We start from the raw sequence: 168,951 nt of genomic DNA, 5'->3' as shown, positions 1-168,951 counted from the left end.
GCCGCAAGAGGCTGAATGCGCAAACGTGCGACTTCAGCCATCCGAGCGCAGGCGCACCCGGGCGAAATTGCGCTTGCCGACGGCGATCACGCCCTCGAAACCCGGCGAAAACACCCGCGCCGCGTCCTCGAATACCTCGCCATCCACGCGCACCGCGCGCTCCTTGAGCTTGCGGTTGGCTTCGGAATTGCTGGGCATCAGGCCCGCGGCAACCAGCAATGCGGCGATGCGCAGACCCTCGGCCGGCACGCCGATTTCCTGCAACGGCAGGTTCGACACATCGCCTTCGCCGCGCACCGCCGCATGCCAGCCGGCGACCGCCTTTTCCGCCTCGGCATCGCCGTGAAAACGCGCGGCGAGCTCGCGCGCCAGGCGCAGCTTCACGTCGCGCGGATTCAGGCCGCCGCCTTCGATATCGCGCTCAAGCGCCTTGGCTTCGTCGACGCCGATCTCGAAGCTGAGCAGGTCGATCCACTTCCACATCAGCGCGTCGCCGATCTTCATCGTCTTGGTGACGATGTCGATCGCCGGCTCGTCGATGCCGATGTAGTTGTGCAGCGACTTGCTCATCTTGTTGACGCCGTCCAGGCCTTCCAGCAACGGCATGGTCAACACGATCTGCGCCGGCTGGCCGTGGTGTTCCTGCAGGCCGCGGCCCATCAGCAGGTTGAATTTCTGGTCGGTGCCGCCGAGTTCGACGTCCGCCTTCAACGCCACCGAATCGTAGCCCTGCACCAGCGGATACAGGAATTCGTGGATGGCGATGGATTGCTGCGCGGCGTAGCGCTTGGCGAAATCGTCGCGCTCCAGCATGCGCGCCACGGTGTGCTGCGCGGCCAGCTTGATCATGTCGGCGGCGGTCATCGCGCCGAACCACTCGCTGTTGAAGCGCACCTCGGTCTTGTCGCGGTCCAGCACCTTGAACACCTGGTCGGCGTAGGTCTTCGCGTTCGCCAGCACGTCCTCGCGGGTCAGCGGCTTGCGGGTGACGTTCTTGCCGGTGGGGTCGCCGATCATCCCGGTGAAGTCGCCGATCAGGAAAATCACCTGGTGGCCGAGGTCCTGGAACTGCCGCATCTTGTTGAGCAGCACGGTATGGCCGAGGTGCAGGTCGGGCGCGGTGGGGTCGAAGCCGGCCTTGATCCGCAGCGGGCGGCCCAGCTTGAGCCGCGCTTCCAGCTCCTCGCGCTTGAGGATTTCGTCGCTGCCGCGGGCGATCAGGTCGATGGCGTGTTGCAAATCGGTCACGTAAGTCTCGCTGGCGGCCGGACTGTGACCGCATTCGGTAAAGGATCGTTAAAGTAGCGTTAAATTGTGAAATCCAAAAACATTCGGCTATTCAATGAGTTGACGCATGTTTTTCGCATGATTATGGTACCGCCTTGACGCGTTCGTCACAGCGGGGAACAAGCACATGACGGATCCGACGGCCGGCCTTTCGACGGCAAGCGCCACCCATGATGCCGTGTTGCGCGAAAACCTCGAACGGGCCCAGGCCTCCGCCGCGCACGATGCGGCCGCTCCCCGTCTCTCGCAGGCATTCAATGGCCGCTGGACCCGCCGCCACTGGGCGCATGCAAGCCTGTTCGCGACCATGGGGGCGCTGCTCGCCGCGATCGTGCCCGGCTTCTCCACGGCCATGCACGTCGCGCCGAACACGCAACGCACCACGCTCTCGCTGGCGCTGCCGCAGCTGCGCCTGCACAAGGACAACGCCGACCGCTGGCAATCGGTGACGCTGAAGCCGGGGCAGACACTGAGCGGGGTGTTCGACGAACTCGGCATCCCGTACGACCAGCTCGCGACGGTGATGCAGCACCCGAAGATCAAGCCGGCGCTGCGCAAATTGCGTCCCGGCACCTCGCTGAGTTTCAACCTGCCCGCCGACGGCAGCGTGCGGGCGATGCGGATCGAGGCCGCACCCGGCATCGGCGACGAACCGGTGGAACTGGAGTTCGACGGCAATGCGCTGCGCGAGCGCGCGGTGCCGCAGGAAATCACCACCCGCACCGTGGTGCTGAGCGGCGAAGTCGGCAAGTCGCTGTTCGCCTCGGCGCGCGCGCTGGGCCTGGGCAGCTCGCAGCTGGACCAGCTGACCGACGAGATGTTCAAGTACGACATCGATTTCGATTCGGACCTGGACCCGAACGACCGTTTCAGCGTGGTGGTCGACCAGACCTGGAAGAACGGGCAGCTGGCCAGCACCGGGCCGGTGCTGGCGGCGACCTTCACCGTCGACGGCCAGCTCAAGAGCGCGTTCCGCTACCTGCGCAACGGCAAGCCGGAGTACTTCACCCCGGACGGCCGCTCGCTGAAGCGCCCCTTCATCCGCATGCCGATTCCCTATGCGCGGCTGACCTCCGGCTTCGGCGGGCGCCGGCACCCGGTCCTCGGCCGCTTCCGCATGCACCAGGGCGTGGACTACGCCGCCGGCACCGGCACCCCGATCCAGGCCGCCGGCGATGCCCGCGTCGAATTCGTCGGCCGCAAGGGCGGCTACGGCAACGCGGTGATCCTCAACCACGGCGGCGGGCGCACCACCCTGTACGGGCACATGTCGCGCTTCGCCGGGATCCGGATCGGCCAGCGCGTGGCGCAGGGCACGATCATCGGCTACGTGGGCGCCACCGGCCTCGCCACCGGTCCGCACCTGCACTACGAATTCCGCGTCAACGGCGTGCACATGAACCCGCTGAAGATGACCCTGCCGCCGCCGGAACCGCTGAACGGCGCGGCGCTGGTGGCGTTCAAGAACGAAACCCGGCGAGCGCTGGACAAGATCCGCGAGGTCGAGGACGTGGTGTTCCAGCTCGACGACGGTTCGCGCGTCGCCACCATCGACAACGCGGCGAAGAACGGGCCGAAGCGCAACAAGAAGGGCTGACCCGGCCTTGCGGCGCCGACCCGATGCGATACTGCATCGCATGTCGAACCCCGTTCCCGACCGGTATTTCCTCGGCCTGATTTCCGGCACCAGCGCCGACGGCATCGATGCCGCGCTGGTGCGCTTCGCCGGCGACGCGCCGCACGCGCGCCCCGCGCTGGCCTTCGGCCGCACCTATCCCTGGGATCCCGCGCTGCGCACGCGGCTGGTCGAGCTCGGCCAGCGCGCGGCGATGCTCACCCTCGACGAAGTCGGCGAACTCGACGTGCGCATCGGCCGCGCATTCGCCCAGGCCGCGCAGTCGGCGATCGAGGCAAGCGGGGTGGCATCCGGCGGCATCGAAGCGATCGGCTCGCACGGCCAGACCCTGCGCCATCGCGCGCACGGCGAGCTGCCCTTCACCCTGCAGCTCGGCGATCCCTCGACCATCGCCGAACGCTGCGGCGTGCGCGTGGTCGCCGATTTCCGCCGTCGCGATGTCGCCGCCGGCGGCCATGGCGCGCCATTGGTGCCGGCGTTCCATGCCGCGACCCTGCATTCGCCCGATGAAGACCGCGCAGTGCTGAACCTCGGCGGCATCGCCAATTTCACCCTGCTGCCCGCGAATGGCGCGGTGCGCGGGTTCGATACCGGTCCCGCCAACGGATTGATGGACGCGTGGTGCCTGCGCCATGCCGGCACGCCCTACGACGCGGGCGGGGCGTTCGCGGCGCAGGGGCGGGTCGACGATGCATTGCTGGTCCGCCTGATGGACGAGCCATGGTTCGCGCTGCCGCCCCCGAAATCCACCGGCCGCGACCAGTTCCACCTCGGCTGGGTGGAATCGAAACTGCGAGGCGACGAATCCCCCGCCGATGTGCAGGCCACCCTGCTGGCGCTGAGCGTGCGCACGATCGCCGATGCGTTGCGCGCGGCACAACCGCGGACGCAGCGGGTGATCGCCTGCGGAGGCGGCGTGCACAACGCGGTGCTGATGGCGGTCCTGGCGGATGCGCTGCCCGGCGTCGCCGTGGAATCCAGCGCCGCGCACGGGCTGGATCCGGATTTCGCCGAGGCGATGGCGTTCGCCTGGCTGGCGCGGGAAACGCTGGCGGGACGGCCCGGCAACCTGCCTGCGGTCACCGGCGCCGCCGGTCCGCGGGCGCTCGGCGCGGTCTATCCGGCCTGATCTCGCCGGCCTGATCTCGCCGGCCGGGTCAGCCGCGCGGCGGCAGCTTGCCGATCATGCCGAAGGCGGCATCCGGCACTTTCTGGATCTGGTCGATCGCTTCCTTCAACGCGACCTGCTCGCGGGTGTTGAGCAGGTGCTTGCGCACCCGGTCCTCGATGGCATCGACGCCGATCGAGAGGGCTTCGATCGCCACTTCATCGACGGTGAAGCCCTGAAGGTCGGCAAGGCGCCGCAGGCGTTCGTCGAGCTTGGGACGGATGTTGTGGATGGTGAGGTCGGTCATGACAGGGATTTCCTTGCTGCGCGGGGGAACGCAACGCCTATCTACCCCACACCGGCGCCGGCGGGCAAGTTCAGGGGCTGTCGACGAACACCCGCTCGCGCAATTTCGGCGTCAGGTAGACGAACAGCAGCGCCGCGGGGATCAGCGCGAGCACCGTGATCACGAAATACATGCCGTAGCCGGTTGCCGTCGCGATGCCGCCCGCGAAGAACCCCAGGATCTTGCCCGGCATGTTCACCAGCGAACTGAGCAGTGCGTACTGGGTGGCGGTGTGTTCGCGGTTCACCAATGCCGACAGGAACGCCACCGTCGGCGGGCCAAGCATGCCAAGCGTGAAGTTCTCGGCGGAAATCACCGCGGTCAGCACCAGCAGATCGCCCTTGTGCACCATCAGCAGCAGGTATAGCAAGTTGCAGCTGCCGCAGACCAGCATCATCAGCCCGAGCGACTTCCACGCACCCCAGCGCGAGACCAGCGCACCGCCGCAGAACACGCCGAGGATGCCCACCCACACGCCCCACAGCTTGGTGATGGAGCCGATCTCGGTCTTGCTGAACCCCTGGTCCAGGTAGAACGGGCTCATGATGCCGCCGATCGTGGCCTGTTCCGGCACCTTGAACAGCAGGATGTAGGCCAGGATGGTCAGCGCCAGCGGCACGCCGTAGCGACGGAAGAAATCCGCGAACGGATCGACCACCGCATGCGTCATCGCCTCGCCCCAGTTCGCCGGCAAAGCGCGGTGCACGGCGGGTTCGCGTGCCAGCAAGTTGGCGACAACCGGGATCAACATCGCCGCCGCCATCAATGCGTAGACCAGCGGCCAGGCGATGTGGTCGGCCATGATCGCGGCGAACGCGCCGGCCAGAATCAACCCGATCCGGTAGCCGAGCGAATAGGTCGCCACCAGCGCGCCCTGCGCGTCCACCGGCGCGATCTCGATGCGATAGGCATCCACCGCGATGTCCTGGGTGGCGCCGAAGAAGGCGACCGCCAGCGTCGCCGCGATGAAGGCCCCCAGCTGCGACGGCGTGATCAACGCCATCAGCAACAGGCTAGAGATCACGCCCAGCTGCGCGGCCAGCAACCAGCCCCGACGACGGCCCAGGCGGCGAAACCCCGGCAACTCCGAATGATCCAGCAACGGCGCCCACAGGAACTTGAGCGCATACAGCATGCCCGCGCTGGCGATCATGGTGATCTCCTTCAGCACGATGCCGTGGTCCTTCAGCCAGAACGCCAGCGTCCCGGCCACCAGCAGGAACGGCAGGCCCGAGGAGAAGCCGAAGAAGAACATCGTGCCGGCGGCGGGCTGGCCGAACGATCGCCAGGCGGAGGGCTTCGCGGGCTTGTCGTCACTCATTCGGCGTACTCCACGAGGCAGGGCGCATGGTCGGAGAATTTCGGCTCGGGGAAGATCGTCGCCTCGGCCACGCGCGCGGCGATGCCGGGCGTGGCGAACTGGTAGTCGATCCGCCAACCCACGTTGTTGGCGCGCGCGCCGCCGCGCTGCGACCACCACGAATACTCGACCGCGTCCGGCTTGGCGACGCGGAAGGCGTCGCGCCAGCCCGTTGCGGGCGCGGCCGTGAGGCCGTCGCCGCAGGCATCGGCGATCATCCCGTTCAGCCACGCGCGCTCGTGCGGCAGGCAGCCGGAATTCTTCTGGTTGCCGGTCCAGTTCCTGATGTCGTTGCGGGCGCGGACGATGTTCCAGTCGCCGCACAGGACGTACTCGCGGCCGCTGGCCAGCCAACCGTCGAGGATCGGCCTGAGCCAGGCCATCACCTCTTCCTTGAAGCCCTGGCGCAGTTCGCCGGAGCTGCCGGAGGGGATGTAGAAACTCACCACGCTGAGGTTGCCGAAGCGCGCCTCGATGTAGCGGCCTTCGTCGTCGAACGGCGCCCAGCCGAGCGCGGTGCGCACCTCGTCCGGCTCGCGCCGGCTGTAGATCGCCACGCCGCTGTAGCCCTTCTTGGTGCTGGCGTCCTTGAACCAGGCCTTGTAGCCGGGCGGGCGGAACACGGCATCGGACAACTGGTGTTCCTGCGCCTTGGTTTCCTGCAGGCACATCACGTCGATGTCCTGCGCGGCGAACCAGTCGAAGAAGCCCTTGCTGGCCGCCGAGCGCAGGCCATTGGCGTTGAAGCTGAGGATGCGCATGCGGAACCGGAATGCTGGCGATGGCGGAGCGTAGCCGATGCGCCGCTCCTCGCGACACTCCTTTCGCCGACGCCGCATGGGACAATCCCCGCATGAATGCGACCACCGACGACTACCGCACCCGTTTCCTGCAGCTGGCCCTGCGCGTCGAGGCGCTGCGCTTCGGCGAGTTCACCCTCAAGTCCGGCCGGCTCAGCCCGTATTTCTTCAACGCCGGCCGCTTCGATTCCGGCGCCGCGCTGGCAGGACTGGCGGCGTGCTACGTCGATGCGGTGGACGCCTCGGGGATCGAATTCGACCTGTTGTTCGGGCCGGCCTACAAGGGCATCCCGCTGGCCACCGCGCTGGCCTGCGAATACGCGCGCCGCGGCCGCGACCTGCCGCTGGCGTTCAACCGCAAGGAAGCCAAGGCGCACGGCGAGGGCGGCAGCCTGATCGGCGCGGCGCTGGCCGGCAAGCGCGTGCTCATCGTGGACGACGTGATCACCGCCGGCACCGCGATCCGCGAGGCGCTGGCGATCATCGCCGACGCCGGCGGCACGCCCGCCGGCATCGTCATCGCGCTCGACCGGCAGGAGCGCGTGCGCGAAGGCGCCGCGCAATCGGCCGCCCAGGCCGTGGCCGCCGAACAGGGCATCGCCGTGGTCGCGGTGGCCGGGCTGGACGACCTGCTTGCGTTCACCGGCGAAAGGGCGGAATTTGTCGGCCAACGCGATGCCCTGCTCGCCTACCGCGCGCGCTACGGCATCGCCTGAACGATGTCATCGACGCACCGTCATCGACTGCCACAGGGGGCTGTCATGCCGCACACCAATCGCATCCTGGTCGCCGCCATCGCCATCGGCATCGCCGCGCTCGCCGGCAGCGGCGGCTTGCGCGCGCAGGCCAAGGCCGGCGCCGAAAAGAAGATCTATTGCTGGAACGAGGGCGGCCGCAAGGTCTGCGGCGACGCCCTGCCCGCCGATGCCGCCAACAGCGCGCGCACCGAGATCAGCGCACGCAGCGGACTGCGCACCGGCCAGGTGTCGCGCGCCCTGACCGACGCGGAACGCAGCCAGGCGGCGCTGGCGCAGGAGCAGGCGCGGCTCGCCGCCGAGGCCGAAGCCATGCGGCAGCGTCGCGACCTGGCGATGGTCGAGTCCTACGGCACCGAGACCGACCTGCGCCGCGCCTACGGCGAACGCACCGAATTGCTGGACGAAACGCTAAAGGCCAGCACGCTGGGGGTGACCAACCTCCGCCTGAGCCTGCTCACCCTGCTGCGCCAGGCCAGCGACAAGGAACTGGCCGGCGAGATCGTGCCGCGGCCGCTGACCAACTCGATCCGCGACCAGCACGCCGAGTTGCTGCGCCAGCAGCAGATCCGCGCCTCGCAGCTGCTGGATCGCGCCGCGCTGGACGCGGAACTGCAGGATGCGCTTGCGCGCTATCGCGCGCTGAAGGCGCCGCCGGGCGCCGCCGCGCCCAACCCGGGCCCGGAAACCCCGCCAGCGCCGCCGGCGGGTTGAGCCGCCATCCCCGTCGCGGGATGACGGGACCGGTCAGAACGGCAGCGCCAGATCCGGCTGCACCGCCTGCAGCTGCGTGCGGAACGCCTGCTGGATGCGCACCATCGCCGCATTGGTATCGGCGTCGAAGCGCATCACCAGCACCGGCGTGGTATTCGATGCGCGCACCAGTCCCCAGCCGTCCGGCCAGTCCACGCGCAGGCCATCGATGGTCGACAGGCGCGCGCCCTCGAACGCGGCGGCGGCGCGGAAACGCTCGACGAACGCGTGCGGATCGTCGTCGGGCGCCGCGACCTTGATCTCCGGGGTCGACACGCCATCGGGCAAGGCGTCGAACACCGCGTCCGGCGCGTGCTCGGTGGTGTCGAGGATTTCCAGCAGGCGCGCGGCGGCGTAGATGCCGTCGTCGAAGCCGTACCAGCGTTCGGCGAAGAAGAAATGGCCGCTCATCTCGCCGGCCAGCTCGGCGCCGGTTTCGCGCATCTTGGCCTTGATCAGCGAATGCCCGGTCTTCCACATCAGCGGGCTGCCGCCATGCCGCAGGATCTGCGCCGGCAGGCGGCCGGTGCACTTCACGTCGTACACGATCACCGCGCCCGGGTTGCGTTCCAGCACGTCGGCGGCGAACAGCATCAGCAGGCGGTCCGGGAAGATGTTCTTGCCTTCGCGGGTGATCACGCCCAGGCGGTCGCCATCGCCGTCGAAGGCGATGCCGAGGTCGGCGTCGAGGCGCTTGACCATCTGCGCCAGCGCTTCCAGGTTGTGCGGATCGCTGGGGTCGGGATGGTGGTTGGGGAAGGTGCCGTCGATGTCGCAGAACAGCGGGGTGACGTCGGCGCCGACCGCCTCCAGCACGCGCGGGCCGATCACGCCGGCAACGCCATTGCCGGCATCCACCACCACCTTCAGGCGCTTGCCGATCTGGATGTCGCCGGCGATGCGCTCGACGTAGTCCTCGCCGATGTCGCGCTCGCTCAATCCGCCGAGCTGCTTGGCGGTGTGCAGGCGGTCCTCGGCGATCCGCGCATACAGGTCTGCGAGCGCGGGGCCGGCCAGGGTCTCGGCGCCGACCACGATCTTGAAGCCGTTGTAGTCCGGCGGGTTGTGGCTGCCGGTGATCGCCACGCAGCAACCGGTGCGCAGGTGGTAGCTGCCGAAGTAGACCACCGGCGTCGGCGCCATGCCGATGTCGATGACGTTGCGGCCGGCCTTGCGCAGGCCGGCGATCAGCCCGGCGGAGAGCTCCGGCCCGGACAGGCGGCCATCGCGGCCGATCACGATATCGTCCAGGCCCTTGCCTTCCATCAGCGAGCCGATGGCCTGGCCGATCAGTTCGGCCACCCCGGCGTCCAGGCTTTCGCCGACCACGCCGCGGATGTCGTAGGCGCGGAAAATGCCGCGGTCGATCGCCACCGGCGCGGGCGCGGCCTGGGTGTCGACCACCTCGCGCACCGCCACGTCCGCGATTTCCGCCGCGGGCGGGGTGATCTGCATCTGGCCCAGGGTCTCGCCCGCGTCTTCCACCGGCCCGGCGATTCCGAGCAAGCGCGGCCGCACCACGAACCAGAGGCCGCCGGCGCCGAGCAGGAGCAATGCCCCCAGCGCCAGCCCCGGCAACGCGGGCAGTCCGAGCGGGACCTCGACCGGATCGGGCAATGCGGCGGCGATGCGCAGGTCGCTGTCGGCGACCTTGGCGCCCAGCGCTTCGGCCGTGCCGGACAGGCTGGCATCGCCGCGTTCCTGCAGGCTGCCGGCACCTTGGCGCAGGGCGAGGTAGGCATCGCCCGGGATCGACACCGTGCCGATGTTGGCAAGCAAGCGCGTCGCCGACATTTCCACGTAGACGACCACCTGCCCTTGCTTGGCGGTCGTCGGCGCGGCCAGCGCCAGGCGTTGTTCGCCCTTGGCCTTGATCACCCGTGCCGCCGGCTTGCCGCCGGCCAGTGCCGCCTCGGCGACCGCGAGCGCGCCGAAACCGGCCGCCGGCAAGCCGCCGTACTGGGCCTGGAGATCGGCCGGCCACACTTCGCTGCGGCGCAGGTCGCCCCAGCCGGCGGCCACGGCACGCCCGGCGCCCGCCAGGTCGCCGGCCGCGAGCGCGGTGCGCACCGCCGGCGTCGCCAGCCGCGCCCCCATCCTGCGCTGTTCTTCCTTCAGCAGCCGGTTGATCGCGCTGGCGGCATCGTCGCGCGCGTGCTGCAACGCGACCAATTGCGAATCCTGGCGCATCCGCTGGATGCCGGCGTACAGCAGCCATCCGCCCAGCAACAGCAGCAGGATCGCCAATACCGGCAATGCCCGAAGCGAGTCCTCGCGGCTCAGTTTCAGCTTGCGCTTGTCGCCATCGCTCATCGTGTCGTCCCCTGTCAGCGCACGCCGGTGTGGCCGAAGCCGCCCGCACCGCGCGCGCTCTGGTCGAAAGTATCCACCACTTGCAGCGTGGCGCGCACGATCGGCAGCAACACCAGCTGGGCGATGCGGTCGCCGGGTTCGATGGTGTAGGCCGCGGCGCCGCGGTTCCAGGCGCTGATCATCAGCGGGCCCTGGTAGTCGGCGTCGATCAGGCCGGTGCCGTTGCCGAGCACGATGCCGTGTTTGTGGCCCAGGCCCGAACGCGGCAGGATCACCGCGCACAAGCCCGGATCGGCGATGTGGATCGACAGTCCCGACGGCACCAGCGCGGCATCGCCCGGCTGCAGGCTCAACGGCGCCTCAAGCGCGGCGCGCAGGTCCAGCCCGGCGCTGTGTTCGGTGGCGTAGGCCGGCAACTCCCATTGCGCGCCGAAGCGCGCATCCAGCACTTTCAACTGCAGGACGTGGTGCATCAGGCCATGCCCTCCGAGGCCAGGCGGCCCGCGACCAGGTCCAGCAAGGATGCCGCCAGTTCGGTCTTCGATGCCGGGCCCAGCGCGCGCTCGAAGCCGTCGTGGCCGAGCACCAGCAGGGCGTTGTCGTCGCTTTCGAAGCCGGTGGCGCCGACCCCGACCCGGTTCGCGCAGATCAGGTCGAGCCGCTTGCGTTCGAGTTTGCCGCGCGCGTAGGCCGCGACGTCGTTGGTTTCCGCGGCGAAGCCGACCACCAGGCCCGGCCGCTGCGCATGCACGGCGACCTCGGCGAGGATGTCGCGGGTCTTCACCAGCTCCAGCGACAGCGTGTCCTGCCCCGGGACCTTCTTCAGCTTGTTGCCTGCGAACGCGCGCGGGGTGAAGTCGGCCACCGCCGCAGCGCCGATGTAGGCATCGCAAGGGAGTTGCCCCATCACTGCATCGAACATCTGCGCGGCGCTGCGCACGTCGATGCGGCGCACGCCGGCAGGCGTCGGCAAATGCACCGGGCCGGCGACCAGGGCGACGTCCGCCCCGCGCGCGGCCGCCGCCGCGGCGATCGCGAAGCCCATCTTGCCGCTGCTGCGGTTGCCGAGGAAACGCACCGGGTCGATGTCCTCGTAGGTCGGGCCGGCGCTGACCAGCAGGCGCTTGCCGGCGAGCGGCGCGCTCATGCGCCGCCCCGCAGCGCGGCCACGATCTCGGCCGGTTCGGCCATCCGCCCCGGCCCGGATTCGCCTTCGGCCAATGGGCCGTCGTTCGGGCCGATCACCTGCACGCCGCGCGACTGCAGCGTAGTGATGTTGGCCTGCGTCGCCGCGTGCTTCCACATCACATGGTTCATCGCCGGGGCGATGGCGATGGGCGCTTCGGTCGCCAGGCACAACGTCGAGACCAGGTCGTCCGCGAAGCCGTGCGCGAGCTTGGCGATGGTGTTCGCCGTGGCCGGCGCGATCACTACCTGCTGCGCCCAGCGCGCCAGCTCCAGGTGGCCCATCGCCGCCTCGGCATGCTCGTCCCACAACGAGATCCGCACCGGCCGGTGCGACAAGGCCTGGAAGGTCTGCGCGCCGACGAAGCGCTGCGCGTTGCCGGTCATCGCCACCTGCACCTCGCAGCCGGCGTCGCGCAGGCGGCGCACCAGCTCGGCGCTCTTGTAGGCGGCGATGCCGCCGCACACGCAGAGCAGGACGCGGGTCGAATCCGGACGATGGATGGAAGCCTGCATGCGGCGGAGTTTCCTGACTCGCTCTGGCGGCCGTCAGCTTACCCGAAGGCACGCATTTGGCCGATGCCGGAGGTCACTGCGCGCAAGCATCCTGCAGGCATGCACATCCGCGACTGGCCCGAACAGGAACGTCCCCGCGAGAAGCTGCTGGCGCGCGGCGCCGGCAGCCTCTCCGACGCCGAACTGCTGGCGATCTTCCTCGGTTCCGGCACCGCCGGCCGCGACGCGGTGGCGACCGCACGCGACCTGTTGGCCGGGCACGGGCCGCTGCGCGCCCTGCTCGACCGCGATGCGAAGGCGATGACCAGGCTGAAGGGCATCGGCAACGCGCGCGCCTGCGCACTGGCCGCCGCGCTGGAACTCGGGCAACGCCACCTGGCCTCGCAACTGCAGCGCGGCGACGCGCTGGCCGATCCGGCCGCGGCCGGCCGCTACTTCGCCCAGCGCCTGCGCGGCCGGCCGCGCGAGGTGTTCGCCGCGCTGTACCTGGACGTGCGCCATCGCGCGCTCGGTTTCGAGGAATTGTTCCAGGGCAGCATCGACGGCGCCGAGGTGCACCCGCGGGTGCTGGTCGAACGCGCGCTGGCGCAGGGCGCCTCGGCGGTGATCGTCGGCCACAACCATCCCAGCGGCAATCCGGAACCCAGCACCGCCGACCGCGCGGTGACCGTGCGCCTGAAGCAGGCGCTGGCGCTGGTCGACGTGCGCCTGCTCGACCATTTCGTGATCGGCGACGGCGCGCCGGTGTCGATGGCAGCGCGCGGGCTGGTGTGAGGCCTGCTTCAGCAAGCCGGGAGGCCGCCTCGCGTACAATGCGCAACCGTTGAACCGCCTGCCCGATCCTTCGTGAAAACCCAGCTCCGCGCCCTGATCGAACAGGGCCTGACCGCCCTGCGTGCCGCCGGCACCCTGCCCGCCGACCTCCCCTCGCCCGAGTTCGTGATCGAGCGACCGAAGGAACGCGCGCACGGCGATTTCTCCACCAATGCGGCGATGCTGCTGGCCAAGGCGGCCAGGTCCAACCCGCGCGCGCTGGCGCAGCAGTTGCTGGACGCGCTGCCGGCCACGGATGCGGTCGCCAGGGTCGAGATCGCCGGCCCCGGCTTCATCAATTTCCACCTGGCCCCAGCCGCGTGGCAGCAGCAGGTGCGCGACATCCATGCCGCCGGCGCCGCGTTCGGCCGCAACGGCAATGGCGCCGGCAAGACCGTCGGCGTGGAATACGTCTCCGCGAACCCGACCGGCCCGTTGCATGTCGGCCATGGCCGCGCCGGGGTGATCGGCGACTGCATCGCCCGGGTCATGGCCGCCAACGGCTGGAACGTGAAGCGCGAGTTCTACTACAACGATGCCGGCGTGCAGATCGAGAACCTCGCGCGTTCGACGCAGGCGCGCGCGCAGGGCCTGAAGCCCGGCGACGACGCCTGGCCGGCCGACGCCTACAACGGCGACTACATCGGCGATGTCGCCGCCAGCTACCTGCGCGGCGACAGCATCGAAGTCGAAGGCCATGTGGTCACCGGCAAGGACGATGCCGGCGACCTCGACGCCATCCGCAAGTTCGCCGTCGCGTATTTGCGCCGCGAGCAGAACGCCGACCTCGCCGCGTTCGGGGTGTCGTTCGACCGCTATTTCCTCGAATCGTCGCTGTACGCCGACGGCAAGGTGGAAGAGACCGTGCGCGAGCTGGTGGCCCACGGCCACACCTACGAGGAAGGCGGCGCGCTGTGGCTGCGCACCACCGACTTCGGCGACGACAAGGACCGCGTGATGCGCAAGTCCGACGGCACGTACACCTACTTCGTGCCGGACGTCGCCTACCACCTGAGCAAATGGCAGCGCGGCTACCAGCGCGCGGTGACCGAGCTCGGCGCCGACCACCATGGCTCGCTGCAGCGGGTGAAGGCCGGCCTGCAGGCGCTGGATGCCGGCATTCCCGCCGGTTACCCGGATTACGTGCTGCACCAGATGGTCACGGTGATGCGCGGCGGCGAGGAAGTGAAACTGTCCAAGCGCGCCGGTTCCTACCTGACCCTGCGCGACCTGATCGAGGAAACCAGCGCCGACGCGGTGCGCTGGTTCCTGGTCGCGCGCAAGCCGGATTCGCAGCTCACTTTCGACATCGACCTGGCGCGTTCGCAATCAAACGACAACCCGGTCTACTACGTGCAATACGCGCATGCCCGCGTCTGCAGCCTGCTGCGCCAGGCCGGCGAAAAGGGTTACGCGCACGATGCAGCGAACGGCGATGTCTCGCTGCAGCTGCTGGATGACGCGCCGGCGCAGGAGCTGATGCGCGAGTTGTCGCGCTACGCCGAAGTCGTCGAAGCCGCAGGTACCACGCTGGAACCACACCTGGTCGCGCAATACCTGCGCGAACTGGCCAATGCCTTCCACGGCTGGTACCACGCCAGCCCGGTGCTGGTGGACGACGCCGGCCTGCGCGATGCACGCCTCGCCTTGGCGCTGGCCACGCGGCAGGTGCTGGCCAACGGACTGGATTTGCTGGGCGTCAGCGCCCCGGAGAAGATGTGATGGCGGCACGACGCGGCAAGACCCAGGCACGACGCAACGGTTCCAACGGCCTGCCCGGCTGGGCCTGGCTGGTGATCGGCATCCTCATCGCGCTGCTGGCGGTGCTCATCGCGCCGCGCTTCCTGAAGAGTGGCGATGGCGACGGCTTCCTGCGCATCGGCCCCAAGCCGAACCCGGATGCGCTGCCCGCGGCGGTCGACGAGAACGCCGACGCGATCGCGCCGGACGTCGCCACCAATGCGCCGGCCGACGCCGCCAAGCCGAAGGCCACCCAGTACGACTTCTACACCCTGCTGCCGGGCGAGGAAGTCGCGGTCAGCGATGCCGAACTGGCCGCCAGCGCGAAGGCCGAAGCCGATGCGCAGGCGCGTGCCGCGCAAGCGGCGAAGCCGTCGACCGGCACCGACGACGCGGCTGCATTGCCGAAGCCGATCATGGAAGCGCCAGTCGCCGACAACAGCACCACCGCCGCTACCAAGCCGGCCGAGACCGCAACCACGACGTCCGCGCCAGCCACCACGGTCGCGAACGACGCGCGCTACATCCTGCAGGCCGGCGCGTTCGGCGCCTCCGGCGACGCGGAAACGGTGAAGGCGAAAATCGCCATGCTGGGCTTGAACGCGCGCGTCGAATCGGCGCAGATCGGCGGCAAGACCGTATACCGCGTGCGCATGGGGCCGTACGGCAGCGCCAGCGAGCTGGCCGAGGCCAAGTCCAAGCTGGCCGGCGGCGGCCTGCCGGCGATGGCGGTCAAGACCAACTGAGCGCCCGTCGCGGCGCCTGAGATGGCAGCGCGGCATACTGGCTTCCTGCAGAGGAAACCGGCATGGCGATCGAAAGCGCACTGATCAAACCCGTCGTCGACGCGCTGATGGCCCTGCTCAGCCGCGGCGAGAAGGCCAACCTCAAGCGCAACGCCGAAGCCGCATTGCGCGAGGCCATCCGCGAACTGCTGCTGGCCAATCCCGACGAAAACAAGGCCGAAGCCCGCATCGCCATCGCCAAGGCCGCCGGCATCCTGTCCGAGGACGTGGTGCTGGCCGAAGACATGCTGGAGAAGCATCGCGCGACCAAGGCGAAGACCAGCGGCAAGGCCGCGACCGGACGCAAGCGCAAGCCGGCGGCAGCCAAGCCGGACGACAAGCCGGCCGTGAAGAAAGCGCCCGCCGCGCCGCGCAAGCCGGCGAAGAAGCCCTGAGCCAGCGCGCGACGCAGTGCCGCTTACAAAGTGCCGCTTACAATCGGCGGCATGACCAAGACCGCCCTCATCACCGGCGCCAGCTCCGGCTTCGGCCGCGCCGCCGCGAAAAAATTCATCGACGCCGGCTGGCAGGTGATCGCCACCGGCCGCCGCGCGGAGCGCCTGCAGGCCCTGCGCGACGCACTCGGCGATGCGCTGCATCCGGCCGTCTTCGACATCCGCGATGAAGCCGCGATGCGCGCCGCGCTGGATGCCTTGCCGGAACGCTTCCGCGGCATCGACCTGCTGGTCAACAACGCCGGCCTGGCGCAGGGGACGAAGCCCGCGCAGGACGCGCTGCTGTCTGACTGGAAGACCATGATCGACACCAACGTCACCGCGCTGGTGACGCTCACGCATGCCTTGCTGCCGACGTTGATCGAACGCAAGGGCGCGATCGTCAACGTCAGCTCCACCGCGGCCACCTATCCGTACGCCGGCGGCAATGCCTACGGCGGCAGCAAGGCCTTCGTCAGCCAGTTCTCGCTGGGCCTGCGCGCCGACCTGCACGGCACCGGCGTGCGCGTGACCGCGCTGGAACCGGGCATGGCCGAAACCGAATTCACCCTGGTGCGCACCCACGGCGACCAGGCCGCGTCCGACACGTTGTACAAGGGCGCCGAGCCGATGACCGCCGGCGACATCGCCGACACGATCTTCTGGATTGCCACCCTTCCGCCGCATCTCAACATCAACCGCCTCGAGATGATGCCGACCCGGCAATCGTTCGCCGGCTTCCAGGTGTACCGCGGCACATGAACGGCCTCGGCGCATGAACATCTTCGGCGCGTTGCTGGTGGCGGTGCTGATCGGCGCGATCCTGCCGCTGCAGGGCCTGGTCAACGCGCGGCTCGGCATGCATGTCGGCGGGCCGGTGGTCGCGGCCTTCGTCTCGTTCCTGGTCGGCACGCTGATGCTGGGCCTGTACCTGCTCGCCACCCGCACCCCGATCGCACTGCAGGGCAGCCTGAAATTGCCCGCATGGATCTGGGCCGGCGGCGTGTTCGGCGCGATCTACGTGGCCTGCTTCACCCTGCTGGTCCCGCGCATCGGCGCGGCCGGGATGATCTGCCTGGCGGTGCTCGGCCAGGTCACCGCCTCGCTGCTGCTCGACCAGTTCGGCGTGTTGCAGGCGCCCAAGCCGGTGGACTGGATGCGCCTGCTTGGCGCCCTGCTAGTCCTGGTCGGCGTGCTGCTAGTGGTGGCGCCGTGGCGCACGCCGGCGAAACCCGCCAGCGCTCACTCCAACGGTTCGTCGCTGAGGTAGGTGTAGGCGGTCAGGCCGCGTTCCAGCGCTTCGTTGAGGCGTTCGGCCTCGCCCTTGCCGAGGTCGGCGGCGCCGACCAGCGCCTTGTAGCGGCGGCGCAGGTCGTCGAGCTTGTAGCCCACGTAATCCAGCATCACGTCGGTGGTGTCGCCGCGGCGCTGCTGGGTGATCGCGTAGCCGTCGCCGTTGAGCTTCACCTCGATCGCGTCGGTGTCGCCGAACAGGTTGTGGATGTCGCCGAGGATCTCCTGGTAGGCGCCGACCAGGAAGAAGCCGAGCCGGTAACGCTCGCCCGGGCGCAGCTCGTGCAGCGGCAGCGAGCTGTCGAGGTCTTCGTTCTCGACGTAGGTGTCGATCTTGCCGTCGGAGTCGCAGGTCAGGTCGGCGATGATGCCGCGGCGGGTCGGCTGCTCGCCGAGGCGCTCGATCGGCACGATCGGGAACACCTGGTCGATCGCCCACACATCCGGCATCGACTCGAACACGCTGAAGTTGACGAAGTACTTGTCGACCAGGCGCTCGTTGAGTTCGTCGAGCAGGTCGCGGTGGCTCTTCTCGTCGTAGGTCAGGCGCGCCTTCACCGCGTGGGCGATGGCGTAGAACAGGTCGTCGATGCGCGCGCGCTGGGTGAGGTCGATCTGGCCGAGCGCGTACAGCGACAGGCCCTCGGCGTGGGCGGAGGCGGCCTCGTGGAAGACTTCCACCGCCGGGCGCTGGCCCATCTCGTCGTGCAGTTCGCGCAACTGCCGCACCGGATGCGATTCGTCCTCGTGCACGTCGGGCACGCGGCCTTCCGGTGCCTTCTCCACTTCCGACACGTTGGTGACCAGCACCGCATGGTGCGCGGTCATCGCGCGGCCGCATTCGGTGACGATGCGCGGCGGCGTCAGTTCCTCGCGCGCGCAGGCTTCCGCCAGCGGTTGCACGATGCTCGACGCGTAATGGTGGATGCCGTAGTTGACCGAGTTGTAACTGCGCGAACGCGTGCCTTCGTAATCGATGCCGAGGCCGCCGCCCACATCCACATGGGTGATCTTCGCGCCAAGCTTGCTGAGCTCGACGAAGTAGCGGGTGGCCTCGCGCATGCCGTTGGCAATGTCGCGCACATTGGAAATCTGGCTGCCCATGTGGAAATGCAGCAGTTGCAGGCAGTCGCCCATGCCGGCGTCGCGCAGGCGCTTCCACAGGTCCAGCAGCTGGCGCGGGTTGAGGCCGAACTTGGCCTTGTCGCCGCCGCTGTTCTGCCACTTGCCGGCGCCGAGGCTGGCCAGGCGCATGCGCACGCCCAGGCCCGGCTGCACGCCGAGGGCCTGCGCTTCCTCCAGCACCAGCTTCAGCTCGGAGGGCTTCTCGATCACGATGAAGGTCTGCAGGCCCAGCTTGCGGCCGATCAGCGCCAGGCGGATGTATTCGCGGTCCTTGTAGCCGTTGCAGACGATCAGGCCGCCGGGCCGGCTCAGCGCCAGCACCGCCATCAGCTCCGGCTTGCTGCCGGCTTCCAGGCCAAAGCCCTCGCCATGGTGCGATGCCAGGGTACCGGCCACGCCCTGGTGCTGGTTGACCTTGATCGGATAGACCGCGGTGTAGCCGCCCGGGTAGTCCCAGTCCTTCTGCGCCTGCGCGAACGCGGCCTGCAGCTTGCCCAGGCGGTCGCCCAACACGTCCGGGAAACGCACCAGCATCGGCAGCTTGGCGCCCTGCGCCATGGCCGTATCGACCACGTCCGGCAGCGCCACGGCGGGACCGGCGGCGCCCTTGGGACGCACCGCGATGCGTCCGCCGCCATCGACCTCGTAATAGCCTTCCGACCAGTGCGGGATCGAATAGGTCTTGCGGGCAAGATCGAGCGACCAATCGGACATCTGCGCGGCACCGGCGGAACCAGGGAGGACGCGCATTGTAGGGCTTGCGGCCGGCGGGGGCCGCAGGCGCTTCAGCCCGCGGTCACGGCGGTAACCCCCGCTCCGCTACAATCCGCGCCCCACCACGCTTGCACGGAACCGCCGCGATGACCGAGACCACCTGGTTGCACGAGAACTTCGACAAGGCCGGTTCGTCGATCGGCTTCCGCGTGACCCGCAAGCTGGACGAGGTGCAGTCGCCGTTCCAGCACATCGAGATCTACGAATCGACCGACTGGGGCAACGTCATGCTGATCGACGGCGCGATGATGCTGACCACCCGCGACAACTTCCTCTACCACGAGATGATGTCGCACCCGGCGCTGTTCACCCACGCCGACCCGAAGCGCGTGGTGATCATCGGCGGCGGCGACTGCGGCACCCTGCGCGAAGTGTTGCGCCACCCGGGCGTCGTGAAAGCCACCCAGTGCGACATCGACGAGCAGGTCACCCGCATGGCGGAGAAGTATTTCCCCGAACTGTGCGAATCCAACCACGACCCGCGCGCCGAGCTGCTGTTCGACGACGGCCTGGCCTACATGGCGAACTGCGAACCGGGCAGCGTGGACATCGTGATCGTCGATTCCACCGATCCTGTCGGCCCGGCCGAAGGCCTGTTCAACAAGGCGTTCTTCGCGGACTGCCACCGCGCGCTGAAGGACGACGGCATCCTGGTGCAGCAGAGCGAATCGCCGCTGGTGCTGCTGGACCTGATCAAGGAAATGCGCGCGGAGATGGGCAAGGCCGGCTTCGCCAGCTTCCAGACCCTGCCGTTCCCGCAGCCCTGCTACCCGACCGGCTGGTGGAGCTGCACGATGGCGAAGAAGGCCGCGAACGCCGATTTCGGCTTCCGCGAGGCCGATGTCCGCGGCAAGGGCTTCGCCACCGCCTACTACAGCGCCGACCTGCACAAGGGCGTGCAGGCGCTGCCGCCGTTCGTTGCGGCGGCGCTGGCGGGCTGAGAACGTTTCCTGCCGCGGGAACTGAGAAACCGCGCACGGCAGGCGTACTGTTGCGGGGATAGGGTGTCGGGTTGATCCGGCACCGGGACGGACGTGCGCACGCAACCGCATTCATCGAAGGCAAGCCTGTTGGCCATGCTGCTGGCATGGCCAGCGCTGGCCTGCGCCTTCGCGGCGCCGCATCCGGGCACGGATGAGCCGACCAGCACCCGCGCCGCCGCCTTCGACGCGACCTTGCGCAAGGTGACCGGCCCGGAATCGCTGGACAGCAGCAGCGACGCCTACGACGCCGACCTCGAACGCTTGCGCGCGCTGCTGCCTGCGGACGATCCGGCGCGCGACGTGCGCTTCCGCTCGGTCTACTGCGGCAGCAGCAAGTGGAAGGACATCGAACGCGGCCTGGAGTATTCGGACACGGCGTTGAAGCTGGCCCGCGACGCCCGCGACCCGGCGTCGGAGGCGCGGGCGATCCTCTGCCGCACCAACTACATCCAGCTGACCAGCGGCACCCAGCGCGGCCTGCCCGAAGTGGAGAAGGCGATCGCGTTGCTGCAGGAAGGACAGGAACCGCAGCTGCTCGCCGAAGCGCTGGAGATGCGCGGCGACCTGCTCTCGCTGCTGGGCGAACAGGCCAAGGCGATGCTGGATTTCCAGCGCGCGCGCGCCGCCTACCGGCAGGCCGGGATCGATCGCGAAGTCGAGCCGCTGATGCTGAGCATGGCGGTCGCCTACCGGCGCATGGGCGACAGCGAGCAGGCCGAGCGCCTGATCCGCGCCGCGTTGCAGCGCATGCAGGACAGGAACGACTGGGAAGGCGTGGCGACCTACCTGATCCAGCTGGGCTTCCTGCAGGGCGAATCCGGTTCGCAGGACAAGGCGTTCGCGACCTTCCGCGAAGCGGAGCGCGTGGCGCGCCAACATGGCGACGCCTACAACCGCAACGCCGCGATGCTCGGCCTTGCGGAGGCGCAGATCGCCCTGGGCGATCCGGACGGCGCGCTGGCGATGCTGGCGCAGGCGCGCGCGGGTTTCGCCGCCGACCGGGACACCTCGAACGACGACATGCTGCTGATGCTGACCGGCCAGGCGCTGGCACGGCAGGGGCAGCACACCGCGGCGATGGAGCGGTATCGGCAGGCGCTGCCGCTGATCGAGCGCAACGGCAACGACCGCTACCTGGCCATGCTCTACAAGGCGCAGGCCGCCAGCCAGGAAGCGCTCGGCTGGACCGCGAGCGCCTTGTCCGACTACAAGCGCTATGCCGACCTGCAACTGAAACTGCAAGGCAAGATGCGGCTGGAACAGGGCCGCATGCTCGAATACGAATACGAGATCCGCCGCCGCGATTTCGAGAACCGGCAACTGCGCGCGGAAGCGGACAGCAAGCAGCAGGAAGTCGCCACCCTCGAGGCGGTGCGGCGCTGGCAATCGCTCGCCATCGTCCTCGCGGCGCTGTTCGTCGCGCTGCTGTCCTCGCTGGCATGGCGGCAATGGCGCAAGTCGCGCCACCTGCGCGACCTGACCCTGCTCGACCCGCTCACCGGCATCGCCAACCGGCCCGGGATCGAACGCGAGGCCGCGCGCGCGCTCGACGCGTCCGCCCGCAACGGCACGCCGTTGTCGCTGTTGATGCTCGACCTCGACCACTTCAAGTCGATCAACGACCGCTATGGCCATGCCGCCGGCGACAAGGTGCTGCGCGCCACCGCCGCGGTCTGGCAGGCGCAACTGCGCGGACGCGACCCCCTGGGGCGGATCGGCGGCGAGGAATTCGTGGTGGTCTGCCCGGACACCACCCTCGAACAGGCGTTGCTGGTGGCGGGACGCCTGCGCGAGGCCGCGCACGGCCTGCGCTTCGACGACATCGACCCGACGCTCGCCGTCAGCGTCAGCATCGGCGCCGCGCAGGCGCGCAAGTCCGGCGACAGCTGCGACGCATTGATCGACCGCGCCGATGCCGCGCTGTATCGCGCCAAGCAGCAAGGGCGCGATCGGGTCGAGAGCTAGCCGGCCTAGAGCGCGTCGCCGTCCAGCTCGCCGGTGCGGATCCGCTCCACCCGCTCCAGATCCCAGACGAAGATCTTGCCGTCGCCGATCTTGCCGGTGCCCGCGGCCTTGATGATCGCCTCGCTGACCACGTCGACCTGGTCGTCGGTGACCGCCACTTCCAGCTTGATCTTGGGCAGGAAATCGACCACGTATTCGGCGCCGCGGTACAACTCGGTATGGCCCTTCTGGCGGCCGAAGCCCTTGACCTCGGTGGCGGTGATCCCGGCCACGCCGGCCTCGGCCAAGGCCTCGCGCACGTCGTCGAGCTTGAACGGCTTGATGATCGCCATGACCATTTTCATGGACGCAACTCCGGTTTCGATGGCGCGAGCATAGCCCGCCTCCATCGCCGGCGTGCATACTGCCCGCGCCGATGCGGGGTTTTCCCACCGCGCGGCGCCGCCTGCACCGACGGCGACCGCCCAGCGCGATGCGCATGCTGGCGTCGACCAAGCCCGCAGGAGCACGCCATGAGTCCACACGCCATGATCATCGACCTCGCCCAACTCGACGAACTCGCCCGCCGCCTCAGCGGCCTGGTACCGCCCGGCCTGCGCGGGCATCTCTCCGAGGAGACGCGCGAGGAACTGCAGCAGAACTTCAAGTCGGTGCTGCAGGCCGGCCTCGGCAAGCTCGACCTGGTGACCCGCGAGGAATTCGAGGTGCAGCGCGCGGTGCTGGCGCGCACCCGCGAGAAACTGGAAGCGCTGGAACGCGATGTCGCCGCGCTCGCCGGCGACGCGCCGGCCACGCCTGCCCGCGACACGCCGCAGCACTGACGGCCGCCGCCATGGGTCTTGCGATCGTGCACAGCCGTGCGCGGGTCGGCGTGCGCGCGCCCGACGTCCGCGTCGAAGTCCACCTGGCCGGCGGATTGCCGTCGATGAACATCGTCGGGCTCCCGGAAGCGGCGGTGCGCGAAGCCAAGGATCGCGTGCGCGCGGCGATCCAGTGCGCGCAATTCGAATTCCCGGCGCGGCGCATCACCGTGAACCTCGCGCCGGCCGATTTGCCGAAGGACGGCGGCCGTTACGACCTCGCCATCGCACTGGGCATCCTCGCCGCCAGCGGGCAGCTGTCGGCCGACGGGCTGGAAGCCTGGGAATTCCTCGGCGAGCTCGCGCTCACCGGCGAGATCCGCGCGGTGGACGGCGTGCTCGCTGCCGCGATCGCGGTGGGCCAGGCCGGGCGCAAGCTGCTGGTGGCGCCCGCCAACGGCCATGAGGCGGCGCTCGCTTGCAACGTGGAGGTGCGCACCGCGCGCACCCTGCTGGAAGTCTGCGCGGCGCTGGACGCACGCAAGGAACTGCCGCTCGCGCAGGCGCTGCCCTGCCATGAAACCCGGCAAGCGGACCTCGCCGACGTGCGCGGGCAGGTCCAGGCCCGGCGCGCACTGGAGATCGCGGCGGCCGGATCGCACCACCTGCTGTTCGCCGGCTCGCCCGGCAGCGGCAAGACCCTGCTGGCCTCGCGGCTGTGCGGGATCCTGCCGGAACCCTCGCAAGCCGAGGCACTGGAAGCGGCCAGCATCGCCTCCGCCAGCGGGCGCGGCCTGGATCTCGCGCACTGGCGGCAACGCCCGTTCCGCGCCCCGCACCACACCGCCAGCGCGGTCGCCCTGGTCGGCGGCGGCGCCGATCCGCGCCCCGGCGAGATCTCGCTGGCGCACCATGGCGTGCTGTTCCTCGACGAACTCCCGGAGTGGAGCCGGCATGCGCTGGAAGTGCTGCGCGAGCCGCTGGAGTCCGGCAGCGTGACCGTCTCGCGCGCGGCGCGGCAATGCGAATTCCCGGCGCGCTTCCAGTTGATCGCGGCGATGAATCCCTGCCCCTGCGGCTGGGCCGGCGATCCGTCCGGCCGCTGCCTGTGCAACGACGAGGCGATCCGCCGTTACCGCGCGCGCATCTCCGGACCGCTGCTGGAACGGATCGACCTGCACGTGGAAGTGCCGCGCCTCCCGGCGACGGCCTTGCGCCACGACGCCGCCCCGGGCGAATCCAGCGCGGTCGTGCGCGCACGCGTGCTGCGCGCACGCCGGTTGCAGGAGGCGCGCTGCGGCACCACCAACGCGCGCCTCGACCAGGCCCAGACCGATGCGCACTGCAGGCTGGCCGGACGCGACTTCGCCCTGCTGGAACGCGCCGTCGAGAGCCTGCAGCTGTCGGCGCGCTCGCTGCACCGCATCCTGCGGGTCGCGCGCACCATCGCCGACCTGGCCGGCTGCGAAAGCATCGAGACCCCGCACCTCACCGAGGCGATCGGCTATCGGCGGCTGGAGCGCGGGCGCGAACGTGCCGCCGCCTGATCGGGGATTGTCCGTCCTTCCGTGTTTCCCCGTTTTCCGGTCGAGGCGCCATGGAGAGACGCCATGGCGCTGCGCCGCACGCCCATCGCCGCTTCCATCGCCGCCTGCATGCATGCCGCCCCGCGACCGCGGCGCCGGCAACGCCACGGCGAACGCCCGAGCACCCGCAACGGCACCGGCCTGCATCGCCGACGTCGAACTCATTCCGTGCGATGCGCTGTTCCCGGATAAAAGCCACGGCTTTGCCGGCTCCAGCGTGGCGCGCCCGCGGGCGCAGACAGCGTGCCCGGGCTGGTCGAGGCGTTGAAGACGCACACGGCGGCGGTCAGGAACTGAGTCGACTGGCCTGGCCGCACGCTCAGTCGCGCGGCCAGACCAGTCGATTGGGATCGAATTCGGATTTCACCAACGTCGCCGCGCGCTGGCCGAAGCCGCAGACGGCCAACGGACTCTGCGTATATGGGGTCATGCCGAACGCGCGCTCGAGGTCGACCTCGTTGATCGCGCCGGTCACGAACGGCCCAAGCCCGGCCTGCGTCGCGCACAGCTGCAGCGTTTGCGAAAGGTGGCCGACGTCGAGCACGCAGACGCGGTAGGCCTTGGCATGGTTGCGGTACTTCCAGAAATTGCGATGGAAGCGCGGCGCCAGCACGCACAACACCGGCGCATCGGCGAAGAAGTCCTGCCCGGCTACGGCGATTCTGGCGAAGGCGCGCAGCTCCTCCTTGCGCCATGCGCGTGCAGGCGCGCCGTCCAGCGCGCGCGTACCGACATCGCCGGATTGCGGTGCCTCGATGCGTGGCGTCACCGGTTCCAGCGCATGTGTATCGATGCGGTAGCGGTACAGGCCTGGCGCGATGCCCTCCACCCGCTGCACGATCAGGTAGCAGTCGGTCGGGTGCAGCGAGCCGCCCGACGGGCTGGTGCGCTTGTACACGTCGAAGCCGGGCGCTGGGCGGCCGATGCCGCGCGCGCCGAACACGCGCGCCATCAGTTGCGAAAACGTCGCCAGCGGAACAACCGCATCGGTATCGAAGTTGCGGCAGGTCGCGCGGGTGTCGAGCAAGGCGTCGAACGCGTCGCGTTCGATGCGCGGCAAGCCGATCTCCGCATCGGGCTGCAGCGATGGGATCACATGCGGCGGCGGCGCGCCGTGATTGCGCAGCAATCCTTCGTTCGTATCCACGTCCTGTTCGGCCATGCCTTGCGGACCGTCGATGCCTTCCCAGCGCGCGGCCATGTGCGCCACGGCGGCCGGCGCATGCCAGCCGATCGCGCGGAAGCCCTCGTCGGCAGGCGCGTCGTCACCGGTCGGCTTCGCCAACAGCAATCCCGCTTCGAGCAATCCGTCCACCGCATCGGGCCCGATGCGCGCATCCAGCATGTCCCGCTCGACCCAATCCACCGGTCCTAGCGCGCCCAGCAGCGGCACGTGCTCGGCATCGACCTCCACTGCCATCGACAGGTACGGTGCGTGCGCGAACCACGCCAGCCGGCTGACGATGCCGGTTCCGCCCGCAAGCAGGTCATCGAACTGGAAGTTCGCTATCTCGCGTGGCTCCAGCCACACCACGGCGCAGCGCCTGATCAACATGTGTCGCACCACCGCAATGTCCCGATACGGTGGTATTGTCCGCGTTCCAATCAACAGGGGGAACACCATGGCACAGGATCAGGAAGCACCGGCTGGATTGCCGCCGCGTATCGCCAAGCTGCTGCTGGACAAGCTGGAAAGCGACGAGACTTTCCGCAGCCTGTTCGCGAAGGCGCCAGCGGATGCCTTGCGCCTGCTCGGCCATGCGGACGCCGCGCCCTGCGTCGCATTGAAGCCCGGCACCACGCTGGCTTCGCCGGCCCAGATCAAGGCGCAACGAAGCAAGATCGAAGCCTTGATGGTGGGGATCCAAGGCTACGACTGCGCACTGTCGGCGCAAGAAGGGTTCTAACCCCAAGCACAGGCATCACAGGCAAACGCCCCGGCAGCGCATCGCCGGGGCGTTCGTGTTTTGACGGCTCAGCCGCCGGTGCGCGCGCGGTTCCTGATGGCTTCGCCGGACACCGCGATGTTGAAGAAGCGCAGGACTTCCGCCGTCGTCGCCTCGACGAACACGCGGCCGCGATGGGTGGCCAGCCACTCGGCCTGCGCCTTGGCCGCGAGCTTGTCGCCGGAGGCTTGCGCAGCGCGCATCAGCGCCCAATGCACGGCCACCAGGGCGGTATCCCGCTTCGCCAGCGGCGACAGTCGGGCAATGGCGGCCTGCGGCTTGCCAGCGAGGCGCTCCTGCTCCGCCAGCACCACCTGCTGCAGTTGCCCGACCGTCGGGTAGTCGCGGACCACCGCGCTGTCCTGCGTGCGACGCAGGGCGGCGTCCACGCCAGCACGATCGTCGCGAGACCCCGCCAGCAGGCCGGCGTACAAGCGCAACTCGACCGCGACCGGCGGATAGATTGCCTCTGCTTCTGCGCCCTTCGCATCGAGCGCCGCAAGAAGGTCGCGCACTGCCGCCGACGCATCGCCCTCGCCTGACAGCACGGCCAAGCTCGCAATCGCGGCACGGGCACGCAACGATTCCAGTGCATCGCCGTCCGCATCCGCCTTCGACGCCCAAGCCTGTGCGGCCTTTGCGGCATCCGCCGGCTGGCCCCGGTCGAGCCAGGTGACGACCGCGGCCTCGCCCTTCCAACCATCGCGGCCGCTGGTGCTGGCCATGTACACCTTGTCCGCCTCGGCATGCTGGCCGCGCACATCGAAAGCACGCGCGTAGTACTCCGCATAGGCCGAGAGCCCAAGGTCCCTGGCCTTGCGGTACTCGATCAGCGCCGCATCGTATTTCTCCTGCGCAAGCAGGTAGGTGCCCACCGTGTCGTGGGAGAGGGCGACACGCTCGTATTGCGGCACCAGCGTGCGGCGCACCAATGCTTCCGCGGCACGGAAGTCATTCCGCTGGTGCCATGTGTTCGTCGCTAGCCGGCCGATGGTGCGGTAATCGTCGGGATACAGCGCTAGGTACTGGTCCGCCTTGCGGAAATACTGATCGGGCCCGTCGTGCTGCATCACCATCAATTCGATCCCGAGCTTCTCCTGCGGCGACAGCCGCTGCGGGATCGCGAGTGCCTTGCGCCACTCCTCGAGCGAGCGAGCCACTTCGCCATTTGAGGCGTAGAAACGCGCTATGTCCGCATGCGCCAGCGCGAACTGCGGATCCAGTTGCAGCGCACGGCGATAGAGGCCCAACGTCTGTTCGCGGTCGCCTGTGGTGCTGGCCATGTTGCGCGCCACCGCGAACGCCTTCAGCGCATCCAGGCTCGGCGTGGCCACGTTCGGCAGCGGCACCGAGGTCTTCTGCACGTTCTGCATCGCCTCGCCCAGCTTCTCGCGCAGCTGGTCGGTGACGTCGTCGATCGAGCCCAGCGCGGATTCGATGCCCTTGCCGTCCGCGGTCACCGCGTATACCGTGGTCTGGGTGCGCGGGTCGATGACTTCCGCGCTGACCCGCAGGCGGCCCCCTACTTCGGCCACGGTGGGCAGCAGCAACGCGCGCGCGCCATCGCGCAGGGCGATCTCCGAGCCCGCCGCACGGTCGACCTGCGCGTCGGCCTTCTTCTGCATGCGCTGCAGCGTCTCGCGCACCTTGAGGTCGCTGAGCACGTTGACGTAGCGCGACTGCTCCAGGCTGATCCGGAAGGCCTGCTCCAGCGAATCGTCCAGGCGCGGGTCGCCGGTGAGGTTGCGCAGGTCGCCGACCACCACCCAATCGCGCTCGGTGAAGGCGATCGCCGGTTGCGGCCGGGTCAGGAACCAGCCGCTGAGCGCAAGGCCGGCCAGCAGCAATGTCTCCGCCGCCAACGCCACCGGCCGCCGCCACAGCGGCAGGTCGCGCCAGGCCTTGGGCGTGTGCGAGGGCATGCGCAGCGGTGCCAGGCCCGGTTCGCCGACCTCGAAGATTTCCTGCGCTTCCGGCACGCCCTTGAAACGCCAGCGGCCGTAGCTTTTCCACACCAGCAACTCGCCGCGTTCGCCCAGTTCGCGGGCGGCGCGGTGCGCCAGCGGCTCGGCGGTGGCGGACAGCAGGATCTGCCCGGGCCGCGCCAGCGCCATCAGGCGGCCGGCCAATGGCTTGGCCAGGCCCTCCACTTCCAGCGACTTGGCGCCCAGGCGCACCGCATCGACGCTGTTCTCCCACACCAGCACTTCGCCCACGTGCAGGCCGGCGCGCGCCTGCAGGGTCTGCTTGTGCTCGCGTCCGAGGTCGCGCAGGCCGCGCACGTAGTCGAGGGCGAAGCCGAGGCCGTCGATCGGGCGCTCGAAGATCAGCAACAGGCCGTCGCTGCGGTCGATCAGGCGACCGCGCCAGCGTTGCTGCAGCTCCAGCACGATGCGGTCGTGGGCGCGGAACAGCGTCGCCGCCACGGTGTCGCCCAGGCGCTCGACCAGGGCGGTGGAGTCGACCAGGTCGGTGAGCAGCAGGGTGCGGACCTGCGGGATGTCGGTGATCGCGCTCATCGACCCGGGCTCAGTCCTGCCACTCCACGCGATCGCCGCCCAGCCGCTTGGCGCGGTACAGGGCGGTGTCCGCCTGGGTGTACCAGTGTTCCCAGTTCTGGCCCGGGCCCAGGCTGCATGCGCCCAGGCTGAGCGTGGTCATCTGCGGCGGGTTGCTGTGCATGCGCATCAGGGCGCGCGCGCTGGCCAGGATGTAATCGGCCATGCGTTCCAGGTCTTCGCGGCGATCGCCATGCACCAGCAGGCAGAATTCGTCGCCGCCGAGCCGGCAGGCGATGTCTTCCGGACCGGCGACGGCGCGCAGCAGGTTGGCCACGCTCTGCAGCACGCGATCCCCGGCCAGGTGGCCATGGGTGTCGTTGACGTGCTTGAAGCGGTCGCAGTCGATCAGGATCAGGCTCAGCCCGGCCAGCGTGCTGTTGCGGCGGCGCTGTTCGATGTGGGTGCCGAAGCCGCGGCGGTTGGCCAGGCCGGTGAGCTCGTCGGTGCGGGTCAGCGCCTCGGTCTGGTTGAGCCGGTGCGCGGTGGCGCGCAAGGTGTCCAGGGTGGACTGCAATTCCTGGTTGCGGCGGCGCAGGCGGGCGATCAGCGCCTGTTCGTTGAACACCACGCGCATGATCGCGCGACGCAGGAACTGGGTGAGCAGTTGCGGGTCGCGCGCAGCCAACGCATCGAATTCCACGCGGCCCAGTTCCAGCAACACGCCGGATTCGGCCACGGTGGCATCGGCGCTGCGGGCATGGTCGCCGATCAGCAGGCCGAGTTCGCCCAGGAATTCGCGCGCGGCAAGGCGCTTGCCGACCAGGTCGTCGCCGAAGTCGAGGTCGACCGCGCCGCTGGCGATCACGAACATCGCGGTGCCGAGGTCGCCGCGACGGAACAGGTACTGGCCGGCTTCGACCCGCCGGGTCCGCGCGACCTGCGCGAACAGCGCGTATTCGGCGTCGGTCAGGGCGGGCGAATGCGGATCGCCCGGATCGCGGGTGCCGGCGACGTCCTGTGCGATTGCGGCCACGCCCTCTCCCACCCCGCGCCCCCCGAGACGATTAGATCCGCAGGATAGCATCGGCTCCGATCCACGGAGGTCAACGCAGGCCGGCGCTGGAACCGGCCTGCGTCGGGTGTGAAAACCTTACGCTGCGGCGCGTTCGCCGTGGAACTGCTCTTCCTCGGTGGAACCCTTCAGCGCCACCGTCGAGCTCTGCCCGCCCTGGATGGTCTGGGTGATCGCATCGAAGTAGCCGGTGCCGACCTCGCGCTGGTGCTTGACCGCGGTGAAGCCGCGTTCGGCGGCGGCGAACTCCTTCTCCTGCAGCTCGACGAAGGCGCTCATCTGCCGGCGCGCATAGCCGTGGGCCAGGTCGAACATGCCGTAGTTCAGCGCATGGAAACCGGCCAGGGTGATGAACTGGAACTTGTAGCCGTAGCTGGCGATCTCCTTCTGGAACTTGGCGATGGTGGCGTCGTCCAGGTTCTTCTTCCAGTTGAAGCTCGGCGAGCAGTTGTAGGCCAGCAGCTTGCCCGGGAACTTGGCGTGGATCGCCTCGGCGAACTTGCGGGCGAACTCCAGGTCCGGCTTGCCGGTCTCGCACCACACCAGGTCGGCGTAGGGCGCATAGGCCAGGCCGCGGCTGATCGCCTGGTCCAGGCCGTTGCGGGTCTTGTAGAAGCCCTCGACGGTGCGCTCGCCGGTGGCGAACGGCCGGTCGTTGGCATCGACGTCGGAGGTCAGCAGGTCGGCGGCTTCGGCGTCGGTGCGGGCGACGATCAGCGTGGGCACGCCCATCACGTCGGCGGCCAGGCGCGCGGCGGTCAGCTTCTCGATCGCCTCGCGGGTGGGCACCAGCACCTTGCCGCCCATGTGGCCGCACTTCTTCACCGAGGCCAGCTGATCCTCGAAGTGCACGCCGGCGGCGCCGGCCTCGATCATCGCCTTCATCAGTTCATAGGCGTTGAGCACGCCGCCGAAACCGGCTTCGGCATCGGCCACGATCGGCTGCAGGAAATCGATGGTGTTCTCGTGCAGGTTGTGTTCGTTGCGCTCTGCTTGCTGCACCTGGTCGGCGCGCAGCAGGGTGTTGTTGATGCGCTTGACCACCTGCGGCACCGAGTTGGCCGGGTACAGCGACTGGTCGGGATACATCTCGCCGGCCAGGTTGGCGTCGGCGGCGACCTGCCAGCCGGACAGGTAGATGGCCTTCAGGCCGGCCTTGACCTGCTGCATGGCCTGGTTGCCGGTCATCGCGCCCAGCGCGTTGACGAACGGCTCGCTGTGCAGCGACTTCCACAGCTTCTCCGCGCCGAGGCGGGCGATGGAGTGCTCGATGTGCACGGTGCCGCGCAGGCGCACCACGTCTTCCGCGGAATACGGGCGGGTGATTCCGGCCCAACGCGGATTGTTGGCCCAGTCCAGCTTCAGTTGTTCGGCGCTCGGCAGGTGGTTCTTCATGGGGCTCTCTCGTGGGGTTGGCGGTGCGGTGGAAACGGGAAGCAATCGGCTCGATGCCGCGCTCAATCGATGCGTTCGTAGGCCGGCAGGGTGAGGAAATCGGCCAGCGTGTCGGCGTGGGTGAGGCGGTCGAGCATCCCGATCGCCTCGTTGATGCGGCTGGCGCCGGGCATGCGCAGGCGGTCGCTGAACTTGCTGGGCAGGCCGATCAGCGCGCGCTCCAGCAGGGCGTAATCGACCGGGGTGCCGTCATCGAGGTGCAGGGGTTCGCGGCCGTCGTCGGCGAAGTGCAGCCACTGCCACAGCTGGGTGCGGGCGATCTCGGCGGTGGCCGCGTCTTCCATCAGCCAGTGGATCGGCACGCAGCCGTTGCCGTCCAGCCAGGCCGCGAGGTAACGCACGCAGACCTCGACGTTGCCCTCGAAACCGGCGCGGGTGATGGTGCCCAGCGAAGGCTTGATCAGATCATTGCGCGACACGCTCACGTCTTCGCGCAGCACATGGCGCTGGTTGGCTTCCGGCATGTGCGCATCGAAGAGTTCGCGGGCCAGCGGGATCAGCGCCGGATGCGCGACCCAGGTGCCGTCGTGGCCGGCGGTGACTTCGCGCAGCTTGTCGGCGCGCACGCGGGCGAGCGCAGCCTCGTTGGCCTCGGCATCGCCCGAGATCGGGATCTGCGCGGCCATCCCGCCCATCGCATGCGCGCCGCGGCGGTGGCAGGTCTTGATCAGCAATTCCGAATAGGCCTTCAGGAACGGCTGGGTCATGCCGACCTGCGCGCGCTCCGGCAGCACGCGGTCGCGGTGGCGGCGGAAGGTCTTGATGTAGGAAAAGATGTAGTCCCAGCGCCCGCAGTTGAGGCCGACGATGCGCTCCTTCAGCGCGTGCAGGATCTCGTCCATCTCGAACGCGGCCGGCAGGGTCTCGATCAGCACGGTGGCCTTGAGCTGGCCCTGGGCCAGGCCCAGCTCGCGCTCGACCTGCGACAGCACCGCATCCCACAGCGCCGCCTCTTCCATCGCCTGCAGCTTGGGCAGGTAGAAGTACGGGCCGCGGTCCTTGGCCGCCAGCGCCTTGGCGTTGTGGAAACAGAACAGGCCGAGGTCGAACAGCGAGGCGGACATGCGCTCGCCATCGACCAGCACATGCTTCTCCTCCAGGTGCCAGCCGCGCGGGCGCACCAGCAGCACCGCCTGCTCGGCGTCCGGCTTCAGGGTGTAGTGCTTCGACCCGTCCGGCGCCATCCAGTCCAGCGTCCCGGCCACGGCCTTGCGCAGCGCGCGCTGGCCTTCCAGCAGGTTGGCCCAGGTCGGCGCGGTGCTGTCCTCGAAATCGGCCATGTAGCAGTTGGCGCCGGAGTTCAGCGCGTTGATCACCATCTTCGGGTCGACCGGGCCGGTGATCTCCACGCGGCGGTCCTGCAGGGCGGCCGGGATCGGCGCGACCCGCCAGTCGCCGTTGCGGATGGCGGCGGTGTCGGCGCGGAAGTCCGGCAGCGCGCCGGCATCGAACTGGGCCTGGCGGACTGCGCGGGCGGCCAGGCGGGCGCGACGCTCGCCCTCGAAGCGGCGGTGCAGGCCGGCCAGAAAGGCCAGCGCGGCCGGGGTCAGCAGCGATTCCTGCCCCGGCAGGACACGGGTGACCTCGATTCCGCCTTGCTCGCCCGGCTTCGGGCCCTCTTGCAGCACTGCCGACATCGCCAACTCCAGAACAACACCGTGGGGAAACGAACCATCCGCCAGCGTCTGGTATTTGACAAAGCAGTTTTATCAATGCGTATTATTTGATTACCAAATACTGTAATCGGATCAATGGCCGAAAGCGGTCCCAGCGCCCTGCGCTTCGCCTACAAGGGCTCGCGACTGAAGCCCCTACGGGCGTTTTGCCAGGTCGCACGACTGGGCTCCGTCTCGCGGGCGGCGGAAGCGCTGTACCTCAGCCAGCCGGCGGTGACCCTGCAGCTGCAGGCGCTGGAACGCGAACTGGGCGTGCGCCTGCTGGAACGCAGCGGTCGCCGCCTGACCCCCACCCGCGAAGGCGAGCTGCTGTACGAGATGGCGCGGCCGCTGGTGGAAGGCCTGGACGGACTGGCGGCCAGCTTCCGCGAGCAGGTGCGCGGGCTGGATGCGGGCGAACTGAACGTGGCGGCCGGCAGCTCGACCATCCTGTACCTGCTGCCCGGGATCGTGGATGCCTTCCGCCAGCGCCATGCCGACGTGCGCCTGAGCCTGCACAACGTGACCGGCGCCAGCGGCCTGGACCTGCTGCGCAACGATGCGGTCGACCTGGCGGTGGGCTCGATGCTGGATGTCCCGGCCGACCTCAGCTACGCGCCGGTCTACCGTTTCGAGCCGATGCTGATCATGCCGCCCGACCACCCGCTGGCGGACAAGCGCGAGCTCAAGCTGGAGGACCTGTCGCCGTACGGCCTGATCCTGCCGCCGAAGCGCCTGACCACCTACCGGCTGGTCGACCTGGTGTTCCAGCAGAACCGGGTGCCGTACACGGTGGCGCTGGAGGTCGGCGGCTGGGAAGTGATCAAGCAGTACGTGGCGATGGGCCTGGGGATCAGCATCGTCACCGCGATCTGCCTGACCGAGGCCGACCGCCAGCGGCTCGCCGCGCGCTCATTGGCGCGCTGGTTCCCATCGCGCAGCTACGGGATCGTGATGCGCAAGGGCAAGTTCCTGTCGGCGCAGGCACGCGCCTTCGTCGAGCTGATCAAGCCGGAAGTGCTGGCCGCGCGCGAGTACGACCAGAGCGGGCATTCCGAGCGCTGAAGAAAAAGGCGGGTCAGAAAAAGGCGGGTCAGAGTCGAGTTTCGTAAACGAAACTCGACTCTGACCCGCCTTTCCCGCCGAGTACGTGCTCAGTACGCCGGCAGCGGCAACGTATCGGTCTTGTAGATCGCCACGTGCGGCACGCCGTCGGCGCCGATCCAGCCGCGATACATGCCGCCGGTGTTGAACGGGAACGCGGCCACGCCCTGCGCATCCAGCGCGATCGCGCCGCCGTCGCCGCCGGCCTTGGGGATGTCGCGGTTGATCACGCCATCGGAGGCGCGGTCGATGCTCTGCCCGGCCAGACGTACCCGCGCGCAGATCTCGTGCGCGGCGGCATCGCGGATGTAGAACTCGCCCCAGCCGGTGCCGGACACCGCGCAACGCTGATCGGCCCAGGTGCCGGCGCCGATGATCGGCGAATCGCCGACGCGGCCGTAGCGCTTGTTGGTCATGCCGCCGGTGGAGGTGCCCGCGGCCAGGCGTCCCTGCGCATCCAGCGCCAACGCGCCGACGGTGCCGAAGTAGGCCTTGCCCGGCAGCACCAGCGGCGTGTTCGCTGCCTGCGCGTTCTTCTCTTCCGCCAGCGCCTTCTGCAACTGCCGCCAGCGCTTCTCGGTGCGGAAGTACGCGGGATCGACCAGCGCGATGCCCTGTTCTTTGGCGAACATCTCCGCGCCGTCGCCGACCATCATCACGTGCTTGGACTTGTCCATGATCGCCCGCGCCAGGGTGATCGGGTTCTTGACCCGATACAGGCCCGCCGCCGCGCCGGCCTTGCCGGTGGCGCCGTCCATGAGCGAGGTGTCGAGCTCGTTGCGGCCGTCGTGGGTGAACACCGCGCCACGGCCGGCGTTGAACTGCGGCGCGTCCTCCAGCACGGTGATCGTGGCTGCCACCGCATCCACCGACGAGCCGCCCGATTGCAGCTTCGCATGGCCGGCGCGCAAGGCGGCTTCCAGCGCAGCGCGCGCCGCGGCTTCCTCGTCCTTGCTCAAGTCGCCCGGCTCCACGCCGGCACCGCCATGGATCACCAGCAGTGGCGCGTCCAGCGCGGTCAGCACGCCATCGCGCACCGCATAGTGGCGCTGGAACACCGGCCGCTCGACGCGTCCATCCGGCAGATGCAGGACGGAATCCGGGCCGGCACCAACGGTGTCCACTCGGTCGAGTTGCATGGCCTCGTCTTCGACCTGCTTTGCGAAACCGCCGCGCACCACCGTCGCGCCCGCCATCGGCGAGGTCGCGTACACGCGCGCCGTGCCGTCGCCTTCCACCGCGACCGCGGCGTCTTCGTCGACGCCCAAACCGATCAGCGGCTTGCCCGCCATCGATTCGGCCTTGGCGACGAAGGCGATCAACCGGCCCAACCGGTTGCGCTCGCTGAAATGGGTATCGGTGACCACGCCCTTGAGCAGGGCGAGGTGCAGGAAATCGGTTTCGATGGTGTTCTCCGCGCCCAGCGGATCGGCCAGCGCGCGCGGGCTGATCTGGCTGCCGCCGTCCATCGCCCCGTACAGGTAGTCGCCGAGCATGGCCAGGCCGGCGCTGGTACCGCCGAGCGGCTTGCCGGCGCGCACGTGCGCGTCCAGCGCCGCGGCCACCGGCGTGCCGCGCCAGTAGCGCACGTAGCGCGACTGGTCGCCGCCGGCGATGAAGATGCCGTCGGCGCGCTTGAGCGCGGCCAGGACCTTCGGGTCGCTGGCGGCTTCGCGGTCGTTGAACACGAAGGTCTCGACCGACTGGATGCCGCCGACTTCGTTGAAGAACTCCTCGCCGATCTCGCCCGCCTGCGAGGCGCGCAGCACCACGATGTGGCCGTTGCCGGCCTTCTTCATGAACCAGCGCAGCGCATCGAAGTTGCGGTCGCCGCCGCCCATCAGCAGCAGGCCCGGCGCGGGCTTGCCCGGGGTCTTCGCCGCGGTGTCGCCCAGCAGGTAATGGCCGGTATCGGCCGCCATCGCAGCCGTGGATGCAATCCCCATCGCGGCCACCAGCAGCATCGACCAGTACGCGCGTCGCTTCATCGTCATCCTCGTTCGATCGGCCATCGGCATTCCACTCGATATGACGAATGGCGAAGGCATTTCCCCCGCCGGGTTGCCGGATCGCCTCCGCTTTCGGCTATCTTCGCCCGATGCATTCGCCGCTGGACAGGTGGTTCGCCGAGGAAATCCTCGTCCACGAGGAAGCCCTGCTGCGCTACCTGCTGCGCAGCTGGCCGCACCGCGAGGAAGCGCAGGACCTGCGCCAGGACATCTATGCGCGGGTCTACGAAGCCGCGGCGAAGGGATTCCCCGCGCAGCCGAAGGCGTTCCTGTTCGCCGCCGCGCGCAACCTGATGGCCGATCGCGCGCGCCGCGCACGGGTGGTCTCGATCGAGCCGATGGGTGATTTCGAGCCTTCGCACGTCTTGGTGGATGACGTGTCGCCGGAACGCTGGTGCGGCGGGCGGCAATTGCTGCACCGGCTGGCCGACGCCTTCGATGGCCTGCCGGATCGCTGCCGCGAGGCGGTATGGCTGCGCCGCGTCGAGGAACTGTCGCAAAAGGACGTGGCCATGCGCATGGGCATCAGCGAAAAAACCGTGGAAAAGCACCTCGCCAAGGGCATGCGCCTGCTCGCCGACCGCCTCTATGGCGGCGATGGCATGGCCCGCGATGCCCACTCCGTGCCCGCGAAAGACGACGATGAACGCCAGCACGCGGACTGAAATCGAGCACACCGCGGCCGACTGGCTGGCACGCCGCGACGGCAGCGCGTGGTCGCAGGCCGATCACGCCGCGCTCGCGGACTGGCTGGACGCGGACACCGCGCATCGCATCGCATTCCTGCGCCTGCAGGCGGCCTGGGACGAAAGCGGACGCTTGCAGGCCTTGGGCGCGGGCTGGAAACAGCCGGGGCCGCCGCCGCGCGGGCATTGGGCGCAACCCGCGCAAGCCCAGGGCGCCGCATCGATCGCGCTGGCACCGGACCTGCGCGACCTGAAGCTCGCACCGCGCCCCCCGGTGGGGCGTTCGCTGGCGGCGACCGCGTTCGCGGTGCTGTCGATCGCCGCCTGCGCCTTGTTCGCCGGCTGGGGCTGGCGCACCTATACCCATGTCGACACCGCCAGCTACCAGGCCGCGCTGGGCCAGGTGCAGGCCGCACCGCTGGCGGACGGCTCGCGCGCGGTGCTGTCCAGCGACAGCCGCATCGACGTGCAACTGTCGCGCCACCGGCGGCTGGTCGAACTGCGCCGCGGCGAGGCGATCTTCGAGGTGGCGAAGGACGCGACGCGTCCGTTCGTGGTCGACACCGGCAATCGCCAGGTGATCGCGGTCGGCACGCGTTTCTCGGTGCGCCGCGACGGCAACGACCTGCGCGTGGTGGTGACCGAAGGCACGGTGCGGCTGGAGACGACGCGCACCGGGCGAGGCCCGCAACCGATGGCGCTGCTGCCCGCCGGCAGCATCGCGCTGGCGCGCGGCGGCGACGTGCTGGTGCGCAGCCTGCCGATCGCCGATGCCGAGGGCATGCTGGATTGGCGCGACGGCACGCTGGCGTTCCGCGATACCACGCTGGCCGAGGCGGTGGTCGAGTTCAACCGCTTCAACGCGCGCAAGCTGGTGGTCGCCGACCCCGCGGCCGGCGCGCTGCGGGTCGGCGGCAGCTTCCGCTGGGACAATGCCGAGGGCTTCGCCCGCCTGCTCGAGCGCGGCTTCCCGCTGCGCGCCGAGTACGACGCCTCGCGCATCGTCCTGCATTCGCGGTAGGGCGTCCGCGGCAGCGGGGGATTTGCCGGGTTCGTTCGTCATGAAGCTGTAACGGCGCCGCATCGAGCGCCTTGGGGGAATTTGCATGAAGCCGTCCCGTCCGCTGCGCGTCCTGTTGCTGTCCCTGGCCTGTTCCGCCGCACTCGCCGCGCAGGCGCAGGGCGGCCGCGTCGACGTTCCCGCCGGCGACCTCGCCACCGCGCTGGAGACCTATGCCCGCCAGTCCGGCACCCAGCTGGTGTATCGCGCCGACCAGTTGAAGGGCGCGCGCAGCGCCGGCGTGCAGGGGCAGACCGCATCGCCGCAGGCGCTCGACGCGCTGCTCAAGGGCAGCGGTTTCCATGCGCAGCGGGACGACTCCGGCGCGGTGCTGGTGGTGCCGCAGGCGGCCCAGGCCCCGGCCAGGCCCGCGCCGGCCCGGCCGCGCGCCGCGCAGCAGTCCACGCCGCAGGCCGCGACCGACGCACCAATCACCGACATCGAAACCGTGCAGGTCACCGGCTCGCGCATCCCGCGCGCGCAGGTGGAAGGCCCGGCGCCGATCACCATCGTCACCGCCGAGAACATCAAGGCCGCCGGCCTCACCAGCGTGCCCGACGTGCTGAAGTCGCTCAGCCAGAACAACGGCTACACCTACGGCCAGCAGAACACCACCAACGCGCAGTCCACCCCGGGCGCGCAGGCGGTCGACCTGCGCGGCCTCGGGCCCAACCACACCCTGGTGCTGGTCAACGGCCGCCGCGTCGCCGACTTCCCGCTGCCGCTCAACAGCCGCAGCAACTTCACCGACATCGGCAACATCCCGCTGGGGATGATCGACCGCGTGGAAATCCTCACCGGCAGCGCCTCGGCGGTGTACGGATCGGACGCGATGGCCGGCGTGATCAACTTCATCCTGAAGAAATCCACGGACGGCATCACCATCGACTATCGCTACGGCGATACCGAGCGCGGCGGCGGCGCCTCCCACAACCTGAACCTGACCGGCGGCTTCGAACGCGGCGATTTCAGCGGCATCGTCGGCCTGGAGCTGATCGACAAGGATCCGCTGTGGGGCACCGACCGCGAGATCCAGGATTCGACCCTCGACGCACCCACCGCGCGCCGCCGGTTGCCGCGCATGATCGCGCAGAGCAACCGCACCGCGCCGACCGACGGCTGCGCGGCGATGGCCGGCCTCAACGAAGGCACCACGGTGCTGGCCACGGACACCCGCGGCCGCGCCTATTGCGGCAGCGACCGCGCGATCGCCTATCGCACCATCACCAACGGCCGCAAGGGCGCCACCGCCTACGGCTCGTTCGAGTTCCGCATCAACGACGACCTGTCGTGGTTCGCCGATACCCAGATCGGCCACCAGAAAGTGGAGCTGCTGACCGGCACCAACGGCAACATCCTGACCTCGAGCTGGGGCAACATCGCCAGCGACCACATGGGCTGGGCGTTCTACGACCCGAACTCGACCGACGTCGATGACAGCATCTTCTACAACGAGGGCATCGGCCGTTACGAACTGTGGCAGCGGCAGTTCACCCCGGAGGAAGTGGGCGGCCTGAAGAACCGCATGAACACCACCACCGAGAAGACCTTCGCGCTGACCACCGGCTTCAAGGGCGGCTTCGGCGAGGACTGGAACTGGGAAGCGGCCTACAACCATTCGCAGTACAAGGCCGAGGTGAAGATGCCGCGCATCCTGGCCGCGGCCGCCAACGCGTTCTTCCTCGGCCCGCGCCTGGGCTACGACGAGGACGGCTACGCGATCTACAACCCGAATTACGCGCGCCTGTTCACCCCGCTGACGCCCGAGCAGTTCGCGTCGATCTCGACGATGTCGGTCTGGCATCCCAAGGCCGAGAACGACAACCTCAGCTTCACCGCCGACACCACCTCGCTGTTCACCCTGCCGGCGGGCGATGTCGGCTTCGCCGGCGCGATCGAATACGGCCGGCAGTCCTACCGCATCAATCCCGATCCGCTGGCGCTGACCGACAGCGCCTACTTCGGCCCGCGCTACGGCGACGGCCGCGGCGACCGCGACCACTGGAGCGCGGCCGGCGAGTTGCGCATGCCGCTGCTGTCCAGCCTGCAGGCGAGCCTGGCCGGCCGTTACGACCGCTACAGCTACGGCAGCAGCAACCCGGGCAAGTTCACCTACAGCCTGGGCCTGGAATGGCGTCCGCTTGACACCCTGCTGGTGCGCAGCTCCTACGGCACCGGCTTCCGCGCGCCGGACATGCACTACCTGTTCGCCGGCACCGACTACTACCGCAAGATCTCCACCGACTACTACCAGTGCCGCACCGACCCCGACGCGGCGGGCTTCAGCGACGACGATTGCTACAACGACGGCACCTGGGACATCAACACCCGCGACGTCTACACCGGCAACATGGCGCTGGACGTGGAGACCAGCAAGTCGTTCACCGGCGGCTTCGTGTGGTCGCCCAGCGCGAACTTCGACCTGGCGGTGGACTACTACGCGATCGAGGTGAAGAACCAGGTGCAGGTGCTGGACCGCGAATGGATCCGCGCCACCGAAGCCGATTGCCGCCTGGGCGTGACCGACGACGGAAAAACGGTCGATGGCAATTCGCCCACGTGCGTCGAAATGAAGGCGCGGGTGATCCGCGATGCCGATGGCGACATCACCAGCGTGCTGTTCGGGCCGATGAACATCGCCAGCGAAAAGACCTCGGGCGTCGACGTCACCGCCAACTACCGCCTGCAAACCGCCGCCGCCGGCGATTTCCGCTTCAGCGGCAGCTACACCTGGGTGCGCAGGCACGACCGGCAACTGCGCCAGGGCGACCCGAGCGAAGACATGCTGGACGTCGGCTTCGCCGATGCCACCATCCCGCGCGTCAAGGGCAACCTGGGCGCGAGCTGGGAGAAGGAGGCATGGGCCGCCAGCCTGTTCGGCAACTACGTCGGCCGCGTGCCCAACTGGGCCAACGATGCGTGGACGCCGGCCAGCTGGCGCTTCAACGGCAGCGCGCGCTACGACATCAACGACCACTTCCGGGTGTCGCTGACCGTCAACAACCTGCTCGACAAGATGCCGCCGAAGGACGCGACCTGGGAAAGCTACCCGTACTACGACACCGCCTGGTTCGACAGCATGGGCCGCAGCTATTACGTGCAGCTCACCTACAAGTTCGGCGGCAAGCCGCTGTAAACGCAGCACCCCGCACACGGAAGCGCGAAGCCCCGGCATGCCGGGGCTTTTTCTTGCATCGCCGGACAGCGCCTGCCGCCGCTCGCCGGGTCAATCCTTCGGCTGGATCACGTCGTGGTTGCGGCCCTTGAACGGCTTGTACCAGCGCTGGATGCGGGCGATGTCGGCGTGCATGTCGTCGCTCAGCGCGAACGGCGGGCCGATCCCGATCACCTTGTTGGCGTAGTCGAAGTACGCCGGGATCACCGGCACCGCGGCATTGCGGGCGATGTGCCAGAAGCCCGGCTTCCAGCGTTCCACCCACTTGCGGGTGCCTTCCGGGGCGATCGCGTACCACATGCGGTCGGCGTCGCGGATCGCCTGCGCGGCCTGCCCGACCACGCCATGCGGCGCGCTGCGATCGACCGGGATCACCCCCTGCCAGCGCAGGATCCGGCCGAGCAACGGGATCCTGATCAACGCATCCTTGCCGAGGATCGACAACTTCACGCCCATGCCGAACTTGGCGCCGAAGCCGAGCAAGCCGTCCCAGTTCGACGAATGCGGCGCGGCGATGACGACCGCCTTGGGGATGTCCGGGAACGCGCCGACCATGCGCCAGCCGAACATGCGCAGGATCGAACGGCCCAGCCATTCGATGAAGCGGTTGCGCGGCATCCGCGGCGCGTTCGGCGGCAGCGCCAGCACCACGTCGTCGTGACCTGCGTCGTTCAATCCCAGCCCTTCCCCGAGCGCCCCTGCTTGATCGTCGCACGTCCGCGTTTCTCGCCCAAGCGGCGCTCCCTGGCCCCGCGCGAGGGCTTGGTGGCGATCCGCGGCTTCGGCGCATGCAGGCCGGTCTCGATGAAGTGCGCCAGCCGCTCGCGCGCGTCCTGGCGGTTGCGCTCCTGGGTGCGGAAGCGCTGCGCATTGAGCACCAGCACGCCATCGGCGGTCATGCGCCGGTCGCGCCTGGCCAGCAACCGCGCACGCACCGGCTCCGGCAGCGAGGGCGAGCCGGCCACGTCGAAGCGCAACTCGACCGCGGTGGCGACCTTGTTGACGTTCTGCCCGCCCGGCCCGGACGCGCGCACGAAGCGCTCGACCAGTTCGTCGTCGTCGATGGCGATGGTTCCGACCTGCAGCATGCGGCGATGTTACTTCGACTCGAACAGGGCCAGCGCCTTGGCGAACTCCGCATCCGGCGACGCCATGGCTTCGACCCGCTCGCCCGAATGCGGGTGCACGAACGCCAGCCGGCGCGCGTGCAGCAGCATGCGATGGATGCCGAGCATGCGGAAATTGCGGTTGTGGCGGCCGTCGCCATGGCTGCTGTCGCCGACCAGGTGATGGAAGCCGTGCTTGAGGTGGCGGCGGATCTGGCGGAACCGGCCGGTCAGCGGCGATGCGCGCAGCAGCGCATAGCGCGACGTCTCGAAACTGGACGACGGCAGCGGCAATTCGCAGGTGGCCAGCACTTCGAACGCGGTCTGCGCCGGCTTCTTCGCCGGCTTGCCGGGGCCGCCGTCGAGCGGATGGTCGACCAGGAACTCGCGCTCCGCCGGCCAGCCGCGACAGACCGCCCAATAGTCTTTCTCGACTTCGCGCGACATCAGCACCTTGCCCAGCGCGGACGCGGTCTCGCGGTCGAAGGCCAGCAGCAGGCAGCCGCTGGTGGCGCGATCGAGTCGATGCACGAGGAAGATCGGCTTGCCGAACTGCTCGCGCAGCCGGTCCGCGGCGAAATCGGTTTCGCCACGCGCCAGCGCGCTGTCGTGGACCATCAGGCCGGCGGGCTTGTCGACCACCGCAAGCGCGTCGTCGTGGTACAGCACCGGCAGGGATGACGAATCGGACATCGGCGGATCGGGGCGCTTCGCTAGAATTCGCGCCATTGTCCCGCACCGGAACGGAATCCATGAAACATCCGCGTTTGCACAGCCTCGCCCTCGCCTGCCTGCTCGCCCTGCCCGCCGCCGCCTTCGCCGACGGCGTCACGCCGCCCAAGGGCATCACAGCGGGTGCCTGCGTGGAAGGCATCTGCGAATACCGCCTGGGCAACGGCCTGCGCGTGCTGCTGTTCCCCGACGCCAGCAAGCCCACGGTCACCGTCAACCTGACCTACCTGGTCGGCTCGGTGCACGAGAACTACGGCGAGACCGGCATGGCCCACCTGCTGGAGCACCTGCTGTTCAAGGGCACGCCCACCCATACGGACATCCCCGGCGAACTGAAGAAGCGCGGCGTCGGCTTCAACGCCAGCACCTCGCTGGACCGCACCAACTACTTCAGCAGCTTCCCGGCCAACGATGCGACGCTGGACTACGTCCTCGGCCTGGAAGCCGACCGCATGCTGCGCTCGAACATCGCGAAGAAGGACCTGGACAGCGAGATGACCGTGGTCCGCAACGAGCTGGAGCGCAACGAGAACAACCCCGGCAGCGTGCTCGGCGAACGCCTGCGCTCCACCGCCTACCTCTGGCACAACTACGGCAACACCACCATCGGCGCGCGCAGCGACGTCGAGCACGTGCCGATCGAGCGCCTGCAGGCCTTCTACCAGACCTGGTACCAGCCGGACAATGCGGTGCTGATCCTCGCCGGACGCTTCGATCCGGCCAGGCTGCTGGCCGACATCGCCGCCAAGTTCGGCCCGTTGAAGAAGCCGGCGCGCGCATTGCCCGTCGCCTACACGGTGGAACCGGTGCAGGACGGCGAACGCGAGGTCAACGTGCGCCGCAGCGGCGACATCCGCATCACCAGCGTGGCCTGGCACATGCCCGCGGCCACCCATCCCGATACCCCGGCGCTGATGGTGCTGGGCAACATCCTCGGCCACGCGCCGGGCGGCCGCCTGCACAAGGCGCTGGTGGAATCCAGGCTGGCCGCGTTCGCCGGCGCGGGCGCGGGCGCCTCGCACGATCCCGGCACCTTCGGCGCGGTGGTCGCGGTGCCGAAGGACGGCGATGCCGCCAAGGCCGAAGCCGAACTGCTGGAACAGGTCGAGGATGTCGCCGCGCAACCCATCACCGCGCAGGAACTGGCCGATGCCGAGCAGCGCATCGGCAACGGCTACGAACTCGCCTTCAACGACGTCAACGCGGTCGGCATGGCCCTGTCCGAATACGTGGCCGCCGGCGACTGGCGCCTGTGGTTCGTGCTGCGCGACGCGATGGCCAAGGTCACGCTGGACGACGTCAACCGCGTGGCGAAGACCTACCTGATCCCCAGCAACCGCACGCTGGCGCGCTTCATCCCCACCGACAACGCGGTGCGCGCGACCATCGGCGATGCGCCATCGGTCGCATCGCTGGTCGATGGCTACACCGGCCGCGCCGCGGTGGAGGCCGGCGAAGCCTTCGTCGCCACTCCCGCGAACATCGCCGCGCGCACCCAGACCTACACCATCGGCGATTCGCTCACGGTCTCGCTGCTGCCGAAGAAGACCCGCGGCGGCACGGTGGTGGTGAACGCCGATTTCCGCTTCGCCGATGCCGACGCGCTGCGCCGCAACCCGTCGGCCGCCCCCGGTTTCGCCGGCACCATGCTCATGCGCGGCAGCAAGACCATGACCCGCGAGCAGATCGACAAACGCTTCGAAGCGCTCAAGACCGAGGCCAGCGTCAGCGGCGGCGGCCAGGGCGCCGGCATCGCCCTGCAGACCCGCCGTGGCGAACTGGCCGAGGCATTGACGCTGGCCGCCGACATCCTGCGCAACCCGGCGTTCCCGGACAGCGAGTTCGAGCAACTGCGCCTGCAGGCGATCACCGGCATGGAGGCGCAGCGCAAGGAACCCGGCGCGATCGCCGGCAACGCGATGGCCAAGGCCTTCGATCCGTGGCCGGCCGACCACCCGCTGCGCTACCGCACGCCCGACGAACAGCTGGCCGAGCTCAAGGCGCTCAAGCTCGACGAGCTGCGCGCCTGGCATCGCGCCGCCTACGGCACCAGCAACGGGCAGATCGCCATCGTCGGCGACTTCGATCCGGAGCAGGTCAAGCCGCTGCTGCAGAAGCTGTTCGCCGACTGGAAGCCGGGCGTCGCCTACGCACCGATCCACACGCAGTACAACGCGGTAGCCGCGCGCAAGGAACGCTTCGAGACCCCGGACAAGTCCAGCGCGGTGTTCATCGCCCGCCAGAACCTGCCGCTCAATGACGACGATGCCGATTACGCCGCGTTGCTGGTCGCCAACAACATCTTCGGCGGCAGCGGCCTGAAGTCGCGCCTGGGCGACCGCGTGCGGCAGAAGGACGGCCTGAGCTACGGCATCGGCAGCGGCATCAGCGCGGATTCCAGCCCGGATGGCAAGGACGATGCCGGCAGCTTCGGCATCCAGGCGATCGCCGCGCCGCAGAACGCGGCGAAGCTCGAGGCCGCGGTGCGCGAGGAACTGGCGCGCTTCGTCAAGGACGGCGTGACCGAAGCCGAGCTCAAGGATGCGGTCAGCGGCATGCTGACCCAGCGCGAGCAGTCGCGCGCCAGCGACGGTGCGGTGGCCGGCATGCTCAATTCCGACGCCTTCCTCGGCCGCCCGATGCTGCGTCGCGCCGAGTTCGACGCAAAGCTGAAGTCGCTGACCGTTGAACAGGTGAATGCCGCGATCCGCAAGTTCCTCAAGCCGGAGCAGCTGTCGGTGTTCGAGGCCGGCGACTTTGCCAATGCCGCGAAGACAGCGACGCCACCGCCGGCGAAGTAACCCCGGATCCGTCTGCTGCCATCAGGAAGCCCGGGAATTCCCGGGCTTCTTGCTGCTGCTCACATCGACGCGGTATCGATCACGAAGCGGTACTTCACGTCGCTCCTGAGCATGCGTTCGTAGGCGGTTTCGATCTCTTGCGCATCGATCATCTCGATGTCGGACACGATGCCGTGCTCGGCGCAGAAATCCAGCATCTCCTGGGTCTCGGCGATGCCGCCGATCAAGGAGCCCGCGATCGCCTTGCGGCCGAAGATCAGCCCCATCACGCTCGGGCTCGGGTGCGGCGATGCCGGCGCGCCGACCAGGCACAGGGTGCCGTCGCGCTTGAGCAACGCGGTGAACGCATCCAGCACGTGCGGCGCGGCCACCGTGTTGAGGATGAAGTCGAAGCTGCCGGCATGCGCCTGCATCTGCGCAGGATCCTTCGAGATCACCACCTCGTCGGCACCGAGCTTGTGCGCTTCGGCGCGCTTGGATTCGCTGGTGGTGAACGCCACCACGTGCGCACCCATCGCATGCGCGATCTTGATGCCCATGTGGCCCAGCCCGCCGATGCCGACGATGCCGACCTTCTTGCCCGGCCCGGCGTTCCAGTGCCGCAGCGGCGAATAGGTGGTGATGCCGGCGCACAGCAGCGGCGCGACCGCCGCCAGTTGTTCCTGCGGATGGCGGATGTGCAGGACGAAGTCCTGGTCGACCACGATCTGTTGCGAATAGCCGCCCAGCGTGTGCCCGGGCGCGTCCGCGGTCGGCCCGTTGTAGGTGCCGACGAAACCATTCGTGCAGTACTGCTCCAGGCCCTCGTCGCAGGACGCGCAGTGCTTGCAACTGCCGACCAGGCAGCCGACGCCGACGGTGTCGCCGACCTTGAAGCCGTGCACCTCGCCGCCGACCGCGCTCACGTGGCCGACGATCTCGTGGCCGGGCACGCAGGGGTACAGCGTGCCCGGCCATTCCGAGCGCACCGTGTGCAGGTCGGAATGGCAGATGCCGCAATAGGCGATGTCGATCTGCACGTCGCGCGGCCCGGGCGCGCGGCGCTCGATGTCGAGGGCGACGACGGGTTGGTCGGCGGCGTGCGCGCCGTAGGCCTTGGTGGTCATGGAGGATCCTCGCGAAGGGAGCCCGGAGGATACGCCTGCCCGCAGCGCGGCAGAACTCGCTAGCGCCGCGGCCACGCCGCCAGCAAGGCCCACAAGCCGCCGAGGCCGGCGATCCAGGTCGAGACCGGCAGTTGCAGCAATTTCGGCCCACCCGCATCCAGCGCATACATCAGCGCCGCCACGATCAGCAGGCCGGTGCCGAGGATCGCCGACACCGTGCGCCGCTGCAGCGCGTGCAGGGTCTGGTTCAACTCGCGGATGTCCTGCGAGCGCATGCGCAACTCGTGCTTGCCCTCGACCTGCTGCTGCAGCCAGGCATGCAGCAGGCGCGGCATTTCCGGCGCGCGCGTCACCATTTCCGGCAGCCGCTTGCGGAATTCGCCGGCCAGTCGTTGCGGGCTGTAGCGCTCGATGAGGATCGTTTCGAGGACGGGTTTCGCCACCGCCCAGATATCGATTTTCGGATCCAGCTGGCGGCCCACGCCCTCGATGTTGAGCAGGGTCTTCTGCAGCAGGATCAGCTGCGGTTGCAACGTGAGCTCGTAGCGCTGCGCGGTGCGGAACAGCTTGACCAGCACCTCGGCCAGCGAGATCTCGCTCAGCGGGCGGGTGAAGTACGGCTCGCAGACCGCGCGCGCCGCCGCTTCCAGTTCGTCGATGCGGATATGCGCCGGCATCCAGCCGGCCTGCACGTGCAGTTCGGCGATGCGACGGTAATCGCGGTTGAAGATCGCCATGAAATTCTCGGCGAGGTAGTACTGATCCTCGCTCGACAGCTGGCCCATGATCCCGAAATCCAGCGCGATGAAGCGCGGGTTTTCCTTGCGCGTGGCGTCCACCCAGATGTTGCCGGCGTGCGCATCGGCATGGAAGAAATTGTCGCGGAACACCTGCTGGTAGAACAGGCGCACGCCCTTGGCCGCCAGCCGCTTGCGGTCGATGCCGGCCTCGTCCAGCTTGGCGATGTCGTCGGACGGGATGCCGCGCACGCGCTCCAGCGTCATCGCGCGCTCGGCGGTGTGCGACCAGATCACTTCCGGCACGTACAGGTCCGGCGAATCGATCCAGTTGCGGCGCAGCAGCGAGGCGTTGCCGGCCTCGCGCTGCAGGTCGAGTTCGGCGGCCAGGGTGTTCTCGATCTCGGCCACGATCTCGCGCGGGCGGATCTTGTCGGCGCTGGGATGGGTGCGCTCGACGATGCCGGCCACGCTCTTCAGCAGGGCGATGTCGGCGGCGATCTGCTGGTCGATGCCGGGACGCAGCACCTTGACCACCACCTCGCGTCCGCCCGGCAAGGTGGCCGCATGCACCTGCGCGATCGAGGCCGAGGCCAGTGGCGTGGTGTCGAAGCTCTCGTAGGCGTCGCCCACGCTGCGGCCCAGCGCCTGCTCCACCAGCGCGCGCGCCTGTTCGCCGTCGAACGGCGCGACCCGATCCTGCAGGTGGGTCAGCTCTTCGGCGATGTCCGGCGGTACCAGGTCGCGGCGGGTGGAGAGGATCTGCCCGAACTTGACGAAGATCGGCCCGAGGTCCTGCAACGCCAAACGCAGGCGCGCGCCACGCGGCAGCGCCGCGATCTGCGCCGGTGCCTTCGGCACGAACGGGCGCATCAGCTTCAGCCAGCGCTCGGCCGGCGTGCCGTCGAGCAGGTCGTCGAGCCGATAGCGCAGCAGCACCCGGCCGATCCGCATCGCGCGCAAGGCGGACTTCATGCGGACGCTCCGCGCGCACGCTGCAGGCGCGCGATCTTCGCGGCGATGCGCTCGACGTCGTCGCGCAATGCGTCCACGTCGTCGTGGAAGGCATCGAGCTCGGCGCGCGGCACCACGTCGCGGCTTTCCTCGGTCACGTATTCGGCGGCGGTTTCGGCGAGGTTCCTGCCGGCGACCTGCGCCTGCTTCAACCCCGCGGCCAGCGCCTTGGCGATCTGCACGCCGGCGATGTCGCCGAACACGCGCACGAACGGCAGTTGCCAGTCGGGATCGAAATTCTTCGCCAATTGCTGCAGGCGGCGCGCGAGTTCGGCATCGCCTTCGATGCGCAGCTTGCCGATCGGCGGCGCGTCGTCGCGGCGGAACATCGGCAACTGCCCCAGCAATCCCATCAGCGTGCTGCGCACGCCGAGGTCGGGCTCGCGCTCGGCATCCAGCGGACCGACGCGCAGGGCATCGCCCTCGACGCGCACCTGCACGGCCAGCGGCGGCGAGGTGAGCGTGACCGCGACGCATTGGCCATCCAGCGCCTTCAATGCCGCGCGCGTTTCCTCGTCCAGCGCCAGCGCGCGGTTGAGCGCGATTTCCAGCGCCTTGCCGGCGGGTTGCTTCCAGTTGAAGGGCGCTTCGGTCATGCGGGCATTGTATGGGCTTCGTCTCGCGACAGTGATCGGGAGCGCCGTCTCGGTTGGCGGGCGTGCGCAGAGCGGGCCATGGATGGCCCGCGCCCGCGACTCAGTCGTGGATGACTGGATGGAGCGGCTGCGCATGCCCGCCAACCGAGACGGTGCGTCAGCGATGAAACGACGCCCGCAAGCGCTCCAACCCTTCCGCCATCGTCACCTTCGGCACGTACCCGAAATCGCGCGTGGCCGGCGCCATCGAATACCAATGGCTGGTGCTGAGCTGTTCGGCCAGGAAGCGCGTCATCGGCGGCTCGCCCTGCAGCGGCAGCACCGACCACAGGCCTTCGCACACCACGCCGACGGCGTAGGCCACGCGGAACGGCAGGTGCTTGTGCACTTCCGGGGCGCCCGCTGCGCGCAACAGGCCGTTGAGCACGTCGCGCATCGGCCACGGCTCGCCGTTGCTGATGAAGTAGGCCTTGCCCGCGCAGGCCGCGCCCGGGGCGAGATGATCGAAGGCATCGAAATGCGCCTGCGCGGCATTGTCGATGAAGGTGGTGTCGACCTTGTTGCCGCCGCTGCCGACGATGCGCAGGCGCCCGGCCTTCGCGCGTTCGACCAAACGCGGCAGGATTTGGTTGTCGCCCGGGCCCCAGATCAGGCGCGGGCGCAAGGCGACGGTCGCGAGGCTGGCATCGTTGGCCGCCAGCACCGCTTTCTCGGCGATGGCCTTGGTGGTCGCGTACGGTGCCTGGAAGTGTTCGCCGTAGGGCACGGTCTCGGCGGTGCCGCCTTCGACCGGATGGGTCGCGCGATGGGTGACGCTGGGCGTGGAGGTGTAGACCAGCCTGCCGATGCCGTGTGCGCGGCAGGCCTCCAGCACGTTCTGCGTGCCGACCACGTTGGCCTGGTGATAACTGTCGTAGCTGCCCCAGGCGCCGGCTTTCGCGGCGTTGTGGAACACCGCGTCGAAACCGCCCGCGAATGCCGCCATCACCGCGTCGCGGTCGGCAAGATCGCCCGCGATCTGCTTCACGCTGATGGCATCGAGCGCCGGGTAATGGCCGCGATTGAAACTGGCGACGTCATGCCCGCGCGCGACCAGCCCGCGGCACAAGGCCTGCCCGAGGAAACCGCCGCCGCCGGTCACCAGAATCTTCATGCGCTGTCCTCGAGGGCTTGGGTGGCCGCCCATGCCGCGAGCTTCTCGCGGCCGATCTTGGCGTTGTGGCGGATATCGACCGGAAATGGCTTCGGATAGTGCAGGAAGGCGTCGACCTTGGCGGTATGCACCAGGCCATCGGCCATGCGCCGCAATTCCCGCTGGATGCGCGGCCATTCCCGCCTGCCCGCACCGGGACGCAGTTCCACGCACAGCACCGGCCGCTGCGCGCCCTTCGGCCCAACCCCGACCAGCGCGCTGCGCGCCACGTCGGGATGGGCGTTGAACACCGGCTCGACCTGTTCCGTGCACAGCGTGGTGACGGCGTCGACCACCACCCGCTGCGACTTGCGCCCGCAGAACCACAACCGGCCCTCGCCATCGAACCAGCCGAGATCGCCCATGCGATGCACGATGCGGTCGCCTTCGCGGATCTTCGCCAGCCGCGTCTGCGCATCGCGGTTGAAGTAGGCATCGGTGGCGCTGGGCCCGGCCACCGTGATTTCCCCGACCACGCCATCGGGCACCAGGGTCGCCTGCCACCAATCGGCGATCGGCTCGTCGTCGATGGCGATGATGCGCACGTCGTTCGGCGGCACCGGCCGGCCGATGCAGGTGCCGCTGCCGCTTTCGGTGCGTTCGCGCAGGGTCAGCAGCTCGCGGCCTTCGATGACGGCGACCGGCAGGCATTCGGTGGCGCCGTAGGGCGTCCACAACTGCGCATCGGGCGGCAGCAGTTCGAGCATCTTCGACACGACTTCGGGCGGCACCGGCGCGCCGGCACTGGTCACCCGCTTCACCGTGGGCAGCGGTTCGCCATGTTCCGCGAGCACGCGCATCAATGCCGGCGAACCGAACAATTGGGTGATGCCGAAACGCTTGATCGCCGCATGCAGCTTGCGCGGATCCGCCTTGGCCGGTCGCGTGGGATCCATGTCCGGGATGATCGAGGTCAGGCCGAGTGCGGGATCGAACAGCGCGAACGGCGGGAAGGTCGGCAGGTCGATGCCGCCGGCCTCGATCCCGAACGCGTCGCCCAGCATCGCGATCTGCGCGATGAAATGCCGATGCCGGTACACCACGCCCTTCGGCACGCCGGTGCTGCCGCTGGTGAACAGCAATGCCGCAACATCGTCCGGTCGGGTGTCGGCCAGCTGCGGGCCGCCCGCTTCGAAAAGCGTGCCCGCGCCGTCGCGCTCGACATCGCCCAGCGTCGCGTCGGCCAGCCATGCACGCCTGCCGGTGGTGATGCGCACGCGCGCCGACTTCGCCCAACCCAGCAGCGCCTTCGCCAGCAGCGCCAACGGGATGCCGATGAACGCCTCCGGTTGCGCTTCGTCCAGGCATTGCTTCAGCGCGCGCCGGTCGATGCCGGGATCGACCAGCACCGGCACCGCGCCGGCCTTGAACAGGGCAAACATCAGCAGGAAAAACTCGGGCGTCGGCCGCACCATCACCACCGCGCGGGTGCCGCGGACGATGCCGCGCCTGGCCAGGCCGGCGGCGATGGCGTCGCTGCGCGCGTCCAGTTGCGCATACGTCAATTCGACCTCGTACGCGCCATTGCGGCCGGGGCAGCGCATCGCCACCTGGTCGGGACGCTCGCGGGCAAGACGGGGCAATGCGGCCGCGATGTTGCAGGGTTCGCTCATGCCGCCATTGTCGCCGACAATGCGCGCCATGCCCGTCGAACACCCCTGCCTCACCTGCGGCGCCTGCTGCGCCTTCTTCCGGGTCAGCTTCCACTGGTCGGAGGCCGACCCCGCACTGGGCGGCGTGGTGCCGTTCGAACTCACCGAACCGCTGCGCACCCACGAACGCGTCATGCGCGGCACCTCGCAGGCGCAGCCGCGCTGCATCGCGCTGGATGCGGACATCGGCCGTTACTCGCGCTGCACCATCCACGACCGGCGGCCATCGGTGTGCGCGCTGGTGCCGGCCTCGTGGGAATTCGGCGCCGCGAGCGCGCAATGCGACAAGGCGCGGATCGCGCACGGATTGCAGGCGCTGACGCCCGACGACTGGATCGGCGTGGACGAGGCCGAGAAGAACCCGCTGCCCGAGGCCTGAGGCCTCAGCCGAACTGCTGCCAGAGCTTCTCGAACTGCAGGCCGAACACCCGCACCAGGTTGGCGTCGTCGCTGACCACCAGGTTCTCGTCGTTGTCGCGGGTGGCGCTGCGGGTCCAGTTGAAGCTGCCGTTGGCCAGCACCCGGCCGTCGAACACGGCGAACTTGTGGTGCATGTGCGCCGGGCTGTCGTCCAGCCGCACCTCGATGCCATGCGTGCGCAGGCGTTCGATGTCGCTGCCGCTGTCGTACTGCTTGTCGTTGTCGCTGAGCACGCGCACCCGGATGCCGCGCGCGTGGCAGTCGAGGATGGCGTCGGTCAGGCGGTCGTCGGCGATGGTGAACACGCAGATGTCGAGCGTGCCGCGGCAGCCGCGCATCAGGTCGGACAGCCGGCGCAGGCAGGTGTCGCCGGGCGAGAAATAGGCGCTCGACACCACCGTCGCGGTCTCGTTCGCCACGTCCAGGGTCTTCACCACCTGCTCCAGCCAGCGCAGCGCGTCCAGGGTTTCGCCGGGCTTGGCCAGCATCGCCTCGCGGGCGATGTCGAAGGCGCGGTTGCGCAGGAAACGGATGCGCCCGGCATCGAGCTGCTGGCCGAGCTCGCGCAGCTGCTGTTTCTCGCCGGCGTCGAGCGCGAAGTCCAGCGCGGTCTCGCGCAAGCTGCGGTCGAGCGCGGCGAAATCCATCAAGCGCCCGCAGCCAGCGGATTCGCGTCGAGAAAGCGGCGGATCGCCGGCACCAGCACCTCGTGCTTGTCCTCCAGCACGTAATGGCCGGCATCGTCGAAGTCGCGCACGATCGCCCGCGGCAGCGCCTTGCGGAAGCCGTCGAGGAAGTGCACGTCGAACACGAAGTCGCGCAGGCCCCAGCCGATGAACACCGGCCGATCCGAATAGCCGGGCAGCGCGGCGGCGGCGGCCTGCACCAGCGGCCATGCGCGGTCGCCTGCATGCAACGGAATGTCCTGCATGAAGCGCTGCGTGCCGATCGCGTTGTCCCAGCCGTCGTACACGCCGGCGTAGGCCTCGCGCACCGGTTTCGACAGCGCACGCTCGGTGCCGAACCAGGCCGCGCCGCGTGCGAACAGGTTGAACCTGCGGATCAGCCAGCCGCCCAGGCGCGAATCGCGCCCCATCGCCAACCGTTTCGGGAAGCGCTTGGCCTGCGGCAGCGGGAAGCTGGCGGTATTGGTGATGACCAGTCGCTTGATCCGCGCCGGATCGCGCAGCGCCCAGCCGAAACCGATCATCCCGCCCCAGTCGTGGACCGCCAGCGTCACCGGGCCGTCGATGCCGAGGTGCTTGAGCAGGGCATCAACGTCGTCGATGCGCGACTGCAATGTGTAGTCGTAGCGCGGCTGCGCCGAAGCCGCGTCATCGGGACGATCCGACAGGCCCATGCCGACATGGTCCGGCACGATGCAGCGGTACTTGTCGCGCAAACCCGCGACCAGGTGCCGCCAGTAGAAGCTCCACGACGGATTGCCGTGCAGCATCACGATCACTTCGCCGTCGCGCGGGCCTTCGTCGAGGAAGGACATGGCGATGCCGGGACGCACGTCGAAGCGCTGCGGCTGGAACGGATAGTCGGGGAAATCGCGCATCGGATCCTGCAATGAAAAGGGCCGGCGAACCGGCCCCTGGAATCGAAACCGCGGCCTTACCAGACCACTTCGGCCATCGAGCAGTTCAGGCCCGAACCGATGCCGAGCAGGGCCACGCGGTCGCCCTTCTTCAGGCGGCCGAGTTCGCGCAGCTTGGACAGCACGATCGGCACGCTGGCCGGGCCGATGTTGCCGTGCTCGCCGAAGATGGTCATGACCTTCTTCGGGTCGATGCCGATCGCCTTGGTGAAGGCGGCGGTGTGCACCTTGCTGACCTGGTGGATCACGAACTGGTCCAGTTCGTCGGAGACCCAGCCCAGCGCCTGCTTGGCCGCGCCGAAGGTCTTCTGCGCCAGCTTGATGCCCTCGATCAGCAGCATGCGGGTATCGGTGACCATGCCGTCCAGGTTGCCGCGGCACAGCTTGTTCCACTCGGTCGCGGCGCGGGTCACCCCGCCCTTGTAGCGCGGCGCGCCCGGGGCCAGTTCGGCGCGGGCCAGCACCATCGCGGCGGCGCCCGAGCCCAGGGTCAGGGTGGCCAGCTCGTTGCGGAACTGCTCCTCGGTCGCGTCCTCGCGGCCCAGGCGTTCGAGGGTCTTCTCGTAGGCGAGGTTGGCGGTTTCGCCATCAACGATCAGCGCGTAGTCGATCTCGCCGCGCTCGATCATCCGGCTGGCGATGTCCATGCCGTTGATGAAGGCCAGGCAGGCATTGGCCACGTCGAAGTTCTGGCAGGTGTCCGGCAGGCCCAGGTTGCCGCTGACGATGGAGGCGGTGGACGGCTCCAGGTAGTCGCGGCTGACCGAGGTATTGACCAGCAGGCCGACCTTGTCCGGGTCGATGCCGGCATCGCCCAGCGCCTTCACGCCAGCAAGCGTGGCCACGTCCGAGGCCTGCACATTGTCTTCCCACAGGTAGCGCGCATGGATGCCGGCGATCTCGCCCAGCACGTCGGTCTTGATGCCGAGGCGGTCCATGGTCGGCTTCAGCCGCGCATTGATCTCTTCCGAGGACAGCCGGCGCGGCGCGTCGATATGGGCCAGGCCGGCGATGGCAACATGTTGGAACAGCATGGGCGAACACTCACGCAGGCGCGAGGCTCGCACCGGAACCGCGCAGGATAGCGGTTTTCATCCCAGTACGCTGGCGTATCGAGCAAACCGTGACCGGGGTCGAAGCCCGGTTCAGCCGGCGCAGCGCCACATCGCCCAGCGCTGCTCGCCGTCCCTGGGCGGGGTGATCGGGCTGATGCTGTCGGCGCCGACGCCGGGCGCCTCGTTGCGGGCCAGGGTCTCCAGTTCGTCGCGGACCTGCGATTCGCTGCGCTCGTAGGGCCCAAGCCGGTCCTTGACCGAGACCTCGACTTCGCCGCGCTTCTCGCAGCTCGGCGCGGCGGCCAGCACCTTCACCTCGGCCGCGCCGGGGGCCATGTGCACGAAGGTACAGCCCGAGGTCGCCAGCAGCGCGGCCAGCAGCAGGATCGAACGCATTCCGCTTCTCCAGAAAGCACGATGCCGGCAGTGTCGCCGGCATCGTGCGCTCATGGCTGAACGGTTCGCTTACTTCTTCGCCACCGGCTTGCCGTCGGCATCGACCACCTGCACCTCGCCCAGGTTCAGCGCGCGCACGCCGGCCTCGATCTTGGACAGGTCGCCGACGATCACCCAGGTCAGCGCATCCGGCTTGACGATGTCCTTCGCCGCGGCCTGCACGTCGGCATCGCGCTGCGCTTCCATGCGCTGCTTGAGGGTCGCCACGTAGTCGTCCGGGCGGCCGTACAGGGCGTTGTCGGCCAGCGCGCCGGCGACCGCACCGATGGTCTCGTAACCGCCGGGCAGGCTGCGCACGCTGCTGTCCTTGACCTTGGCGATCTCGGCCGCGGTCAGCGGACGCGACGAAATCACCTCGCGCGCTTCCTTCAGCAGCTCGGCGGCGGATTCGGCGGTCTTGTCGGTCTGCACCGGCGCGTACAGCATGTACGGACGCTGGCCCTTGGCATTGCTCATGAAGCTGTAGGAGCCGTAGGCCCAGTGCTTGTCCTCGCGCAGGTTCATGTTGAGGCGCGCGGAGAACAGGCCGCCGAACGCATCGTTCATGGTCTCGATGTTGAGGTTGTTCGGCGCGGTGGTCGACGGCGCCAGCAGGCCGGCCAGGATCAGCGACTGCTGCGCGCCGGGCTTGTCGATCAGGAACACGCGCGGCTTGGCCTGCGCGGCGACCTGCGGGATCGACTTCGCGCCCTTGCTCGCCGCGGGCGCCTGCCAATCGCCGAACACGACATCCAGCTGCCTGGTGATTTCCGGCAGGGTGGTATCGCCGGCGACGATGATCCGCACGTTGTCGGGACGCAGCCACGCCGACTGCCAGGCGCGCAGGTCGGCGGCGCCCAGCGCCTTGATCGAGGCCTCGTTGCCGGTGCCGGAGAACGGGATCGCGTACGGATGGCCGGCGCCGTAGACCAGCGGCGGCAGCACGCGCAGGGCCAGGCCGACCGGCTGAGTCTTCTCCTGGGCGATGCCGGCCAGCCATTGCGCGCGCTGGCGCTCGATGTCGGCATCGCGGAACGCCGGGTTGCGCACCACGTCGGCGAGCAGGGCCAGCGACGGCGCCATGTTGGCCTTGAGCAGGTTGGCGTTGGCGGTGCAGGCGTCCAGCCCGCAGCCGGTGGACAGGTTCAGGCCCAGGCGCTCGCGGGTCTGCGCGATCTGCACCGAGTCCAGCGTCGCGGTGCCTTCGTCCAGCATGCTGGCGGCGAAACTGGCGGTGCCGAGCTTGCCGGCGGCATCGCTGGCGTAGCCGGCATCGAACTGCAGGGCCACATTGACCACCGGCACGCTGTGGCGTTCGGCCAGCACCACTTCGATGCCGTTCTTCAGCTTGCCGCGCTGCACGGCCGGGAAGCTCAGGTCGGGGAAGCTGGAGACCTCCGGCACGCCCTTGCTGCGATCCACGGCGGAGGCGGTGGTGGTGAACTTGTCGGTCGGCGCGCCGGGGATGTCGGCCGGGCGCTTGCCTGCCGGCAGGCTGACGATCGGCGCGTCCTTCGGCTCGCCGGCGGCCGGCACCACGGTCAGGGTGAAGTCGCCCTTGCTCAGCCAGCGCTTCGCCGCGGCCTGCACGTCGGCGGCGGTGGCGGACTGGTACCAGTCGAAGTCGCGCTTCCAGCCATCCGCGCTGCCGAGGTAGATCAGCGATTCGGCCAAGCGGCTGGCCTTGCCGCCGACGCGCTCCAGGCTGCGCACGTTGGCCGCGTAGCTGGTCGCCTTGTAACGCGCCAGTTCTTCCTCGGTCGGGCCCGTGGCGATGAACTTCGCCAATTCCTCGTTGACCGCGGCCTCGACCTTGGCGGGATCGACGCCCTGCTTCACGTCGGCCTCCCAGTTGAAGCTGCTGACCAGCTCGAACGGCTGGACGGAGACGGACACGTTGTCGACCAGCTTGTCCTGGTAGACCAGGCGCTGGTACAGGCGGCTGCTCTTGCCGCCGCCGAGCACGTCGGAAGCAAGGTCGAGCAGGGCCAGGTCGCGATCGCCGCGGCCAGGGATGTTCCAGGTGCGGGTGATGCGTACCTGGGCCACGCGGTCCTCGATCTGCGCGCGGGTCGAGGCCTCGCGCGGCGCGGTCCACTTGGCCTGCTGCGGCACCGGTTTGCCGGCCGGGATGTCGCCGAAATACTTCGCCACCTTTTCCTTCGCGGTGGCGACGTCGATGTCGCCGGCCAGCACGATCACGGTATTGGCCGCGCCGTAGTAATCGCGGAACCAGCTCTTCACGTCCGCAAGCGACGCCGCGTTGAGGTCTTCCATCGAACCGATGGTGCTGTGGTGGTACGGGTGGTTGGCCGGCACCGTGCCCGCCAGCATGTAGTACTCGCTGCGGCCGTAGGGCTCGTTGTCGCCCTGGCGCTTCTCGTTCTGGACCACGCCGCGCTGCTCGTCCAGGGTCTTCTGGTCGATCGCGCCGAGCAGGTGGCCCATGCGGTCGGATTCCATCCACAGCGCCATGTCCAGCGCGGTGGTCGGCACGGTCTCGTAGTAGTTGGTGCGGTCGAACCAGGTGGTGCCGTTGATGTCGGAGACGCCGGCCTTCTCGAACGGGTCGAAGTACTCGCCCGGGTGGTTCTCCGAGCCGTTGAACATCAGGTGCTCGAACAGGTGGGCGAAGCCGGTCTTGCCCTTCGGCTCGTCCTTGCTGCCCACGTGGTACCAGACATGCACCGAGACCACCGGCGCCTTGCGGTCGGTGTGCACCACCACGCGCAGGCCGTTCGGCAGGGTGAACTGCTCGTAGGGGATGTCGATGGCGGCGGGCTGCGCGGCCTGCACCTGCGGCGCGTAGAGGGCGCCGGACAGCGCGGCGGCGAGGGCAAGGCTGAGGATGGCGGTCTTGGGCATGGCGTTCTCGGATGGGTTGCGATGGAAACGCGCAGCCCGCCGTGGCGGCGGGCTGCGCGGCTTGCTGGCGATTACTTCGCGGCGGGCACCGGCTTGCCGTCGGCGTCGAGGATGGTGACCTCGCCGAGGTTCAGCGCACGGATCGGCGCCTCGGTCTTCTTCAGGTCGCCGACCACGACCCAGGTGATGCCGTTCGGATCGAGGGTCTTCGCCGCGGCGTCGACCTGCGCCGGGGTGATCGCCTCGATCGCGGCCTTGCGCTGGAACACGTAGTCGTCCGGGCGGCCGTACAGCACGTTGCTGCCGATGGTGTTCATCACCGCGCCGGCGGTCTCGTACGCACCCGGCAGGCTCAGGGTCATGCCCTTCTGCTGGCGCGCCAGTTCCTCGGCCGTGGTGCCGCGCGCACCGCCGAAGAACTCGGCCATCTCGCGCTTGATCTCGGCCACCGATTCGGCGGTCTTGTCGATCTGCACCGGCGCCGAGGCACGCCACATGCGCTGGCCCACCGCGCCGCCGGCGCGGCTGCTGGCGCCGTACGACCAGTGCTTGTCCTCGCGCAGGTTCATGTTGAGGCGGGCGGTGAAATCGCCGCCGAACACCATGTTGGCCATGTCGAAGGCGATCGCGCCGGGGTCCTTGCTCGACGGCACCAGCTCGGCGGCGAAGATGTTGGCCTGCACCGCACCCGGCTGGTCGATCAGGAACACGCGCGGCTGCTTGACGTTGGCCACCGCCGGGATGGCCGGGGCGCCGCCGGCGCCATCGACCTTCCAGTCGCCGAAGTGCTTCTCCAGCACCGGCACGATTTCCTTCAGGGTGGTGTCGCCGACCACGATCACGGTCGCGCCCTTCGGCTGCATCATCCGCTGGTGGAAGGCGACCAGGTCGGCGCGGGTCAGCGCGGAAATCGCCGCCTCGGTGCCGGTGCCGCTGAGCGGGTTGCCGTACGGATGGCCGGCGCCGAACATCAGCGACGGCAGCACGCGCATGGCCGCGCCGCTGGGCTGCGCCTTCTCCTGCCTGATGCCGGCGATCCACTGGCCCTTCACGCGGTCGATCTCGGCTTGGTCGAAGCGCGGCTTGCGCAGCATGTCGGCCAGCAGCGCCACCGACGGCTCCAGGTTCTTCTTCAGCGCCGACAGGGTGGCGCCGTTGCTGTCCAGGCTGGCGCCGGCGCCGATCTGCGCGCCGAGCTCTTCCTTGCGCGAGGCGAAGCCGAGCGCGTCGAGGTCGCCCGCGCCTTCATCGAGCAGGCCGGCGGTGAAGTTGGCGATGCCGGGCTTGCCGGCCGGATCCGCCGAATAGCCGCCGGCGAACTGGTAGTCCATCTGCACCACCGGGATGTCGTGGCGCTCGGCCAGGATCACCGTGGTGCCGTTGGACAGGGTGGCGCGCTGCTGGGTGGGGAACTTCAGGTCGGGGAAGCTGGCCGGCATCGGCACGCCGGCCTTGCGGTCGACCGCGCTGGCCGTGGTCTTGTACTTCGCATCCGGCTTGGGCAGCGCGAACGGCGCCGGGGTGCCCGCCGGGTCTTCCGGCAGGTCCTTGCGCGCACCCGGCTTCACGGTGAACACATGGCTGGGCTTGTTCAACCACTTCGACGCCGCCGCGCGCACCTGCGCCGGGGTGGCGCTGGCGACCGCCTTCAGCGAATCGCGGAAGCAACCCGGGTTGTTCTCGTAGATCGCGCAGGAGGCCAGCACGTCGGCCTTGCCGCCGAAACCGCCAATGCGCTCGATGCCGCGGATGAAATTGGATTCGTAGCTGGTCTTGGCGCGCGCCAGCTCCTCGGCGGTCGGGCCTTCGGCGATCAGCTTGTTCAGCTCCTCGTCGATGATCGCCTCGACCCTGGCCGGGTCCACGCCCTGCTTGACCATCGCGGTGACGAAGAAGTTGCCGCCCAGCTGCGAGGCCCAGTTGCCGGTGCCGACGCTGTCGACCAGCTTGTCCTGGTGCACCAGGCGCTTGTCCAGGCGCGAGCTGGCGCTGCCGCCGAGCACGTCGGAGAACAGGTCGAGCATGTCGGTGTCGCGGCTGCCGACCTGCGGCACGTTCCACATGCGGCGCACCATCACCTGCGGGACCTTGTCCTCCAGCTCGGTGCGGCCGTTCGCCTTCAGCACCGCCACGTCGACCTTCGGCTGGGCCATGGTCGGGCTGGCCGGGATGTCGCCGAAGTACTTCGCCACCTTTTCCCTGGCGGTGGCGACGTCGATGTCGCCGGCCAGCACCAGCACCGCGTTGTTCGGGCCGTACCAGGTCTTGAACCAGGTCTTCACGTCCTCGAGCTTGGCCGCGTTGAGGTCGTTCAACGAACCGATCGTGGTGTGGTGGTAGGGATGGCCTTGCGGATACATGGTGTGCGAGATGATCTCGCGCAGCTGGCCGTAGGGCTGGTTCATGCCCTGGCGCTTCTCGTTCTGCACCACGCCGCGCTGCTCGTCCAGCGTGGCCTGGTCGATCGCGCCGAGCAGGTGGCCCATGCGGTCGGATTCCATCCACAGCGCGGTGTCGAGCGCGGTGGTCGGCACGTTCTCGAAGTAGTTGGTGCGGTCGGTGTTGGTGGTGCCGTTCTGGTCGGTGACGCCGACCGCCTTGAACGGGGTGAAGAACTCGCCCGGATAGTTCTCCGAACCGTTGAACATCAGGTGCTCGAACAGGTGGGCGAAGCCGCTGCGGCCGCTGGGCTCGTCCTTGCTGCCGACGTGGTACCAGAGGTTGACCGCGACGATCGGCGCCTTGCGGTCGGTGTGCACGATCACCCGCAGCCCGTTCGGCAGGACGAAGCTGTCGTAGGCGATGTCGACCGCAGGCGCGTTCGCCGCCTGCACGACGGGCGCATAGGCGCCGGCGGACAGCGCGGTGGCGAGGGCAAGGGCGAGCGCGGCGGGACGGAACACGGACATGCAGGACTCCAGCGGACGGCAAAGACTTCCGATGTTAGCCGTCCGTCGGGGCCGATACACTGTGCCGGAAGCCATCCGGGAGCCGGCAATGCCTCGTAACGTCTTGATTTCAGGCGCCAACCGCGGGATCGGCCTGGAATTCGTCCGCCAGTTGCTGGCCCGCGGCGAGCATGTGGTCGGCGCCTGCCGGCACCCGGGCAAGGCGACCTCGCTGAATGCGTTGGCCGGCGAATACCCGGGCCGCCTGCATGTGCTGCCGCTGGACGTGGCCGAGGCGAAATCGCGCGCCAGCCTGGTGCACGACCTGCCGCTGGTGCTGGGCGACGCGGGCCGCATCGACCTGCTGGTCAACAACGCCGGCGTGCTGCATTCCGGCGAGCGCTTCGGCCATGTCGAACAGGCGACCCTCGAGGACAGCCTGCGCACCAATGCGGTCGGCCCGTTCCTGCTGGCGCAGGCGCTGGCGCCGCTGCTGGCCGATGGCGGCCGCATCGCCAACATCAGCTCGCAACTGGGTTCGATCGGCAACACCGCCCGCTTCGGCACGCCCAGCTACGACATCAGCAAGGCCGCGCAGAACATGGCCAGCGTGTTGCTGGCGCGCGCGCTGGAGGAACGCGGCATCGTGGTGCTGGCCCTGCATCCGGGCTGGGTGCAGACCGAGATGGGCGGCGCGAACGCGCAGGTTGCCCCGGCCGATGCCGTCGCCGGCCTGCTGCGCGTGATCGACGCGGCCACGCCCGGACAGTCGGGCCGCTTCCTCGACTGGCGCGGCGAGTCGTTGCCGTGGTGAGCGCACGCTGATGTTCCACGTCATCCTGCACCGCCCCGAGATCCCGCCCAACACCGGCAACGTGATCCGCCTGTGCGCCAACACCGGCGCGCAACTCCACCTGGTGAAGCCGCTCGGCTTCGACCTCGACGACAAGCAGCTGCGCCGCGCCGGCCTCGACTACCACGAGTACGCGGCGATGCAGGTGCACGACGAGCTCGCTGCCGCGCTTGCCGCGATCGCCGCGGTCAATGGCTCATCGCCGCGCGTGTTCGCGTTGTCCACGCGCGGCACCACCCGCTTCGACCAGGTCGACTATCGCGCCGGCGACGCCTTCCTGTTCGGCAGCGAAACCGCCGGCCTGCCGCAGGATCTGCTGGATGCGATCCCGCAAGCGCAACGCCTGCGCCTGCCGATGCAGCCGAACAACCGCAGCCTCAACCTCTCCAATACCGTCGCCGTGATGGTGTTCGAGGCCTGGCGGCAACGGGGCTTCGCCGGCGGCGCCTGAGCGCGCCGGCGGGCTCAATGCGCCCGCGCCGCCGCGCGTTGCGGGAACAGCAGGATGCCGGCGGCGATGAACGCAAGCAGCGCCAACGATGCGCTGTAGCGGCTCAGTTCCAGCCCGCCCCTTGCCACCGGCTTGTCGAGGAAATCCCCGAGCACCGCACCCAGCGGGCGGGTGAGGATGAATGCCGCCCAGAACAACGGCGTGCGCGAGGTCTTCGTCCAGAAATACAGCGCCGCGACGACGGCCAGCAATCCGCCGAAGATCAGCATGCCGCCGGTATAGCCAAGCCCGGCGGTATCGGCCACCCAATCGCCCAGCGCGGTGCCCAGCGTCTGCGAACACATGATGGTCAGCCAGTAGAAGGCCTCGGATTTCGGATCGCCCACGCTGTCCACCGACACCGTGCCCAGCGTGCGATGCCACAGCCACAGCGAAGCCAGCACCATCGCCAGCAGCAGGCCGGAACCGCCGGTGTAGCCGATCCCGAGCGAGCGGGTGACGTAATCGGCCAGGGTGGTGCCGACCGTGGTGCTGGCGATGATCGCGAACCAGTACAGGAACGGGTGGAAGCGCTTCGCCCGGATCTGCGCCCACACGGCAAGGGCGAACACCACGGCGAAGATCGCCGTGCCGATCAGATAGCCCAGGCCGGTCGCGCCCGGCGTGGTTTCGCCCAGCCAGGACATGCTGACCGCGTCGCCACCGGTTTCGCCCAGGGTGGTCGCGGCGATCTTGGTGATCCAGAACAGCAAGGTGACCTGCGGCACCTTGCTTGCCCATTCGCGCCGGACTTCGCTCACTTGCCGGCAGCCTGCATCGGTACGGTCGTGCTGCGCGCGGCCGGAGGTTCCGGCAGTCGTTCCGGCATCCGCATCTTGCCGTTCGCGAATTCCTCCGCAGCGGTCTGGTAGTAGCTGATCGCCTGCAGGGTCAACGCAGGATCTTCCGGCAACGGCGGTTGTGGCTCATCCCAGCCGTAAGCCGGGCGCAATGTCTCCACCTCGCGATGCGGCGCCAGCTGCACCAGCTTCCCATTGCGCAGGTATCCAAGCAGCTGGTAGGTGCCGAGGAAGGCGCGCTCTTGGCCCGGCGCCTGCTGGAACACGTCCACGCCATAGAACTGGCTGTAGTAGTCCATGCCGAGCAGGCCGAGAATCGTCGGCGCGATGTCGATCTGGCTGGTCATCCGGTCATGCCGCCCCGCGGCCACTTGCCCGCCCGGCGCGTAGATCCACAGCGGGATGCGGTAGCGGAACGCCGGCAGCGAGGCGATCCCGCCGCTGGACGCGCAATGGTCGGCGGTGATCACGAACAGGGTGTCCTTGAACCACGCGTGCGTGCTGGCGCGGCGCAGGAAATCGCCGACCGCCCAGTCGGTGTACGCCACCGCGCTTTCGCGCTCGCCCTGCGGCCATGGCCCGCGGCCCGCCGGGAACGTGTAGGGGCGGTGGTTGGAGGTCGTCATCAGGTGGGCGAAGAACGGCTTGCCACGCGCGGCATCGGCGTCGAAGCGCTTCATCGCCATCGTGTACAGGTCTTCGTCGGCCACGCCCCAGATGTTGGCGTGGTGGATCTCCTTGTCCGGGATCTCGGTGCGGTCGTGCACCTCGTAGCCGTTGTGGCCGAAGAAATAGTTCATGTTGTCGAACGCGCCGTAGCCGCCGTACAGGAATTGCGCGTCGTAACCCTTGCCGCGGAACACCTCGCCGAGGGTGAACAGGCCTTCGTTGTGTTCGCGCTTGACGATGGATTCGCCCGGCGTGGGCGGCACCGACAGCGAGAGCGCCTCCAGCCCGCGCACGGTGCGCGTGCCGGTGGCCCACAGGTCGCCGAACACCAGGCTGTCCTTCGACAGCGCATCCAGGTTCGGCGTCAGCGAGGTTCCCTTGCGCCCGTAGGTGCCGGAATATTCGGCCGAGAGGCTCTCGATGCTGACCAGCACCACGTTGAGCCGCCGCTCCGGCGCCTGGTTGCGGATCCAGCGGGCGATGCCGGCGGGGCCGACGAATTGCGCATCCGGCGTGGCCACCTGCGCGCGCACCTGCGCCCAGGCTTCATCGGCGGGGATGGTGCGGTAGTAGCGCGGGTAGTCCAGCGAGGCGCTGCGATAGGCGGCGAAGAACTGGTAGATGCCGTTGCCGGCGAGTTCGTTGACGTAGGTGTTGCCGGTACGGTCCTTCATGTCGCCGGTGACCAGCCAGGTGCCGAGCACGCTCAACGCCAGCCATGCGGCCGCCACCAGCGAACGCGCGCCGAAGTGCGCGCTGTCGTTGCGCACCAGCCGCCAGCGGCGGGTGGCGACGAACAGGCCGGTGCCGACCAGCGCCAGCGCGCTCAGGATCCAGCCCACCGGATAGGACTCGCGGATGTTGCCGATCACCTCGGTGGTGTAGACCAGGTAATCGACCGCGATGAAGTTGAAGCGCGCCTGGAATTCCTCCCAGAACGTCCATTCCGAGACCGCGACGAACAGCATCACGAACAGCAGCAGCAGGCACAGCGCACCCACCAGGAAGCTGCCCCAGCGCCGCGCCAGCCAGCGCCGCGGCAACAGCCACAGCAGCAGCAGCAATGGCCAGGCGAAATAGACGAAGGTCAGCAGGTCGTAGCCCAGGCCCACGCCGAAGGCGTAGGCCCAATTGCCGAAGGTGGCCGGCACGCCGCCGCCGGTCGCCAGCAGCAGGGCGAGCCGGCTCAACGCGGAAACGGCGAGGAACACGATGCCGAGCCACAGCAGCGGTCGGAACCGCGAATACAGGGGATGGTGATCCAATGGAGCTCCCGCACGGCCTCTGCGCGCCGGCGCGGCGCCCGCGCACGGTGCGCGATCCGGCGTAAACGAAGCTCAACCATTTCTCAGCGGCCCGTTAACACCGGCGCCGCGCGACGTGGCAGGCTGCGCGCAGGAGGTGATCCCGATGCACGCACATGCCGCCAACACCGCAACCGGCCTGCGCGTGCTGGTGATCGAAGACCAGCACGACATCGCCGCCAACATCTGGGATTTCCTGGAACGCCGCGGCTACCTGGTCGACCATTGCGCGGACGGCGCCAGCGGGCTGGCGCGCGCGCTGCGCGACCCGTTCGACGCGATCGTGCTCGATCTCGGCCTGCCGCGGCTGGACGGGCTCGACCTGTGCCGCCGGCTGCGCGCCGCCGGACACGGCGTGCCGGTGCTGATGCTGACCGCGCGCGACACCCTCGACGACAAGCTGCGCGGCTATGCCGAGGGCGCGGACGACTACATGGTCAAGCCCTTCGCCATGCGCGAACTCGACGCGCGCCTGCGCGCGCTGACCCGCCATGCCGCGCCGCCGATGCAAGCCCTGGCGGTCGCCGGCCTGCATTACGACCCGCAGGCGATGCTCGCCAGCCGCGAGGGCCAGCGCATCCCGCTCACCCGCCTGCAAGGCGCCCTGCTCGCGGCGCTGCTGCGCAACCACCCGAACGTCAGCACCCACCAGTCGCTGCTGCGGGCCGGCTGGGGCAACGAGGGCGGCGACCTGCCCGCCCTGCAGACCCAGGTGTACGAACTGCGCGCGCTGGTCGACCGCCCGTTCGCGCACGCGATGATCCAGTCGGTGCGCGGGGTCGGCTACCGCCTGGTCGCGCCGCCGTGAGCGCGACGCCGCTGCCGCTGCGACGCCGCGTGGCGCTGGCCATGACCGTGCTGGGCTTCCTGCTCAGCGCCTTGTTCGCGCTGACCACCCTCGCCGTCACCGAGGACTACGAATACGTGCTGGCCAACGAAATCCTGCGCGGCCAGGCCGAGGACTACGGCCTGCGGCTGTCCACCGGCCTGCCCGCGCGATTGCCGAGGACGCATCGCCTCAGCGGCTACACGGGTGCGGATGTCCCTGCCCGCTACGCGCATTTCCCGCTGGGCGTGCACGAGGACGATTCCGACGACAGCGTGCACGTGGGCGTGTTCGACACCAGCGCGGGGCGGCTGTATTTCATGATCGACCTCAGCGACATCGAGGCGCTGGAACAGCACCTGGGCTGGGTTGCGGCCGCCACCGTGATCGCCGGCACCCTGCTGGCCGGCCTGCTCGCCTGGCTGTTCGCCGGCGCCGCGCTGAAACCGCTCGGCAGGCTGGCGCAGGCACTGGACGCGCTGCCGGTGCAGCCGCAGGCCACCGCCCTGCGCGCGCGCACCAGCGGCGACGAACTGGGCCGCCTGGCCGGCGCCATCGACGACTACCAGCGCCGGCTGGTCGAGGCGGATGCGCACGAACAGGCGTTCTTCGCCGACGCCAGCCACGAACTGCGCACGCCGATCGCGGTCGTGCAGGGCGCGACCGAAGTGATGCTCGACGATGTCGATGCCGGCACCGACCCGCGCCGCATCGAACGCCTGCAGCGGCTGGATCGCGGCGTGCGCGAGATGACCGACCTGGTCGAGATGCTGCTGGCGGTGGCGCGGCGGCGTTCGTTGCAGTACGAGCGGATCGACGCATCCGCCTTGCTGCACGAGGCGGTCGACGCGCTGCAGGCCGATCCAGCGCGAGCGGCGGGGATCGCCGCATCCGGCGCCTTGCGGATTCCCCGCCGCGAAGCCTTGCTGTTGCTGCGCCATGCGATCGGCAAGCTCGGCTGGCCGTCCTCGGGCCGGGCACTGTCGTTGCGGCTGGATGGCGACAGGCTGGAGATCGCGACCGATCCGGGCGACGGCGCCGCCGCACCCGCGCAACGCAGCGATGGCGGCGGCCTGGGCGCGCTTGCGCAACGGCTGACGGAGCGGCTCGGCTGGCGTTGCGAACAGGCGGCCGGACGCATCGTGTACGTGCTGCCGCCCGCGGCTGGGGACGGCGCGCGAACATCGGGATGAGGCCATGAGCGCCAGCGGATGGATGTTCTGGGCGGTGCTGTCGGCGGTGTTCGCGGCCCTGACCGCGGTGTTCGCCAAGCTCGGCGTGAGCGGCGTGGATTCCGACCTGGCCACCCTGATCCGCACCGCCATCGTCCTGTTGCTGCTGGCGCCGCTGGTCTGGGCCAGCGGCAAATGGAGCGACCCCTTCGCCCTGCCGCCACGCGTCCTGCTGTTCCTGGCCTTGTCCGCCGCCGCCACCGCGGCCTCGTGGCTCTGCTATTACCGCGCCCTGCAGGTCGGCGATACCGCGCAGGTGGCCGCCATCGACAAGGCCAGCGTGGTCCTGGTCGCGCTGTTCGCGCTGGCCTTCCTCGGCGAACGCCTGTCCTGGCTGTCGTGGCTGGGCGTGCTGCTGATCGGTGCCGGCGCGGTCGTGCTCTCGGTCGGTGCCTCGCGCGGACATTGAGCAGGGACGCCCGGCCGGCGGCCGGCCCCTGACCTGAATCTGCCCCGAATAGTTCCTGTACCGATCAGTTCTATATTCAGCCTGCGTTGTGACCGCCTCGACAGAATGCGCCCCACGCCATCCCCCATGGCGTGACCAATAACAACAACGAGGTTCCCCCATGAAGCGTTCCCTGATTGCCCTTGCCCTGGTCGCCGCCCTTCCGTTCGCCGCCTCCGCGCAGGACGCGGCCCGCCCGAATTACAACTTCGTGCAGGGCAGCTACGTCTCCACCAATACCGACGCCGGCAACGCCGACGGCTGGGGCCTGGGCGGCTCGGTCGCGGTGCACCCGAACGTGCACCTGTTCGCCGACTACTCCAACCAGAAGATCGACCACACCAGCGTCGATTTCGACCAGTGGCGCGCCGGCGTGGGCTACAACCGCGCGATCGGCGCCAGCACCGACTTCGTCGGCAACGTGGCCTACGAGAAGTTCGATGCCGGCGCCGGCATCAAGGTCGACGGCTATAGCGCCGAAGCCGGCGTGCGCAGCGTGCTCGCGCCGAAGTTCGAGGGCTACGCGATGCTCGGCTACGAGGACGGCGACAACTACGACGGCGACGTCTACGGCCGCCTTGGCGCGCAGGTGAAGTTCAACCAGAACTGGGGCATCGGCGCCGACGTCAAGGTCGCCAATGGCGGCGACACCCAGTGGACGGTCGGCCCGCGCATCACCTGGTAAGCGGCGCCCGTCCGAAGAAAGGGACGATGCCCGCCGCTCCCCTCGGCGGGCATCGCCGGTCGTCGCGGCCCTCCCCCTCCGCGATGTCCATGCAAGAACGCCCGGCACTGCCGGGCGTTTTTCTTTGCGTGGCTCAGGCGTCGATCGCGCCCGCGAACGCGGCCACGCGCTCCAGCACGGCGTCGGCCTGCTCGCGGTGCGGCACGTGGCCGCAACCGGGCAGGATCATCGCCTCGGCCGGGCCGCCGGCATGCGCGACGATCCGCTGCGGGAACGCCAGCGACCCGTATTCGTCGCGCTCGCCGTGGATCGCCAGCAGCGGGCAACCCACCCGCGCCAGCGCTGCGTCCAGGTTCCAATCGGCGAATGCGGGCGACAGCCAGACCCCGGTCCATGCCGCCAGCACCCAGCGCGCCTTGTCGCCGTGCACGCGTTCGAGCCGTTCGAAACGCAGCGGATCCGCGAACGCCGCTTGCGCCGCGCGTATGCCTTCCAGCGTGCGCGGCTCGACGAACGCCTGCGCGGATTCGCTGACCACGGCCAGGCAGTCGTCGCCCGCATCCGCGGCGATGCACAGCGCCATGCCGCCACCGACGCTGTGGCCGAACAGCAGGTGGCGTTCGATGCCGAGCGCGGCGCGCAACGCGGGGAAGTCGCGCCGCGCTTCCTCGTCGATGAATTCCGGACCGGGGATCGCGGCGCGCGGCGCGGACTTGCCGAAGCCGAGCCGGTCGTAGGCCAGCACCGGGCGTTGCAGGCGCTGCGCGAGCAAGCCGGGGAAATCGCGCCAGAGTTCGACGCAGCCCAGCGAGTCGTGCAGCAGGATCAACGGCGCCCGCGACCCGCCCGCGACCGGCATCCAGCGGCGGACGAAGACGTCGCCAGCGGGAATCGCGACGTGGCGGTCTTGGATGGCGACCCGCGGCGTCACCGCGCGTTCAATCGAACAGCGACTGCGGGTATTCCGCCTTCTGTTCGCGCGCCATCAGCCGCTTCAGGCCTTCGCCCGGGCTGATGTCGCCGTGCAGGACGTCGCGCACGTTGCCGGCGATGGGCAACTCGACGCCATGCGCATCGGCCTGGCGCATCACTTCGTCGGCGGTCTGGATCGATTCCACCACCTGGCCGATCTCGCGCACCGCATCCTCGATCGACTGGCCTCGGCCCAGCGCCAGGCCGAGGCGGCGGTTGCGCGAGAGGTCGCCGGTGCAGGTCAGCACCAGGTCGCCGAGGCCGGCCAGGCCCATCAGGGTTTCCGGGCGGCCGCCGATGGCCTTGTTGAGCCGCAGCATCTCGTTGAGGCCGCGGGTGATCAGGCCGGCGCGCGCGTTGAGCCCGAGGTTCATGCCGTCGGCGACGCCGGTGGCCACCGCCAGCACGTTCTTCATCGCGCCGCCGAGTTCGGCGCCGCGCATGTCGTCGCCGGTGTAGGCGCGGAACGCCGGGCCGTGCAGCACCGCGGCCACCTGCTGGGCGAAGCCGGCATCGTCCGAATGCACGGTCAGCGCGGTCGGCAGGCCCTGCGCCACTTCCTTGGCGAAGGACGGACCGGTGACCACCGCCAGCGGCACCTCGTCGCCCAGCACCTCGCCGGCGACTTCGTGCAGGAAGCGGCCGCTGCCGGGCTCGAAGCCCTTGGTCGCCCAGGCCACGCCCGCGCCCGGCTCGCGCCACGGCGCCAGCGCGCGCAGGGTTTCGGCGAAGGCATGCGAGGGCACCACCACCAGCACGAGGTCGGCATCGGCCATCGCTTCGGGCAGGGCGGTGGTCGCGCGCAGGTTGCCCGGCAGGGGAATGCCGGGCAGGTAGCGCGGGTTCTCGCCGGTCGCTTCGATCGCCGCGATGGTGGCCGCATCGCGGCCCCACAGCACCGTGCGGTGCCCGTGGCGGGCGATCAACGCGGCGAGCGCGGTGCCCCAGGAGCCCGCGCCCAGTACCGCGACCGCCGGTTTGGCTGACTGCGTCATGCAGCCGGCAGCTTACGCGTTGCCGGCGGCTTCCGCGTTGGCAAGGCCGGCAGCGCCGCCCTGCTGCGCGATCTGCTCGGCGCGCTGGCGCAGGCTTTCGCCATACAGCGCATCGAAGTTGATCGGCTGCATCGGGAACGGCGGGAAGCCGCCGTTGACGATCAGCTGGCCGATCGCGGCGGTCGCGTACGGGTACAGGATGTTCGGGCACTGGGTGCCGAGCATGGCGTCGAGGATCTGCTCGTCGAAGCCGGCCAGACCGAACACGCCGGCCTGCTCGACTTCCGCCAGGTAGGCGGTCTTGCCGTTCAGGGTGCAGGTGATGGTGATGCCCAGGCTGACCTCGAACGCGGCCTCGGCCAGGCGCTGCACCTTCTGGCTGAGCTTCATCTGCAGGTCCGGCTGGCCCTGTTCGTTGAACACCTGCGGCGCGTTCGGCGCCTCGAAGGACAGGTCCTTCACGTACAGCTTCTCGACGGTGAAGGAAGCGCCTTGCGGCTGCGCTTGGGACTCGGCGGCGGCGCCGTTCAGGATTTCATCGGACATGGGTGACTCCAGGGAATGCGTGGCGTGCGGAAAGAGGGCGCGGAACCAAACGGGCATTATCGCACCGAACGGCACGGCGAATCTGACTTGGGGTGCCTCGGCCCTGCTTGCAAGGGCCCGCGGCAAGCGCCTCAGCCGCGTCCTTTCACCAGCGGCAGGTCGGCCGACTGCCAGGCCTGGATGCCGCCTTCGAGTACGTTGACGTTGGTGAACCCGGCCTTGCGCAGGCGCTTGGCGGCGCCATCGGCGCTTTCGCCGGCCTTGCAGACCAACACCACCGGCAGCGCCTTGGCCGGCGCCAGCTGCTTGTTCTCGGGATCGAACTGGCTCATCTGCACGTTCTTGCTGCCGGCGATATGGCCCTTGTCGAAGTCGGCGATCGGGCGCAGGTCGACCACCAGCGCGTTGTCGCGGTTGATCAACGCGGTCAGCTGGGCCGGGCCCAGGCGGCGGTATCCGGACAGGCGGCCGGCGATCTCGTTGTAGATCAGGGCCAGGGTGATGCCGGCCAGGGCCAGCGACAGCAGCGGGTGGCGGCCGGCGAAGGCCATCAGTTCGGCAAGGGTCACGGGCTCGGCCGGTGGATGCGGGGGCCGCGATTGTAGGCGATTGCCGGCGGCGCAGATGCGGGGTTCAGTCGCCCCACAGATCCGGCAGGCCGCTGACCAGCCACCAGGTCTTGGCCGCCTCGTCGTAACGCCAGCGCTCGCGGTAGCGCACGCTGCGCTCGGCCAGGGTATTGCGGTTGATCACCCCGATCTCGATGTCGCGCACCACCTCGCCGCTGCCGAGCACGGTGCCGCCCTGGTCGCGGTAGCCGGAGATCTGCACCTGCTTGTAGCGGGAGAAGTCGATGTCGCTGAGCGGGTGCTGCTTGCGCACCTCCGGGTCGACCAGGTTCCATGCGCCCTCGAAATCGCCCCAGCGGATCGCCGCCGAATAGGCGTACTGGACTTCGTCCAGGGCGGTGCCCTTGCTCGCCGACTTCGGGCAACCGGCCAGCAGGGCCAGGCAGCAGGCCAGCAGGCAGCGCAGCAACAACTTGCTCATCGGGAAGCTCCGCGGGGGATGGCCCATCCTACGCGAGCGCAGGCGAGCAGCGCTCAATCGCGCAAGATCGCCACGTAACGGCCGACGAAGCTGGCCGCCACCCCGCCATCGGCGAGCAGCGATTCCGATTTCAGGCGAATGCTGGCGCGGCCCTGCTTGCGCAGGACGTCGACCAGGCTCGCGCGCTCGCCGGCATCGTCGAAGCCCGCCTCGACCACGATGTCCTCGAACACCGGCTTCAGGTAACGCACCCGGCTGTCGGCGACGAAGATGTCGGCCTCGATGCCGGCCTGCGCCAGCTCCAGGAACACCAGCCCCCAGGCGCCGATGGTCATCAGCGAGACCAGGCTGCCGCCGAAGGCGCAGCCCTTGTCGTTGACGTTGGCGGAAAGCGGCGCGGACAGGCGCAGGTGGCCATCGCCCCAGGCGGCGATGGCGGGATCGAGCGCCGCGACCGGCGGCATGCCGGCGAAATGCGCGGCGAGCGCGACCAGCGGGGAATCGTTGTGCTTCATGCGCGCAGCCTGACGCAAACGCCAAGGCCATGCCAAGCTGGCGGCATGCCGCGCATTGCCGATCAAGCACTTCCGCTTCAAGACTGGTGCGTACTGTCGCTGCGTCCGCGCGGACAGCACGCCAGCCTGCGCGCCGCGGCGGCGCGCCTGGGCGCACGCACCCTGGCGTTGTCGCCGTTCGCGATCGAAGCCCGTTCCGATGCGGCGACGCGCGCCGCATTGCGGCAAGCATCGGGTGGCGACATCGTGCTCTACACCAGTCCGAATGCGGTCGCGATGGCGGCGGCGATGCAAGCGCTGCGGCCGCGCCGCGGACAGGTCGTGCTGGCGGTCGGCAGCGGCACCGCGCGCGCGCTGCGGCGGCACGGCGTCGATGCGCGGGCACCGCGACGGATGGACAGCGAAGGCCTGCTGGCGATGGCGGAACTCGGCGCGGTCGCGCAGCGCCGCATCGGCCTGGTCACCGGCAGCGGCGGACGCAACCTGCTGGCGCCGGCCCTGCGCGGGCGCGGCGCCGAGGTGTTGCGGGCGGACGTGTATGCGCGGGTCGCGTTGCCGCCCGCGCCGCAGGCGCTGGAAAGGCTGCGCATCGCACTGGCCGATCCGCGGCGCCTGCTGCTGCCGCTGGGCAGCGGCGAGGCCTTGCAGCAGGCGATGGCCGCGCTGCCGGCGCCGCTGCGCAAACCGTTCGCCCGGGTCGCGGTCGTTGCCGCCGGCGCGCGGCTGGCCGCGGTCGCGCGCGACGCCGGTTTCCGCCGCATCGCGATCGCCGCCGACGCGCGCCCCGGCTCGCTGCTGCGCGCCGCGGCCGGGACCTTCGGCTAGCGGGATTCGTTTAGGATCGCCGGGTGGACGCATCGCCTTCCCCCGCCGCCGCACCGCCCGGGCGCTCGCGCGCCGGCGGCCTGTTGTTGCTGCTGCTGTTCGCCATCGCGCTGGCCGCCGCGGCCTGGTACGGCCTGCAACAGTGGCGTTCGCAGCAGGCGCGGATCGCCGAACAGGCCTTGCAGCTGCGCGAAGCGGAGCAGGCGCGGATCGATGCCCTGCGCAACGCGCAGCAGGCGCAGGCGCAGCGCCTGCAACAGGCGGAGGCGACCAACCGGGTACTGCGCGACGAACTGCTCGGCATCGGCCAGCGCGCCGCCCTGCTCGAGGACAGCGTATCGAAACTGGCCGATCCCGACCGCCATGGCGCGCAATCGTTGCGGCTGGACGAGATCGAATTGCTGCTCGGCATCGGCCAGCAACGCCTGCAATTGGCGGATGACGTCGACGGCGCGCGCCGCGCGCTGGCGCTGGCCGCGCCGCTGCTGGCCGGGATCGACGATCCGGCCTATCTCAACCTGCGGCAGACGCTGGCCCAGGAGCAGGCGGCGATGGAAGCGCTGGGCGCGGATCCGCGCGTCCATGCGAATGCCTTGCTGGAGAAACTGACGACCGGCGTGCAGGCCGCGCCGAGCGCAGGCACGGCCAGCGACGCGCGCGCGCCCTGGTACGAACGCCTGCTGGCGCGGGTGATCCGCGTGCAGCCCACCGCCGGCAGCGGCCTGCAACAGCGCCCGGACCGCGAGGCCGCACTGGCCGCATTGCAGGTCGAAGCCAGCCTGGCGCGCGCGGCGATCGAACGCCGCGACGGCGCCGCGCTCGGCATCGCGCTGGCGCGCATCGACGCCGGGCTGCAGCGCCTGCTGGCCGGTTCGCCGGCCTTGCCGCAGAAGCGCCGCGTCGTCGCCGAACTCAGGGCCTCGCCGCTGCGCGCGGACTCGCCCCTGTCCGGCACCACGCTGCAACAATTGCGCGCCCTGCGCGGGCAATGACGCGCTCACGCCATGCAAGCATCGCGCTTGCGATGCTTGCATGGACAACCGAAGCACCGGAGGCCACATGAACCTGTTCCGCAGCGTGCTGTTCTGGCTGGTGCTGGCGGTGCTCGGCGCGCTGCTGGCGCAGGTGTTGCTGCAGGATCCGGGCTATGTGCTGGTGCGTTACCGCGGCAGCGACTACACCACCACCGTCGCCGCCGGCCTCGGCATCCTGCTGGCGGCGCTGTTCGTCCTGGTGCTGGCGTGGAACCTGCTGCGGCTGCCGTTCCGCGCGTGGAAGCGGCATCGCGAACGCCAGGCCCGCGCGAAACTCACCGAAGGCCTGGCCGCCTACCAGCGCGGCGATTACGCGCGTGCCGAACAGCTGCTGAAGCAGGCCGCGGACAACGGCGATGCCGAGGCCGTGGCGCGCGCGCATGCCGCACGCGCGGCGCAGGCGCGCGGCGACGATGCCGCCGCCGCCGCACATGCACATGCCCTGGGCGAACGCCACCCAGCCGCGCAGGCGGTGCTGCTCGCCCAGCAGGCGCTGGCGCGCGGCGATGCCAGCGCCGCACTGGCCGCGCTCGATGCGCCCAATGCGCAGCCACTGCCGCCACGCGGCCTGCGCCTGCGCGCCGATGCATTGGCCGCGGCCGGCCGCAGCCACGAGGCCTACGGCCTGCTCGGCGCGCTGCGCCAGCAACAGGCGCTGCCGGCGACGCAGCTGGATGCGCTGCAGGCCGACCTGGCCGCCCGATCGCTGCAAGAGGCCGGCGACGCGAACGCGCTGGCGGATCGCTGGGATGCGCTGCCGCAAGCGTTGCGCACCACGCCTGCGGTGGTCGCGGCGTATGCGCGGCGCGCGGCGGCGCTGCGCTGGGACGAGGCGGCGACGCGCAGCCTGGAACAGGCATTGGATGCGCAATGGAGCGAGGAGCTCGCGGAGCTGTACGGACGCTTGCCGGTATCGCGCCTCGAGCATCGCCGCACGCAGGTCGAGCGCTGGCTGCCCGCCCATCCGTCCAGCCCGGCGCTGCTGCTGTCCGCCGCGCGCATCGCGCAGACGCAGGGGCAATGGCCGCAGGCGGACAGCTGGCTGCATCGCGCGATCGGCCACGGCGCGGGCGCGCCGGCGTGGGAAGCGTTGGGCGATGGCGCGCTGCAAGCCGGCGACGAATCGCGCGCGCGCCTGGCCTATGCCAACGCCCTGCGCAGCCAGCGCGGCGATGCCCTGCACGAACTCCCGGGCCGCGACCTGCGCCAGCAGATCGCCGACACCGCGGCGATCGAGGAACGCGACGAACACGGGATGCCGCGGCTGCGGGGGGTGAGCAGGGATTTCGAGCAGCGTTAGCTGCGAGCCTGCGAACGCCTGCCGGCTTGCAAGCCGGCAGGCCGGAAACGCGGGGATTCCGGGCAGCGTTAGCCGCGAATCTGCGAACGCCTGCCGGCATGCGCCAGGCGGATGGACGGGTGGCCGGTTCGCCACGCCCCCTACAATGCGCGGATGACGCAGATCCCCGACATCGACACCGTCCGCGATTACCTGACCGGCCTGCAGGACCGTATCTGCGCGGCGATCGAGGCCGCGGACGGCGGCGCGCGCTTCGCCGAAGACGCATGGACCCGCGCCGAAGGCGGCGGCGGCCGCACCCGCGTCCTGCGCGAGGGCGCGGTGTTCGAGCAGGCCGGGATCGGCTTTTCCGATGTCTCGGGGACCAGGCTGCCGCCATCGGCCAGCGCCGCGCGGCCGGAACTGGCCGGGGCCTCGTGGCGTGCGGTCGGCGTCTCGCTGGTATTCCACCCGCGCAATCCCTACCTGCCGACCACGCATGCCAACGTGCGCCATTTCCGCGCGATGCGCGACGGCGAAACCGTCGCATGGTGGTTCGGCGGCGGCTTCGACCTCACCCCGTTCTATCCGTTCGACGAGGACGTGCGGCATTGGCACCGCACCGCGCGCGGCCTGTGCGAGCCCTTCGGCGGCGGCGAGCGCTATGCCGCGCACAAGCGCTGGTGCGACGAGTATTTCTTCCTCAGGCACCGCGACGAGACCCGCGGCGTCGGCGGCCTGTTCTTCGACGACCTGCACGGCGATTTCGACGGCGACTTCGCCTACATGCGCGCGGTCGGCGACGGCTTCCTCGATGCGTACCTGCCGATCGTCGAACGCCGCAAGGATGCGCCCTACGGCGAGCGCGAGCGCCAATTCCAGTTGTACCGGCGCGGCCGCTACGTCGAGTTCAACCTGGTGTTCGACCGCGGCACCCTGTTCGGCCTGCAGAGCGGCGGCCGCGCCGAATCGATCCTGATGAGCCTGCCGCCGCTGGTGCGCTGGGAATACGGCTACGCGCCGCAGCCCGGCAGCGACGAGGCGCGGCTGGCGGACTACCTGCGGCCGCGCGACTGGCTGTCGGAAGCGGGCGGCGAGCTACCGTCGAAATAGGCGAGGTACTGCGCGGCGCGATCGCCGCCGCCGCCGTGCCGCGGCACCACGCTGATGCTGCCGTTGGTCTCGAGCAGCGCGAGGGCGACGTCCGACACTTCCGACACGTCGTGCTGGCGCAGCGCCTTGTGGAAATCCGCGTCGCTGACCAGCTGCTCGCGCAACACGCGCTCGAACACCTTGCCATCGCGCGCCAGCACCACCGGCACGCCCTCGATCAGGCGCTCGACGCGACGGCTGCGCGAGGTACTGAACGCCACGGCGTAATTCAACGCGATCAGGGTGGTGGCCATGATCACCGCGCCGGTCAGCGAGTTGTCGCCGCCATTGATCCCGTTCTGCACCGCATTGCCGATCAGGATCAGCAGCACCAGGTCGAACGGCGTGAACTGTCCCACCGCGCGCTTGCCGGACACCCGCACCAGCACCATCACCAGCACGTAGACCGCGACCGCGCGCAACACGAACACCCACCACGGCGCGGACAATTCGAATAATGCGGACATCGGAAGTCCTTATCTGTGACCTTACGACCACGATATTCCCACATGGAGCAAAGCCCCCTTGGTAAGGGGGCGCGCCGAAGGCGCGGGGATCGGAGGCACTAGCCGGGGCCCAAAGTTTGCGCAGCAAACCTTTGGGTTTTTATGCGCCGCCAAAGGCGGCACATAAAAAAGCCCCGCAAGCCAGGGGGAGGGCTGCGGGGCCGGGGGGTGGAACGCAGGTCGGGGAGTACCTGACAGTTCCGGGATCACACCAGGGGAGGGGTAGTGATCGGCGACAGACGTTGCATCTGTCGCGAGTGATATGACCACTCCCCACCTTGATGGTTCGTGAAGATTGCAGTTAAAGAACCGTTGGGTTCAGGAATGATTCATTCCAGCCCCGATGGTCGCCGGAAAACCGCTCTGCAAGGCCAATCTCACGGGTTTCGCGACGACTCAGTGGGCCTCGTCCCAGTTGTCGCCGACCCCGGTATCGACCACCAGCGGCACCCGCAGCCGCGCAGCGCCCGCCATCCGCGCCGGGACCTCGGCCAACAGGGTCGGCAGGAAGGCCTCGTCGGCCTCGAACACCAGTTCGTCGTGGACCTGCATCAGCATCAGCGCACGGCCGCCCTGCCCGGCCAGCCAGCCGTCGATATCGACCATCGCGCGCTTGATGATGTCGGCGGCGGTGCCCTGCATCGGCGCGTTGATCGCGGCACGCTCGGCGCCGGCGCGCTGCGCGGCATTGCGCGAGTGGATGTAGTCCAGCGCCAGCCGGCGGCCGAACACGGTTTCGACATAGCCTTGCTCGCGCGCCTGTTCGCGGGTGCGCTCCATGAAGTCGCGCACGCCCGGATAGCGGCTGAAGTACAGCGCGATGTAGTCCTGCGCCTCGCCGCGCGCGATCCCCAGCTGGCGCGCCAGCCCGAACGCGCCCATGCCGTACATCAGCCCGAAGTTGATCGCCTTGGCGGCACGGCGCTCGTTCGACGTGACCTCTTCCAGCGGCTTGCCGAACACTTCCGCAGCGGTGGCGCGATGGATATCGGCGCCGGACTCGAAGGCGCGCACCAGGGTCGCGTCCTCCGACAGGTGGGCCATGATCCGCAGCTCGATCTGCGAATAGTCGCAGGCCACCAGCTTGCGCCCGGGCGGCGCGACGAAGGCGGTGCGGATACGCCGGCCTTCCTCGCTGCGGATCGGGATGTTCTGCAGGTTGGGATCGGACGAGGACAACCGCCCGGTCGCCGCGCCGGCCTGGTGATAGCTGGTGTGCACGCGGCCGGTGTCCGGGTTGACCATCTCCGGCAGCTTGTCGGTGTAGGTGCTGCGCAGCTTCGCCAGGCCGCGGTACTCGAGGATGATCCGCGGCAGTTCGTGCTGGTCGGCGATCGCTTCCAGCGCTTCTTCATTCGTCGAGGGCGCACCGCTGGGCGTCTTCACCAACGCCGGCAGCTTCAATTCATCGAACAGCAGCGCGCCGAGCTGCTTGGGCGAATCCAGGTTGAAGCTGCGGCCGGCGAGTTCGGTCGCCTTCTGCTGCGCGGCCAGCATGCGCCGCGACAGTTCGGCCGATTGCCGGCGCAGTTCGTCGGCATCGATCATCACCCCGTTGGCTTCGATCCGCGCCAGCACCGGCACCAGCGGCATCTCGATGTCGCGGTACACCGACAACAGCTTCGGTTCCGCCTCGAGCTTCGGCAGCATGACGCGATGCAGCCGCAGGGTGATGTCGGCGTCTTCCGCGGCATAGCGGGTGGCGTCGTCCAGCGCGACCTGGGCGAAGCCGATCTGCTTGGCACCCTTGCCGACCACGTCCTCGTACTTCACGGTCTGGTAGCCGAGGTGGCGCAACGCCAGCGAATCCATGTCGTGGCGGGCGATGCCGGCATTCAGCACGAAGCTTTCCAGCATGGTGTCGTCGGCATAGCCCTGCAGGTCGATGCCGTGGCGGCGCAGCACATGGATGTCGTACTTGCCGTGCTGGCCGAGCTTTTTCTTCGCCGGATCGGCCAGCAGCGGACGCAGCGCGGCCAGCACCACATCGCGCGGCAGTTGCGCGGCGACGCCGGGGGCGCTGTGCGCCAACGGGATGTAACAGGCCTTGCCGGGTTTGACGCTCAGGCTGATGCCGACCAGGTTCGCGCGCATCGGATCCAGCGAGTCGGTTTCGGTATCGAAGGCGAATTCTTCGGCGGCATGCAGCTGCGCCACCCATGCCTCGAGTTGCGCCGGCGTCAGCACGCATTCGTAGTCGCCGGGCGCGGACAACGCAGGATCGATCCCGGTTTGCGCGGCGGGGGCGGCGGGGGCGACGAAGCCGCCACCGCGCGCGACGCCCGGCTCTTTCTCGTCGGCCTTGACCGATGCGCTCGCCGCGCCGCCATCGAGTTCCTTCAATGCCTGGTTGAAACCGTAGCGCGTGTACAGCACGCGCAAGGCCTCGACATCGCGTTCGCGCAGGTGCAGTTCGCCCGGCGCCTCGTGCAGGGCGAGGTCGGTCTTGATGGTGGTCAGCTCGCGATTCAGCGGCAGCCGCGGCAAGGCTTCGCGCAAGCTCTCGCCGATCTTGCCGCCGATCTTGCCGGCGTTGGCGATCACGCCATCGAGCGTGCCGTACTCCGCCAGCCATTTGGCCGCGGTCTTCGGCCCGCACTTGGGTACGCCGGGGATGTTGTCCACCGTGTCGCCCATCAGCGCCAGGTAATCGACGATCTGGTCGGCGCGCACGCCGAACTTGTCGAGCACCGCGGCATCCGAATCCAGCTTGCCGCCGCTCATGGTATTGACCAGCGCCACACCTGCGCCATTTGGAGCGCGGCGCACCAGCTGCGCCATGTCCTTGTCGCCGGTGGAGACCACCACGTCGATGCCCTGCGCCGCGCCCTGCACCGCCAGCGTGCCGATCACGTCGTCGGCTTCGACGCCGGATTCGCGGATGATCGGGATGCCCAGCGCGGACACGATCGCCATCATCGGTTCGACCTGCGCGCGCAACTCGTCCGGCATCGGCGGGCGATTGGCCTTGTACTCGGGATACAGGTCGTCGCGGAAGGTCTTGCCGGGCGCATCGACCACGAAGGCGATGTACTCCGGCTTCTCCTTGAGGTGCCCGCGCAGCATGTTGACCACGCCGAACAGCGCGCCGGTCGGCTCGCCGGCGGCATTGCTCAGCGGCGGCAGCGCGTGGAAGGCGCGATACAGGTAGGACGATCCGTCGATCAGTACGAGCTTGGCCATGCACGGATTCTACGCGGCGGCGCGCTGGCACAATGCCCGCACATCGTACGGATGAAGATGATGCTGCGCTGGTTCGAATCCCGCCTCGACCCCTTCCCCGACGCGCCGCCCGCGCAGCCGCCGGCCAGCCTGTACGCGTTCTGCCGCCACTACACCCGCGGCGCCGAGCCCTGGCTGCTGGTGCTGACCGTCACCACCGGCCTGATCGCGCTGGCGGAGGTGGCGTTGTACGCCTATGTCGGCGCGCTGGTCGATCGCATGACCGCGCTGGGCGCGGCCGGCTTCCTGGCGCAGGAAGGCGCGCGGCTGGCGTGGATGGCGGCGCTGGTGCTGGTCGGCCTGCCGGCGCTGGTGCTGCTCAATTCGCTGGTGCAGCACCAGACCCTGCTCGGCAATTTCCCGATGCGGATCCGCTGGAACGTGCATCGCTACCTGCTGCGGCAGTCGATGGGCTATTTCCAGGACGAGTTCGCCGGGCGCATCGCCACCAAGCTGATGCAGACCTCGCTCGCCGTGCGCGAGACCGTGGTCAAGCTGCTCGACATCGGCAACTACGTGCTGGTGTATTTCGGCGGCACGCTGGTGGTGGCCGCCAGCGCGGACTGGCGGCTGATGCTGCCGTTCGCCGGCTGGCTGCTCTGCTACGGCCTGCTGATGCGCTGGTTCGTGCCGAAGATGGGCAAGGTCTCGCAGGAGCAGGCCGACGCGCGCTCGACCATGACCGGGCGCATCGTCGACAGCTACACCAATATCGCCACCGTCAAGCTGTTCTCGCATTCGCAGCGCGAGCAGGCCTACGCGCGCGAGGCGATGGGCGGCTTCCTGCAGACCGTCTATCGGCAGATGCGGCTGGCGACCAATGTCTACAGCCTGCTGTACGCGCTGAACATGGCGCTGCTGTTCGCGGTCGGCGCGCTCGGGATCTGGTTGTGGCTGCACGGCCACGTCAGCGTCGGCGCGGTCGCGGTGGCCTCGGCGCTGGCGCTGCGCCTGCTCGGCATGTCGCACTGGATCATGTGGGAGCTGTCGGCGCTGTTCGAGAACATCGGTACCGTGCACGACGGGATCAGCTCGATCTCGCTGCCGCCGACGGTGGACGATGCCCCCGGCGCATCCGCATTGCCGCGCGCCGCCGGCGACGTGCGCTTCGAGGACGTCGCCTTCCACTACGGCAAGGGCAGCGGCGTCATCGAGCACCTGAACCTGCACATCGCGCCGGGCGAGAAGATCGGCGTGGTCGGGCGCAGCGGCGCCGGCAAGTCGACCCTGGTGAACCTGCTGCTGCGCTTCCACGATGTCGAAGCGGGCCGGATCACGGTGGATGGCGTGGATGTCGCGTCCGTGCAGCAGGATTCGTTGCGCGCGCAGATCGGGGTGGTGACGCAGGACACGTCGTTGCTGCATCGCTCGGTGCGCGAGAACATCCTGTACGGACGCCCCGATGCGACCGACGAGGAGATGATCGAAGCCGCGCGGCAAGCCAATGCGGACGGCTTCATCGCCGAGCTGGTCGATGCCAAGGGCCGCCGCGGCTACGACGCCCAGGTCGGCGAACGCGGGGTCAAGCTGTCCGGCGGCCAGCGCCAGCGCATCGCCATCGCCCGCGTGCTGCTGAAGAACGCGCCGATCCTGGTGCTGGACGAGGCGACGTCGGCGCTGGATTCGGAAGTGGAAGCGGTGATCCAGGAAAACCTGTATCGGTTGATGCAGGGCAAGACGGTGATCGCGATCGCCCACCGGCTGTCGACCATCGCCGCGATGGACCGGCTGGTGGTGATGGACGCCGGCCGCATCGTCGAGGAAGGCACCCACGAGCAGTTGCTCGCGCGCGGCGGCCTGTATGCGCAGCTGTGGCAGCGGCAGTCGGGCGGCTTCCTCGAACTGAACGCCGAAACAGCGGAGGCGACCGAGGCCTGACGCTTCACCGCACGCCACGTCCGCCATCGCGCATACTTTCGTCCACCCCATGCCGGAGCCGGCCATGCGCCCGATCCTTCCCCTGCTGTTCGCGCTGGCGCTGTCCGCCTGCGCCACCGTGCCGCCCGAGGACATGCTGGCCAACGCCGAGCCGGTCACCCGTACCGAAACCAACGGCGACGTGATCACCGAATACCGCGTGGCGGGCGCGTTGAAGATGGTGAAGGTGATGCCGTTCCGCGGGCCGACCTACTACGTGTACGACCGCGACGGCGACGGCAAGCTGGATTGGGGCAAGGGCGAAGCGCCGATGACCTACTACAAGCTGTACAGCTGGTAGGGATCCGGCGACAAGGCATCGCCGCCGGCGCGGCCCTCACTCCGGGCGCACATGCCTGAACGCGCAGGATCCTGGTGCGGACGCAGACACCGCCGTCACATCGTCCATCGCAAGCTCCGGGCGTGGCATCACCCGGCGCAGCGGCGTCTTGTTTCGACTCAAGGAGTGCAACATGGGCTTGATCATTTGGTTGATCATCGGCGGCATCATCGGCTGGCTGGCCAGTCTGGTCATGAAGACCGACGGCCAGCAGGGCATCATCCTCAACGTGGTGGTCGGCATCATCGGCTCCTGGATCGGCGGCCAGTTCATCGCCCCGATGATCGGCGGCGCGGGCTTCATGGGCTATGTGTCCGCGTTCATCGGTGCGGTCATCCTGCTCGCCATCGTCAACCTGTTCCGGCGCGGCCGCGTGCGCTGAGCCGCGCGCCGGGCAACGGCGTTCAGATCACAGGGAAGTGACGAGGCCCGGTTCGCCGGGCCTCTGTTTTACGTCCGCCGGGAGGTTCCGCCGGGAGATCAGGCGTCGGCGATCTCGACGAACACCGGGGTGTGGTCGCTCGGGCGTTCCCAGCCGCGCGGTTCGCGGTCGATGCCGGCGCCGGTGCAACGCGCCTTCAGCGCCTCGCTGACCAGCACCAGGTCGATGCGCAGGCCCCAGCCGCGCTCGAAGCCGGACAGGCGGTAGTCCCACCAGCTGTGGTGGCCGGCCTCGTCGTTGAACAGGCGGAAGCTGTCGTGCAGGCCCAGGTCCAGCAAGGAACGATAGGCCTCGCGCTCCGGCGTCGAGCACAGGATCTTCTCGCGCCAGCGCTTGGGATCGAACACGTCGCGGTCGTCGGGGGCGATGTTGAAATCGCCGAGCACGACCAGGTTCGGGTGCGCGGCGATTTCCTCGCGCAGCCATTCGCGCACCGCCGCCAGCCAGCGCAGCTTGTAGTCGAACTTCTCGCTGCCCACCGCCTCGCCGTTCACGACGTACAGGTCGACGATGCGCAGATCGCCCACGGTCGCCGCCAGCACGCGCTTCTGCGGATCCTCGAAGCCCGGGATCGCGGTCACGCATTCGCCGGCGAACGGCAGGCGGCTGACGATGGCGACGCCGTTGTAGGTCTTCTGCCCGCAGAACATGCTGCGGTAGCCGAGCTCGAGCAGCGCGTCCTCGGGGAACTTGTGGTCTTCCTGCTTGGTTTCCTGCAGCGCGACCACGTCCGGCTTCGCCTCGTCCAGCCAGCGTTGCAGGTGCGGCAGGCGCACATTGAGCGAATTGACGTTCCAGCTGGCGATCTTCATGGGCGACCTCAGCGCACGATCAGGTCGATCAGCCACTGCGCCTCCCTGTACGGCGGCTTCAGCAGGTCCGCACCGGTGCGGCGCGCCTGCCACAGGATCGGCAGCTGCTTGCTGGTCGCGTCGAAGCCGGCGCGGCCGTGGTAGGCGCCCATCCCGCTGGGGCCGATGCCGCCGAACGGCAGGCCGCTGACCGCGAAGTGGAACAGGGTGTCGTTGACCGACACCCCGCCCGCCAGCGTGCTGCGCAGGATCTTCTCGACCGTCGCCCTGTCGTTGCTGAAGGGATACAAGGCCAGCGGCCGGTCGCGCCCGTTGACGTAGGCGATCGCCTCGTCCAGCGACTTGTAGCTGCGGATCGGCAGCAGCGGCCCGAAGATCTCGTCCTGCATCACCGTGGCGTCGTCGCCCGGCTCCAGCAGCAGGGTCGGCGGCAGCAGGCGCTGCGCCGGGTCGGCATGCCCGGCCAGGGTCACTTTCTCGATGCCGCGCGCCTTGGCGTCGTCCAGGTGGCCTTTCAGCCGCGCGTACTGGCCGTCGTTGATGATGCGGGTGTAGTCGCCGAGGTTCTCCAGGTTCTCGCCGTAGCGGGCCTGCACTTCCTTGCGCAGCGCCTTGACGAAATCGTCGCGCTTGCCCTTGGGCAGCAGCACGTAGTCGGGGGCGATGCAGGTCTGCCCGCCGTTGAACCACTTGCCGGTGGCGATGCGTGCGGCGGCCTGCTCGACCGGATAGTCCTCGCAGACGATCGCCGGCGACTTGCCGCCGAGTTCCAGCGTCACCGGGGTCAGGTTCGGCGCGGCCGCGGCCATCACCTTGCGCCCCACCTCGGTGGAGCCGGTGAACACCAGGTGGTCGAGCGGCAAGGCGGCGAAGGCGGCGGCGACCTCGGCGCCGCCTTCGGCCACCGCCACCCGCTCGGCCGGGAAGACCTCGGCCAGCAGGCTGCGCAGGAAGGCGCTGGTGTGCGGCGTGTGCTCGGACGGCTTGAGGTAGACGTGGTTGCCGGCCGCGATCGCGGTGGCCAGCGGGATCAGCGCCAGGTTGACCGGGTAGTTCCACGGCGCGATCACCCCGACCACGCCGACCGGCTCCGCGCGCGTCTCCGCGCGCGCCGGCAGGAAGCGCCAGCCCACGCCGACCCTGCGCGGCTTCATCCAGCCACGCAGGTGCTTGCGCAGGTGGTCGATCTCGTTGAGCACGGTCATGCCGTCGGCGATGCGCGATTCGTGCGGCGAGCGATGGCCGAAGTCGGCGGAAATCGCCTTGCCCATTTCGTCCAGCCGCCGCTTGAGCGCGTCGCGCAGGCGTTGCAGGTCGTTGCGGCGCTGCTGGTAATCGGGCTTGCGCGCCTGCCAGGCGGTGCGCAGGCGGGCCAGGGTCGGGGCGAGTTCGCTGATGGCGGTGTCCATGCGCGGCAGTGTAGTCGGGCCGCGCGGCTAGAATGGGCCATGACCGCGAAAACGTCCGCCCTGCGCCCCTACCTCGACCGCTTTCCCACCCTCGGCGTGCGCGCCTATGTCGATCCCGCGGCGACCGTGATCGGCGACGTGGTGCTGGGCGACGATGCCTCGATCTGGCCAGGCACGATCGTGCGTGGCGACGTCAACTTCATCCGCGTCGGCGCGCGCACCAACATCCAGGACGGCACCGTGGTGCACGTCAGCCATGATGGCCCGCACGCCAAGCTGGGCGGCTTCGCCACCGTGATCGGCGAGGACGTGACCATCGGCCACAAGGCGGTCATCCACGCCTGCCGGATCGAGGACGCGGTGCTGATCGGGATGGGCGCGATCGTGCTGGACGGCGCGGTGGTGAGGAAGCACGGCTTCGTCGGCGCGGGTGCGCTGGTCGCGCCGGGCAAGGTGGTCGGCGAAGGCGAGCTGTGGCTGGGCAATCCGGCGAAGAAGGTGCGGATGCTGTCGGATGCCGAGATCGAGGCGCTGTATTACAGCGCCGGGCACTACGTGCGGCTGAAGGACCAGTACCTGGGCGCCTAGTCCGCGGTCACCAGGGCCGCCGCGCGGCCGCTGAGCGCAGCGAACACGGCATCCGTGTCCGGCCGCACCCCGTGCCAGAGCGCGAAACTTTCCGCCGCCTGCTCGACCAGCATGCCGAGTCCGTCCACCGCGTCGTGGCAGCCGTTGGCGCGTGCCCAGGCCAGGAACGGGATCGCCGCCTCGCCGTAACTCAGGTCGACCGCGGCGGTGCGGCGGCCGACCAGCGCGCGCGGCAGGCCAGGCAGGCCGCCGCCGCGCGCCGCCGAGGTGGCATTGACGATCAGGTCGAATTCGCCGAACGCGGCGATGTCGCCGAAATAGCGCGGATGCACGCGGCCGGGTTCGCCCAGCGCATCGGCCAGCGCGTCCGCGCGTTGCGGGGTGCGGTTGACCACGGTCAGCTCGCCGATGCCGGCATCCAGCAGCGCCGGCGCCACCCCGCGCGCGGCGCCGCCGGCCCCGAGCAGCAGGGTCCGCCGCGCCCGCAGGTCCAGGCCGTGGCGTTCGGTGAGGTCGCGCACCAGGCCGGCGCCGTCGGTGTTGTCGCCGCGCCAGCTGCCGTCTTCATTGCGGATCACGGTGTTCACCGCGCCGGCGCGGACGGCGCGCTCGCTGCTGTCGCGGCACAGCGCGAATGCGGCTTCCTTCAGCGGCAGGGTGATATTGGCGCCGCTGCCGCCGGCGGCGGCGAACGCCTCGAGTTTCGCGCGGAAATCGTCCGCCCCGGCCTCGATCGCGACGTAATCGAGGTCGATGCCGGACTGCCCGGCGAACGCGGCATGGATGCGCGGCGACAGCGAATGGGAAATCGGCGTTCCGAACACGGCGTAGTGCTTGCGCATCGCGATTCCCCTTGGTGGCGTGGCGTCAGTGTGCCTCGTGCAGCCAGCGTGCCGCATCCAGCGCGAAATACGTGAGCACGCCATCGGCGCCGGCGCGCTTGATGCTGGTCAGCGCCTCCAGCGCGCAGCCGCGCTCGTCGAGCCAGCCGTTCCGCGCGGCGGCCTTGAGCATCGCGTACTCGCCGCTGACCTGGTAGACGAAGGTCGGCACGCCGAACTCGTCCTTCACCCGGCGCACGATGTCGAGATAGGGCAGGCCCGGCTTGACCATCACCATGTCCGCGCCTTCGTCCAGGTCCAGCGCGACCTCGCGCAGGGCCTCGTCCGAATTCGCCGGATCCATCTGGTAGGTGGTCTTGTTGCCCTTGCCCAGCGCGCCGGCCGAGCCCACCGCATCGCGGAACGGGCCGTAGAACGCGCTGGCGTACTTGGCGCTGTAGGCCAGGATGCGGGTATGGATGAAGCCCTCGCCTTCCAGTTCGTCGCGGATCGCGCCGATGCGCCCGTCCATCATGTCGCTGGGCGCGACCACGTCGGCGCCCGCGCGCGCATGCGACAGCGCCTGCTTGACCAGCGCCTCCACGGTTTCGTCGTTCATGACGTAGCCGCCGGCATCGACCAGCCCGTCCTGGCCGTGGCTGGTGTACGGATCCAGCGCCACGTCGGTGATCACCCCGAGTTGCGGGAAGCGCGCCTTCAGCGCGCGCACCGCGCGCTGGCACAGGCCATCCTCGTCCCAGGCCGCCTCGGCGGTCAGCGATTTCGCCTCCGGCGCGGTGACCGGGAACAGCGCCAGCGCCGGCACCTTCAGCTCGCTGGCCTGTTCGGCCACGCGCAGCAGCTCGTCGATCGACAGGCGTTCGATCCCGGGCATCGAGGCGATCGGCTCGCGCCCCTGCAATTCATGGACGAACACCGGGTAGATCAGGTCGTTGGCGGTCAGCACGGTCTCGCGCATCAGCCGGCGCGAAAACTCGTCGCGGCGCATCCGCCGCGGGCGGGTTGAGGGGTAGGTCATGCGCGCAGTTTACCCCTGCGCAAAAAAAACCGGCGCCTTGCGGCGCCGGTTGGTGTTGCGCGGTCGTCCGGGATCAGCGACCCCAGTTGTCCGACGTGCGGCGGGCGCAGGTCTGGATCTTGCTCTTCTGGGTGCCGTTGATCAGCCCATCCGTGTACAGCTTGCTCGCATAGGCGTTCATGCAGCTGTAGTACGTCGTGCGGGTCGCACCGATCTTGCAGGTGGCGTCGGCGCCGGCGATGTTGGCGCCGATAGCGATGCCGCCATCGGCGGCGGCCGGCACGCCGGTATCGCATATGCCGTTGAACAGCTTGGTATTGCCATTGTTCATCGGCCAGCCGATGTCGCGCAGCAGCGCCGGGGTCAGATCGAGCGTAAGCTGGGCCTGGACTTCCGGCGAATCGAACGGTTCCATCAGCGCATCCGGGTGCAACACAGTGTCGAAGTGCGAGAAGGTCGAGCCCGGGGCGACCACCCAAGGCGAGTAGAGGCGGGTGCGGCCGTTGGTATCCATGCCGGCCAGAGTGACCGGGCCCAACACCATGCCGCCGGTGATCGGGGCGTTGGCTTTGAATGCGATGCCGTCGACTTGCTGCACGATCACCGAGGGGATGGTGATGGTCGGATCGGTGCCACCCATGGCGCCCCAAGTGCTTGCGCTGTTCAGCACGACCACAGCGGTGGCGCCAGCGAGCTGCGCATTCTTCACCTTGACGGCGAAGCCGCAATACCCGCGGTCGACCATTGCGATCTTGCCCGCGATGGCAGCGGCATTGGTGAACGGCGAGCAGCCATCCGTTGTTGTCCCGGGCAATCCGGGCGGAACGGCCGGTTCGACCACATCGGTGGCAAGCACCCATTGCCCATTGAAATTGGCAGGAGTCGGGGCGGGACCGAAGCTGGCGGTGTAGAAGCCGTAATCGCGCGCCATCGCCGCAGGCGCAGACACATGCAACGCAAGGGCATTCTGGTAGTTCGAGTCCAGCAACAGCGCCGCCTGCTGATTGACATTGGCACCGGTCCACACGGTGGCGCCATTGGTTCTCATCGCGATGGCGCGCTGGGTGTTGGTCATGGTCGGATCGCTGAACAGCATGCCCGTGATGTTGTCGCGGGCCTTCGCCGAATAGACGTCCGGGCCGCCGAGGAACAAGGCGCCAGTCGTCTTGTTGAGGAATCCAGCGGCTCCAAGTCCATGGGCAATTTCGTGCATCACCACATTGAGGAAATTGATCTTGCCCGCCGGGGTATTGCCGTCCAGACCGTAGTACCAGCCCGAGCCAGCGAGGCAGTTCGCGGCGCCCAGGGCGCCATTGAACTGCGAGTTGATCGCAGGGGCGCCTGGGTTCTGCTCGCTGCCGTAAAGGGCGTTGACCAGCGCACCGGGGCGCCAGGGATCGGCGGCGGTGCCGGTAGGCAAGTTGTAGTCGAGCGGCGACACCCAATTCGCACCGGCGGAGCCAAGCACTGCGGACGTCGCGGTGCAGGTCAAGGGCGCAAATTTTGCCGACACGACCACAGGTGCATTGCTGCCCAGGACGCTGCCCCATGTGCTCAGCGCATGACGATAAACGAACTGGCGCTGCGCCCCGATGGTGGTGCCGGTGTTGCCACCAACCGGTGCAGCGGGGGTGGGATCGTTGAGGCCGACGTTTGCGGGATCTGCATTGAACAATTGCAGGTCGGCGGCCTGGGCAATGCCACAGGAGAGCGAAATGGCCAGCGCGGGCGCGAGAAGGCGCTTATTCATTCGCGGCCTCCACGGCACCCTGCAGGGGCTGGCCATCGTGGCTGACGATAACCTTGCCATCGGCGCCGATGGTCGCGTGGATTTCGATCATTTCAGACTCGGGCAGATAGGTGATGTAACGGCCGTTGACGATTTCGGTGGTTACGCCTTCCTTGGCGGCGACCTTGCCCTTCGCCATTGCGGCGGCTGCCTTCCGGTTCTTGGCGGTGAGGACATCCAAATTGGCGCTTTCCGCCGCAGTCAGGCGACGCAGCTTGCCGGTCTTGGGATCAATACCAACCTTCATGCCGCTGTCGGCGGTCAAGTTGTTGTCGGTGTTCTGGACCTGCTGCGGTTCCGCGGCAAGCGACGTGCCGGCGAACAACAATCCGCCCAGCACGATCAGGGTCGTGGCTTTCATTTCTGGAATGTCCTCTGCTTGTAGCAACGGGCTTGGAGCGGGGATGTCCCGTCAAGCGTGGTTTTCACGTTTTGCCAGAGTTCCCCCCTGACGGGGCGAGTGTGCAATGACCGTCGCGGTTTCACAACATGTCCACAAGGCTGAATGGGCATATCCACTGTTGCGGATCGTGAACGGTTTGAACCAGGCATGCCAGGCAGAGCGCAGCGCCGCCGCCGCGATCAGGTTGCCGTTGGGAGGCGGCCGGCTGGCGCGGTCGAGATGATGTGCCCGCCGTGACGAGGACGAGGCTCCGGCAGCGGCGGGGCCAGCAGCCGTTGGCTTGGCGATGCAGGAATGGCCGGGAGCGGCGCCGGCACCATCAGGCCAAGGCGACGAAACCCACGCCGATCGCCCTCGTTCGCTTCCCCGCCACGCGCGGCATGCGCCTGCCGCCCGGTCGCGGCGAGTCCGTGGCTCAGGCGTGGGTGCCGTCGATCTCCACCGCGAGCTCGCGCCGGCAGACCTGCCCGTGCAGGACGATCCGCGGCACCGCCGCCGGCAGGCGTGCCTCGAGCAACGCGGCGACCTGCGGCAATGCGGCGGCATCGCGCACGTAGACCTTCAGGCGCGAGTCGGCGCCGAAGTGCGTCGCCAGCGCGGGGCGGCGCGCGCGCGCGGTGGCGACCAGACTGTCGAGGTTGGCCAGGGTCTCGTCCAGTTGCGCCGCCGGCGAATCGCCGTGCTGCGAGGCATGCCCGACCACCGCGGCGGTACCCGACAGCAGCAGCGGCATGCCGGCATCCGCCGGCAGCATGGCGCGGGCGAAGCCCGGCGCCTGTGGACCGTATTGGCGCGGGTAGCGCCAGGCCTGGGTCTGGCGCGGATTCTCCAGCGGGATGCCGGCATCGCGCGCCGCCAGCCAGTACAGCTGGAAGCGGCTGCTGCGCCGCGGATGACCGATCGCGGTGGCGGCCGGCAGTTCGCCCGGCGCCAGTTCGCGGCCGATGCCGCGCGCGCGACCCACGCAGAAACGGCGATAGCGCTCGTCATCGCCCTCGCCCTCGGTGATCGCATCCATGTAGTTCCAGATCCGCAGCGGGTGCGGATAGTCGCCGCGCGCCAGCCAGGCTTGCAGGCGCGCATACGCGGCGGCGGCGGCGGATTCGATGTCTCCCTGCTCGTCGATTTCCAGCGCGCCGAACTGCAGCAGGCCATCCGCGCTCCAGGCAATGCCCGCATCGCGCCCGCATTGCACGTCACCGGCCACGAACCAGCACTCGAACGGCGCATCGCCATGGGCTTGCAGGGCGACATGCAGGTAGCGCGGATCGGCATGGATGGCAGCTGCCGCATCGCCGAAGCCGAACACGGCGAGCAACCTCGGATCGGCCAGCAGCGCGTCCAGCGGATCGCACCGGTATTCGACGCGCAAAGCGGCGGGGCGTGGGGCGGTGTCGGTCATGGCAGGCATCGGGGCGCGGATGATAACGCGCGGCCCGCGGGCGACCGGCTCAGCGTGGCTGCGCCAGCGGCGAGGCGGCGGCGAATTCGCCGGACGGGTCGTCGATCACCGGCGGATTGGCGCGCGCGCGCCTGTGCACCTGCCACAGACCGCCGCGGCGCACGCACTGCAGGACGATATGGCTGGTGATCCGCCACAGGTCGCGCAGCGGGCGGAAATGGCTGGGGCGGAAATCGGGCGCGCCGTGGACCTGGTTGTAGCGCGCCTCGATCGGCACCGACACGCAACGCGTGCCCAGTTGCTGCGCGGCGGACATCACGATCTGCGCCTCGAACACGAAATCCTCGCCCGGGATGCCGCTGCAACCCAGCCGGCAGACCGCGGCCGGGTACAGGCGCTGCCCGCTCTGGCTGTCGGCGACCTGGTAGCCGGTGCCCCAGGCGATGCCCCAGTCGCCGAACTGGTTCGCCAGCCGGCGGTAGGTGGGCTGGTTGGCGCGCTTGCGCAGGCGTGCGCCGATCACGATCCAGCCGGGGTAGCGGTTGGCGGCGGCGAGCAGGCGCGGGATGTCGTCGCCGCTGTGCTGGCCGTCGCCGTCCATCGCCACCACGGCGTCGAAACCCTGCCGCAGCGCTTCGGCGAAACCGTCGCGCAGGCCGGCGCCCTTGCCCATCCGGCTGGGGTGGCGGAGCACGGTGACCGGCAGGTCGGCCACCGCTTCGGCGGTGCCGTCGTCCGATCCGTCGTCGACCAGGATCACGTTCGGGCAATGCCGCAACGCGCCTTCGACCACCTCGCGGATGCGCAATGCCTCGTTCAGGGCCGGGATGACCACGGCGATGCGGTCGGGCGCCAACGCCGGGGATGTGACGGTGTTCTCCATGCGCGCAAGTATGCCAGCCATGCCGTTCGTCACGCGCCAGCGCGGCGCGGCGCGCGCTAGCATCGCCCGATTGCCCGCGGGGCCGGTTGCCAGCGGGCGCTGAACGACGAGGATCGGGATGGATGCGAAATACTGGCTGTTGGGAACCCTGCTGGTGACTGGCGCGGGCGAGGCGATGGCGCAGGTGACCGCGGCCGACTACGAACGCGCGGCGCGGATGCTGGGCGACCGCACCGCGCCGTTGCTGGACCATGCCGTCAGCGGCGCGACCTGGCTGGACGACGGCAGCCTGGTCTATCGCGAGCGCGCCAATGGCGTCGAGCGCGTCCTCCGCCTCGACCCGGCCACCGGCAAGTCGACCGCCGCCTTCAACGCCAAGGCGCTGGCGGACGCGATGAACCTGGCCGCCGGCGGCAAGGGCAAGCCGGTGCTGGCGGAGAAGTTGCCGCCGCTGCAGGTCAGCCGCAATGCCGATGGCAGCCTGCGGCTGGCCGGCATGCAGGGCGCGTTCCGCTGCAACGACGACGGCTGCAGCGCGCTGGAAGGAGCGAAGGGCGGCGGCGAACCGGGCAGCACCTCGCCCGACGGCAAGCGCGAGGCCTTCGTCCGCGACTGGAACCTCTGGCTGCGCGATCTCGCCAGCGGCAAGGAGACCCAGCTCACCTTCGACGGCAAGCCCGACTACGGCTATGCCACCGACAACGCCGGCTGGAAACACACCGACGAGGCGATCCTGGTGTGGTCGGCGGACGGCAACAAGATCGCCACCTTCCAGCAGGACCAGCGCAAGACCAGCACCATGACCCTGGTCGGCACCAATGTCGGCGCGCCGAAGGTCGAGCAATGGAAGTATCCGTTCGTCGGCGACAAGGACGTGACGATGATCGAACGCGTCGTCATCGACCTGTCCGGCGCCGCGCCGAAGACCGTGCGCCTGCAGATGCCGGCCGACCAGCACCGTTCCACCTGCAGCGACGACATCGCCTGCGACAACGGCTGGGAAGACGTGCAGTGGGCGAACGACGGCAAGACCCTGGCCTTCGTCAGCACCGACCGCGGCCACAAGTCCGCCACCCTGCGCGTGGCCGATGCCGCCACCGGCAAGGTCCGCGACGTCTACACCGAAACCGTGAAGACCCAGTACCAGAGCGCGCCGGCGCTGTCCTCGGTGAACTGGCGCTACCTGCCGGAGAGCAACGAGTTCCTCTGGTTCAGCCAGAAGTCCGACTGGGGCCACCTGTACCTGCACGACCTCGCCAGCGGCAAGCAAAAGCGCCCGCTCACCGGCGGCGACTGGAACGTGGCCCAGGTCGCGCATGTCGACCAGGCCTCGCGCACCATCTGGTTCCGCGGCGTCGGCCGCGAGCCCGGGCGCGATCCGTATTTCGTCCACTACTACAAGGTCGGCATGGACGGCGGCGACGTCGTCCTGCTCACCCCGGAAAACGCCAACCACGACATCACCGTGTCGCAGGACGGCAAGCGCTTCGTCGATGCGTACTCCACCACCAGCGCGCCGCCGGTGGTGGTGGTGCGCGATGCCGACGGCAAGCAACTGGCCGAACTGGCGCGCGCCGACACCGCCCGCCTGAAGGCCGCCGGCTGGGTCGCGCCCGAGGATTTCACGGTCAAGGCGCGCGACGGCAAGACCGAGCTGTACGGCCTGATGTTCAAGCCGTCCAACTTCGATGCGAACAAGAAGTACCCGATCGTCACCTACATCTATCCGGGCCCGCAGGTCGGCTCGGTCGGCAAGCGCGGCTTCGCGCCCTCGCGCGGCGACCACCAGGCGCTGGCCGAACTCGGCTTCGTCGTCATCGCCCTAGACGGCATGGGCACCCCGTTGCGCAGCAAGTCGTTCCAGGACGCGTGGTACGGCAACATGGCGGACAACACCCTGCCGGACCAGGTGGCCGCGCTGAAGCAGCTGGCGGCGAAATATCCGTGGATCGACGCCACCCGCGCCGGCATGTGGGGCCATTCCGGCGGCGGCAACGCCACCGCGACCGCGATGTTCCGCTACCCGGACGTGTACAAGGTCGGCATCTCCGAATCCGGCAACCACGACAACCTCAGCTACGAGGACGACTGGGGCGAGCGCTATCACGGCCTGATGGAGAACAAGGCCGACGGCACGAACAACTACACCGGCCAGGACAACGCCGGCTACGCCAAGAACCTCAAGGGCAAGCTGTTCCTGCTGCACGGCCTGATGGACGACAACGTGCCGCCGCAGTCCACCCTGCTGGTGGTGGATGCGCTGGTGAAGGCGAACAAGGACTTCGACCTGCTGCTGCTGCCGAACGCGCACCACGGCTACGGCAAGGACAGCTACTACGTCATGCGCCGGCGCTGGGACTACTTCGTGAAGAACCTGCTCGGCGCGGAGCCGCCGGCGCAGTTCGAGCTGAAGCCGGCGATGTAAGGCGGGAACGCCGAAGGACAGGCACGACGGCGCCCGCGGGCGCCGTCGTCGTTTCTGGCGTCAGCGCGCGCCCTGACCGAACAGGATCTTCTTTTCTTCGTCCGAGAGTTCCTTGCCGGCCTGCGGATTGACCTGCTTCGACAGCGCATACGCGCGCTGCGTCGCCGGGCGGGCGCGGATCGCCGCCTGCCAGCGCCGCACGTTGGCGAACGGCGCAAGGTCCAGCGGCGCCTTGTCGTACGGGCTGATCCACGGATAGCAGGCCATGTCGGCGATGCTGTATTCGCCGCCGGCGATGAAGTCGCGGCCGTGCAGCTGCTTGTCGAGCACGCCGAGCAGGCGTTCGCTCTCCTTGCGGTAGCGTTCCTTCGCGTAGCCGATGTCGACCGGCGCATACACATTGAAGTGACCGTACTGGCCGGTCATCGGGCCCAGCCCGGCCATCTGCCAGAACAGCCACTCGTTGACGACGATGCCTTGGCGCAGCGCGGTGCCGGCATCCGCACCATCGGCGATGCCAGTGAAGCGCCCGGTCTTGCCGGCCAGGTATTGCAGGATCGCCCCGGATTCGAAGATCGAGATCGGCGCGCCGCCGTCGGCCGGGGCATGGTCGACGATCGCCGGCATCTTGTTGTTCGGCGAAATCTTCAGGTAATCGGCATCGAACTGCGCGCCCTTGCCGATGTCGACCGGCACGATGCGGTACTCCAGCCCGGCCTCTTCCAGGAACAGGGTGATCTTGTGCCCGTTCGGGGTGGGCCAGTAATGCAGGTCGATCATCGACGGGATCTCCAACGTGGGCCGCCACCTTATCGCCGCGGATGTGTCGATGCCGGCAACGCTGCGTTGCACGCGCTTGGCAGGGTCGGCCGTGCCCGCTACCCTGCGCGGGATTTTTCGCCAGAGCCGCCCATGTCCGCCGACCACGATAGCCGCCTCAATCCGCTGCCCGCGCTGATCTTCTCCTCGCGCTGGCTGCAGCTGCCGCTGTACCTGGGCCTGATCGTGGCGCAGGGCGTGTACGTGATCCTGTTCCTGAAGGAGCTGTGGCACCTGGTGCACGGCGCCACCAGCCTCAGCGAGCAGGACATCATGCTGCTGGTGCTGGGCCTGATCGACGTGGTGATGATCAGCAACCTGCTGATGATGGTGATCGTCGGCGGCTACGAGACCTTCGTCTCGCGGATGCGCCTGGAGCGCCACCCGGACCAGCCGGAATGGCTGAGCCACGTCAACGCCAGCGTGCTCAAGGTCAAGCTGGCGATGGCGATCATCGGCATCTCCTCGATCCACCTGCTGAAGACCTTCATCGAAGCCGGCACCCTGGGCGGGCTGCCGCTGTGCGGGACGCAGGCGGCGTTCGAGGCCGCGCAACTGGCGCTGCAGTCGGGCTCCGGCGGCGCCTGCACCAAGGTCACCCAGGCCGGGGTGATGTGGCAGACCATCATCCACACCATCTTCATCCTGTCGGCGCTCGGCATCGCCTGGACCGACAAGGTGATGAGCGCGGTGCCGGGCAAGCGCGCCGCGCACTGAGGTTTCGATCCATGCGCGCCGGTAGAATGGCGCGATGGATGTCTCCCACCTCCTCGACGGGCTGAACCCGGCCCAGCGCGAGGCCGTGTCCGCCGCGCCGGGCCACTATCTCGTCCTCGCCGGCGCCGGTTCCGGCAAGACCCGCGTGCTCACCCACCGCATCGCCTGGCTGCACGAGGTGTTCGGGGTGCCGATGCACGGCATCCTCGCGGTGACCTTCACCAACAAGGCGGCCGGCGAGATGCGCGCGCGCATCGGCGCGCAGCTGGGCGGCGAGCCGCGCGGGATGTGGATCGGCACCTTCCACGGCATCGCCCATCGGCTGCTGCGGCTGCACTGGCAGGAAGCGAAGCTGCCGGAAAGCTTCCAGGTGCTGGATTCCGACGACCAGCAGCGCCTGGTCAAGCGCGTGGTACAGGCCCTGGAGATCGACGACAGCCGCTTCCCGCCGCGGCAGATCGCCTGGTGGATCAACGCGCAGAAGGACGAGGGCCGCCGCCCGCAACACATCCAGCCCCCCGCCAACGACGAGTGGAGCGACGTGATGCTGCGCGTGTACGCGGAGTACCAGGCGCGTTGCGAACGCGCCGGCCTGGTCGACTTCGCCGAGCTGCTGCTGCGCGCGCATGAGCTGCTGCGCGACACCCCGGCCTTGCTTGCGCACTACCGGCACCGCTTCGGCCAGTTGCTGGTCGACGAATTCCAGGACACCAACGCCATCCAGTACGGCTTCGTGCGGCTGCTGGCGGGCGATAGCGGGCAAGTGTTCGTGGTCGGCGACGACGACCAGGCGATCTACGGCTGGCGCGGCGCCAAGGTCGAGAACGTGCAGCGTTTCCTGCGCGATTTCCCGGGCGCGGTCACCCTGAAGCTGGAACAGAACTACCGCTCCAGCGCCAACATCCTCAATGCCGCGAACGCGGTCATCGCCCACAACGACGACCGCCTCGGCAAGCAGCTGTGGACCGATGCCGGCGAGGGCGAGCCGATCGACCTGTACGCGGCCTACAACGAGGTCGACGAGGCGCGTTACGCGATCGAACGCATCGCGCAGTGGGTGCGCGACGGCGGCAGCTACGGCGAAGCCGCGATCCTGTACCGCAGCAATGCGCAGTCGCGCGCCTTCGAAGAAGCGCTGCTGGCGGCGCAGATCCCGTACCGGGTGTACGGCGGCATGCGCTTCTTCGAACGCGCCGAAATCAAGGATGCGCTGGCCTACCTGCGGCTGGTCGCCAACCGCGACGACGATGCGGCGTTCGAGCGCGCGGTCAACACGCCGACCCGCGGCATCGGCGAGCGCACCCTGGACGAAGTGCGCCGTTGCGCGCGCGAACACGGCGTCTCGCTGTGGCGCGCGGTGCAGCGCGTGTGCACTGAAACCGTGCTGGCCGCGCGCGCGCGCAATGCGCTGGCAACCTTCGAGACCCTGATCGATGCGCTCGCCGCGGAAACCGCGGAGATGCCGCTGCAGGAAAAGATCGACCATGTGCTGGCGCGCAGCGGCCTGCGCGTGCACTACGAGAACGAATCGCGCGGTTCGCTGGATTCGCGCACCGACAACCTGGACGAACTGGTCTCGGTGGCCTCGCGCTTCCGTCGCGGCGACGACGAGGAAGCCGCGGCGCTGACCGAGCTGGTCGCCTTCCTCAGCTACGCCGCGCTGGAGGCCGGCGAAGGGCAGGCGCAGGCCGGCGCCGACGGCGTGCAGCTGATGACCCTGCACAGCGCCAAGGGCCTGGAATTCCCGCTGGTGTTCCTGGTCGGGCTGGAGGAAGGCCTGTTCCCCAACATGCGCTCGGCCGAAGAGCCCGGGCGCATGGCCGAGGAACGCCGGCTCGCTTATGTCGGCATCACCCGCGCGCGCCAGCAGCTGGTGCTGAGCCATGCGGAAAGCCGGCGCATCCACGGCAGCGACATGTACGGCCTGCCGTCGCGCTTCCTGCGCGAGATCCCGAAACCCTTGCTGCGCGAGATCCGCCCGAAGCCGCAAGTCGCGCGCGGGGTTACGCCACGCAGTCGAACCGCTTCACCCCACGCGACCGCGGCCACGCGGCGATCGAAGCGCCAGCGATCCGGCTCGGCGCCAATGTGCGCCACCCGACCTTCGGCACCGGCTTCGTCACCGACGTCGAGGGCAGCGGCGCGCACGCGCGGGTGCAGGTGAACTTCGAGGATGCCGGCAGCAAGTGGCTGGTGCTGGCCTACGCCAACCTCAGCCCGGCATAGGCGGCGCACCTACAATGCGCGCATGAACGACCTACGCCCCGACCTCGAGTCCGGCCTGCGCCAACTCCAGCTTGATGTCGCGCTGGCCGAGCCCCTGCTGGCCTACCTGGCCCTGCTGGCGCGCTGGAACGCGACCTACAACCTGACCGCGATCCGCGATCCGCGCGAGATGCTGGTCAAGCACCTGCTGGATTCGCTGGCGATGCACGCGCACCTGGACGGCATCGCGTCCCTGGCCGACCTCGGCACCGGGCCGGGCCTGCCCGGCATCCCGCTGGCGATCGCGCGGCCGCAGCTGCGGGTGACCCTGGTGGAGAGCAACGGCAAGAAGGCGCGCTTCCTGCGCGAGGCAGCGCGCCAGCTGAAGCTGGGCAACATCGAGGTCGCCGAATCGCGGATCGAGGCCTTCGATGCGCCGGGCCGCTTCGACGCGATCACCGCGCGCGCGCTGGCCACCCTGCCGCTGATCCTGGCGCTGGGCGGCCACCTGCTGGCCCCGGGCGGGCGCCTGCTGGCGATGAAGGGCGTGCTGCCCGAGGACGAGATCGCCGCCCTGCCCGCCGGCTGGCGGGTCGCGGCGGTGCACCCGCTGCAGGTGCCGGGGCTGGAGGCCGAGCGCCACCTGGTCGAAATCGTGCGGACGCCGGGCTGAGGCATAATCGACGGCCGCGTGCCGTTCGCCGGCACGCCCCCGCGCCAACACTCCCGAAGGAAACGCACGCCGCATGGCCCGCATCATCGCCATCGCCAACCAGAAGGGCGGGGTCGGCAAGACCACGACCGCGGTCAACCTGGCCGCATCGCTCGCCCGCGCGCCCAAGCGCGTGCTGCTGGTCGACCTGGATCCGCAGGGCAACGCGACCATGGGCAGCGGCGTCGACAAGCGCGAGCTCGAGGCCTCGATCACCGACGTGCTGCTGGGCGAAGCGCAGGCGCGCGAGGTGATCGTGCGCTGCGAGGACGGCTACGACCTGCTGCCCGGCAACATCGACCTGACCGCGGCCGAGATCCGGCTGATGGACGCGGCCGGCCGCGAGCAGAAGCTCAAGCAGGCGCTGGAAACGGTGCGCGCCGGCTACGACTTCATCATCGTCGACTGTCCGCCCTCGCTGTCGCTGCTCACCCTCAACGCGTTGAACGCCTCCGATTCGGTGCTGGTGCCGATGCAGTGCGAGTACTACGCGCTGGAAGGCCTGAGCGCGCTGCTCGACACCATCGAGGCGCTGAAGGGCCGGCTCAACCCGCAGCTCGAGATCGAAGGCGTATTGCGCACCATGTACGACGTGCGCAACAACCTGGCCAACGCGGTCTCGGCCGAACTCACCAACCATTTCGGCGAGCTGGTGTTCCGCACCATCATCCCGCGCAACGTGCGCCTGGCCGAGGCGCCCAGCCACGGCCAGAGCATCATCGGCTACGACAAGGCCAGCCGTGGCGGCGTGGCCTACCTGGGCCTGGCCGGCGAACTGCTGCGCCGCCAGCGCGAGCGCGAACAAGGCAACGCCAGCAAGGAGAAGGCCGCATGACCGCCGGCAAGGACGCTGCGAAAAGCGCGGCCAAGAAGCGCGGCCTGGGCCGCGGCCTGGAAGCCCTGCTCGGCCCCAAGGCCGCCGCCGAGGCGCCGCCGCTGCAGGCGATGCCGGGCGACCAGCTGCGCACCCTGCCGGTGGATGCGATGGTCCCGGGCAAGTTCCAGCCGCGGCGCTCGATGGATGACGCGCGGCTGGAGGAACTCGCGTCCTCGATCAAGGCGCAGGGCGTGATCCAGCCGATCGTGGTGCGCGAACACATCGGCGCCGGCGGCAAGGGCGGCCGCACCTACGAAATCATCGCCGGCGAACGCCGCTGGCGCGCCTCGCAACGCGCCGGCCTGACCGAAGTGCCGGCGGTGATCCGGGTGGTCGACGACCGCACCGTGGTGGCGATGGCGCTGATCGAGAACATCCAGCGCGAAGACCTCAACCCGCTGGAGGAAGCGCAGGCGCTGCAGCGCCTGATCGACGAATTCGACCTGACCCATGCCGCCGCCGCCGAGGCGGTGGGCCGCTCGCGCGCCGCGGTCAGCAACCTGCTGCGCCTGCTCGAACTGCCGGCCGAGATCCGCGTGCTGGTGCAGACCGGCGCGCTGGAAATGGGCCATGCGCGCGCCCTGTTGTCGCTGGCGGTGCCGATGGCGATCTCGCTGGCCAAGCAGGCCGCCGAACACGGCTGGTCGGTGCGCGAGGTGGAGCATCGCGTGCAGCAGCTGGCCAGCGGCAAGGTGCCGGCGGCGAAGAAACCGGCGGCGGCGAAACCGAAACCGCAGGCCGACATCCTCGCGCTGGAGCGCGAGCTGTCGGAAACCCTGGGCAGCCGGGTGGACGTGCAGCACGGCCGCGGCAACAAGGGCAAGCTGGTGATCCACTACGGCAACCTCGAAGCACTCGACGGCGTGCTGGAACGCCTGCGCAACAAGTCCTGAGGTCGAGCAGCCCATGAGCGCAACGCCGCAGCTTTCGGTCGTGGTGCCGGTGCACAACGAGGAAGACAACGTCGCCCCGCTGGTCGGCGAGATCGTCGCCGCGCTGCGCGGCAAGATCGACTTCGAGATCGTCTACGTCGACGACACCTCGAAGGACGCCACGCTGGCCCGCCTGCGCGAACTGCAGGCGACCGTGCCGGAATTGCGGGTGATCCGCCACCTCAGCAACGCCGGGCAGAGCACCGCGGTGCGCAACGGGGTCAAGGCCGCCCGCGGCGCATGGATCGCCACGCTTGATGGCGATGGCCAGAACGACCCCGCCGACATCCCCAAGCTGGTCGAAAAGCGCGATGCCGGCGACGCGCAGACCAAGCTGTACGCCGGTTGGCGGGTGAACCGCCAGGACTCCGGCAGCAAGCGCTGGGCCTCGAAGTGGGCGAACGCGATCCGCAGCCGCATGCTGCGCGATTCCACGCCGGACACCGGCTGCGGGATCAAGCTGTTCGAGCGCGAAGCCTTCCTCGACCTGCCCTACTTCGACCACATGCACCGCTACCTGCCGGCGCTGATGCAGCGCGCCGGCTGGAAGACCGTCAGCGTGCCGGTCAACCACCGCCACCGCACCGCCGGCGTGTCCAAGTACAACAACCTCAACCGCGCGCTGGTCGGGATCAAGGACCTGCGCGGCGTGGCCTGGCTGATCCTGCGCAGCCGCCGCACCGCGGTGGAAGAGTTGCCGCGATGATCGCATCGGCGCCGGATGTCATGAATACCGCCATCCCGTGGCTGGAATGGACCGGCATCCACATGTCGCCGTGGAAGCTGATCGGCCTGGTCGGCGCGCTGATGTTCGGCGGCCGCTGGCTGGTCCAGTTCATCGCCAGCAAGCGCCACGGCAAGCCGGTGATCCCGCGCCTGTTCTGGTACATGAGCATCCTCGGCAGCCTGATGACGCTGGCCTATTTCATCTTCGGCAAGAACGACGCGGTCGGCATCCTGCAAAACCTGTTCCCCAGCTTCACCGCCTGCTACAGCCTCTATCTCGACATCAAGCACCGCGGCTGGCACCGCGACCGCAACGACCATTGAGCCGATAGCGCGATGCTACGATCCGGCCACTTCGCCGCCGGATGCCGCCCCGTGAAAGCCTTCGCCCTCGCCTGCTGCCTGTTGCTGCCGATCGCCGCGCAGGCCGCGACGCCGCCCGCCGCGAACGCCGCCGACCAGGCCTTCGAGACCCTCTACAAGGCGGAGTGGGACTGGCGCATGCAGCAGGCGCCGGGCTACGACGAGGACAGCGACAACAGCAGCCGCAAGCCCTCGACCACGCTGGCCGATGTCGGCCCGGAGGCGCAGGCGAAGCGCTTGGCCTACCTCGATGGCGTGCTGAAACGGCTCGACGGCATCGACGCGGCGAAGCTGTCGCCGGCGCAGCAGGTGAATTTCGCGGTGTACCGCCCGCAGATCGCGCACATGGCGGCCTCGATCCGCTTCCGCGACTACGAGATGCCATTCAATTCCGACAGTTCGTTCTGGTCGGACCTCGGCTTCATGGCCCGCGCCGACCTGCGCGACGCCGACGCCTATCGCGCCTACGCCGCGCGCCTGCGCGACGTGCCGCGCTACTTCGACCAGCAGACCGCCAACATGCGCGCCGGCCTTGCGCGCGGCTTCAGCGTGCCGCGCGCGGTGCTGGCCGGCCGCGACGGCTCGATCGCGATGGTCGCGGAACTGAAGAACCCCGAGGACGCCGCGTTCTGGGGCCCGTACCGGAAGATGCCGGCGACGATTCCCGCGGCGGAACAGGAAACACTGCGCGCCGAGGGCCGCGCCGCGATCCGCGACGCGGTGATCCCCGCCTTCGCCCGGCTGCTGGCGTTCTTCCGCGACGAGTACATGCCGAAGGCGCGCAGCACGCTGGCCGCCGAGGCGATGCCGGACGGCGAAGCCTGGTACCGCGAGCAGATCGGCAGCTACACCACGCTGGACCTGTCGCCCGACCAGATCCATGCCATCGGCCTGCAGGAAGTCGCCGCGATCCGCGCCGAAATGGAACGCATCATCGACCAGGTCGGCTTCAAGGGAACCTCGAAGGAGACGCGCTTCGCCGACTTCCTCGCCTTCCTGCGCAGCGATCCGCAGTTCTACGCGAAGACGCCGCAGGACCTGCTCGATCGCGCCGCATGGATCAGCAAGCGGGTGGATGGCGAAGTCGGCAAGCTGATCGGCACCTTGCCGCGCGGGCGCTTCACCATCGTCGAAGTGCCGGCGGACATCGCCCCGTTCTGGACCGCCGGCCGCGGCGGTGCGGATACCTACTGGCTCAACACCTACGACCTGCCCAGCCGCCCGCTGTACAACCTGCCGGCGCTGACCCTGCACGAATCCTCGCCCGGCCATTCGCTGCAGCAGTCGCTGGTGCGCGAACAGGGCGAGCTGCCGGATTTCCGCAAGGAGTACATCAGCGCCTATGGCGAGGGCTGGGGCCTGTACTCGGAATGGCTGGGCAAGGAGATGGGCATCTACGAAACCCCGTACGAGGATTTCGGCCGCCTGACCTATGCGATGTGGCGCGCCTGCCGGCTGGTGATCGACACCGGCGTCCACCACAAGGGCTGGACCCGCGACCAGGCCATCGCCTACCTGCGCGACAACACCGCCCTGTCCGAACACGAGGTCACCACCGAGGTCGACCGCTACATCAGCTGGCCCGGCCAGGCGCTGAGCTACAAGCTGGGCGAGCTGGCGATCCGCCGCCTGCGCGCCGAGGCCGAGGCCGCGCTGGGCCCGAAATTCGATGTCCGCGCCTTCCACGATGCCGTGCTGTCGCAGGGCTCGGTGCCGTTGCCGGTGCTGGAATCGCAGATCCGGGCGTATATCGCCAGCGCGAAGGCGGCGCCGGCGAAATAGCCCCGGCGCCCGGATTCGGGCCAAGTGCTTGCCCGCAAAGGGATTTGCCCGCATAATGCGCGGCTCGCTGCGTCCGGCACCGCCTTCTGGCTGGTTCCGGGCGGACCCGGAACACGACTCCGGCCCGCCATTGGCAGCGTGGAAACCTCCCGTTTCGTGTGCCGCAGACCCTCCGGGGAACGCGGCGGGGCCGCCGTCTCCCGGGCTACGGGCGACAACATTTGCGGATCCTTCCGCAAGAGCCTGGCCATCCATGGCCAGACTTTCCAATTTCATCGAGGTGCACAGTGTCCAAAGTCTGCCAAGTTACCGGCAAGCGCACGACGACCGGCAACAATGTCTCGCATTCCAACCGCAAGACCCGTCGTCGCTTCCAGCCCAACCTCCACGAGCGCCGCTTCTGGGTCGCTTCCGAGAACCGTTGGGTCAAGCTCCGCGTTTCCGCCGCGGCCCTGCGCACCATCGACAAGAACGGCATCGATGCCGTCTTGGCCGACCTGCGCAAGCAGGGCGACAAGGTCTAAGGAGATCACACCATGGCAAGCAAGCGCGACAAGATCCGTCTGATCTCCACGGCCGGCACCGGCCACTTCTACACCACCGACAAGAACAAGAAGAACACGCCGAACAAGATGGAGGTCAGCAAGTACGACCCCGTCGTGCGCAAGCATGTTCCGTACAAGGAAGGCAAGATCAAGTAAGCCTTCCGTTCCATCGGATGCAGAAGAGGCCCGCAGCGATGCGGGCTTCTTTTTTTGTCCGCTCGTTGCGTAATTCGCGCCGTTCGTCGGTGATGCAGAAATTTTGTTGCCAAACAAAAACGGCGCGCGTAAGGTGCGCCACCTTCGCCACTGCGGCGATTTCCTGAGCACACGAATTCCATGACGCAGTCCTTCCACATCGCAGCACCGACGCCATCGCGCAAGCGCGATGCGGGCCTGCGCGCGTGCGAATGGCGCGACGCGCTGTCGCTTCGCGGCATGCGGCATTACTTCGGCTCCACCTCCATCGACTGATCCTTTCGCATCGCGGAGATCGGTCACCCCGATCTCCCGAGGCCACGCGAACGCCCTCGGGCTCCAGCACCCGGGGGCGTTTCGTTTCCGGCGTTCGCAAAGGGATCCACCACACGATCAAAACGCGATTGCATCGCGCTCCCGAAGCATCCGGGCTCTTGCTGGCCCGAGGCAGGGAAACGTCGCGAAGGCGCTCAGGATGCGCCGTGCCTGGATGCTTCGGCACGGGCGGCAAGCGGATGCAGTCGCACACGGATTGGCGCTTTCGATGCACGTCGGAGACGCCAATGCGGAGCATCGCTCGTACGGTCCACAGCGGCGCGGGTTCACAAGGCCCGTCCGGTGCGCGCGGCGCTGCCGTGGCGCATGCCGGGGATCGGGAGAAGGTGTTCCGCGAGCGGACGAAAGCTCAGAGGTCGAGCAGCGGCGCAAGCCGTTGGCCACCGGTTCGAATCCGGTTCGTCCACCACTGGATAGCTCAGTTGGGTAGAGCATCGGTTCAACACCGAGAGTCGCGGGTTCGAATCCCGCTCCAAACCAGACTGTAAATCTGGAACCACGGGCGCAAGCCCGCACCAGGAAACGCCCCGTGCGTGTTCCGCTTCATCGCAATGCATCGCGATGTCGATGGATACGCAGCGGCGATGTCGCCGGGCCGCCGCCCTCGAAGCGCGCGGGCCTGCAGTGGATCGGGATCGCAGTGCATCGCGATACCGACCACGACACGGCCTCCGCGCGGACAGCGCGCCGGCTCCGCGGCATCGACGTCAGGGGCGTTTCCACCTTCTTCTCTTCCTGCGCCTGTCGCGCGGGATGCAACGCGAGCACCGATCCATCGCGCCCCAATCGGATCGGACCACCAGGACCAACAAGGAGAGTTACCCATGTTCTGGAGCAAGAGGATCGTGATCGGCGATGGCGAGCGCGCCCTGCTGTATCGCAACCGCCAGTTCGAGCGCGTGCTGGAGCCGGGCGTGCACCGCATGTTCGACCCGCTCAAGCGCATCGAGGTGCGTACCTACAACATCGCCGCGCCGGAGTACGCCGGCCACGACGTGGACGCGCTGATCGCGCGCCTCGGCGAGCGGCTGGGCGAGACCTTCGTGTTCGCCGACATCGGCGCCGACGAGGTCGGCCTGGTGGCGAAGAACGGCAAGCTGGAGGACGTGCTGGCGCCGGGTTCGCGTCGCTTGTATTGGCGCGGGCTGGTGAAGGTCGAGGTCGAGCGCGTGTCGCTGGCCACGGGCCTGGCGGTGCGCAGCGATGTCGCCAACCGCCTGCGCCAGCTCGGCACGCTGGGCAAGCTCGCCGTCGTGGCGGACGTGCCGGCGGAGTCGGCGGGCCTGGTGTTCATCGACGGCAAGCTGGTGCAGGTGCTGGGTGCGGGCAACCACGCGTTCTGGAACTTCCGCAAGAACGTGGCGGTGGACGTGATCGAGTTGCGCGTGCAGTCGCTGGAGGTCTCGGGCCAGGAGTTGCTGACCCGCGACAAGGTCAGCCTGCGCGTCAACCTGGCCGCCAGCATCCGCGTCACCGACCCGGTGGCCGCGCGCACCAGGGTCGCGAAGTTCGGCGACTACGTGTACCGCGAGCTGCAGTTCGGCCTGCGCAAGGCGATCGCCGCCAAGACGCTGGACGAGCTGCTCGGCGACAAGGCCTCGCTCGATGCCGACATCTTCGGCTACGTGCGCGGCCGGGTGACCGAGCTGGGCATCGAGGTGCTTGGCGTCGGCGTCAAGGACGTGATCCTGCCGGGCGAGATGAAGGACATCCTCAACAGCGTGGTGCAGGCGGAGAAGGCGGCGCAGGCCAACGTGATCCGCCGTCGCGAGGAGGCGAACGCCACGCGTTCCCTGCTCAACACCGCCAAGCTGATCGAGGACAGCCCGGTGCTGATGCGTCTGAAGGAGCTCGAGACCCTGGAGAAGGTCACCGAGAAGATCGACAAGCTCACCGTGTTCGGCGGCCTGGATGGCGTGCTGAAGCAGCTGGTGACGATGAAGTGATACCCCTGCGCGGGGCAAGGACGCATCGCGCAGGTTTCAATGGACTGAAGAGACATGAACATGCAAACCCAATCGCAATTCGAACTGCTGCACGCCGAGGACAGCGCCACCCCGATCAAGGGCTGGGTGCACGGCGTGCCGCTGGAGCCGCAGGCGCACGAGCAACTGCGCAACATCGCGTCGATCCCGTTCGTCGGGCCGTGGGTCGCGGTGATGCCGGACGTGCACCTGGGAAAGGGCGCGACCGTGGGCTCGGTGATCCCGACCCGCGGCGCGATCATCCCGGCCGCGGTCGGCGTCGACATCGGCTGCGGCATGGCCGCGGTGCGCACCACCCTGCGCGCCAGCGACCTGCCCGACGACCTCGGCCCGCTGCGCAACTCGATCGAGCGCAGCGTGCCGGTCGGCAACGGCCGCGGTGGCGAGCACTGGAAGCTGCCGGACGGCATCGAGACCCGCGTCGCGCAGTCGGGACTGGTCCAGCGGCTGGACGCGATCCAGCAGAAGCACCGCAAGATCCGCACCGACAAGCTCGACCGGCAGATCGGGACGCTGGGCGGCGGCAACCACTTCATCGAGTTGTGCCTCGACGAGAGCGATGCGGTGTGGGTGATGCTGCACAGCGGTTCGCGCGGCACTGGCAACCTGATCGGCAGCTACTTCATCGAGCGGGCGCGCGAGGAGCTGGGCAAGCGCGTGCTCGGTTTCCACGTGCCGGACAAGGACCTCGCGTTCTTCCTGCAGGGCGAGCCCCTGTTCGACGACTACGTGGAGGCGGTGTCGTGGGCGCAGGACTACGCCCGCGAGAACCGCGAGGCGATGATGGCGCGGGTGCTGCACGAAATGCGCCATCGCCTGCCGAAGTTCCAGCTGGAAAAGATGGCGGTGAACTGCCACCACAACTACGTGCAGCAGGAGATGCATGGCGGCGTGGACTTGCTGGTCACCCGCAAGGGTGCGGTGAGCGCGCGTGCCGGCGAGCTCGGGATCATCCCGGGCAGCATGGGCGCGAAGAGCTTCATCGTGCGTGGGCTGGGCAACGCGGACAGCTTCCACAGCTGCAGCCACGGTGCCGGCCGCGTGATGAGCCGTACCGCCGCGCGCGCGCAGATCACCCTGGCCCAGCATCGGCAGGCCACCGCCCACGTCGAGTGCCGCAAGGACGCCGGCGTGATCGACGAGTCGCCGGCCGCGTACAAGGACATCGACGCGGTGATGGCGGCGCAGTCCGACCTGGTGGAAATCGTGCACACGCTGCGCCAGGTGGTGTGCGTGAAGGGATGAGCCAAGACGCGCTTTGTGCGGCATTGCCGCGCAGCCTCGGCAAACGCACGGCCAGGGATGGCGGCAATGAAAACGCGTCGAAGCAGGATGCTTGCGGCCAAGGATGGCCACGAAACCCGCCGCAAGGCGGGTTTCTTTTTGCCTATGCGTATCAGGCCTCGCGGCGTTCGCGCACCAGCGCATCCACCACCGACGGATCCGCCAGTGTGCTGGTATCGCCCAACTGGTCCGGCGCGTTCTCCGCGATCTTGCGCAGGATGCGGCGCATGATCTTGCCGCTGCGGGTCTTCGGCAGGCCCGGTGCCCACTGGATGTGGTCGGGCGTGGCGGTCGGGCCGATCTCGCTGCGCACCTGCTGCACCAGCGCCTTGCGCAAATCATCATTGGCTTCGATGCCCTGCTTCAGGGTCACGTAGGCGTAGATGCCCTGGCCCTTGATGTCGTGCGGGAAGCCGACCACCGCCGCCTCGGCGACGTCGTGGTGCGAGACCAGCGCGCTTTCGACTTCGGCGGTGCCGATGCGGTGGCCGCTGACGTTGATCACGTCGTCGACGCGGCCGGTGATCCAGTAGTAGCCGTCTTCGTCACGACGGCAGCCATCGCCGGTGAAATAGCTGCCGGGATAGGTCTTGAAATAGGTGTCGATGAAGCGCTGGTGGTCGCCGTACACCGTGCGCATCTGCCCGGGCCACGAATCCAGCAGGACCAGATTGCCTTCGGTCGCGCCTTCGAGGCGCTTGCCCTCGGCATCGACGATGGCGGGTTGCACGCCGAAGAACGGCCTGGTCGCCGAGCCCGGCTTGGCATCGATCGCGCCCGGCAACGGCGAGATCAGGATCCCGCCGGTCTCGGTCTGCCACCAGGTATCGACGATCGGGCAACGCGCATCGCCCACGGTCTCGTGGTACCAGCGCCAGGCTTCCGGGTTGATCGGCTCGCCGACCGTGCCGAGCACGCGCAGCGACGCGCGCGAGGTCCGCTTCACCGGCGCGTCGCCTTCGCGCATCAGCGCGCGGATCGCAGTCGGCGCGGTGTAGAACAGGCTGACCTGGTGCTTGTCGATGGTCTGCCAGAAGCGCGAGGCATCCGGGAAGTTCGGCACGCCCTCGAAGATCACCTCGGTGGCGCCGTTCGCCAGCGGCCCGTACACGATGTAGCTGTGGCCGGTGACCCAACCGACGTCGGCGGTGCACCAGAACACGTCGTCGTCGCGCAGGTCGAACACCGCCTCGTGCGTGTACGCCGCCCACAGCAGGTAGCCGCCGGTGGTATGCAGCACGCCCTTCGGCTTGCCGGTGCTGCCGGAGGTGTAGAGGATGAACAGCGGGTCTTCGGCGTTCATGCGCTCGGGTTCGCACTCGCCCGGCTGGCCGTCGACCACCGCGTCGTACCAGCGGTCGCGCGGCATCTGCATGTCCACCGCGCCGTCGGTATGCCGCACCACCAGCACGGTTTCCACCGAGTTCGTGCCCGGCAGCTTCAGCGCCGCGTCCACGTTCGCCTTCAGCGCCACCTTCTTGCCGCCGCGCAGGCCTTCGTCGGCGGTGATGATCAGCTTGCTGCCGCAATCGGCGACGCGGTCGGCGATGGAATTGGGCGCGAACCCGCCGAACACCACCATGTGCACCGCGCCGATCCGCGCGCAGGCCAGCATCGCCACCACGGCTTCGGGGATCATCGGCAGGTAGATGGTGACGCGGTCGCCCTTGCCGATGCCGAGGTTGCGCAGCGCATTGGCCAGCTTGCAGACGCGCGCATGCAGTTCGCGGTAGCTGATGCGCTGCACGTCGCCGTCGGGCGAATCCGGCTCGAAGATCAGCGCGGTCTTGCCGCCGCGCGTTTCGAGGTGCCGGTCGAGGCAGTTCACGCTGGCGTTGAGCTCGCCGTCGGCGAACCAGCGGATGCGGAAATCCTCCAGCGCATAGCTGACGTCCTTGACCCGGGTAGGCGCGCGCATCCAGTCCAGGCGCTTGGCGGCTTCGCCCCAGAACGCATCGGGATCGCGTAGCGATTCGGCGTACAGGCGTTGGTAGTCGTCGCGGCGGATGCGGGCATTGGCCGCGAATGCGTCGGGAACCGGATACACGTCGGCGCTCATGGCGGCCTCCTGGCGGGGGGATATCGAGTGTAGCGCCCTGACTTCCTGCACATGTTCCCAACGCGGATCGGCGCAGGATGCGCGGGTCTTCCCGCCGAGGTTCCCGCATGACCACCGCATCCCTTCGCCGCGCCGCACTGGCGCTGGCCATCCTCGCTTCGCTGGCCGCCTGCGACCGCGGCGCCCCGACCGACAAGGCCGCAACGCCGGCCGCCGCCGAAGCCGCGGCCGCACCGGGCTCCGGCATCGACCTGGCCGGCATCGACAAGGCCGTGCAGCCCGGCGACGACTTCGACGAATACGCCAACGGCGCGTGGAAGAAGGCCACCGAGATCCCCGCCGACCGCGCCAGCATCAGCACCGGCTTCTACGTGTTCGAGAAGGCCGAGAAGCGCCTGTCCGACCTGATCCAGGGCTTCGACAAGGCCAACCCGGCGGCAGGCAGCAACGAACGCAAGATCGCCGACTACTACGCCGCGTACATGGACGAGGCCGGCATCGAGGCGCGCGGGCTTGCGCCGCTGCAACCGTCGCTGGACAAGGTCGCCGCGATCGCCGATGCCGCCGGCCTGTCGCGCTACCTCGGCGGACAGGTGCGCGCCGACACCGACCCGCTGAACGCCACCAATTTCTACACCGAGAACCTGTTCGGCCTGTTCGTGGCGCAGGGCCTGGAGGATCCGTCGAAGAACGTCGGCTACCTGATGCAGGGCGGCCTGGGCATGCCGGACCGCGAGTACTACCTCGCCGGCGACAAGGACATGGCGGCCAATCGCGTCGCCTACCAGAAGTACATCGCCGACATCCTCAAGCTCGCCGGCGACGCCGATGCGGACAAGAAAGCCAAGACCATCTTCGACCTCGAGACGAAGATCGCCAGGGCGCATGCCAACGTGGTCGACAGCCAGGACATCCACAAGGCCAACAATCCGTGGGCCACCGCGGACTTCGCCAAGAACGCGCCGGGCATCGACTGGGCCGCGTTCTTCGATGCCGCCAAGCTGTCCGGCCAGCCGACCGTGTTCGCCTGGCAGCCGGACGCGATCAAGAAGCTGTCCGCGCTGGTCGCCAGCGAGCCGCTGCAGGCATGGAAGGACTACCTGCGCTTCCACGCGATCAACCACAGCGCGGCGCTGCTGCCGAAGGCCTATGCCGACCTCAGCTTCGGCTTCTACGGCACCCAGTTGAACGGCACCACCCGGCAGCGCGACCGCTGGAAGCGCGCGATCGGCGCCACCGACGGCGCACTGGGCGATGCGATCGGCCAGGCGTACATCAAGCAGTACTTCCCGGCATCGTCCAAGGCCAAGGTCGAGGACATGGTCAACAACATCCTCGCCACCTTCCGCGAAGGCGTGGACAAGCTGGAATGGATGACGCCGGAGACCAAGAAGGCGGCGAAGGCGAAGGCCGAGACCATGCTGGTCGGCGTGGGCTACCCGGACAGCTGGCGCGACTATTCCTCGCTCGAGATCAAGCGCGACGATCCGCTCGGCAACCGCCTGCGCGCGGAGGAAGCCGAGTACCGCCACCAGACCGCCAAGCTCGGCAAGGCGCCGGACAAGAAGGAATGGTGGATGACCCCGCAGACGGTCAACGCGGTGCAGCTGCCGCTGCAGAACGCGATGAACTTCCCTGCGGCGATCCTGGAAGCTCCGTTCTTCGACCCGAACGCGGACGCCGCGGCGAACTACGGTTCGATCGGCGCGGTGATCGGCCACGAGGTCAGCCACGGCTTCGACAACCTCGGCTCCGAGTTCGATGCGGAAGGCCGCCTGCGCAACTGGTGGACCAAGGACGACGCGGCGCACTTCAAGGCCGCCACCGACAAGCTGGTCGCGCAGTACGACGCCTACGAGGCGCTGCCCGGCCTGCACCTCAACGGCAAGCAGACCCTGGGCGAGAACATCGCCGACGTCGCCGGCCTGCAGGCCGCGTACACCGCGTACCACAAGTCGCTCGGCGGCAAGCCGGCGCCGGTGATCGACGGCCTGACCGGCGACGAGCGCTTCTTCCTCGCCTTCGCCCAGGCGTGGCGGGCCAAGCAGCGCGACGCCGCGCTGCGCGCGCAGGTCATCGGCGACGGCCATGCCCCGGCGCGCTGGCGCGCGCTGACCGTGCGCAACATCGATGCCTGGTACGACACCTTCAAGGTCGCCGACGGGCAGAAGCTGTTCCTCAAGCCCGAGCAGCGGGTGAAGATCTGGTAAGCGGCATGCGATCGCGGGAACGCCGGCCAATGGCCGGCGTTCTTGCATGGAGCGCCGGAAACCGACCCGGACGGAGCCGCCCGGTCATCCCGGGCAGCGGCGGGCAGCGGCTCGGGACTGATTTCCAAGTCGTTGATCCGGCTGGGTAATTCGGCGAATCGCGGACGCGGCCAGCCGATCCGCGCCATTTATATTTGTGACGACTGTCAAAATTTTATTGACGGTGCCGCAGGCATGTTTGGACAATTGTCACAGTCCTCGCGTCCCGCCGCCGCATTCCGGCCAAGTCCTTGCCAACACCGCCGTGAAGCAGCCCTCCCGATCCGCCAACAAGCCCGCCATGCGCAAGCCGCCGACGCGGCAATCGCCGGCGCCTGCCGAGAAGTTCGAACTGCGGCGCAGGGAGCTGGCGGAAGTCACCCTGCAGACGCTCGCCGAACTGGGCTACGCGCGCACCAGCCTGCGCGAGATCGCGCAGAATTCCGAATACAGCCACGGGGTGCTGCACTACTACTTCAAGGACAAGCTGGACCTCATCAGCTGCAGCGTCCGCGAATACAAGACCAGGTGCGCCAACCGCTACGACGGCATCGTGGCGAATGCGCGCGATGCCGACGCGCTGGTGGAAGGCTTCCTCGCTGTCCTGGCCGAGACCCTGCGCAACGAGGCGCCGATGCACAGCCTCTGGTACGACCTGCGTGCGCAGGCCTTGTTCGAGGGCTCGTTCCGCGACGACGTGATCGAGATCGACCGCCTGCTGCAGGACATGGTGTGGCGGCTGGTCACCCGCCTCGCCGCGTTCGCGGGCAGGCCGCCGCGGCTGTCGCCGGTGGCGGCGTATGCCCTGATCGACGGCCTGTTCCAGAAGTACCTGCTGCTGCACATCGCGGGCGATGCGACCGCAGGCGATTCGCTGGCCTGCCAGCTCCGCCTGCTGCTTCCGGAGCTGTAGACGCCCATGCCTGGCCGAGGGGGAACGATGCGCCGACGTCCGACCGGGTTCGCCGCAGCCGCCTGCGCAGGCGCGCTGTTCGCCGCGCTCGCCGCATCCGCCACCGGCAGCGCCACCGTCCGAACCCCGCCAGGATCCGCTGGAGCTGCAGGCCCTGACCGATCCCGAGGCCGTGCTGGCGCGCCTGCCGGAAGCCTTCCGCCAGGCGCGCCTGGCCCACAACCGGGAACGCGAAGCCCTGCTCTACCTGGCCGAAGCGAACGCATGCCGGGTCACCGCCGACTGGCGCTGCCAGCGATCGGCGGGGGCGAACGCCGCCAAGCTGGCGGACGCCGTGCACGATCGCGCGCTGGCGATCCGCGGCATGATCACCCAGGCGCGGGCGGAAACCTCGCTCAAGAACTACACGATCGCGACCGAGCTGCTGGCGCGCGCCGAGCTGGACGTCAAGAGCCTGGGGCTGCCGGAGCTGGAGGCGGACATCGCGCTCGCCTATTCGTCGATGAGTTATTCGCTGGGCAAGATCAGGATGTCGGCGATGTATGCCGAACAGGGGCTCCGCGACCTCGGCCGGCAGGGCTCGCCGGCGATGCGCGGCCGCCTGCTCAGGAACCTGGCGCGGGCGCAGGTGGAGTCCGGGGACGTAGCGAGCGCGATGGCCACGCTCCAGGCGGGCGAGGCGGCCGCCGACCTGGCCGGCGACCCCAAGCTGCTGGCCGAAATCGCCATCGGCAGCGCCAGGATCGCCAAGTCGCGCGGCGACGTCGCCACCCAGCGGGAAAGCGCGGCGCGGATCTTCCGCTCGGCGGAACGGTTGAAGAATACCCAGTTGACCGGGCTCGGCCACGAAGCGCTCGGCGACGCATTCCTGGTCGGAGGCCAATTCGCCAACGCGGGCGCCGAGTACCGCAAGGCCACCGCTTCGTTCCAGGCCCTGCGCCTCGATCGCGACGAACTGCGCGCGCTGCGCAGCATGGCCGGGGCGATGCTCAAGTCCGGGGAACGCGACGCCGCGACGACCGCCTCGCTGCTCGAACGCATGATCCTGCTCGAGGAGCGGATCGAAACCAGCGACCGCGCGGAGGCTGCGGACGATTTCGCGGCGCGCCTGGAATATGCGCAGAAAGAGCGCGACTACGCCTTCCTGCAGCGCGAGAAGGACCTCCTCCAGCAGCGGGAAAGCGCATTGCGGCGGAACAACCAGTTGATGCTGCTGCTTGTCGCCGTGTCCGTGGCGGCGCTGGCCGGGCTCGCCTTCTTCTACCGCAAGCAACGCAAGATGTACTTCCGCCTGCGCGAAGCCAACCGCGCCAAGCAGATCAACGAATCGCGCATCTCCAGCCTGCTGCAGCTGAGCAAGGGGCTGGTCTTCATCCACGACGACCACGGTGCGGTGATCGCGACCAACCCGAAGACCGCCGCCGCCATGAACGCCACGGTGGATGGCGTCGTCGGGATGAACCTGAAGGACATGCTCGCCCCGGAAAGCCTCGAGGATTTCGCCAGCTACCTGCGGGACGTGGTGTCGAAGGATGCCGCGGACTGCATGCTGTACCTGAGGGACGCGGAGGACTGGAAGCGCTACTGGCACCTGAGCGGCTCGCGCTTCCAGCCGGAAGTGGGGGATGCCTACGCCATCTGCTATGCGGTGGACCTCACCATGCAGGCCCGCGAACTCGACGAACTGAACGAAAAAAGCCTGCGCGATGCGCTGACCGGCGCCTACAACCGCCGGATCATGCCGGTGTTCGAGCAGCGCCTCGGCAAGGACGCAAGCTGGGCCGTGATCATCATCGACATGGACCACTTCAAGCAGATCAACGACCTGCACGGGCACGAGGAAGGCGACCGGGTGCTGGTCTAGGTCGTGCGCTACCTGCAGGAGCGGATGCGCGACAACGACTACATCGTGCGCCTGGGCGGCGATGAATTCGCGATCCTGCTGGGGAACGCGACCACGGACGGCATCGATGGCCTGGTCGGTCGAATCCGCCGCGACATGGGCGCGCTGAGCGCCACCTTCTCGATGGGGCTTGCGGTCAGGAACGACGAAGAACCCTTGACGGCGACATTGGCCCGCGCCGACATGGAAATGCTGGCGTCCAAGGCCGCGTCCCGCGCGAACTAGCGCGGCGGCGCAGCCAGCTCCCGCGCGCTGAGGAACCCGTCGCGGTCGGCATCCTGCCTGCGGAAACGATCGGCGATGCGCGCGCGATGCTCGGCGATGGTCAATGCCGGGCCGCGCCCGCCGGGCTGCTCGGCCGGCGACAACACGCCGTCGCGATCGCGGTCCATCGCGGCGAAGGCGTAGCCGAGCCAGTCCTGGTATTCGGCCGGCGAGACGCGGCCGTCGCGGTCCGCGTCCATCTTCGACAGGTAGTCGCCGGTGCGCAGCACCTGCGCGCCCGCCGCCATCGGCAACGCGCACGCAAGCAGGGCGATGGCGAACCGCGGCATCACGCCGGCTGCAGCGCGTAGCCCTTCAGGCGCGCCGAATACTCCTGCAGGGCGCGCACGCCGCTGGCCTCGGCTTCGGCGCACCAGGCCTGCAGGCGCTTGAGCTTTTCGCTGGCGTCGTGGCTGCGGCTCTCCAGCACTTCGGCCAGGCGCGCGCGATATTCGATCAGCGTATTGATGCGCGGGCGCTCGGCGATCCAGCGCTGCAACTGCTCGCGCGATTCCGGCGACAGCCAGCGGCCATCATCGACCATGCCCTTGCGCAGCTTGCGCGGCAGCAGCGCGCGCAGCTTGGCGCCGGCGGCGGCGGCCTCCTCGCGCAGCGCCGGCTTGAGCACGTTGCGCTGGTAGTCGGTCATCGCCTGGAAGCGGCAGGCCAGCAGCGCCTTCACCGTTTCCGCGTCGGGCACCTTGATGTTCGGGCGCAGGTTCAGCGACGGCGCCACGCGCAACACCTTGGCCAGGCGCACCGAGGCGAACAGCTTGATCGCCGCCCAGCCGATGTCGAATTCCCACTTGCGCAGGGCGAACTTGGCCGACGACGGGAACGCATGGTGGTTGTTGTGCAGTTCCTCGCCGCCGACCCACACGCCCCACGGGCTGAGGTTGGTGGCGGTGTCGGTGGTCTCGAAATTGCGGTAGCCCCACCAGTGGCCGAGGCCGTTGATCACGCCGGCCGCCCAGAACGGGATCCACGCCATCTGGATCGCCCACACGGCCACGCCCTTGGCGCCGAACAGCACGAAGCTGGCCACCAGCAGCAGCACCACGCCGAGCGTGGCATGGCGGGTGTAGAGGTTGCGTTCGATCCAGTCGTCCGGGCAGCCCTTGCCGTACTGCTCGATGCTGGCGCGGTCCAGGCGCGCCTCGCGGTACATGTCGGCGCCCTTCCACATGACGTTGTGGATGCCCTTGTGCATCGGGCTGTGCGGGTCTTCCTCGGTCTCGCACTTGGCGTGGTGCTTGCGATGGATCGCCGCCCACTCGCGGGTGATCATCGAGGTGGTCAGCCAGCTCCAGAAGCGGAAGAAATGCGCGACCAGCGGATGGAAATCGACGCCGCGGTGCGCCTGGCTGCGGTGCAGGTACAGGGTCACGGTGAAGATGGTGACCTGGGTGACCACCAGCAGGTACAGCAGCATCGCCAGCCAGCCGAACTGGAACAGGCCGCCGGCGAGGAAATCGAGGAACGAAGCGGGCATCGCGGGGAAGTCTCGGCGGACGCGGAAAGGCGCGCGGCAATGATGCCACGGCCCGCCGCCGCGACCGCTGAACGGCGTCAGCCCGCGGTCGCCGCCGCCGCGTTCCGCCGTTGCTGCTCGGCCACGATCACCTGGTTGATCTGCGCGACCAGCCTGTCCAGCGAATCCTCGCCGTAACCGACATGGTGCGCGGCCACCTTGCCCTGCGGGTCGATGATCCACAGGTTCGGATACGCCTTCACCCCGTAGCCTTCGGCGATCTCGCCGCTGCGGTCGCGGGTCAGGGTGATGCTGAAGTCCTTCATCTGCCGCATCATCGTCCGGTAGTCCTCGGTGCTGTCCTGCACGTTGACCGCGATCACCTTGAGGATCTTGTCGCCGGCGTGCTTCTGCAGCGCATCCAGGCCCGGCAGTTCCTTGCGGCAGGGACCGCACCACGACGCCCAGAAGGTGACCACCACGATCTTGCCGCGATGCTGCGCGAGGTCCACCACATCGCCCTGGCGATCCCTGCCCAGCAATGCGGGCGGCAGCTCGCCGATCTTCGGTTCCGCCGCCTGCAGCGGCATCGCCGCGCACAGCGCCAGTGCAACGCCGAACAGGCCCGACCACGCATTGCGCATATGCTGTCCCCGGATGAAGTCCATGCAGTGTATGCAACGCATGGCGCGAATTGGTGAGCCGCGATGCCCGAACTGCCCGAAGTCGAGACCACCCGCCGCGGCCTGTTGCCGCATGTCGCCGGCCGCCGCGTCGAGCACGTGCTGCTGCGCCGCCCGGACCTGCGCTGGCCGATCCCGCGCGAGATCGAGGAGCTGTTGCCCGAGCAACGCATCGACGGCATCCGCCGCCGCGCCAAGTACCTGCTGCTGGAGACCGCCGCCGGCAGCGCGCTGCTGCACCTGGGCATGTCCGGCAGCCTGCGCGTATTGCCGGGCGATGCGCCGGTGCGCGCGCACGACCACGTCGACATCGCCCTGGACTCCGGCCGCGTGCTGCGCTTCAACGATCCGCGCCGCTTCGGCTGCCTGCTCTGGCAGGCGCCGGGCGAAACCCACGAACTGCTGGCCGGGCTGGGGCCGGAGCCGCTGGCGGACGACTTCGATGGGGCGGCTTTCGATGGGGCGGCTTTCGATGGGGATTACCTGTTCGCAAGAAGCCGCGGCCGCAGCGCGCCGGTGAAGGCCTTCCTGATGGACCAGTCGGTGGTGGTCGGCGTCGGCAACATCTATGCGGCGGAAGCCTTGTTCATGGCCGGGATCTCGCCGCTGCGCGAAGCCGGCAAGGTCTCGCGTGCGCGCTATGCCGCGCTGGCCGACGCGGTGCGGGCGATCCTGGGGCATGCCATCGCGCGCGGCGGCACCACCCTGCGCGATTTCATCAGCCCGGACGGCGCGCCCGGCTACTTCGAGCAGGAACTGCTGGTCTACGGCCGCGGCGGCGAACCCTGCCCGCGTTGCGGCCGGGCGCTGAAACAGGCCCTGGTCGGCCAGCGCGCCAGCGTGTGGTGCGGGCACTGCCAACGCTGAAAACGGTCACGGCCGGCCAGCGCTTGCGCGGGATTGGCCGCGCCGGGCTATAGTCCGCCTTCCCCCGCACCCCCTGTTCATTGCCGCGATGACCGAATCCGGTGAGATCACCGTCCTGCTGGATGCCGCGCACAAGGGCGACCGTGGCGCGATGGACCGCGTGCTCGCCACGCTGTACCAGGAACTGCATTCGATGGCGCGCCGCCAGCTGGCCGGCCAGCACGGGCATACCCTGGATGCCACCGCGCTGGTCCACGAGGCCTACCTCAAGCTGATCGGCCGCGGCAGCGGCGCCGCGCAATTCGACGACCGCGCGCACTTCTTCGCCTATGCCGCCTCGGCGATGCGCAGCGTGGTGGTGGATTACGCGCGCCAGCGGCTGGCGCAGAAGCGCGGCGGCGACCAGCACCGCGTCACCGACCTGCCGGAAGACATCGAGGGCGGGCTGCGCCTGGACGAGGACATGCTGGGCCTGGACACCGCGCTGACCCGCCTGCACGCGGTCGAGCCGCGGCTGACCCAGGTGGTCGAATTGCGCTATTTCGCCGGCCTCTCGGAGCTGGAGATCGCCGCCCTGCTGCAGCGTTCGGAACGCAGCGTGCGCCGCGACTGGCAGAAGGCGCGCATGTTCCTGCTCGCCTCGCTCAAGGACCCGACCGTCGCCTGACCGCAGGGACAGGCGAACCGGCGCTGACGATGGACGCCGAACGCTGGCAACGCCTGTCGCCGCTGCTCGACGCACTGCTGGAGCTGCCGGAGCAGCAACGCAGCGAACACCTCGCCGCCTTGCGCCGCGAGGATGCGGCGCTGGCCGACGAGCTGGAGAAACTGCTGGCGATGGAGGAAGGCGATGCCGACTTCCTCGCCGAGCCGGTGGTGGACGTGCCCAATGGCGCGCGCCCGGGCGCACGCATCGGCCCGTACCGGCTGGACCGGCTGATCGGCGAAGGCGGCATGGGCCAGGTCTGGCTGGCGGCGCGCGCCGACGGCCTGTACGAGCGCAAGGTCGCGCTGAAATTGCTGCGCCCGGGCCTGGCCGATCCGAAGCTGCGCCAGCGCTTCGACCGCGAGCGCGAGATCCTCGCCCGTTTCGCCCATCCCTACATCGCGCGCCTGCTCGATGCCGGCATCGACCGCGACGGGCAACCCTACCTTGCCCTGGAATACGTCGACGGCGAACCGATCACCAGCTACTGCCAGTCGCGCCAGCTGGACATCGCCGCGCGCATCGACCTGTTCCGCCAGGTCTGCGAAGCGGTCAGCCACGCGCACGCCAACCTGATCGTGCACCGCGACCTGAAGCCGTCCAACATCCTGGTGACCCCGGCCGGGCATGTGCGCCTGCTCGACTTCGGCATCGCCAAGCTGCTCGATGTCGAACCGTTGCCGGTGGAACAGACCCGCACCGGCGTGCGTACCTTCACCCTGCACTACGCCGCGCCCGAGCAGATCCGCGGCGAACCGGTCACCACCATGACCGACGTGTATTCGCTCGGCGTGGTGCTGTACGAGCTGCTGACCGGCAGCAAGCCCTATCGGCTCAAGCGCCAGACCGACGCCGAGTGGGAAGAGGCGATCCTGGCCGGCGAACCGTTGCGGCCCTCGCAGGCCGCGGCGCGCGCCTGCGACGAGGCGGCGCGCCCGTATTCGCCGGCGCGCCTAGCGCGCGAACTGGCCGGCGACCTCGACAACATCAGCCTGAAGGCGCTGGGCAAGCGCCCCGAGCAGCGCTACGTCTCCGCCGAGGCGCTGTCGCAGGACCTGCTCTGCTACCTGCGCGGCAGGCCGGTGATGGCGCGCGGCGAAAGCCTGGGCTATCGCACCCGCAAATACCTGCACCGGCACCGCTGGGCGCTGGGCGCGGCGACCATGGTGCTGGCGGTGATGGCGACCGCGCTCGGCGTGGTCAGCTGGCAGGCGCGGCAGGCGCTGCGCGAAGCCAACCGCGCGCAGGCGATGCAGAACTTTGTGGCCGGGCTGTTCGAGAGCGCCGGCAACGCGCCGATGGACACGCCGATGGACCTGCGCGCCCTGCTCGACCTCGGCATCGTCCGCGGCGAACGCAGCCTGGCGCGGCAGCCGCAGGCGCGCGCCGAACTCTATGGCGTGGTGGCGCGGCTGCGGCTTGGGCTGGGCGACTACCGCGAAGCCGGCGCCCTGCTCGACAGGCAGGCGCAGCTGCTGCGCGCACTGCCGGACGCGCCGACCAGCCTGCGGCTGGAAGCGGCCACCCTGCGCGGCAACGCCCGCCGCCAGCTCAGCGACATGCGCGGTTGCGAGCGGCAGATGCAGCCGCTGCTGGCGCTCGCCGAACGCGAGCAGGAACAACTGCCGGCGCAGGTCGCCGCGTTCTATTCGCAGTTGGCGCGTTGCCGGCGCGACCTCGGCCAGCGCAACCTGGCCAACCAGCTGTTCTCGCGCTCGCTGAAATTGCGCCGCGACAACGGCGACGACGTGGGCGTGGCCGAAAGCCTGCTCGACCTGTCCGCCCTGCATGCCGACGACGGCGATCCGCGGCAGGCGATCCGGATCCTGCGCGATGCCTTGGCGCAGTTGCGGCACGAGGTCGGCGACCGCCACCCGCTGGCGATCGACATGCTGCGCAGCCTGTGCTCGCTGGAACGCAACAACGACGACCTCGCCGCCGCCGAGCGCGACTGCCGCGAATCGCTCGCGCTGGCGCAGGATTTGCACGGCCGCGACCATCGCGCCACGGTCGACGCGCGTCGCCAGCTGGCGGCGCTGTACGTCGACCTCGGCCGCTTCGGCGAAGCCGAATCCGAATTCCTCGATACCTATGCCTGGATGCGCACCCGGCTGGATCGCAACCACCCCGACCTCGCGCGCACCTACAACAGCCTGGGGGTGGTCGCCTGGGAACGCGGCGACCTGCAGCGCGCGGTCCATTACCAGACCCAGGCGGTGGAGGCGTGGCGCAGCGGCACCAACCCCGGCCTGACCGCGTCCGGCGTCTACAACCTGGCGATGATCCTGCACAGCGCCGGCGAGGATGCGCAGGCGCTGCCGCTGATCCGCGAATCGCGGCAGCTGCGCATGCAGCGTTTCGGCGGCAACCACGAACTGGTCGGCGACAGCGATCGCCTGCTCGGCGAAATCCTGGCCAGCCTGGGCGAGAAGGACGCGGCCCGCGATGCCCTGCAGGATGCGGTCCGCCTGACCCGGGCCGGCTATGGCGAGGCGCATTCGCACACGCGGCGCGCGGAAGTCTCGCTGGCGCGCTTCGAGGCCGCGCAGGGCGATGCCGCGGCCCTGCAGCGCCTGCTCGGCTGGGCCGACTACGACGGGCGCGACATCGAGCAGCGCAAGGCCAGCTGGCTGGCGCGCGCCTATGCGACCGAACTGGACTGCCCGCGGCGCCCGGAGAAGGCCAGGGCGCAACTGGACGCCGTGCTCGCGCAGATCCAGCTGAGCCTGCCCGAAGGCGGCGCATTGCCGCGCGAGGTCGCGCAGATCCGCGCCAGGTGCAGCAGGCGCTGACTCAGAGCGGCAACGGCGCCTGCAGGGGCTCGATGCTGCCCTCGCCGCGCATCACCTTCTTGAACTCCACGCGGCTCACCGACACGTAGCGCTCGTTGCCGCCGATCTCCACCTGCGGCCCGTCCTGCAACGCATGCCCCTGGGCATCGATGCGCACGTTCATGGTCGCCTTCTTGCCGCTGTGGCAGATGGTCTTGATCTCCTGCAGCTCGTCGGCCCAGGCCAGCAGGTACTGGCTGCCCTCGAACAGCTCGCCGCGGAAATCGGTGCGCAGGCCGTAGCAGAGCACCGGGATGCGCAGCGCATCGACCACTTCGCTCAACTGCCAGACCTGCGGTTTGGCGAGGAATTGCGCTTCGTCGACCAGTACGCAATCGAGCTTGCCGCGGGCGGCGATGTCGGCGCGCACCAGCGCGTCGAGATCGGCGTCGCGGTCGAAGGCGATGCCTTCCGCCTGCAGGCCGATGCGCGAGGCCACGGTGCCGCTGCCGGCGCGGAAATCCAGCTTCGGGGTCAGGATCGCCACCCGCATCCCGCGCTCGCGGTAGTTGTACGCGGATTGCAGCAGGGTGGTGGTCTTCCCCGCGTTCATCGCGGAGTAGTAGAAGTAGAGCTTTGCCATGCACGGATTCTACCGGCGCACAAGGCTGGCGGCGCTGGCCGCGCGCTTCGACAATGACGGCGATGCACGGCAACGCCCTCCACGGATTGAACCCCCCGCAACGCCAGGCCGTCCTGCACGTGGAAGGCCCGCTGCTGGTGCTGGCCGGCGCCGGCAGCGGCAAGACCCGGGTGATCGTGGAGAAGATCGCCCACCTGATCCAGAGCGGCCGCTACCCGGCCAAGCGGATCGCCGCGATCACCTTCACCAACAAATCGGCGCGCGAGATGCGCGAGCGCGTGGCCAAGCGCATCCGCGGCGATGCCGCGCAGGAGCTGACCATCAGCACCTTCCATGCGCTGGGCCTGCGCATCCTGCAGATCGAGCACGCCAAGCTCGGCCTGCGCCGCGGCTTCTCGATCTTCGATGCCGACGATTCCAGCGTACAGCTGAAGGACCTGTTGCCGCCGGGCAGCAAGCCGGACGTCATCGACGCGGCGAAACAGCTGATCTCGCGCGCGAAGAACGCCGGGCTGTCGCCCGAGCAGGCCGCCGAAGCCGCGCGCAGCACCCGCGAGCGCGAGGCCGCCGCGCTGTACGCGCGCTACCAGCAGCGCCTCACCGCGTTCAACGCGGTGGACTTCGACGACCTGATCCGGCTGCCGGTGCAATTGCTGGAAACCGATGCCGAGGCCGTGGCCGGCTGGCGCGAACGCATCGGCTATCTCCTCGTCGACGAATGCCAGGATACCAACGACGCGCAGTATCGCCTGCTGAAGGCGATCGCCGGCGAGAAAGGCCACTTCACCTGCGTGGGCGACGACGACCAGAGCATCTACGCCTGGCGCGGCGCCAACCCGGACAACCTGCTGTCGCTGGGCACGGATTACCCGAAGCTCGAAATCATCAAGCTCGAACAGAATTACCGCTGCAGCAACCGCGTGCTGCGCGCGGCCAATGCGCTGATCGCCCACAACCCGCACGAACACCCGAAGACCCTGTGGAGCGATGCCGCCGACGGCGAGCGCATCCGCGTCTGGGAATGCAAGGACGCCGCGCACGAGGCGGAGAAAGTCGCCGCCGAAATCCAGTTCGTCGCGCAGAAGCACGCGGCGCCGTGGAGCGAGTTCTGCATCCTGTTCCGCGGCAACCACCAGAGCCGCGCGCTGGAAAAGGCGCTGCAGCTGCTGCGCATCCCGTACCACCTGAGCGGCGGCACCGCCTTCCTCGACCGTGGCGAAGTGAAGGACGCGCTGGCCTGGCTGCGGCTGTTGGCCAACCCGGACGACGACGCGGCGTTCCTGCGCGCGGTGCAGTCGCCCAATCGCGGCGTCGGCGCGACCTCGCTGCAGCGCCTCGGCGAACTGGCGAACAATGCCCACATGCCGCTGTCGCGCGCGGCCGACTCGATCAGCTTGGCCAAGCAGCTGCCGGCACGCGCCGCGAATGCGCTGCAGGGCTTCAGCGACATCGTCCGTGGCCTGCGCATCGATGCCAAGACGCTGGCGCCGGCGGAACTGGTGCGCAAATTGAACGAACGTTCCGGCCTGCTCGCCGCGCTGCGCGCGCTGTGCAAGGACGAGGCGCAGTTCCAGGCGCGCCGGCGCAACCTCGACGAACTGGCCGACTGGTTCGACGGCCCGAAGACCTCCGGCCCCGGCGAACTCGCCGCCGCGCTTGCCTTGCTCAGTCACGCCGACAAGGGCGATGCCGGCAACCAGGTGCGGTTGATGTCGATGCACGCGGCGAAGGGGCTCGAGTTCCGTTACGTCTTCATCGTCGGCGTCGAGGACGGCAACCTGCCGCACGAGGCCAGCATCGAGGAAGGCCGCCTCGACGAGGAACGCCGGTTGATGTACGTGGGCATCACCCGCGCCAAGGAACAGCTGTGGCTCTCGCACGCCAACGAAGCGCAGCGCTGGGGCGACCGGATGCGCCTGAAGCCGAGCCGCTTCATCGATGAATTGCCGGCGGAAGAACTGCAGCGCGACGGCGCCGACCCGGTGGCCGATGCCGCGCGCAAGAAGGAACGCGCCAGCGCCGGCATCGCCAATATCCGCGCCCTGCTCGGCGACTGAACGCGGTCACGGGCTGCGGGTACACTCGCGCGCATCCGTAGACGAGCCATTGCCATGCGCCTGATGTCCAGCCTCCTCGCTGCCGCCCTGCTGGTCGGTTGCGCCAGCCACGCCGCCAAACCGGAACCGCCGCCGGCGCCCGCACCCGCAGCCACCGCGGAAGCACCGGCAACCCCGCCGGCGGACGACAGCCTGAATGCGACCGCCTGGTTCCAGACCTCGGTGGAACGCGACCTGGTCTATCGCGCGATCTACCGCGCCGCCGCCGTGCAGCTGCCGGCGGCGCTGGCCGACAAGCGCTGGGACGCGCTGCAGAAGGAAGACCGCGGCAACGACCCGCGCAAGCTGCCGCCGGCGATCATCGTCGACGTGGATGAAACCGTACTCGACAACTCGCCCAGCTCCGTCCGCCAGATCCGCGAACAGCGCGGCTTCGACGATGCGAACTGGAACCTGTGGGTGAACGAACGCAAGGCCAAGGCGCTGCCCGGCGCGGCGGAGTTCCTGAATGCCGCCGCGAAGCGCGGCGTGACCATTTTCTACATCAGCAACCGCACCGCCGACCAGGCGCAGGCCACCATCGACAACCTGCGCAGCGCCGGGTTCCCGATCAAGGACGCCAGCCAGTTCCTGGGCCTGGGCACCGTGGTCGAGGGCTGCGAGCAGGAAGGCAGCGAGAAATCCTGCCGCCGGCAACTGGTCGGGCGCGGCTATCGCGTGCTGATGCAGTTCGGCGACCAGGTCGGCGATTTCGTGCAAATCCTGGCCAACACCCCCGAGGGGCGGCGCGCGGCGATCGCGCCGTACGCGGACTGGATCGGCCAACGCTGGTGGGCCCTGCCCAACCCGCTGTACGGCAGCTGGGAGCCGGCGCTGTTCAACAATGCCTGGTCGCAGCCCGCCGGGGAACGCCGCGCACAGAAGGAAGCCGCACTGGATGATGCCAAATAATTCAATTAGTTACGCAATATTTCATCAGGTATTGCATTAACAGCGAGGGCGGCGTAGCCTGCAGTCATCCGGCCTCGGCCGGAGCCATGCCACAACTGCTGTCCTCCGGCGCTGCCGGACTTGAAGAGGCCTTCGGGCCTCTTTTTTTGTGTGCCTCGCCCGCGCCTTCGGCCGCCAGCTTGCATCGGCCAGCACCGGCCGCCGACACTCCGGCAACGCCCCGGAGACCATCGATGCTCGATCGCCCCTCCATCGCCGCCTGCCGCACCGTAGTGACGACCGCCCTGCTCTGCCTGGGGTTGTTGACCGCCTGCCAGCAGGGCGATGCGCCCACGGGCGCGGCGATCGGCGTGGCCGCCCGGCAGGCGCCGCAGGCCGCGACGAAACCGGTGGCAGCCGCGGAGGTCCTGCGCGACCGCCTGCTGGCGCGCGATGGCGCCGGTTTCGCCCGGCTCGCGGTGCCGCCGGCGCTGCATGCGCAGCTGGTCGAAGGCTGGAGCGACGGCCGCAGCCGCTGGCCACTCGACGAGCTCCCACTGGATGCAAAATTGCCGAAAATGCTCGCCGCTTTGCAGGAAAAGAATGCGGAATCGAAGCTGATGGCGACATTTCGCCGCCAATTCGCCGGCGCCGACCGCGACATCGACGACGCCATCCGGACCCTGGTGCAGTTTGCCGGCAGTTACGTGCAGGAAGAGGCCGATTACTCCCCGGAACAGCGCGAACACACCACCCAGGCCCTGGCGGCACTGGGAAGTTGGGCGCTGGCGGCGCCGCTGTCCGATCCGAAGCATGCGCAGCCCTTCTTCGCCGCGCTGGTCGCCGCGGCACGCCGCAGCGGGATCGACGGCAAGGCCGGCAACGCCGCCTTCGCCCGGCTGGGCATGCTGGCCAGCCTGAACCGGCTGTCGCCCTTCATCGCCACCCTGCTGGCGCAATTGCGCACGCAGTACGGGCTGGACGTCGATGCGGCCCTGCGCGGCATGGAGATACGCCTGCTGGAACAGACCGGCGATACCGCCCGCCTGCGCCTGCGTTACACCCTGGCCGGGCGCGAGATCGACGCGATCATGCCGGCGGTGCGGATCGACGGGCATTGGTACCTGGCCGATTTCGTCCGCCGCGCCGAGGCCTCGCTGGCCGGCAAGTCCGGCGGCAACCCGGGCGAAGCCGGCGTGAAAAACTTCACTTCGCCATAATGTCGGCGATGCCGAACCGCCCCAACCTCCCCAGCCAGGCCAGCCTGTTCGACGCCGAACCTGCCGTCGAACCCGCGACCATGCCCGAAACCCCGGCGAGCGATCCCTCGCAACCGGACGCATCCGCTGCGGCCGAGGCGAGCGCGCCGGCCCAACCCGGCGCGGACAGCCCACAGCTGCCGCTGCCCGCCTTCCTGTCGCAACCGCCCGAGCCCGCCGCGGCCGCGCCGCGCACCGGCAAGGCCAGGCCGCCGCTGTGGGCGCGCGTGCTCGGCAAGCTGATCGACCCCTGGCTCAAGCTCGACATCGAGCCGAACGAAGCCGACCAGTTCCAGCGATTCGACGACGGCCGTCCGGTCTGCTACGTGCTCGAGGACTATGGCCTGTCCAACGCGCTGATCCTGGAGCGCGCCTGCCGCGAGGCCGGCCTGCCCTCGCCGCTGCAGCCGATGGCGGGCGATCCGCTGGGCCGCAGGCGCGCCTACGTGGCGTTGTCGCGCCGGCATGCCAATGCGCTGGGCCTGCTGCCCGGGCCCGAGCACAAGACCCATTCCGGTTCGCTGGCGCGGCTGCTCGAGGCCCATCGCCGCGACCCGGCGCTGGACGTGCAGTTGGTGCCGGTCTCGATCTTCGTCGGCCAGGCGCCGAACCGCAGCAGCGGCTGGTTCAGCGTGCTGTTCTCGGAGAACTGGACCCTCGTCGGCCGCTTCCGCCGGCTGCTGGCGCTGCTGCTCAACGGCCGCGACACCCTGGTCCAGTTCGCCCCGCCGGTGGCGCTGCGCGGCATCGTCGGCGAAGACCTGCCGCCGGAACGCACGGTGCGCAAGCTCAGCCGCGTGCTGCGCACCCACTTCCGCCGCGTGCGCGAGGTGGTGGTCGGCCCCGACCTGTCGACCCGGCGCATGCTGGTGGACAAGGTGCTGGCCGCCGACAGCGTGCGCGAGGCGATCGCCGACCAGGCCCGCCGCGACAAGAGCAAGCCGGAAGCCGCCTGGCAGAAGGCGCATGCGATGGCCTACGAGATCGCCGCCGACTATTCGCACCCGATGGTGCGCTCGCTCAGCTTCATGCTCACCCCGGTGTGGAACCGGATCTACCGCGGCGTGCTGGTGCATCACCTGGACAAGTTCAAGCAGGCCGCGCCCGGCTACGAGGTGGTGTACGTGCCCACCCACCGCAGCCACATGGACTACCTGCTGCTGAGCTACCTGCTGTACACCCACGGGGTGGTGCCGCCGCACATCTTCGCCGGCATCAACCTCAACCTGCCGGTGGTCGGCACCATCCTGCGCAAGGGCGGCGCGTTCTTCGCCCGCCGCAGCTTCAAGGGCAACGCGCTGTATTCGGCGGTGTTCCGCGAATACATGGCGCAACTGGTCGCCGGCGGCTACTCGATCGAATACTTCATCGAGGGCGGGCGTTCGCGCACCGGCCGCCTGCTGCAGCCCAAGGTCGGCTCGCTGGCGATGACCGTGCGCGCCTACCTGCGCCAGCCCAGCCGCCCGGTGCTGTTCCAGCCGGTCTACATCGGCTACGAGAAGCTGATGGAGGGCCGCAGCTACCTGGACGAGCTGTCCGGCAAGCCGAAGGAAAAGGAATCGATCTGGCAGCTGCTGATGGGCATCCCCAAGGTGCTGCGGAGCAATTTCGGCCAGGTGGTGGTGAACTTCGGCGAGCCGATCAAGCTCGGCGACGTGCTCGACGCGCATGCCGGCTGGGACGGCAAGCCGGTGCCGGAGGACGAGAAGCCCGCGTGGCTGTCCGAGACCATCGATGCGCTGGCGCAGAACATCCAGGTCAACGTCAACCGCGCCGCCGACGTCAACCCGATCAACCTGCTGGCGCTGGCCTTGCTGTCCACCCCGCAGCACGCGATGGGCGAAGCCGACCTGCTGGCGCAGATCGCGCTGTCGCAGACCCTGCTGCGCGAGGTGCCGTATTCCGACTACGTCACCGTGACCCCGCACACGCCGGCGCAGATCGTCGCCCACGGCGAGGAGATCGGCACCCTGCTGCGCACCGCGCATCCGCTCGGCGACGTGCTCAGCGTCGGCGACGAGAACGCGGTGCTGCTGAGCTATTTCCGCAACAACGTGCTGCACCTGTTCACCGCCTCGTCGTGGATCGCGGTCTGCTTCCTCAACAACCGCCGCATGTCGCGCGCGCAGCTGCAGCGCCTCGGCCGCAGCCTGTACCCGTTCCTGCAGGCCGAGCTGTTCCTGCCCTGGGACGAGGACGGCTTCGCCGCGCGCATCGACCGCACCATCGAAGTGCTCGTCCGCGAAGGCCTGCTGCAGCAGGTCGGCGAGGACGACGGCGGCATCCTGCAGCGCAATGCCGGCCAGACCGACGAAGTGTTCCGCCTGCGCGCGCTGGGCCACTCCCTGCAACAGGCGTTCGAGCGCTACTACATCGCGATCAGCGTGCTGGTGAAGAACGGCAGCGGCACCCTCAGCGCCGGCGAACTGGAAAGCCTGTGCCAGCTCGCCGCGCAGCGCCTGAGCCTGCTGTACGCCAACACCGCGCCGGAATTCTTCGACAAGAGCCTGTTCCGCGGCTTCATCCAGAAGCTGCGCGAACTCAAGCTGGTGTGGGCCGACGGCAACGGCAAGCTGGCCTTCGACGAGCGCCTGAACGGCTGGGCCAAGGACGCGCGGGTGGTGCTGGGCCGCGAGCTGCGCCACACCATCGAGAAGGTCAGCCCGGACAGCACCCGCACCACCGGCGAGATCCCGGCGATCGCGGGCGAAACGGCCACCGGCAAGGACGGCACCGGCTCTTAACGCACGCCATGCCACGCTGCGGCATCGGTCGACATGCCGATGCCCCGCCAACATGGCCGCCCACGCCCGCCCGCTGGATGCGCCCGACAACGCATCCCTCGTCGATACCGCCCCGCGGCAGTGGGTGGCCGGCCTGCTCGGGCGCGCCGACATCCGCATCGGCGGCGAGCGCCCCTGGGACATGCGGCTGCACGACGCGGCCGCGCTCGACCGCGCGCTGGCGGAAGGCAACCTCGGCCTCGGCGAGGCGTACATGGCCGGCGCCTGGGACTGCGACCGGCTGGACATGCTGTTCGACCGCCTGCTGCGCGCGCACCTGGACCGCGAGGTGCACCCGGCGCGGCTGGCCTGGCGGGCACTGCAGGCCCGGCTGTTCAACCGGCAGACCCGGCGCCGCGCCTGGCAGGTCGGCCGCGCGCATTACGACCTCGGCAACGCGTTCTACGCGGCGATGCTCGACCCGCGGATGACCTATTCCTGCGGCTGGTGGCAGGACGGCGCCAGCGACCTGGCGCACGCGCAGGAAGCCAAGCTCGACCTCGCCTGCCGCAAGCTGGGCCTGCGCCCCGGCATGCGCCTGCTGGACATCGGTTGCGGCTGGGGCAGCCTGATGGGCTATGCCGCGGAGCATTACGGCGTGCGCTGCATCGGCGTCACCGTCTCGCGCGAGCAGGTCGGCTATGCGCAGGCGCGCTATGCCGGCCTGCCGCTGGAGTTCCGCCTGCAGGACTACCGCGAACTGGATGCCGATGCGCTGGGCGGGCCGGTGGACCGCATCGCCAGCATCGGCATGTTCGAGCACGTCGGCCGCCGCAACCACCGCGCGTTCATGCAGGTGGCGCGGCGCTGCCTGGCCGACGACGGCCTGTTCCTGCTGCACAGCATCGGCAAGAACCGGCGCGCTTCCACCCTCGACCCGTGGACCGAGCGCCACATCTTCCCGAATGGCGACCTGCCGTCGCTGGGCCAGGTCGGCGACGCGCTGGACGGCCTGTTCGTGTGCGAGGACCTGCACGACTTCGGCGCCGACTACGACCCCACGCTGATGGCCTGGCACGCCAACTTCGAAGCCGCCTGGCCGCGTTTCGCCGGCGAACTCGGCGAAACCTTCCGCCGCAAGTGGCGCTATTACCTGCTGTCCTGCGCCGGCGCGTTCCGCGCGCGCGAGTTGCAGCTGTGGCAATGGGTATTGTCGAAGGAAGGCGTGCGCGGCGGCTGGCGGCGGCCGCAGTGAAGACAAGGACGGGGCCGAAGCCCCGTCTTGTCGCATCCATGCGGATGATGGTTCAGGGCACCGCGCCCCAGCAGGTGCGCATACCGTCCTCGCGGGTGGCGCAGCTGTGCCTGTCGCCGCTGGTGACGTGCACGTAGCGGCCGGCGGGTGCATTGGTCTGTCCATAGGCGTTGTCGCCCCAGCAGGCCAGTTCGCCGGTATCGCGGATCGCGCAGGCATGACTCATCCCCGAGGCGATTGCCTTGAACGCGCCGGACGGCGGCGGCGTGGCGCCAATGCCGCCGCCCCAGCAGGCCAGCTGGCCGGTCGATTTCAATCCGCAGCTGAACTGGTTGCCGGCGCTGATCGCCAACCAGCTGCCAGCCGGGACGGTGGTCGCGCCAGTGCTGCTGTAACCCCAGCAGGTCCCGTTGCCATTGCTGAAGACACCGCAGCTGTGAGACGAGCCAGAGTCGATCCGCCGGTAGCGCACGGAACCCAATGGCAAGGCAAACGGCGGATAGGGCGGCGTGGCCTGGCCGTTATTGTTGTTGCCCCAACACGCCGCGGCGCCATCGGCAGCCAACGCACAGCCGCCCATGTAGCCGATCTCCATGGATGCGTACTGGCCTGCCGGCGGCGTGGCGCGGCCGGCGTCGTTGAACCCCCAGCAGGACAGGTTGCCGGTCGCCGCGCGCGCGCAGCTGAAAGCCGCACCAGCACCGATGTCGGCATAGCTGCCGGCTGGCGGGGTGGATTCGCCGCTGGTATTGCTGCCCACGCAGACCAGGGTGCCGTCCGCATCCAGATCGCAGGTATGGGAAACACCGGCAGCCACCGCACCCATGCCGAACGGGCCGCGCGGGACATTGGTCTGGCCATAGGTGTTGTCGCCCCAGCAGACGACATTGCTGCTTTGATTGAGCGCGCAGGTGTGGTCGGAGCCCGCTGCAAGCGCGGTGTATCGGTAGGCTCTGGTGAGGGGCGGATTGGCCTGTCCATGGGTGTTGACGCCGCCACAGACCGCATTACCGCTCGGGCTCAAGCCGCAGGTGTGAACGCCTCCCGCAGTCAAGGAGGTATAGACCTGACTTGCGCTGACGCTATTCCCGAGGCCGTTCCCCCAACATACGGCAGTACCGACCGCACGCAATCCGCAGGTATGGTAGAGACTGGTGGAGATGGCGGTGAACGTCTCACCCGCCGGCACCGCGGCACCGCCATAAGTATTCGAACCCCAGCACACGGCGACGCCATCTGCACGCAACCCGCAGGTATGGTCCTCGCCTGCCGTCAACGCGACGAACACCTGCCTGTTGATCGGTGGCGTGGCCTGCCCATCGGAATTGTCGCCCCAGCAAACGACACTGCCGTTCGCACGCAAGCCACACACATGGTACGTGCCGGAGGCGATGGCCGTGAATCTTTCGCCTGCGGGAACGGCCCTTACGCTGCTGCTTCCACCCCAGCATTCAACGCTGCCATCCGAATGCAAACCACAGCTGTGGAAATAGCCGGCTGCGACGGCGGTGAAATGCCCCCTGCTGGGTGCCGTGCTCTCTCCAGTCCAGTTGGAGCCCCAACACGCCACCGAACCATCACTGCGTAGCGCGCAGTTGTGGAAGGACCCCGCCGCCAGCGCCACCACCCGCCCGCGCCCATCCGGAATCGCCCCGGAACTGTTCTGCGCCACCGCCCCGCCCGACCAGCAACCCGCGGCCGCCAGCGCCAGCCACAACAGGCCGGACCATGCCCGCCGCCCCTTCGTCCCCGTGTTCATCGTCGCCCCTCGCCGCCGGCACCGCGCCGGCTCCATCCCGTCTAGCGGGATCGGGGGGCGAATCCAGTCATGCCGCTAGGCGGGCTCGTCCGGGATCAGCGCATTCTCGATCCAGGCGATCTGGTCCTTGAGCTGCAACTTGCGCTTCTTCAGCCGCTTCAGCGCCAGCTCGTCGGCCTGGATGTCGGCGGCCAGGCGCTCGATCACGGTGTCGAGGTCGCGGTGCTCCTGCCGCAGTTCGACCACGCGGCGCGACATGCGCGCCAGTTCGGCGGGATCGAGGGGCTGGTTCATGCGCCGAGCATAGCGCGGCGGCGCGATGGCGATGCCGGGTAAAATGGCCGACCGATGAACGCCGCCATCCCGCTCCCGCTCGCCGAACCCCAGTCCGTCGCCCAGCGCAAGAAACGCGAGGCCGACAAGCTGGCCAAGCGCCTGCGCCACCAGGTCGGCAAGGCGATCGCCGACTTCGGCATGATCGAGGACGGCGACAAGGTGATGGTCTGCCTGTCCGGCGGCAAGGACAGCTACGCGATGCTGGACGTGCTGCTGCAACTGCAGAAGAAGGCGCCGGTCAACTTCAGCATCACCGCGGTCAACCTGGACCAGAAGCAGCCCGATTTCCCCGAGCATGTATTGCCGGAGTACCTGCGTTCGATCGGCGTGGACTTCCACATCATCGAGCAGGACACCTACTCGGTGGTCAGCCGGGTGATCCCGGAAGGCAAGACCATGTGCTCGCTGTGCTCGCGCCTGCGTCGCGGCGCGTTGTACACGTACGCGGAAGACCACGGCTACACCAAGATCGCGCTGGGCCACCACCGCGACGACCTGGTCAATACCTTCTTCCTCAACCTGTTCTTCCACGCCAAGCTCAGCGGCATGCCGCCGAAGCTGTTGAGCGACGACGGCAAGCACGTGGTGATCCGCCCGCTGGCCTACGTGCGCGAGGCCGACATCGAGGCCTACGCCGAGGCCAAGCAGTTCCCGATCATCCCCTGCAACCTGTGCGGCTCGCAGGAGAACCTGCAGCGCGCGCAGGTCAAGAAGATGCTGGCGCAGTGGGAAAAGGACACGCCCGGCCGGGTGGAAACCATGTCGCGCGCGCTGGGCGATATCCGCCCCTCGCAATTGAGCGACCCGAACCTGTTCGATTTCCTTTCGCTCGGCAAGCGCGGCGATGCCGCCCTGCCCGATGCGCATGCGTGGCTCGCAAGTGGCGAGACGCACGCCACCGACACCGACGACGCGGCCTGAGCCGCGCCCCATCCGCATTCCGCAGGATCCTTGATGTTCTTCCGCAACCTGACGTTGTTCCGTTTCCCGTCCTCGCTCGACCTGTCCGACCTCGAGACCCAGCTCGCAGAATGCGCGCTCAAGCCGGTCGGCCCGCTGGAGCTGTCCAGTCGTGGTTTCATCCCGCCGTTCGGCCAGCATGGCGATGCGCTCAGCCACGGCATCCACGATGCGCTATGGCTGACCGTCGGCGGCGAGGACAAGCTGCTGCCCGGCGCGGTGGTCAACGACCTGCTGCAGAAGAAGCTCGCCGCGCTCGAGGAAAAGGAAGGCCGCAAGCCCGGCGGGCGCACCCGCAAGCGCCTGAAGGACGAACTGATCACCGAACTGTTGCCGCGCGCCTTCGTGCGCCCTGTGCGCAGCGATGCGCTGATCGACACCACGCTGGGCGTGGTCGCGGTGGACACGTCCAGCCGCAAGAACGCCGAATCCGTGGTCAGCGAAATCCGCCGCGCATTGGGCAGCTTCCCGGCGTTGCCGCTGAACGCCGAAGTCGCGCCGCGCGCCATCCTCACCGGCTGGATCGCCGGCGATCCGCTGCCGGATGGCCTGTCGCTCGGCGACGAATGCGAACTGCGCGATCCCACCGACACCGGCGCGGTGGTGAAGATCCAGCGCATGGAACTGGTCGGCGACGAGATCGACAAGCACCTGGAAGCCGGCAAGCAGGCGACGCGGCTGGCGCTGGTGCTGGACGACCACGTCAGCTTCGTCCTCGGCGAGGATCTGGTGGTGCGCAAGTTCAAGCTGCTGGACGGCGCGGTGGACCAGCTGGAATCGACCGACCGCGACGACGTCGCCGCCGAACTCGACGCCCGCTTCGCGCTGATGGCCGGCGAGTTCAAGCGCCTGTTCAACGTGCTGGAGAAGGCGTTCAGGCTCAGCAAGGCCGAATAAGCCGCCGCGCAGCGCCGTCCTTCCAAGCTCCGCCGATGCAGGCCTTACACTCGGCCGCATGCGTTCGCTGTTCCGCCTGCTCTCGCCCGCCCGCACCGCGCCGAAACCCGCGGTGGCGCAACGCGACACCGTCGGTTTCGTGCTCGATGACGGCCGCCGCATCGACGTGCTGCGCGTGCGCGACCCGCGCGCGCGGCGGATCAAGCTCAGCGTGGACGAACGCGGCGCGCGACTGACCCTGCCGCTGCGCGCCAGCCTGGTGTCAGGCGAGCGCTTCCTGCACGAACACCGCGACTGGCTCACCGCGCAATTCGCCGCACAGACCGTGCATGCCGGCGAACGCCTGCAACGCGATGCCACCGCTGCCCTGCCGTTGCGCGGCGACATGCTGCCCATGCGTTGGCAGGGCGGTCGCGCGACCCGGCTCGATGTCGATGCCGATGGGACGCTCTTGTTCACCGCGCCCGCCTCGGCCGGCGACGCCGCCCTGCAGCGCGCGCTGCGCGACTTCTACGAAGCGCAGGGCCGCGCCGACGTCGGCCGCTGGCTGCCGAAATACCTCGCCGGCCTGTCGCGCACGCCGCGCCGGATCGTGTTCAAGCGCACCTCCACGCAGTGGGGCTCGCTGGCGCCGGACGGCACGCTGGCGCTGGACCTGGCGCTGCTGCTGGCGCGCCCGTCCGCCTTCGAATACGTGCTGGTGCACGAGCTCTGCCACCTGCTGCATGCGGATCACTCGCGCCGGTTCTGGCGCGAGGTCGAGACCCGCTTCCCGGGCTGGCGCGACGAGCGGTCGTATTTCCATGCCGAAGGGCGGGCACTGAAGGCGCGCCTGCACGCGCTGCTGGCCGGTTGATCCGTCCGGCGACGTTGGCCTCGGTTACCCAGGGGAACCAGGACGACCGCAATGCCGCAACTTCCGACTTCGCAGAAATTGCTGCTGGCCCTCGCCATCGCCGCCGCGTTCGCCCTGCCGGGCTGCAAGCGCGCCGGCGAGGCCATCGCCGAAAAGGCGATCGAGACGGCCAGCGGCGACAAGGTCGACATCAAGCAGGATGGCGACACCGTCAGCATCAAGACCGATCAGGGCGAGATGAAGGTGGCGGCCGCGCAGGACGGCGGCAGCGTGGCCCTGCCGGCGGACTTCCCGAACGACGTGTTCCTGCCCGAGCCGCGCACGGTCAGCAGCGCGATGGACATGGGCGGGATGAAGGCGGTCAACATCGCCACCAGCGCCGCGCTGGCGCAGGTCTCCGCCGACGTCGAGAAGTCGATGCAGGGCCAGGGCTGGAAGCGCGAGATGTCGATGCAGACCAGCGCCGACAGCGCCACCCTGATCTACAGCAAGGACAAGCGCCAGGCGGTGTACCAGCTGATGAAGGCCGACGACGGCAGCACCCAGCTGGCGGTGCGCACCGGCGGCAGCTGAGGCGCGCGCGGCCGGCGGCGGATCACGCCTGGAAGAACCCGCCGATCGCCTCCGCGACTGCGCCGGGCGCCTGCATGTGCAGGTGATGCCCGCCGGGGATGACGATGAGCTCGCCCTGCGGCAGCAGGGCCACGCGGCGGCGGCGCAACTCGTCGGGCAGGTAGGGCTGCGCGGGGTCGGCGAAGATCGCGCGCACCGGGCATTCGATCCCGGCGACCAGGTCTTCGACCTGCGGCTCGGTCATGCGGGTCATGGTCGGCAGGGTCAGGCGCGGATCGCTGCTCCATTCGTAGCCCGGCCCCTGATCGGACTGAGCGACCCGGCGCACGCCGCGTTCCACCAGCAGGCGCACCAGCGATTCGTCCAGGCCGCTGCCCGGCACGCGGCTGGCGTAGGTGCGCGCGCGCACCGCGGTGTCGAGATCCGGGAACACGCGCAATCGCTTGTCCTTCAGCGCGCGGTTGGCGGCCACCGCCTCGCGCATGCGCACCACCGTGCGGCCCGGCGTTTCCGCCAATGCGCCCAGCGCCTCGATCGCGACCAGCCGCTCGATCCGCTGCGGGCAGGCCGCGGCGATCATGCTGGCGATGCCGGCGCCCATCGAATGGCCGAGGAAGGCGAAGCGTTCCCAGCCCAGTGCGTCGGCGACGTCGAGGATCGCGTTGATCGCGCCGACGAAGGAATAATCCGCGCCCGCCGCCAGGTGCGCGCTGCGGCCGTGGCCGGGCTGGTCGATCGCCACCAGGTCGAGCCCGCGCAGGTGTTGCGCAAGCGGGATGAAGCTGGCCGCATTGTCCAGCCAGCCGTGCAGGGCCAGCACCTTCGGCGCGCCGGGCTCGCCCCAGCGCAGCCCGGCGATGCGGCCGAGCGGGATCTCGATGCCGATCTCGCGCATCAGCGCCAACCCTCGTGGGCTTGCGCCAGCGCAGCCAGGGCATCCGCATGCGCGGCGCCGGCATTGAGGCAGGGGATGTAACGCAGCGCCTCGCCGCCGGCATCGCGGAACAGCGCCGCAGCCTGCATCGCGATCTCCTCCAGCGTCTCCAGGCAGTCCACCGCGAAGCCCGGGCAGGCGACATCGACCGTGCGCACGCCTGCGCCGGCGAGTTGCCGCAGCACCGCGACCACGTCCGGCTGCAGCCACTTGCCCTTGCCGAAGCGCGACTGGTAGGCCAGCTGGATCTCGCCGGGCGCCAGGCCCAGCGCTTCGGCGATCGCCGCGGCGCTGGCCTCGCACTGCCGCGCATACGGATCGCCGGCATCGACCACGCGCTGCGGCAGGCCATGGAACGACAGCAACAGGCGTTCGCCACGGCCATGCGCGGCCCAGTGCGCGCGGATCGAATCGGCGACCGCCGCGACCCAGCCGGCATCGCGGTGGTAATCGCGCAACAGCGAGACCTGCAGGCCGGCGCCATGCGCGGCGAGCGCATCGGCCACCGGCTCGGTGGTGGTGGTCGAATATTGCGGATACAGCGGCAAGACGCGCACCTCGCGCGCCCCGTCGGCGCGCAACCGCTGCAATGCCCCGGCCAGCGATGGCGCGCCGTAGCGCATGGCGTGCGCCACCCGCCAGCCCGGCATCCGCGCGCGCACGGCGGCGGCCAGGGCTTCGGTATGCACCGCCAGCGGCGAACCGCCCGGCAGCCAGACTTCGGCGTATTTCTTCGCCACCACCGGGCTGCGCCGCGGCAGGATCAGCTTGCGCAGCAGCGGCAGCCACAGCCAGCGCGGCAATTGCACCACCCGCGGGTCGGACAGGAATTCGTCGAGATAGGCGCTCACCGCCGCCGCGGTCGGCGCCGCCGGCGTGCCCAGGTTGACCAGCAGCAGCGCCGGCGTGTCGTTGCTCTCCCGCATGCGCATAGGATCGCATGCGTCGCGGAACTTCAGGCCGCGACTTAGGATCGATTCATTGCGGCGGCGCCACGATGTGGCATCGCCGCCCCCACGCCGGAGCCTCCATGAACATCGCCCCCACCCGCCTTGCCCTCGTCCTTGCCGGCCTGCTGGCCGCCACCGCCGCCGTCGCCGTCGCCGGCCAGCGCGAGGACGTGCGCGCCGACGATGCGGTGCGGGTGGTGAAGCAGATCCAGTCGATCCCGGAATCCGCGATCCCCGACCGCCTGCTCGACGATGCCAAGGCGATCGTCGTGGTCCCGGACACGATCAAGGCCGGTTTCATGCTGGGCGGTCGCCGCGGCCTGGGCCTGATGTCGGTGAAATCGGCGGACGGCACCTGGTCCAACCCGGTGTTCGTGAAACTGGCCGGCGCCAGCTTCGGCCTGCAGGCCGGCGTGCAGTCGGCCGACGTGATCCTGGTGTTCCGCAGCGAGCGCGGCGTGGATTCGATCGTCAACGGCAAGATCACCCTGGGCGCGGATGCCGGCATCGCCGCCGGCCCGGTCGGCCGCAATGCCGCCGCCGCCACCGATGGCGAACTGAAGGCGGAGATCTGGTCGTGGTCGCGCGCGCGCGGCCTGTTCGCCGGGGTGGCGCTGGACGGCGCGGTGCTGTCGATCGACAACGGCGCCAACCGCACCGCCTATGGCGAAGGCAGCACCCCGCGCGGGATCTTCGAGGGCCGCGCGGCGAGCGCGCCGTCGGCGGCGATCACCGGTTTCCGCGACGCGCTGGAAGAAGCCACCGCGGCGGCGCGCCAGGCGCGCGGCGGCAAGCCCGCGCCGGCGGCGAACACCGCACCGGCCGGCGAAGGCGTGCAGATCCAGCCGCTGGCCGGCGACAACCCGGCCACCACCACGCCGCTGGCGCCGGCCAGCAAGCCCTGACACGGCTTCGGACGATTTGATCGGCGTTAGAATTGCGGCACTCACTCAAGGCAAGGGCGCGATCATGGGCAGCTTCAGCATCTGGCATTGGCTCATCGTGCTGCTGATCGTGGTGCTGGTGTTCGGCACCAAGCGCCTGACCAGCGGCGCGCGCGACCTCGGCAAGGCCGTGGACGAATTCAAGAAAGGCATGAAGGGCGAGGACGACAAGCCGGCGGCCCGCCTCGGCGAGGACAAGGCGCCCGCGGCGTCGGCCGAACAGCGCGATCGCGACGACGTCGCCCGCTAAGCCACACGGCAACCGCCGCGGCTTCGAAGCTAGATGTTCGATTTCTCCTTCGGCGAGATGCTGGTCGTCGCCCTGGTGGCGCTGGTCGTGCTCGGCCCCGAGCGCCTGCCCAAGGCCGCGCGTTTCACCGGCCTGTGGGTGCGCAAGGCGCGCGCGCACTGGTACTCGGTGAAGTCGGAGCTGGAAAGCGAGCTCGCCAGCGAAGAGTTGCGCCGCAGCCTGCAGGACGGCAGGCAGGCGATGCAGGAGACCGAAGCGGAGTTGCGCAACCTCGCCACGGATGCCCGGCAGGGCATCGGAGCCGATGCCGCGGCCAGCGACGAACCGCCACGCGAACCGCGCGATGACTGACGCCGGCCTCGACAGCGAGCGCCCGCTGATCGCGCACCTGCTGGAACTGCGCTCGCGCCTGCTGCGCGGCGCCGCCGGCCTGCTGCTGGCGCTGGCCTGCCTGCTGCCGTTCGCCAACAGGCTGTACGCGCTGCTGGCGCAGCCGTTGCTGGACAAGCTGCCGAAGGGCGGCCAGCTGATCGCGACGCAAGTGGCCTCGCCGTTCTTCGCGCCGATGAAACTGGCGTTCTTCGCCGCCCTGATGGTCGCGATGCCGTGGCTGCTGTACCAGGCCTGGGCCTTCGTCGCGCCCGGCCTGTACAAGCGCGAGAAGAGACTCGCACTGCCGCTATTGGCTTCCGCGCTGGCGCTGTTCTACGCCGGCTGCGCGTTCGCCTATTTCCTGGTGCTGCCGATGGTGTTCGGCTTCCTCGCCCGGGTGACCCCGGCCGGGGTGGCGATGATGACCGACATCAGCGCCTACCTCGATTTCGTGCTGGTGCTGTTCCTGGCCTTCGGCCTGAGTTTCGAGCTGCCGGTGGCGCTGGTGATCCTCGCCCTGCTCGGCTGGGTGACCCCGGCGCAGCTGCGCGAGGGCCGCGGCTATGCGGTGGTCGGGATCTTCGTGGTCGCCGCCGTGCTGACCCCGCCGGACGTGGTCAGCCAGCTGATGCTGGCGATCCCGATGTGCCTGCTGTACGAAGCCGGCATCATCGCCGCCGCGATGGTCGCCCCGCGCCAGCCTGGCGATGGCGTCGACGCCGGCTGAGCCGCTGCCGAGGGCGGGCTTCTGGGCGCGCTATGCCGCCTGGTCGCTGGATGCGGCGTGCCTGTTGCCGCTGGTCGCGCTGCTCGGCGCCTCGCGCCTCGGCCATGCCCTCGCCGAGGCGCGCGATGCCCTGCATGCCCTCAGCGGCGAACTGCCGCGCCTGCTCGGCGATGCCCTGGGCATGGTCCAGGCGCCCACCGACCTCGCCCGGCACATGCTCTCGGATCCGCCGATCGTCGCCGCGACGGCACGCCTGGAGTCGGCGCTCGCCGGCATCGTCTACACGCCCTTGCTGCTGTACGCGCTGCTGGCCCTGCTGTGGTCGGTCGGCTTCGAGCAGTCGTCGTGGCAGGCGACGCCGGGCAAGCGCGCGCTGGGACTGGTCGTGGCCGATGCGCAGGGCCGCCGGCTGAAGGCGGGACATGCGCTGCTGCGCCATCTCGCCGCCGGCCTGTCGTGGCTGACGCTGAACATCGGCCATGCCCTGGCCGCGCTGCCGCCGCACCTCGCCCTGCACGACCGGGCCAGCGACACCCGCGTGCTGCGCCGCGCCGCGGGGCCGCGCTTGCCGTCGTGGGCGAAAGCCTGGCTGCTCGCGCAGCTGCTGGCGATGCTGGTCGCCTTCGGCTGGCTGTTCCTGTGGCTGCAGGCCGCGATGCAGGCGGCCATGCAGCAGGCGATGGGGATCTAGACTTCGATCCGGTCGTCGCGCGGGGCGTCGACCGCCGGCGCATCGCCGCAGATGTCGCGCCACATGAAATACATCACGCCGAACATCACCACGTAGATCACCAGCAGCATGCCGATGTAGACCGGCATGACCAGCAGCATGCCGAGCATCGCGTGGACCAGGCCGCCCAGCATCGCCAGGATGCCGCCGACGATGGTCACCACCAGCACCAGGGCGAACATCCCGACCACCGACAGCACCGCCAGCAGCACGATCGGCAGCACGTTCTTGAGGGTGCCGGCAAAGCCGTCGCCCAGCGCCTGGCCGACCGACCGACCGCCCAGCGCCACCTGGCCGAAGCCGATGGCGTACACGCCGCCCATGAACAGGGCGAACAGCGAGCCGATCGCCATGACTTGCCCGAAGCCCTCCGGCAGGGCCAGCAGTTCCGGCGAGATCGGCGCGCCGCCGGCCTGCTGCGCCTGCGCCGCGGTGATCAGCTGCCAGTACCAGCCCATGAAATCCTTGCCCAGCAGGCTGATCACCAGCAGGAACACGCCCAGGTAGATCGCCGTCATCAGCAGGCCGAAACCGATCAGCCGGCCGCGCCCGCCATCGGCATGGAAGGTGTCGAAGATCGCGCCGGCACGGGTCGGCCGGCCGTTCTCCGCGGCATCGATCACCCGCAACAGGCCGCCGATCAGCAGCGGATAGATCGCCAGGGACGCCAGCGTGGTCACCCCGATCACCGTCATCACCGCTTCCGGGCCCAGCCCCAACCCGTACTGCAGCGCCAGCTGCACCACGCTGGGGATCAGCGCGATGATCGCGAGCAGCGCCACCGCGCCGAACACCGCCTTCGGGTTGTTGCGCCCGAGGTTGATCGCCTGCCGCAACCAGCGCCAGCCGCTGCCGGGCGAAACCGCACGCGTCGTCATCCTTGCTTCCCCTTGTCGATCCGGAACGGGCGAATCCCCCGAAGTGCGCCCAGCATACTCAACCCGCGCGCGAACCCCGTGCATGGCGCACGAACCGGCGCAGCACCTGGCGCGCCTGCGGGGCGGCGCTGACCTCGCGCGCCAGCCGCTTGCCGCAGCGGCCCTCGCTGGCCAGCGCCTCGCTGCGCGCGCGGATGTAGCCGCGCATGTGGGTGGTGCTGAATTCCGGATGGAACTGCAGGCCCCAGACCGCAGCGCCCCAACGGAAGGCATGCGCCGCGTCCTGCGCGGATTTCGCCAGCACGGTGGCGCCGTCCGGCAGCCGCAGCACGCTTTGCAGGTGGGTGGCCTGCGCCGGGATGCGCGCCGGCAGGCCGGCGAACAGCGGGTCGGCCGCCGCCGGCGGATGCAGGTCGAGGCGGATCGTGCCCATCTCGCGACCGCTCGGATTCGCGCCCACCTCGCCGCCCAGCGCATGCGCGATCAGCTGGTGGCCGTAGCAGATGCCGAGCAGCGGCATCCCGGCATGCGCCGCATCGCGCAGCCATGCGGCGCTGCGTTCGCTCCAGTCGTGGCGATCGGTGACCATCGCCGCCGAGCCGGTGACGATGGCCCCGGCGAAGCCCTCGCGGCTGGGCAGGTCGTCGCCGCCTTCGACATCGACCACCACCGCCTCGTCGCGCTCCAGCCCCGCGGCCACCCGGATCCAGTGGGCGAAGCTGCCGTGCCGACGCATCGAGGCCACCGGCTGGCCGGTTTCGAGGATCAGGAACGGCGCGGTCATCGGGGCCTCCAAGGCGGGCGCGGGCTTCAAAACAAGCGCCCGTATACTAGCGGGCCCTGTTGCAAAGCCTAGCCTGCATGGCCGTCGCACTGCCCCCGACCGGTATTACCTTCCAGCAGCTCATCCAGCGCCTGAACGCCTACTGGGCGGAGCAGGGCTGCGTGCTGATCCAGCCGCTCGACCTCGAGGTCGGCGCCGGCACCTTCCACCCGGCGACCTTCCTGCGCGCGCTCGGCCCGGAGCCGTGGAATGCCGCCTACGTGCAGCCCTGCCGCCGGCCGACCGACGGCCGCTACGGCGAGAACCCCAACCGCCTGCAGCGCTACTACCAGTACCAGGTGGCGATGAAGCCCTCGCCGGACAACATCGTCGAGCTGTACTTCGACTCGCTGAAATCGCTCGGCATCGATCCGCTGGTGCACGACCTGCGCCTGGTCGAGGACAACTGGGAAAGCCCGACCCTCGGCGCCTGGGGCCTGGGCTGGGAAGTGTGGCTGAACGGCATGGAAGTCACCCAGTTCACCTACTTCCAGCAGGCCGGCGGGCTGGAGTGCAGGCCGGTGCTCGGCGAGATCACCTACGGCCTCGAGCGCCTGTGCATGTACCTGCAGAACGTCGACAACGTGTTCGACATCGTCTGGACCTACGGGCCGGACGGCACGCCGGTCACCTACCGCGACGTCTACCACCAGAACGAAGTCGAGCAGAGCGCCTACAACTTCGAACATGCGGATGTCGCCGAACTGTTCCACCGCTTCGACGCCTGCGAGGCCGAGGCGTTCAAGCTGATCGAACTCGGCCTGCCGCTGCCTGCGTATGACCAGGTGTGCAAGGCCTCGCACAGCTTCAACCTGCTGGATGCGCGCCGCGCGATCAGCGTCACCGAACGCCAACGCTACATCCTGCGCGTGCGCAAGCTGGCGCAGGCGGTGGCGGAAGCGTATTTCGCCCAGCGCGAGAAGCTCGGCTTCCCGGGCCTGAAGCACACGCAGGCCGCAGCCGCATGATCCTGATCGGCATGTACGACTCGTCGTACACCCGCCGCGTGGCGATCGCGATGGCGCTGTACGGCATGCCGTTCGAGCACCGCGCCTGGTCGGTCGGCAAGGACTTCGACCGCATCCGCGAATACAGCCCGCTCGGCCGCGCGCCGACCCTGGTGCTGGACGACGGCGAAGTGCTGACCGAGTCGGCAATGATGCTGGACTACCTCGACGACGTGGTCGGCCCGCAGCGCGCGCTGATGCCGGCCACCGGCCTTGCCCGCCGCGACGCGCAGCGGCTGATCGCGCTGGCCACCGGCGCCATCGACAAGGCGGTGCTGATCGTGCTCGAGCGGATCTTCCGCCCGGTCGAGATGCACAGCGAGCCGTGGCTGTCGCGCTGCCGGGTGCAGGTCGCAGGCGCGCTGGACGCGCTCGAGAACGCCTGCGCCGCGCGCGCCGGCCGCGACTGGCTGATCGGCGACGCGATGACCCATGCCGACATCGCCGTGGCCTGCTTCACCACCCACCTGCGCGAAGCGCTGCCGCTGGAGCTCGCGCCCTGGCCCGCGCTGCAGGCGCATGTCGGGCGCTGCGAGGCCTTGCCGGTGTTCCGCCGGCACTACCTCCCGTTCGATCCGCCGGTGCCGGCATGAGCGCGCGTTTCGCGCCTGCCGAGGCACTGGCCGCGCTCGCGGCACAGCCGGGTGCAGCGCCGTTCCGCGAACTGTTCGCGCACGGCACGCTGTCGGTGGAAATCTACAGGCCGGTCGGCGAAGACCGGCAGCAAGCGCACGCTCGCGACGAGGTCTACGTGGTGATCGCCGGCAGCGGCGATTTCATCTGCGGCGGCGAACGCCGAGCATTCGTCGCCGGCGAACTGCTGTTCGTGCCGGCCGGCGTCGCGCACCGCTTCGAACATTTCAGCGACGACTTCAGTACCTGGGTCGTGTTCTACGGGCCACAGGGCGGCGAGACTGCATGAACAAGATGAATCCCCTACTGATCGAACTCGGCACCGAGGAATTGCCGGTCAAGGCGCTGCCCGGCCTCGCGCAGGCGTTCTTCGACGGCGTGGTCGCCGCGCTGGACAAGCGCGGCGTGGCGATCGAGCCCGGCGATGCCAAGCCGCTGTATTCGCCGCGCCGGATCGCGGTGCTGCTGCCGGGCGTCGCCACCGAGCAGCCGGAACAGAAGTCCGAAGTGCTGGGCCCGTACCTCAACATCGCGCTGGATGCCGAAGGCAAGCCGACCAAGGCGCTGGAAGGCTTCGCCGCCAAGGCCGGGGTCGACTGGACGCAGCTGGAAAAGACCAGCGACGCCAAGGGCGAGCGCTTCGTGCACCGCGCGGTGAAGCCCGGCGCGCAGACCGGCGAACTGCTGCAGGCGGTGCTCGACGAGGCGCTGGCCGGCATGCCGATCCCCAAGCCGATGCGCTGGGGCGACCATCCCTACGGGTTCGCCCGCCCGCTGCACTGGCTGGTGGCATTGTTCGGCGACGATGTGGTCGGACTGGAAGCGCTGGGCATCCGCGCCGGCCGCAACAGCCGCGGCCATCGCTTCATGCACGACAAGCCGGTGTGGGTGCAGCGCCCCGGGGATTACCTCGATGCCCTGCGCGCCGCGCACGTGCTGGTCGATCCCGACGCACGCCGCGCGCGCATCGTCGCCGAAGTCGAAGGCGCGGCGAAGGCCGCCGGCGGCAGCGCGCGGATCGACGAGGACAACCTGCAGCAGGTGAACTGCCTCAACGAATGGCCGGTGGCGGTGGCCTGCTCGTTCGAGCGCGAATTCCTCGGCGTGCCGCAGGAAGCGCTGGTCACCACCATGGAGACCAACCAGAAGTTCTTCCCGGTGCTCGACGACGGCGGCAGGCTGACCGAGCACTTCATCGGCATCGCCAACATCGAATCGAAGGATGAAAGCGAAATCCGCAAGGGTTATGAACGCGTCATCCGTCCGCGCTTCGCCGACGCCAAGTTCTTCTTCGACGAAGACCTGAAGCAGGGCCTCGAGGCGATGGGCGCGGGCCTCGCCACCGTGACCTACCAGGCCAAGCTCGGCAGCGTGGCCGACAAGGCGCAGCGGGTGGCCGCACTGGCGGAAGCCATCGCGCCGCAGGTCGGCGTGGATGCCGCACTGGCCAAGCGCGCCGCGCTGCTGGCCAAGAACGACCTGCAGTCGCGCATGGTCAACGAGTTCCCGGAACTGCAGGGCATCGCCGGCCGCTACTACGCGCAGCGCGCGAACGAGCCGGCCGAGGTCGCCCTCGCCATCGACGAGGCCTACCAGCCGCGCTTCGCCGGCGACGACATCGCGCTCTCCGGCGTGGGCAAGGTGCTGGCGATCGCCGAGCGCCTCGACACCCTGGCCGGCGGGTTCGCCGCGGGCCTGAAGCCGACCGGCAACAAGGATCCGTTCGCGTTGCGGCGCAATGCGCTGGGCTTGGCGCGGACGATTATTGAGAGTGGCTACGACCTCGATCTGACCATCTCGATCAGCGAAGCCGTTTCAGCGCAATCAGAAAACGCTTTGCGCGATCATTACGAAACTGGCCCACTCACTATCGATCAAGTCGAGCCGCGCAAAGCTCGCGCACGTGCCAAGATTGCGGACGATATTCGCGACTTCATCCTCGACCGCCTGCGCGGCTACTACGCCGACAAGGGCGTCCCGGGTTCGCACTTCAATGCCGTCGCCGAACTGAAGCCGAAATCGCTGTACGACTTCGACCGCCGCATCGATGCCATCGGCACCTTCGCCCAGTTGCCGGAAGCCGCCGCGCTGGCCGCCGCCAACAAGCGCATCGGCAATATCCTGAAGAAGGCCGAGGGCGAGATCCCCAACATCGAAGACCACGCCCTGCTCAGCGAACCGGCGGAACTCGCGCTGGCCGAAGCGGTGGAAGCGGTCTACGGCGAAACCGGCCACGCGCTGGCGCACGGCGACTACGTGGATGCGCTGGCCCACCTCGCCCGCCTGCGCCCGCAGGTGGATGCGTTCTTCGACAACGTGATGGTCAACGTCGACGATGCCGCGATCCGCAACAACCGCCTGGCCCTGCTCAAGCGACTCGCCGAACGCCTGGGCAGCGTGGCCGCGATCGAGCACCTCTCGGCCTGAGCCGCGAGGTTAATCGTCCGTTGACGCGGCATCGGTATCCTGCGCCGATGCCGCCTTTCGCCGCCCGCCTGCTGATCGCCATCGCCTGCGGCGCGCTGGCGTTGCCGGCGAGGGCCGCCATCGTCACCCGCGTCGAGATCGCCGGCCTCGAACACGATGCGCCGATGGCGGAGAACGTGCGGGTCTCGCTGTCGCTCAGCGACGCGGTCGGCAAGGACCTGTCCGCGCGCCGGCTCAACTACCTGCTGCGCGAGGCCGAGGCGGAAACCCGCGAGGCGCTGGAACCGTTCGGCTACTACTCGCCGACCATCGTCATCCAGCGCAGCGACCGCGACGCGCCTGAAGGCAGCGAAGACGCGGCCGCCGCTTCGACGCGCGCCGTCGCCACCGACGCGGAGGGCGACGGCAATGCCGAAGCCGGCCAGCGCAGCGCGCGTTCGCTGACCGTCAGCATCCGCATCGAACCCGGCACGCCGGTGCGGGTGCGCGGATGGAACGTCGGCGTCGAGGGCGGTGGCGGCGACGACCGCGACGTGCGCGCCGCGCTGGCCGGCTTCGCCCCGCGCAAGGGCGAGGTGCTCGACCACGCGCTGTACGAGGCGAGCAAGTCGAAGGTCGGCCGCGCGCTGGCCGGGCATGGCTATTTCGATGCCGATTTCGCCGCGCACCGGGTCGAGGTGACACGCGCCGAGTTCGCCGCCGACATCGACCTGCGCTGGACCAGCGGCGCGCGCTACACGCTGGGCGGGGCGACCTTCGCGCAGGCGCCGAAACCCATCATCCGCGACGCGCTGCTGCAGAAACTCGTCGGCTGGACGCCGGGCGAAGCCTACGACGACCGCGAACTGGAACGCCTGCGCCGTTCGCTGGTGGCGCTGGACTACTTCGGCCTGGTCGAGGTCCTGCCGCAGCCCGAGAACGCGAAAGACAAGGCGGTGCCGGTGCAGGTCAACCTGACCCCGGCGCCGCGCAGCATCTACACCGCCGGCGTGAACTACGGCACCCGCAGCGGCGCCGGCTTCAGCCTCGGCCTGGAACGCCGCTACCTCAACACCCGCGGCCACAAGGCGCTGGCGCAACTCGACTACGCCAACAAGCGCAAGGCCGCGACCGTGCAGTACCGCGTGCCGGCGTTCGCCTGGCTGGACGGCTGGTACACCGCCAGCCTGCAGGCGGCCGACGAACAGACCGACTCGCTGGACACGCGCCGGCTGGAGTTCGTCGCCAGCCGCAGCGGCCAGTACAACGACCACCTCAACCTGGTCGCGTCGCTGCACGTGCTGCGCGAACGCTGGTCGTACTTCACCCTCGACAGGCCCACGCTCGACTACCAGTACGCGAGCTTCGTGTTCCCCGAGCTGCGCGCGGAATACATCGACGTCGACGACCGCCTCGCCCCGCGCCGCGGCGCCGGCGGCACCCTGACCCTGCGCGGCGGCAAGGGCGGCGCGGACGGCGATGCGCGCTTCGTCCAGCTGCATGCCAGCGCGCAATGGTTCCACGGCTTCGATGCCGACAGCCGCTTGATCGTGCGCGGCGAGGCCGGGCATACCTTCACCGACACCCTGCTCGAGCTGCCGCCCAGCCTGCGCTACTACGCCGGCGGCGACCGCAGCGTGCGCGGTTACGGCTGGCGCGAGATCGGCCCGCGCATCCGCAACAGCGTCGGCGATTCCTATGCGCTGGGCGCGGCCAACGTGGTCACCGCCAGCGTCGAGTACGAGCGCTACTTCAAGGGCCCGTGGGGCGCGGCGGTGTTCGTCGACAGCGGCAGCGCGTTCGACGGCAAGCGTCCCGACATGCATACCGGCGTCGGCATCGGCCTGCGCTGGCGTTCGCCGGTCGGGCCGGTGCGCATCGATGTCGCGCGCGGGCTGAAAGCGCCGGATTCGCCGTTCACGATCCACCTCAACATCGGCGCCGACCTGTGAACTGGCGCGAACGCTACCGGCGCTTCCGCCGCTACGGCCTGGACCCGCTGCCGGACGACGCCGACGCTGCGCAACGCGAAGCGCGCATCGCCGAACTGCGCACGCTGCGCCGCAGGCGCCAGCGCAAGGTCGCGCTGCGCAGCGGCCTGGGCACGCTGGCCTTGGCCATCGGCGCCGCGTTGCTGTTGTACTGGCTGCTGATGACGATCGGCGGCCGCGACGTGCTGCTGCGGCAGATCGTGGCGCGCCTGCCCGCGGGCACCGAACTGACGTGGAGCTCCGCGCAAGGCCCGGCCTCCGGGCCGCTGGTGCTGCACGGCGTGCATTTCTCGATGCCGCGCCAGCGCGATCCCGACTGCACGCCCACGCCGACTGCCAGCTGCGCGATGGGGCGGATCGTGTTCGATGCGAAGACGGTCGTGCTGGATCCCGCGATCCGTCCGTTGCTCGGCAAGCGCCTGCGGCTGGATGCGCTGGACGTGACCGAGGCGACGCTCGACCTGCCGCGCAACGACAAGCCGTTCGAACTGCCGACCTGGCCCGACGTGCTGCCGGACATCGCGCCGCCGCTGGCGCTGCAGTCCGACGCCATCCGCATCGACGGCTTGAAGGTGGTGCAGGAAGGCGAGGCCTTGATCGACATCCGCCGCGCGCGCGGCGGACTGGATGCGGCGCCCGGTTCGCTGCACATCGAACATCTCGCCGTCGACAGCGACCGCGGCCGCATCAACCTGCATGGCGATTACCTGCCGCGCGAGAACTTCCGCAGCGACCTGCTCGCCACCGCGGTACTGCCGGCGCCGGCCGGGCAGACCGCGCCGCGGATCGGCCTGCTCGCGCGCGGCGACCTGTCGCGGATGGACGTGGCCGTCGGCGGTCGCGCACCCGCGCCGTTGCGGGCCACGCTCACCCTGCGCGGCGATGAAGACGCACCGCGCTGGCTGTTGCATGCCAACAGCGAAGCCCTGGATCTCGGCCTGCTGACTGGCAGCGGCGAAACGTCCACGCCGCTTGCCTTCAACCTGACGGCCGACGGCATCGGCGGCAACGCGAACCTGCGCGGCACGGTGACGCAAGGCGACTTCGCCGCCACCCTGCAACCGTCGAAACTGGCGCTGGACGACAAGGTGCTGCGCCTGCAGCCGCTGGTGCTGGACGTGTTCGACGGCCGCGTCACCACCAACGGCACCGCCGACCTGCGCGACCCGAAGGCTTCATCGCTGAAGTTCGCGGTCAATGCCCGCGGCCTGCGCTGGCACGGCGCCGACGGCAAGACGATGGTCGGCGGCGATGCGGATTTCGGCATCGCCGGCAAGCCGGAACATTGGGCGGCGATCGGCGAGGCGACCCTGCAGCGCGGCAAGGACACCGCGAATGTCGTGTTCGACGGCATCGGCGACCGCGCCGGCGTGCGCGTGCGCAAGCTGCAGGCCACGATGCCGCAGGGCCGGCTGGATGCGACCGGCAACCTGGCATGGACGCCGGCCCTCGCATGGAAGGCGAACGCCACCCTGGCCGGCTTCGACCCGGGCTATTTCGTCCCGGACTGGCCGGGCGCGATCAACGGCCGCATCGCAAGCGATGGCAAGTTGCGCGACAACGGCACGCTGCTCGCGCATGTTGAAGCGCGCGAGCTCGGCGGCAAGTTGCGTGGCCGCGCGCTCGGCGGCCGCGGCACGTTCGATATCGATGGCGACAATTACAGCGGTGACGTCGCCTTGTCGCTCGGCGCCAGCCGCATCGATGCGCGCGGCAAGATCGCCAGCAACATCGAGGTCGATGCCAACCTCACGCCGCTGCAGTTGAACGACCTGCTGCCGGACGGCCGTGGCCTCGTGCGCGGCACGCTCAGGCTGCGCGGCGCGCGCAATGCGCCGGATGTCGACGCCGACCTGCGTGGCGACGGCGTGGCCTTCGGCGAGTACCGCGCCGATCGCTTCGTCGCCAAAGGCCGGCTGCCCTGGCGCAATGGCAGCGGCGCGCTCGCCATCGATGCGCAAGGCCTGCAGCTCGGCCTGCCGCTGAGCGCGTTGCACGCGAACCTGCGCGGCGCGGTGGAACGCCTGCAGTTCGATGCCGAGGCGAACAGCGATCTCGGTGCGCTCGCCCTGCGCGGCAACGCGGACAAGCAGGGCGCGCGCTGGCAGGGGGCGCTGGCTGCGCTGCAATTCGACCCGGCCAGGGGTGCGGCGTGGACCCTGCAACAACCGGCGCGCTGGTCGTGGGATGGCAACAGCGGCGCGTTGTCGCGCGCCTGCCTGCGGTCGAATGCCGGCGGCGAACTGTGCGCGGATGCCGACTGGCCGCGGCGCGGGCTGAACCTGCAGGGCGCGCAACTGCCGCTGGCGCTGCTGGTGCCGTACCTGCCGGAACGCGAGGACGGCCGCCCGTGGCTGCTCAATGGCAATGCCGACCTCGTCGCCCGCATCGCGCCCGCGGGCAATGCCTGGCGCGGCAGCGCAACCATCACTTCCGCGAGCGGCGGCTTGCGCAACAGCGCGCGGTCGCGCCGCGACCTGATCGGTTATCGCGACCTCAAGCTCGATGCCGCGTTCGATCCGCAACGCGTCACCGCCACCCTCGGCGCGGTGTTCAACGACGACGGCCGCATCGATGCGCGCATCGCCACCGGTTGGGACGACTACGCGCCGCTGTCCGGCGAGGTCAAGGTCAACACCGACGAACTGACCTGGATGGAATTGTTCTCGCCGGACATCGTCGAGCCGACCGGCCGCCTGGAGGCCGACTTGCGGCTTGCCGGCACCCGTGCGGCGCCGGCCATCGGCGGCGAAGGCCACCTGCAGGACTTCGCCACGGAACTGCCGGCGCTCGGCATCGCCCTGCGCGAGGGCGACGTGCGCCTGCAGGCGCAGGCCGACGGCAACGCGCGGATCGTCGGCCGCGTGCGCTCCGGCGACGGCACCCTGGATGTCGATGGCACCCTGGGCTGGCGCAACCAGGACACGCCGCTGGTGCTGAACCTGCGCGGCGAGAACGTGCTGGTCGCGGAGACCCGGCAGTTGCGCGCGGTGGCGAATCCCGACGTGGTGGTGCGCTACCGCGCCGGCCAGCCATTGCAGGTCAGCGGCACGGTCACCGTGCCGGAGGCCGACATCAACCTGGAGCGCCTCGACGAAGGCGTGTCGACATCGGATGACGTGGTGGTGCTGGACCCGGTCGATCCGAAACGCAGCACGCCGAACACGCTGGACCTCGACCTCGCGCTGGTGATGGGCAAGGACGTCAACATCAAGGGCTTCGGCCTGACCGGCACGCTTGGCGGCAGCCTGCGCGTGCGTGCGGTACCGGGACGCGAGATGCGCGGCACCGGCGCACTGGACGTGGGCGGGCGCTACACCGCCTATGGCCAGCGCCTGCAGATCACCCGCGGCCGCCTGTTGTGGTCGAACACCCCGGTCGGCGATCCGCTGCTCGACATCCGCGCCGAACGCGAGGTGGGCGAAGTCACCGCCGGCATCCGCGTCGAAGGCCGTGCCTCCGCGCCGCGCGCCACCGTGTATTCCGATCCGGCCAAGACCGAGTCCGAAGCGCTGGCCTACCTCACCCTCGGCCGCCCGCTGTCCAGCCTGAGCGGCGACGAAGCGCGGCAACTCGGCGCGGCGAAATCCGCACTCAACGCCGGCACCGGATTGCTCGCCGCCGAACTCGGTTCGCGCATCGGCCTGGACGATGCCGGCGTGGTCGAATCGCGCGCGCTGGGCAGCGACGTGCTCAGCGTCGGCAAATACCTGTCGCCGAAACTCTACGTCGGCTACGGCGTGTCCCTGCTCGGCACCGGCCAGGTGCTGATGCTGAAATACCTGCTGCGCAAGGGCTTCGACATCCAGATCGAATCCAGCACGGTGGAGAACCGCGCCTCGGTCAACTGGCGCAAGGAGAAGTAACGATGCGCCTGTGGTCGCTGCATCCGCGCCACCTCGATCCGCAAGGGCTGGTCGCGCTGTGGCGCGAAGGCCTGCTCGCCCGTGCGGTGCTGCACGAGCAAACCCGCGGCTACCGCAACCACCCGCAACTCGACCGCTTCATGGCGCATCCGCAACCGAAGCGCGCGATCGATGCCTATCTCGCGGTGGTGCAGGAAGAAGCGACCGCGCGCGGCTACAACTTCGACCGCGGCAAGCTGGGCCGCATCCATCGCGTCGCACCCATCGCGGTGGAACGCGGCCAGCTCGCACACGAACGCATGCACCTGCTGGCGAAGCTGGCCTTGCGCAATCCGCCACTGCACGAACGCTGGCGCGAGGATGCCTTCGACGTGCATCCGCTGTTCGAAGCAGTCGACGGCGGTATCGCGGCCTGGGAACGGCCCTGATTCGCGGCACCGCCTGATTCCGCAAACGAAAACGGCGCGGTTGCCCGCGCCGTTCCCTTTTGCATCATCGAAACGGATTACAGGTCGAAGCCGAAGCCGCCGCCCACCGAAGACTCGCCGCTGCTGAAGCTCGCGCCCAGCGAGAACGAGGCGCGGTCGCCGAGGCGCTTGCCGTAGCCGATCGACACCGCACCCTGGCTGCCCTGCGCACCGACACCGATCGCGATGCGGCCCTTGCTGCCGCTGCCGTTCGCCGCGTTCACCGCCATGTGGGTCATCGCGCTGCCCATCGCGCCGATCTGGTCGATGCGCTTGTCGGTCTGCGCGAAACGACGGTCGACCTGCTGCTGGTACTGGGTGAAGGTGTCGTTCCACGCTGCGAACTTGGCATCGGTGTACGACTTCGCCGAGGTCAGGGTCTGCGTGGCGGTGGTGTCGGTGTAGGCCTTCGAGGCGGTCAAGGTCGCGGCATCGCCGGTATTGGCATGCGCCTTGGCGGCGGCGAGGGTTGCTGCGTCGCCGGTGTCCGCATGGCTATTCGCCGCGGCCAACGTGGAGGCATCGCCGGCATCGGCGTAATCCTTGGCCGCGTCGAGGGTCGCCGCATCACCGGCTTCCACCATCGCCGCCACCTGGGTCATGTCGGCATCCTGGCCGGCCGGGCCCTGCGGGCCCATCGGGCCTTCATTACCCTGCGGGCCTTGCGGACCGGCGGGACCCTGGTCGCCTTGCGGGCCGGCCGGACCAGCGGGACCTTGGTCGCCTTGCGGACCCGTTGGACCGGTTGGACCTTGCGGGCCACTCGGACCTGCCGGACCTTGCGGCCCGGTCGGACCCGTCGGTCCCTGGGGACCCGCCGGACCGGCCGGGCCCTGCGGACCACCGACATTCGCGGCCAGCTGGGTCAACCTGGTGTCCACGGCGGCGAAGGCGGCCCCCACGTTGTTGTAGCTGGTGCCCTGGATGGTGAACGTCGGCGCGCTGAACACGCCGCCGGTGAAGGTCGCGCCACCGCCCATCCATGTCGCCAGCATGCGCAGCTGGCGCACGTTGACCGCATCGAAATCCTCGGTGCCGTCGGCCAGGTGGATGATCTGGTGCTCGCCGCCGGTCTTGCCTACCGCGACAGAGAAATTGCGGTCGGCGATGGCCTGGTAGCCGATCGCGGTGCTGCCGGCGTTCAGCGCCTGCGCCCCGTTTCCGAATGCGCTGCTGAAGGCGCCCTCTGCGTTGTTCCCGTAACCGAACGCACTGCTGTTGGGGCCACTGGCGGTATTGCGGTAGCCGAACGCGCTGCCACCGCCGCCCGCGGTATTGAAGTAGCCGAAGGCGCTGCTTTCGGTGCCAGTGCTGGTGTTGTCGTAGCCGAAGGCGCTGCTGTTGTCGCCATTGGTGCTGTTGCTGTAACCGAACGTGTTGCTGTTGGCGCCAATCGCGGTGTTCCAGTAGCCGAAGGCGTTGCTTTGTGCGCCGCTCGCGGTGTTCCTGTAGCCGAAGGCATTGCTGTAGTCGTGGTTCGCAGAGTTGAAATTGCCGACAGCGCTGCTGTGACTCCCAAGAATGAACCCGCCCACCGTCGCTCCCGCCGAATTGTTGTTGCCGATGGCTACGGCTTGGTAAGACAACGTGTAGTTGCCCCAGCCCATTGCCGTGCTTTCAGCGAAATTCGATGTGTTGCCGATGCCGAAGGCAATACCTTGCGAGTCATTTACGCTGTTGAACGCGCCGAAAGCGACACCGTCGCTGCTGTAGACCGTGTTCTCTCGGCCGATGGCGACCGATGTCGGGGTGCAGGTGGCGTTGTCCGTGCCGAATTCGATGCCGGCATTCGTATCCAGGCTCGGATCCAGATTGCCGCCGCCGTCCTTGCAGGGATCGTCCGCGGCCATTGCAGGCAAGGCCGTCGCTGCCAGCAGCGCGCATAGCGCCAACGCCAGGCGGGACGGAGCGGGACGGGCATTTCGATCGTTACGCATGGTGGTTCCCCTTGCTATGTCAGGTCGTGGACGCCGCGCGGAATGCGCGCTTATCCCTCCATGCGCAGAAAGCCGGCAAATCCCGACATGGCCCCGACATCGGCCCCGCTGCGGCTATGCTTGGCCGGTCCCACCCCCGGACTGCTCATGGACGATCCCTCCGTCACCCAGTGGTTGCACCGCGCCCGCGATGGCGAGGCGGAGGCCCTGGGCCGCGCCTACGCGGCGGCCTACCAGGACCTGAAGCAGACCGCGCACGCGCAGCTGCGGCGCGGCGGCAACGGGCTGGACACCACCTCGCTGGTCAACGAGACCTACCTCAAGCTGGCGCGCAGCGACGGCTTCCAGCCGCAGGACCGCAAGGCGCTGATGGCGCTGTCCGCGCACGCGATGCGGCAGGTGCTGGTCGACCAGGCGCGCATGCAGCTGGCCGACAAGCGCGGCGGCGGCGCGGCGGCGGTGACCCTGCATACCGGCCTGGCGGACGTGGCGCCCGCCGCACTGGACGTGCTGGAACTGCATGACTTGCTCTCATCGCTGGCGCATGCCGACGCGCGCGCGGCCGAAGGCGTGGAGTTGCGCTGCTTCGGCGGTTACACCGAGCCGGAGATCGCCGACATCCAGGGCGTCACCGAACGCACCGTGCAGCGCGACTGGCGCAAGGCGCGCGCGTTCCTGATGTCGCAACTGACGGGACACGCATGAGCCAGGATCCGGCCCGCCTGCAGCGGGCGTTGCAGCTGTTCGACGACGCACTGGATCAACCCGCCGACACGCGCGATGCCTGGCTGGCACACGCCTGCGCCGGCGATGCCGAACTGCTGGCGCAGGTGCAGGCGATGCTGGCCGCCGACGCCGGCGACGACCACGACCCGATCAGCCCGAAGCTGGCGGCCTTGCGCGAAGACGCGGCCGATCCCGCGGAGCTGCCCGACGGCACCCGCATCGGTCCGTGGGAAGTGCGCGGGGTGCTCGGCCGCGGCGGCATGGGCGCGGTGTACCGGGTGGCGCGCGTCGATGGCGCCTACGACCGCGAGGCCGCGCTCAAGCGCATCCGCATCGGCCTGGACAGCACGCTGGCGCGCCAGCGCTTCCTGCGCGAGCGGCAGATCCTCGCCCGCCTGCAGCATCCGCATATCGCCGGCCTGCTCGATGGCGGCGTCGACGAACACGATGCGCCGTACTTCGTCATGCCGCGGGTCGACGGCGAGCGCATCGACCGCTGGTGCGACGCGCGCCTGCTGGACGTGCGCGCACGCGTGCGCCTGCTGCTGCAAGTGCTGGACGCGGTCGCCTTCGCGCATCGGCAACTGGTGGTGCATCGAGACCTGAAGCCGTCGAACATCGTGGTCGATGCCGGCGGCCATGCGTTCCTGCTCGACTTCGGCATCGCCAAGTTGATGGAGGAAGACGGCGCCGGCCACACCCGCACCGGCGAACGCGCGTTCACTCCGGAATACGCCTCGCCGGAACAGCTGCATGGCGAGCCGGTGTCCACCGCCACCGATCTCTACCAGCTCGGCGTATTGCTGTACGCCTTGCTGGCGCAGGCGCATCCGTACGGCCTCACCGGCGACACCCCGTTGCGCACGCGGCTGTCGCGCATGGACGGCGATCCGCAGCCGCTGTGGAACGCCGCGCTGCAATCCTCGACCGACGATGCCGCCACGCGCGGCAGCACGCCGTCGACACTGGCGAAGCAATTGCGTGGCGACCTGTCCGCGATCGCGCAACGTTGCCTCGCGTCCGATGCGACGCAGCGCTACGGCAGTATCGATGCACTTCGCGCGGACCTGCTGGCGTGGCTGGACGGCAAGCCGGTGTCAGCGCGCGCGCCGACCGCGCGCTATCGCATCGGCCGCTTCATCCGCCGCAACAAACTCGCGGTCGGGGCCGCCGCGGCAGTCTTGGTCGCACTGTGCGCGGGCCTCGGCGCATCGCTGTGGCAAGCGCGCGAGGCACGCCTGCAGGCGCAGCGCGCCGACGTGGTGAACCGCTACCTGGTCGACGTGTTCCGCAGCATCGACCCCGATGAAGGCTTGGGCCCGAATGCGACCGCGCGGCAATTGATCGATCTGGGCGTGGCGCGACTGGATCGCGGCGAACTGCGCGGCCAACCCGCTGCGGAGGGCAAGCTGCGGCTGACCTTGGCCGACAGCTACGTCGCGCTGGGCGAATACCCGAAAGCCGATGCGGAACTCGTGCGCGCGCTCGCCTTGCTGCCGCCGGCACGCGCGGACGACATCCTTCAGGCGCGCTTCCGCCAAGGCGAACTGAAACTCGAAACCGAAGACCTCGATGGCCTCCAGCACACACTGGACGAGAACGATGCGTGGCTGCGCACGCATGCGTCGGCCTTGTCCGAACCCGAGGTCAACGCTGCGCAACTCCAGATGCAGCGTGCCAAGCTGCTGGCCCACCGCGAGCGCTACGAGGAGGCCGGGAAACTCGCACGTGGCGCATGGCAACGCATCCGCAAGGCGCGTGGCGACGACGATGCATATACCCGTTCGATGCTGATCGAATACAGCGTGATCCTGGCCGATACCGGCGAGTTCGGGAACGCCGCAGCGCTGGCGAAAACCGTGGTCGACGGCATCCGTCGCGCCCGGCCGCTCAACGAGTTCGCGCTGGCGACTGCCCTGCACAACCGCGCGGTCTACCTCAACCGTGCCGGCAACACGGACCAGGCGATCGCCACGATGCGCGAGGCCTTGGGGATCCGCCGCCGCCGCTTGCCGGAGACGCATCCCTTCCTTGCGGTCAGCATCGGCGAGCTGGCGGTCATGCTGGAATCCACCAGTCGCATGCGGGAGGCGCTGCCGCTGCACGCGGAGGCGGTGGCGATCATGCGCAAGCAGCCGCCCGGCAGCGAATACGACCTGGGCTTGCGGCTCAACAACTGGGGCGTGGCCTGCTACAACCTTGGCGACATGGCCTGCGCAAGGGCGAAGATCAACGACGCAATCGAGGTCTGGGCAAAGGCATTGCCGGCCGACCACAGCAGCTTGCTCACTGCGCGAAGCAGTCTTGCCGCGTTGTACAGCCGCAACGGCGAGCTGCGCCTGGGTGAAGCACAGCTGCGCCAGGTCATTGCCGCGCTCGAAGCCGTTGCCACTGCGAAGCCGAGCGCGAACAGCATTTCCGCGCTGTCGAGTGCGCGCAACGAACTCGCCGACAACCTGCTCAGCCAACACCGCAATGCCGAAGCGTTGGCGCTGTCGCGGATGCGTTGGCGGGAGCTGCAGGCCAACGGCAATCCGGGCGAGACCGCCGCCGGCGCACTGGCGATGCTGGCGCTGGCCGAACTCGCCAACGGCCTTGCGCAACCGGCCTTGGCGCATGCGCGCAGCGCAGCGGAAAAAGCACACGCAGAATCCCCCGACAGCCGCCGCGAAGGCTACGCCCTGATGACGCTGGCACGCGCGCAACTGGCCACGGGCAATGCGGTCGCCGCGGCCACGCAGGCGCGCAAGGCCATCGCGATGTTCACCGCTGCGCTCAGCGCCGACCATCTCAACACCGGGCTGGCGCGCGGCGTGTTGGGCCGCGCATTGCTGGCGCAGCGCCAGCAGGCGGAAGCACGCAAGGAACTGGATGCCGCCATCGTCATCCTGGCCGACAAGGCCGCGTGGCTGCCGGAACTGGCGGAGTTGCGCCGGCTACATTGAGGCCATCGCCGGTAGATTCAGCGCGGCTGCCCCACCACGCAGGCGGGAACCCGCCGCTTCAGCGGGTGACCTGCGCACCTTGCAAATGCGCCACGCCATCGATGCTGTCGGTCCATGCCAGCCATGCGCCACTCGCGTTGACTGCCAGCTTCGGCGTGCCGCTGGCATGGCCGCGGCCCTGCAGCTTCGCCACTTCGATGCGCTGCAGTTGTTTCGACAGGTCGGGTGTGTAGCGCGCCAGCATCAGCGTTTGCCCGCTGGCGTCCTCGCGCAGCCACGCGACCCAGGCCTGCCGGTCGTCGACGGCGACATCCACGTGACCCAGCACCGCCGCGCCCCTGTCCACCACCACCGGCGCGGCGAAGGCATCGCCGGCATCGGTACTGCGCGCGATGCGCAACGCGGGTTCGCCGCCGGCCTCGCTGTACCAGCCGACGATGGCGGTGTTGCCCTGCGCTGCGATCGCCGGCCCGTTGACCGGGCAGGCTTCGGTCTTCCAGCCGTCCGCATGCACCGGTTTCGGCGCGCTCCACTTGCCGGCCTCGAAGCGCAGCACCGCGATGTCGCGGATCTCGTTCGCATCGCGGTCGCGGTAGGCCAGCAGCGGCCCCTTGTCGGTGACCGCGACATCGGTCTGGCAGCAATCGCAGGTCGCCGTGTCGAGCTGTGCATCGGCACTGCGATTCAGGCTCATGTCGAACGCGTTCGCGCGCAGCTGCATCGCGCCGCCGCCATGGTGGCCTTCGCTCTGCGCCTGCGCGCGGCCATCGAGCCAGGCGATGCCCAGCGTGTCCACGCCCGCCGGCCACAGCGCGGCGAAACCGTGTTCGGCCGCCAGCCCATCGTCGTTGACCCGGGTGACCTGCTCCCAACGCATGCCGCCGTCGCGCGAACGCGCCAGCACGGTGTCGTAGCCGCTCGGGCTGCCTTCGCTGCTCTGCAGCCATTGCGTCCACAGCGCGCCGTCGGCGGTGGCCAGGATGTGCGGCGTGTCCGCCCAGTTCGCGACCAGTGCATGGCCCACCGCGATCGTGCGCGGCTGGCTTTGCCAACCGCCCTCGTCGGTATAGCTGGAGAATTGCAGCGCGTTGCGGCGGCCATCCTGGCGGTTGATCCAGCTCAGCAGCAGGCGGCCACCCGGCGCGACGGCAAGATCGGGCGACATCGAACCCGCGGCCGCGGGCAAGGGCCAGACCTCGACCCGGTAATCGCCGTTCGGATTGGCGGCTGGCGGGGCCGCGGATTCGCGCTTGCACGCGACCAGCGCGGAGAGGGCCATGACGATGGCGAATGCGATGCGCGTTTTCATCCGCGCAGGATACGCCTCTGCCGCGGACGGGAACGTCGACCGCGTTGGTCAGGCGGCGCGTTCGCGGCGCTGGCGTTCCAGGTGCACCAGCAGCAGCGAAATCGCCGCCGGTGTCATGCCCGGGATGCGTTGCGCCTGGCCCACCGTCTGCGGACGCACGCGTTGCAGTTTCTGCAGCGCCTCCGCGGACAGGCCATGCACCAGCGCGTAGTCGAAGCCGTCCGGGATCGCGGTGGTTTCGTTGCGCCGCTGGCGCGCGATCTCGTCGCGCTGGCGGTCGAGGTAGCCGGCGTACTTGGTCTCGATCTCGACCTGCTCGGCCACCTTGGCATCGTCCACGCCCGGGCCGAGCGCCGGCACCCGCATCAGGCTGGCGTAATCCAGTTCGGGCCGGCACAGCAGGTCGATCGCATTCGCCTCGCGGGTGACCTCGACGCCGGCGTGTTCCGCCAGCGCCGCACCCAGCGCATTGTTCGGCGCCGCCCACAGCGCCGACAGGCGCGCGGTTTCGGCGATGACCGCCTCGCGTTTGCGCGAGAACGCGGCCCAGCGCGCGTCGTCGACCAGGCCCAGCTCCCGCCCGACCGGCGTCAGGCGCGCATCGGCATTGTCCTCGCGCAGCTGCAGCCGGTATTCGGCGCGGCTGGTGAACATGCGGTAGGGCTCGCTGGTGCCCTGGGTGATCAGGTCGTCGACCAGCACGCCGAGGTAGGCCTCGTCGCGGCGCGGCGACCACGCCTCCTGCTGCCGCACGAAGCGCGCGGCATTGACGCCGGCCAACAGGCCCTGCGCCGCGGCTTCCTCGTAACCGGTGGTGCCGTTGATCTGCCCGGCGAAGAACAGCCCGGCCACCGCTTTCGTTTCCAGCGAACTCTTCAGCCCGCGCGGATCGAAGAAGTCGTATTCGATGGCGTAACCGGGCCGGGTGATGTGGGCGTTTTCGAAACCGATGATGCTGCGCACCAGGTCCAGCTGCACGTCGAACGGCAGCGAGGTGCTGATCCCGTTCGGATAGATCTCGGTGACGGACAGGCCTTCGGGTTCCACGAAGATCTGGTGGCTGGCCTTCTCGGCGAAACGCACCACCTTGTCCTCGATGCTCGGGCAGTAGCGTGGGCCGATGCCCTCGATCTGCCCCGAATACAGCGGCGAACGATGCAGCGCATCGCGGATGAGCTGGTGGGTGCGTTCGGTGGTGTGGGTGATCCAGCAACTCACCTGCGCCGGATGGTCGGCGTCGCTGCCCATGAACGACATCACCGGGCGCGGATCGTCGCCGGGCTGTTCGTCCATCTTCGAATAGTCGAGGGTGCGGCCGTCGATGCGCGGCGGCGTGCCGGTCTTCAGCCGGTCCACCACGAAGCGGCCTTCGCGCAGCTTGTGGGCGAGCGCGGTCGATGGCGGATCGCCCATGCGCCCGGCGGCGTACTGGGTCTCGCCGATGTGGATCTTGCCGGCGAGGAAGGTGCCGGCGGTCAGCACCACCGTAGGCGCGCTGAAGCGCAGGCCGGTGTTGGTGATCGCGCCGCGCACGGCCTCGCCTTCGATGACGAGATCGTCGACCGCGGCCTGGAACACCGTGAGGTTCGGCTGGTGCTCGACCGCGTTGCGGATGTAGGCGCGGTACAGCGCGCGATCCGCCTGGCAGCGCGTCGCACGCACCGCGGGACCCTTCGAGGCATTGAGCGTGCGCCACTGGATGCCGGCGGCGTCCGCGGCCTTGGCCATGATCCCGCCGAGCGCGTCGATTTCCTTGACCAGGTGGCCCTTGCCGATGCCGCCGATGGCGGGATTGCAGCTCATCGCGCCGACGGTCTCGATGCTGTGGCTGAGCAGCAAGGTGCGCGCACCGGCGCGCGCGGCCGCGAGCGCGGCCTCGGTGCCGGCATGGCCGCCGCCGATCACGATCACGTCGAAGTTGTAGAAGGATTCGCTCATTGCGGGCGCATTCTAGTCCCGTTGCCGGTCAGGCCCTTGCTGAACGACCGACATGGTTGGCACGGTTCCTGCGATAACTCCAGCAGCACTCGACGTGGCAGCGCGCAAGCGCCGCGACCGGACTGAACAGGGGCCGGTACTGCGCACGCCGAGGACGCTCGAGGGCCGAATGTCGGGGGACATTCGGCCCTCACTTTTTTCGGCGCGTTCGTTTCGGGATTTCGGCGACCAGCGGCGATGCGCTGGTGGCGGGAAAGAAGTGCCGGCGACTGCAGGGGTGACGGAACAGGGGGGATCCGGAGGTCCCCACAGGTCGCCGGCGGTGACGAGCTTACTCGCTTCGAACTCCGGTGTGACGCATTTGGTCAGGTGCGGGCCGACAAGCGGTCACAGTGTGACGCACATCACGTTCATTCGTCGGCGGAAGAACCGCCCTTCGCACCGCGGATCGCACGGCCCATGCGCGAACCGCCGCCGTCATCACTGCGCATGCGCGGCATCGGCGAGGCGATCGAAGGTTGCTCGCGCTGCGGGCCGGACATCATCGGCATCGGCATGGGCATCCGCTGCCGGCGCGCGCGCGGCCGCGCATCGTCATCGCCATCCGGCGCAATCCGCTCGCCGGGCGGGACCAAGCTGCCGAGGTCGCGCCACGGCGGCCTGCGCTCGGCGCGGTCGCCATGGTGGCCGTCGTCGCCATCGTCGTCGTGCCCATCATGGTTCGGGCGCGGGTGCGGCCGGTACCACCAGCTGCCGCCGCCATAGGGATAGCCGTAGTAACCGTACGGATTGGCGTAGACCAGCCGCCCGTAACGGTCGTAGTAATAGCCGGGCGCGTAGCTGCCATAGCCGATCCCGCCGAAATAGCCGTACGCGCCGTGGTAGCGGTACTCCGTCCGCGGCTGGCCGTAGTAGTAATCGCCGCCGTCGCCATCGCGATAGGCGTAATCGGTCGCGCAGCCGGCCAACATGGCGGCGGCCAGGGCGGAAAGCAGGTAGTTGCGCAACATGGCGTGGTTCCCCCGTGTAGACCCGTGCAGCTTCGATCCGGCGCATTGAATCCGTGCTTAATCCGCGCCGGACGCAGCATCGCACGCTGAACCATTCATCGCCTGCGCTAGCATGCGCCGATGACGACGCTTCCGATGCCGGGTTTCGCCGAAGTGCTTGCCGCCGCCGCGCGGATCGCCGGCCACGCACACGCCACCCCGACCATTGCCTCGCGGGCGCTGGACGCCGAAACCGGCGCGCGCCTGCAATTCAAGTGCGAGCATTTGCAGCGGATCGGCGCGTTCAAGTTCCGCGGCGCCTGCAACGCGGTGTGGTCGCTGGATGAGGCGAGCGCCGCGCGCGGCGTGGTCACCCACTCCTCCGGCAACCATGGCGCGGCGCTCGCGCTCGCCGCCCGCGGCCGCGGCATTCCCTGCCACGTGGTGGTGCCGGAAGGCGCGGTGCGCGCCAAGCTGGCCGCGATCGCGGCGTATGGCGCGATCCTGCATCCCTGCGCCGCGAGCATCGCCGCCCGCGAGGCGGTGTGCGCGCAGGTCCTGGCCGATACCGGCGCGACCCTGGTGCATCCCTACACCGATCCGCGGGTCATCGCCGGGCAAGGCACCGCCGCACTGGAATTGCTGACCGCGCATCCCGACCTCGAGGCGCTGGTGGTGCCGCTGGGCGGCGGCGGGCTGGCCGCCGGCACGGCGCTGGCGATGCGCGCGCTGGCGCCGCACTGCCGGCTCTATCTGGCCGAACCCAGCGGCGCCGCCGATGGCGCGCGTTCCTTCGCAACCGGCGTGCTCGACCACGACTTCGTGCCGGACACGATCTGCGACGGCTTGCGCGGCACCCTCGGCGCGATCAATTTCGGGATCCTGCGCACTGCCGGCGCGCAGGTGCTGACCGTCGACGACAGGCAGGTCGTGGCGGCGATGCGCCTGGCATGGACCCGCACCAAGCAGCTGGTCGAACCCTCGTCCGCGACCGCGCTGGCCGCGGTGCTGGCGCATCGTCCATTGTTCGAGGGGCGCCGGGTCGGCATCATCCTCTCCGGCGGCAACGTCGACCTCGACGCACTGCCGGAATTGTTCGCCATCGCCAGGGAAGCGCAGCCATGAAAATCGACGGCACCCGCGCGCACGACCGCGCCACCGAACTGGTCCTGGCCTACTACGCCGCATTCAACCGCGGCGACTGGGCCGGCATGCAGGGATTGCTCGCCGACGACGTGGTCCACGACCTCAACCAGGGCCCGCGCGAAACCGGCAAGGCCGCGTTCGCCGCGTTCCAGCAGCGCATGGCGCGCTGTTATCGCGAGCAGTTGCGCGACGTGGTGGTGATGGCCTCGCCGGACGGCGCGCGCGCCGCCGCCGAGTACATGGTGCACGGCGAATATCTCGAAGCCGACGACGGCCTGCCGCCCGCGCACGGGCAGGCCTATGTGCTGCCCGGCGGCGCGTTCTTCGACATCAAGTTCGACCGAGGCGGCGCCGGCCTGATCGCGCGGGTGACCAACTACTACAACCTGGAAGACTGGCTGGCGCAGGTGCGCTGAAGCCGCGCCGGCTCAGTTCCCGCGATCGGACCGCAACGCTTCCGCCTCGCGCGCGCTGCGTCGCGCATCGTGCGCCACGATCCAGGCGAACAGGACGATGCCGGCCACCACCAGCGCAGCGCCGGCAAGCGCCTGGCCGCGCGGCCAGGCTTCGCCCAGGAACAGCGCGCCGAGCATGGCCGCGAACAGCACTTCCGCGGCCTGCATCGCTTCGGCCGCACCGAGCGCGGTGGCGTTGTCGCGAACCATGCCGGTGGCCTGGAAGAACAGGATGGTGGCGACCACGCCGGCACTGATCGCCACGCCCAGCGCCAACCCGACCTGCGATGCCGACGGCGGCCCCGCCTGCAACCACGCCCATGCCGACAACGCCAGCCACGCCGGCAGGCTGGCCAGGCTCAGGCCGAACACCCGCTGGGTCGCGTTGAGTTCGATACCACGGCGTTCCAGGTGCAGCAGCAGCCCGCGATTGCCGAGCGGATACGCGAACGCGCTGGCGACCACGCACAGCAGCGCGATCCACGCCTTGCGGTCGAGCGCGCCATGCGCATGGCCGAACTGCATCAGCAGCACGCCGGCGATGATCAGCACGCCCACCCCCAGCGCCGCGCGCGGGATGCGTGCGCGCGCATCGTCGTACAGCAGCGGCGCGCACAGCATGCCGGCCACCACCGTGGTCTGGAAACTCGCCGCGACCAGCCACGACGGCCCGCTCGCCGCGGCGTAGCTGAGCAGCATGTAGAACAGCACGAAGCCGATCCCGCTCCACAGCAGCCACGCGCCCGGCGCGGCGCGGATCGCCTTCGCCACCGGCGCGACGCCGCCCTGCCACGGCATCAGCGGCAACAGCAGCGGCAGCACGAACAGGTAACGCAGCGCCGCGGTCCACGCCCAGTGCCCGCCCTCGACCGCGGCGGCGCGGTTGAGCACGTAGGTCGCGGTGAAGAACAGCGCCGACAGCAGCGAGATGCCGACCGCCAGCAGCGCGCGGCGCGGCGCGCTCAACCGCGCCGCCGGATCGGGATGCGCGACAGCGGCACCGCGGTGACGTCGATGCCGCCTTCGCGGATCGGGGTGCCGGCTTCGGGCGCCCACGCCATCGCCGTGATGATTTCCCAGGTTGCCGGCAGGCCGTGCGCACCGCGATGCGCTTCATATGCGTCGGCCGCCGCGGCGAAACGCGCGCGTCCGGTCAGCGTGTGCCGGCGCGAGGCCAGCGCATTGGTCGCGCCGATCGCGCGCTGCTCGCGCATCAGCGCGGGCAGGTCTTGGTAATGCGTGGTTTCTTCTTCGCGGTCCAGCACCGGCTGGTGGAAGCCGGCGCGCACCAGCGCATCGCCGAAGCCGGCGATGTCGGCGAACGGGCTCACATGCGGCGCGTCGTCGGCGTGGGCGAAGGCCTCGCGCAGTTCCCACAGGGTTTCCGGGCCGAACGTCGAAACCAGCAGCAGGCCATGCGGCTTGAGCACGCGGCGGAAGCCGGCGAACAGCGCGTCGAGGTCCTCCACCCATTGCAGGCACAGGTTGGAGAACAGCACGTCGACCGAGGCATCCACCAGCGGCAGCGCGCGCGCGTCCGCGCACACCTGCGCCGGCCTGCGCGCGAAGGGGTTCGACAGCCATCCCGCCGAACGCTTCGCCGCCTCGCGCGCCTGCCGCAGCATCGGCCAGGCCAGGTCGAGCGAGACGAGCTCCGCCTTCGGCCAGCGCTTCTGCATCGCGATGCTGGCGCGGCCGGTGCCGCAGCCGAGGTCGAGCACGCGTTGCGGCGCCTCGCGCTTCAGCGCGGGATCGTCGAGGTAGTCCAGCGATTCCAGCAGCCGCGCTTCCACCGCGTGCTGCAGCCGCGCCGCGGCGTCGTAGCTGGCCGCCGAGCGCGAGAACGCGCGGCGCACCTGCCTGGCATCGAACAACGGCGCGCTCATGCGCCCTGCTCCGCAAGGAAGCCGAGCAGCGCGCCTGCGACTTCATCGGCATGGGTCAGGAACGGCGCATGCCCGGCGTGTTCGACCTGCACGAAGCGCGCGTCGGGCGCGATGTCGGCGGATGTCCGCATCGCCTGCGGATTCACCAGGCGGTCGCGGCGGCCGGCGATCCACAGGCTGGGCACGGAAAGCGCGGGCAACGCCGCGCGCAGGTCGCTGTCTTCCAGCACGCGCAGGCCTTCGGCCAGCACATGCGTCGCCGGTTCGCCGCGCGCCAGCACCGCGTCGCGCAGCATCCGCAATTCCTCGCGCATGTGGTCGGAGCCGAACGCTTCCAGCGCGATGAAGCGGTCGATGGTGCCGCGCCAGTCGTCGCGCAGGCCGGCGGCGAAACCCGCGAACACCTGCCGCGGCATGCCCTGCGGCCAGTCCTCGGCGACCACGAACTTCGGCGTGGCGCAGACCATCGCCAACGCCGGAATCCGTTCTGGATGTTTCGATGCCGCATGCAATGCGACCAGGCCGCCCAACGACCAACCGCACCACGGCGCATCCGGCACCGCGTCCAGCACCGCGCGCGCGAACGCCTCCAGTTGCAGCGGCACGCCGCAGTCGCGGTTGTGGCCATGGCCCGGCAGGTCGACCACGTGCAGGGTGCGCTGCGCGCGCAGCGCCTCGACCAGCGGCGCGAAGATCCCGCCGTGCATCGCCCAGCCGTGCAGCAGCACCAGCGGCGGACCGCTGCCGGCCACGTCCACGCGCAGGCTCATGCCATCACCCGGTCGCGCGCGCGTGCCAATGCATCCAGCAGGCCTTCGACTTGCGCGGTTTCGTGCGCGGCGCTGAGCGTGATGCGCAGGCGCGCGCTGCCTTCCGGCACGGTCGGCGGCCGGATCGGCGCGACCCAGCAGCCTTGGTCTTCCAGCGCAGCCGCCATCGCCAGCGCCTGCGCATCGCTGCCGACCAACAAGGGCTGGATCGGCGTATCGGACGGCATCAGCGCCAGGCCGCGCGCCTGTGCGCCGGCCTTCAATCGTTCGATGTTGGCGTTCAGGCGTTCGCGCAGGCCGTCGCCCGTGCGCGCGATGCGCACCGCCTCGCGCGTGGCCGCGACCTGCGCCGGCGGCAGCGCGGTAGTGTAGATGTAGGGCCGCGCGGTTTCCGCGAGATGGCCGATGAGATCGGCATCGCCGATCACGGCGGCACCGGCACCACCAAGCGCCTTGCCGAAGGTGACCAGCCGCAGGGGAACTGCGTCCGATGCGAGTCCGGCGTGATCGACACTGCCTCGCCCCGCCTCGCCTAGCACGCCGACACCATGCGCATCGTCGATGTACAGCGCGGCCTGTTGCGCGCGCGCGACCCGCGCCAGTTCGCCGAGCGGCGCGACATCGCCATCCATCGAGAACACCCCGTCGCTGGACAGCAGCGCGGCGCCGCCGGCCTGCGTCGCCAGCTGGCGCGCGGCGCCTTCGGCATCGGCATGCGGATAGCGCTTGAACACGCAGCCGCCCAGCCGCGCCGCGTCGATCAACGACGCATGGTTGAGCTTGTCCTGCACGCACAGGTCGCCATCGCCCAGCAGCGCCTGCAGCACCGCCAGGTTGGCCATGTAGCCGCTGCCGAACAGCAGCGCGCGCGGCGCCTGCAGCCAGTCGGCGAGTTCGCGCTCGAGTGCCGCATGCTGTTCGCCGTGCCCGCAGACCAGGTGCGAGGCGGTCGCGCCCGCGCCTTCGCCGGCGGCATCGCGCAACGCCGCGATCACCTGCGGATGCTGCGACAGGCCGAGGTAATCGTTGCTGCAGAAATTCACTACCTCGCGGCCATCGACGCTGCAGCGCACGCCTTCGCGCCGCGCCACCGTGCGCGCGTGGCGACGGCGATGCGCGGCCTCGCGCTGCGCGCGCGCGGCGATCGCGCGTGCCTGCAGGCTTTCACGCGACATCGCTCAAGCCGCTTCGGTGATGCCGGCGTGGACCGTGGTGGTGCAGGCGTCGATGCTGTCGTCCTTCGCGTTCTCCACCCGCATCGGGCGCAGGCCCAGGCGCGCGAACAGCGCCATGTCGCGTTCGGTATCCGGATTGCCGGTGGTCAGCAATTTTTCGCCGTAGAAGATCGAATTCGCGCCGGCGGCG

General features: G+C 69.2%; 143 protein-coding genes, 2 tRNA genes and 6 pseudogenes (1 of these 151 cut by a window edge). 82 read left to right on the top strand and 69 right to left on the bottom strand.

Going from position 1 to position 168,951, the window contains the following annotated elements:
- Positions 1–33 precede the first annotated feature (33 nt).
- Complete coding sequence (gene tyrS, locus FHQ07_RS09535; RefSeq protein WP_139716582.1) at positions 34–1,248, bottom strand: tyrosine--tRNA ligase; 1,215 nt, start codon at positions 1,246–1,248, stop codon at positions 34–36.
- A gap of 166 nt (positions 1,249–1,414) precedes the next feature.
- On the opposite strand from tyrS, the gene FHQ07_RS09530 reads away from it, so the two are divergent.
- Both FHQ07_RS09530 and FHQ07_RS09525 read left to right on the top strand, forming a co-directional pair.
- The gene (locus FHQ07_RS09530; RefSeq protein WP_139716581.1) at positions 1,415–2,884 is read left to right on the top strand and encodes a M23 family metallopeptidase; all 1,470 of its coding nucleotides are present in this window, start codon (positions 1,415–1,417) and stop codon (positions 2,882–2,884) included.
- A 40-nt stretch (positions 2,885–2,924) separates the two neighbouring features.
- A complete protein-coding gene (locus FHQ07_RS09525) occupies positions 2,925–4,052 on the top strand; it encodes an anhydro-N-acetylmuramic acid kinase (protein ID WP_139716580.1) in 1,128 nt (375 codons plus the stop codon).
- A 28-nt stretch (positions 4,053–4,080) separates the two neighbouring features.
- Here FHQ07_RS09525 and FHQ07_RS09520 read toward each other — a convergent pair whose 3' ends face one another.
- From FHQ07_RS09520 to FHQ07_RS09510, 3 genes are all read right to left on the bottom strand, one after another.
- The gene (locus tag FHQ07_RS09520) at positions 4,081–4,338 is read right to left on the bottom strand and encodes a hypothetical protein (RefSeq protein WP_139716579.1); all 258 of its coding nucleotides are present in this window, start codon (positions 4,336–4,338) and stop codon (positions 4,081–4,083) included.
- Between the two features lie 70 nt (positions 4,339–4,408).
- Complete coding sequence (locus tag FHQ07_RS09515) at positions 4,409–5,698, bottom strand: AmpG family muropeptide MFS transporter (RefSeq protein WP_240703460.1); 1,290 nt, start codon at positions 5,696–5,698, stop codon at positions 4,409–4,411.
- Positions 5,695–6,498: an exodeoxyribonuclease III gene (locus FHQ07_RS09510; protein WP_139716578.1), complete on the bottom strand. Its 804-nt coding sequence runs from the start codon at positions 6,496–6,498 to the stop codon at positions 5,695–5,697. The genes FHQ07_RS09515 and FHQ07_RS09510 overlap by 4 nt, the downstream gene beginning before the upstream one ends.
- Before the next feature lie 92 nt (positions 6,499–6,590).
- Between FHQ07_RS09510 and pyrE the strand changes: the two genes are divergently transcribed.
- A complete protein-coding gene (pyrE, locus tag FHQ07_RS09505; RefSeq protein WP_139716577.1) occupies positions 6,591–7,253 on the top strand; it encodes an orotate phosphoribosyltransferase in 663 nt (220 codons plus the stop codon).
- Positions 7,254–7,298: 45 nt separating this feature from the next.
- Positions 7,299–8,006 (top strand): hypothetical protein, encoded by a 708-nt coding sequence (locus FHQ07_RS09500; protein WP_139716576.1) that lies wholly within the window; start codon positions 7,299–7,301, stop codon positions 8,004–8,006.
- A 33-nt stretch (positions 8,007–8,039) separates the two neighbouring features.
- On the opposite strand, the gene FHQ07_RS09495 is transcribed toward FHQ07_RS09500, so the two are convergent.
- The 3 genes and pseudogenes from FHQ07_RS09495 to coaBC form a co-directional block, all read right to left on the bottom strand.
- Positions 8,040–10,358: a phosphomannomutase/phosphoglucomutase gene (locus FHQ07_RS09495; RefSeq protein ID WP_139716575.1), complete on the bottom strand. Its 2,319-nt coding sequence runs from the start codon at positions 10,356–10,358 to the stop codon at positions 8,040–8,042.
- Positions 10,359–10,372: 14 nt separating this feature from the next.
- Positions 10,373–10,831 (bottom strand): dUTP diphosphatase, encoded by a 459-nt coding sequence (gene dut, locus FHQ07_RS09490; RefSeq protein WP_139716574.1) that lies wholly within the window; start codon positions 10,829–10,831, stop codon positions 10,373–10,375.
- Positions 10,831–12,059, bottom strand: a pseudogene (gene coaBC, locus FHQ07_RS09485) (bifunctional phosphopantothenoylcysteine decarboxylase/phosphopantothenate--cysteine ligase CoaBC). Before coaBC ends, dut begins: the two are co-directional and overlap by 1 nt.
- Before the next feature lie 99 nt (positions 12,060–12,158).
- On the opposite strand from coaBC, the gene radC reads away from it, so the two are divergent.
- The 6 genes from radC to FHQ07_RS09455 all read left to right on the top strand — a co-directional run bounded on the left by radC (position 12,159) and on the right by FHQ07_RS09455 (position 17,101).
- The gene (gene radC, locus FHQ07_RS09480) at positions 12,159–12,833 is read left to right on the top strand and encodes a RadC family protein (protein WP_139716573.1); all 675 of its coding nucleotides are present in this window, start codon (positions 12,159–12,161) and stop codon (positions 12,831–12,833) included.
- Between the two features lie 72 nt (positions 12,834–12,905).
- Positions 12,906–14,594 carry an arginine--tRNA ligase gene (argS, locus tag FHQ07_RS09475; protein ID WP_139716572.1) on the top strand — a complete coding sequence of 563 codons (1,689 nt, stop codon included), beginning with the start codon at positions 12,906–12,908 and terminating at the stop codon, positions 14,592–14,594.
- Positions 14,594–15,358, top strand: a complete 765-nt coding sequence (locus FHQ07_RS09470; protein WP_139716571.1) for an SPOR domain-containing protein — start codon at positions 14,594–14,596, stop codon at positions 15,356–15,358. The genes argS and FHQ07_RS09470 overlap by 1 nt, the downstream gene beginning before the upstream one ends.
- Positions 15,359–15,420: 62 nt before the next feature.
- Complete coding sequence (locus FHQ07_RS09465; protein ID WP_139716570.1) at positions 15,421–15,792, top strand: hypothetical protein; 372 nt, start codon at positions 15,421–15,423, stop codon at positions 15,790–15,792.
- Between the two features lie 51 nt (positions 15,793–15,843).
- Positions 15,844–16,593: an SDR family NAD(P)-dependent oxidoreductase gene (locus FHQ07_RS09460; RefSeq protein ID WP_139716569.1), complete on the top strand. Its 750-nt coding sequence runs from the start codon at positions 15,844–15,846 to the stop codon at positions 16,591–16,593.
- 13 nt (positions 16,594–16,606) lie between these two features.
- Positions 16,607–17,101: a DMT family transporter gene (locus FHQ07_RS09455; RefSeq protein ID WP_139716568.1), complete on the top strand. Its 495-nt coding sequence runs from the start codon at positions 16,607–16,609 to the stop codon at positions 17,099–17,101.
- Here FHQ07_RS09455 and speA read toward each other — a convergent pair.
- Positions 17,074–18,963: an arginine decarboxylase gene (gene speA / locus FHQ07_RS09450; protein WP_139716567.1), complete on the bottom strand. Its 1,890-nt coding sequence runs from the start codon at positions 18,961–18,963 to the stop codon at positions 17,074–17,076. The genes FHQ07_RS09455 and speA overlap by 28 nt on opposite strands.
- 146 nt (positions 18,964–19,109) lie before the next feature.
- On the opposite strand from speA, the gene speE reads away from it, so the two are divergent.
- Positions 19,110–19,964 (top strand): polyamine aminopropyltransferase, encoded by an 855-nt coding sequence (gene speE / locus FHQ07_RS09445; RefSeq protein WP_139716566.1) that lies wholly within the window; start codon positions 19,110–19,112, stop codon positions 19,962–19,964.
- A 135-nt stretch (positions 19,965–20,099) separates the two neighbouring features.
- On the top strand, positions 20,100–21,971 hold the full coding sequence (locus FHQ07_RS09440) for a tetratricopeptide repeat-containing diguanylate cyclase (RefSeq protein WP_240703601.1): 1,872 nt from the start codon (positions 20,100–20,102) through the stop codon (positions 21,969–21,971).
- A 5-nt stretch (positions 21,972–21,976) separates the two neighbouring features.
- Here FHQ07_RS09440 and FHQ07_RS09435 read toward each other — a convergent pair whose 3' ends face one another.
- Positions 21,977–22,315 (bottom strand): P-II family nitrogen regulator, encoded by a 339-nt coding sequence (locus FHQ07_RS09435; RefSeq protein ID WP_139716564.1) that lies wholly within the window; start codon positions 22,313–22,315, stop codon positions 21,977–21,979.
- 186 nt (positions 22,316–22,501) lie between these two features.
- Between FHQ07_RS09435 and ubiK the strand changes: the two genes are divergently transcribed.
- Both ubiK and FHQ07_RS09425 read left to right on the top strand, forming a co-directional pair.
- Entirely contained in the window at positions 22,502–22,792 is a 291-nt protein-coding gene (gene ubiK, locus FHQ07_RS09430; RefSeq protein WP_139718003.1) for a ubiquinone biosynthesis accessory factor UbiK, read from the top strand.
- A gap of 11 nt (positions 22,793–22,803) precedes the next feature.
- Positions 22,804–24,318: a YifB family Mg chelatase-like AAA ATPase gene (locus FHQ07_RS09425; protein WP_139716563.1), complete on the top strand. Its 1,515-nt coding sequence runs from the start codon at positions 22,804–22,806 to the stop codon at positions 24,316–24,318.
- A gap of 358 nt (positions 24,319–24,676) precedes the next feature.
- On the opposite strand, the gene FHQ07_RS09420 is transcribed toward FHQ07_RS09425, so the two are convergent.
- Entirely contained in the window at positions 24,677–25,912 is a 1,236-nt protein-coding gene (locus FHQ07_RS09420) for a putative peptide maturation dehydrogenase (protein WP_139716562.1), read from the bottom strand.
- Here FHQ07_RS09420 and FHQ07_RS09415 point away from each other — a divergent pair.
- Positions 25,911–26,264 (top strand): NHLP-related RiPP peptide, encoded by a 354-nt coding sequence (locus tag FHQ07_RS09415; protein ID WP_168191532.1) that lies wholly within the window; start codon positions 25,911–25,913, stop codon positions 26,262–26,264. The two genes, FHQ07_RS09420 and FHQ07_RS09415, sit on opposite strands and share 2 nt — an antisense overlap.
- Positions 26,265–26,332: 68 nt before the next feature.
- Here FHQ07_RS09415 and FHQ07_RS09410 read toward each other — a convergent pair whose 3' ends face one another.
- The 4 genes from FHQ07_RS09410 to aceB all read right to left on the bottom strand — a co-directional run bounded on the left by FHQ07_RS09410 (position 26,333) and on the right by aceB (position 32,968).
- Positions 26,333–28,822 (bottom strand): putative peptide modification system cyclase, encoded by a 2,490-nt coding sequence (locus FHQ07_RS09410; RefSeq protein ID WP_139716560.1) that lies wholly within the window; start codon positions 28,820–28,822, stop codon positions 26,333–26,335.
- Positions 28,823–28,832: 10 nt separating this feature from the next.
- Positions 28,833–29,837 (bottom strand): GGDEF domain-containing protein, encoded by a 1,005-nt coding sequence (locus FHQ07_RS09405; protein WP_240703459.1) that lies wholly within the window; start codon positions 29,835–29,837, stop codon positions 28,833–28,835.
- Positions 29,838–29,954: 117 nt separating this feature from the next.
- Positions 29,955–31,271, bottom strand: coding sequence for an isocitrate lyase (gene aceA / locus FHQ07_RS09400; protein WP_139716558.1), 1,317 nt, complete (start codon positions 31,269–31,271; stop codon positions 29,955–29,957).
- 62 nt (positions 31,272–31,333) lie between these two features.
- Positions 31,334–32,968 carry a malate synthase A gene (aceB, locus tag FHQ07_RS09395; RefSeq protein ID WP_139716557.1) on the bottom strand — a complete coding sequence of 545 codons (1,635 nt, stop codon included), beginning with the start codon at positions 32,966–32,968 and terminating at the stop codon, positions 31,334–31,336.
- Positions 32,969–33,082: 114 nt separating this feature from the next.
- Here aceB and FHQ07_RS09390 point away from each other — a divergent pair, with 114 nt between their 5' ends.
- The gene (locus tag FHQ07_RS09390) at positions 33,083–34,051 is read left to right on the top strand and encodes a LysR family transcriptional regulator (RefSeq protein WP_139716556.1); all 969 of its coding nucleotides are present in this window, start codon (positions 33,083–33,085) and stop codon (positions 34,049–34,051) included.
- Between the two features lie 89 nt (positions 34,052–34,140).
- Here FHQ07_RS09390 and FHQ07_RS14680 read toward each other — a convergent pair whose 3' ends face one another.
- Both FHQ07_RS14680 and FHQ07_RS14675 read right to left on the bottom strand, forming a co-directional pair.
- On the bottom strand, positions 34,141–35,148 hold the full coding sequence (locus tag FHQ07_RS14680; RefSeq protein ID WP_338419645.1) for an isoaspartyl peptidase/L-asparaginase family protein: 1,008 nt from the start codon (positions 35,146–35,148) through the stop codon (positions 34,141–34,143).
- Between the two features lie 222 nt (positions 35,149–35,370).
- Positions 35,371–35,889: pseudogene (locus tag FHQ07_RS14675) on the bottom strand (cyanophycinase); the annotation flags it as partial.
- Positions 35,890–36,188: 299 nt separating this feature from the next.
- On the opposite strand from FHQ07_RS14675, the gene FHQ07_RS09380 reads away from it, so the two are divergent.
- The 3 genes from FHQ07_RS09380 to FHQ07_RS09370 all read left to right on the top strand — a co-directional run bounded on the left by FHQ07_RS09380 (position 36,189) and on the right by FHQ07_RS09370 (position 40,981).
- Positions 36,189–36,764, top strand: a complete 576-nt coding sequence (locus FHQ07_RS09380) for an RNA polymerase sigma factor (RefSeq protein WP_139716554.1) — start codon at positions 36,189–36,191, stop codon at positions 36,762–36,764.
- Complete coding sequence (locus FHQ07_RS09375) at positions 36,742–37,806, top strand: FecR family protein (RefSeq protein ID WP_139716553.1); 1,065 nt, start codon at positions 36,742–36,744, stop codon at positions 37,804–37,806. Before FHQ07_RS09380 ends, FHQ07_RS09375 begins: the two co-directional genes overlap by 23 nt.
- 85 nt (positions 37,807–37,891) lie before the next feature.
- On the top strand, positions 37,892–40,981 hold the full coding sequence (locus tag FHQ07_RS09370) for a TonB-dependent receptor (RefSeq protein WP_139716552.1): 3,090 nt from the start codon (positions 37,892–37,894) through the stop codon (positions 40,979–40,981).
- Between the two features lie 90 nt (positions 40,982–41,071).
- On the opposite strand, the gene FHQ07_RS09365 is transcribed toward FHQ07_RS09370, so the two are convergent.
- Genes FHQ07_RS09365 through FHQ07_RS09355 form a run of 3 tightly spaced genes read right to left on the bottom strand, consistent with a single transcriptional unit; the run spans position 41,072 to position 42,855 of the window.
- The gene (locus FHQ07_RS09365) at positions 41,072–41,638 is read right to left on the bottom strand and encodes a lysophospholipid acyltransferase family protein (protein WP_139718001.1); all 567 of its coding nucleotides are present in this window, start codon (positions 41,636–41,638) and stop codon (positions 41,072–41,074) included.
- Positions 41,639–41,691: 53 nt separating this feature from the next.
- Positions 41,692–42,108 (bottom strand): alternative ribosome rescue aminoacyl-tRNA hydrolase ArfB, encoded by a 417-nt coding sequence (gene arfB, locus FHQ07_RS09360; RefSeq protein WP_139716551.1) that lies wholly within the window; start codon positions 42,106–42,108, stop codon positions 41,692–41,694.
- Positions 42,109–42,117: 9 nt separating this feature from the next.
- Complete coding sequence (locus FHQ07_RS09355; protein ID WP_139716550.1) at positions 42,118–42,855, bottom strand: pseudouridine synthase; 738 nt, start codon at positions 42,853–42,855, stop codon at positions 42,118–42,120.
- A 23-nt stretch (positions 42,856–42,878) separates the two neighbouring features.
- On the opposite strand from FHQ07_RS09355, the gene FHQ07_RS09350 reads away from it, so the two are divergent.
- Entirely contained in the window at positions 42,879–45,659 is a 2,781-nt protein-coding gene (locus tag FHQ07_RS09350) for a M16 family metallopeptidase (protein WP_139716549.1), read from the top strand.
- 59 nt (positions 45,660–45,718) lie between these two features.
- Here the strand turns inward: FHQ07_RS09350 and FHQ07_RS09345 are convergent, their stop codons facing one another.
- The 5 genes from FHQ07_RS09345 to oleC form a co-directional block, all read right to left on the bottom strand.
- A complete protein-coding gene (locus tag FHQ07_RS09345) occupies positions 45,719–46,765 on the bottom strand; it encodes an NAD(P)-dependent alcohol dehydrogenase (protein WP_139716548.1) in 1,047 nt (348 codons plus the stop codon).
- Positions 46,766–46,824: 59 nt separating this feature from the next.
- Complete coding sequence (gene ubiB / locus FHQ07_RS09340) at positions 46,825–48,477, bottom strand: ubiquinone biosynthesis regulatory protein kinase UbiB (protein ID WP_139716547.1); 1,653 nt, start codon at positions 48,475–48,477, stop codon at positions 46,825–46,827.
- Positions 48,474–49,112, bottom strand: coding sequence for a ubiquinone biosynthesis accessory factor UbiJ (locus FHQ07_RS09335; protein WP_139716546.1), 639 nt, complete (start codon positions 49,110–49,112; stop codon positions 48,474–48,476). The genes ubiB and FHQ07_RS09335 overlap by 4 nt, the downstream gene beginning before the upstream one ends.
- Before the next feature lie 157 nt (positions 49,113–49,269).
- Positions 49,270–50,265, bottom strand: a complete 996-nt coding sequence (gene oleD, locus FHQ07_RS09330) for a 2-alkyl-3-oxoalkanoate reductase (RefSeq protein WP_139716545.1) — start codon at positions 50,263–50,265, stop codon at positions 49,270–49,272.
- Entirely contained in the window at positions 50,262–51,917 is a 1,656-nt protein-coding gene (oleC, locus tag FHQ07_RS09325; RefSeq protein ID WP_139716544.1) for an olefin beta-lactone synthetase, read from the bottom strand. The genes oleD and oleC overlap by 4 nt, the downstream gene beginning before the upstream one ends.
- 28 nt (positions 51,918–51,945) lie before the next feature.
- On the opposite strand from oleC, the gene FHQ07_RS09320 reads away from it, so the two are divergent.
- The gene (locus FHQ07_RS09320; RefSeq protein WP_139716543.1) at positions 51,946–52,335 is read left to right on the top strand and encodes a YkgJ family cysteine cluster protein; all 390 of its coding nucleotides are present in this window, start codon (positions 51,946–51,948) and stop codon (positions 52,333–52,335) included.
- Positions 52,336–52,339: 4 nt separating this feature from the next.
- Here FHQ07_RS09320 and FHQ07_RS09315 read toward each other — a convergent pair whose 3' ends face one another.
- The 6 genes from FHQ07_RS09315 to FHQ07_RS09290 all read right to left on the bottom strand — a co-directional run bounded on the left by FHQ07_RS09315 (position 52,340) and on the right by FHQ07_RS09290 (position 61,243).
- A complete protein-coding gene (locus FHQ07_RS09315; RefSeq protein WP_139716542.1) occupies positions 52,340–53,023 on the bottom strand; it encodes a phospholipase D-like domain-containing protein in 684 nt (227 codons plus the stop codon).
- Entirely contained in the window at positions 53,023–53,940 is a 918-nt protein-coding gene (locus tag FHQ07_RS09310; protein ID WP_139716541.1) for an alpha/beta fold hydrolase, read from the bottom strand. The genes FHQ07_RS09315 and FHQ07_RS09310 overlap by 1 nt, the downstream gene beginning before the upstream one ends.
- A 56-nt stretch (positions 53,941–53,996) precedes the next feature.
- Positions 53,997–55,013 (bottom strand): 3-oxoacyl-ACP synthase III, encoded by a 1,017-nt coding sequence (locus tag FHQ07_RS09305; RefSeq protein WP_139716540.1) that lies wholly within the window; start codon positions 55,011–55,013, stop codon positions 53,997–53,999.
- 111 nt (positions 55,014–55,124) lie between these two features.
- Positions 55,125–55,430 carry a DUF4156 domain-containing protein gene (locus FHQ07_RS09300; RefSeq protein WP_139716539.1) on the bottom strand — a complete coding sequence of 102 codons (306 nt, stop codon included), beginning with the start codon at positions 55,428–55,430 and terminating at the stop codon, positions 55,125–55,127.
- Between the two features lie 69 nt (positions 55,431–55,499).
- Positions 55,500–58,334: a M16 family metallopeptidase gene (locus FHQ07_RS09295; protein WP_139716538.1), complete on the bottom strand. Its 2,835-nt coding sequence runs from the start codon at positions 58,332–58,334 to the stop codon at positions 55,500–55,502.
- A gap of 71 nt (positions 58,335–58,405) precedes the next feature.
- Positions 58,406–61,243, bottom strand: a complete 2,838-nt coding sequence (locus tag FHQ07_RS09290) for a M16 family metallopeptidase (RefSeq protein WP_139716537.1) — start codon at positions 61,241–61,243, stop codon at positions 58,406–58,408.
- 88 nt (positions 61,244–61,331) lie between these two features.
- On the opposite strand from FHQ07_RS09290, the gene FHQ07_RS09285 reads away from it, so the two are divergent.
- Entirely contained in the window at positions 61,332–62,036 is a 705-nt protein-coding gene (locus FHQ07_RS09285; protein ID WP_139716536.1) for an SDR family oxidoreductase, read from the top strand.
- A gap of 10 nt (positions 62,037–62,046) precedes the next feature.
- Positions 62,047–62,526 (top strand): tRNA (cytidine(34)-2'-O)-methyltransferase, encoded by a 480-nt coding sequence (locus FHQ07_RS09280; RefSeq protein WP_139716535.1) that lies wholly within the window; start codon positions 62,047–62,049, stop codon positions 62,524–62,526.
- A gap of 14 nt (positions 62,527–62,540) precedes the next feature.
- Here the strand turns inward: FHQ07_RS09280 and FHQ07_RS09275 are convergent, their stop codons facing one another.
- Both FHQ07_RS09275 and FHQ07_RS09270 read right to left on the bottom strand, forming a co-directional pair.
- Positions 62,541–63,326 carry a COG4705 family protein gene (locus FHQ07_RS09275; protein WP_206202313.1) on the bottom strand — a complete coding sequence of 262 codons (786 nt, stop codon included), beginning with the start codon at positions 63,324–63,326 and terminating at the stop codon, positions 62,541–62,543.
- The gene (locus FHQ07_RS09270) at positions 63,323–65,299 is read right to left on the bottom strand and encodes an LTA synthase family protein (protein WP_139716534.1); all 1,977 of its coding nucleotides are present in this window, start codon (positions 65,297–65,299) and stop codon (positions 63,323–63,325) included. The genes FHQ07_RS09275 and FHQ07_RS09270 overlap by 4 nt, the downstream gene beginning before the upstream one ends.
- A 145-nt stretch (positions 65,300–65,444) precedes the next feature.
- On the opposite strand from FHQ07_RS09270, the gene FHQ07_RS09265 reads away from it, so the two are divergent.
- The 4 genes from FHQ07_RS09265 to FHQ07_RS09250 all read left to right on the top strand — a co-directional run bounded on the left by FHQ07_RS09265 (position 65,445) and on the right by FHQ07_RS09250 (position 68,529).
- On the top strand, positions 65,445–66,146 hold the full coding sequence (locus tag FHQ07_RS09265) for a response regulator transcription factor (RefSeq protein ID WP_139716533.1): 702 nt from the start codon (positions 65,445–65,447) through the stop codon (positions 66,144–66,146).
- The gene (locus tag FHQ07_RS09260; protein ID WP_139716532.1) at positions 66,143–67,357 is read left to right on the top strand and encodes a sensor histidine kinase; all 1,215 of its coding nucleotides are present in this window, start codon (positions 66,143–66,145) and stop codon (positions 67,355–67,357) included. The genes FHQ07_RS09265 and FHQ07_RS09260 overlap by 4 nt, the downstream gene beginning before the upstream one ends.
- A 4-nt stretch (positions 67,358–67,361) precedes the next feature.
- A complete protein-coding gene (locus FHQ07_RS09255; RefSeq protein ID WP_139716531.1) occupies positions 67,362–67,805 on the top strand; it encodes an EamA family transporter in 444 nt (147 codons plus the stop codon).
- 160 nt (positions 67,806–67,965) lie between these two features.
- Positions 67,966–68,529, top strand: a complete 564-nt coding sequence (locus FHQ07_RS09250; protein WP_139716530.1) for a porin family protein — start codon at positions 67,966–67,968, stop codon at positions 68,527–68,529.
- A gap of 133 nt (positions 68,530–68,662) precedes the next feature.
- Here the strand turns inward: FHQ07_RS09250 and FHQ07_RS09245 are convergent, their stop codons facing one another.
- The 6 genes from FHQ07_RS09245 to FHQ07_RS09220 all read right to left on the bottom strand — a co-directional run bounded on the left by FHQ07_RS09245 (position 68,663) and on the right by FHQ07_RS09220 (position 72,607).
- Entirely contained in the window at positions 68,663–69,460 is a 798-nt protein-coding gene (locus tag FHQ07_RS09245; RefSeq protein WP_206202312.1) for an alpha/beta fold hydrolase, read from the bottom strand.
- 7 nt (positions 69,461–69,467) lie between these two features.
- Positions 69,468–70,496: an NAD(P)H-dependent glycerol-3-phosphate dehydrogenase gene (locus FHQ07_RS09240; RefSeq protein ID WP_139716529.1), complete on the bottom strand. Its 1,029-nt coding sequence runs from the start codon at positions 70,494–70,496 to the stop codon at positions 69,468–69,470.
- 12 nt (positions 70,497–70,508) lie between these two features.
- The gene (secB, locus tag FHQ07_RS09235) at positions 70,509–71,042 is read right to left on the bottom strand and encodes a protein-export chaperone SecB (protein WP_139716528.1); all 534 of its coding nucleotides are present in this window, start codon (positions 71,040–71,042) and stop codon (positions 70,509–70,511) included.
- Between the two features lie 131 nt (positions 71,043–71,173).
- Entirely contained in the window at positions 71,174–71,593 is a 420-nt protein-coding gene (locus FHQ07_RS09230; protein WP_139717997.1) for a rhodanese-like domain-containing protein, read from the bottom strand.
- An 82-nt stretch (positions 71,594–71,675) separates the two neighbouring features.
- Positions 71,676–72,092, bottom strand: coding sequence for a hypothetical protein (locus tag FHQ07_RS09225; RefSeq protein WP_139716527.1), 417 nt, complete (start codon positions 72,090–72,092; stop codon positions 71,676–71,678).
- Between the two features lie 53 nt (positions 72,093–72,145).
- A complete protein-coding gene (locus FHQ07_RS09220) occupies positions 72,146–72,607 on the bottom strand; it encodes a YiiD C-terminal domain-containing protein (protein WP_139716526.1) in 462 nt (153 codons plus the stop codon).
- Positions 72,608–72,652: 45 nt separating this feature from the next.
- Between FHQ07_RS09220 and FHQ07_RS09215 the strand changes: the two genes are divergently transcribed.
- The 4 genes from FHQ07_RS09215 to hemF all read left to right on the top strand — a co-directional run bounded on the left by FHQ07_RS09215 (position 72,653) and on the right by hemF (position 76,858).
- Positions 72,653–73,432 (top strand): uroporphyrinogen-III synthase, encoded by a 780-nt coding sequence (locus FHQ07_RS09215; RefSeq protein ID WP_168191529.1) that lies wholly within the window; start codon positions 72,653–72,655, stop codon positions 73,430–73,432.
- 23 nt (positions 73,433–73,455) lie between these two features.
- A complete protein-coding gene (locus FHQ07_RS09210) occupies positions 73,456–74,424 on the top strand; it encodes a uroporphyrinogen-III C-methyltransferase (RefSeq protein WP_240703458.1) in 969 nt (322 codons plus the stop codon).
- Positions 74,425–74,491: 67 nt separating this feature from the next.
- A complete protein-coding gene (locus tag FHQ07_RS09205) occupies positions 74,492–75,766 on the top strand; it encodes a heme biosynthesis HemY N-terminal domain-containing protein (protein WP_139716524.1) in 1,275 nt (424 codons plus the stop codon).
- A gap of 153 nt (positions 75,767–75,919) precedes the next feature.
- On the top strand, positions 75,920–76,858 hold the full coding sequence (hemF, locus tag FHQ07_RS09200; RefSeq protein ID WP_425476903.1) for an oxygen-dependent coproporphyrinogen oxidase: 939 nt from the start codon (positions 75,920–75,922) through the stop codon (positions 76,856–76,858).
- Between the two features lie 38 nt (positions 76,859–76,896).
- Here the strand turns inward: hemF and FHQ07_RS09195 are convergent.
- Positions 76,897–77,364, bottom strand: a pseudogene (locus tag FHQ07_RS09195) (DUF421 domain-containing protein); the annotation flags it as partial.
- A 435-nt stretch (positions 77,365–77,799) separates the two neighbouring features.
- Positions 77,800–80,586, bottom strand: coding sequence for a DNA polymerase I (gene polA / locus FHQ07_RS09190; protein WP_139716522.1), 2,787 nt, complete (start codon positions 80,584–80,586; stop codon positions 77,800–77,802).
- A 60-nt stretch (positions 80,587–80,646) separates the two neighbouring features.
- Between polA and FHQ07_RS09185 the strand changes: the two genes are divergently transcribed.
- The 3 genes from FHQ07_RS09185 (at position 80,647) to FHQ07_RS09175 (ending at position 83,264) form a co-directional block, all read left to right on the top strand.
- The gene (locus FHQ07_RS09185; RefSeq protein WP_139717991.1) at positions 80,647–82,503 is read left to right on the top strand and encodes an ABC transporter ATP-binding protein; all 1,857 of its coding nucleotides are present in this window, start codon (positions 80,647–80,649) and stop codon (positions 82,501–82,503) included.
- Between the two features lie 64 nt (positions 82,504–82,567).
- Positions 82,568–82,843 carry a DUF2782 domain-containing protein gene (locus FHQ07_RS09180; RefSeq protein WP_139716521.1) on the top strand — a complete coding sequence of 92 codons (276 nt, stop codon included), beginning with the start codon at positions 82,568–82,570 and terminating at the stop codon, positions 82,841–82,843.
- A 172-nt stretch (positions 82,844–83,015) separates the two neighbouring features.
- A complete protein-coding gene (locus FHQ07_RS09175) occupies positions 83,016–83,264 on the top strand; it encodes a GlsB/YeaQ/YmgE family stress response membrane protein (RefSeq protein ID WP_139716520.1) in 249 nt (82 codons plus the stop codon).
- A 98-nt stretch (positions 83,265–83,362) separates the two neighbouring features.
- Here FHQ07_RS09175 and xth read toward each other — a convergent pair whose 3' ends face one another.
- Together xth and FHQ07_RS09165 are read right to left on the bottom strand one after the other, a co-directional pair.
- Positions 83,363–84,136: an exodeoxyribonuclease III gene (gene xth, locus FHQ07_RS09170; RefSeq protein WP_139716519.1), complete on the bottom strand. Its 774-nt coding sequence runs from the start codon at positions 84,134–84,136 to the stop codon at positions 83,363–83,365.
- A gap of 8 nt (positions 84,137–84,144) precedes the next feature.
- A complete protein-coding gene (locus FHQ07_RS09165) occupies positions 84,145–85,545 on the bottom strand; it encodes a coniferyl aldehyde dehydrogenase (RefSeq protein ID WP_139716518.1) in 1,401 nt (466 codons plus the stop codon).
- 39 nt (positions 85,546–85,584) lie between these two features.
- Between FHQ07_RS09165 and FHQ07_RS09160 the strand changes: the two genes are divergently transcribed.
- Positions 85,585–86,133, top strand: coding sequence for a gamma carbonic anhydrase family protein (locus FHQ07_RS09160; protein WP_139716517.1), 549 nt, complete (start codon positions 85,585–85,587; stop codon positions 86,131–86,133).
- On the opposite strand, the gene aroE is transcribed toward FHQ07_RS09160, so the two are convergent.
- From aroE to FHQ07_RS09130, 6 genes are all read right to left on the bottom strand, one after another.
- Complete coding sequence (gene aroE, locus FHQ07_RS09155; protein WP_139716516.1) at positions 86,130–86,975, bottom strand: shikimate dehydrogenase; 846 nt, start codon at positions 86,973–86,975, stop codon at positions 86,130–86,132. The genes FHQ07_RS09160 and aroE overlap by 4 nt on opposite strands.
- Before the next feature lie 25 nt (positions 86,976–87,000).
- Positions 87,001–87,993, bottom strand: coding sequence for a porphobilinogen synthase (gene hemB, locus FHQ07_RS09150; protein ID WP_139716515.1), 993 nt, complete (start codon positions 87,991–87,993; stop codon positions 87,001–87,003).
- 73 nt (positions 87,994–88,066) lie between these two features.
- Positions 88,067–89,743: a PA domain-containing protein gene (locus FHQ07_RS09145; RefSeq protein ID WP_139716514.1), complete on the bottom strand. Its 1,677-nt coding sequence runs from the start codon at positions 89,741–89,743 to the stop codon at positions 88,067–88,069.
- Complete coding sequence (locus FHQ07_RS09140) at positions 89,736–90,143, bottom strand: post-PEP-CTERM-1 domain-containing protein (RefSeq protein ID WP_139716513.1); 408 nt, start codon at positions 90,141–90,143, stop codon at positions 89,736–89,738. Before FHQ07_RS09140 ends, FHQ07_RS09145 begins: the two co-directional genes overlap by 8 nt.
- A gap of 457 nt (positions 90,144–90,600) precedes the next feature.
- Positions 90,601–91,608 carry a chorismate transformation FkbO/Hyg5 family protein gene (locus FHQ07_RS09135; protein WP_425476963.1) on the bottom strand — a complete coding sequence of 336 codons (1,008 nt, stop codon included), beginning with the start codon at positions 91,606–91,608 and terminating at the stop codon, positions 90,601–90,603.
- Between the two features lie 28 nt (positions 91,609–91,636).
- The gene (locus tag FHQ07_RS09130; RefSeq protein WP_139716512.1) at positions 91,637–92,470 is read right to left on the bottom strand and encodes a glycosyltransferase family 2 protein; all 834 of its coding nucleotides are present in this window, start codon (positions 92,468–92,470) and stop codon (positions 91,637–91,639) included.
- A gap of 118 nt (positions 92,471–92,588) precedes the next feature.
- Here FHQ07_RS09130 and FHQ07_RS09125 point away from each other — a divergent pair, with 118 nt between their 5' ends.
- Positions 92,589–94,895, top strand: a complete 2,307-nt coding sequence (locus FHQ07_RS09125) for a S9 family peptidase (protein WP_139716511.1) — start codon at positions 92,589–92,591, stop codon at positions 94,893–94,895.
- Between the two features lie 60 nt (positions 94,896–94,955).
- On the opposite strand, the gene FHQ07_RS09120 is transcribed toward FHQ07_RS09125, so the two are convergent.
- Entirely contained in the window at positions 94,956–95,675 is a 720-nt protein-coding gene (locus tag FHQ07_RS09120; protein WP_139716510.1) for a glutathione S-transferase N-terminal domain-containing protein, read from the bottom strand.
- Positions 95,676–95,807: 132 nt separating this feature from the next.
- Here FHQ07_RS09120 and FHQ07_RS09115 point away from each other — a divergent pair, with 132 nt between their 5' ends.
- From FHQ07_RS09115 to FHQ07_RS09050, 15 genes and pseudogenes are all read left to right on the top strand, one after another.
- Entirely contained in the window at positions 95,808–96,431 is a 624-nt protein-coding gene (locus FHQ07_RS09115; RefSeq protein WP_139716509.1) for a TIGR00645 family protein, read from the top strand.
- Positions 96,432–96,465: 34 nt separating this feature from the next.
- Positions 96,466–98,657: pseudogene (gene uvrD, locus FHQ07_RS09110) on the top strand (DNA helicase II).
- 22 nt (positions 98,658–98,679) lie between these two features.
- On the top strand, positions 98,680–99,309 hold the full coding sequence (rsmG, locus tag FHQ07_RS09105) for a 16S rRNA (guanine(527)-N(7))-methyltransferase RsmG (protein WP_139716508.1): 630 nt from the start codon (positions 98,680–98,682) through the stop codon (positions 99,307–99,309).
- 73 nt (positions 99,310–99,382) lie between these two features.
- Positions 99,383–100,183 (top strand): ParA family protein, encoded by an 801-nt coding sequence (locus FHQ07_RS09100; protein WP_139716507.1) that lies wholly within the window; start codon positions 99,383–99,385, stop codon positions 100,181–100,183.
- Positions 100,180–101,118: a ParB/RepB/Spo0J family partition protein gene (locus FHQ07_RS09095; protein ID WP_139716506.1), complete on the top strand. Its 939-nt coding sequence runs from the start codon at positions 100,180–100,182 to the stop codon at positions 101,116–101,118. The genes FHQ07_RS09100 and FHQ07_RS09095 overlap by 4 nt, the downstream gene beginning before the upstream one ends.
- A 13-nt stretch (positions 101,119–101,131) precedes the next feature.
- Complete coding sequence (locus tag FHQ07_RS09090; RefSeq protein WP_139716505.1) at positions 101,132–101,863, top strand: glycosyltransferase family 2 protein; 732 nt, start codon at positions 101,132–101,134, stop codon at positions 101,861–101,863.
- Between the two features lie 20 nt (positions 101,864–101,883).
- Complete coding sequence (locus FHQ07_RS09085; protein WP_139716504.1) at positions 101,884–102,207, top strand: lipid-A-disaccharide synthase N-terminal domain-containing protein; 324 nt, start codon at positions 101,884–101,886, stop codon at positions 102,205–102,207.
- Positions 102,208–102,219: 12 nt separating this feature from the next.
- Positions 102,220–104,028, top strand: coding sequence for a DUF885 domain-containing protein (locus FHQ07_RS09080; protein ID WP_139716503.1), 1,809 nt, complete (start codon positions 102,220–102,222; stop codon positions 104,026–104,028).
- A 287-nt stretch (positions 104,029–104,315) separates the two neighbouring features.
- Complete coding sequence (rpmB, locus tag FHQ07_RS09075) at positions 104,316–104,552, top strand: 50S ribosomal protein L28 (protein ID WP_139716502.1); 237 nt, start codon at positions 104,316–104,318, stop codon at positions 104,550–104,552.
- 12 nt (positions 104,553–104,564) lie between these two features.
- Positions 104,565–104,729, top strand: a complete 165-nt coding sequence (rpmG, locus tag FHQ07_RS09070; protein ID WP_139716501.1) for a 50S ribosomal protein L33 — start codon at positions 104,565–104,567, stop codon at positions 104,727–104,729.
- Positions 104,730–104,909: 180 nt separating this feature from the next.
- The gene (locus tag FHQ07_RS14645; protein ID WP_277871788.1) at positions 104,910–105,044 is read left to right on the top strand and encodes a hypothetical protein; all 135 of its coding nucleotides are present in this window, start codon (positions 104,910–104,912) and stop codon (positions 105,042–105,044) included.
- A gap of 399 nt (positions 105,045–105,443) precedes the next feature.
- Positions 105,444–105,513, top strand: a tRNA-OTHER gene (locus tag FHQ07_RS09065).
- Positions 105,514–105,584, top strand: a tRNA-Leu gene (locus FHQ07_RS09060). It begins immediately after the preceding tRNA gene.
- Positions 105,585–105,928: 344 nt separating this feature from the next.
- The gene (locus FHQ07_RS09055) at positions 105,929–107,050 is read left to right on the top strand and encodes a slipin family protein (protein WP_139716500.1); all 1,122 of its coding nucleotides are present in this window, start codon (positions 105,929–105,931) and stop codon (positions 107,048–107,050) included.
- Between the two features lie 60 nt (positions 107,051–107,110).
- The gene (locus FHQ07_RS09050; RefSeq protein WP_139717987.1) at positions 107,111–108,334 is read left to right on the top strand and encodes an RtcB family protein; all 1,224 of its coding nucleotides are present in this window, start codon (positions 107,111–107,113) and stop codon (positions 108,332–108,334) included.
- 151 nt (positions 108,335–108,485) lie between these two features.
- Here FHQ07_RS09050 and acs read toward each other — a convergent pair whose 3' ends face one another.
- The gene (gene acs, locus FHQ07_RS09045; RefSeq protein WP_139716499.1) at positions 108,486–110,432 is read right to left on the bottom strand and encodes an acetate--CoA ligase; all 1,947 of its coding nucleotides are present in this window, start codon (positions 110,430–110,432) and stop codon (positions 108,486–108,488) included.
- A gap of 107 nt (positions 110,433–110,539) precedes the next feature.
- Between acs and FHQ07_RS09040 the strand changes: the two genes are divergently transcribed.
- From FHQ07_RS09040 to FHQ07_RS14670, 3 genes and pseudogenes are all read left to right on the top strand, one after another.
- Positions 110,540–112,642: a M13 family metallopeptidase gene (locus FHQ07_RS09040; protein WP_139716498.1), complete on the top strand. Its 2,103-nt coding sequence runs from the start codon at positions 110,540–110,542 to the stop codon at positions 112,640–112,642.
- A gap of 304 nt (positions 112,643–112,946) precedes the next feature.
- Entirely contained in the window at positions 112,947–113,594 is a 648-nt protein-coding gene (locus FHQ07_RS09035; RefSeq protein WP_206202310.1) for a TetR/AcrR family transcriptional regulator, read from the top strand.
- Positions 113,536–115,722: pseudogene (locus tag FHQ07_RS14670) on the top strand (sensor domain-containing diguanylate cyclase). Before FHQ07_RS09035 ends, FHQ07_RS14670 begins: the two are co-directional and overlap by 59 nt.
- Here the strand turns inward: FHQ07_RS14670 and FHQ07_RS09020 are convergent.
- From FHQ07_RS09020 to FHQ07_RS09010, 3 genes are all read right to left on the bottom strand, one after another.
- A complete protein-coding gene (locus FHQ07_RS09020; RefSeq protein WP_139716495.1) occupies positions 115,719–116,051 on the bottom strand; it encodes an EF-hand domain-containing protein in 333 nt (110 codons plus the stop codon). The pseudogene FHQ07_RS14670 and the gene FHQ07_RS09020 sit on opposite strands and share 4 nt — an antisense overlap.
- Positions 116,051–117,253 (bottom strand): DesA family fatty acid desaturase, encoded by a 1,203-nt coding sequence (locus FHQ07_RS09015; protein ID WP_139716494.1) that lies wholly within the window; start codon positions 117,251–117,253, stop codon positions 116,051–116,053. The genes FHQ07_RS09020 and FHQ07_RS09015 overlap by 1 nt, the downstream gene beginning before the upstream one ends.
- Positions 117,254–117,330: 77 nt before the next feature.
- Positions 117,331–117,876, bottom strand: a complete 546-nt coding sequence (locus FHQ07_RS09010; protein WP_168191526.1) for a TlpA family protein disulfide reductase — start codon at positions 117,874–117,876, stop codon at positions 117,331–117,333.
- 63 nt (positions 117,877–117,939) lie between these two features.
- Between FHQ07_RS09010 and mutM the strand changes: the two genes are divergently transcribed.
- The 3 genes from mutM to FHQ07_RS08995 all read left to right on the top strand — a co-directional run bounded on the left by mutM (position 117,940) and on the right by FHQ07_RS08995 (position 122,280).
- On the top strand, positions 117,940–118,782 hold the full coding sequence (gene mutM, locus FHQ07_RS09005) for a bifunctional DNA-formamidopyrimidine glycosylase/DNA-(apurinic or apyrimidinic site) lyase (protein WP_139716492.1): 843 nt from the start codon (positions 117,940–117,942) through the stop codon (positions 118,780–118,782).
- An 88-nt stretch (positions 118,783–118,870) separates the two neighbouring features.
- Complete coding sequence (locus FHQ07_RS09000) at positions 118,871–119,449, top strand: ECF-type sigma factor (RefSeq protein ID WP_139716491.1); 579 nt, start codon at positions 118,871–118,873, stop codon at positions 119,447–119,449.
- A 29-nt stretch (positions 119,450–119,478) separates the two neighbouring features.
- Positions 119,479–122,280 carry a serine/threonine-protein kinase gene (locus tag FHQ07_RS08995; protein ID WP_139716490.1) on the top strand — a complete coding sequence of 934 codons (2,802 nt, stop codon included), beginning with the start codon at positions 119,479–119,481 and terminating at the stop codon, positions 122,278–122,280.
- Position 122,281: 1 nt separating this feature from the next.
- Here the strand turns inward: FHQ07_RS08995 and FHQ07_RS08990 are convergent, their stop codons facing one another.
- Positions 122,282–122,902 (bottom strand): thymidine kinase, encoded by a 621-nt coding sequence (locus FHQ07_RS08990; protein ID WP_139716489.1) that lies wholly within the window; start codon positions 122,900–122,902, stop codon positions 122,282–122,284.
- A 62-nt stretch (positions 122,903–122,964) separates the two neighbouring features.
- Here FHQ07_RS08990 and FHQ07_RS08985 point away from each other — a divergent pair, with 62 nt between their 5' ends.
- The 5 genes from FHQ07_RS08985 to cfa all read left to right on the top strand — a co-directional run bounded on the left by FHQ07_RS08985 (position 122,965) and on the right by cfa (position 131,126).
- The gene (locus FHQ07_RS08985) at positions 122,965–124,959 is read left to right on the top strand and encodes a UvrD-helicase domain-containing protein (protein ID WP_139716488.1); all 1,995 of its coding nucleotides are present in this window, start codon (positions 122,965–122,967) and stop codon (positions 124,957–124,959) included.
- A 54-nt stretch (positions 124,960–125,013) separates the two neighbouring features.
- Positions 125,014–125,910 carry a 5'-nucleotidase, lipoprotein e(P4) family gene (locus tag FHQ07_RS08980; protein ID WP_425476902.1) on the top strand — a complete coding sequence of 299 codons (897 nt, stop codon included), beginning with the start codon at positions 125,014–125,016 and terminating at the stop codon, positions 125,908–125,910.
- 233 nt (positions 125,911–126,143) lie between these two features.
- Positions 126,144–127,109 (top strand): hypothetical protein, encoded by a 966-nt coding sequence (locus FHQ07_RS08975; RefSeq protein WP_139716486.1) that lies wholly within the window; start codon positions 126,144–126,146, stop codon positions 127,107–127,109.
- A gap of 80 nt (positions 127,110–127,189) precedes the next feature.
- Complete coding sequence (plsB, locus tag FHQ07_RS08970; RefSeq protein ID WP_240703599.1) at positions 127,190–129,892, top strand: glycerol-3-phosphate 1-O-acyltransferase PlsB; 2,703 nt, start codon at positions 127,190–127,192, stop codon at positions 129,890–129,892.
- A 52-nt stretch (positions 129,893–129,944) separates the two neighbouring features.
- The gene (gene cfa / locus FHQ07_RS08965; RefSeq protein WP_139716484.1) at positions 129,945–131,126 is read left to right on the top strand and encodes a cyclopropane fatty acyl phospholipid synthase; all 1,182 of its coding nucleotides are present in this window, start codon (positions 129,945–129,947) and stop codon (positions 131,124–131,126) included.
- 52 nt (positions 131,127–131,178) lie between these two features.
- On the opposite strand, the gene FHQ07_RS08960 is transcribed toward cfa, so the two are convergent.
- Positions 131,179–132,885, bottom strand: coding sequence for an RCC1 domain-containing protein (locus FHQ07_RS08960; protein ID WP_168191525.1), 1,707 nt, complete (start codon positions 132,883–132,885; stop codon positions 131,179–131,181).
- Between the two features lie 75 nt (positions 132,886–132,960).
- A complete protein-coding gene (locus FHQ07_RS08955; RefSeq protein ID WP_139716482.1) occupies positions 132,961–133,179 on the bottom strand; it encodes a YdcH family protein in 219 nt (72 codons plus the stop codon).
- 54 nt (positions 133,180–133,233) lie between these two features.
- Between FHQ07_RS08955 and ttcA the strand changes: the two genes are divergently transcribed.
- From ttcA to FHQ07_RS08935, 4 genes are all read left to right on the top strand, one after another.
- On the top strand, positions 133,234–134,142 hold the full coding sequence (gene ttcA / locus FHQ07_RS08950; RefSeq protein ID WP_139716481.1) for a tRNA 2-thiocytidine(32) synthetase TtcA: 909 nt from the start codon (positions 133,234–133,236) through the stop codon (positions 134,140–134,142).
- Between the two features lie 33 nt (positions 134,143–134,175).
- On the top strand, positions 134,176–135,078 hold the full coding sequence (locus FHQ07_RS08945) for a recombination-associated protein RdgC (RefSeq protein ID WP_139716480.1): 903 nt from the start codon (positions 134,176–134,178) through the stop codon (positions 135,076–135,078).
- A gap of 76 nt (positions 135,079–135,154) precedes the next feature.
- Positions 135,155–135,934, top strand: coding sequence for a M48 family metallopeptidase (locus FHQ07_RS08940; RefSeq protein ID WP_425476962.1), 780 nt, complete (start codon positions 135,155–135,157; stop codon positions 135,932–135,934).
- Between the two features lie 51 nt (positions 135,935–135,985).
- Positions 135,986–136,507 carry a hypothetical protein gene (locus tag FHQ07_RS08935; protein WP_139716478.1) on the top strand — a complete coding sequence of 174 codons (522 nt, stop codon included), beginning with the start codon at positions 135,986–135,988 and terminating at the stop codon, positions 136,505–136,507.
- Between the two features lie 22 nt (positions 136,508–136,529).
- Here FHQ07_RS08935 and FHQ07_RS08930 read toward each other — a convergent pair whose 3' ends face one another.
- Both FHQ07_RS08930 and hemH read right to left on the bottom strand, forming a co-directional pair.
- Entirely contained in the window at positions 136,530–137,402 is an 873-nt protein-coding gene (locus FHQ07_RS08930; RefSeq protein ID WP_139716477.1) for an alpha/beta fold hydrolase, read from the bottom strand.
- Positions 137,402–138,367 (bottom strand): ferrochelatase, encoded by a 966-nt coding sequence (gene hemH / locus FHQ07_RS08925; protein ID WP_139716476.1) that lies wholly within the window; start codon positions 138,365–138,367, stop codon positions 137,402–137,404. The genes FHQ07_RS08930 and hemH overlap by 1 nt, the downstream gene beginning before the upstream one ends.
- Positions 138,368–138,471: 104 nt before the next feature.
- Here hemH and FHQ07_RS08920 point away from each other — a divergent pair, with 104 nt between their 5' ends.
- The 5 genes and pseudogenes from FHQ07_RS08920 to FHQ07_RS08900 all read left to right on the top strand — a co-directional run bounded on the left by FHQ07_RS08920 (position 138,472) and on the right by FHQ07_RS08900 (position 141,375).
- Complete coding sequence (locus FHQ07_RS08920; protein ID WP_139716475.1) at positions 138,472–139,296, top strand: lipid-binding SYLF domain-containing protein; 825 nt, start codon at positions 138,472–138,474, stop codon at positions 139,294–139,296.
- Between the two features lie 64 nt (positions 139,297–139,360).
- The gene (tatA, locus tag FHQ07_RS08915) at positions 139,361–139,585 is read left to right on the top strand and encodes a Sec-independent protein translocase subunit TatA (protein WP_139716474.1); all 225 of its coding nucleotides are present in this window, start codon (positions 139,361–139,363) and stop codon (positions 139,583–139,585) included.
- A gap of 33 nt (positions 139,586–139,618) precedes the next feature.
- A pseudogene (tatB, locus tag FHQ07_RS08910) lies at positions 139,619–139,852 on the top strand (Sec-independent protein translocase protein TatB); the annotation flags it as partial.
- Between the two features lie 76 nt (positions 139,853–139,928).
- Entirely contained in the window at positions 139,929–140,684 is a 756-nt protein-coding gene (gene tatC / locus FHQ07_RS08905; protein WP_139716472.1) for a twin-arginine translocase subunit TatC, read from the top strand.
- Entirely contained in the window at positions 140,665–141,375 is a 711-nt protein-coding gene (locus FHQ07_RS08900) for an RDD family protein (RefSeq protein ID WP_139716471.1), read from the top strand. The genes tatC and FHQ07_RS08900 overlap by 20 nt, the downstream gene beginning before the upstream one ends.
- Here FHQ07_RS08900 and FHQ07_RS08895 read toward each other — a convergent pair.
- The gene (locus FHQ07_RS08895) at positions 141,372–142,292 is read right to left on the bottom strand and encodes a hypothetical protein (protein WP_139716470.1); all 921 of its coding nucleotides are present in this window, start codon (positions 142,290–142,292) and stop codon (positions 141,372–141,374) included. The two genes, FHQ07_RS08900 and FHQ07_RS08895, sit on opposite strands and share 4 nt — an antisense overlap.
- Positions 142,293–142,350: 58 nt before the next feature.
- Positions 142,351–143,076 (bottom strand): glutamine amidotransferase, encoded by a 726-nt coding sequence (locus FHQ07_RS08890; RefSeq protein WP_139716469.1) that lies wholly within the window; start codon positions 143,074–143,076, stop codon positions 142,351–142,353.
- A gap of 77 nt (positions 143,077–143,153) precedes the next feature.
- On the opposite strand from FHQ07_RS08890, the gene glyQ reads away from it, so the two are divergent.
- From glyQ to FHQ07_RS08855, 7 genes are read left to right on the top strand one after another with little or no spacing between them, the layout of a single operon-like run.
- On the top strand, positions 143,154–144,083 hold the full coding sequence (glyQ, locus tag FHQ07_RS08885) for a glycine--tRNA ligase subunit alpha (protein WP_139716468.1): 930 nt from the start codon (positions 143,154–143,156) through the stop codon (positions 144,081–144,083).
- Positions 144,080–144,715 carry a glutathione S-transferase family protein gene (locus FHQ07_RS08880; protein WP_139716467.1) on the top strand — a complete coding sequence of 212 codons (636 nt, stop codon included), beginning with the start codon at positions 144,080–144,082 and terminating at the stop codon, positions 144,713–144,715. Before glyQ ends, FHQ07_RS08880 begins: the two co-directional genes overlap by 4 nt.
- Positions 144,712–145,044, top strand: a complete 333-nt coding sequence (locus FHQ07_RS08875) for a cupin domain-containing protein (RefSeq protein ID WP_139716466.1) — start codon at positions 144,712–144,714, stop codon at positions 145,042–145,044. The genes FHQ07_RS08880 and FHQ07_RS08875 overlap by 4 nt, the downstream gene beginning before the upstream one ends.
- Positions 145,041–147,182 carry a glycine--tRNA ligase subunit beta gene (glyS, locus tag FHQ07_RS08870; RefSeq protein WP_139716465.1) on the top strand — a complete coding sequence of 714 codons (2,142 nt, stop codon included), beginning with the start codon at positions 145,041–145,043 and terminating at the stop codon, positions 147,180–147,182. The genes FHQ07_RS08875 and glyS overlap by 4 nt, the downstream gene beginning before the upstream one ends.
- Positions 147,183–147,229: 47 nt before the next feature.
- Positions 147,230–149,113, top strand: a complete 1,884-nt coding sequence (locus FHQ07_RS08865) for an autotransporter assembly complex protein TamA (protein ID WP_139716464.1) — start codon at positions 147,230–147,232, stop codon at positions 149,111–149,113.
- A complete protein-coding gene (locus tag FHQ07_RS08860) occupies positions 149,110–153,018 on the top strand; it encodes a translocation/assembly module TamB domain-containing protein (RefSeq protein ID WP_240703455.1) in 3,909 nt (1,302 codons plus the stop codon). Before FHQ07_RS08865 ends, FHQ07_RS08860 begins: the two co-directional genes overlap by 4 nt.
- A 2-nt stretch (positions 153,019–153,020) precedes the next feature.
- On the top strand, positions 153,021–153,446 hold the full coding sequence (locus FHQ07_RS08855; protein ID WP_139716463.1) for a pyrimidine dimer DNA glycosylase/endonuclease V: 426 nt from the start codon (positions 153,021–153,023) through the stop codon (positions 153,444–153,446).
- A gap of 77 nt (positions 153,447–153,523) precedes the next feature.
- Here FHQ07_RS08855 and FHQ07_RS14640 read toward each other — a convergent pair whose 3' ends face one another.
- Positions 153,524–155,422 carry a YadA-like family protein gene (locus FHQ07_RS14640; protein ID WP_139716462.1) on the bottom strand — a complete coding sequence of 633 codons (1,899 nt, stop codon included), beginning with the start codon at positions 155,420–155,422 and terminating at the stop codon, positions 153,524–153,526.
- A 147-nt stretch (positions 155,423–155,569) separates the two neighbouring features.
- Here FHQ07_RS14640 and FHQ07_RS08845 point away from each other — a divergent pair, with 147 nt between their 5' ends.
- Positions 155,570–156,127 carry an ECF-type sigma factor gene (locus FHQ07_RS08845; protein WP_168191524.1) on the top strand — a complete coding sequence of 186 codons (558 nt, stop codon included), beginning with the start codon at positions 155,570–155,572 and terminating at the stop codon, positions 156,125–156,127.
- Positions 156,124–159,093: a serine/threonine-protein kinase gene (locus FHQ07_RS08840; RefSeq protein ID WP_139716460.1), complete on the top strand. Its 2,970-nt coding sequence runs from the start codon at positions 156,124–156,126 to the stop codon at positions 159,091–159,093. The genes FHQ07_RS08845 and FHQ07_RS08840 overlap by 4 nt, the downstream gene beginning before the upstream one ends.
- A 58-nt stretch (positions 159,094–159,151) precedes the next feature.
- On the opposite strand, the gene FHQ07_RS08835 is transcribed toward FHQ07_RS08840, so the two are convergent.
- The 3 genes from FHQ07_RS08835 to FHQ07_RS08825 form a co-directional block, all read right to left on the bottom strand.
- Positions 159,152–160,402, bottom strand: coding sequence for a hypothetical protein (locus tag FHQ07_RS08835; protein ID WP_139716459.1), 1,251 nt, complete (start codon positions 160,400–160,402; stop codon positions 159,152–159,154).
- Between the two features lie 48 nt (positions 160,403–160,450).
- Entirely contained in the window at positions 160,451–162,340 is a 1,890-nt protein-coding gene (mnmG, locus tag FHQ07_RS08830; protein ID WP_139716458.1) for a tRNA uridine-5-carboxymethylaminomethyl(34) synthesis enzyme MnmG, read from the bottom strand.
- 410 nt (positions 162,341–162,750) lie between these two features.
- Positions 162,751–163,350, bottom strand: coding sequence for a hypothetical protein (locus tag FHQ07_RS08825; RefSeq protein ID WP_139716457.1), 600 nt, complete (start codon positions 163,348–163,350; stop codon positions 162,751–162,753).
- Positions 163,351–163,470: 120 nt separating this feature from the next.
- Here FHQ07_RS08825 and FHQ07_RS08820 point away from each other — a divergent pair, with 120 nt between their 5' ends.
- The gene (locus tag FHQ07_RS08820; protein ID WP_139716456.1) at positions 163,471–164,454 is read left to right on the top strand and encodes a pyridoxal-phosphate dependent enzyme; all 984 of its coding nucleotides are present in this window, start codon (positions 163,471–163,473) and stop codon (positions 164,452–164,454) included.
- Positions 164,451–164,891 carry a ketosteroid isomerase-related protein gene (locus tag FHQ07_RS08815; protein ID WP_139716455.1) on the top strand — a complete coding sequence of 147 codons (441 nt, stop codon included), beginning with the start codon at positions 164,451–164,453 and terminating at the stop codon, positions 164,889–164,891. The genes FHQ07_RS08820 and FHQ07_RS08815 overlap by 4 nt, the downstream gene beginning before the upstream one ends.
- A 12-nt stretch (positions 164,892–164,903) precedes the next feature.
- Here FHQ07_RS08815 and FHQ07_RS08810 read toward each other — a convergent pair whose 3' ends face one another.
- The 5 genes in view from FHQ07_RS08810 to bioB are tightly spaced (at most 3 nt apart) and all read right to left on the bottom strand, a layout consistent with a single transcriptional unit that may run on beyond the window.
- Positions 164,904–165,896, bottom strand: a complete 993-nt coding sequence (locus tag FHQ07_RS08810) for a multidrug resistance efflux transporter family protein (RefSeq protein WP_139716454.1) — start codon at positions 165,894–165,896, stop codon at positions 164,904–164,906.
- The gene (gene bioC, locus FHQ07_RS08805; RefSeq protein ID WP_139716453.1) at positions 165,893–166,816 is read right to left on the bottom strand and encodes a malonyl-ACP O-methyltransferase BioC; all 924 of its coding nucleotides are present in this window, start codon (positions 166,814–166,816) and stop codon (positions 165,893–165,895) included. Before bioC ends, FHQ07_RS08810 begins: the two co-directional genes overlap by 4 nt.
- On the bottom strand, positions 166,813–167,580 hold the full coding sequence (gene bioH, locus FHQ07_RS08800; RefSeq protein ID WP_139717981.1) for a pimeloyl-ACP methyl ester esterase BioH: 768 nt from the start codon (positions 167,578–167,580) through the stop codon (positions 166,813–166,815). Before bioH ends, bioC begins: the two co-directional genes overlap by 4 nt.
- A 2-nt stretch (positions 167,581–167,582) precedes the next feature.
- Complete coding sequence (bioF, locus tag FHQ07_RS08795) at positions 167,583–168,761, bottom strand: 8-amino-7-oxononanoate synthase (protein WP_139716452.1); 1,179 nt, start codon at positions 168,759–168,761, stop codon at positions 167,583–167,585.
- Positions 168,762–168,764: 3 nt separating this feature from the next.
- On the bottom strand, positions 168,765–168,951 hold the final stretch of the coding sequence (gene bioB, locus FHQ07_RS08790) for a biotin synthase BioB (RefSeq protein WP_139716451.1). The gene runs 848 nt beyond the window's last position; the window shows 187 of its 1,035 coding nt (coding positions 849–1,035); its start codon lies beyond the right edge, outside the window — the gene reads right to left on this strand; the stop codon is at positions 168,765–168,767.

This window comes from Thermomonas aquatica, from assembly GCF_006337105.1.
In the GTDB taxonomy this organism is placed as follows: Bacteria; Pseudomonadota; Gammaproteobacteria; order Xanthomonadales; family Xanthomonadaceae; genus Thermomonas; species Thermomonas aquatica.
Note: the sequence above shows the minus strand (reverse complement) of the source record. Positions and strands in the feature narration are given on the sequence as shown.

What these genes read in the sequence shown, in the direction of transcription:
- FHQ07_RS09530 (WP_139716581.1), top strand. Translation starts at nt 1,415, where the DNA reads ATGACGGATCCGACGGCCGGCCTTTCGACGGCAAGCGCCACCCATGAT.
- FHQ07_RS09525 (WP_139716580.1), top strand. Translation starts at nt 2,925, where the DNA reads ATGTCGAACCCCGTTCCCGACCGGTATTTCCTCGGCCTGATTTCCGGC.
- FHQ07_RS09520 (WP_139716579.1), bottom strand. Translation starts at nt 4,338, where the DNA reads ATGACCGACCTCACCATCCACAACATCCGTCCCAAGCTCGACGAACGC.
- FHQ07_RS09515 (WP_240703460.1), bottom strand. Translation starts at nt 5,698, where the DNA reads ATGAGTGACGACAAGCCCGCGAAGCCCTCCGCCTGGCGATCGTTCGGC.
- FHQ07_RS09510 (WP_139716578.1), bottom strand. Translation starts at nt 6,498, where the DNA reads ATGCGCATCCTCAGCTTCAACGCCAATGGCCTGCGCTCGGCGGCCAGC.
- pyrE (WP_139716577.1), top strand. Translation starts at nt 6,591, where the DNA reads ATGAATGCGACCACCGACGACTACCGCACCCGTTTCCTGCAGCTGGCC.
- FHQ07_RS09500 (WP_139716576.1), top strand. Translation starts at nt 7,299, where the DNA reads ATGCCGCACACCAATCGCATCCTGGTCGCCGCCATCGCCATCGGCATC.
- FHQ07_RS09495 (WP_139716575.1), bottom strand. Translation starts at nt 10,358, where the DNA reads ATGAGCGATGGCGACAAGCGCAAGCTGAAACTGAGCCGCGAGGACTCG.
- dut (WP_139716574.1), bottom strand. Translation starts at nt 10,831, where the DNA reads ATGCACCACGTCCTGCAGTTGAAAGTGCTGGATGCGCGCTTCGGCGCG.
- radC (WP_139716573.1), top strand. Translation starts at nt 12,159, where the DNA reads ATGCACATCCGCGACTGGCCCGAACAGGAACGTCCCCGCGAGAAGCTG.
- FHQ07_RS09470 (WP_139716571.1), top strand. Translation starts at nt 14,594, where the DNA reads ATGGCGGCACGACGCGGCAAGACCCAGGCACGACGCAACGGTTCCAAC.
- FHQ07_RS09465 (WP_139716570.1), top strand. Translation starts at nt 15,421, where the DNA reads ATGGCGATCGAAAGCGCACTGATCAAACCCGTCGTCGACGCGCTGATG.
- FHQ07_RS09460 (WP_139716569.1), top strand. Translation starts at nt 15,844, where the DNA reads ATGACCAAGACCGCCCTCATCACCGGCGCCAGCTCCGGCTTCGGCCGC.
- FHQ07_RS09455 (WP_139716568.1), top strand. Translation starts at nt 16,607, where the DNA reads ATGAACATCTTCGGCGCGTTGCTGGTGGCGGTGCTGATCGGCGCGATC.
- speA (WP_139716567.1), bottom strand. Translation starts at nt 18,963, where the DNA reads ATGTCCGATTGGTCGCTCGATCTTGCCCGCAAGACCTATTCGATCCCG.
- speE (WP_139716566.1), top strand. Translation starts at nt 19,110, where the DNA reads ATGACCGAGACCACCTGGTTGCACGAGAACTTCGACAAGGCCGGTTCG.
- FHQ07_RS09440 (WP_240703601.1), top strand. Translation starts at nt 20,100, where the DNA reads ATGCTGCTGGCATGGCCAGCGCTGGCCTGCGCCTTCGCGGCGCCGCAT.
- FHQ07_RS09435 (WP_139716564.1), bottom strand. Translation starts at nt 22,315, where the DNA reads ATGAAAATGGTCATGGCGATCATCAAGCCGTTCAAGCTCGACGACGTG.
- FHQ07_RS09425 (WP_139716563.1), top strand. Translation starts at nt 22,804, where the DNA reads ATGGGTCTTGCGATCGTGCACAGCCGTGCGCGGGTCGGCGTGCGCGCG.
- FHQ07_RS09415 (WP_168191532.1), top strand. Translation starts at nt 25,911, where the DNA reads ATGTGTCGCACCACCGCAATGTCCCGATACGGTGGTATTGTCCGCGTT.
- FHQ07_RS09420 (WP_139716562.1), bottom strand. Translation starts at nt 25,912, where the DNA reads ATGTTGATCAGGCGCTGCGCCGTGGTGTGGCTGGAGCCACGCGAGATA.
- FHQ07_RS09410 (WP_139716560.1), bottom strand. Translation starts at nt 28,822, where the DNA reads ATGAGCGCGATCACCGACATCCCGCAGGTCCGCACCCTGCTGCTCACC.
- aceA (WP_139716558.1), bottom strand. Translation starts at nt 31,271, where the DNA reads ATGAAGAACCACCTGCCGAGCGCCGAACAACTGAAGCTGGACTGGGCC.
- aceB (WP_139716557.1), bottom strand. Translation starts at nt 32,968, where the DNA reads ATGTCGGCAGTGCTGCAAGAGGGCCCGAAGCCGGGCGAGCAAGGCGGA.
- FHQ07_RS09390 (WP_139716556.1), top strand. Translation starts at nt 33,083, where the DNA reads ATGGCCGAAAGCGGTCCCAGCGCCCTGCGCTTCGCCTACAAGGGCTCG.
- FHQ07_RS09380 (WP_139716554.1), top strand. Translation starts at nt 36,189, where the DNA reads ATGCATTCGCCGCTGGACAGGTGGTTCGCCGAGGAAATCCTCGTCCAC.
- FHQ07_RS09375 (WP_139716553.1), top strand. Translation starts at nt 36,742, where the DNA reads ATGAACGCCAGCACGCGGACTGAAATCGAGCACACCGCGGCCGACTGG.
- FHQ07_RS09370 (WP_139716552.1), top strand. Translation starts at nt 37,892, where the DNA reads ATGAAGCCGTCCCGTCCGCTGCGCGTCCTGTTGCTGTCCCTGGCCTGT.
- FHQ07_RS09365 (WP_139718001.1), bottom strand. Translation starts at nt 41,638, where the DNA reads ATGCCGCGCAACCGCTTCATCGAATGGCTGGGCCGTTCGATCCTGCGC.
- arfB (WP_139716551.1), bottom strand. Translation starts at nt 42,108, where the DNA reads ATGCTGCAGGTCGGAACCATCGCCATCGACGACGACGAACTGGTCGAG.
- FHQ07_RS09355 (WP_139716550.1), bottom strand. Translation starts at nt 42,855, where the DNA reads ATGGCGCGAATTCTAGCGAAGCGCCCCGATCCGCCGATGTCCGATTCG.
- FHQ07_RS09350 (WP_139716549.1), top strand. Translation starts at nt 42,879, where the DNA reads ATGAAACATCCGCGTTTGCACAGCCTCGCCCTCGCCTGCCTGCTCGCC.
- FHQ07_RS09345 (WP_139716548.1), bottom strand. Translation starts at nt 46,765, where the DNA reads ATGACCACCAAGGCCTACGGCGCGCACGCCGCCGACCAACCCGTCGTC.
- ubiB (WP_139716547.1), bottom strand. Translation starts at nt 48,477, where the DNA reads ATGAAGTCCGCCTTGCGCGCGATGCGGATCGGCCGGGTGCTGCTGCGC.
- FHQ07_RS09335 (WP_139716546.1), bottom strand. Translation starts at nt 49,112, where the DNA reads ATGACCGAAGCGCCCTTCAACTGGAAGCAACCCGCCGGCAAGGCGCTG.
- oleD (WP_139716545.1), bottom strand. Translation starts at nt 50,265, where the DNA reads ATGAAGATTCTGGTGACCGGCGGCGGCGGTTTCCTCGGGCAGGCCTTG.
- oleC (WP_139716544.1), bottom strand. Translation starts at nt 51,917, where the DNA reads ATGAGCGAACCCTGCAACATCGCGGCCGCATTGCCCCGTCTTGCCCGC.
- FHQ07_RS09320 (WP_139716543.1), top strand. Translation starts at nt 51,946, where the DNA reads ATGCCCGTCGAACACCCCTGCCTCACCTGCGGCGCCTGCTGCGCCTTC.
- FHQ07_RS09315 (WP_139716542.1), bottom strand. Translation starts at nt 53,023, where the DNA reads ATGGATTTCGCCGCGCTCGACCGCAGCTTGCGCGAGACCGCGCTGGAC.
- FHQ07_RS09310 (WP_139716541.1), bottom strand. Translation starts at nt 53,940, where the DNA reads ATGCGCGATTTCCCCGACTATCCGTTCCAGCCGCAGCGCTTCGACGTG.
- FHQ07_RS09305 (WP_139716540.1), bottom strand. Translation starts at nt 55,013, where the DNA reads ATGCTGTTCCAACATGTTGCCATCGCCGGCCTGGCCCATATCGACGCG.
- FHQ07_RS09300 (WP_139716539.1), bottom strand. Translation starts at nt 55,430, where the DNA reads ATGCGTTCGATCCTGCTGCTGGCCGCGCTGCTGGCGACCTCGGGCTGT.
- FHQ07_RS09295 (WP_139716538.1), bottom strand. Translation starts at nt 58,334, where the DNA reads ATGCCCAAGACCGCCATCCTCAGCCTTGCCCTCGCCGCCGCGCTGTCC.
- FHQ07_RS09290 (WP_139716537.1), bottom strand. Translation starts at nt 61,243, where the DNA reads ATGTCCGTGTTCCGTCCCGCCGCGCTCGCCCTTGCCCTCGCCACCGCG.
- FHQ07_RS09285 (WP_139716536.1), top strand. Translation starts at nt 61,332, where the DNA reads ATGCCTCGTAACGTCTTGATTTCAGGCGCCAACCGCGGGATCGGCCTG.
- FHQ07_RS09280 (WP_139716535.1), top strand. Translation starts at nt 62,047, where the DNA reads ATGTTCCACGTCATCCTGCACCGCCCCGAGATCCCGCCCAACACCGGC.
- FHQ07_RS09265 (WP_139716533.1), top strand. Translation starts at nt 65,445, where the DNA reads ATGCACGCACATGCCGCCAACACCGCAACCGGCCTGCGCGTGCTGGTG.
- FHQ07_RS09255 (WP_139716531.1), top strand. Translation starts at nt 67,362, where the DNA reads ATGAGCGCCAGCGGATGGATGTTCTGGGCGGTGCTGTCGGCGGTGTTC.
- FHQ07_RS09250 (WP_139716530.1), top strand. Translation starts at nt 67,966, where the DNA reads ATGAAGCGTTCCCTGATTGCCCTTGCCCTGGTCGCCGCCCTTCCGTTC.
- FHQ07_RS09240 (WP_139716529.1), bottom strand. Translation starts at nt 70,496, where the DNA reads ATGACGCAGTCAGCCAAACCGGCGGTCGCGGTACTGGGCGCGGGCTCC.
- secB (WP_139716528.1), bottom strand. Translation starts at nt 71,042, where the DNA reads ATGTCCGATGAAATCCTGAACGGCGCCGCCGCCGAGTCCCAAGCGCAG.
- FHQ07_RS09230 (WP_139717997.1), bottom strand. Translation starts at nt 71,593, where the DNA reads ATGGCCTTCGCCGGCCGCCACCCGCTGCTGTCGCTGGCCCTGGCCGGC.
- FHQ07_RS09225 (WP_139716527.1), bottom strand. Translation starts at nt 72,092, where the DNA reads ATGAGCAAGTTGTTGCTGCGCTGCCTGCTGGCCTGCTGCCTGGCCCTG.
- FHQ07_RS09220 (WP_139716526.1), bottom strand. Translation starts at nt 72,607, where the DNA reads ATGAAGCACAACGATTCCCCGCTGGTCGCGCTCGCCGCGCATTTCGCC.
- FHQ07_RS09215 (WP_168191529.1), top strand. Translation starts at nt 72,653, where the DNA reads ATGCCGCGCATTGCCGATCAAGCACTTCCGCTTCAAGACTGGTGCGTA.
- FHQ07_RS09205 (WP_139716524.1), top strand. Translation starts at nt 74,492, where the DNA reads ATGAACCTGTTCCGCAGCGTGCTGTTCTGGCTGGTGCTGGCGGTGCTC.
- hemF (WP_425476903.1), top strand. Translation starts at nt 75,920, where the DNA reads ATGACGCAGATCCCCGACATCGACACCGTCCGCGATTACCTGACCGGC.
- polA (WP_139716522.1), bottom strand. Translation starts at nt 80,586, where the DNA reads ATGGCCAAGCTCGTACTGATCGACGGATCGTCCTACCTGTATCGCGCC.
- FHQ07_RS09185 (WP_139717991.1), top strand. Translation starts at nt 80,647, where the DNA reads ATGCTGCGCTGGTTCGAATCCCGCCTCGACCCCTTCCCCGACGCGCCG.
- FHQ07_RS09180 (WP_139716521.1), top strand. Translation starts at nt 82,568, where the DNA reads ATGCGCCCGATCCTTCCCCTGCTGTTCGCGCTGGCGCTGTCCGCCTGC.
- FHQ07_RS09175 (WP_139716520.1), top strand. Translation starts at nt 83,016, where the DNA reads ATGGGCTTGATCATTTGGTTGATCATCGGCGGCATCATCGGCTGGCTG.
- xth (WP_139716519.1), bottom strand. Translation starts at nt 84,136, where the DNA reads ATGAAGATCGCCAGCTGGAACGTCAATTCGCTCAATGTGCGCCTGCCG.
- FHQ07_RS09165 (WP_139716518.1), bottom strand. Translation starts at nt 85,545, where the DNA reads ATGGACACCGCCATCAGCGAACTCGCCCCGACCCTGGCCCGCCTGCGC.
- FHQ07_RS09160 (WP_139716517.1), top strand. Translation starts at nt 85,585, where the DNA reads ATGACCGCGAAAACGTCCGCCCTGCGCCCCTACCTCGACCGCTTTCCC.
- aroE (WP_139716516.1), bottom strand. Translation starts at nt 86,975, where the DNA reads ATGCGCAAGCACTACGCCGTGTTCGGAACGCCGATTTCCCATTCGCTG.
- hemB (WP_139716515.1), bottom strand. Translation starts at nt 87,993, where the DNA reads ATGACCTACCCCTCAACCCGCCCGCGGCGGATGCGCCGCGACGAGTTT.
- FHQ07_RS09145 (WP_139716514.1), bottom strand. Translation starts at nt 89,743, where the DNA reads ATGAATAAGCGCCTTCTCGCGCCCGCGCTGGCCATTTCGCTCTCCTGT.
- FHQ07_RS09140 (WP_139716513.1), bottom strand. Translation starts at nt 90,143, where the DNA reads ATGAAAGCCACGACCCTGATCGTGCTGGGCGGATTGTTGTTCGCCGGC.
- FHQ07_RS09130 (WP_139716512.1), bottom strand. Translation starts at nt 92,470, where the DNA reads ATGGAGAACACCGTCACATCCCCGGCGTTGGCGCCCGACCGCATCGCC.
- FHQ07_RS09125 (WP_139716511.1), top strand. Translation starts at nt 92,589, where the DNA reads ATGGATGCGAAATACTGGCTGTTGGGAACCCTGCTGGTGACTGGCGCG.
- FHQ07_RS09120 (WP_139716510.1), bottom strand. Translation starts at nt 95,675, where the DNA reads ATGATCGACCTGCATTACTGGCCCACCCCGAACGGGCACAAGATCACC.
- FHQ07_RS09115 (WP_139716509.1), top strand. Translation starts at nt 95,808, where the DNA reads ATGTCCGCCGACCACGATAGCCGCCTCAATCCGCTGCCCGCGCTGATC.
- rsmG (WP_139716508.1), top strand. Translation starts at nt 98,680, where the DNA reads ATGAACGACCTACGCCCCGACCTCGAGTCCGGCCTGCGCCAACTCCAG.
- FHQ07_RS09100 (WP_139716507.1), top strand. Translation starts at nt 99,383, where the DNA reads ATGGCCCGCATCATCGCCATCGCCAACCAGAAGGGCGGGGTCGGCAAG.
- FHQ07_RS09095 (WP_139716506.1), top strand. Translation starts at nt 100,180, where the DNA reads ATGACCGCCGGCAAGGACGCTGCGAAAAGCGCGGCCAAGAAGCGCGGC.
- FHQ07_RS09090 (WP_139716505.1), top strand. Translation starts at nt 101,132, where the DNA reads ATGAGCGCAACGCCGCAGCTTTCGGTCGTGGTGCCGGTGCACAACGAG.
- FHQ07_RS09085 (WP_139716504.1), top strand. Translation starts at nt 101,884, where the DNA reads ATGAATACCGCCATCCCGTGGCTGGAATGGACCGGCATCCACATGTCG.
- FHQ07_RS09080 (WP_139716503.1), top strand. Translation starts at nt 102,220, where the DNA reads ATGCTACGATCCGGCCACTTCGCCGCCGGATGCCGCCCCGTGAAAGCC.
- rpmG (WP_139716501.1), top strand. Translation starts at nt 104,565, where the DNA reads ATGGCAAGCAAGCGCGACAAGATCCGTCTGATCTCCACGGCCGGCACC.
- FHQ07_RS14645 (WP_277871788.1), top strand. Translation starts at nt 104,910, where the DNA reads ATGACGCAGTCCTTCCACATCGCAGCACCGACGCCATCGCGCAAGCGC.
- FHQ07_RS09055 (WP_139716500.1), top strand. Translation starts at nt 105,929, where the DNA reads ATGTTCTGGAGCAAGAGGATCGTGATCGGCGATGGCGAGCGCGCCCTG.
- FHQ07_RS09050 (WP_139717987.1), top strand. Translation starts at nt 107,111, where the DNA reads ATGCAAACCCAATCGCAATTCGAACTGCTGCACGCCGAGGACAGCGCC.
- acs (WP_139716499.1), bottom strand. Translation starts at nt 110,432, where the DNA reads ATGAGCGCCGACGTGTATCCGGTTCCCGACGCATTCGCGGCCAATGCC.
- FHQ07_RS09040 (WP_139716498.1), top strand. Translation starts at nt 110,540, where the DNA reads ATGACCACCGCATCCCTTCGCCGCGCCGCACTGGCGCTGGCCATCCTC.
- FHQ07_RS09020 (WP_139716495.1), bottom strand. Translation starts at nt 116,051, where the DNA reads ATGCCGCGGTTCGCCATCGCCCTGCTTGCGTGCGCGTTGCCGATGGCG.
- FHQ07_RS09015 (WP_139716494.1), bottom strand. Translation starts at nt 117,253, where the DNA reads ATGCCCGCTTCGTTCCTCGATTTCCTCGCCGGCGGCCTGTTCCAGTTC.
- FHQ07_RS09010 (WP_168191526.1), bottom strand. Translation starts at nt 117,876, where the DNA reads ATGCGCAATGCGTGGTCGGGCCTGTTCGGCGTTGCACTGGCGCTGTGC.
- mutM (WP_139716492.1), top strand. Translation starts at nt 117,940, where the DNA reads ATGCCCGAACTGCCCGAAGTCGAGACCACCCGCCGCGGCCTGTTGCCG.
- FHQ07_RS09000 (WP_139716491.1), top strand. Translation starts at nt 118,871, where the DNA reads ATGACCGAATCCGGTGAGATCACCGTCCTGCTGGATGCCGCGCACAAG.
- FHQ07_RS08995 (WP_139716490.1), top strand. Translation starts at nt 119,479, where the DNA reads ATGGACGCCGAACGCTGGCAACGCCTGTCGCCGCTGCTCGACGCACTG.
- FHQ07_RS08990 (WP_139716489.1), bottom strand. Translation starts at nt 122,902, where the DNA reads ATGGCAAAGCTCTACTTCTACTACTCCGCGATGAACGCGGGGAAGACC.
- FHQ07_RS08985 (WP_139716488.1), top strand. Translation starts at nt 122,965, where the DNA reads ATGCACGGCAACGCCCTCCACGGATTGAACCCCCCGCAACGCCAGGCC.
- FHQ07_RS08980 (WP_425476902.1), top strand. Translation starts at nt 125,014, where the DNA reads ATGCGCCTGATGTCCAGCCTCCTCGCTGCCGCCCTGCTGGTCGGTTGC.
- FHQ07_RS08975 (WP_139716486.1), top strand. Translation starts at nt 126,144, where the DNA reads ATGCTCGATCGCCCCTCCATCGCCGCCTGCCGCACCGTAGTGACGACC.
- plsB (WP_240703599.1), top strand. Translation starts at nt 127,190, where the DNA reads ATGCCCGAAACCCCGGCGAGCGATCCCTCGCAACCGGACGCATCCGCT.
- cfa (WP_139716484.1), top strand. Translation starts at nt 129,945, where the DNA reads ATGGCCGCCCACGCCCGCCCGCTGGATGCGCCCGACAACGCATCCCTC.
- FHQ07_RS08960 (WP_168191525.1), bottom strand. Translation starts at nt 132,885, where the DNA reads ATGAACACGGGGACGAAGGGGCGGCGGGCATGGTCCGGCCTGTTGTGG.
- FHQ07_RS08955 (WP_139716482.1), bottom strand. Translation starts at nt 133,179, where the DNA reads ATGAACCAGCCCCTCGATCCCGCCGAACTGGCGCGCATGTCGCGCCGC.
- ttcA (WP_139716481.1), top strand. Translation starts at nt 133,234, where the DNA reads ATGAACGCCGCCATCCCGCTCCCGCTCGCCGAACCCCAGTCCGTCGCC.
- FHQ07_RS08945 (WP_139716480.1), top strand. Translation starts at nt 134,176, where the DNA reads ATGTTCTTCCGCAACCTGACGTTGTTCCGTTTCCCGTCCTCGCTCGAC.
- FHQ07_RS08935 (WP_139716478.1), top strand. Translation starts at nt 135,986, where the DNA reads ATGCCGCAACTTCCGACTTCGCAGAAATTGCTGCTGGCCCTCGCCATC.
- FHQ07_RS08930 (WP_139716477.1), bottom strand. Translation starts at nt 137,402, where the DNA reads ATGCGCGAGATCGGCATCGAGATCCCGCTCGGCCGCATCGCCGGGCTG.
- hemH (WP_139716476.1), bottom strand. Translation starts at nt 138,367, where the DNA reads ATGCGGGAGAGCAACGACACGCCGGCGCTGCTGCTGGTCAACCTGGGC.
- FHQ07_RS08920 (WP_139716475.1), top strand. Translation starts at nt 138,472, where the DNA reads ATGAACATCGCCCCCACCCGCCTTGCCCTCGTCCTTGCCGGCCTGCTG.
- tatA (WP_139716474.1), top strand. Translation starts at nt 139,361, where the DNA reads ATGGGCAGCTTCAGCATCTGGCATTGGCTCATCGTGCTGCTGATCGTG.
- tatC (WP_139716472.1), top strand. Translation starts at nt 139,929, where the DNA reads ATGACTGACGCCGGCCTCGACAGCGAGCGCCCGCTGATCGCGCACCTG.
- FHQ07_RS08900 (WP_139716471.1), top strand. Translation starts at nt 140,665, where the DNA reads ATGGCGTCGACGCCGGCTGAGCCGCTGCCGAGGGCGGGCTTCTGGGCG.
- FHQ07_RS08895 (WP_139716470.1), bottom strand. Translation starts at nt 142,292, where the DNA reads ATGACGACGCGTGCGGTTTCGCCCGGCAGCGGCTGGCGCTGGTTGCGG.
- FHQ07_RS08890 (WP_139716469.1), bottom strand. Translation starts at nt 143,076, where the DNA reads ATGACCGCGCCGTTCCTGATCCTCGAAACCGGCCAGCCGGTGGCCTCG.
- glyQ (WP_139716468.1), top strand. Translation starts at nt 143,154, where the DNA reads ATGGCCGTCGCACTGCCCCCGACCGGTATTACCTTCCAGCAGCTCATC.
- FHQ07_RS08880 (WP_139716467.1), top strand. Translation starts at nt 144,080, where the DNA reads ATGATCCTGATCGGCATGTACGACTCGTCGTACACCCGCCGCGTGGCG.
- FHQ07_RS08875 (WP_139716466.1), top strand. Translation starts at nt 144,712, where the DNA reads ATGAGCGCGCGTTTCGCGCCTGCCGAGGCACTGGCCGCGCTCGCGGCA.
- glyS (WP_139716465.1), top strand. Translation starts at nt 145,041, where the DNA reads ATGAACAAGATGAATCCCCTACTGATCGAACTCGGCACCGAGGAATTG.
- FHQ07_RS08865 (WP_139716464.1), top strand. Translation starts at nt 147,230, where the DNA reads ATGCCGCCTTTCGCCGCCCGCCTGCTGATCGCCATCGCCTGCGGCGCG.
- FHQ07_RS08855 (WP_139716463.1), top strand. Translation starts at nt 153,021, where the DNA reads ATGCGCCTGTGGTCGCTGCATCCGCGCCACCTCGATCCGCAAGGGCTG.
- FHQ07_RS14640 (WP_139716462.1), bottom strand. Translation starts at nt 155,422, where the DNA reads ATGCGTAACGATCGAAATGCCCGTCCCGCTCCGTCCCGCCTGGCGTTG.
- FHQ07_RS08845 (WP_168191524.1), top strand. Translation starts at nt 155,570, where the DNA reads ATGGACGATCCCTCCGTCACCCAGTGGTTGCACCGCGCCCGCGATGGC.
- FHQ07_RS08840 (WP_139716460.1), top strand. Translation starts at nt 156,124, where the DNA reads ATGAGCCAGGATCCGGCCCGCCTGCAGCGGGCGTTGCAGCTGTTCGAC.
- FHQ07_RS08835 (WP_139716459.1), bottom strand. Translation starts at nt 160,402, where the DNA reads ATGAAAACGCGCATCGCATTCGCCATCGTCATGGCCCTCTCCGCGCTG.
- mnmG (WP_139716458.1), bottom strand. Translation starts at nt 162,340, where the DNA reads ATGAGCGAATCCTTCTACAACTTCGACGTGATCGTGATCGGCGGCGGC.
- FHQ07_RS08825 (WP_139716457.1), bottom strand. Translation starts at nt 163,350, where the DNA reads ATGTTGCGCAACTACCTGCTTTCCGCCCTGGCCGCCGCCATGTTGGCC.
- FHQ07_RS08820 (WP_139716456.1), top strand. Translation starts at nt 163,471, where the DNA reads ATGACGACGCTTCCGATGCCGGGTTTCGCCGAAGTGCTTGCCGCCGCC.
- FHQ07_RS08815 (WP_139716455.1), top strand. Translation starts at nt 164,451, where the DNA reads ATGAAAATCGACGGCACCCGCGCGCACGACCGCGCCACCGAACTGGTC.
- bioC (WP_139716453.1), bottom strand. Translation starts at nt 166,816, where the DNA reads ATGAGCGCGCCGTTGTTCGATGCCAGGCAGGTGCGCCGCGCGTTCTCG.
- bioF (WP_139716452.1), bottom strand. Translation starts at nt 168,761, where the DNA reads ATGTCGCGTGAAAGCCTGCAGGCACGCGCGATCGCCGCGCGCGCGCAG.